The 223884-nt window shown below is 65.7% G+C and carries 228 protein-coding genes and 3 tRNA genes (2 of these 231 only partly in view); 138 read left to right on the top strand and 93 right to left on the bottom strand.

Going from position 1 to position 223884, the window contains the following annotated elements:
* The 5 genes in view from ASC89_RS26585 to ASC89_RS26565 are tightly spaced (at most 9 nt apart) and all read left to right on the top strand, a layout consistent with a single transcriptional unit that may run on beyond the window.
* Window positions 1–600: the 3' portion of a DUF6282 family protein gene (locus ASC89_RS26585; protein WP_055875815.1), read on the top strand. It extends 408 nt beyond the left edge of the window; only the last 600 of its 1008 coding nucleotides appear in the window; its start codon lies off the left edge, out of view; it ends in the stop codon at window positions 598–600.
* A 9-nt stretch (window positions 601–609) separates the two neighbouring features.
* A complete protein-coding gene (locus ASC89_RS26580) occupies window positions 610–1602 on the top strand; it encodes a DUF6282 family protein (protein ID WP_056003729.1) in 993 nt (330 codons plus the stop codon).
* Complete coding sequence (gene allB, locus ASC89_RS26575) at window positions 1602–3002, top strand: allantoinase AllB (protein WP_056003726.1); 1401 nt, start codon at window positions 1602–1604, stop codon at window positions 3000–3002. The genes ASC89_RS26580 and allB overlap by 1 nt, the downstream gene beginning before the upstream one ends.
* Before the next feature lie 5 nt (window positions 3003–3007).
* Window positions 3008–5266, top strand: a complete 2259-nt coding sequence (locus tag ASC89_RS26570; protein ID WP_056003723.1) for a GAF domain-containing sensor histidine kinase — start codon at window positions 3008–3010, stop codon at window positions 5264–5266.
* The gene (locus tag ASC89_RS26565) at window positions 5250–5894 is read left to right on the top strand and encodes a response regulator transcription factor (protein WP_162248000.1); all 645 of its coding nucleotides are present in this window, start codon (window positions 5250–5252) and stop codon (window positions 5892–5894) included. The genes ASC89_RS26570 and ASC89_RS26565 overlap by 17 nt, the downstream gene beginning before the upstream one ends.
* Window positions 5895–5901: 7 nt before the next feature.
* On the opposite strand, the gene ASC89_RS26560 is transcribed toward ASC89_RS26565, so the two are convergent.
* The 4 genes from ASC89_RS26560 to ASC89_RS26545 all read right to left on the bottom strand — a co-directional run bounded on the left by ASC89_RS26560 (window position 5902) and on the right by ASC89_RS26545 (window position 10433).
* Window positions 5902–7086 carry an L-talarate/galactarate dehydratase gene (locus tag ASC89_RS26560; protein ID WP_056003714.1) on the bottom strand — a complete coding sequence of 395 codons (1185 nt, stop codon included), beginning with the start codon at window positions 7084–7086 and terminating at the stop codon, window positions 5902–5904.
* Window positions 7087–7187: 101 nt separating this feature from the next.
* Window positions 7188–7916, bottom strand: a complete 729-nt coding sequence (locus ASC89_RS26555) for a FadR/GntR family transcriptional regulator (RefSeq protein WP_056003711.1) — start codon at window positions 7914–7916, stop codon at window positions 7188–7190.
* A 118-nt stretch (window positions 7917–8034) separates the two neighbouring features.
* Complete coding sequence (locus ASC89_RS26550) at window positions 8035–9240, bottom strand: MFS transporter (RefSeq protein ID WP_162247999.1); 1206 nt, start codon at window positions 9238–9240, stop codon at window positions 8035–8037.
* Window positions 9241–9524: 284 nt separating this feature from the next.
* A complete protein-coding gene (locus tag ASC89_RS26545) occupies window positions 9525–10433 on the bottom strand; it encodes an alpha/beta hydrolase (protein WP_056003703.1) in 909 nt (302 codons plus the stop codon).
* A gap of 236 nt (window positions 10434–10669) precedes the next feature.
* On the opposite strand from ASC89_RS26545, the gene ASC89_RS26540 reads away from it, so the two are divergent.
* From ASC89_RS26540 to ASC89_RS26500, 9 genes are all read left to right on the top strand, one after another.
* Window positions 10670–10903, top strand: coding sequence for a hypothetical protein (locus tag ASC89_RS26540; RefSeq protein WP_056003701.1), 234 nt, complete (start codon window positions 10670–10672; stop codon window positions 10901–10903).
* Window positions 10903–11148: a hypothetical protein gene (locus tag ASC89_RS26535; RefSeq protein ID WP_056003698.1), complete on the top strand. Its 246-nt coding sequence runs from the start codon at window positions 10903–10905 to the stop codon at window positions 11146–11148. The genes ASC89_RS26540 and ASC89_RS26535 overlap by 1 nt, the downstream gene beginning before the upstream one ends.
* Window positions 11149–11583: 435 nt before the next feature.
* Window positions 11584–11673 (top strand): K(+)-transporting ATPase subunit F, encoded by a 90-nt coding sequence (gene kdpF / locus ASC89_RS26530; RefSeq protein ID WP_055887114.1) that lies wholly within the window; start codon window positions 11584–11586, stop codon window positions 11671–11673.
* A 25-nt stretch (window positions 11674–11698) separates the two neighbouring features.
* The gene (gene kdpA / locus ASC89_RS26525; protein ID WP_056003695.1) at window positions 11699–13402 is read left to right on the top strand and encodes a potassium-transporting ATPase subunit KdpA; all 1704 of its coding nucleotides are present in this window, start codon (window positions 11699–11701) and stop codon (window positions 13400–13402) included.
* Between the two features lie 73 nt (window positions 13403–13475).
* Entirely contained in the window at window positions 13476–15530 is a 2055-nt protein-coding gene (gene kdpB, locus ASC89_RS26520) for a potassium-transporting ATPase subunit KdpB (RefSeq protein WP_056003692.1), read from the top strand.
* Window positions 15531–15542: 12 nt separating this feature from the next.
* On the top strand, window positions 15543–16112 hold the full coding sequence (kdpC, locus tag ASC89_RS26515; protein ID WP_056003689.1) for a potassium-transporting ATPase subunit KdpC: 570 nt from the start codon (window positions 15543–15545) through the stop codon (window positions 16110–16112).
* Window positions 16113–16178: 66 nt separating this feature from the next.
* On the top strand, window positions 16179–18860 hold the full coding sequence (locus tag ASC89_RS26510; RefSeq protein ID WP_056003679.1) for a sensor histidine kinase KdpD: 2682 nt from the start codon (window positions 16179–16181) through the stop codon (window positions 18858–18860).
* A complete protein-coding gene (locus tag ASC89_RS26505; protein WP_056003676.1) occupies window positions 18857–19579 on the top strand; it encodes a response regulator transcription factor in 723 nt (240 codons plus the stop codon). The genes ASC89_RS26510 and ASC89_RS26505 overlap by 4 nt, the downstream gene beginning before the upstream one ends.
* A gap of 9 nt (window positions 19580–19588) precedes the next feature.
* Window positions 19589–20032: a PTS sugar transporter subunit IIA gene (locus ASC89_RS26500; protein ID WP_056003673.1), complete on the top strand. Its 444-nt coding sequence runs from the start codon at window positions 19589–19591 to the stop codon at window positions 20030–20032.
* Window positions 20033–20124: 92 nt separating this feature from the next.
* On the opposite strand, the gene ASC89_RS28650 is transcribed toward ASC89_RS26500, so the two are convergent.
* Entirely contained in the window at window positions 20125–20262 is a 138-nt protein-coding gene (locus ASC89_RS28650) for a hypothetical protein (RefSeq protein WP_156384786.1), read from the bottom strand.
* A gap of 110 nt (window positions 20263–20372) precedes the next feature.
* Between ASC89_RS28650 and ASC89_RS26495 the strand changes: the two genes are divergently transcribed.
* Complete coding sequence (locus ASC89_RS26495) at window positions 20373–21035, top strand: phosphatase PAP2 family protein (RefSeq protein ID WP_056003670.1); 663 nt, start codon at window positions 20373–20375, stop codon at window positions 21033–21035.
* Between the two features lie 43 nt (window positions 21036–21078).
* Here ASC89_RS26495 and ASC89_RS26490 read toward each other — a convergent pair whose 3' ends face one another.
* Window positions 21079–22545, bottom strand: coding sequence for a M81 family metallopeptidase (locus ASC89_RS26490; RefSeq protein WP_056003667.1), 1467 nt, complete (start codon window positions 22543–22545; stop codon window positions 21079–21081).
* A gap of 225 nt (window positions 22546–22770) precedes the next feature.
* Here ASC89_RS26490 and ASC89_RS26485 point away from each other — a divergent pair, with 225 nt between their 5' ends.
* Window positions 22771–23895: a PLP-dependent cysteine synthase family protein gene (locus tag ASC89_RS26485; protein ID WP_056003663.1), complete on the top strand. Its 1125-nt coding sequence runs from the start codon at window positions 22771–22773 to the stop codon at window positions 23893–23895.
* Between the two features lie 215 nt (window positions 23896–24110).
* On the opposite strand, the gene ASC89_RS26480 is transcribed toward ASC89_RS26485, so the two are convergent.
* The 4 genes from ASC89_RS26480 to ASC89_RS26465 all read right to left on the bottom strand — a co-directional run bounded on the left by ASC89_RS26480 (window position 24111) and on the right by ASC89_RS26465 (window position 28482).
* Complete coding sequence (locus ASC89_RS26480; RefSeq protein ID WP_056003660.1) at window positions 24111–25661, bottom strand: alkaline phosphatase family protein; 1551 nt, start codon at window positions 25659–25661, stop codon at window positions 24111–24113.
* Between the two features lie 45 nt (window positions 25662–25706).
* Window positions 25707–26048 (bottom strand): hypothetical protein, encoded by a 342-nt coding sequence (locus ASC89_RS26475; RefSeq protein WP_056003657.1) that lies wholly within the window; start codon window positions 26046–26048, stop codon window positions 25707–25709.
* Window positions 26048–27439 carry an L-serine ammonia-lyase gene (locus ASC89_RS26470; protein WP_056003654.1) on the bottom strand — a complete coding sequence of 464 codons (1392 nt, stop codon included), beginning with the start codon at window positions 27437–27439 and terminating at the stop codon, window positions 26048–26050. Before ASC89_RS26470 ends, ASC89_RS26475 begins: the two co-directional genes overlap by 1 nt.
* Before the next feature lie 98 nt (window positions 27440–27537).
* The gene (locus tag ASC89_RS26465) at window positions 27538–28482 is read right to left on the bottom strand and encodes a MurR/RpiR family transcriptional regulator (RefSeq protein ID WP_156384785.1); all 945 of its coding nucleotides are present in this window, start codon (window positions 28480–28482) and stop codon (window positions 27538–27540) included.
* A gap of 232 nt (window positions 28483–28714) precedes the next feature.
* Here ASC89_RS26465 and ASC89_RS26460 point away from each other — a divergent pair, with 232 nt between their 5' ends.
* The 3 genes from ASC89_RS26460 to ASC89_RS26450 all read left to right on the top strand — a co-directional run bounded on the left by ASC89_RS26460 (window position 28715) and on the right by ASC89_RS26450 (window position 31050).
* Window positions 28715–29062: a hypothetical protein gene (locus tag ASC89_RS26460; RefSeq protein ID WP_056003648.1), complete on the top strand. Its 348-nt coding sequence runs from the start codon at window positions 28715–28717 to the stop codon at window positions 29060–29062.
* A 169-nt stretch (window positions 29063–29231) separates the two neighbouring features.
* The gene (locus tag ASC89_RS26455) at window positions 29232–30011 is read left to right on the top strand and encodes an SDR family oxidoreductase (RefSeq protein ID WP_056003646.1); all 780 of its coding nucleotides are present in this window, start codon (window positions 29232–29234) and stop codon (window positions 30009–30011) included.
* 37 nt (window positions 30012–30048) lie between these two features.
* Window positions 30049–31050, top strand: a complete 1002-nt coding sequence (locus ASC89_RS26450) for a Gfo/Idh/MocA family protein (RefSeq protein WP_056003644.1) — start codon at window positions 30049–30051, stop codon at window positions 31048–31050.
* 191 nt (window positions 31051–31241) lie between these two features.
* On the opposite strand, the gene ASC89_RS26445 is transcribed toward ASC89_RS26450, so the two are convergent.
* From ASC89_RS26445 to ASC89_RS26425, 5 genes are all read right to left on the bottom strand, one after another.
* Entirely contained in the window at window positions 31242–32453 is a 1212-nt protein-coding gene (locus tag ASC89_RS26445; protein ID WP_055887067.1) for an amidohydrolase/deacetylase family metallohydrolase, read from the bottom strand.
* Window positions 32454–32592: 139 nt separating this feature from the next.
* The gene (locus tag ASC89_RS26440) at window positions 32593–33672 is read right to left on the bottom strand and encodes a Gfo/Idh/MocA family protein (protein ID WP_056003641.1); all 1080 of its coding nucleotides are present in this window, start codon (window positions 33670–33672) and stop codon (window positions 32593–32595) included.
* 226 nt (window positions 33673–33898) lie between these two features.
* Entirely contained in the window at window positions 33899–35065 is a 1167-nt protein-coding gene (locus ASC89_RS26435; protein WP_055887061.1) for an ABC transporter substrate-binding protein, read from the bottom strand.
* Between the two features lie 356 nt (window positions 35066–35421).
* Window positions 35422–36267, bottom strand: coding sequence for an ABC transporter permease (locus tag ASC89_RS26430; protein WP_055887058.1), 846 nt, complete (start codon window positions 36265–36267; stop codon window positions 35422–35424).
* Between the two features lie 10 nt (window positions 36268–36277).
* Window positions 36278–37096 carry an ABC transporter ATP-binding protein gene (locus ASC89_RS26425; protein ID WP_055887056.1) on the bottom strand — a complete coding sequence of 273 codons (819 nt, stop codon included), beginning with the start codon at window positions 37094–37096 and terminating at the stop codon, window positions 36278–36280.
* Window positions 37097–37407: 311 nt separating this feature from the next.
* Between ASC89_RS26425 and ASC89_RS26420 the strand changes: the two genes are divergently transcribed.
* The 9 genes from ASC89_RS26420 to ASC89_RS26380 all read left to right on the top strand — a co-directional run bounded on the left by ASC89_RS26420 (window position 37408) and on the right by ASC89_RS26380 (window position 47297).
* Entirely contained in the window at window positions 37408–38331 is a 924-nt protein-coding gene (locus ASC89_RS26420; protein WP_056003638.1) for a MurR/RpiR family transcriptional regulator, read from the top strand.
* 59 nt (window positions 38332–38390) lie between these two features.
* Complete coding sequence (locus ASC89_RS26415) at window positions 38391–40172, top strand: NAD(P)/FAD-dependent oxidoreductase (RefSeq protein WP_056003635.1); 1782 nt, start codon at window positions 38391–38393, stop codon at window positions 40170–40172.
* A gap of 96 nt (window positions 40173–40268) precedes the next feature.
* The gene (locus ASC89_RS26410; protein WP_156384784.1) at window positions 40269–40658 is read left to right on the top strand and encodes a hypothetical protein; all 390 of its coding nucleotides are present in this window, start codon (window positions 40269–40271) and stop codon (window positions 40656–40658) included.
* Window positions 40659–41038: 380 nt separating this feature from the next.
* Window positions 41039–42376, top strand: a complete 1338-nt coding sequence (locus ASC89_RS26405) for an extracellular solute-binding protein (protein ID WP_055887046.1) — start codon at window positions 41039–41041, stop codon at window positions 42374–42376.
* Between the two features lie 71 nt (window positions 42377–42447).
* Complete coding sequence (locus ASC89_RS26400; RefSeq protein ID WP_055887044.1) at window positions 42448–43332, top strand: ABC transporter permease subunit; 885 nt, start codon at window positions 42448–42450, stop codon at window positions 43330–43332.
* A gap of 10 nt (window positions 43333–43342) precedes the next feature.
* The gene (locus ASC89_RS26395) at window positions 43343–44260 is read left to right on the top strand and encodes an ABC transporter permease subunit (RefSeq protein WP_056003629.1); all 918 of its coding nucleotides are present in this window, start codon (window positions 43343–43345) and stop codon (window positions 44258–44260) included.
* Window positions 44261–44272: 12 nt separating this feature from the next.
* Window positions 44273–45349 carry an ABC transporter ATP-binding protein gene (locus ASC89_RS26390; RefSeq protein ID WP_056003626.1) on the top strand — a complete coding sequence of 359 codons (1077 nt, stop codon included), beginning with the start codon at window positions 44273–44275 and terminating at the stop codon, window positions 45347–45349.
* Window positions 45350–45387: 38 nt separating this feature from the next.
* A complete protein-coding gene (locus ASC89_RS26385; RefSeq protein WP_056003623.1) occupies window positions 45388–46299 on the top strand; it encodes a TIM barrel protein in 912 nt (303 codons plus the stop codon).
* A 92-nt stretch (window positions 46300–46391) separates the two neighbouring features.
* On the top strand, window positions 46392–47297 hold the full coding sequence (locus ASC89_RS26380; protein WP_056003619.1) for a dihydrodipicolinate synthase family protein: 906 nt from the start codon (window positions 46392–46394) through the stop codon (window positions 47295–47297).
* Here the strand turns inward: ASC89_RS26380 and ASC89_RS26375 are convergent.
* Window positions 47294–48178, bottom strand: coding sequence for a DMT family transporter (locus ASC89_RS26375; RefSeq protein ID WP_055887030.1), 885 nt, complete (start codon window positions 48176–48178; stop codon window positions 47294–47296). The two genes, ASC89_RS26380 and ASC89_RS26375, sit on opposite strands and share 4 nt — an antisense overlap.
* A gap of 306 nt (window positions 48179–48484) precedes the next feature.
* Here ASC89_RS26375 and ASC89_RS29075 point away from each other — a divergent pair, with 306 nt between their 5' ends.
* Together ASC89_RS29075 and ASC89_RS26370 are read left to right on the top strand one after the other, a co-directional pair.
* A complete protein-coding gene (locus tag ASC89_RS29075) occupies window positions 48485–48811 on the top strand; it encodes an NAD(P)-binding protein (protein WP_244488563.1) in 327 nt (108 codons plus the stop codon).
* Window positions 48729–49601 (top strand): NAD(P)-binding domain-containing protein, encoded by an 873-nt coding sequence (locus ASC89_RS26370; protein WP_244488562.1) that lies wholly within the window; start codon window positions 48729–48731, stop codon window positions 49599–49601. Before ASC89_RS29075 ends, ASC89_RS26370 begins: the two co-directional genes overlap by 83 nt.
* Before the next feature lie 223 nt (window positions 49602–49824).
* Here the strand turns inward: ASC89_RS26370 and ASC89_RS26365 are convergent, their stop codons facing one another.
* Window positions 49825–50814 carry a substrate-binding domain-containing protein gene (locus tag ASC89_RS26365; RefSeq protein WP_055887023.1) on the bottom strand — a complete coding sequence of 330 codons (990 nt, stop codon included), beginning with the start codon at window positions 50812–50814 and terminating at the stop codon, window positions 49825–49827.
* 435 nt (window positions 50815–51249) lie between these two features.
* On the opposite strand from ASC89_RS26365, the gene ASC89_RS26360 reads away from it, so the two are divergent.
* The 5 genes from ASC89_RS26360 to ASC89_RS26340 all read left to right on the top strand — a co-directional run bounded on the left by ASC89_RS26360 (window position 51250) and on the right by ASC89_RS26340 (window position 56950).
* Window positions 51250–52047, top strand: coding sequence for an ATP-binding cassette domain-containing protein (locus ASC89_RS26360; protein ID WP_055887019.1), 798 nt, complete (start codon window positions 51250–51252; stop codon window positions 52045–52047).
* Window positions 52048–52060: 13 nt separating this feature from the next.
* On the top strand, window positions 52061–53077 hold the full coding sequence (locus tag ASC89_RS26355; RefSeq protein WP_055887016.1) for an ABC transporter permease: 1017 nt from the start codon (window positions 52061–52063) through the stop codon (window positions 53075–53077).
* A 239-nt stretch (window positions 53078–53316) separates the two neighbouring features.
* Window positions 53317–54270: a sugar-binding protein gene (locus tag ASC89_RS26350; protein WP_055887013.1), complete on the top strand. Its 954-nt coding sequence runs from the start codon at window positions 53317–53319 to the stop codon at window positions 54268–54270.
* A 129-nt stretch (window positions 54271–54399) separates the two neighbouring features.
* On the top strand, window positions 54400–55941 hold the full coding sequence (locus tag ASC89_RS26345) for a sugar ABC transporter ATP-binding protein (RefSeq protein ID WP_055887011.1): 1542 nt from the start codon (window positions 54400–54402) through the stop codon (window positions 55939–55941).
* Window positions 55942–55951: 10 nt separating this feature from the next.
* Entirely contained in the window at window positions 55952–56950 is a 999-nt protein-coding gene (locus tag ASC89_RS26340; RefSeq protein ID WP_055887007.1) for an ABC transporter permease, read from the top strand.
* A 6-nt stretch (window positions 56951–56956) separates the two neighbouring features.
* Here ASC89_RS26340 and ASC89_RS26335 read toward each other — a convergent pair whose 3' ends face one another.
* Genes ASC89_RS26335 through ASC89_RS26310 form a run of 6 tightly spaced genes read right to left on the bottom strand, consistent with a single transcriptional unit; the run spans window position 56957 to window position 61904 of the window.
* Window positions 56957–57706: an SDR family NAD(P)-dependent oxidoreductase gene (locus ASC89_RS26335; RefSeq protein ID WP_055887003.1), complete on the bottom strand. Its 750-nt coding sequence runs from the start codon at window positions 57704–57706 to the stop codon at window positions 56957–56959.
* The gene (locus tag ASC89_RS26330; protein WP_056003616.1) at window positions 57703–58515 is read right to left on the bottom strand and encodes an SDR family NAD(P)-dependent oxidoreductase; all 813 of its coding nucleotides are present in this window, start codon (window positions 58513–58515) and stop codon (window positions 57703–57705) included. Before ASC89_RS26330 ends, ASC89_RS26335 begins: the two co-directional genes overlap by 4 nt.
* Window positions 58512–59330 (bottom strand): sugar phosphate isomerase/epimerase, encoded by an 819-nt coding sequence (locus tag ASC89_RS26325; RefSeq protein ID WP_056003613.1) that lies wholly within the window; start codon window positions 59328–59330, stop codon window positions 58512–58514. Before ASC89_RS26325 ends, ASC89_RS26330 begins: the two co-directional genes overlap by 4 nt.
* Window positions 59327–60376 (bottom strand): Gfo/Idh/MocA family protein, encoded by a 1050-nt coding sequence (locus ASC89_RS26320; RefSeq protein ID WP_244488561.1) that lies wholly within the window; start codon window positions 60374–60376, stop codon window positions 59327–59329. The genes ASC89_RS26325 and ASC89_RS26320 overlap by 4 nt, the downstream gene beginning before the upstream one ends.
* 23 nt (window positions 60377–60399) lie before the next feature.
* Window positions 60400–61182 carry an acetoacetate decarboxylase gene (locus tag ASC89_RS26315; protein WP_055886994.1) on the bottom strand — a complete coding sequence of 261 codons (783 nt, stop codon included), beginning with the start codon at window positions 61180–61182 and terminating at the stop codon, window positions 60400–60402.
* Complete coding sequence (locus tag ASC89_RS26310; RefSeq protein WP_056003611.1) at window positions 61179–61904, bottom strand: FadR/GntR family transcriptional regulator; 726 nt, start codon at window positions 61902–61904, stop codon at window positions 61179–61181. Before ASC89_RS26310 ends, ASC89_RS26315 begins: the two co-directional genes overlap by 4 nt.
* 143 nt (window positions 61905–62047) lie before the next feature.
* Between ASC89_RS26310 and ASC89_RS26305 the strand changes: the two genes are divergently transcribed.
* Window positions 62048–63175, top strand: coding sequence for a mandelate racemase/muconate lactonizing enzyme family protein (locus ASC89_RS26305; protein ID WP_055886988.1), 1128 nt, complete (start codon window positions 62048–62050; stop codon window positions 63173–63175).
* Window positions 63176–63404: 229 nt separating this feature from the next.
* On the opposite strand, the gene ASC89_RS26300 is transcribed toward ASC89_RS26305, so the two are convergent.
* Complete coding sequence (locus ASC89_RS26300) at window positions 63405–64079, bottom strand: SGNH/GDSL hydrolase family protein (protein WP_056003608.1); 675 nt, start codon at window positions 64077–64079, stop codon at window positions 63405–63407.
* A 162-nt stretch (window positions 64080–64241) separates the two neighbouring features.
* Here ASC89_RS26300 and ASC89_RS26295 point away from each other — a divergent pair, with 162 nt between their 5' ends.
* From ASC89_RS26295 to ASC89_RS26255, 9 genes are all read left to right on the top strand, one after another.
* Window positions 64242–65429: a sugar ABC transporter substrate-binding protein gene (locus ASC89_RS26295; protein WP_055886981.1), complete on the top strand. Its 1188-nt coding sequence runs from the start codon at window positions 64242–64244 to the stop codon at window positions 65427–65429.
* Between the two features lie 59 nt (window positions 65430–65488).
* Window positions 65489–67003: a sugar ABC transporter ATP-binding protein gene (locus tag ASC89_RS26290; protein WP_056003605.1), complete on the top strand. Its 1515-nt coding sequence runs from the start codon at window positions 65489–65491 to the stop codon at window positions 67001–67003.
* 9 nt (window positions 67004–67012) lie between these two features.
* A complete protein-coding gene (locus tag ASC89_RS26285) occupies window positions 67013–68011 on the top strand; it encodes an ABC transporter permease (protein WP_055886975.1) in 999 nt (332 codons plus the stop codon).
* Entirely contained in the window at window positions 68011–68736 is a 726-nt protein-coding gene (locus ASC89_RS26280) for a FadR/GntR family transcriptional regulator (RefSeq protein WP_056003602.1), read from the top strand. Before ASC89_RS26285 ends, ASC89_RS26280 begins: the two co-directional genes overlap by 1 nt.
* Before the next feature lie 2 nt (window positions 68737–68738).
* Window positions 68739–69521, top strand: coding sequence for an SDR family NAD(P)-dependent oxidoreductase (locus tag ASC89_RS26275; protein WP_056003599.1), 783 nt, complete (start codon window positions 68739–68741; stop codon window positions 69519–69521).
* 9 nt (window positions 69522–69530) lie between these two features.
* A complete protein-coding gene (gene rhaM, locus ASC89_RS26270) occupies window positions 69531–69848 on the top strand; it encodes an L-rhamnose mutarotase (RefSeq protein ID WP_055886967.1) in 318 nt (105 codons plus the stop codon).
* Between the two features lie 51 nt (window positions 69849–69899).
* On the top strand, window positions 69900–71078 hold the full coding sequence (gene rhmD, locus ASC89_RS26265; protein ID WP_056003595.1) for an L-rhamnonate dehydratase: 1179 nt from the start codon (window positions 69900–69902) through the stop codon (window positions 71076–71078).
* 17 nt (window positions 71079–71095) lie between these two features.
* Window positions 71096–71842, top strand: a complete 747-nt coding sequence (locus ASC89_RS26260) for an SDR family NAD(P)-dependent oxidoreductase (RefSeq protein ID WP_056003592.1) — start codon at window positions 71096–71098, stop codon at window positions 71840–71842.
* Window positions 71843–72161: 319 nt separating this feature from the next.
* Window positions 72162–73454 carry a Gfo/Idh/MocA family protein gene (locus ASC89_RS26255; protein WP_056003589.1) on the top strand — a complete coding sequence of 431 codons (1293 nt, stop codon included), beginning with the start codon at window positions 72162–72164 and terminating at the stop codon, window positions 73452–73454.
* A gap of 149 nt (window positions 73455–73603) precedes the next feature.
* Here the strand turns inward: ASC89_RS26255 and phnF are convergent, their stop codons facing one another.
* Window positions 73604–74341 carry a phosphonate metabolism transcriptional regulator PhnF gene (gene phnF, locus ASC89_RS26250; RefSeq protein ID WP_156384783.1) on the bottom strand — a complete coding sequence of 246 codons (738 nt, stop codon included), beginning with the start codon at window positions 74339–74341 and terminating at the stop codon, window positions 73604–73606.
* An 81-nt stretch (window positions 74342–74422) separates the two neighbouring features.
* Between phnF and phnG the strand changes: the two genes are divergently transcribed.
* The 11 genes from phnG to phnE (ASC89_RS26195) all read left to right on the top strand — a co-directional run bounded on the left by phnG (window position 74423) and on the right by phnE (ASC89_RS26195) (window position 84346).
* Complete coding sequence (gene phnG / locus ASC89_RS26245) at window positions 74423–74872, top strand: phosphonate C-P lyase system protein PhnG (RefSeq protein WP_056003586.1); 450 nt, start codon at window positions 74423–74425, stop codon at window positions 74870–74872.
* Window positions 74872–75462, top strand: coding sequence for a phosphonate C-P lyase system protein PhnH (gene phnH, locus ASC89_RS26240; protein WP_056003583.1), 591 nt, complete (start codon window positions 74872–74874; stop codon window positions 75460–75462). The genes phnG and phnH overlap by 1 nt, the downstream gene beginning before the upstream one ends.
* Before the next feature lie 3 nt (window positions 75463–75465).
* A complete protein-coding gene (locus ASC89_RS26235; RefSeq protein ID WP_082533617.1) occupies window positions 75466–76683 on the top strand; it encodes a carbon-phosphorus lyase complex subunit PhnI in 1218 nt (405 codons plus the stop codon).
* On the top strand, window positions 76680–77558 hold the full coding sequence (locus ASC89_RS26230) for an alpha-D-ribose 1-methylphosphonate 5-phosphate C-P-lyase PhnJ (protein WP_056003581.1): 879 nt from the start codon (window positions 76680–76682) through the stop codon (window positions 77556–77558). The genes ASC89_RS26235 and ASC89_RS26230 overlap by 4 nt, the downstream gene beginning before the upstream one ends.
* Entirely contained in the window at window positions 77555–78346 is a 792-nt protein-coding gene (gene phnK, locus ASC89_RS26225) for a phosphonate C-P lyase system protein PhnK (protein WP_056003578.1), read from the top strand. Before ASC89_RS26230 ends, phnK begins: the two co-directional genes overlap by 4 nt.
* 166 nt (window positions 78347–78512) lie before the next feature.
* The gene (gene phnL / locus ASC89_RS26220; protein WP_056003575.1) at window positions 78513–79217 is read left to right on the top strand and encodes a phosphonate C-P lyase system protein PhnL; all 705 of its coding nucleotides are present in this window, start codon (window positions 78513–78515) and stop codon (window positions 79215–79217) included.
* A complete protein-coding gene (locus ASC89_RS26215; protein ID WP_056003572.1) occupies window positions 79214–79822 on the top strand; it encodes a DapH/DapD/GlmU-related protein in 609 nt (202 codons plus the stop codon). The genes phnL and ASC89_RS26215 overlap by 4 nt, the downstream gene beginning before the upstream one ends.
* Window positions 79823–80077: 255 nt before the next feature.
* Entirely contained in the window at window positions 80078–80950 is an 873-nt protein-coding gene (phnC, locus tag ASC89_RS26210) for a phosphonate ABC transporter ATP-binding protein (RefSeq protein WP_056003569.1), read from the top strand.
* Window positions 80951–81042: 92 nt separating this feature from the next.
* Window positions 81043–81951 (top strand): phosphonate ABC transporter substrate-binding protein, encoded by a 909-nt coding sequence (gene phnD / locus ASC89_RS26205; protein ID WP_056003566.1) that lies wholly within the window; start codon window positions 81043–81045, stop codon window positions 81949–81951.
* A 68-nt stretch (window positions 81952–82019) separates the two neighbouring features.
* The gene (gene phnE / locus ASC89_RS26200) at window positions 82020–82997 is read left to right on the top strand and encodes a phosphonate ABC transporter, permease protein PhnE (RefSeq protein ID WP_056003563.1); all 978 of its coding nucleotides are present in this window, start codon (window positions 82020–82022) and stop codon (window positions 82995–82997) included.
* A complete protein-coding gene (gene phnE, locus ASC89_RS26195; protein WP_056003560.1) occupies window positions 82997–84346 on the top strand; it encodes a phosphonate ABC transporter, permease protein PhnE in 1350 nt (449 codons plus the stop codon). The genes phnE (ASC89_RS26200) and phnE (ASC89_RS26195) overlap by 1 nt, the downstream gene beginning before the upstream one ends.
* Window positions 84347–84601: 255 nt before the next feature.
* Here the strand turns inward: phnE (ASC89_RS26195) and ASC89_RS26190 are convergent, their stop codons facing one another.
* On the bottom strand, window positions 84602–85642 hold the full coding sequence (locus ASC89_RS26190; protein WP_055886894.1) for an ABC transporter ATP-binding protein: 1041 nt from the start codon (window positions 85640–85642) through the stop codon (window positions 84602–84604).
* Between the two features lie 350 nt (window positions 85643–85992).
* Window positions 85993–86940 (bottom strand): alpha/beta hydrolase, encoded by a 948-nt coding sequence (locus ASC89_RS26185; RefSeq protein ID WP_056003557.1) that lies wholly within the window; start codon window positions 86938–86940, stop codon window positions 85993–85995.
* Between the two features lie 163 nt (window positions 86941–87103).
* On the opposite strand from ASC89_RS26185, the gene ASC89_RS26180 reads away from it, so the two are divergent.
* From ASC89_RS26180 to kynU, 5 genes are all read left to right on the top strand, one after another.
* The gene (locus ASC89_RS26180; RefSeq protein ID WP_056003554.1) at window positions 87104–88138 is read left to right on the top strand and encodes a sugar ABC transporter substrate-binding protein; all 1035 of its coding nucleotides are present in this window, start codon (window positions 87104–87106) and stop codon (window positions 88136–88138) included.
* 219 nt (window positions 88139–88357) lie between these two features.
* Window positions 88358–89422 (top strand): ABC transporter permease, encoded by a 1065-nt coding sequence (locus ASC89_RS26175; RefSeq protein WP_244488560.1) that lies wholly within the window; start codon window positions 88358–88360, stop codon window positions 89420–89422.
* Window positions 89419–90363 carry an ABC transporter permease gene (locus ASC89_RS26170; protein ID WP_056003548.1) on the top strand — a complete coding sequence of 315 codons (945 nt, stop codon included), beginning with the start codon at window positions 89419–89421 and terminating at the stop codon, window positions 90361–90363. Before ASC89_RS26175 ends, ASC89_RS26170 begins: the two co-directional genes overlap by 4 nt.
* A complete protein-coding gene (locus ASC89_RS26165; RefSeq protein WP_056003546.1) occupies window positions 90363–91883 on the top strand; it encodes a sugar ABC transporter ATP-binding protein in 1521 nt (506 codons plus the stop codon). Before ASC89_RS26170 ends, ASC89_RS26165 begins: the two co-directional genes overlap by 1 nt.
* A gap of 188 nt (window positions 91884–92071) precedes the next feature.
* A complete protein-coding gene (kynU, locus tag ASC89_RS26160; protein ID WP_056003543.1) occupies window positions 92072–93292 on the top strand; it encodes a kynureninase in 1221 nt (406 codons plus the stop codon).
* Between the two features lie 189 nt (window positions 93293–93481).
* Here the strand turns inward: kynU and ASC89_RS26155 are convergent, their stop codons facing one another.
* Complete coding sequence (locus ASC89_RS26155; protein ID WP_055886871.1) at window positions 93482–93835, bottom strand: hypothetical protein; 354 nt, start codon at window positions 93833–93835, stop codon at window positions 93482–93484.
* A gap of 238 nt (window positions 93836–94073) precedes the next feature.
* Between ASC89_RS26155 and ASC89_RS26150 the strand changes: the two genes are divergently transcribed.
* From ASC89_RS26150 to ASC89_RS26065, 18 genes are all read left to right on the top strand, one after another.
* Window positions 94074–94595, top strand: a complete 522-nt coding sequence (locus ASC89_RS26150) for a hypothetical protein (RefSeq protein ID WP_056003541.1) — start codon at window positions 94074–94076, stop codon at window positions 94593–94595.
* 427 nt (window positions 94596–95022) lie between these two features.
* Entirely contained in the window at window positions 95023–96522 is a 1500-nt protein-coding gene (locus ASC89_RS26145; RefSeq protein WP_056003538.1) for a methyl-accepting chemotaxis protein, read from the top strand.
* Window positions 96523–96637: 115 nt separating this feature from the next.
* Window positions 96638–97501, top strand: a complete 864-nt coding sequence (locus tag ASC89_RS26140; RefSeq protein ID WP_055886862.1) for a protein-glutamate O-methyltransferase CheR — start codon at window positions 96638–96640, stop codon at window positions 97499–97501.
* Window positions 97498–98544, top strand: coding sequence for a chemotaxis response regulator protein-glutamate methylesterase (locus ASC89_RS26135; protein WP_056003535.1), 1047 nt, complete (start codon window positions 97498–97500; stop codon window positions 98542–98544). The genes ASC89_RS26140 and ASC89_RS26135 overlap by 4 nt, the downstream gene beginning before the upstream one ends.
* A 98-nt stretch (window positions 98545–98642) precedes the next feature.
* A complete protein-coding gene (locus tag ASC89_RS26130; protein ID WP_055886854.1) occupies window positions 98643–99032 on the top strand; it encodes a response regulator in 390 nt (129 codons plus the stop codon).
* A gap of 285 nt (window positions 99033–99317) precedes the next feature.
* Window positions 99318–101840, top strand: coding sequence for a methyl-accepting chemotaxis protein (locus ASC89_RS29065; protein ID WP_056003532.1), 2523 nt, complete (start codon window positions 99318–99320; stop codon window positions 101838–101840).
* Window positions 101841–102166: 326 nt separating this feature from the next.
* Complete coding sequence (locus tag ASC89_RS29060; protein ID WP_056003529.1) at window positions 102167–104680, top strand: methyl-accepting chemotaxis protein; 2514 nt, start codon at window positions 102167–102169, stop codon at window positions 104678–104680.
* A gap of 45 nt (window positions 104681–104725) precedes the next feature.
* A complete protein-coding gene (locus ASC89_RS26115) occupies window positions 104726–107650 on the top strand; it encodes a methyl-accepting chemotaxis protein (RefSeq protein ID WP_056003527.1) in 2925 nt (974 codons plus the stop codon).
* 409 nt (window positions 107651–108059) lie between these two features.
* A complete protein-coding gene (locus ASC89_RS26110) occupies window positions 108060–110480 on the top strand; it encodes a methyl-accepting chemotaxis protein (protein ID WP_056003524.1) in 2421 nt (806 codons plus the stop codon).
* Window positions 110481–110611: 131 nt separating this feature from the next.
* Window positions 110612–110911, top strand: a complete 300-nt coding sequence (locus tag ASC89_RS26105) for an antibiotic biosynthesis monooxygenase (protein ID WP_156384782.1) — start codon at window positions 110612–110614, stop codon at window positions 110909–110911.
* Window positions 110883–111260 (top strand): DUF1801 domain-containing protein, encoded by a 378-nt coding sequence (locus tag ASC89_RS26100; RefSeq protein WP_082528508.1) that lies wholly within the window; start codon window positions 110883–110885, stop codon window positions 111258–111260. Before ASC89_RS26105 ends, ASC89_RS26100 begins: the two co-directional genes overlap by 29 nt.
* A 42-nt stretch (window positions 111261–111302) precedes the next feature.
* Window positions 111303–111665 carry a methylglyoxal synthase gene (locus tag ASC89_RS26095; protein WP_082528507.1) on the top strand — a complete coding sequence of 121 codons (363 nt, stop codon included), beginning with the start codon at window positions 111303–111305 and terminating at the stop codon, window positions 111663–111665.
* A 148-nt stretch (window positions 111666–111813) separates the two neighbouring features.
* Window positions 111814–112596: an ABC transporter ATP-binding protein gene (locus ASC89_RS26090; RefSeq protein ID WP_056003521.1), complete on the top strand. Its 783-nt coding sequence runs from the start codon at window positions 111814–111816 to the stop codon at window positions 112594–112596.
* The gene (locus ASC89_RS26085; RefSeq protein WP_055886819.1) at window positions 112596–113300 is read left to right on the top strand and encodes an ABC transporter ATP-binding protein; all 705 of its coding nucleotides are present in this window, start codon (window positions 112596–112598) and stop codon (window positions 113298–113300) included. The genes ASC89_RS26090 and ASC89_RS26085 overlap by 1 nt, the downstream gene beginning before the upstream one ends.
* A 5-nt stretch (window positions 113301–113305) precedes the next feature.
* A complete protein-coding gene (locus ASC89_RS26080; RefSeq protein WP_055886816.1) occupies window positions 113306–114307 on the top strand; it encodes a branched-chain amino acid ABC transporter permease in 1002 nt (333 codons plus the stop codon).
* Entirely contained in the window at window positions 114304–115593 is a 1290-nt protein-coding gene (locus ASC89_RS26075; protein WP_056003518.1) for a branched-chain amino acid ABC transporter permease, read from the top strand. Before ASC89_RS26080 ends, ASC89_RS26075 begins: the two co-directional genes overlap by 4 nt.
* An 84-nt stretch (window positions 115594–115677) precedes the next feature.
* A complete protein-coding gene (locus ASC89_RS26070) occupies window positions 115678–116217 on the top strand; it encodes an MbcA/ParS/Xre antitoxin family protein (protein ID WP_082533612.1) in 540 nt (179 codons plus the stop codon).
* On the top strand, window positions 116214–116870 hold the full coding sequence (locus ASC89_RS26065; protein WP_056003927.1) for an RES family NAD+ phosphorylase: 657 nt from the start codon (window positions 116214–116216) through the stop codon (window positions 116868–116870). Before ASC89_RS26070 ends, ASC89_RS26065 begins: the two co-directional genes overlap by 4 nt.
* Window positions 116871–117026: 156 nt before the next feature.
* Here ASC89_RS26065 and ASC89_RS26060 read toward each other — a convergent pair whose 3' ends face one another.
* From ASC89_RS26060 to ASC89_RS26050, 3 genes are all read right to left on the bottom strand, one after another.
* On the bottom strand, window positions 117027–117674 hold the full coding sequence (locus ASC89_RS26060) for a TetR/AcrR family transcriptional regulator (RefSeq protein ID WP_056003515.1): 648 nt from the start codon (window positions 117672–117674) through the stop codon (window positions 117027–117029).
* A gap of 33 nt (window positions 117675–117707) precedes the next feature.
* Window positions 117708–118643 carry an SDR family oxidoreductase gene (locus ASC89_RS26055; protein ID WP_056003512.1) on the bottom strand — a complete coding sequence of 312 codons (936 nt, stop codon included), beginning with the start codon at window positions 118641–118643 and terminating at the stop codon, window positions 117708–117710.
* Window positions 118644–118780: 137 nt separating this feature from the next.
* Complete coding sequence (locus ASC89_RS26050) at window positions 118781–119989, bottom strand: ABC transporter substrate-binding protein (protein ID WP_197421420.1); 1209 nt, start codon at window positions 119987–119989, stop codon at window positions 118781–118783.
* Between the two features lie 228 nt (window positions 119990–120217).
* Between ASC89_RS26050 and ASC89_RS26045 the strand changes: the two genes are divergently transcribed.
* The 5 genes from ASC89_RS26045 to pyc all read left to right on the top strand — a co-directional run bounded on the left by ASC89_RS26045 (window position 120218) and on the right by pyc (window position 127607).
* Window positions 120218–121288 carry a glycine betaine ABC transporter substrate-binding protein gene (locus ASC89_RS26045; protein WP_056003508.1) on the top strand — a complete coding sequence of 357 codons (1071 nt, stop codon included), beginning with the start codon at window positions 120218–120220 and terminating at the stop codon, window positions 121286–121288.
* A gap of 281 nt (window positions 121289–121569) precedes the next feature.
* Window positions 121570–123069, top strand: a complete 1500-nt coding sequence (locus ASC89_RS26040) for a bifunctional diguanylate cyclase/phosphodiesterase (protein WP_056003505.1) — start codon at window positions 121570–121572, stop codon at window positions 123067–123069.
* Window positions 123070–123086: 17 nt separating this feature from the next.
* Window positions 123087–123557, top strand: coding sequence for an N-acetyltransferase (locus ASC89_RS26035; RefSeq protein ID WP_056003502.1), 471 nt, complete (start codon window positions 123087–123089; stop codon window positions 123555–123557).
* 116 nt (window positions 123558–123673) lie between these two features.
* Window positions 123674–124084 (top strand): TIGR01244 family sulfur transferase, encoded by a 411-nt coding sequence (locus ASC89_RS26030; RefSeq protein WP_244488567.1) that lies wholly within the window; start codon window positions 123674–123676, stop codon window positions 124082–124084.
* Window positions 124085–124166: 82 nt separating this feature from the next.
* Window positions 124167–127607, top strand: coding sequence for a pyruvate carboxylase (gene pyc / locus ASC89_RS26025; RefSeq protein WP_056003500.1), 3441 nt, complete (start codon window positions 124167–124169; stop codon window positions 127605–127607).
* 3 nt (window positions 127608–127610) lie between these two features.
* Here the strand turns inward: pyc and ASC89_RS26020 are convergent, their stop codons facing one another.
* Complete coding sequence (locus ASC89_RS26020) at window positions 127611–128030, bottom strand: EVE domain-containing protein (RefSeq protein WP_056003497.1); 420 nt, start codon at window positions 128028–128030, stop codon at window positions 127611–127613.
* A gap of 241 nt (window positions 128031–128271) precedes the next feature.
* Here ASC89_RS26020 and ASC89_RS26015 point away from each other — a divergent pair, with 241 nt between their 5' ends.
* A complete protein-coding gene (locus ASC89_RS26015; RefSeq protein WP_082533611.1) occupies window positions 128272–129093 on the top strand; it encodes a helix-turn-helix domain-containing protein in 822 nt (273 codons plus the stop codon).
* A 4-nt stretch (window positions 129094–129097) separates the two neighbouring features.
* A tRNA-OTHER gene (locus tag ASC89_RS26010) sits at window positions 129098–129207 on the top strand.
* Window positions 129208–129443: 236 nt separating this feature from the next.
* On the opposite strand, the gene ASC89_RS26005 is transcribed toward ASC89_RS26010, so the two are convergent.
* The gene (locus tag ASC89_RS26005; protein WP_056003491.1) at window positions 129444–129776 is read right to left on the bottom strand and encodes a YkvA family protein; all 333 of its coding nucleotides are present in this window, start codon (window positions 129774–129776) and stop codon (window positions 129444–129446) included.
* A gap of 88 nt (window positions 129777–129864) precedes the next feature.
* On the opposite strand from ASC89_RS26005, the gene ASC89_RS26000 reads away from it, so the two are divergent.
* Window positions 129865–130452 carry a TetR/AcrR family transcriptional regulator gene (locus tag ASC89_RS26000; RefSeq protein ID WP_056003487.1) on the top strand — a complete coding sequence of 196 codons (588 nt, stop codon included), beginning with the start codon at window positions 129865–129867 and terminating at the stop codon, window positions 130450–130452.
* Window positions 130453–130463: 11 nt separating this feature from the next.
* Window positions 130464–130844 carry a RidA family protein gene (locus ASC89_RS25995; protein ID WP_056003484.1) on the top strand — a complete coding sequence of 127 codons (381 nt, stop codon included), beginning with the start codon at window positions 130464–130466 and terminating at the stop codon, window positions 130842–130844.
* A 7-nt stretch (window positions 130845–130851) separates the two neighbouring features.
* Here the strand turns inward: ASC89_RS25995 and ASC89_RS25990 are convergent, their stop codons facing one another.
* Window positions 130852–131061 (bottom strand): DUF4287 domain-containing protein, encoded by a 210-nt coding sequence (locus ASC89_RS25990; RefSeq protein WP_056003481.1) that lies wholly within the window; start codon window positions 131059–131061, stop codon window positions 130852–130854.
* A 145-nt stretch (window positions 131062–131206) separates the two neighbouring features.
* Here ASC89_RS25990 and ispG point away from each other — a divergent pair, with 145 nt between their 5' ends.
* The 3 genes from ispG to ASC89_RS25980 are packed head-to-tail and all read left to right on the top strand — an operon-like array spanning window position 131207 to window position 132980.
* Window positions 131207–132445, top strand: coding sequence for a flavodoxin-dependent (E)-4-hydroxy-3-methylbut-2-enyl-diphosphate synthase (gene ispG, locus ASC89_RS25985; protein ID WP_056003925.1), 1239 nt, complete (start codon window positions 131207–131209; stop codon window positions 132443–132445).
* On the top strand, window positions 132442–132564 hold the full coding sequence (locus ASC89_RS29175; RefSeq protein ID WP_274532731.1) for a hypothetical protein: 123 nt from the start codon (window positions 132442–132444) through the stop codon (window positions 132562–132564). Before ispG ends, ASC89_RS29175 begins: the two co-directional genes overlap by 4 nt.
* 59 nt (window positions 132565–132623) lie before the next feature.
* The gene (locus tag ASC89_RS25980) at window positions 132624–132980 is read left to right on the top strand and encodes an antibiotic biosynthesis monooxygenase (RefSeq protein WP_056003479.1); all 357 of its coding nucleotides are present in this window, start codon (window positions 132624–132626) and stop codon (window positions 132978–132980) included.
* Between the two features lie 177 nt (window positions 132981–133157).
* Here ASC89_RS25980 and ASC89_RS25975 read toward each other — a convergent pair whose 3' ends face one another.
* A complete protein-coding gene (locus ASC89_RS25975) occupies window positions 133158–134063 on the bottom strand; it encodes a polyprenyl synthetase family protein (RefSeq protein ID WP_056003923.1) in 906 nt (301 codons plus the stop codon).
* Between the two features lie 203 nt (window positions 134064–134266).
* Between ASC89_RS25975 and rpmF the strand changes: the two genes are divergently transcribed.
* The 3 genes from rpmF (at window position 134267) to ASC89_RS25960 (ending at window position 136514) form a co-directional block, all read left to right on the top strand.
* Complete coding sequence (gene rpmF, locus ASC89_RS25970; protein ID WP_055886755.1) at window positions 134267–134449, top strand: 50S ribosomal protein L32; 183 nt, start codon at window positions 134267–134269, stop codon at window positions 134447–134449.
* 106 nt (window positions 134450–134555) lie between these two features.
* Complete coding sequence (fumC, locus tag ASC89_RS25965; protein WP_056003476.1) at window positions 134556–135950, top strand: class II fumarate hydratase; 1395 nt, start codon at window positions 134556–134558, stop codon at window positions 135948–135950.
* Window positions 135951–136058: 108 nt separating this feature from the next.
* Complete coding sequence (locus ASC89_RS25960; RefSeq protein ID WP_244488559.1) at window positions 136059–136514, top strand: hypothetical protein; 456 nt, start codon at window positions 136059–136061, stop codon at window positions 136512–136514.
* A gap of 52 nt (window positions 136515–136566) precedes the next feature.
* Here the strand turns inward: ASC89_RS25960 and ASC89_RS25955 are convergent, their stop codons facing one another.
* The 3 genes from ASC89_RS25955 to gloB all read right to left on the bottom strand — a co-directional run bounded on the left by ASC89_RS25955 (window position 136567) and on the right by gloB (window position 138277).
* Entirely contained in the window at window positions 136567–136824 is a 258-nt protein-coding gene (locus ASC89_RS25955; RefSeq protein ID WP_055886749.1) for a hypothetical protein, read from the bottom strand.
* Between the two features lie 124 nt (window positions 136825–136948).
* Window positions 136949–137497: a GNAT family N-acetyltransferase gene (locus ASC89_RS25950; protein ID WP_056003473.1), complete on the bottom strand. Its 549-nt coding sequence runs from the start codon at window positions 137495–137497 to the stop codon at window positions 136949–136951.
* Window positions 137498–137500: 3 nt separating this feature from the next.
* On the bottom strand, window positions 137501–138277 hold the full coding sequence (gene gloB, locus ASC89_RS25945; protein ID WP_056003468.1) for a hydroxyacylglutathione hydrolase: 777 nt from the start codon (window positions 138275–138277) through the stop codon (window positions 137501–137503).
* Window positions 138278–138368: 91 nt separating this feature from the next.
* Between gloB and ASC89_RS25940 the strand changes: the two genes are divergently transcribed.
* Window positions 138369–139112, top strand: coding sequence for a class I SAM-dependent methyltransferase (locus tag ASC89_RS25940; RefSeq protein ID WP_055886738.1), 744 nt, complete (start codon window positions 138369–138371; stop codon window positions 139110–139112).
* Between the two features lie 22 nt (window positions 139113–139134).
* On the opposite strand, the gene ASC89_RS25935 is transcribed toward ASC89_RS25940, so the two are convergent.
* A complete protein-coding gene (locus ASC89_RS25935) occupies window positions 139135–139461 on the bottom strand; it encodes a hypothetical protein (RefSeq protein WP_055886735.1) in 327 nt (108 codons plus the stop codon).
* Window positions 139462–139600: 139 nt separating this feature from the next.
* Between ASC89_RS25935 and ASC89_RS25930 the strand changes: the two genes are divergently transcribed.
* Window positions 139601–140707, top strand: coding sequence for a histidinol-phosphate transaminase (locus ASC89_RS25930; RefSeq protein WP_055886731.1), 1107 nt, complete (start codon window positions 139601–139603; stop codon window positions 140705–140707).
* Window positions 140707–141690 (top strand): prephenate/arogenate dehydrogenase family protein, encoded by a 984-nt coding sequence (locus tag ASC89_RS25925; protein ID WP_055886728.1) that lies wholly within the window; start codon window positions 140707–140709, stop codon window positions 141688–141690. The genes ASC89_RS25930 and ASC89_RS25925 overlap by 1 nt, the downstream gene beginning before the upstream one ends.
* A gap of 191 nt (window positions 141691–141881) precedes the next feature.
* Here the strand turns inward: ASC89_RS25925 and ASC89_RS25920 are convergent, their stop codons facing one another.
* Window positions 141882–142889, bottom strand: coding sequence for a DUF2125 domain-containing protein (locus ASC89_RS25920; protein ID WP_056003465.1), 1008 nt, complete (start codon window positions 142887–142889; stop codon window positions 141882–141884).
* An 87-nt stretch (window positions 142890–142976) separates the two neighbouring features.
* Here ASC89_RS25920 and ASC89_RS25915 point away from each other — a divergent pair, with 87 nt between their 5' ends.
* Entirely contained in the window at window positions 142977–143531 is a 555-nt protein-coding gene (locus ASC89_RS25915) for a gamma-glutamylcyclotransferase (protein WP_056003463.1), read from the top strand.
* A gap of 234 nt (window positions 143532–143765) precedes the next feature.
* On the opposite strand, the gene ASC89_RS25910 is transcribed toward ASC89_RS25915, so the two are convergent.
* The 4 genes from ASC89_RS25910 to ftsE all read right to left on the bottom strand — a co-directional run bounded on the left by ASC89_RS25910 (window position 143766) and on the right by ftsE (window position 146826).
* On the bottom strand, window positions 143766–144110 hold the full coding sequence (locus ASC89_RS25910; RefSeq protein WP_055886718.1) for a hypothetical protein: 345 nt from the start codon (window positions 144108–144110) through the stop codon (window positions 143766–143768).
* A gap of 115 nt (window positions 144111–144225) precedes the next feature.
* Complete coding sequence (locus ASC89_RS25905; RefSeq protein ID WP_056003461.1) at window positions 144226–145047, bottom strand: 1-acyl-sn-glycerol-3-phosphate acyltransferase; 822 nt, start codon at window positions 145045–145047, stop codon at window positions 144226–144228.
* Window positions 145048–145235: 188 nt separating this feature from the next.
* Window positions 145236–146177, bottom strand: coding sequence for an ABC transporter permease (locus ASC89_RS25900; protein ID WP_244488558.1), 942 nt, complete (start codon window positions 146175–146177; stop codon window positions 145236–145238).
* Complete coding sequence (ftsE, locus tag ASC89_RS25895) at window positions 146167–146826, bottom strand: cell division ATP-binding protein FtsE (protein ID WP_055046533.1); 660 nt, start codon at window positions 146824–146826, stop codon at window positions 146167–146169. The genes ASC89_RS25900 and ftsE overlap by 11 nt, the downstream gene beginning before the upstream one ends.
* A 169-nt stretch (window positions 146827–146995) precedes the next feature.
* On the opposite strand from ftsE, the gene ASC89_RS25890 reads away from it, so the two are divergent.
* From ASC89_RS25890 to ASC89_RS25880, 3 genes are read left to right on the top strand one after another with little or no spacing between them, the layout of a single operon-like run.
* Complete coding sequence (locus ASC89_RS25890; protein ID WP_056003458.1) at window positions 146996–147940, top strand: MJ0042-type zinc finger domain-containing protein; 945 nt, start codon at window positions 146996–146998, stop codon at window positions 147938–147940.
* On the top strand, window positions 147940–148350 hold the full coding sequence (locus tag ASC89_RS25885; RefSeq protein ID WP_055886701.1) for a response regulator: 411 nt from the start codon (window positions 147940–147942) through the stop codon (window positions 148348–148350). The genes ASC89_RS25890 and ASC89_RS25885 overlap by 1 nt, the downstream gene beginning before the upstream one ends.
* A 4-nt stretch (window positions 148351–148354) precedes the next feature.
* Window positions 148355–148840 carry a DUF3592 domain-containing protein gene (locus ASC89_RS25880; protein ID WP_056003456.1) on the top strand — a complete coding sequence of 162 codons (486 nt, stop codon included), beginning with the start codon at window positions 148355–148357 and terminating at the stop codon, window positions 148838–148840.
* On the opposite strand, the gene ASC89_RS25875 is transcribed toward ASC89_RS25880, so the two are convergent.
* A complete protein-coding gene (locus ASC89_RS25875; protein WP_056003453.1) occupies window positions 148837–149940 on the bottom strand; it encodes a winged helix DNA-binding domain-containing protein in 1104 nt (367 codons plus the stop codon). The two genes, ASC89_RS25880 and ASC89_RS25875, sit on opposite strands and share 4 nt — an antisense overlap.
* Before the next feature lie 97 nt (window positions 149941–150037).
* Between ASC89_RS25875 and ASC89_RS25870 the strand changes: the two genes are divergently transcribed.
* A complete protein-coding gene (locus tag ASC89_RS25870; RefSeq protein ID WP_056003450.1) occupies window positions 150038–150403 on the top strand; it encodes a CidA/LrgA family protein in 366 nt (121 codons plus the stop codon).
* Window positions 150400–151116 carry an LrgB family protein gene (locus ASC89_RS25865; RefSeq protein WP_055886689.1) on the top strand — a complete coding sequence of 239 codons (717 nt, stop codon included), beginning with the start codon at window positions 150400–150402 and terminating at the stop codon, window positions 151114–151116. Before ASC89_RS25870 ends, ASC89_RS25865 begins: the two co-directional genes overlap by 4 nt.
* A gap of 164 nt (window positions 151117–151280) precedes the next feature.
* On the opposite strand, the gene lysA is transcribed toward ASC89_RS25865, so the two are convergent.
* From lysA to argH, 3 genes are all read right to left on the bottom strand, one after another.
* Window positions 151281–152537, bottom strand: a complete 1257-nt coding sequence (lysA, locus tag ASC89_RS25860) for a diaminopimelate decarboxylase (protein WP_055887157.1) — start codon at window positions 152535–152537, stop codon at window positions 151281–151283.
* Window positions 152538–152623: 86 nt separating this feature from the next.
* The gene (locus tag ASC89_RS25855; protein WP_056003447.1) at window positions 152624–153352 is read right to left on the bottom strand and encodes a gamma-glutamylcyclotransferase; all 729 of its coding nucleotides are present in this window, start codon (window positions 153350–153352) and stop codon (window positions 152624–152626) included.
* Window positions 153353–153361: 9 nt separating this feature from the next.
* A complete protein-coding gene (argH, locus tag ASC89_RS25850) occupies window positions 153362–154804 on the bottom strand; it encodes an argininosuccinate lyase (protein ID WP_056003444.1) in 1443 nt (480 codons plus the stop codon).
* A gap of 21 nt (window positions 154805–154825) precedes the next feature.
* Here argH and ASC89_RS25845 point away from each other — a divergent pair, with 21 nt between their 5' ends.
* A complete protein-coding gene (locus ASC89_RS25845) occupies window positions 154826–155485 on the top strand; it encodes a TlpA disulfide reductase family protein (RefSeq protein WP_082533606.1) in 660 nt (219 codons plus the stop codon).
* Between the two features lie 5 nt (window positions 155486–155490).
* Window positions 155491–156378, top strand: coding sequence for a PfkB family carbohydrate kinase (locus ASC89_RS25840; RefSeq protein ID WP_056003438.1), 888 nt, complete (start codon window positions 155491–155493; stop codon window positions 156376–156378).
* Window positions 156379–156485: 107 nt separating this feature from the next.
* Here the strand turns inward: ASC89_RS25840 and ASC89_RS25835 are convergent, their stop codons facing one another.
* The 7 genes from ASC89_RS25835 to ASC89_RS25805 form a co-directional block, all read right to left on the bottom strand.
* Window positions 156486–157106: a sugar O-acetyltransferase gene (locus ASC89_RS25835; RefSeq protein WP_056003435.1), complete on the bottom strand. Its 621-nt coding sequence runs from the start codon at window positions 157104–157106 to the stop codon at window positions 156486–156488.
* 169 nt (window positions 157107–157275) lie between these two features.
* Window positions 157276–157503, bottom strand: coding sequence for a hypothetical protein (locus ASC89_RS25830; protein WP_056003432.1), 228 nt, complete (start codon window positions 157501–157503; stop codon window positions 157276–157278).
* 17 nt (window positions 157504–157520) lie between these two features.
* Window positions 157521–157697, bottom strand: coding sequence for a hypothetical protein (locus ASC89_RS25825; RefSeq protein WP_156384781.1), 177 nt, complete (start codon window positions 157695–157697; stop codon window positions 157521–157523).
* Window positions 157698–157788: 91 nt separating this feature from the next.
* The gene (locus ASC89_RS25820) at window positions 157789–158478 is read right to left on the bottom strand and encodes a rhomboid family intramembrane serine protease (protein ID WP_055886662.1); all 690 of its coding nucleotides are present in this window, start codon (window positions 158476–158478) and stop codon (window positions 157789–157791) included.
* Entirely contained in the window at window positions 158478–159074 is a 597-nt protein-coding gene (locus ASC89_RS25815; protein ID WP_056003429.1) for a cob(I)yrinic acid a,c-diamide adenosyltransferase, read from the bottom strand. Before ASC89_RS25815 ends, ASC89_RS25820 begins: the two co-directional genes overlap by 1 nt.
* A 67-nt stretch (window positions 159075–159141) precedes the next feature.
* A complete protein-coding gene (locus ASC89_RS25810; RefSeq protein WP_156384780.1) occupies window positions 159142–159336 on the bottom strand; it encodes a twin transmembrane helix small protein in 195 nt (64 codons plus the stop codon).
* The gene (locus tag ASC89_RS25805; protein WP_056003426.1) at window positions 159333–160226 is read right to left on the bottom strand and encodes a LysR family transcriptional regulator; all 894 of its coding nucleotides are present in this window, start codon (window positions 160224–160226) and stop codon (window positions 159333–159335) included. Before ASC89_RS25805 ends, ASC89_RS25810 begins: the two co-directional genes overlap by 4 nt.
* A 113-nt stretch (window positions 160227–160339) precedes the next feature.
* Between ASC89_RS25805 and ASC89_RS25800 the strand changes: the two genes are divergently transcribed.
* A complete protein-coding gene (locus tag ASC89_RS25800; RefSeq protein ID WP_056003423.1) occupies window positions 160340–161290 on the top strand; it encodes an NAD-dependent epimerase/dehydratase family protein in 951 nt (316 codons plus the stop codon).
* A 148-nt stretch (window positions 161291–161438) separates the two neighbouring features.
* Here ASC89_RS25800 and gluQRS read toward each other — a convergent pair whose 3' ends face one another.
* On the bottom strand, window positions 161439–162284 hold the full coding sequence (gene gluQRS, locus ASC89_RS25795) for a tRNA glutamyl-Q(34) synthetase GluQRS (RefSeq protein WP_056003420.1): 846 nt from the start codon (window positions 162282–162284) through the stop codon (window positions 161439–161441).
* A 30-nt stretch (window positions 162285–162314) separates the two neighbouring features.
* Here gluQRS and ASC89_RS25790 point away from each other — a divergent pair, with 30 nt between their 5' ends.
* From ASC89_RS25790 to ASC89_RS25760, 7 genes are all read left to right on the top strand, one after another.
* Window positions 162315–162959, top strand: a complete 645-nt coding sequence (locus tag ASC89_RS25790; protein ID WP_056003417.1) for a DNA-3-methyladenine glycosylase — start codon at window positions 162315–162317, stop codon at window positions 162957–162959.
* Window positions 162959–163603 (top strand): alpha/beta hydrolase, encoded by a 645-nt coding sequence (locus tag ASC89_RS25785; RefSeq protein ID WP_056003414.1) that lies wholly within the window; start codon window positions 162959–162961, stop codon window positions 163601–163603. The genes ASC89_RS25790 and ASC89_RS25785 overlap by 1 nt, the downstream gene beginning before the upstream one ends.
* A gap of 95 nt (window positions 163604–163698) precedes the next feature.
* On the top strand, window positions 163699–164256 hold the full coding sequence (locus ASC89_RS25780) for an HNH endonuclease (protein ID WP_055886637.1): 558 nt from the start codon (window positions 163699–163701) through the stop codon (window positions 164254–164256).
* Window positions 164257–164314: 58 nt separating this feature from the next.
* Window positions 164315–164578 carry a type II toxin-antitoxin system RelE/ParE family toxin gene (locus tag ASC89_RS25775; RefSeq protein WP_056003411.1) on the top strand — a complete coding sequence of 88 codons (264 nt, stop codon included), beginning with the start codon at window positions 164315–164317 and terminating at the stop codon, window positions 164576–164578.
* Window positions 164579–164737: 159 nt separating this feature from the next.
* Window positions 164738–165085 carry a helix-turn-helix transcriptional regulator gene (locus tag ASC89_RS25770; RefSeq protein WP_082533604.1) on the top strand — a complete coding sequence of 116 codons (348 nt, stop codon included), beginning with the start codon at window positions 164738–164740 and terminating at the stop codon, window positions 165083–165085.
* Window positions 165086–165093: 8 nt separating this feature from the next.
* A complete protein-coding gene (locus ASC89_RS25765) occupies window positions 165094–165573 on the top strand; it encodes an SRPBCC domain-containing protein (protein ID WP_056003408.1) in 480 nt (159 codons plus the stop codon).
* Window positions 165574–165679: 106 nt separating this feature from the next.
* Entirely contained in the window at window positions 165680–166471 is a 792-nt protein-coding gene (locus ASC89_RS25760; protein ID WP_056003913.1) for an alpha/beta fold hydrolase, read from the top strand.
* A 73-nt stretch (window positions 166472–166544) separates the two neighbouring features.
* On the opposite strand, the gene ASC89_RS25755 is transcribed toward ASC89_RS25760, so the two are convergent.
* Together ASC89_RS25755 and ASC89_RS25750 are read right to left on the bottom strand one after the other, a co-directional pair.
* Window positions 166545–167048: a disulfide bond formation protein B gene (locus ASC89_RS25755; protein ID WP_056003404.1), complete on the bottom strand. Its 504-nt coding sequence runs from the start codon at window positions 167046–167048 to the stop codon at window positions 166545–166547.
* Window positions 167049–167125: 77 nt separating this feature from the next.
* Complete coding sequence (locus ASC89_RS25750; protein ID WP_082533602.1) at window positions 167126–167998, bottom strand: DUF72 domain-containing protein; 873 nt, start codon at window positions 167996–167998, stop codon at window positions 167126–167128.
* Window positions 167999–168104: 106 nt separating this feature from the next.
* Between ASC89_RS25750 and ASC89_RS25745 the strand changes: the two genes are divergently transcribed.
* Entirely contained in the window at window positions 168105–168461 is a 357-nt protein-coding gene (locus ASC89_RS25745; RefSeq protein ID WP_056003396.1) for a hypothetical protein, read from the top strand.
* A gap of 37 nt (window positions 168462–168498) precedes the next feature.
* On the opposite strand, the gene ASC89_RS25740 is transcribed toward ASC89_RS25745, so the two are convergent.
* The 4 genes from ASC89_RS25740 to ASC89_RS25725 all read right to left on the bottom strand — a co-directional run bounded on the left by ASC89_RS25740 (window position 168499) and on the right by ASC89_RS25725 (window position 172269).
* A tRNA-Leu gene (locus ASC89_RS25740) sits at window positions 168499–168582 on the bottom strand.
* A 202-nt stretch (window positions 168583–168784) separates the two neighbouring features.
* Window positions 168785–170329, bottom strand: a complete 1545-nt coding sequence (locus ASC89_RS25735; protein WP_056003393.1) for an extracellular solute-binding protein — start codon at window positions 170327–170329, stop codon at window positions 168785–168787.
* Window positions 170330–170374: 45 nt separating this feature from the next.
* Window positions 170375–171322, bottom strand: a complete 948-nt coding sequence (locus ASC89_RS25730; protein WP_056003390.1) for a carbohydrate ABC transporter permease — start codon at window positions 171320–171322, stop codon at window positions 170375–170377.
* Complete coding sequence (locus ASC89_RS25725; protein ID WP_162247997.1) at window positions 171319–172269, bottom strand: ABC transporter permease subunit; 951 nt, start codon at window positions 172267–172269, stop codon at window positions 171319–171321. Before ASC89_RS25725 ends, ASC89_RS25730 begins: the two co-directional genes overlap by 4 nt.
* 163 nt (window positions 172270–172432) lie before the next feature.
* On the opposite strand from ASC89_RS25725, the gene ASC89_RS25720 reads away from it, so the two are divergent.
* The 3 genes from ASC89_RS25720 to ASC89_RS25710 all read left to right on the top strand — a co-directional run bounded on the left by ASC89_RS25720 (window position 172433) and on the right by ASC89_RS25710 (window position 175411).
* On the top strand, window positions 172433–173452 hold the full coding sequence (locus ASC89_RS25720) for a LacI family DNA-binding transcriptional regulator (RefSeq protein ID WP_056003387.1): 1020 nt from the start codon (window positions 172433–172435) through the stop codon (window positions 173450–173452).
* A gap of 88 nt (window positions 173453–173540) precedes the next feature.
* Window positions 173541–174581, top strand: coding sequence for a hydroxyacid dehydrogenase (locus tag ASC89_RS25715; protein ID WP_056003384.1), 1041 nt, complete (start codon window positions 173541–173543; stop codon window positions 174579–174581).
* On the top strand, window positions 174578–175411 hold the full coding sequence (locus tag ASC89_RS25710; RefSeq protein WP_056003381.1) for an alpha/beta hydrolase: 834 nt from the start codon (window positions 174578–174580) through the stop codon (window positions 175409–175411). Before ASC89_RS25715 ends, ASC89_RS25710 begins: the two co-directional genes overlap by 4 nt.
* Here ASC89_RS25710 and ASC89_RS25705 read toward each other — a convergent pair.
* From ASC89_RS25705 to ASC89_RS25685, 5 genes are all read right to left on the bottom strand, one after another.
* The gene (locus ASC89_RS25705) at window positions 175384–175968 is read right to left on the bottom strand and encodes a hypothetical protein (RefSeq protein ID WP_056003378.1); all 585 of its coding nucleotides are present in this window, start codon (window positions 175966–175968) and stop codon (window positions 175384–175386) included. The genes ASC89_RS25710 and ASC89_RS25705 overlap by 28 nt on opposite strands.
* A gap of 49 nt (window positions 175969–176017) precedes the next feature.
* Window positions 176018–176320, bottom strand: coding sequence for an AzlD domain-containing protein (locus tag ASC89_RS25700; RefSeq protein ID WP_055886584.1), 303 nt, complete (start codon window positions 176318–176320; stop codon window positions 176018–176020).
* Window positions 176310–176975, bottom strand: a complete 666-nt coding sequence (locus ASC89_RS25695; protein WP_056003375.1) for an AzlC family ABC transporter permease — start codon at window positions 176973–176975, stop codon at window positions 176310–176312. Before ASC89_RS25695 ends, ASC89_RS25700 begins: the two co-directional genes overlap by 11 nt.
* A gap of 147 nt (window positions 176976–177122) precedes the next feature.
* On the bottom strand, window positions 177123–177824 hold the full coding sequence (locus ASC89_RS25690; RefSeq protein WP_056003372.1) for an SDR family oxidoreductase: 702 nt from the start codon (window positions 177822–177824) through the stop codon (window positions 177123–177125).
* A gap of 55 nt (window positions 177825–177879) precedes the next feature.
* On the bottom strand, window positions 177880–178953 hold the full coding sequence (locus ASC89_RS25685) for a DUF4037 domain-containing protein (protein WP_056003369.1): 1074 nt from the start codon (window positions 178951–178953) through the stop codon (window positions 177880–177882).
* Between the two features lie 229 nt (window positions 178954–179182).
* On the opposite strand from ASC89_RS25685, the gene ASC89_RS25680 reads away from it, so the two are divergent.
* On the top strand, window positions 179183–180535 hold the full coding sequence (locus tag ASC89_RS25680; protein ID WP_056003366.1) for an MATE family efflux transporter: 1353 nt from the start codon (window positions 179183–179185) through the stop codon (window positions 180533–180535).
* On the opposite strand, the gene ASC89_RS25675 is transcribed toward ASC89_RS25680, so the two are convergent.
* Window positions 180519–181118 carry a TetR/AcrR family transcriptional regulator gene (locus ASC89_RS25675; RefSeq protein ID WP_056003363.1) on the bottom strand — a complete coding sequence of 200 codons (600 nt, stop codon included), beginning with the start codon at window positions 181116–181118 and terminating at the stop codon, window positions 180519–180521. The two genes, ASC89_RS25680 and ASC89_RS25675, sit on opposite strands and share 17 nt — an antisense overlap.
* 107 nt (window positions 181119–181225) lie before the next feature.
* Between ASC89_RS25675 and ASC89_RS25670 the strand changes: the two genes are divergently transcribed.
* The 3 genes from ASC89_RS25670 (at window position 181226) to ASC89_RS25660 (ending at window position 183493) form a co-directional block, all read left to right on the top strand.
* Window positions 181226–181972 carry an SDR family NAD(P)-dependent oxidoreductase gene (locus tag ASC89_RS25670; RefSeq protein ID WP_056003360.1) on the top strand — a complete coding sequence of 249 codons (747 nt, stop codon included), beginning with the start codon at window positions 181226–181228 and terminating at the stop codon, window positions 181970–181972.
* Between the two features lie 95 nt (window positions 181973–182067).
* The gene (locus tag ASC89_RS25665; protein ID WP_056003357.1) at window positions 182068–182496 is read left to right on the top strand and encodes a MerR family transcriptional regulator; all 429 of its coding nucleotides are present in this window, start codon (window positions 182068–182070) and stop codon (window positions 182494–182496) included.
* Window positions 182497–182500: 4 nt separating this feature from the next.
* Window positions 182501–183493 carry an aldo/keto reductase gene (locus ASC89_RS25660; RefSeq protein WP_056003354.1) on the top strand — a complete coding sequence of 331 codons (993 nt, stop codon included), beginning with the start codon at window positions 182501–182503 and terminating at the stop codon, window positions 183491–183493.
* Here ASC89_RS25660 and aac(3) read toward each other — a convergent pair.
* Together aac(3) and ASC89_RS25650 are read right to left on the bottom strand one after the other, a co-directional pair.
* Window positions 183490–184278 (bottom strand): aminoglycoside 3-N-acetyltransferase, encoded by a 789-nt coding sequence (gene aac(3), locus ASC89_RS25655; RefSeq protein ID WP_056003351.1) that lies wholly within the window; start codon window positions 184276–184278, stop codon window positions 183490–183492. The two genes, ASC89_RS25660 and aac(3), sit on opposite strands and share 4 nt — an antisense overlap.
* A complete protein-coding gene (locus ASC89_RS25650) occupies window positions 184275–184691 on the bottom strand; it encodes a helix-turn-helix domain-containing protein (protein WP_055886548.1) in 417 nt (138 codons plus the stop codon). The genes aac(3) and ASC89_RS25650 overlap by 4 nt, the downstream gene beginning before the upstream one ends.
* Before the next feature lie 207 nt (window positions 184692–184898).
* On the opposite strand from ASC89_RS25650, the gene ASC89_RS25645 reads away from it, so the two are divergent.
* On the top strand, window positions 184899–187355 hold the full coding sequence (locus ASC89_RS25645) for a beta-glucosidase (RefSeq protein WP_056003349.1): 2457 nt from the start codon (window positions 184899–184901) through the stop codon (window positions 187353–187355).
* Between the two features lie 152 nt (window positions 187356–187507).
* Here the strand turns inward: ASC89_RS25645 and ASC89_RS25640 are convergent, their stop codons facing one another.
* Window positions 187508–188080: a DJ-1/PfpI family protein gene (locus ASC89_RS25640; RefSeq protein WP_056003347.1), complete on the bottom strand. Its 573-nt coding sequence runs from the start codon at window positions 188078–188080 to the stop codon at window positions 187508–187510.
* A gap of 78 nt (window positions 188081–188158) precedes the next feature.
* Between ASC89_RS25640 and ASC89_RS25635 the strand changes: the two genes are divergently transcribed.
* Entirely contained in the window at window positions 188159–188851 is a 693-nt protein-coding gene (locus ASC89_RS25635) for a YafY family protein (RefSeq protein ID WP_056003344.1), read from the top strand.
* A gap of 113 nt (window positions 188852–188964) precedes the next feature.
* Window positions 188965–190041, top strand: a complete 1077-nt coding sequence (locus tag ASC89_RS25630; RefSeq protein ID WP_056003341.1) for a D-alanyl-D-alanine carboxypeptidase family protein — start codon at window positions 188965–188967, stop codon at window positions 190039–190041.
* Between the two features lie 145 nt (window positions 190042–190186).
* Here the strand turns inward: ASC89_RS25630 and ASC89_RS25625 are convergent, their stop codons facing one another.
* The 6 genes from ASC89_RS25625 to ASC89_RS25600 form a co-directional block, all read right to left on the bottom strand.
* Window positions 190187–190444, bottom strand: a complete 258-nt coding sequence (locus ASC89_RS25625) for a sulfurtransferase TusA family protein (protein ID WP_056003338.1) — start codon at window positions 190442–190444, stop codon at window positions 190187–190189.
* A complete protein-coding gene (locus ASC89_RS28640) occupies window positions 190434–190913 on the bottom strand; it encodes a CAP domain-containing protein (RefSeq protein WP_056003335.1) in 480 nt (159 codons plus the stop codon). The genes ASC89_RS25625 and ASC89_RS28640 overlap by 11 nt, the downstream gene beginning before the upstream one ends.
* A gap of 49 nt (window positions 190914–190962) precedes the next feature.
* Window positions 190963–191039: transfer RNA gene (locus tag ASC89_RS25615), tRNA-Arg, on the bottom strand.
* A gap of 87 nt (window positions 191040–191126) precedes the next feature.
* Window positions 191127–192989: a hypothetical protein gene (locus ASC89_RS25610; RefSeq protein WP_156384779.1), complete on the bottom strand. Its 1863-nt coding sequence runs from the start codon at window positions 192987–192989 to the stop codon at window positions 191127–191129.
* 139 nt (window positions 192990–193128) lie between these two features.
* Complete coding sequence (locus ASC89_RS25605; protein ID WP_056003329.1) at window positions 193129–193977, bottom strand: phosphoenolpyruvate hydrolase family protein; 849 nt, start codon at window positions 193975–193977, stop codon at window positions 193129–193131.
* Between the two features lie 12 nt (window positions 193978–193989).
* Window positions 193990–195189, bottom strand: coding sequence for a Tm-1-like ATP-binding domain-containing protein (locus ASC89_RS25600; RefSeq protein ID WP_056003326.1), 1200 nt, complete (start codon window positions 195187–195189; stop codon window positions 193990–193992).
* A gap of 151 nt (window positions 195190–195340) precedes the next feature.
* Here ASC89_RS25600 and ASC89_RS25595 point away from each other — a divergent pair, with 151 nt between their 5' ends.
* The 6 genes from ASC89_RS25595 (at window position 195341) to ASC89_RS25570 (ending at window position 200902) form a co-directional block, all read left to right on the top strand.
* Window positions 195341–196009: a GntR family transcriptional regulator gene (locus ASC89_RS25595; protein WP_056003323.1), complete on the top strand. Its 669-nt coding sequence runs from the start codon at window positions 195341–195343 to the stop codon at window positions 196007–196009.
* Window positions 196010–196174: 165 nt separating this feature from the next.
* Complete coding sequence (locus ASC89_RS25590) at window positions 196175–197437, top strand: ABC transporter substrate-binding protein (protein ID WP_056003321.1); 1263 nt, start codon at window positions 196175–196177, stop codon at window positions 197435–197437.
* Between the two features lie 197 nt (window positions 197438–197634).
* Window positions 197635–198582 carry a carbohydrate ABC transporter permease gene (locus tag ASC89_RS25585; RefSeq protein WP_156384778.1) on the top strand — a complete coding sequence of 316 codons (948 nt, stop codon included), beginning with the start codon at window positions 197635–197637 and terminating at the stop codon, window positions 198580–198582.
* Entirely contained in the window at window positions 198579–199409 is an 831-nt protein-coding gene (locus ASC89_RS25580; protein WP_055886503.1) for a carbohydrate ABC transporter permease, read from the top strand. The genes ASC89_RS25585 and ASC89_RS25580 overlap by 4 nt, the downstream gene beginning before the upstream one ends.
* A 3-nt stretch (window positions 199410–199412) precedes the next feature.
* The gene (locus tag ASC89_RS25575) at window positions 199413–200504 is read left to right on the top strand and encodes a Gfo/Idh/MocA family protein (protein ID WP_056003318.1); all 1092 of its coding nucleotides are present in this window, start codon (window positions 199413–199415) and stop codon (window positions 200502–200504) included.
* Window positions 200505–200521: 17 nt separating this feature from the next.
* Entirely contained in the window at window positions 200522–200902 is a 381-nt protein-coding gene (locus ASC89_RS25570) for a cupin domain-containing protein (protein WP_055886497.1), read from the top strand.
* A 34-nt stretch (window positions 200903–200936) separates the two neighbouring features.
* Here ASC89_RS25570 and ASC89_RS28865 read toward each other — a convergent pair whose 3' ends face one another.
* Entirely contained in the window at window positions 200937–201950 is a 1014-nt protein-coding gene (locus tag ASC89_RS28865) for a murein L,D-transpeptidase family protein (protein WP_200940489.1), read from the bottom strand.
* 12 nt (window positions 201951–201962) lie between these two features.
* On the opposite strand from ASC89_RS28865, the gene ASC89_RS25560 reads away from it, so the two are divergent.
* Complete coding sequence (locus ASC89_RS25560) at window positions 201963–202388, top strand: OsmC family protein (protein WP_055886495.1); 426 nt, start codon at window positions 201963–201965, stop codon at window positions 202386–202388.
* Between the two features lie 13 nt (window positions 202389–202401).
* On the opposite strand, the gene ASC89_RS25555 is transcribed toward ASC89_RS25560, so the two are convergent.
* Window positions 202402–203112, bottom strand: a complete 711-nt coding sequence (locus ASC89_RS25555) for a hypothetical protein (RefSeq protein WP_055886491.1) — start codon at window positions 203110–203112, stop codon at window positions 202402–202404.
* A 215-nt stretch (window positions 203113–203327) separates the two neighbouring features.
* Between ASC89_RS25555 and ASC89_RS25550 the strand changes: the two genes are divergently transcribed.
* Entirely contained in the window at window positions 203328–204140 is an 813-nt protein-coding gene (locus ASC89_RS25550) for a thermonuclease family protein (protein WP_244488557.1), read from the top strand.
* Window positions 204137–205603, top strand: coding sequence for a M48 family metalloprotease (locus tag ASC89_RS25545; protein ID WP_055886483.1), 1467 nt, complete (start codon window positions 204137–204139; stop codon window positions 205601–205603). Before ASC89_RS25550 ends, ASC89_RS25545 begins: the two co-directional genes overlap by 4 nt.
* Before the next feature lie 235 nt (window positions 205604–205838).
* On the opposite strand, the gene ASC89_RS25540 is transcribed toward ASC89_RS25545, so the two are convergent.
* On the bottom strand, window positions 205839–206246 hold the full coding sequence (locus tag ASC89_RS25540; protein ID WP_055886479.1) for a DUF2177 family protein: 408 nt from the start codon (window positions 206244–206246) through the stop codon (window positions 205839–205841).
* Between the two features lie 144 nt (window positions 206247–206390).
* On the opposite strand from ASC89_RS25540, the gene ASC89_RS25535 reads away from it, so the two are divergent.
* Genes ASC89_RS25535 through ASC89_RS25525 form a run of 3 tightly spaced genes read left to right on the top strand, consistent with a single transcriptional unit; the run spans window position 206391 to window position 209307 of the window.
* Window positions 206391–207737 carry an NAD(P)/FAD-dependent oxidoreductase gene (locus tag ASC89_RS25535; protein WP_244488556.1) on the top strand — a complete coding sequence of 449 codons (1347 nt, stop codon included), beginning with the start codon at window positions 206391–206393 and terminating at the stop codon, window positions 207735–207737.
* Window positions 207734–208528 (top strand): DUF1365 domain-containing protein, encoded by a 795-nt coding sequence (locus ASC89_RS25530; protein ID WP_056003312.1) that lies wholly within the window; start codon window positions 207734–207736, stop codon window positions 208526–208528. Before ASC89_RS25535 ends, ASC89_RS25530 begins: the two co-directional genes overlap by 4 nt.
* A complete protein-coding gene (locus ASC89_RS25525; RefSeq protein ID WP_082528492.1) occupies window positions 208525–209307 on the top strand; it encodes a DUF1295 domain-containing protein in 783 nt (260 codons plus the stop codon). Before ASC89_RS25530 ends, ASC89_RS25525 begins: the two co-directional genes overlap by 4 nt.
* 6 nt (window positions 209308–209313) lie before the next feature.
* On the opposite strand, the gene ASC89_RS25520 is transcribed toward ASC89_RS25525, so the two are convergent.
* From ASC89_RS25520 to ASC89_RS25490, 7 genes are all read right to left on the bottom strand, one after another.
* Window positions 209314–209724 (bottom strand): NUDIX domain-containing protein, encoded by a 411-nt coding sequence (locus tag ASC89_RS25520; RefSeq protein ID WP_055886471.1) that lies wholly within the window; start codon window positions 209722–209724, stop codon window positions 209314–209316.
* Window positions 209725–209872: 148 nt separating this feature from the next.
* On the bottom strand, window positions 209873–210433 hold the full coding sequence (locus tag ASC89_RS25515) for a CarD family transcriptional regulator (protein ID WP_055886468.1): 561 nt from the start codon (window positions 210431–210433) through the stop codon (window positions 209873–209875).
* Between the two features lie 406 nt (window positions 210434–210839).
* Entirely contained in the window at window positions 210840–211178 is a 339-nt protein-coding gene (gene fdxA, locus ASC89_RS25510) for a ferredoxin FdxA (RefSeq protein WP_055886464.1), read from the bottom strand.
* A 295-nt stretch (window positions 211179–211473) separates the two neighbouring features.
* Window positions 211474–211848 carry an RNA-binding S4 domain-containing protein gene (locus ASC89_RS25505; protein ID WP_055886461.1) on the bottom strand — a complete coding sequence of 125 codons (375 nt, stop codon included), beginning with the start codon at window positions 211846–211848 and terminating at the stop codon, window positions 211474–211476.
* A gap of 20 nt (window positions 211849–211868) precedes the next feature.
* On the bottom strand, window positions 211869–215039 hold the full coding sequence (locus ASC89_RS25500) for a helicase-related protein (RefSeq protein ID WP_056003309.1): 3171 nt from the start codon (window positions 215037–215039) through the stop codon (window positions 211869–211871).
* Between the two features lie 560 nt (window positions 215040–215599).
* Window positions 215600–216010 carry a hypothetical protein gene (locus ASC89_RS25495; protein WP_055886454.1) on the bottom strand — a complete coding sequence of 137 codons (411 nt, stop codon included), beginning with the start codon at window positions 216008–216010 and terminating at the stop codon, window positions 215600–215602.
* 204 nt (window positions 216011–216214) lie between these two features.
* Window positions 216215–216988, bottom strand: a complete 774-nt coding sequence (locus ASC89_RS25490; protein ID WP_162247996.1) for a DUF3108 domain-containing protein — start codon at window positions 216986–216988, stop codon at window positions 216215–216217.
* Window positions 216989–217250: 262 nt separating this feature from the next.
* On the opposite strand from ASC89_RS25490, the gene rpmB reads away from it, so the two are divergent.
* Window positions 217251–217538 (top strand): 50S ribosomal protein L28, encoded by a 288-nt coding sequence (rpmB, locus tag ASC89_RS25485; RefSeq protein WP_055886447.1) that lies wholly within the window; start codon window positions 217251–217253, stop codon window positions 217536–217538.
* Window positions 217539–217791: 253 nt separating this feature from the next.
* Complete coding sequence (locus ASC89_RS25480; protein ID WP_056003306.1) at window positions 217792–218478, top strand: queuosine precursor transporter; 687 nt, start codon at window positions 217792–217794, stop codon at window positions 218476–218478.
* Between the two features lie 13 nt (window positions 218479–218491).
* Here ASC89_RS25480 and ASC89_RS25475 read toward each other — a convergent pair whose 3' ends face one another.
* From ASC89_RS25475 to ASC89_RS25450, 6 genes are all read right to left on the bottom strand, one after another.
* On the bottom strand, window positions 218492–218863 hold the full coding sequence (locus ASC89_RS25475) for a DUF4440 domain-containing protein (RefSeq protein ID WP_056003303.1): 372 nt from the start codon (window positions 218861–218863) through the stop codon (window positions 218492–218494).
* A 10-nt stretch (window positions 218864–218873) separates the two neighbouring features.
* On the bottom strand, window positions 218874–219905 hold the full coding sequence (locus ASC89_RS25470; RefSeq protein WP_055886437.1) for an esterase-like activity of phytase family protein: 1032 nt from the start codon (window positions 219903–219905) through the stop codon (window positions 218874–218876).
* Window positions 219902–221791: a cobaltochelatase subunit CobT gene (gene cobT, locus ASC89_RS25465; RefSeq protein WP_055886434.1), complete on the bottom strand. Its 1890-nt coding sequence runs from the start codon at window positions 221789–221791 to the stop codon at window positions 219902–219904. Before cobT ends, ASC89_RS25470 begins: the two co-directional genes overlap by 4 nt.
* Window positions 221791–222540 carry a bifunctional 2-polyprenyl-6-hydroxyphenol methylase/3-demethylubiquinol 3-O-methyltransferase UbiG gene (locus ASC89_RS25460; RefSeq protein WP_055887136.1) on the bottom strand — a complete coding sequence of 250 codons (750 nt, stop codon included), beginning with the start codon at window positions 222538–222540 and terminating at the stop codon, window positions 221791–221793. Before ASC89_RS25460 ends, cobT begins: the two co-directional genes overlap by 1 nt.
* A gap of 14 nt (window positions 222541–222554) precedes the next feature.
* Entirely contained in the window at window positions 222555–223532 is a 978-nt protein-coding gene (cobS, locus tag ASC89_RS25455; RefSeq protein ID WP_055886431.1) for a cobaltochelatase subunit CobS, read from the bottom strand.
* Between the two features lie 221 nt (window positions 223533–223753).
* Window positions 223754–223884, bottom strand: partial view of a J domain-containing protein gene (locus ASC89_RS25450; protein ID WP_055886426.1) — the end only. 511 nt of this gene lie beyond the right edge of the window; the window shows 131 of its 642 coding nt (coding positions 512–642); its start codon lies beyond the right edge, outside the window; its stop codon occupies window positions 223754–223756.

The raw sequence follows: 223884 nt of genomic DNA, 5'->3' as shown, positions 1-223884 counted from the left end.
CCGTTCAAGGATGCCTATCCGGAGTTCGTCAAGGAGGAGCTCAGCCGCGCCATCCGCATCCCGGAGGAGGGGCCGATCTCCGATGATCTGGCCGAGATCCTGCAGATGGTCGCCGACCATCCGGATGTCTATCTCAACACCGGCCATGTGTCGGGGCCGGAAGTGCTGCGCATCCTCGACCTTGCCGAGGAGTTCGGTATCCACAAGGTGCTGATCGCCCATCCGGCGCGCCAGCAGCTCAGTATCGAGCAGCAGAAGGATGCGGCGCGCCGCGGCTTCTTCCTCGAAGGGTGCCTCGTCGACTGGCTCTACCCGCACGCGCCGCGTACCCATTACTACGTCGAAAAGAAGTACATGGACCGCTCGGGCGACCTGCCGCGGCTCAGGCGCACCGCGACGCAGTGGATGAGCGATATCCGCGAGGTGGGGCCGGAGCATTTCGTCTTGGGCACCGATTACGGCATCCGCGCCGCCTCGAGCCCCGTGCAGGGTATGCGCACGATGATCACGACGCTGCTCGACTACGAGTTCACCCCCGAAGAAATCCGCACCATGACGGCGCACAATCCGGCGCGCCTCATCGGCCTCGACCCGATCTGAGGACAGCTCATGGCGACCTACGAACCCTTCTACAACCGAACCATGGAACTGCCCGAGGAGCTCTTGGTCGGCGCCATCGACAGCCATGTGCATGCCGGACCGGTGCTGCGCTCCAACCCCGGACATTTCGACCCGATCCAGGTGGCGGAGATGGCGCGCGCCGCCGGCATGCGCACCATCCTCTACTACGACGTGTTCGGCTGGGCCTCCGGCACGGCCTGGATGGTCAACCGCTACATGAAGGATTTCCGTACCTTCGGCGGCTACCTGATGAACTCGTCGCATGGCGGGCTCAACCCGCGCGCCGTGCGCACCGCGCTGAACCTCGGCGATGGCTGCCGGATGATCAGCTTCGGCTCGCACTGCACCTATCACTCGGCCTCAACCGAATCGACGCTGGTCGATGGCAAGCTGGTGCCGTTCAAGGACGCGATCCCTGGTTTTGCCGAAAAGGAACTGAGCCGCGCCGTTCGCATCCCGACGGAAGGGCCGATCCAGGACGAGCTGAAAGAGATCCTCGACATGGTGGCCGAGCGGCCCGAGGTCTACCTCAACACCGGCCACGTTTCGGGGCCGGAGGTGCTGCGGATCATCGAACTGGCTGAGCAACACGGGATCAAAAAAGTGCTGGTGGCGCACCCGGCGCGTCAGCTGCTCAGCGTCGCGCAGCAGAAGGAGATTGCCCGCAAGGGCTTCTTCCTCGAAGCTTGCGCGGTGGATTTCGGCGGGCCGTGGATGCCGCAGACGCATTATTACGTCGAGCGTGAACTGATGGACATGGGCTCCCTGGTGCACGGCCGGGCGATGAGCTGGCTGCAGGGCATCCGCGATGTCGGGCCGGAGCAGTTCGTGCTCGCCACCGATTACGGCGTGCGCGTGCTACCGTCACCGATCGAAGGCATGCGGATGATGATGTCGATGCTGCTGTATTTCGGTTTTTCGGTGGAGGAAGTGCAGACCATGACGGCGATCAACCCGGCCCGGATGATCGGTCTCGACTGATGCCGGTTCCCGATCTGTATATCCGCAATGCGACGCTCGCCACCGACGAACAGACGTTCGTCGGTGGCATCGTCATTGCGGGCGAACGCATCGCCGAAGTCGTCACCGGCAACCCGGAACGACCGGCGACCCAGAGCATAGACGCGACCGGGCTGCTGCTTCTGCCCGGCCTCGTCGATGCGCATGTGCATTTCTCCGAGCCGGGGCGCGGACATTGGGAAGGGTTCGAGACTGGCAGCCAGGCGGCAGCGGCCGGCGGCATCACCAGCTTCGTTGAAATGCCACTCAACGCCCATCCGCCGACCACCGACGCGGCCTCGCTGGCGCTGAAACAGGCGGCGGCGGCGGTCAGCCATGTCGACTATGCGTTATGGGGCGGGCTGGTCGACGACAACCTCATGCACCTCGCCGAGCTGCAGCGCGGCGGGGTGGTGGGCTACAAGGCCTTCATGGTGACGGCGACCGATTTCGCCCGCTCCGACCGCCGCATCCTCAAAGCCGGCATGGAACAGATCGCCCGGTTCGGCTCGTTCCTCGCGGTGCATGCCGAGGACGAGGCGATGACGATCGAGCTCACGGCGGCCCTCCGCGCCAGCGGACGGCGCGATCGCCTCGCCTGGGGCGAGGGGCGACCGATCGAAGCGGAACTCGCGGCGATCGACGAGGCGATCGCGTTGGCCGAGGCAACGGGGGCGCGGCTGCATATCGTCCATGTTTCGTGCGCTGCCGGCATCGACCGGATCAGCGCCGCCAAGGCGCGCGGCGTAAAGGTGACGGCGGAGACCTGTCCGCATTACCTGTTCTTCGATGTCGACGACCTGGTGCGGCTCGGGCCGGTGGCCAAATGCGCGCCACCGCTGCGCTCGCCCGATGAGCGCGACATGCTGTGGGACCGGGTGCTGGCAGGAGAGATCGACGTCATCGCGTCAGACCATTCGCCCTGCCTCTGGGAAGAAAAGACCGCCGGCGACGACGATATCTATGCCGCCTGGGGCGGCATCTCCGGGCTGCAGTCGACGCTGCCGGTGCTGCTCACCGAGGGGGTCCGACGGCGTGGCCTGAAGCTCAGCGAACTGGTGCGGATGACGGCAACCGGCCCGGCCCGGCTGTTCGGCTTTGACGACCGGAAGGGGCGGCTCCTGGCAGGCGCCGATGCCGACCTGGTGCTGGTCGATCCGGAAGCCGAGTTCACCCTCGAGGCCAGGGATCTGTTCTATCGCAACCCGCACAGCGCCTATGTCGGCGCCCACTTCGTAGGCAGTGTCCAAAGAACGATCAGCCGCGGGTTGACTGTCTATCGGGAGGGGCGAATGATCGGCCCCTCCGGACACGGCAGGCGGCTTGACGGAGCAGGTCTCCGCGATGCTGCCAGCTCGGAAGAACGCTTGTTCAGGGTTTGAGGGCGATGGGTTTTTCGGCGGGCGACTCGACCATTGACAGCAGCGCGCCGCTCGCCCGCCCGCTCTATCGCGACGACGATGACGGTATGCAGTCGCTGCGTCTGAAGCACCTGCTCACCACCGATATCGACCCGGCCGAGAAGGGCCGGCTGATCGAGCGGCTCGATCGTTCGCTGATTGTGACCGGGGCCCGCTGGGCGGCGTTGCTGGTCACCGGCGAGCGTGGACTGCAGGTACTGGTGGCAGGCGAGATCCCGCCGTCAATCCACCGGCAGCTGGGCGAGCTCAGGGTGCGCCGTGGCGAGGCGCTGAGTTTTCCTGTGCATGTCACCAATCGCGCCGCCAGCCAGGGTTATGCGGTCGAGGGGGCAGTGGTCGCCGGGCGGGATGCGCCGCAAGGGCACGTGGTTCTGGGTTTCCCACTGGCCGAGCGCGGTTCGGCGCGCCGCATCGACCTGGTCAAGCTGGTGGCCGACGATCTCAGCGGCCTGCTCGAAGGCAATGCGCTCGCCGCGCAGATGGAACATATCCGCAGCCACCTGTCGCTGGTGCACCGGCTGGGGCAGCAGGTGACCTCGATCCACGACCGGGGCGAGCTGTTCGAAGAGATCACCCGGCTGATCCACCGCTCGCTCGGCTACGAACACATCCAGCTGCTGCTGACCAACGAGGCATCCGGGCGGATCGAATTGATCCATGCCAGCGGCCCGTTCGCGCCGCAGTTGATGACGGCGGGGTTCAGCGAGGCGATCGGCCGCGGCATTATCGGCCGGGTGGCTGAGACCGGGCGGACGCGGATGTCGGCCGACGTGACGCTCGACAACCATTTCGTCTCGCATGCCATGCTGCCCAACACCGCGTCGGAACTGGCGCTGCCGCTGCGGCTGGGGGCGCGGGTGGTCGGCGTACTTGATATCCAGAGCGACCGCCGCGATGCATTCCGCCGCGACGACGTGATCCTCTTACAGACCATCGCCGACCAGATCGCCCCGGCGATCGAACAGAACCGGCTGTTTGCCGCAGAGCGGCAGGAACGTGAACTGGCCGATACGCTGGCCGATGTGTCGCGGATCATTTCCTCGAGCCTCGATTCCTCCCATGTGCTCGAAGCGGTGCTGCAGGAGTTGCGCCGCGTGGTGCCGCATCGCGGCTGCCGGGTAACGCTGCGCGGCGATGACGGGATGATGCGGGTGGTCGCCGCGAGGGGCTATCCGGATGACGAACTGGTGCGCCGGGTGGCGTTCCGGCAGGAGGACGCGCCGCTCAGCGAACCGGTAATGCGCGACCATCGCACGCTGATCATCGGCGACGTGACGCGCGAGGCCGATTGGGTGTGGCAGCCGGGCACCGAACAGGTGCGCTCGTGGTGCAGCGCCCCGCTGGTCTTGGGCGACGAGTGCCTGGGGTGGCTCTGCATTGATTGGCCGGAGCCCGATTTCTACAACACCGAGCACGGTCGGATCGTCCGCACCTTTGCCGACCAGGCGGTGGTAGCGATCGGCAATGCCAGGCTGTTCGCCCGGGTGAAAGAGCTGAGCGAAGTGCTCGAGCAGAAGGTCGCCGACCGCACCGCGCAGCTGCGCGACGCGCGTGACGAGATCGAGCGCAAGGCGCGCGAACTGCAGGCGCTGCTGCGCCGGCTGGTCGGGGTGCAGGAAGAGGAGCGCCGGCGCATCGCCTATGACCTGCATGACAGCGTGGCGCAGTCGATCCTCGCCTCGACCTACGAACTGCAGGCCTTGCGCCGCCGGGTCGGCGACAGCCCCGATCTCGACCAGCGCCTGACGCAGTGCCAGCGGCTGCTCGATTCCACTTTGCGCGAGATGAAGCAGATCATCTACGCGCTGCGCCCCACCGTGCTCGACGAGCTCGGCCTGATCCCGGCGCTCGAGAACTATCTCGCCTCGCTGCCGGCCAGCGTGCCGATCGCCACCGATATCCGCATCGACGGCACACCGTTCACGCTCGGGCCAGAAGCTGACCTCGCGGTCTACCGGATCGTCCAGGAAGCCTGCCAGAACGCCGTGCGGCATGCCGGAGCGCGCTCGTTCGGGCTGGTGCTCAGCTTCAGCGAGACCTGGCTCGAGGTGTCGATCCGCGACGACGGCCGCGGCTTCACCATCGACGCGGCGGAGAATGGGCTGGGGCTGGTGGGGATCCGGGAGCGGGCCAGCGCGGTCGGCGGCGAAGTTACCATCGACAGCAGTCCCGGCCTCGGAACCAACATCGTCATTGGAGTGCCAAGTGGTGCAACCGCGCATTAAGGTGATGATCGTCGACGATCATGAGATCTTCCGCCGGGGCGTCAGGAGCCTGCTGGAAGGCGAGGACGACATGCACGTCGTCGCCGAGGCGGGCAATGCCACGGACGCGCTCACCGAACTCGGCAAACGCAAGCCCGATGTGGTCACCATCGATATCCGGCTTGGCACCATGGATGGCATCCAGCTGGTGCGGCTGATCAAGGCGCGCCCGGATGCGCCACGCTGCATCATCCTCTCGACCTATGACGACCGGCAGTACCTGGTCGGGGCGCTGGAGGCCGGGGCGGACGCATACCTGTTAAAGACCAACTCCTACGAGACGCTGGCGCAGGCGATCCGCTCGATCCATGCCGGCGAGCGCATGCTGTCGCCTGAGCTGATCCCGACCATGATGGAAGAGTACCGCCGGGTGGCGGCGCAGCAGATCCAGCGCGACAGCGGGCTGACACCGCAGGAGGTGCGCATGCTGCGGCTGCTCGCCGATGGCGGCCGCTCGCAGGATATCGCCAGCGAACTGGCGCTCACCGAGATCACGGTGAAGCGCAAGGTGCAGGAGATCACCACTAAGCTCAACGCCTCCAACCGCGTGCAGGCGGTGGCCGAGGCGATCCGGCGCGGGGTGATCTAGGGGGCTACTACCGCCGCTTGCCGACTTCGGCGCTGTCCACCGTCCAGGCCACCGCCTGCTCGCTCAGCGTAAAGCCGAGGCCGGGGCGATTGGAGACGAGCATGCGACCGTCCTTGATCTCGAGATGCTCGTTGAACAGCGGGTCGAGCCAGTCGAAATGCTCGACCCAGGTGTCGTGGGCATAGGCGGCCGCGAGATGCAGGTGAATCTCCATGGCGAAATGCGGCGCCATTTTGAGGTATTTCTGCTCGGCGATGGTGGCGATCTTCAGGAACTGCGTGATGCCGCCGACGCGCGGCGCATCGGGCTGGATGAAATCCACGGCGTCGTGCTGGATCAGATTGAGATGCTCGGCGACGCTGGTCAGCATTTCGCCCGAGGCGATCGGGGTTACCAGTTGCGCCGCCAGCCGGGCATGGCCCTCGACGTCGTAAGCATCGAGCGGCTCTTCGATCCAGACCAGGTTGAATTCCTCGAGGGCGCGGCCGACGCGTTCGGCGGTCGGGCGGTCCCATTGCTGGTTGGCGTCGACCATCAGCGGCACGCGATCGCCGACGACCTTGCGCACCGCATCGAGCCGGGCGAGGTCGGCCATCGGGTCGGGCTGGCCGACTTTGATCTTCAGCCCACCGATGCCGGCGGCGATCGAGGCTTCGCAGTTTTCTACCAGTTGTTCGACCGGGGTGGAGAGGAACCCACCCGAGGTATTGTAGCAGCGCACCGAGTCGCGGCGCGCTCCGAGGAGCTTGGCCAGTGGCAGGCCGGCGCGCTTGGCCTTCATGTCCCACAGAGCCACGTCGAAGGCGGCGATGGCCTGCGTCGCGAGCCCGCTGCGGCCGACCGAGGCGCCGGCCCAGACCAGCTTGTCCCACAACCGGGCGATATCATTGGGATCTTCGCCGATCAGGTTGGGCGCAATCTCTCGGGCATGGGCGAAAAGGCCAAAGCCGCCGGCGCGCTTCGAATAGGAAAAGCCGATGCCGTGGTGGCCACGCTCGCTCTCGATCTCCGCAAACAGCATCGCCACTTCGGTCAGCGGCTTCTGCCGACCGGTCAGCACCTTGGCGTCACTGATCGGCGCCTTGAGCGGCAACAGGATGAGCGACAGCTTTATCCAGGCGATGCGATCGGTGGTCGCCGCTCCGGGGGCCAGTCCGGCGAGGGGGCCGGCGGCGGGGATGTTTGTGGTCATCGGGAGACTCCGGGGTCAGGCATGGTCTTCAGGGCTGGAGGGGCGACGTCCTGTCCCGTGTCGCGCTATGCGGTGAAAGGGCTGCAGAGTCATATGACAAGCTATGGCGTATTGGCCTGGATCAGCGCGCGATAGCGCTGCTGGCTGCCCTTAAGGTGCTTGCGCATCGCCTCGCGCGCCGCGCCCTCATCGGCATTGGCGACAGCCTGGGCGATCTGGCGATGCTCGTCGAGGATGCGGTCGAGATAGGAGGCACGCACCGCCTCGGCGCCATTGGTCTGGATGGCAAAGCGGGGGATGGCGGCCTGGCCCAAGAGGTCGAGGAACTCGGCGAAGCGCGGGTTATTGGTGGCGGCAGCGATGGCGCGGTGGAAGGTGAAATCCGCCTCGTTGGAGCGCTCGCCGCGAGCGATCTGCGCCGCCACCACATTGTGCGTGCGGAAGATCTCTTCTTCCTGCTGCGGCGAGCGGCGCAGCGCCGCGAGCCCGGCGGCCTCGATCTCGACTGCGGCGCGCAGCTCAAGGGTTTCGAGGATCGAGGAAATCCGCGCCGGATCGATGCTCTGGAAGGCGAAGGCAGCGGGCGCCGTGCGGGCGGTGACGAAAACGCCGGCCCCCTGGTGCGACTCGACGATGCCATCGGCCTGCAAGCTGGCCACCGCTTCGCGCACCACGGTACGGCTGACGGCGAAGCGCTCGGTGAGGTGCGATTGCGACGGCAGCTTGTCGCCGACACTGAAGCGGCCGGAGGCGATTTCGGCGCGCAACTCCTCGCTGACCTGTTTGACCAGGCTGCCGCGGGCGCGGCCAACCGGCAGCAGATCTGTCATGAGTTGGCCCCCCTCTGCCCCGCCGACAAACGGGTACGGAGCAGCATATATCGCCGCTTGGCGGATGCAAACCGGCTGGTACGACAAGTGTGGCTGGCCGCGGTTTTCGAACGGAGGTTCAGCCGCTGAGGGTGTCGACTTTGCGCAGGGCGGGGAACAGGCGCGACCAGAGCAGCACCACCGCGAGGGTGCCGATGCCGCCGAAGGCGACGGCGGCGACCGGGCCCATGAAGCCGGCGAAGACGCCGGCGCGGAACTCGCCGAGCTGGTTGGAGGTGCCGATGAACAGCGAGTTCACCGCGTTGACCCGGCCACGCATGTGGTCGGGGGTGAGGAGCTGGACCAGCGAGCTGCGCACCACGACGCTCACCGTGTCGGAGGCGCCGAGGATGATCAGCATCACCACCGAGAGCACGATATTGGTCGAATAGGCGAAGACGATGGTGGCGACCCCGAAGATAGCGACGGCCCACAGCATCTTGATGCCGACCCGGTGCTGCAGCGGGAAGCGGGCGAGCAGCAGCGACATCACCACGGCGCCGATCGCCGGAGCCATGCGGAGAAAGCCGAGGGCCCAGGGGCCGGCATGGAGGATGTCGCGGGCATAGACCGGCAGCATGGCGGTGGCGCCGCCGAGCAGCACGGCGAACAGATCGAGCGAGATCGAGCCCAGCATCACCGGTTTGCTCTTGATGAACACCACCCCGGCGAACACCGACTCGAAGGTCATCGGGGCGCGGGCGGGGAGGGTGGTGGGCTTGTCGATCTTCAAGACGTTGTAGCTGGCGACGAGGAACAGCACACCTGAAGCGAGGAACGGCACCACATCGCCGAAGCCGTAGAGAATGCCGCCGAGCGCCGGGCCGATGATCAGCGCGGTCTGCATCACCGAGGTCGAGGTGGCGACGGCGCTCTGCAACTGCGCGGTGGGGACGATCCCCGGCAGCAGCGCCGCCATGCTGGGCCGCTCGAAGGCCTGCGCGGCGCCGAGCACGGTCACCGCGGCAAAGACGCCCCAGGTCGGCAGCCAGCCCTGCCAGATGCCGAGCGCGATGAAGCCCATGGTGATGGCCTCGATCACCTGGCAGACGAGGCCAATCTGGCGGCGGTCGAACTGGTCGGCGACGTGCCCGGCCAAGAAGGTCAGCACCAGCATGGGCAGGAACTGGAACAGCCCGACCAGCCCGAGGTCGAACGGGTTGCGGGTGCGATCGTAGATCAGCCAGCCGATCGCCACCGCCGACCCCTGGAACGCCACCGAAGACAGCGCCCGGGACGAGAGGAAATGGCGGAACGAGGGGATGTGGATGACGTGAGAGGGCATTGGGTGGCCAGTGAGCATATCGAGCGGGTTGGCTCAAGCGGGACGATAGTTGGGTGGCCTACTGAGCTGGCAGTCGGGATTCCCTCTCCCGCCAGCGGGGTCGGCGGATGAGGGCCGGAGGCCCTCACCGCGGGGGGCCCACGCGAAAGCGTGGTGGGCGGGGGGCCCACGCACTGATCGTAGGCGGGCAGGGCACGCACCGAGTTTGTGGCACCCCCCCACCGCCAGCCTTTCGGCTGGTCCCCCCTCCGCCGCGAGCGGGAGAGGGTGCGTCGACTGATGGCTTAGTGCGCGGGCAACAGCCCCCTTACCCCCAACCAGCTCTGCAGCATCTCGGCCCACGGGTCCGACAACAGCCCCGATTTGCCGAACCCAAAACCGTGCGCGCCGTTGCCGAAGACGTGCAGTTCGGCCGAGATGCCGGCACTGTGCCAGGCTTCGTAGAGGCGGACGGAAGAGAGCGGGGCGACGGATTTGTCGTCGTCGGAAATGGCGAGGAACAGCGGCGGCGCATCCGCCGGTAGCGGCAGGCCGGCGCGCCAGGCGGGGTAGATGCCGACGGCGAAATCCGGGCGGCTATCGGCATCATGCTCGAACACCGGGCCCATGGTGACGGCGCCGCCGGCCGAGAAGCCGCCGATGCCGATGCGGGTGGGGTCGAGGCCCCAGTCAGCGGCATGCTGGCGGACGAAACGGATGGCCTGCCGGCCGTCTTCCTCGCCCCAGAGGCGCGCCTCGGCGATGGCTGGGTTCGACGGCGGCGCGGCGCCCATCGGGCCGGGCTGGTGCAGCCGGCGCTGCAGCTCGTTGCGGAAATCCAGCAGTTCGGCGTCGGCCTCGGGCGTCTCTGCCAGCCGGTATTTCAGCACGAAGGCGGTGATGCCGAGCCCGGCGAGCCAGCGGGCCATGTCGTAGCCCTCGTGGTCGATCATCAGGAAATGGAAGGCGCCGCCGGGGGCGACGATCATCGCCGTGCCGTTGGCCTTGCCGGGCTCGGGCAGGAAGGCGGTGAGCGTGGGGACGACGACGTTGCGGGTCAGTCGCCGGTTCGCCGTGGTCCACGGGATCTGCATGGTCGATTCCCGATGGGTCCAGTGCTCCGACCCGGGGGCGCGACCCTCGCCGGGCCAGATGCGGTAGGTGCCGGCGGCGTCGGGTGCCTCGGGCGGCCGCTGCTGGTCGATGGCGTTCATGTCGTCTTCCTCTTGTATGGTAGTCTTGCATTGTGGTCAGCGCGGCGCCGAGGGCAAGTGATTTGCAGCATTGGCGGATCGGTGCCGGGGCATAGGCGCGACAGCTATTTCTTCGGTCCGGCCACCCAATCGAATTCCTACGCGCGCCTCGCCTAGCCTTGGGATCGCGGTGCTGCCGGTCGATCCGGCCGCCGCTGAACGGGCCGGCAGACCGGCCGCAACCAGGACTTTGAGAGATGTACACCCCTCGCTACGGCATGCATTACGTCGCGCAGCAGACCAGCCAAATACGGCTCGCCGCCCTCCGCCAGCAGCAGGAAACCACCATGGGCCAATCGCGCGGCGTGGCGCCGCCATCGCTCCATGACGAAGAGGCCGGCGCGCTGTGGCGCATGCTGACCACCGTCGGCGTGGTGTTCGTGGTGCTGCTCGGTGGCGTCGTCGCCATGTGGGCCGCGGGGTTGGCGTGATGCGTAGCGCAGCAGTGACTGCCCTCTCGCACCAGGGCCGCTTCATGGTCGGGCGCGACGCGCGCGGCAACTGGATCGTCAGCGACAGCCTGGGGCTCACCGGCGGCGTGTTCACCGACCGGCAGGCAGCGGTGCATTTCGCCATGATGGAGTGCGACTACGCCCCGGGCGAAGTCTGCGCGGCGCCCGCCGGGCTGGTGCTGAGTTTGGACGCGGTGTTTGCCGGGCCCGTTCGGGAACAGTGACAGGATCCGGTGCGGGCTGACCCCCACCCCTGTCCCCTCCCCCTAGGGGACGCAATAGCGTCCCCGGAAAGGGGAGGGAGACCCTGACACTGACATCGAAGCTGTCGTCTCCCTCCCCCTGTTTGAGGGGGAGGGGACAGGGGTGGGGGTCGGCTTGCACCGGATTCGGCCGTAGGCGTTGAGCTCAAAACCCCTATGGGATTCCTATTTCTTTCCGATCGGTCCGTTCTCGAAACCCTATGCGGGGCGGGCGCATATCTCACCCAGCATTTTTGACCACCCGGCCGCTGCCGCCCTCCGGCGGCGGCGGTCGTGCACGCTTCTCGATAGGAGAACCAAACCATGGACGTAGCTGTCCTCGCGATCGGTGCAGTCTTCTTCGCCCTCGCCTTTGCCTACGTTGCCGTCTGCGACAAGCTCTGAGAGGCCATCGCCATGCTGCTCGATTTCATCCTCGGAGGCGCGGTGACGCTGTTCCTCCTCGTCTACCTGGTTTTCGCCCTCGTTCGTCCCGAGCGCTTCTAGCGCCAGGACTGAGAAAGCTCCTCCCATGACCTTACTCGGCTGGTTTCAGATCCTGGTTTTCTGCGGGATCATCGTTCTGCTCGTCAAACCGCTCGGCGGCTACATGACGCGCGTTTTCAACGGCGAGGGCACCTGGCTGCAGCCGGTGCTCCGCCCCATCGAGCGCGGACTCTACCGCGTCGCCGGCACCCGGGAGGATGAGGAACAGAACTGGGTCACCTATGCGGTGGCCCTGCTGCTGTTCAACCTCGCTGGCTTTGTCGTGCTCTACCTGCTGCAGCGGTTCCAGGCGGTGCTGCCGTTGAATCCGGCCGGCATGGCGGCCGTCGGGCCCGAACTCGCTTTCAACACCGCCGCCAGCTTCGTCGCCAACACCAACTGGCAGAGCTATGGCGGCGAGACCACCATGAGCTACCTGACGCAGATGCTCGGCCTTGCGGTGCAGAACTTCGTTTCGGCCGCCACCGGTATCGCCGTTGCCATGGCGGTGATCCGCGCCTTCTCGCGCAAGTCGATGTCGACGCTCGGCAATTTCTGGGTCGATACGGTGCGCGCGACCTTCTACGTGCTGCTGCCGATCTGCGTCATCGGTACACTCGTCCTCGTCTGGCAGGGCGTGCCGCAGAACCTCGATGCCTACACCAGTGCGGTGACGCTCGAGGGCGCGCAGCAGAGCATCGCGCAGGGCCCGGTGGCCTCGCAGATGATGATCAAGTACCTCGGCACCAATGGCGGCGGCTTCTTCAACGTCAATGCCGCGCACCCGTTCGAGAACCCGACGGCGCTGACCAACCTGATTTCGATGGTCTCGATCTTCGCCATCGGCGCCGCGCTCACCAACGTGTTCGGCCGCATGGTCGGCAATCAGAAGCAGGGTTGGGCGATCTTCATCACCATGGGCATCCTGTTCTTCGTGGGCGTCGTCGTCTGTTACTGGGCGGAAGCTGCGGGCAACCCGCTGGTGCATGCGCTCGGCATCGATGGCGGCAACATGGAGGGCAAGGAAGTCCGCTTCGGTGTGCCGCTGAGCGCACTGTTCGCGGTGATCACCACGGCGGCCTCCTGCGGCGCGGTCAACGCCATGCATGACAGCTTCATGGCGCTCGGCGGCATGATCCCGCTGATCAACATGATGCTGGGTGAAATCATCATCGGCGGTGTCGGCGCCGGCTTTTACGGCATCGTGCTATTCGTCGTGGTGGCGATCTTCGTCGCCGGCCTGATGGTCGGCCGCACGCCCGAATATCTGGGCAAGAAGATCGAGGCCAAGGAAGTGAAGATGGCGATGCTCGCCATCCTCTGCCTGCCGCTCGCCATGCTCGGCTTCACCGCCATCAGCGTGGTGCTACCGTTCGGGGTGTCGTCGATCTGGAACCCCGGTCCGCACGGTTTCTCCGAGGTGCTCTACGCCTATACCTCCGCGGCGGCGAATAATGGTTCGGCCTTCGCCGGCCTCTCGGCCAACACCCCCTGGTACAACATAACGCTCGGCATCGGCATGCTGATGGGGCGGTTCCTGGTGATCATTCCGGCGCTGGCGCTGGCCGGCTCGCTGGTTGCGAAGAAAACCGTGCCGGCCTCGGCCGGCACGCTCCCCACCCATGGTGCGCTGTTCATCGGGCTGCTGCTCGGCGTCATCCTGGTCGTCGGCGGGCTGACCTTCATCCCGGCGCTGGCGCTCGGGCCGATCGCCGAGCACCTGGCGATGCTCGTGGGCCAGACCTTCTGATGCGCACCCACACAGACCCGGCGCGGCGCTCGCTTGAGCCCGCCGCGCCTCTCTCAACCTCTTGGAGGCTCTGATGAGCCAGTTGAAATCGGCGAGCCTGTTCGACACTCGCATCCTCGTCCCCGCCATTGGCGGAGCGTTCAGGAAACTGAACCCGAAAAGCCTGATCAAGAACCCGGTGATGTTCGTCGTCGCCGTCGTCTCCGCCTTCACCACGGTGCTGTTCGTCAAGGATCTGGTGACCGGCTCAGGCAATCTGGCCTTCGCCTTCCAGATCAACCTCTGGCTGTGGTTCACCGTGCTGTTCGCCAATTTCGCCGAGGCGGTGGCGGAAGGCCGCGGCAAGGCGCAGGCGGTTTCGCTGCGCCGGGCGCGCACCGAAACGCAGGCCAAGCTGCTGCCGCCCGAGGGCCGCGGCAGCTTCCGGATGGTGCCGGGCACCAGCCTCAAGGTCGGCGATACCGTCATGGTCGAAGCGGGCGATATCATCCCGTCGGACGGCGAAGTGATCGAAGGCATCGCCTCGGTCAACGAAGCGGCGATAACCGGTGAATCGGCTCCGGTGATCCGCGAGTCCGGTGGCGACCGCTCGGCGGTGACCGGCGGCACCCAGGTGCTGAGCGACTGGATTCGGGTGCGCATCACCGCCGCCCCGGGCTCGACCTTTCTCGATCGCATGATCTCGCTGGTCGAAGGCGCCGAGCGGCAGAAGACGCCGAACGAGATCGCGCTGAATATCCTCCTCGCCGGCATGACGCTGATCTTCGTGCTGGCCGTCGCCACCATTCCGGGCTTTGTCGCCTATGCCGGCGGTAACGTGCCGATGGTGGTGCTGGTGGCGCTGTTCGTGACGCTGATCCCCACCACCATCGGGGCGCTGCTCTCGGCCATCGGCATTGCCGGCATGGACCGGCTGGTGCGCTTCAATGTGCTCGCCATGTCGGGCCGCGCCGTGGAAGCGGCGGGTGACGTCGATACGCTGCTGCTCGACAAGACCGGCACCATTACGCTCGGCAACCGGCAGGCGACGGCGTTCCGTCCGGTCGCCGGCGTCACCGAAGCCGACCTCGCCGACGCGGCGCAGCTCGCGTCACTCGCCGACGAGACGCCGGAAGGGCGCTCGATCGTCGTCCTCGCCAAGGACAAATACGGCATCCGCGGCCGCGATATGCAAAGCCTCAATGCCAGCTTCGTGCCGTTCACGGCGCAGAGCCGGATGAGCGGCGTCGATTTCGGTGGCTCGTCGATCCGCAAGGGCGCGGTCGATGCAGTGCTGAAACATGTCGGGGAAGGCGCGGCCAACAGCGCCGACACCATTCGCGAGATCCGCACGATCTCCGATGAGATCGCCAAATCCGGCGCCACGCCTCTGGCGGTGGCCCGCGACGGCAAACTGCTCGGCATCGTGCAGCTCAAGGACATCGTCAAGGGTGGCATCCGCGAGCGCTTCGCCGAACTGCGCCGCATGGGCATCCGCACGGTGATGATCACCGGCGACAACCCGATGACCGCGGCGGCGATCGCGGCGGAAGCCGGGGTCGACGATTTCCTCGCCCAGGCAACGCCGGAGAACAAGCTGAGCCTGATCCGCGAAGAACAGGCCAAAGGCAAGCTGGTCGCCATGTGTGGCGACGGTACCAATGACGCGCCGGCGCTGGCACAGGCCGATGTCGGCGTCGCCATGAACACCGGTACGGTGGCGGCGCGCGAGGCCGGCAACATGGTCGATCTCGACAGCGATCCAACCAAGCTGATCGAGATCGTCGAGATCGGCAAACAGTTGCTGATGACCCGCGGGGCGCTGACGACCTTCTCGATCGCCAACGACATCGCCAAGTATTTCGCCATCATCCCGGCGATGTTCCTGGCGTTCTACCCGCAGCTCAGCGCGCTCAACGTCATGGGGCTGGCGACGCCCGAGAGCGCCATCCTCTCGGCCATTATCTTCAACGCCCTGATCATCGTGGCGCTGATCCCGCTGTCGCTGCGCGGCGTGAAGTATCGCGCCGTCGGGGCAGGGGCGCTCCTGAGCCGCAACCTCCTCGTCTATGGGCTGGGCGGCATCATCGTGCCGTTCGCCGGCATCAAGGCCATCGACATGGCGATCACCGCCATCGGCCTCGCGTAAGGATCTTTCGAAATGCTGAAGCAACTGAGACCCGCTTTGATCATGATCGTCGCCCTGACGATCATTACCGGGCTGCTCTATCCGGTCGCCATGACCGGGCTGGCGCAGGCGCTGTTCCCGCATGAGGCGCATGGCAGCCTGATCGAGAAGGACGGCCAGGTGGTCGGCTCGGAACTGATCGGGCAGCTCTTCACCGCGCCGCGCTACTTCCATGGCCGGCCCTCGGCCGCCGGCGACGGCTACAATGCCGCCGCCTCGTCGGGTTCCAACCTGGGGCCGACCAACCCGGTGCTGCTCGAGCGGATCAAGACCGAGGCTGCGGCGCTCAAGGCGGAGAACCCGAACGTACCGGTGCCGATGGATCTCGTCACCACTTCGGGCAGCGGGCTCGACCCGCACATCACCCCCGAGGCGGCGTATTTCCAGGTGCCGCGCGTCGCCAAGGAGCGCGGCATGGAGGAGGCCGCGCTTACCGAGCTGGTGCGCCAGCATGTCGAGGCGCCGCAGCTCGGCTTCATGGGCGAGCCGGTGGTGAATGTCTTGAAACTCAACCTGGCGCTCGATGGCGCCAGCGCATCCTGACACGATATAGGTGGGACGCGGCATCGGCCGCGCCCTGCTGTTCCCCGCGGCAGGCGGAGAGACTCGATGAATAACGCCCGACCCTCCCCCGATGCGCTGCTGGCTGAAGCCGAACGCGAAAACCGCGGTCGGCTGAAGATTTTTCTCGGCGCGGCGCCGGGGGTGGGCAAGACCTATGAGATGCTGATGTCGGGGCGCGCCAAGCTCGCCGAGGGTGTCGACGTGGTGATCGGCGTGGTCGAGACGCATGGCCGCAAGGAGACCGAGGCGCTGGTTGCCGGCTTTGAGCTGATTGCGCGGGTTCAGATCGACTACAAGGGCCGGGCGCTCGAGGAGATGGACCTCGATGCCATCCTCAATCGCCGCCCGCAGCTGGTGCTGGTCGATGAACTGGCGCACACCAACGCGGCCGGCAGCCGCCACCCCAAGCGCTACCTCGATGTCGAGGAGCTGTTGTCGCGCGGCATCGACGTCTACACCACGGTCAATGTGCAGCATGTTGAGAGCCTTAACGACGTGGTGGCGCAGATCACCCGGATCCGGGTGCGCGAAACGGTGCCGGATTCGATCATCGATCGGGCCGACGACATCGAGATCATCGACATCACGCCCGATGACCTCTTGAAGCGGCTGCACGACGGCAAGGTCTATGTGCCGACCACGGCACGGCGCGCCGTCGAAAACTATTTCTCGCCCGGCAACCTCACGGCGCTGCGCGAGCTGGCGTTGCGGCGTACGGCGCAGCGGGTCGACGACCAACTGCTCAGCCATATGCAGAGCCACGCCATCAATGGCCCATGGGCGGCAGGCGAGCGGGTGCTGGTCTGTGTCGACGAACAGGCGCGCGGGCCGTCGCTGGTGCGCTACGCGCGGCGACTGGCCGACCGGCTGCGCGGGCCATTCGTCGCGCTCAATATCGAGACGGTGCGGACGGCGGCGGTATCGGATGCCGGCAAGGACCAACTGGCCGCCAGCCTTCGCCTCGCCGAACAGCTGGGCGGCGAGGCGGTGGTGCTGCCCGGCCAGCACATCGCCACCGAGATCGTGCGTTACGCCGCCGCCAACAACGTCACCCACATTGTCATCGGCAAGCCGCAGAAGCCGCAATGGCGCGAGTGGCTGCAAGGCTCGGTATCGCACGACCTGATCCGCCATGCCGGCGATATCAGCGTGCACGTCATCGCCGGCACCGTGGAAAAGGCAGTGAAGCCGGCGGCAGGGCTGGCGCCGGTGACGCCGTCGCGCTTCGAGCTGCTGCCCTACCTGTTGAGCACCTTCTATGTCGCAGTGGCGCTCGGCGCCGGTCTGCTGCTCGACCGGGTGCTCGACGTCACCAATATCGCGCTGGTGTTCCTGATGGCGGTGCTGGCGGCGGCGTTGAGCTTCGGGTTCGGTGCAGCTTTGTTTGCCTCGCTGCTCAGCGCCTTGCTGCTCAACTTCTTTTTCCTCAAGCCGCTCTACACGCTCAACATCAGCGACCCCGAAAGCGTCATCGCGCTGGGGTTCTTCCTTGGCGTGGCGTTCATTGCCTCCAACCTGACCGCGCGAGTGCAGCGCCAGGCGGCGGCGGCGCGGCAGCGGGCCCGCACCACCGAGGACCTCTACCTGTTCTCAAAGAAGCTCGCCGGCACGAGCACGCTCGACGATGTGCTGTGGGCCACTGCCTACCAGATCGCTTCGATGCTGAAGCTGCGCGTCGTGCTGCTGCTGCCGGAGAATGGCGGCATCGCGGTGAAGGCCGGCTATCCGCCCGAGGATACGCTGGATGAGGCCGATGTCGCGGCCGCCCGCTGGGCCTGGGAGAACGACCGCGCTGCCGGTCGCGGCGCCGATACGCTGCCCGGCGCCAAGCGACTCTATCTGCCGCTGAAGACCGGGCGGACGCCGGTCGGGGTGGTGGGGCTCGACAATGACAAGCCGGGGCCGCTGCTCACCCCGGACCAGCGCCGGCTGCTCGATGCGCTGACCGACCAGGCGGCGGTGGCGATCGAACGCATCCAGTTGGTCGATGATGTCGAACGGGCGAAGCTCGCCGCGGAAGCCGATCGGCTGCGCTCGGCGCTGCTGACCTCGATCTCGCATGACCTGAAGACCCCGCTGGCCGCTATCCTCGGCGCCGCCGGGATGCTGCGCGAGCCACCCGAGGGGCTCGGCAAGGATGACGAAGCCGAACTGCTCGGCACGGTGGTGGACGAATCCGAGCGGCTCAACCGCTTCATCGCCAACCTCCTCGACATGACGCGGATCGAATCCGGGGCGACGGCGCCCAATGCCGGGCTGCACTTCGTCGGCGATATCGTCGGCACGGCGCTGCAGCGGACGCAGAAGATCACCGCGGGGCATGCTGTCGCCGTCGATATTCCGGGTGACCTGCCGATGGTCACTGTCGATCCGGTGCTGTTCGAGCAGGTGCTGTTCAACCTGATCGACAATGCCGCGAAATATGCGCCCGAGGGCACGACGATCGGGCTCAAGGGCTGGGCCGATGGGACCTCCGTGGTGCTGCAGGTGATCGACGAGGGCCCGGGCATTCCGCCCGAGGATCTCGAGCGGGTGTTCGACAGTTTCTACCGGGCCCGCAAAGGCGACCAGGTGCGGGCCGGAACCGGGCTTGGCCTCGCCATCTGCCGGGGCTTCGTCGAGGCGATGGGTGGGACGATTGCCGCCGCCAACCGGCAGGAACGGACCGGCGCCGTCTTCACCATCAGGCTGCCGATTCCCAAGCAAGATCTGGGTGAGCTGAAATGACCAACTCAGGTGTGAAGATTCTCGTCGTCGATGACGAACCGCCGATCCGCAAGCTGCTGCGCATGGGGCTCGGGGCGCAGGGCTATGCGATCACCGAGGCTGGCAACGGCAAGTTCGCGCTCGAAGCGCTCGCGGCAGAGCGACCGGACCTGATCCTCCTCGATCTCGGCCTGCCCGATATTTCGGGGCATGATCTCCTCGCCCGCTGGCGCGACGAAGGCCTCGACCTGCCGGTGGTGGTGTTGTCGAGCCGCACCGATGAGGCGGGAATCGTCAAGGCACTGGAACTAGGCGCCGATGACTATGTGACCAAACCCTTCGGCATGAACGAGCTCGCCGCCCGCATCCGGGTGGCGCTCCGGCACCGGCTGCAACAGCAGGGCGAGCGCCCGGTGTTCGTTACCGGCGGGCTGTCGGTCGATCTGGTCAAGCGGATCGTCAAGGTCGACGGCAAGGAGGTGAAGCTCTCGCCCAAGGAATACGACATCCTGCGCCTCCTGGTGCAGCATGCGGGCAAGGTGCTGACTCACCACTTTCTGCTCGAGCAGGTGTGGGATGGCACCACCGATGTGCAGTACCTGCGCGTTTATGTCCGGCAGTTGCGCCAGAAAATCGAACAGACGCCCGACCAGCCGCGTTACATCACCACCGAAACCGGCGTGGGCTATCGCCTGCACGAGGCCGATCCGATCGAGCCGGCGCCGGCTGACCATAACTAGAGTGACCAGATGAATATCGCCGAACTGCTCCGACCGGAAAACGTGCTGGTCGACCTCGACGCGTCCTCCAAGCCGCAATTGCTGCAGCAACTGGCGGAGCGTGCCGCGCGAGCTACCGGCCTCGACCAGGCGGCGGTGTTCAACGGACTCAGCCATCGCGAGACGCTCGGCTCGACCGGGATCGGGCAGGGCATCGCCATTCCGCACAGCGCGCCCGCCGGGCTCGCCACGCCATTTGCGCTGCTGGCGCGAACGACCAGGCCGGTGGAGTTCGACGCGGTCGATGATCGGCCGGTCGACCTGGTGTTCCTGCTGCTGTCGCCGGCCGACCGGACCTCGCACCTCAAGGCGCTGTCAGTGGTGTCGCGCCAGCTGCGGTCGGCCGGGGTGACGGAACGGCTGCGGCGGGCGCGGACGGCGGCGGAGATGTATGCGGCGATGACGGGGGAGTAAGAGGGCCGGTTGCGCCAGACTTGCAGTCGGCGCGCCCTCCCCCGTAAACGGGAGAGGGCCGCCGACTGCTGGCCTCAGCGGGCAAGCAGAACTCAACCCACCAGTACGGATACAACCGCCGCCACGACCACCGGCAGGCCGACGATGCCGGCGATCAGCAGCAGGCCATTGCGCCAGTCGCGGTCGCGCGTGGAGAGTGGGGGCTTGTTGCCGGTCGGCAGGGTGGGCATATCGGCCTCATCGAATTGGACCCGAGATGCTACTGCCGTCCCGCAGAGGGATTCGATTGGCGCCGGAACGGTTTGATATAGGATTCCCATAGCCTGAGAGGACCATCGCCATGCCCACACCCCCCCGCGTCTATCTTGGGGCGCTCGCTGCTGCGGCGCTGCTTGGCGGCTTCGGGCTGATCGCCGATGCGGTGACCGATGGCGATACGCTCAACCTCGACAATGCGGTGCTGATGGCACTGCGTACCCCCGGCGATCCGGCCGATCCGATCGGGCCCGTCTGGTTCGAAGAGGCGGTGCGCGACATCACGGGGCTCGGCAGCTTCTCGGTGCTCGGCATCATCGTGGTCGTGGTGTTCGCCTACCTGCTGCTGGCGGGCAAGCAGCGGACCGGCTGGTTCATGGTCTTCGCGGTATTGGGCGGCACCATCCTCAGCACGGTGCTGAAGATGTTGTTCGACCGGCCGCGGCCTGACCTCATCGGGGCCCCTGAGGTGTTCACCGCCAGTTTTCCAAGCGGACATGCGACGGTCTCGGCCGTGGTGTTCCTCACTATCGGCGCCATGCTGGCCGAGTCTTCACCGGAGCGGCAGCTGAAGCGCTTTTTCGTCGGGGTGGCGATTGCGCTCACGCTGCTGGTCGGGGTGAGCCGGATCTACCTGGGCGTCCACTACCCCACCGACGTGCTGGCCGGCTGGTCGCTCGGCGCAGCCTGGGCGCTGCTCTGCACCACGGCAGCGCATTTTGTGCGGGAACGGGCGGGGCGGGCTTAGGCTCTCTCAGTCGTCCCTTCCCTCCCTTCAAGGGCGAGGGGAGCTAGTCCAGCCCCAGCGGATCAGCATCCAGCGGCCAGATCGGGCGGGTCAGGCGCTTAAACGGTAGCTCCGACCAGTTGGGGTTGCTGGTGCCCGGCGTGGCGACGAACAGCTGGGCCCGAGTGTTGGTGATGAACAGGTCCTTGTGCTTATAGAGGTTCTTGATCGAGACGACCTGTTTGTCGTCGAAGCTGATGCCGTGCAGCGAGAACAGGCTCAGGGTGTAGAGGTTGGTGCGCAGCGTGGTCAGCAGTACCTCGATGCCTTCGACCCGCACCACGGCGACATCGCCGATCTCGATGCGCTCGCCGGGCAGGTGGTCCTGGTGGGCGTTGCGCTTCAGAAACAGCACCTCGGCCTCGGCATCGAGCGGCGGGCCGGAATGCGGCTCGAACTTGCCGCCGATCCTGAGCTTCAGTTTCGCCCCGACCCCGACCTGGAAACAGATCTTCACCGCCGATGGGTCCCAGAGCGGCGCCACCACGGCATTGCGGATGCCGGCGTCGATGAAGGCCTTGAGTACATGGGTGGTGTCGCCCGGCGCGCCGCTGCCGATCTGGTCGGAGGTGTCGGCAATCAATAGCGGCTTGTCGCCCTTGAGCTTCGCAGCTGCGATCGCCTCCTTGAACGGGGTGAAGGGCAGCGTCGCCTGGGCGCGAATGCGGTAGAAGGCCTCGCCATAGTGTTTCGCGGCACGGTCGGCGATGGCCTGGTCGCCATCGGCGACGGCCAGCATCTTGGCGCCGGCCAGCGGCACGTCGGCCCAGGGGAAACCGTGGTTCAGCGACAGCGACAGCACGCCGTCCTTGCCTTCCCCGTCATAGAGCGACTGAGTGAAGGCGATCATCGGGCCCTCCATGGTGGTGGGAAACAAGCCCATGGCCTTGCAGTCGAACAGCGCCATTTTCGGCTCGATCTCGCCCTTCAGCGTGCGCTCCATCAGGGTGAACAGATCCTCGGCGCGCTCGGCGTGGTCGATATGCGGGTAAGTCTTGTAGATGACGATCAGGTCGGCATTGTCGACGATGGTGTTGTCGACATGACCGTGCAGGTCGAGCTCGATGCCAATGCGGGTCTCCTCCCCCACCAGCGCGCGGGTGCGCTGCACCAGGTCGCCTTCGCAATCGTCATAGCCGTCGGCGATCATCGCGCCGTGGAGGTAATAGAGCACCGCATCGACCGGGCCGGCGGCGCGGAGGTCGTCGAGGATGCGGTCGCGCATCGCTTCGTAGTCGGCCTTGATGGTCGGGCCGGCCGGATTGGCGAAGGCGAAGAGGCTCTGGATAACCTCCCAGCCGCGCTCGAGGCCGCGCTCGCGCCAGATCTGCGGCGGCGCCGACCAGGGTGAGGGGGCGAAGGTCTCGACATTGCGATCGGCCCAGAAGCACTCCTTGAAATCGTCGATGCCGGTCGGGAACGAGGCGAAAGTGTTGGTCTCGGTGCCGAGGGTGGCGATGAACAAGCGCATGGAACTGACGGCTCCGGATGAAAGGGCTGGCCGCAACCTTGGAAGCCCGGTCGGAGAGGGTCAATCGCCGCCGGTTCCGCAGCACGGAACATCGGCGGCGCCGCCGATCACGTGACATGGATCGAATTGCTCCACATGTTGCATATCGTAGAACCAATTGGCCATAGATTGTATATTTCGGGCATGTTGTGCTATCAGAGTGATGAATAGTAGCATGAGGCCGCCATGTCGAACTGCAGTCCGGATCGGGTCTGGCGCAGCCGGGCCATCGCCCTGCTCGAGGCCGAGGGGCGGCGTTCGGCCGATACGCATCTGATCGCGCTGAACCTGCCGTCCCTCGCTGGCATCGACATCTACCTCAAGGACGAATCCTCGCATCCGACCGGCAGCCTGAAGCACCGGCTGGCGCGCTCGCTGTTCCTCTACGGCATCTGCAGTGGCCGGATCCGCGAGGGCATGACGCTGGTCGAAGCCTCTTCCGGCTCCACCGCGGTGAGCGAGGCTTATTACGCGCGGCTGCTCGGGCTCGATTTCTGCGCCGTGCTGCCGCGCACCACCAGCGCCAGCAAGGTCGAGGCGATCGAGCAGCAGGGCGGGCGCTGCCACTTCGTCGAGCAGCCGGCGGCGATCTATGCGCGGGCAGCCGAGCTCGCGGCGGAGTGCGGTGGCCACTATCTCGACCAGTTCACCTTTGCCGAACGCGCCACCGACTGGCGTGGCAACAACAACATCGCTGAGTCGATCTTCTCGCAGATGGCGAGGGAGAGGCACCCGGTGCCGGAGTGGATCGTCATGGGCGCCGGCACCGGCGGCACCTCGGCCACCATCGGCCGCTATATCCGCTATCGCTGCCTCGATACCCGGCTCTGCGTGCCCGATGTCGAGTTCTCCGCTTTCTATGATGGCTGGTTGCGCACCGATCGCACCGCCACCGCGGCACGCGGCTCGCGCATCGAGGGGATCGGGCGGCCGCGGGTGGAGGCTTCGTTCATCGGCGAGGTGATCGACGAGATGATCCGGGTGCCGGACGCCGTCTCGCTGGCCGGCATGCAGGTGCTGTCGCGGTTGCTCGGCCGCCGCGTCGGCGCCTCGACCGGCAGCAATTTCGTCGGGGTCTGCTGGGCGGCTGGGCAGATGCGTGACGAAGGCCGATCCGGTTCGATCGTTTCGCTGATCTGCGACAGCGGCGAGCGCTATGCCGAAAGTTACTACAACCCGGCCTGGCTCAAGGCGCAGGGGTTGGACCCGGCGCCGCATGTGGCAAGGCTGGAGAGTTTTGTCGCGGGGGGTGGGTTTGCGGGGGAGTTATTGCTAGGCCCGGAGCCGATGGCGGGTAGTTGCGCTGCCTGAGCTGAAGGCACCGTTCGCTCCACCCACTCGATGTCGTCCCAGCGAAAGCTGGGACCCATCTATCGGCTGGCGCGGGCTGCGAGCTGGGTCCAGCTTTCGCTGGGATGACAGCCGGTGGGGAAGGCGAGGCCGCGGCAAACGCGCAGGGCGGTCAACAGAGCATCCCGTTGGTCCGCTTCCTTGCACGGGGTAGACCCGTCAGCCGTGACGCCCTCCTACTTCCGCACAAACAGCCCGCCCGCGCCCACCGACATGTTGGTCAGCTCGCGCTCGCCCGAGCTCAGCCGCCAGTCGAGCATCTTGCGGGCGTAGTCGAGCGCCACCTCGGTGTAAGCCGGGTCGTTGGCTAGGTTCAACTGCTCGTGCGGGTCGTTGGCGATGTCGAACAGCAGTGGCGGCAGGGCGGCGAAGTGGACGTATTTGAACTTGTCGTCGCGGATCGCCGCATAGGCGCATTGGTCGGAGGCGATGCCGAGCGCGGTTTCCGGCTTCTGGGTACGGACGTCGCGGAAGTCGTGCTCGAAATACACCGCGTTGCGCCAATCGGGCGGGGTCTCGCCGCGCAGGAACGGCAGTAGCGACGCGCCGTCGCAGCTGCGCGGAGTGTCGAGCCCGAGCCAGTCGAGGACCGTCGGCATCACGTCGATCGCCTGGGTGAACTCGGTGACGCGCCGGCCGCGCGCCGCGTCGGCCTCGGGCCGCGGGTCGCGGATCACCAGCGGCAGGTGGAAGGCCGCATCGAAGTAGATTTCCTTGCCCCAGACATAGTGCTCGCCCAGCACCTCGCCGTGATCGGAGGTGACGATGATCAGCGTGCGGTCATACTGGCCGGTGTCCTTCAGATGCTGGACGATGCGGCCGAGCTGCGCATCGACTTCGGCGATCAGCCCGTAATAGGTCGCCCGCATCTGGCGGATCTCGAGCTCGTCGGCGGCGACCAGATCCTGCGGGTTGTGCTCGTCATAGGTGCTGGGCTGGCGGAGCGTGCTGATGGCGTAATCGAGCAGCGGGTGCTGCTTGCCCTCTTCGCCCGGCGTCGCGGCACGCACGGGAAACTCGACATCGGCGGGGTGCACCAGGCCGTTATAGGGCTCAGGCGCGATCAGCGGCGGGTGCGGGCGGTAGAAGACGAAATGCGCGAACCACGGCTTGTCGCGTCGCACCAAGAGCCACTTGAGGAACTCGTCGGTGAGGAAAGCCGTCTCGCTCTCCTCGGCCTTGAAGACGGTGGGGATGTAGCGGAAGCCACGATGGGCCGGCTTTTCGAAGCCCTTTCGCGGGCGGAAGACATCGGCGCGGCCACCGGGGAGATCATAGCCTTTGGCGATCAGGTCCGAGACCCACTGGTCCATATCTTCGGGCAGATGCAGCGGGGTCGAAAATCCCGGCATCACCCCTTCGTCATAGGCGGCCAGCGCCGGGTCGTTGGGGTGGAGGCCGCGCGGATCTGGCGTGGTGTCGGTATAGCCGAACAAAGCCGGATCATAGCCGGCCTTGCGCGCCTCGAGCGCGATATTGGTGTGGCGCCGATCGAGTGGCGTGCCGTTCCGCCCCGAGCGGTGGTTCATCAGATACTGCCCGGTGAGGAGGCTGGTGCGCGATGGGCCGCAGGGCGTGCACTGGCCGAAATGCCGGGTAAAGGTCACCGCATCAGCCATCAGGGCATCGAGGTTGGGCGTCTTGGCGTTCTGGTGCCCGAGCGCCGAAATGCAATCGCCACGCCACTGGTCGGCGCAGATCAACAGGATGTTGGGGCGGTCGGTCACTTGTGGCAGCTTGGGGCTTTCCGAAAAGACGGGAGCATTGATGCCCTAAAGTCGATGCTTCGGGGAGTAGGGGCTGTCGGGATTGACGTCGAAATCGACACTCTCGACGCAGGACTGTGAAGCGGAGTGGCTGCCGCCGCTGAGCCATGGACCATCGCGCAGCTCGACGTCGCTGACCTTGCTGAGGGTGAGGCAGCGCCACTCGCCGCCTGCCGGCAGCACGCTGCTGGTGTCGCCGCCGAACTGGTAGGTGAGCGCCTTCTCCTCGCCGCGTGTGTGCCCGAGGATCACCGCGCAGACTTCGCGGCGATGGCCATTATAGGTGCAGACGATCTGCTGCCTCGCCGCCATGGCCTCGCGGAACAGCTCGTAAGTCGGGCTGGGCATCAGCAGGCCGGGACGTTGACGGCAAGGCCGCCCTGGCTGGTTTCCTTGTAGCGCTCGGACATGTCTTCACCGGTCTGCCGCATGGTCTCGACGCAGACATCGAGCGACACCTTGTGGGTGCCGTCGCCCTTCATCGCCAGCGAGGCGGCAGTCACGGCTTTGACCGCGCCGAAGGCGTTGCGTTCGATGCAGGGGATCTGCACCAGCCCGGCGACCGGGTCGCAGGTCATTCCCAGGTGATGTTCGAGCGCGATCTCGGCGGCATTCTCCACCTGCGCCGGGGTGCCGCCCATGGCGGCGCAAAGTGCTGCCGCGGCCATGGCCGAGGCCGAGCCGACCTCGCCCTGGCAGCCGACCTCGGCGCCGGAGATCGAGGCATTATGCTTGATGATGCCGCCGATGGCGGCGGCGGTCAGCAGCATGTCATGGATGCTGGCGCGTGAGGCGCCGGCCTCGAACTGCTGGTGGTATTTCAGCACCGAGGGGATGACGCCGGCGGCGCCATTGGTCGGTGCGGTCACCACCCGGCTGCCGGCGGCATTCTCTTCGTTCACCGCCATGGCGAAGACGCTGAGCCAGTCATTGCCGGCAAGTGGGCCGAGTTCGTTGCGCTGCCAGGCCGTCTGCAGTTGTTGGTGGATCGCCTTGGCGCGGCGGCTGACGTTGAGCCCGCCGGGCATGATGCCGTCGGTCCTGAGGCCCCGCTCGATGCAGCCATCCATCGCAGCCCAGAGCCGGTCGAGTCCCTGTTCGAGCCCCCGGCGCCCGATCCGCGCTTCCTCGTTGGCGCGCTTCATCTGGGCAATGGAGAGGCCGGAATCGCGGGCCATGGCCAGCATCTGAGCGGCATCGCCAAAGGGGTAGGGGACGTCCGCGGTATCGGTCTTCAGCTCGCCGCGCGCCAGCTCCGCTTCGCTGACGACGAAGCCGCCGCCAATCGAGTAGTAGACCCGCCGCAGCAGCAGCGCGCCGTCGGCATCATAGGCATAGAACTGCAGCCCGTTGGTATGGCCGGGCAGCCGCTCCTTTTTGTCGTAGATCAGGTCGAGCGCCGGCCGGAACCGGTAGGCCGGGTGTCCCTCGGGATGCACCATGCCCTCGGCCTCGACCCCGGTGACGATCGCATCGATCCGGTCGGGGTCGACGCTGTCGGGGGCGTAGCCGCAAAGCCCCAGCACCACGGCGCGGCCGGTGCCGTGGCCGACCCCGGTGAAGGCCAAGGAGCCGTGGAGGCTCGCCTTCAGCGACGTCACCACGGCGTGGCGCGGCCGCGGCCAATCGCCGGTACGGAGCTCGTCGAGGAACCGGCTGGCGGCCGTCATCGGCCCCATGGTATGCGAACTCGATGGCCCGATACCGATCTTGAAGACGTCGAAAACCGAGAGGAACATCAGGCCTCACATATGGTGCGGGCGCACCATAGCGACAACGCCGCCGAGCCGCTACTCGTGCGGCTTCAGCGTCTGCTAGCGGCAACGCCGCCGAGCCGCTACTCGTGCGGCTTCAGCGTCTGCATCAGCTTGGTTGGATCGGTCGACGGGGTCGGGATGGCGACGCCAATGGCGGTGAGGGTGTAGCGCACCCGGCGCAAAGCTTCGCGGCCACGCGCGCCGAGCTTCTGCGCCACGCCCGAGGCGATGGTGTCGATCACCGCCATATGGGCATAGCGCGACGGCGTCGGCACCAGCACATTGTCATCCTCGGGGATGACGATGGGAATGACGATGCCGGCGGCCTTGGCCAGCGGGGAGCCCGGGCGGGTCAAGGCGATGGTGGTGGCGCCGAACGAGGCGGCGATCTGGATCGCCTCGACCACGGCTTTCGATTGTCCACTGTTGGAGATGGCGAAGGCCACATCCCCCGGCTGCAGGGTCGAGGCCGACATACGCTGCTGGTGTCCGTCGGTATAGGCGGCGACCGGAATGCCGAGCCGGAACAGCCGCAGCTTGGCGTCCTCGGCCATCACCGCCGAGCCGCCGCCCTGGCCGTAAATGTCGAGCCGGCGCCCCTCGGCGATGGCGTCGATGGCGCGGCCGACAGCGGCGGTATCGAGCTGCTCGAGGCAGGCCTGCACCGCATTGGCGGCGCGCAGCATCACCGATTGGGCGAGCTGGCCGATATCGTCGGAGAACACCCGGTCGGAGCGGAGATAGACCGCCGCCACCGTCATGGTGCTGGCGAGGCTGATCTTGAAATCGTTGAACGAGGCGCAGCCGACCGAGCGGCAGAAGCGGGTGACCGTCGGCTGGCTGACCCCGGCTTTGGCCGCGAGATCGGCGATGGTCAGCCGGGTTGCCGCCTCGAAATCGAGCTGCACCGCCGCTGCCACCTGTCGCTCGGCCGGCGACAGCTCGGGCTCGGCCCGCTGGATGCGCGAGACGATGTCGATGGCGGGTTCTTCGTTCTCGGTCCTCGCGGCGCGGCGCCTCTGCATGTCGATCGCTCCGATGGTGAAATTCAATTACAGTATTGCGCCGGAGGTGACCAGATCGATCGTCGATCGATCCACAGTGTGGAACGCCTGCGCGCGGTGTGTGAGACCCCTTCGATCGCGGGGAGCCTGTTTTGCTTCAGACTTTTGGCGACCGGCACAGAATCCAGTTGCGAGCTTTTCGGTTCTGTAACATGATTTCAGAGTTGGGGAGTTAGGCAGGGGGAACATCGCCATGTCGACGTTCGAGTTCGACCATGTGGGGATCACGACGACGGTGCCTCAGCCCAGCGAGGACTGGGTCGAGGCGAGCCGCATCTGGGTCACTAATCCGCGCCATCACCCCGAGCATATCGAGTTCCTGCGCTACGAGCCGGACAGTACAGTGCCGGCCGAAGTGCGCGACAACCCGCATGTCGCCTATCGGGTCGATGACCTCGCGCCGCATCTCGCGGCGCCTGGCGTCGAGATCCTGATCCCGCCATTCATCGTCGGCGATTTCCTCGAAGTGGTGTTCGTCAAGAAGCACGGCATGGTGTTCGAGTACATGCGCTACCTCAAGGACGGGTGGTTCGGAAGTTGAGGGTGTCGGTTGGCATCAAACTGCACCACAAACTCGGCGTCATCCCAGCGAAAGCTGGGACCCAACTATCCGCAGCGCAAGTGGTGGCTTGGGTCCCAGCTTTCGCTGGGATGACATCCGGTGGGTGGGGGATCGCCTGTTACACCGATGGATCGTTGAAGGAGCAAACATGACCGCCGCATTCACCGGCAAGACCATCGCCATCACCGGCGCGGCAGGCGGCATCGGCCAGTGGCTCTGCCGCTTCTTCGGCGAAGAGGGCGCGACCATCGCGGCGCTCGATCGCAACGACAGGGTGCACGCACTCGCCGAAACGCTCGGCAAGGACGGCATCACGGTGAAGCCGGCGGTGGCCGACATCGCCGACGCGGCCTCGGTGGCCGCGGCGTTCAAGCGGTTCGGCGAGGTGCACATCCTCGTCAACAATGCCGGCATCACGCGCCACGCCACCTTCGAAAAGACCGACCCGGCCGGCTGGGACGAGGACATGGCCGCCAATGTCGGCGGCGCCTATGCCTGCGCCCATGCGGTGCTGCCGCAGATGGTCGAGCGGCGCTCCGGCAACATCGTCAATGTCGGCTCGGTCAATGGCCTCGCGGCCTTGGGCGACCCGGCCTACAGCGCCGCGAAGGCGGCGATGATCTCGCTCACCCGCTCGCTGGCGCAGGAATATGGCCGCTACGGCATCCGCGCCAATATCGTGTTGCCCGGCACGGTGCGCACTCCGGTCTGGGACGAGCGCAAGGCCAAGGATCCGAACGTCTTGAAGACACTGGAGCGCTGGTACCCGCTCGGCCGCATCGTCGAGCCCTACGAGGTGGCCCGGGTGATCGCCTTTCTCGCCTCGGATGCGGCAAGCGCTGTCACCGGCGCGGCGATCCCGGTTGATTGCGGGCTGACCTCGGGCAACATCGTGATGGCGCGCGAGCTGACGCTCGAGGATTTCTGAGCAAGGCATTTAGCCTTCGTCATTTGAGGGGGTCGTTTTGGACAAGCTGCGTATCGGCATTATCGGGCTCGGCTGGTTTGGAGAAATCCACGCCGAAACCATCATGGGCGTGCCCAACCTTGACCTGGCGGCGCTCTGCACCCGCACCGAGGATCGGCTCACGGCTCTGGGCGAGAAGTTCGGGGTCAAGAAGCTCTATCGCGACTATCACGACATGCTCGCCGATCCGGAGATCGACGCCGTGTCGATCTGCACCATGTGGGACCAGCACACCGAGCCGGCGATCGCGGCGCTCAAGGCCGGCAAGCATGTGTTCCTCGAAAAGCCGATCGCTTCGACCGTCGAGGATGCCAACAAGATCATCGCCGCCTCGAAGGGGGCCAAGGGCATCCTGTTCATCGGCCATATCGTGCGCTTCAATCCGCGCTACCGCATGGCCAAGCAGGCGATCGCCGAGGGCCGCATCGGCAAGGTGGTGGCGCTGTCGTCGCGCCGGAACATTCCGGCCGCCTGGACCCCGACCATCCTCAACAAGATCGGCCCGATCGTCGGCGACGCGATCCACGACACCGACATCATGCTGTGGCTGACCGGCGACAGGATCGTTTCGGCCTATGCGCAGACCGTCGACGTGCGCGGGTTGAAGCACCCCGATATCGGCCAGACCATGTTCCGCTTTGCCGGCGGCGCCACCGCGACGCTCGAAACGGTGTGGTGCATGCCGACGCAGACTCCGTTCGATATCGACGAGCGCATGTCGATCATCGGCACCGAAGGCATCATCCACGTCCAGGACACCTTCCCGCCGCTCGGCATCGTCGATGCCAACAAGCTGCACTCGCCCGACATCACCTATTGGCCGATGTTCGACGGGGTCCGCGGCGGCGCGCTGCGCGAGGAGTTCAACTATTTCACCGGCTGTGCGTTGAGCGGCACGACGCCGAAGATCGGCGTGCCGGAAGATGCCGCGGCGGCATTGCAGGCGACGCTGGCGGCCGAGGAGTCGGCGCGGACGGGGAATGTGATCAGGATCGGGTGAGACACCACCCTTCGCAGTCGGCGCGCCCTCTCCCGTTTACGGGGGAGGGGGGACCAGCCGAAAGGCTGGTGGGAGGGGGTGCCGCATACTTCGGCGTTGCCCCGTCCGCTTACGATCAGTGCGTGGGGCACCCCCCTCCCACCCCCGCAAGCGGGAGAGGGTGCGCCGACTGCCGGCCTCAGCGGACTCCGCTAATGCTCATGCCCATGATGACCGCCAATGAGAAAACTCTCCTCGAATGGCCGGCGGCTGACTTCCATCGGCTTGCCGCCCAGGTACACCGACACCGGCTGCAGCAGGCTCGACCCCTGGCGGCGTTTGCCGACCACGTCCTGGAACACGTAGTTGCTGTCATACTGCTTCAGCACCGTGATATCGGCGACGGCGCCGACGCCGAGGTGGCCGAGTTCGGGCTTCTGGATGGCGAGCGCCGGGCGGTTGGCCGACATGCCGATCACTTCGGGCAAAGACAGGCCGCAATTGAGCAGCTTGCTCATGGTGTGGAGCAGGTCGTAGCCCGGCCCCTCGACGGCGATGACGTGCACGTCCGACGAGATCAGGTCCGGCTTGAAGCCGTCGTTGAGCGCCGCTTCGGCGCTGTCATAGCCGAAGGCGCCCATACCGTGGGCGATGTCGAACAGCACGCCGCGCTTACGGGCCTGGAGTACCGCATCGATCACCTTGCCATCGGGGCCGATGGCCGAGTTGGGGTCGGGGCGGTAGCAATGGGTGAGAATGTCGCCCGGCCGCAGCATATCGACCACGTCGGCATAGCTCGGCGGGGCCGTGCCGATATGGGTCATTAACGGCAGGTTCAGCGCGTTGGCGGCCTCGAGCGCCATTTCCAGCGCGCCGAGTCCCAACTCGCCAGTGACCGGGCCGCCGATGCGGACCTTCACGCCGATGATGCGGTCGCGGTTGGCCTCGACTTTCTGGACGCATTTATCGACCGGAAGCATCGAGCGCAGCGTCGCCTCGCCGATCGACACGCCCTTGTCGAAACCGAAAATGCCGGGGAACGAGATGTTGAGGAAGGCGAAGATCCGATAGGGCGAGTGGATCATCACGTAGTCGCGGAAACCGTCATAATTGCCGGCGCCGGCGCTGCCCGCGTCGACCAGCGTGGTGCAGGCGGAACGGCGGGCGATGAAGCCGGGGTCGACGCTGAGCGAGGTCGCCTTGTGGTAGACATGGGTGTGGATGTCGATCAGCCCCGGCGCGACGATGGCGCCGCTGACATCCTCGACCCTGGCTCCAGCCGTGGCGAGGTCCTTGCCGACCGCGGCGATCCTGCCGGCCTTGATCGCAACATCGAGCACCCCGTCGACGCCGTTGCGCTCATCGAGGACGCGGCCGCCCTTCAGCACGATATCGAAGCCCTGTCCGGCTGCCGGTGAAGTCATCGATGGTCTCCGCTTGGGGGTATGGGGCGACAGCGGCGGGCAGCGGCCCGCCGGCTTCGTTGTGCCCGGTTCTTCCTTGGTCGCGCTTTCGAACCGGAAAAGTCTGCAACTTTTCCTGAAAACGCTCCGCTGGGATGGTTCAGGCCAGCTCGACGACGCGCTTTTCGTTGATCGACTGCTCGGCGGCAAGCACGATCCTCAGGCTGTTCACCGCCGCATCCATCGACTCGGTGAGGTCGAGATCCTCCTGGATGGCCTTCAAAAAGAACGCCTGCTCGCGGTCGCAGAGCTCCTGGTGGTTGGGCTCGTCGGTCATGGTGAAGATCTCGTCTTTGCGGACGAAGCTCTTGTCGCCGGGGTTCACCTCGGCGTGGTGATACTGGATGGCGTCGGTCTTGGTGTGCTGGTCGATATCGGAGGAATCCGACACGCCGTCCTTATGCGCCTTGGGGTTGGGGACGATCGAGACGGCACCTTTGGGGCCGACCACGTCCTTCACGAAATAGGCGACCTCGCTCATCATCGGGCCCCAGCCGGCCTCGTACCAGCCGACCGAGCCGTCATCGAACTCGACATGCAGGTGCCCATAATTCTGCTTGTCGGCTTCGGCCCAGAGTTTGGCGCCGATGCCGTGCACGCGCACCGGCTTGGCCTTGGTCATCTGGCACATCACGTCGACATAGTGGACGCCGCAGTCGACGATCGGGATCAGCGAGTCGATCAGGTTCTTGTGCCAGTCATAGGTCGGGCCGCCCGACTGCTGGTTGAGGTTGAGCCGCATGACCAGCGGCTTGCCCAGCGTCTGCGCCAGCTCGGTGAATTTCATCCAGCTGGGGTGGACGCGCAGGATATAGCCCAGCACTAGCTTTTTGTTCTTCTCACGCGCCAGCTTCACCACCGCTTCGGCGTCGGCGATGTTGGTGGCGAGCGGCTTCTCCATGAATACATGGGCGCCGGCATTGATCGCCTTGATGGCGTACTCGGCATGGCTGTTGGGCCATGAGTTGATCGACACCGCATCGGGCTTGGCCACCCGCAGCGCCTCGTCATAATCCTCGAACAGCGGATAACCCTTGAGCTCGTCCGGAACGGGCTTCGATCTGATCGAACGGCTCATCAGCCCGACGATCTCGAAGCCGGGATTGCGGTGATAGGCGCTCGCATGCGAGGCGCCCATATTGCCGAGCCCGACGACCAGAACTTTTACCACATTGGCCATCCGGCCCTCCCCATCCGCTTATGCTTGTTCGGCCGTATGGCCATGAAATCGTGTTGCCGTTCGCAGGCTTGCCCAACCCACCGATGTCATCCCGGCGAAAGCCGGGACCCATTTCACCCCCCGTGCGAGCGGCGAGATGGATCCCCGCCTTCGCGGGGATGACGCCGGTGGTGGGGCGCTTTGAAGGGTGCGGGCGGCACCGCCTGGATGCCGCCCACACGTTGGCTCAGCGATCGGCCGGAATGGCCTGGTCGTAGAGGTGCGCCTTGACGTCCTCGATGTTGATCGCCTTGAAGGCGTCCGACAGCACGTAGGCGGCGGCATCGGCCTTGACCTTGTCGTGGTCGAAGTCGTTGGCAGGCCCGATGACGTCGTTGGTCACCACGTCCTCGGCCTTCACCGGCTTGGTGATCTGCTTCAGCTCGTAGATCTTGTCGAAGAAGGTCTGCCAGGCCGCGATGTCGTGGTCGCCCCAACCCTTGCGCTTCGACATGTCGCCGCGGAAGACGGCGATCTGCTGCAGGATCGAGGTGGCGCCCAGTTCGGGGCCGATATTGGTGGCGAGCGTCGGGAACTGCTCGAACACCGCTTCGACTGCGGCAAGCGGATTGTGATAGGCGAACTCGAGCCCCATGGCCCAGCCCCGCAGGTATTTGTCGAGGAAGGCCTTCTTGTCTGGATCATCGAGGTCGGCGGCGCGGACCACGAAGGTGTTGGCGAAGAGCGGCGAGTGCTGCACGCCCAGCCAGTATTCGAAGTCGAGCTTGGAACCGATCCACTCGGCGCGCAGGCCTTCCCAGCTGAGGGCCGCATCGCCCTGGCCGCTGGCGAGGGCGGTGCCCCAGGTCGGCCAGCCGGCTTCGACATACTTCACCTTGGAGATGTCGACGCCGTGCACGGCGAGCATTGGGTCGACGATCGGCTGCCAGGCGGCCGAGCCGAGCAGGATGGTTTTGCCTTCGAGCTTTTTCAGGTCATTGGAGCCCTCGCCCTTGCGGAAGGCGAGGCTGAAGGTATCGAGCGCGCCCATATGGAAGGCGGACTTCAGCTTCATGCCGTTTTCGAGCGCGAACGAGAACACGCCGGGCGAGGGGAAGCCCATATCGGCCTGGCCGACATCGACGAACTTCACCGTAGCGGTGCCGTCGGACGGGCCGGGCTGCATATCGGTCGCCACCTCGAGGCCATCGAAATAGCCCATCTTCTTGCCGATCCAGTACGGATAATCGTCGAGCACTTCGAGGGTGCCGCGCGGCGAGATCCAGGTGAACTTCGGATAGGGCGCGGCGCTGGCGCGGCCGATACCGCCGAGCGCCGAAGCAGTCACCACGCCGGCAGCGGAAACCTGCAGGAAGGTGCGGCGGCTCATGCCGCCTGAGGAGAACTTGGTCATTCAATCATACCCCTGTTGATGGATCGTCCCTTAGTCCCTTGGAGCGGGGCAGCTGTTCTGTTCACCGTCCTCACTCCCAAACTCGATGTGGCGCTCCGGGCCTCCCTCGGCCCTGATCGTCCCACCTACTGGGGGTAAAGCGGCGGTTCGACACGCCGCTTGCTCCCCAAACTCGATGTCATCCCAGCGAAAGCTGGGACCCATTCATCAGCCCGGGCCAGTGTGCCGGACGAGGCAGTAGTAGCCTCGCCGGGGGTTGGGTCCCTGCCTTCGCGAGGGATGACAACCGAGCGGGCTGCTGGGCTGTCGTTCAGCCCCTTGCTCCGCTGCCGTTCCCTCCAGCAGCGGATCGTTCGTCAGGCCTCCCAGCTCGCGTACTTCTTCCCGAGGAGGAAAAAGAGCACGTAGATCAGGATGCCCAGGATGGAGAGGATCAAGACCACCGCGAAGAATTGCGGCATCTGGATCATGGATGAGTAGGAGGTGAGCCGGTTGCCGAGTCCGAAGCCGCCGCCGACCATTTCGGCGCCGACCGCGGTCAGGAGCCCGAAGATCGAGCCGACCATCAGGCCGACAAAGATCATCGGCAGCGCCATCGGGGCGCGCACCTTCCAGAAAATCTGCAGGGTCGAGGCGCCATAGGAACGGGCCAGCGCGATCTTGCCGCGATCGACCCGGCGGAAGCCGGTGGCGGCGTTGATCATCACCATCGGACCCGAAGCAAGCGCCACCGCGATAATGCGCGGCTCGTAGCCAAAACCGAAGCGCAGGATCAGCAGCGGCACCAGCGCCAGCATCGGCGTTGTCACCAGCAACAGGATGTAGGGCGTGATGATCTTTTCGGCGAAGGGGAACTGGGTGATCACCGCCGCGAGGATCAGCCCGACCACGGCGCCGATGCCGAAGCCGACGAACAGCTCGACCAGCGTGTGCCCCAGATGCGGCAGGATGAACGGGAAGTCGGTCACGAGCGCGACAGCGATCTCGCTCGGCTTGGGCAGCACGTATTGCGGTACGGCGAAGATGTTCAGCAGCACCTCGGTGCCACCGATGATGAACACGGCGACCAGCACGATCGCCAGCACCTCGCCCATCGACTTGATGCCGGGGCCGGAGGTGAGGGCGGACATATTGGTGATGCCGACCTCGCTGGCGCCGCCGGCGGATTTCTTGAATTCGGGAATGGCGTCGGTTTCGCTCATCTGATGTCTCTCACGCCATCTGGGCCGGCTGGGCGGACGCACTGGGGTAGCGGCTCTGCTGCGTGCCGACGATTTCCGCCTTGATGGCGTTGGTGAGGTCGAAAACCTCCTTGGTCGACATGATCTCGAGCGAGCGGGGCCGCGCGAACGGCACCTCGTGGATATTGGCGACCCGGCCGGGGCGCGGGCTCATCACCACCACGCGGTCGGACAGGAAGATGGCTTCATCGATCGAGTGGGTGATGAGGACAATGGTGGTCCTGGTATCGAGCCAGATTTCCTCGACCAGCCGGTTCATCTCCTCGCGGGTGAAGGCGTCGAGCGCGCCGAACGGCTCGTCCATCAGCAGTACCGAGGGCTTGTAGCTCAGGGCGCGAACCAAGGCGGCGCGCTGCTGCATGCCGCCCGACAGTTCACGCGGGAAGCGCCCGCCAAAGCCTTCAAGGCCGACGCGGTTCAACAGCTCGTCGATCCAGACGCGATCGGGCTTGGTGCCCTTGATCTCGAAGGGGAAGTTGATGTTGGCGTCGAGATTGCGCCAGGGCAGGAGGTTGGCCTCCTGGAACACCATGCCGATCTCGGGATTGGGGCCGGTGACCGGCTTGCCGTCGAGCAGCACTTCGCCGGAGGTGAGGCCGTGCAGCCCCGACATCGACCATAACAGCGTGGTCTTGCCGCAACCGGAGGGGCCGACGATCGCGACGATCTCGCCCTCCATCACGTCGAGCGAACAGCGATCGATCGCCAAAAGGTCGCCCGAGCGGGTGTTGTAGACCTTGGTGGCCGCTTTCACCCGTAGTTTCGGTTGCTTCAACTCCTGAGCTGTCATCGCCCCTCGCGCTGCCCCGTACCAGACTATGGAACGGCTTCCGGGCGCTCCCTGTCGCGCCCTCATCCCCGTCCGAAGCCAGTCTGTAACTATCCTACTTTCCGAGTCAAGCGGCTGTCAGATTAGTTTCATAGCTCGCAGGTAACTGCCGCATTTCCGGGCTTCTTGAGGCTTGCATCGTGTGTAAGTTTCCTACATTGTGCCGAAGAAATGGGCGGCGGGACACCGCAGGCGAGGCGTTTCCGGGATAGGGCATTGGCTGGTCAGAAATGATAGAAGTCGCGTCAGACCCAACAGCCGGAAGGCCGGATATGCGCAAGCCCAGGCGCGACGACAGCGAAGCCTACGCCAAGCCGATCCCCGACATCCTGTCGCAGATCAAGGATTCCTACAGCGAGCTCAGGCCGGCCGAGCGCCGGGTGGCCGACGTGGTGCTGGCCGACGTCACCTTCTCGGTCGACGCATCGAACGCCGAGATCGCCAGGCGCGCCGAAGTCAGCGAGCCGACAGTCACCCGCTTCTGTCGCGCCATCGGCTGCGATGGGGTGCGCGATTTCAAGCTGAAGCTGGCGCAGAGCGTGGTGGTGGGGCGGCTCTACCTGGCTCCGGCGCCGCCGGCGGGCGAGGTCAGTTCCAATGCCTCGCCGCTCTGGACCGAAGTGTTCGGTGAGGCGCGCAACGCGCTCAACCTCGTCGAACGGCAGATCGATCCGCTCGATGTCATCGCCGCCGCCGAACTGGTGGCGAGCGCCCACCAGGTGCTGGTGTTCGGGCTGGGGGGCAGTTCGACCTCGCTGGCGCTCGAAACGCAGAACCGGCTGTTCCGCTATGGCGTGGTGGTCAGCGCGCATTCCGACCCCTACGTGATGAAGATGACGGCCTCGACGCTGAAGCCGAATGATCTGGTAATCGCCATTTCCGGCACCGGCCGCACGCGCGAAGTGGTGGAAGCGGTGCAACTGGCCAAGCACTATCGGGCCAAGGCGCTCTGCATCACCGCGCCCGACACCGACCTTGCCGCCACCGCCGACGTGGCGCTCACCGTCGACATCCCGGAATTCCCCGACCCGCTGAAGCCCACCGCTTCGCGCTACGCTTTCCTCGCCATTATCGACCTCGTTTCGAGCGCGGTCGGCACCCGGCTCGATCCCGATGCGCGCGAGACGCTGCGCCGGATCAAGTACACCGTGCTGAACCACCGCAAGGGCCGCGTGCTGGAGCCACTGGGCGACTGAGTCTTCTGTTGCGTTTCTTGCGGCGGTTCTCCCGCCGCCCATAGTTGGGGTCATACTGAATGCACGATACTGCACCCGCGGCAGCGGCGGCCGCCTGGCTTGCCATGTTCGGCGACACGCTGACCAAGGGCGACAGCGCCGCGACGCTCGAGCTGTTCGCCGAGGATTGCTACTGGCGCGACATCGTGGCGTTCACCTGGAACATCAAAACCATGGAGGGCAAACCCGCCATCGCCGCGATGCTGCAAGCGACGCTGGGATCGACCAAGCCGTCGAACTGGCAGGTCACCAGCGCCACGGGTGGTTCATCCGAAGCGCTGCAGGCCTGGTTCACCTTCAGGACGGGTACCGGACAAGGCCGGGGCATCTTCACCCTCGAAGACGGCAAGTGCCGCACCATCCTCACCACATTGCAAGCGCTCGACGGGCATGAGGAGGCGATCGGCTTCAGCCGCGCCATGGGCGTCCGGCACGGCGCCGACCGCAATCGTGAAACCTGGTCGGAAGCGCGAGCGCGCGAGGACGCCGCGTTCGGCGCCGGCGCCGACCCCTATTGCCTGATCATCGGCGGCGGGCAGGGCGGCATCATGCTCGGGGCCCGGCTGAAGCAGCTGGGCGTTCCTACCGTTATCGTCGAGAAGAACCTCAAGGCCGGCGACTCCTGGCGCAACCGCTATCGCTCGCTCGTCCTGCACGACCCGGTCTGGTACGACCACCTGCCCTATATTCCGTTCCCGGCGCACTGGCCCGTCTTTACCCCCAAGGACAAGATGGGCGACTGGCTCGAGATGTACGTCAAGGTGATGGAGCTCAACTACTGGGGCGGCACCGAGTGCATCTCGGCAAAGTTCGACGATCAAGAAAAACGCTGGACGGTCGAACTCAAGCGCAACGGCAAGCCGATCACCCTGAGGCCGATGCAACTGGTGTTCGCTACCGGCGCCTATGGGCCGCCGAAGTTCATCCCGCTGCCGGGGGCGACCGGCTTCAAGGGCGAGATCATTCACTCCAGCCAGTACTCTGACGGGGCGAAGTACCGGGGTAAGAAAGCCGTGGTGATCGGCGCCGCCAGTTCCGGGCACGACGTTTCGGTCGACCTCTGGGAAGCTGGCGCCGCGGTCACCATGGTGCAGCGCTCGCCGACCACGGTGGTGCGCTCCGAAACGCTGATGGAGCTCGCCTTCGACACCTATTCCGAGGCGGCGGTGGCGGCCGGGATCGATGTCGATACCGCCGACCTCCTCGGCGCCGCGACGCCGTTTGCACTGCAGCCGGAAAAGCAGCGGGCGCTCTACGACAAGATCCGGGTCCGTGACGCAGCGTTCTACGACCAGCTTCGCGCCACCGGGTTTCTGCTGGATTTCGGCCCCGATGAAACCGGGCTGATGATGAAGGCCTATCGCACGGGCTCGGGTTACTACGTCGATGTCGGCGCCTCACAGCTGATCATCGACGGCGAGATCGGCATCAAGGCCGGGGTGGAGATCGAAACGCTCACCCCCACCGGCATTCGCTTTGCCGATGGCAGCGAGATCGCCGCCGACCTCATCATCCAATCGACCGGCTTTCAGTCGATGCACGAGGTGGTGGCGAAAATCGTGTCGCGCGAGGTGGCGGACGAGATCGGCACTTGCTGGGGGCTGGGCTCCGGCACACGCAACGATCCGGGCCCGTGGCACGGCGAATTGCGGAACATGTACAAGCCGGTGGCCCAGCAGAACCTGTGGTTCCAGGGGGGCAACCTGGCGCTCAGCCGCTTCTTTTCGAAATTCGTCGCCCTGCAGATCAAAGCCCGGATGGAAGGGCTTGATACCAAAGAGTACAGAACCCCATTGTATTGAGCTATTGCAGACTCGTGCCAGTCGCGAGATTGTTAACTGGCGCCCGGTACTTAAACGGTCGCATCGACGTTGTTGTCGGACGACATGGAGGTTGGAATGAAACGCCTGCTCCCCGTAGTTGCCGCGACTGTGACAATGCTCCTCGCCGGTCCGGCGCTGGCCCAGCCGCTCGAGATCATCGTGCGCGGTGGCACGCCGACCTATCTGCCGACGCCGCTCCCCGATGGCGACGACTATATCTACGGCAACCCCGGCAATCCGAACTTCCCGAACTTCGATCCGGCCGCCGCGGCGATCAATGCGGAGCTCGCCATCCATCCGCGCTCGCGGCTCAGGCCCAACAACCTGTGGCTGGTGACCTCGCTGGGGTATCGCTCGGGCTCATGGACCGAGCATATGGAAGCCTGCCAGGCAGCGTTCTCGAGCTACGATCCGGTCAGCGACACGATTATCGCCGGTGGCCTGCCGCGGCGCTGCCCGCTTTGAGCGAGCGCAGCTCGATCCTACGCTAACCACCGCGGCGTCATTCCCGCGAAGGCGGGAACCCAGTGGGATCTCCGGCGTCAGCGGGTGCTGCAGCATCCCACTAGGTTCCCGCCTGCGCGGGAATGACGCCGGTGCGGGCTGATCACTGGAGAGCACCGGCGTGGTTATGCACAGCTCTCCGCCGCACGGCCGCCAGCTTTATCCGCCCGATCGGTAGCGACGCCCCCTGCGCCCTCAATGACTTAGCGCCCGTGACATCAGATCGTCACCGAGGTGTCACGGCTCGTTCATCGGGCTGAAATCCAACCGTCAAGGTCTCCGACTAGGAGTGCGCCGCTCGAGAAATCGACCGCCATTCCTCTTCTTCGGAGACATTGACGATGAAAACCACCTGGCTGCTCAGCGCAGCTCTGGCCGCGACCGCCCTGACCGCGGCTTCGCCCGCCGCCGCTGCGACCAAGTTCGAGTTCTGGTACGGCCTGTCGGGCGACCTCAGCGAACGCGTGCAGGAAATGTGCTCGCGCTTCAACGCCTCGCAGGCTGACTACGAGATCGTCTGCGTGAGCCAGGAGAACTACGAGAACAACCTGCAGAACACGATCGCCGCGTTCCGCGCCAACAAGCAGCCGACCGTCACCCAGATCTCGGACGGCGGCGTTGTCGACCTGATGCTCTCCGGCGCCTTCGTGCCGGTGCGCGAGCTGATGGAAAAGAACGGCTACACGATCGACTGGTCGAACTATTTCTCCGGCATTTCGTCGTATTTCTCGACCTCGAAGGGCGAGCTGCTCGCGATGCCGTTCAACTCCTCGACGGCGATGTTCTACTACAACACCGATGCGCTGAAGGCCGTCGGTTTCGAAGGCGCGCCGCAGACCTGGGAACAGGTCGAAAAGATCGCCACCGACCTGAAGGCCGCCGGCTACGAGTGCCCAATCGCGTTCGACCCGACCGGCACCTGGCAGTGGTTCGAGCAGTTCTCGGCTGTCCACAACCAGCCGATCGCCTCGAACGGCAACGGCTATGGTGGTCTCGACGCCGTCGTCGAGTTCAACAAGGGCAAGTTCGTCGACCAGCTCACCTGGTACAAGAAGATGGTCGATGCCGGCCTGATGGTCCACAAGTCGAAGGCCGCCGGCCAGACCGCCAACGAAGCCTTCACTGCTGGCGAGTGCCAGATGTCGTCGTCCTCGATCGCCGACCACGGCTCGTTCTCCAAGCAGGCCAAGGAAGGCGTGCATTGGGACGTGACCGTGCTGCCGATCTGGGAAGGCACCGAGCGCCACAACTCGCTCGTCGGTGGTGCCGCGCTCTGGACCCTCAAGGGCAAGTCCGAAGAAGAATACAAGGGCGCCGCGGCGTTCTACAACTTCATCGCCCAGCCGATCGAGGCCCAGCACTGGTCGACCATCACCGGCTATATCCCCGTCACCAATTCGGGCTTTGAAGCCATGATGGCGGACGGCTTCTACGATGCTCCCCCGTACAAGGGGCGCGAACTCGCCATCCAGTCGCTGACTGCCACCCCGCCGGGCGAATACACCCGCGGCATCCGCCTCGGCAATTTCGGCGCCGTGCGCCAGGAAGTTTCCAAGGCCATGCAGTCGGTGATCTTCGACGGCGTCGCGCCGCAGAAGGCACTCGATGATGCCGCTGCCCGTTCGAACGAAATCCTGCGCAAGTTCGAGCAGACCTACAAGGGTCAGCAGCTCCCCTGATCTGACGACCTGAGTTGCGCCCGGGCGGCATCCGCCCGGGCGTTCGGTTTTTCAACTAGGATATGCCTTCGATGGAACGACGCGCGGTGTACCGCAACAAGGTGCTGCCCTGGCTGCTGATCGGCCCACAGCTGCTGCTGGTGCTGGTGTTCTTCTACTGGCCGACATCGCAGGCGCTCTACTGGGCCTTCACGCTGGAACAGCCCTGGGGCGGCGGCAATCTGTGGGCCGGCCTCGACAACTTCCTCTACATTTTCCGTGACGATCGCTACTGGGGCACGGTGCTGCGCTCGGCGTTCTACGCGCTGGCGGCGACCGGGCTGTCGATGCTGGTGGCGCTGACGCTGGCGAGCTTCGTCGACCGGGCGCTGAAGGGCACCAAGCTGTTCCAGTCGGTGTTCATCTGGCCCTACGCCATCGCGGCGCCGGCGGCGGGCGTGGCCTTCCGCTTCATCTTCTCGCCGGAAGCCGGCCTCGTCGGCGCGATCAACGACATCTGGCCCGGCATCTGGGATCCGGCGACCAACGGCATCCATGCGCTGGCCATGGTGATCGTCTGCCATGCCTGGCTCGGCATCGGCTACAATTTCGTGTTCTTCCTCGCCGCCCTGCAGATGATCCCGCGCTCGATCAACGAAGCCGGCGCCATGGATGGGGCGCGGCCGTTCCGCCGCATGCTCGACCTGCAGTTGCCGCTGATCGCGCCGACGGCCTTCTTCCTGCTCATCATGAACATCATCTCGAGCTTCACCGACAGTTTCGGGCTGATCGACACCATGACCGAAGGCGGTCCGATCGGGCAGACCGAGGTGATGGTCTACAAGATCTATGTCGATGGCTTCAAAGGCCTCGACTACTCAGGCGCCGCCGCCCAGTCGATCATCCTGATGCTGCTCGTCATCGGCCTCACGTTCGTCCAGTTCAAATGGGTCGAACGCCGCGTCCACTACAACTGAGGGCCGGTCCATGATCGAACGCTCCCCCTTCTTCGACGCCCTCACCTACGCGGTGATGATCATCGGGCTCATCCTCGTGGTGATCCCGTTCTGGATCGTCATCGTCGCCGCCTCGCAATCGCTGCAGGAAGTCAGCCGCGTGCCGATCAGCCTGCTGCCGAGCGACCAGCTGTGGGTCAACCTCAGCGAGGCCTGGGACCGGGCCGACCTCGCTCCGAAAATGCTCAACAGCTTCATCGTCGCCATCGGGGTGACGGTCGGCAAGATCACGCTGGCTTCGCTGTCGGCCTTCGCCATCGTGTTCTTCAGCTTCAAGGCGCGGATGATCTGCTTCTGGCTGATCTTCATCACCCTGATGCTGCCGCTCGAAGTGCGCATCGTGCCGACCTACTCGATTGCCGCCAACGCGTTGCTGCCGTTCCAGGTCATCCTCGATACGCTGGGGATTACCGGGCTGGTGCAGGCGGTGAGCGGGGTGCAGATCGCGCTCAACTGGAACCTGCTCAACTCCTATACCGGCCTGATCCTGCCGCTGGTCGCCACGGCGACCGGCACGTTCCTCTACCGGCAGTTCTTCATGACCATCCCGGACGAGTTGGTGGAAGCCAGCAAGATGGATGGGGCCCACCCGCTCGAGTTCTTCTTCGATGTGCTGCTGCCTTTGAGCCGCACCAACATGCTGGCGCTCGCCACCATCATGTTCGTCTCCAGCTGGAACCAGTACCTGTGGCCGCTGCTGATCACCACCGACCGGGCCAATTTCGGCACCGTGGTGATGCAGCTCAAGGCCCTGATCCCGGCGCAGAACGGCACCCCCGACTGGAACGTCACCATGGCGGGCGCCCTCATCATCATGCTGCCGCCGCTGCTGGTCGTTGCCTTCATGCAGCGCTGGTTCGTGCGTGGCCTGATTTCCCGCGACAAATGATTGGATAGACCCATGGCTCAGATCACCATCAAGGGCGTGAAGAAGAACTACGCCAAGACCCCCGTGATCCACGGGGTGGACGTCAATATCGAAGCGGGCGAGTTCGTCGTCATTCTCGGGCCTTCGGGCTGCGGCAAGTCCACGCTGCTCAGGATGATCGCCGGGCTGGAAGAGATCTCCGAGGGAGAGATCGCCATCGGCGGCACCGTGGTCAACAAGCTCGAACCGCGCGAGCGCGGCTGCGCCATGGTGTTCCAGAACTATGCGCTCTACCCGCATATGACGGTGCGCCGGAACATCGGCTATGCGCTGAAGGTGGCCAAGGTCCCCAAGGCCGAGCGTGACGAGCGGGTGATGAAGGTGGCGCAGTCGGTGTCGCTGGAGCCATTCCTCGATCGCCGGCCGGGCGAACTGTCCGGCGGCCAGCGGCAGCGCGTCGCCATGGCACGCGCCATGGTGCGCGAACCCAAGGTGTTTCTGTTCGACGAGCCGTTCTCCAACCTCGATGCCAAGCTCCGCGTCGCCATGCGCTCGGAAGTGCGGCGCCTGCATCGCGATCTCGGCGTCACCTCGGTGTTCGTCACCCACGACCAGATCGAGGCGATGACGCTGGCCGACAAGCTGATCATCATGAATGCCGGCCGGGTCGAGCAGATCGGCAGGCCGACCGAAGTCTACAACAATCCGGCCAGCCGGTTCGTCGCCGACTTCATCGGTTCGCCGGCGATGAACCTGTTCGAAGGCGAGTTCGACGCCGAGGGGCACTTCGTCCATGGCGCCGGCGGCCGGATGAATGTCAGCCAGCTCAACGGCGTGCGTCAGCCCGGCCGCAAGGTGGTGCTGGGCGTCCGTCCCGAGGGCGTACGCCGCACCGGCGCCGATGCGCATGGCGCGATCCCGGCGGTGGTCGACTATGTCGAGGAACTGGGCGCTTCGCGGCTGATCCATGCCGACGCCAATGGCAGCCGCATCGTGGCGCTCGACAATGACAGTGCCGAGCTCAAATCCGGCACGCCGGTGCATCTCAGCCTCGCCGACAGTGCGCTGCACCTGTTCTCGCTCGAAGACGGGCGCCGCATCTCGCATTGAGGCCGACCGCTTTGCCTTTCCACCCAGGAGACATTTTCATGAGCAACATCATTGCGACCGGCTTCAATGTCGGCTCGGACAATGGCGAGTTCGCCACCCTCGAAGCCGATATGCGCGCGCTCAGCGAGATGGGCGTCGATACCGTCGAGATCGGTATCACCAGCCTCGACCTCGTTGCCGGCGGCCGGATCATCAAGGAGCGTCACGAGGCGCTGCTGGCGCTGACCCGCCAGTTCGATTTCCGCTACACCGTGCACGGCCTGGTCTCGTCCAACTTCATGGACCCGGTAACGCAGCGCTACCAGATCGACGCCGCCAAGGCGCTGGTCGAGGTGTCGAACTCGATCGGTGCCGGTATCCTGGTCCACCACAGCGGGAACCTGCGCGCCGAGGCGATTGCCGACTGGGCGGGCGCTGACCTGCGGGAGCGCGAAGCCCTCACCGAGCTTGCCGATTTCGCCCGTCCGCATGGCGTGCGCATCGCGCTCGAGAACATCTTCACCACCGAGCTCGGCCAGTATCGCCAGACCCCGACCGAAGTCGCCGAGACGGTCAAGGCGGTGAACCATTCCAACGTCGTGGCGCTGATCGACTTCAGCCACGCCTATATCGAATCGACCTTCAAGGGCCTCGACTTCCGCGCCGAAATCCGCGCCATGGCGCCGGTGGCGGGGCACCTGCACCTGCATGACTCGTTCGGCCGGCCGCAGGGCTTCTACAAGCCGTTCCATCCGGCGGAAAACACCGCGATGGGCATCGGCGACCTGCATATGCCGCTCGGCTGGGGCGATATCGCCTGGGACGAGATCTTCGCCGAACTCAGCTTCCTGCCCGACACCGTCGCAATGATGGAAATCGGCCGCCGCTACCGTCGCGAACAGCCCGAAAGCCTGGCACGGGCCAAGGCGCTGAGCGGGCTCGGCGAGGCTGAGGCGATCGCGGCCGAGTAATCTCAAGCTGCCGGCGTCCACCTGGGGCGCCGGCAACTTGCTTCGCTCCCGCTCGTTCGTGCACCATGGCCGGAACGAGAGGGAGCTGCGCGATGGGTTTCGGGATTTCGGGCGTCTACTGCGCCACGGTGACGCCGCTCAATGCCGATCTCAGCCCCGACCTGCAGCGGCTCGGCGCGCACTGCCACAACCTCATTGCCGATGGCTGCCACGGCATCGCGCTGCTCGGCACCACAGGCGAAGCCAACTCGTTCTCGGTCGCTGAGCGGAAGACCATCCTCGAGGGCGCATTGGCCGCCGGGATCACGCCGGAGCAGTTGGCGCCGGGCGTCGGCGTCGCTGCCATCCCCGATACGGTGGAGCTCACCCGCCACGCCCTGAGCCTCGGCATCAGCCGCGTGGTGATGCTGCCGCCGTTCTACTACAAGGGGGTGAGCGACGATGGGATCTTTGCTGCCTATGCTGGGATTATCGAGGCGGTGGCCGATCCGCGGCTCAAGCTCATCCTCTACCACATCCCGCAGACCTCGGCGGTGCCGCTCAGCCGGCCGCTGGTGACGCGGCTCATCGCGGCGTTCCCCGGGATCGTCGGGCTCAAGGACTCCTCGGGCGATTACGGCAACATGCAGGGCCTGGTGGAGGACAATCCCGGCTTTGCGGTGATGGTCGGGGCCGATCCGCTGCTGTTGCCGTTCCTCAAGATCGGCGGCGCCGGCTGTATCACGGCGACGTCGAACCTCGCGGCCCGAGCGTTGCGCACCATCTATGACCATCATGCCGACCCGGCTCGCGCGAGTGAGGTCGATGCGGCGCAGGGGCGGATCGAGGCGGCGCGGGCCATGCTCAACAGCTATGGGCAGATCCCGACCATCAAAGCCGTGCTGGCGGAGCGTGATGGCGACGACGGCTGGAGCCGGGTGCGACCGCCGCTCATGCCATTCGCGGCAGACAAGCTCGGCGAACTGAGTGAGCGGGTCGCGGCGCTGCCGGCGCTTTAAGTCATCTCGCGCGGTTGCTCGGCGTCGCGCGGGGCCTGCTGGCGCAGCACCAGCACGAGGCCGACCAGCGCAATGATGCCGCCCACGGCCATGCGGAGGTCAAAACCTTCGCCGAGCAGCAGGATGCCCATCAGTACGGTCATCAGCGGCATCATCAGGCCAAGCGGCGCGACGACCGAGGCCGGGTAGCGCTGCAGGATGCCGAGATAGAGGGTGGTCGCCAGCAGCGTCACCGCGACAACCGAGAAGGCGAGAGCGGCGAAGAACGGCCAGCCGGCGCCGAGGCTTGATGTCACCGGGGTGGTTTCGGCGAGCAGTGAATAGGCAAGCATCGGCGGGGCAGAGACGAAGGCGATCCAGGCCTGCATGGTCAGGGGTTTTATGGCGCCATAGCGCTTCAGCAGCACCTGGCCGAGCGAGATGGCGATGGCCGAGACGAAGGCGAATGCCAGCCCCAGGCTGACGCTGGCGCCCTCGCCATCCCACATCACGAGGATCACCCCGCCCAGCGCCAACGCAATGCCGGCGCCGCGGGCGAGGCCGACCCGCTCGCCGAGCAGCAGCACCGAGAGCAGGGCGGTGATCGGGATCGCCGTCTGCAGCACGATCGAGACGCTCGACGAGGTGGCGTGCGAGAGGCCGAGGAACATCAGGCCGAAATGGCAGGCGCCCATCAGGAAGCCGATGCCGAGGATCGGCAGCAGCGGCCGCGGCAGTGGCCTGAGCAGCGGCGAGAGGATCGCCGCGACGATGAGGAAGCGCGCCGCCGCGTAGAAGATCGGAGCGACGCCGAATTCGGAGAACAGCACCCGGCTGACGATCAGGTTCAAGGCCCAGATCAGGCAGACGGCAGCATAAAGCAGGAGGTCGAGGGGGCGCATGAAAGCTCGGAGGGGCTGACGCGGACGCGCCGGTAGCGGGCATCGCATACGAGCGCCGATCTGCCAATGGTCCTTTCGTTGCCGGTCGCTCAGTGTGCTTGGCGCCCCTCACCCTAACCCTCTCCCCAAAGGGGCGAGGGGACGCACTTTGCACCGGCCGTGCCACCACGCCCCCTCGCCCCTCTGGGGAGAGGGCTGGGGTGGAGGGGTAGCCAAGCGCACAAATCGTTCCTGTGAGAGCGTTCGCCTGCCGTTGCGTACCCGCTACGCTCGCCCTACCTCTGGGGCGACAACAGGATATTCCCGATGGATGCCGAAACCCTCGCCCCGCAAAGCGCGCCGCCGCTGGGCGTCGCGATCAAGACCGAGATCGTGGTCATCGGCGCCGGGCAGGCGGGGCTGTCCTCGGCCTATCACCTCAGGCAGCGCGGGCTCGCGGCGGGGCGCGGCTTCGTCGTGCTCGACCAATCGCCGAGTGCAGGCGGCGCCTGGCAGTTCCGCTGGCCGTCGCTGACGCTCAGCACGGTCACGGGTGCACGACCTGCCGGGCATGGCGTTCTCCGAGGCGGTCGATACCAGCAACGACGCGGTCGAAGCGGCGGTCGCCGTGCCACGCTACTTCGCAGCCTATGAGGAGCGCTTCGGGCTCAATGTCTATCGGCCGGTCAAGGTGAAGGTGGTGTGCCAGCGCGGCGAGCGCTTCCGGGTCGAGACCGATCGCGAGACGTTTTCGGCCCGCGGCATCATCAACGCCACCGGCACCTGGGAAACGCCGTACATTCCCGAGTATCCCGGGCGCGAGCGGTTCAGGGGGCGGCAGCTCCACACGCGCGACTACCGCACGGCGGCGGAGTTCGCCGGCCAGCATGTGGTGATCGTCGGCGGCGGCATTTCGGCGATCCAGCTGCTCAATGAGATTTCGCAGGTGACCAGCACCACCTGGGTGACGCGGCGGCCGCTGCAGTTCCGCGACGGGCCGTTCGACCAGGAAGCAGGGCGGGCCGCGGTGAAGCTGGTCGAGGACCGCGTCCGCCAGGGCCTGCCGCCCAACTCGGTGGTTTCCGTCACCGGCCTGCCGCGCTCGCCGCTGATCGAGGCGATGGAGGCGCGCGGCGTACTGAAGCGGCTGGAGATGTTCTCAGAGATCACCGAGACCGGGGTGCGCTGGGAGGACGGTACAACGCAACGGGCCGACGTGATCCTCTGGTGCACCGGCTTCCGCTCCTCGCTCGACCATCTGGCGCCGCTGCTGCTACGCGAAGCCTCGGGCGGCATCCTGATGGGCGGTCGGCTGGCAACAGAGGTGGTGAAGGCCCCGCGTATCCACCTCGTCGGTTACGGCCCCTCGGCCTCGACCATCGGCGCCAATCGGGCGGGTGCGGTGGCGGCTAGCGAGTTGATGGGGACGCTGGGGGTGAGTTGAAGCTGCGGTGCCAGCTGACCCCCACCCCTGTCCCCTCCCCCTGAAGGAGGGGGAGGGAGACGCCTCCTCTGGCATTGGTGTTTTGGTCTCCCTCCCCATTTTTAGGGGAGGGGACAGGGGTGGGGTCAGCCCTCACCGGATGTCCGGGAATCCCACTTCAGAAAACGAAAAGGGGCGCGCCGAAGCGCGCCCCGATTGGTCCGCCGACTGATCGGCTCCGGCCTTACTTGGCGCAGATACCCGGGTCCTCGAGGGTGCAGAGGTCGAGGCCGGTGAACTTCGGATCCTCGACGGTTTCGCCCTTGATCAGGCTGATCAGGATATCGGGCGCCTCGTTGCCCATCTGGTACGGCCGCTGGCCGATCTGGAAGTGGCTGCGGCCCTCACGGAACGCCTGGGTCTGCGGCGGCAGCGTGTCGCCGGCGATGATCACCAGATCCTTGGACTTCAGCCGCTCCATGACCTGGTCGGTGTTCTGGGCATAGGCCTGCGGGCCGAACTGGGCCCAGCCGCCGACGAGAACGAAGGCATCGAGATCGGGCTGCGCGGTGAAGACGTCGGCCATCTGCTGGTTGGCAGTGGGGATGTCGTCATTGGTATAGGTCGGGCAGCCATCGGCCTCAGTCCAGCCGTTGGTGTTGTTGAGCTTTTCGGTGCCCTTGGCGCCGGCAATGGTGTCGCGGAAGCCCGCGGCGCGCTCGTTGATGTTGGCCGCAGCGACGTTACCGAGCTGCAGGCAGACGGTGCCGCCTTCCGGCTTGAGCTTCTTCAGCTCGGTCGCCATGCCGACACCCATGTCGTAGTTGTTGGTGCCGAAATAGGTCTTGCGCAGCGCCTTGTCCTCCGGGAGGAGGTCGGCGTCGACGGTGATGATCGGCATGGTCGGCGCGGCGGCCTTCAGCATGTTGGCCATGGCCGGGGCATTGGACGGCGAGATGGCGATGCCGGCGACGCCCTTGCTGATCAGATCCTGCACGATCTGCACTTCGCCGGCTTCATCCGAGCTCAGCGCCGGGCCGGTGTAAAGGCAGGTATATTCGCTGTCGGCGTGTGCCGTATTCCAGTCGGCACAGCCCTGGCCCATCACCGTGAAGAACGGATTGTCGAGGCCTTTGACGACGACGGCCAGGATTTTCTTGTCCTGCGCCATGGCGCTGCCCGCGAGCGCGACGGCAATGGCCGCGCCGGCAAGCACAAATGTAGTCTTACGCATAAGTCTTCCTCCCTCGGGTTCAGTCTTGGCCTGCTTGGCGCAGGCCCTCGGTCGAGCCCGACTAACGTACCTCAACGGCGAGAGGTCCCTGGCCGCCCGCTGATACGTCTGCCGTCTCGATGAGCTCCTCAATGCTCGCGCGAGCCTTCTCATGGGCCGTTGCTGGCCGCTGTGCTTCGCATGTCGAAGCGGATACTGAGGCGGCTTGTGGCAATAGTCAATCGGGCTGATGCACGTGCACATTCAAGCGCTTCAAGTTGTCAGATACGTGGATAAAGACGTTGGAAAGACTGGTTAAACAGCAACCTCACTGACGTTTTTTGCGGGAGCGGAGTGGATGCTCAAAGTCGATTGACGCTTGGCGCGGCATCCCGCATAGATTTGCCCGCGACATCTAGCGGAGGGCGGAGCCTTCCAGCCTTGGGAGGGGCAACGATGGCGGTTCTCGAGCTGGCGAACATCGCCAAGCACTATGGTGCTATCACCGCGCTGACCGATATTTCACTGACGCTGAACGCCGGCGAAGTGGTCGGGCTGGTGGGCGATAACGGCGCCGGCAAGACGACGCTGGTCAAGATCATTGCCGGCAATTTCCACCCATCCGAAGGCAGCATCAGTCTCGACGGGCAGGTGGTGCAGCTGCACGGGCCGAAGGACGCGCGCTCCAAGGGGATCGAGATCGTCTACCAGGACCTGGCGCTGGCCGATAACCTCACGGCGGCGGCCAATATCTTTCTCGGGCGCGAGCTCACCACTATCGCCCGCACGCCACAGGAAGCCGAGCTGCCGTTCAGCAAGCGGCGGCGCGGCTGGCGGCTGTTCGTGCCGGAAATCCTCGACTATGGCGCGATGTACAAGAAGGCGGGCGAGCTGTTCGCCGAACTGAAATCGGAAACGCGGCCGCGCGACCTGGTGCGACGCATGTCGGGCGGGCAGCGCCAGGCGGTCGCCATCGCCCGCACCCGGCTGTCCAACCCCAAAATCGTCCTGATGGACGAGCCGACCGCGGCGATCAGCGTGCGGCAGGTGGCTGAGGTGCTGAATCTGATCCGCCGGCTCAAGGAGCAGGGCATCGCGGTGGTGCTGATCAGCCACCGTATCCCCGACGTGTTCGCCGTATGCGACCGGCTGGTGGTGCTGCGGCGCGGCCGCAAGGTTGCCGACAAGCGGGTTGCCGATTCCTCCCCCGAGGAAGTGACCGGATTGATCACCGGCGCGCTGCAGAGCGCTTGAGGAGCTTGCCGAAATGACCACCGACACCTCACTCAAGGATGCCATCGACCAGCAGACGCATCGCGGCTTCCTGGCGTGGCTGATCAGCCGGCAGATCTTCTGGATCCTCTTGGCCGTGATCATCGCCATCATCGCGATGATGCTCTTGACCAAGACCTTCGCGACGCCGCAGAACCTGTTCAACGTCACCCGCAACTTTGCCTTTGTCGGCATTGTCGGGCTGGGGATGACGGCAGTGATTATCACCGGTGGCATCGACCTGTCGGTCGGCGCCACGGTGCTGATCTCGGCAATGACCACCACCATCATCATGCACGCGGGCCTGCCGATCACGTTGGCCATTCCGGCCTCGATCGCCGCGTCGCTGCTGGTCGGCCTGATCAACGGCGTATTGATCGCCATTGTCGGCATGCCGGCCTTCGTCGTGACACTCGGCATGATGTCGATCGCCCGCTCGATCGGCATGGTGATGTCGAACAATGCGCTGATCTACGAGTTCGGTCCGGACCAGGCGATCCTGTTCAGTATCGGCGGCGGCTCCGTGGTTGTCGGGGGCCTGCCGATCCCCAATCCGCTGATCGTCATGGTGCTCTTGGCGCTGATCACCGGCTTCGCGCTGCGCTGGACCCGCTGGGGCAGGCACCTCTACGCCATTGGCGGCAATGAGAAGGCGGCAGTCCTCACCGGTGTTCCGGTCAAGGCAGTGAAGATCTCGGTCTATATGTTCGTGGCGTTCTGCGCCGGCCTTACCGGGTTCCTGCAGACCGGCTGGCTCGGCTCGGTCACCACCGGGTTCGGCACCGGGCTCGAACTCACGGTGATCGCCGCGACCGTCATCGGCGGGGCCAGCCTCGCCGGCGGCACCGGTACGGCGCTGGGCGCCGTGGTCGGCGCGGCGCTCATCGAGATCATTCGCAACAGCCTGACGCTGCTCGGCATCAGCACGTTCTGGCAGGGCACGTTCGTCGGCTCGTTCATCATCCTGGCCGTGGCGTCGAACCTGCTGCGCAACAAGGACACCGGGGAGTAACCCGACGACGAATTCCCGCCGGCGGACGCGCCGGCGGGATGGCACCGTTCTCTCTTGGTGCCGGGTTGAGATACGTACCTCAGCTTCGACGGAAGCAGACGCGACCCTGGAGCGCTTTCAGGAAAAGTTGTGAGACTTTCCGGTTCGAAAGCGCGACGAAGTCAAAAGACTCTGGGGACCGGAGGATGGGGTACGGGACGAAACCAACAGCGCCGCCCGATGGCGGCCAGGGAGGAATGATGAAGAGCCTAGTCAGTATCGCGGTGCTCGTGACCGCTGGTGTCCTGCTAGTCGGCGGCGCCGTCGCGCAGGAGAAAAAGCAGCTTGCCTTCGTGGTGAATGCCTCGTCCGACTTCTGGAAGCTGGCGGAAGCCGGGGTGAAGAAGGCGCAGGCCGAGCTGCCCAACTATGAACTGCAGTTCCGCTATCCGGCGCAGGGTACCGCCGCGCTGCAGAATGCGCTGATGGACGACCTCGTCGCCGCCGGCACCGATGCGATCATGATCTCGTCGGCCGACCCGAAGAACTCGATCGACGCGTTCAACCGCATCGCGGCGCAAGTGCCGCTGTTCACCACCGATTCCGACGCTCCGGCGTCGAACCGTCTCGCCTATCTCGGCTCGTCCAACACGCTGGCTGGCGTGCAGGCGGGCGAGGAGATGGTCAAGGCGCTGCCCAATGGCGGCAAGTGCATGGGCTTTGTCGGCTTCCTCGGCGCCGATAACGCGGTCGAGCGCATCGCCGGCTTCCGCCAGGCCATCGAAGGCAAGGGCATCGAGCTGGTCGACGTGCGCGGCGACGATGTGGACTTCACCAAGGCCCGCACCAATGTCGACGATGTGCTGGTGGCCAACCCCGAGATCACCTGCATGGTCGGGTTCTATTCGTACAACCCGCCCAAGATCTATGAGGCGCTGCAGGCGGCCGGCAAGCTCGGCCAGATCACCGTGGTGGCGTTCGACGAAGATCCGGTGACGCTGGGCGCGGTGAAGGAAGGCTCGTTTGCCGCCACCATCGTGCAGCAGCCGTTCGAGTGGGGCTATCAGGGAATGAAGCTGATGGCCGCCTATCTCGAAGGCGACAAGTCGGGCATCCCCGAGGACAAACTGATCATCGTGCCGACGGCCGTGATCAACAAGGACAATGTCGACGCCTTCTCGGCCGACCTCAAGGCCAAGATCAGCGGCGGCTGACATTGACTGGCGGCAGGCGGCCAAAGGCCGTCTCCGCGGGCGCGGGCGGCAGGGGGCTGTCGTCCGCGTCTTCTGGTGCTAGCGTTCTACGGTTCCAGGTTTTCTTGGGGGAACGCGCGGGGAGGTGGTATGCTCGATAGCCGCGATCAAGAAGCGCCCGCGCGGGCCTTCCTGAAGCTCTCAGCCGTTCGCAAAACCTATCCGGGCGTGGTGGCGCTCGCCGGCTTCGACATGCTGGTCGGGCCAGGCGAGGTGATCGGCCTCGTCGGTGAGAACGGCGCCGGCAAATCGACGCTGATGAAGATCCTGGGTGGGGTCACGGTGCCCGACAGCGGCACCATCGAGATCGACGGCGCGCCCTATGCCGGGCTCAGCGTCGGCGGTTCGATGAAGGCGGGCATCGCCTTCGTCCACCAGGAACTCAACCTGTTCGACAATCTGGACGTCGCGGCCAATGTCTATATCGGGCGCGAGCCACGGCGGGGCGGGGTGCTGAACCTCGTCGACGAAAAGCAGATGCGCGCCGATGTGCTGCCCTACCTGAAGCGGCTCGGCGCCAATTTCGCGCCCAACACGCCGGTAGCGAAACTGTCGCTGGCGCAGCAGCAGATGGTGGAAATCGCCAAGGCGCTGTCGGTGAATGCGCGCCTCGTCATTCTCGACGAGCCGACCTCGTCGCTGCCTTTGGCCGAAACCGACAAACTGCTCGAGGTGATCGCCGGCCTCAAGGCCGAGGGCATTGCGGTGATCTTCATTTCGCACCGGCTGCACGAAATCGAGCGGGCCTCAGACCGCGTGCTGGTACTGCGCGACGGGGTGCTGGTGGGCGAACTGAAGAAGGCCGAGATCGACCACGACCGCATGGTCAAGCTGATGATCGGCCGCGACCTCAAGGTGGCCTATGCGGCGCCCAAGCTCGACAAAGGCGAGGTGGTGCTGGCGGCGCGCGGCATCCGCACTGCGGCTTACCCGACCCGTGACGTCGGGCTCGAACTGCATGCGGGCGAAATCCTGGGGCTGGCGGGGCTGGTCGGCTCCGGCCGCACCGAGCTGGCGCGGGTGCTGTTCGGGGTCGACCCGCTCTATGCGGGCACAGTGACGCTCAATGGCGAGCCGGTGACGCTGCGTAACGCCTCGGACGCCGTGGCGCGCGGCATTTTCCTCGTGCCGGAGGATAGGAAGGGCGAGGGTATCCTGCTCGACCTGCCGATCTCGGAGAATATCAGCCTGCCCGATCTCGACGCCTATGCCCGCAGCGGGCTGGTGTCGCCGGCTTTGGAGCGGGTGCAGGCGGAGCGCAGCCGTTCTGAGCTCGGCATCAAGGCGCCGACGGTCATGACCCGGACCGGGAGCCTGTCGGGCGGCAACCAGCAGAAGGTGGTGCTGGCCAAGTGGCTGGCCATGCGGCCCAAGGTGCTGATCTTCGACGAGCCGACGCGCGGCATCGATGTCGGGGCCAAGGCGGAAATCTATCGGCTGATGCGCGGGCTCGCCGATGCGGGTGTCGCCGTGCTGATGATCTCGTCGGACATGGAAGAAGTGATCGGCGTGTCGGACCGCATCGCGGTGATGCACGAGGGCCGGATTTCAGGGCTGCTCGGGCGCGCCGAGTTCAGCGAAGAAAACGTGCTGCGGCTGGCGGTGGGCAAGCCGTTGGCGAAGGCCGGGTGAGGGGAAACGGATGAACAAGAAGGATCTGGGCCTGCTCGCCCTCATCGTCGTCGTCGGCTTCGTGGTGTATCTGCGCAACCCCGCCTTTCTCGGCCCGCAGAACCTTGCCAATACCGCCAACCTGATCGGCCTGTTCGGGCTGTTCGCCATCGGCCAGGGGTTTGTCATCATCACCGGCGGCATCGAGCTGTCGGCCGGCTCGATGATCGCGCTGCTCGGCGTGCTGTTCGTCGACCTGGTCGGCGCCAAGGGCGTGCCGTGGCCGATTGCCTTCGCCATCGTCATGGTGCTCGGGCTTGCCCTGGGGCTGGCGCATGGCCTCTTGATCACCAAGCTGAAGATGCAGCCCTTCGTGGTGACACTCTGCGGCCTGTTGATCTATCGCGGCGTGGCGCGCGGCTATACCGCCGACGCCACGGCCGGCTTCCCGTTCGGCAGCGAATATCCGGGCCTCGATTTCTTCGTCGCCCGCATCGGCGGTATCCCGGTCTCGGTCTATGTGCTGGCGGTGGTGGCGGTGATCGCCTGGTTCACGCTGCACCGTTCGGTGTTCGGCCGCTATCTCTTCGCCATCGGCAAGAACGAGGAGGCGGCGCGCTTCTCGGGTATCCGCACCGATGTGGTGGTCACCTCGGCCTATGTGATCTGCGCCGGGCTGACGGCTTTGGCGGCGATCTTTTTCGCCATGTACACCCGCTCCGTGCAGCCCTCATCGCAGGGCAATTTCTATGAGCTCTACGCCATCGCCGCCGCGGTGCTCGGCGGCTTCTCGCTGCGCGGCGGCGAGGGGTCGATCGTCGGGGTGATCCTCGGCACCATCCTCTTGCAGGAATTGCAGAACCTCGTGAACCTCCTCGGCATTCCCTCCTCGCTCAACTTCGCGGTGATGGGCGGGGTGATCCTCATCGGCGTCCTGGTCGACCAGCAATGGGGCGTGTTCCGGGCGCGGCGGCGCATCGCCGAGGCGGCGCGCAGCAGCGAGGAATTTTCGCCAAAGCCGGGGGAGTGACTGCACCTATCGAACCCGCTCCATCAACCCTTCTTGCCGAATATCGACATACTGCCCGGCGAGGTCGTCGGCGGCGCCGCTGGCCAGCCAGGCGATGACCCGGGCGGGGCGCTCGGGCGGTTGCAGGTTTTCGCGCGGCACATCGGAGATCTGGTTGATCTTGGCGGCACGGATGGCCGCCTGCATGTCGGTATCGACGAGGCCGGGCGCGAAGGCGAAGCCGCGGAGGCCGATCTCGGCGCCTTCGAGTTCGATCGAACGGGTCAGCATCATGAGTGCGGCCTTGCCGGCGCAATAGGCTGACCAGCCCGACATGGCGTGGTTGGCGGCGCCGCTCACCACATTGACGACACGGCCGCCCTCGAGCGCCGGCCAGAGTGCCGCGACCAGCGCGGCGGGGCCGCTGACATTGACGGTCAGCGACCGGTCGAAGGCCAGCGGGTCGAGCGCGCTGAGCCTGGCCATCGGCTCGATGGTCGCGGCATTGTTGACGAGGATGTCGACGCGGCCATGGAGCGCCAGCGCCGCGGCGGCGCGCTCCGGAATCCCGGCGAGATCGCCGACATCGAGGACGAACTCGCTGGCCTTGCCGCCCTTAGCGGTAACCGCGGCAACGACCTCGGCGCAGTCGCCGGGTTTGCGGCCGGAGGCGATGACCGTGGCGCCGAGCTCGGCCAGCGCCAGCACAATGGCGGCGCCGAGGCCGGCCCGTGCGCCGGTGACCAGCGCGACTTTGCCTTGCAGTGATCCGCTCATTTCGTCGGGCCTCGCTGAGCTGCGGCGCGGACGGAGTCCGCACTGGGCGTCGAGGCATAGGCCTGGAAGCCGCCGGTGATGTTGATCAGTTCGCCGGTGACGAAGCTGGTGTCGGGGCCCATCAGCCAGCTGACACCGCCGGCTACATCCTCTGGGGTGCACCAGCGTTGCAGCGGGATGGTCGCCACCACATCGGCTTCGAAATCGTCCCAGCTCTTGCCGAGCTTTTCGGCCTTGGCGCGGAAGGCCTTCTCCATGCCGGTGCCGGGGCCCACATGGCCCGGGGCGATGGCATTCACCCGCACGCCGCTCGATGCCATCTCGATCGCAAGGCACTGGGTCAGGCCCCAGATGGCGTTCTTGGAGGCGAGGTAGGCCGACGAGAACGGGTTGCCGAAGCCGAGCTTGGTGATGATGTTGACGATCTGGCCGCTCTGCTGCGCCGCCATGATGCGCGCCGCTTCGCGCGACATCAGGAAGGTGCCGCGGGTGTTCACCGAAAAAATCCGGTCCCAATCCTCGACGGCGGTTTCGACTACCAGCGCCTGCATGTGGATGCCGGCATTGTTGACGACGCCGAACAGCCCGCCATGGCGCGCCGCGACGGCTTTGACGCCTGAGATCACCGAGGCCTCGTCGCCGATGTCGATCAGCTCGAACGCGCAGCCGATGGCGGCGGCAGCGCTCTCGGCGACGGCGCGGTCACGGTCGGCGATCACCACCTGGTGGCCGTCGGCATGGAGGCGCCCGGCAATGGCGCGGCCGATGCCGCCGCCTCCGCCGGTGACGATGATAGCTGCAGAACTCACGGGGCACTCCAGGCGCGGAACAGGTCGCGCAGTTTCACGGTCTCGGTCAGCACGTCGTCGTGCAGCGTATCGAAATAGCCCTGGTGGACGACTTCGGCAGCTAGCCATCCGTCGTAGCCGGCATCGCGCAGCGTGGCGAAGAGCGCTGGGAAGTTGAGCGTCCCCTGGTCGAGCTTGGTCTGCAGGGCGCCGGGTCGCGCCTGCCGCAGATGCACATGGCCGGCCCAGCGGGCCAGAACGTCGATCTCATCCTGGCGGTAGCCGGAAACGGCGAAATGCGCGTAGTCGAGCGCCAGCTTCACCCCGGGGGCGCGCTCGCAGAGCTCGGCGGTGATGGCGGGGCTCTCGAGGTAGGAATGGACGTGCGGTTCGACGCAGACGGTGACGCCGGTATTCGCCGCGAGATCGAGCAGCGGCTTCAGCGACTCGACGGTTTCGGTGAGCGCCTGGGCGCGGCTCTGCGCGCCGTTGATCACGCCGGGGAGGATGAACACTGTTGGCGAACCGATGCCGACGCAGAACTTCAGCACGGCGGTGAAATCGGCGGTGTTCTTGGCGCGGTTGGCGGGGTCGGCGAGGTTGCGGTCGACGACGGAGTTGCCGAACAGGTGGTAGAGGTTGGCGACGGGTAGCGGCAGGCGTTTCCGCACCTCGTCGGCATAGGCCTCCGGCGCTGCCAGCAGCCGCGCGCGATCGAGGGCGGAGCGGTAGAAATAGCCGACATCCAGCCCTTCGATGCCGAGCAGGTTGGCCAGTCCGCCGACCTCGTCGAGCGTCAGTTCGGGGAAGGACCAGCTGGTGACGCTGAGCTTCACAGCACGTCCTCCAAGCGCCCCGATCTCGCCGAGCGGTACATGGCATCGAGCAGCACGCTCGAGCGCATGCCGACCACGCCATCGGCAGGGTTCGGCAGCTTTTCGCCGCGCGCCAGGTCGACCAGGAGGGTAATCGGCGCCACCTGCTCATAGGCGCCGGCATCGGGGCCGAGATCGGCGATGTGGGTCTTGCCGTCGTGACGGATCACCTCGACCCGGGCGCGTTCGATATCGAACAGCATCATGCCCTCGGTGCCGAAGATGCGGATGTCGATCTGGTAGCCACGCGACTTGGGCACGGTGGCCGAGCCCGACAGCGCCATGGTGGCGCCATTGGCGAATTCGACCACGGCGGCGTCGTAGAAATCGACGCCGGCAGGGGAGAGGCCGGTCTTCGCGAACACCTTGGCCGGGTCGAGATCGATGATGCGGAACAGCGCGCCGAGCCCGTGAGTCAGCTGGCCCCAGCCATAACCACCGGATTTCTTCGGGTCGGCCCAGGTGGAGACCGGCGGGCGGAACAGGTGGTCCTTGGTCTCGACCATCGGCTCGCCGCCGAACAGGTCGGCCAGCGCCGAGGCCATCTGCGCCACCACGTGGCGGACTTCGCCGACCCAGCCATCCTTCACCAGTTGATGGGCGGTCTCGACGATGGGCCGGAAGTTCCAGCCATAGGGCAGGATGATCTGGGTGTGGTTGGCGTTGGCGGTGGCCAGCAGGGCGCGGGCATCGGTAGCGCTGGTCGCCATCGGCTTTTCGATCAGCGTCGGCAGGCCGCGCGACAGCGCCAGCTGCGCATGCTCGGCGTGGAGGATGTGCGGCGAGGCGACGACCACGCCGTGCAAGGTTTCCGTGGCCAGCATTTCCGCCGCATCGAAATACGGCTTCACCCCGGGAAAGCTCGCGACGACCTTTTCCATGCCATCGGCATCGGGGCGGTTCACCGCGACGATTTCGACATTGGGGTTGGCGCGCAAAGCGGGGATGTGGCTGAGGGTCGCCCACCAGCCGGCGCCGATGACGCCGATATTGACCTTGTCGCTCAAACTGTCCTCCCAGGGATCGGCGCTTATGCGCTCTTGCCCAGATAGTCGTGGATGATCTCGCCGGTGACGAGAGTGAAATCGGCGCGCCAGTAGAAGGCCTCGAGCGGTTCGACCACCGGCAGGCGGAACACCGGCGCCTGGGCGTTGGGCCGCAGCTCCACCGTCGCGGGCCCACGCCAGCATTCGTGTACCTTCACGTCGGTGAGTTTGCGCGAGGTGATCTGGCGGATCGCCGGAGTGCCGTCGATGTGGTTGATGGCCTTCAGATTGAGGTTGGTGCCGTAATCGAAATGCGCCTTCATCAGCGCCGGGTCGACCGGCTGCTGCTTGTAGGGGGTGGTGACGGTGATGACGTCGATGCCGTTGCGCTCGACCCCGCCGACCATCAGGTCGCCACGGAACTCGAGGAACGGGTTGGCGAGTTTCTTGGGTTGGCCATGCACCTCGCGGCCATGCGCCACGCCGCCATCCGAGGCAAGGAACAGGTAGGGCGAGTAAGCGCCGGAGCGGCCGTTGGGAAGCTTGGCGCCGAACATCACGTTGGCCTCGTGATAGGGCCCGATCCAGCTGGTGTCGTTCATCTTGTAGATGTGGACGCAGACCACGTCGCCGGTAGCTTCGACCGGCGGCGGGGCGAGGAACTGCATCGCCTTGGGGTCGGTGCGCCAGAACACCGTCAGCACTTCGGCATTACGGAAGGTGAAGGGGAAGGGCGGGATGAACGGCGCGTCCCACGGGGTGGAAAAGCCACCGGCGAGGATGTCGGCTTCGGTGACCTTGTCGAGGCCCCAGCGTCTTTCGGTCATTCGTCTTTCGCCTTCATCGTAGCCTCGGTGGATTGCAGCACATGGTCCATGTGGGTGACCATCGCCTGTCGTGCCGCCGCAGCATCGCGCCGCCGGATCGCTTCGACAATGATGCGATGGTCGGCAATCGAGGTCGAAATGACGTTGGGCGTTTCCGACGCCGTCTTCCTGAATTCCTGGCCGAGCACGTTGAGGCTCTGGGCGGCGCGCGACAGGAACTCGTTGCCGGCGAGTTCGCCGAGCCGGCGATGGAAGGCGGTATCGACGTCGCGATAGCGCGCCGGCTCGAGCTTGGCTTCTTCCTGCGCGGCGATCAGCGCGTCGAGTTCGTCGAAGGCTGCCGCGTCGCCGCGGCTGGCGGCGAGCGCCGCGATCTCGCCCTCGATCAGTTTTCGCGCTTCGTACAGCTTTTCGACCTCGGCAGCGCGCAGCGTCAGGAAGAAGGTCAGCGGCGCGAGGAGGTCCGAGGCTTCGAGCTGCGAGACGAAGACGCCGCCGCCATGGCGCACCTCGATCACCCCGAGCACGGCGAGGGCGCGTAAAGCTTCGCGCAACGTGGGGCGGGAGACCTCGAAGGTTTCGGCCAGCTTGCGCTCGGGTGGCAACTGGTCGCCGGGCTTCAGGTTGCCGGTCGTGACGAGGCCGAGCAGGCGCGCCACCAGCATCTCGGTCAGGCCGGAACGGCGCAACGGCACTTCGCCGCTGAGATCACTGATCGGCACTGTCTACGCTCCCCGGTGCGGCTTGGCTCGCCGTCTTGTCACAAGTGGCCAAGTGGTCTGACCACTTCTTGACCTAGCAGCGCCCTCGGTGCTAGTCAACGCCAAGCAGGGCTGGGCAACAGGCCGTCGAGGGAGATGCCGCAATGCGCGTGGGCCAGATTACCAGCCACGTGATCCGCTATGCCGACACCAACGACCACGGCAACCTGCGCCAGACGGTGCTGGTCAAGGTCGAGACGGTGGATGGCGTGGTCGGCTGGGGCGAGGGCATCGCCATGTGGCCGGAGGCCTGCTGGGCGACCAAGACCTTGATCGATACCGGCTTCGGGCCGCTGCTCGCTGCTGCCGGCGAGATCAGCATCACGACAGCCTGGGAGAAGATGCGGGCGCATGCCTGGTGGTACGGCGAAGGCGGCATTGCCTGCTTCGCCTATTCGGCGCTCGACATGGCGCTGTGGGATATCGAGGGCAAGCGTGAGGGCAAGCCGCTCTATGAGCTGCTGGGCGGCAAAGCGCATGAGAGCCTGCCGGCCTATTCCTCCAGCCACGTCAACAAGGCGACACGGGCGCTGTGCGTCGAGGAGATCGTCGGCTACCAGGCCGAGGGTTATCGCGGCGCCAAGCTCGGCTTCGGCAAGCGCGGCCTCTCCAATATCGGGCAGGACCCGGACAACGACGTCGCCTTCGTGCGCGAATTGCGGGAGGCGCTCGGGCCCGACTTCGAGATCATCGTCGATGTCGGCAACGGGGTGAAATGGGACCGCGATACCGGCATCGCGACGACGCGGCGGATGGCCGAGTACGATATCGGCTGGATCGAGGAGCCGTTCTATCCGACCCGCATCGACGACTACCGGGCGTTGAAGGCGGCGCTGCCCAACATGCCGATTGGTACCGGCGAGCGCGAGTTCACCGTCACCGGCTACCAGCGGCTGATCGAGACCGGCACAGTCGATGTGCTCGGGGTCGACCCGTCGCGCGCCGAGGGGGTCACCGGGTTCTCGAAGATCGACGCGCTGTGCGGCGCGGCCGGCATCACCATCAATGCTCATGCCTGGAGCACGGCGATCCTCAGTGCGGCGAGCCTCCACCTGTCGCTCTGCTCGCCCAATGCGCGGCTGTTCGAGTTCAAGCCGATCCCGGTCGTGGTGCAGACGGACCTGGTCGACGAACCGATCCGCCAGCAGGGTGGATTTGCCTACGCACCGACGCGTCCGGGGCTTGGGATCGAGGTGGATGAGGCGGTGGTGAAGGCGTTGAGCCTTGGGTAGCCACCGGGCTCTCGGCTCCGAGAGTGGCCTAGCCACCGGCTTGCCTTCTCCCCTTGTGGGAGAAGGTGGCGCGCAGCGCCGGATGAGGGGTCCCGCATCGCCAGGCGATGCGCGATCGGAGCGTAGCGACGAGCGACTGAGTGGGCGGAGAGAACCCCTCATCCGCCCTTCGGGCACCTTCTCCCACAAGGGGAGAAGGCGTTCCACCGCACCAGCGGAGCAATTCCGTTCAGGCGGCACCGATCTCCAAAATCCGCCGCACTTCCCCCGCCAGCGCCAAACCGAGCGTCTGGTGCGCTCCGGCGTCGAGGTGAATGCCGTCGTCGTCGCTCGAGCTGATGACGCTGCCGGCGTCGAAAAAGTGCACGCCATAGGCCTTGGCGACGCGGGCGTATTCGGCGGCGAATTTCTGCGATTTGGCGCTGCCGGCTTCGAACATTTCGGTGAGCCAGGTGAGCCTCGCCAGCGGGGCGGGCGACACCAGCAGCACTTCGGGGGCGAGACCCTCGGGACCGGCAGTGGAGCGGCGCACCAGGTCGGCGAGCTTGCCGGCGCCATCGGCGATATCGCCCGCAGTCATCGACAGCCGCGCCTTCAGGTCGTTGGTGCCCAGCATGATGATCACCAGGTCGAGCGGCATGTGGGTGATCAGCGACACCGGCAGGTAGCGCTCACCGTTGCGGATCTCGCCCTCGATCGGATCGTCGACGCAGGTGGTGCGGCCGTTGAGCCCCTCCTCGAAGACGTTGACGCCGGCGCCGAGCGCCGCCTGCATGATGCGCGGCCAGCGCTGAGTGACGCCGAAGCGGCCGCCGGCGCCGCGATAAGGCTGGGGCACGGCGCCCCAGGTATTGGAATCGCCATAAGCCAGCACCGACAACGGTGCGGACGCCTGATCTGCCATTCGGACCTCCCGTTTTCGCTAGCCGTACGGTCAAGCGCGAGGAGTGGTCAACGCATAATTGGTCTGACCAAATAGCCAGAACTGGCTTGCGCCCGGAAAATGGACGCGATATGAGCTTGGATAATTGGACTGACCAATTGTCCAATACAAGGGAGAGAGAACATGCGACTGAAGAGTCTGCGCCTGGCTGCGATCGCCGGGCTGACGGCGGCCCTTATGTCGGGCGCCGCCTTCGCCGAGGATTTCCACGGCTTCGATCCGACCAGTTTTGACGGCAACATGGTGAGCGCCGAGCAGCTCGCTGCGATGGTGGTCGACGCGATCGCCGCCAATGCGCCGCGCAACGGTCAGAAGCTGACCATCGGCTTTGCCAACCTGCAGCGCGATATCTCGTTCTGCCTCAAGGTGGAGCAGGGCATCGTCGCCAATGCCGAGGCTGCGGGCATCGACCTGCAGATCGTCGACAACCGGCTCGATGGCGCCACGGCGCTGGCCAATGCCGAGAGCTTCCTGCAGCGCAATGTCGACTTCGTCATCGAATTCCAGACCGATGCGAATTTCGGCGCCACCATCATGCAGAAGATGAACGAGGCCAACACCAAGGTCATCGCCATCGACATCCCGATGCCGGGCGCCACCTTCTTCGGCGCCAACAACCCGAAGTCGGGCTTCATGGGCGGCGCCTATCTCGGCCAGGCGGCGATCCAGAAGTTCGGCGCCGACAAGGTGAAGACCGGCTACCTGGTGGTCGGCGAGTTGCCGCAGTCGGGCGCCGTGCCGGCGATGCGCACCAACGGCCAGGTGGCCGGCTTCAAGGGTGCCGTCGGCGAGTTCGCCGATGCGCAGGTGATCAAGATCGACACCAAGAATACGCTGGAAGAGAGCTTCACCCAGATGAACAACGTTATCGGGCGGATTCCCGAGGGCGTGCCGATCATGGTGACGGCGATCAACGACCAGGCGGCGACCGGCATGCTGCGCGCCGTCAAGCAGGCGGGCCGCGAGGCTGACCTGATCGTCGTCGGCATGGGCGCCGACGAAATCCAGACGCTGATCGACGAGCCGGCCTTCGTCGCTTCGGTGGGCTATTTCCCCGAGCGCTACGGCAACTTCCTCGTGCCGCTGGCCCTGATGGAGCTGGCCGGCAAGGAGGTTCCGGACACCGTGCTGATGACCCACTACATGGTCACCGACGGCAATGTCTGCGAGTTCTACAAGGACTTCGCCTGCTCGGCGACGCCGGATGCGATCACCTTCGAGCTGCCCGAGGACGCCTACAAGGCCCACCTCGAGGAGATCCGCAAGCTCCCCGAGCTGCAGGACTCGCTCAACCTGATCCCGACCAACTGACCCTGACTTGGGACGGTGGCATCAGCCACCGTCCCAATCTTTTTCCGACAGGTTATCGTATGTCCAGCACAGCACGGCTTTCGATGCGCGGCATCGACAAGTCCTTTGGCGGCGTCCCGGTGCTCAGCAATGTCGAGCTGACGCTCGAAGCCGGAGAGGTCGTGGCGCTGCTCGGCTCGAACGGCGCCGGCAAGTCGACACTGGTGAAGATTCTCACCGGGCTCTACAGCCGCGATGCTGGGACCGTCGAAGTCGACGGGCAGGCGGTGGTGTTCGGCAAGCCCGCTGACGCGATCGCGGCCGGGGTAAAGCTGCTGCCGCAGGAAATCTCGGTCATGCCCGACCTCAGCGTCGGCGAGAATATCCTCCTCGGCGATCTGCCGATGAAGCCGGGCTTCGGCTTCAAACAGGTCGACTACAAGACCATCCATATCCGCGCCACCGAGCTCCTCGCCCAACTGGGCTTCGAGGCGCTCGATACACACCAGGACGTCAAGCGCCTGTCGGTGGCCGAGCAGCGCATCGTCGAGATTGCCCGCGCCATTGCCGGGCAGGCGCGGATCCTGATCATGGACGAACCGACTGCCGCGCTCACCGAGCAGGAAGCCGAACTCCTGTTCGCCATCATCCGCCGGCTGAAAGAGCAGCGCGTCTCGGTGGTTTATATCTCGCACTACATGAGCGAGGTGTTCGAGATTTCCGATCGCATCGTGGTGCTGCGCGACGGCCGCAATGCCGGCGACTTCGTCACCGCCACTACCAACAAAGCCGAAGTGCTGGCCGCCATGCTCGGCGCCACCGCCGGCGATCTCTATCCGACCGAACCTCCCCCGCCACCCGGCACCGACGTGCTGAAGGTCGAAGGTTTTGGCGTTCGCGGCAAGATTGCCGATGTCAGTTTTGCGGTGCGCTCGGGCGAGATCCTCGGCATCTTCGGGCTGGTCGGCTCCGGCGTCGAAGTGCTGGGCCGGGCGCTTTATGGCGCGGTGCACAGCGAACGCAGCGGCCAGGTGACGCTCGATGGGCGACCCTACCGGCCGTCGACGCCGCAGCACGGCAAGGAGGCCGGTATCGGCTTCGTCGCCGCCGAGCGGAAGAAGGAAGGCATCATCGCCGACCTGACGGTGCGCGAGAACATCGCGCTGCCGTTCCAGAGCCGCTTCACCCGCGGGCTGTTCGTTTCCACCGAAGCCGAGACCGGGCACGCGCAGAACTGGATCCGCGACCTCGGTATCCGCACCCGCGGGCCGGAGCAAAAGCTCAGGACCTTGTCGGGCGGCAACCAGCAGAAAGTGTGTCTCGCCCGCTGGCTGGTCGAGGGGGTGAAGCTGCTGATCCTCGAGGAGCCGACGCGCGGCGTCGATATCGGGGCGCGTCGCGAGATCTACGGCAAGCTGCGCGAGCTCACCGCCAAGGGCTATGCGGTGATCATCCTCTCGTCCGATGTCGAAGAAGTCGCCGGCATTTCCGATCGCTCGCTGGTGCTCGACCGCGGGCGCGTCGTCGAACAATTCCCGCGCGGGGTCACTCCCGCTGCGCTGATGGCCGCCACGGCCGAAACCCAAACTGCCTGAAGGATCGCCATGGCTACCACCACCGAGACCGCTGCCGCCGCCCCGTCACTAAAGCGCCGGTTCATGGAATTGCTCGCCAAGCCCTGGTCGGGCGTCGCCATGCTCCTGGTGTTCTACCTGATCCTGATCGCGGTGTTCTCGATCCTGTCGCCGTTCTTCTTCAACACCCGCAACATGCTGCAGATCGGGCTCAACGTCGCCTATATCGGGCTGATGGCCGCGGCGGGGACGCCGCTGATCATTGCCGGCGGGCTCGACCTGTCGGTGGCGGCGATCGCCGGGCTGACCGGGGTGATGATCTCGCTGCTGGTCGGGCTCGGGGTGCCGGTCTGGGTGGCGGTCGGGCTGGCGCTGGCGCTCGCCGCGGCGATCGGCGTCGCCAACGGGCTGTTCACCACGCGGCTGAAGCTCAACCCGCTGATCACGACACTCGGGATGATGAGCATCGTTTCGGGCATTGCGCTGGTGCTGACCGGCGGCCTCACCAGGCCGCTGATGATCCCTGGCTTCAACTGGATCGGCAACGAGCGGCTGTTCTCGATCCCGATCCCGCTGATCATCATGGTGGTCACTTTCTTCGCGCTCTGGCTGGTGATGACCAAGACCAAGTTCGGCCGCTTCATCTATGCGGCGGGCGGCAATGCCGAGGCATCGCGGCTGATCGGCATTCCGGTCGAGCGCACGGTGATCGTGCTCTACGTCATCTCGGCGCTGGCCGGCGCCGTGGCCGGCACCATCCTCGGCGCCATGCTGGGGGCGGCCGGGCCGAACGCCGCCGGCTCGCAGCTGCTCACCGTCATCGCCGCCATCATCCTGGGTGGCACCAGCCTCAATGGCGGGCGCGGCTCGGTGTGGGGGACGCTCCTGGCGGTGCTGATCCTGGGCACGCTCAACAATGGCTTGACCCTGCTCAACGTATCGAGCTTCTGGCAGGATGTGACGCGCGGCGTCGTCCTGATGCTCGCGGTGAGTCTGGATCAGTTGCGCAATCGCGCCCTGGGTGAGTGATGATCGCGGTTGAGTCCTATGCGCCTATCGAACGCAGCAGCTCCGTCGCCGAGCAGGTGGCCAAGCGCCTGCTCGAGATGGTGCGGACCAAGGCGCTGAAGCCGGGCGACCAGCTGCCGCCGGAACGGGAACTCGCTACCTATATGCAGGTCAGCCGACCGAGCCTGCGCGAAGCGCTGCGCGGGCTGCAGATACTCGGCGTCCTGAAAATGCGGCAGGGCGGCGGCATCTATGTCACCGGGCTCGAGGCCTCGGACCTGCTCGGCCCGCTGCAGTTCCTCATCACGCTGGACAGCCAGAATCTTGGCTCGCTGTACGAGAGCCGGCGGATGATCGACGGCTCGATCGCCCGGATGGCCACCGGGCTGATCACCGATGCGCAACTGGCCAAGCTCCACAAGCTGGTCGAGGCGCAGGTGCACCTCACCAACGATTCCCTCGGCTTCCGGCTCGCCGATACCGAGTTCCACGAGACCATCGCCGCGGCGACCGGCAACACCTTCCTCGTCACCATCTCGCACTCGCTCTACGTGCTCGGCATGGAGTACCGGCGGATCGCGGCGGAAACCCCCAATGTGCTGGAGCGCTCGCTGGCCGAGCATCGGGTGATCGTCGCCGCGCTCGAGGCACGCGATGCGGCAGCAGCGGAAGCGGCGATGCAGGCGCACCTGCTGAGCGTGCACCGCTCGACGCTCGAAGTGATGCAGGCGAAGGGTGAGGTTTAGCCATGTTGCTTGAAGGCAAGCGCGCCATCGTCACCGGCGGATCGCGCGGCATCGGCCGCGGCATTTCGGTGGAGCTCGCCCGGCAGGGCGCCGATGTGGTGATCAACTATTTCGCCGGTGCCGACCACGGCTTTGCCCGCGACACCGCGCATGACGAGACGGTCGCCGAGATCGAGGCGCTGGGGCGCCGGGCCATCGCGGTGGAAGGCGATATCGCCGACCCGCAGGTCAGCACCGATTTGGTGCAGGCGGCGGTTGAGGCGTTCGGCGGTGTCGATATTCTTGCGTCCAACGCCGGGATTTGCCCGTTCCACGCCTTCCTCGACATGCCGCCGGCGCTGCTGCAGCAGGTGGTTGGGGTCAACCTCAACGGGGCGTTCTACGCGGTGCAGGCGGCGGCGAACCGGATGAAGGACCAGGGCACGGGTGGCGCGATCGTCGCCACCTCGTCGATCTCGGCGCTGGTCGGCGGCGCCATGCAGACGCATTACACCCCGACCAAGGCGGGGGTGCATTCGCTGATGCAGTCGGTGGCCATCGCGCTCGGGCCCTATGGCATCCGCTGCAACTCGGTGATGCCGGGCGCCATCGCCACCGACATCAACAAGGACGACTGGTCCGACCCCAAGAAGCGCGAATACCTCAACAACCGCATCCCGCTGGGCCGCTTCGGCGAGCCCGAGGATGTGGCCAAGGTGGTCGCATTCCTTGCTTCCGACATGGCCTCCTATGTCACCGGCGCGGCGCTGCTGGTCGATGGCGGGCTCTACGTCAACCTGCAATAGGAGAAACCGATGTCCGAGCGCATCGCCTTTCGCATGAAGGTGCACCCCGGCAAGATTGCCGAATACAAGAAACGCCACGACGAGATCTGGCCCGAGCTCAGCCAGGCGCTGCGCGACGCCGGCGTTTCCGACTATTCGATCTGGCACGATCCGGAGACCGACGAGCTGTTCGCGACACTGGTGCGCACTGCCGACCACACCATGGCCGATCTCCCCAAGACCGAGATCAACAAGCGCTGGTGGAAGTTCATGGACGACATCATGGACTATAATGACGACGGCACGCCTGAAGTCGTTGAGCTCCGACAGGTCTTCCACCTCGCCTGATTTCGCTTCCTGATCTCTTGCCCTGATCTCTTGCCGAAACGGCCGCTTTCCATGTCCGACTTCACCATCAAGGCCGTGCGCGTTTCGCTCGTTACGAGTGAAGGGGACGGCGGCGACTATTTCCAGCAGGGGCGCGGCCACTGGCTGATCGACACGCTGATCGCCAACCCGATGTCGGGTTACGCTGAGTACAAGGCGTCGCGCCAATCCTGGGGCATCGGGGTGATGGGCTCGATCGTCGTCGAGATCGAGAGCGAGGCCGGCGTCACCGGTGTCGCCACCGGCTTCGGCGGCCCGCCGGCGGCCTGGCTGGTGGCCAACCACTTCAGCCGCTTCCTTGTCGGGGAGGATGCGCGCAATACCTCGAAAATCTGGGACCAGATGTTCCGGGCCTCGATGCCCTATGGCCGCAAGGGGATGCCGATCGCCACGATCTCGGTGGTCGACCTGGCGCTGTGGGACCTGGTCGGTAAGCTCCGCGGCGAGCCGGTCTACAACCTGATCGGCGGCAAGTGCCATGACGAGATCAGCTTTTACTGCACCGGCCCGGCGCCGGACGCCGTGAAGGAACTGGGCTTCTGGGGCGCCAAGGTGCCGCTGCCCCACAGCCATTTCGATGGCGAAGACGGGCTATTGAAGAACATCGAATTCCTCACCGCGCAGCGCGAGCTGGTGGGGCCGGATTTCCCGCTGATGGTCGATTGCTACATGGCGCTGACGGTGCCTTACGCGATCCGGCTCGCCGAGAAGACCAAGCACCTCGACATCTACTGGTGGGAAGAGGTGCTGCACCCCGACGATATCGAGGGGTTCCGGCTGCTGAAGCAGGCGCACCCGACCCTCAAGTGGACCACCGGCGAGCACGAATATACCCGCTACGGTTTCCGCCGGCTGATCGAGGAGCGCACCATCGACGTGCTGCAGCCCGACGTGATGTGGGTGGGTGGGCTGACGGCGCTGCTGCAGATCGCGGCACAGGCGGCGGCTTACGATATCCCGGTGATCCCGCACGGGTCGGGGCCGTACTCGTACCAGTTCATCGCCAGCCAGCCGGCGCAGTCGCTGTGCGAGTATGTGGCGGCCAGTCCTGACGGGCGCTCGATCCGCCCGATTTTCGGCAAGCTGTTCAGCGGCGAAGACCTGCCGCAGAACGGTCGACTAAAGGTCAGTAGCGCGCCGGGCTTCGGTATGGAAATAGCTGATCGCGGTCTGCTAAAGCCGTTCGCCTGACCTAATAAGAGAGTTTCATGAACCAGATTGATCTCAACGGCCAGGTGGCCGTCATCACCGGCGGTGCGCAGGGCATCGGCTTCGCCATTGCCAAGCGCCTGGTTGCCTCCGGCGCCAAGGTCAGCCTGTGGGACATGAATGCCGACCTCCTCGCGACCGCCAGGGCCGAGCTCGGCGCCGCCGCTTCGACCGTTGCGGTCAACATCACCAATTACGACGCCGTCGCCGCCGCGGTAGCGGAAGTCGAAGGCAAGCTCGGCAAGCTCGATATCCTCGTCCACTCCGCCGGCATCGCCGGCAAGAACGCCCCGCTCGATGAATACGAGCTCGACGAATGGCGCCGGGTGATCGACATCGACTTGAACGGTGCGTTCTACGTCAACCGCGCCGTGCTGCCGGGCATGAAGGCCCGCAATTTCGGCCGCATCGTCAACATCGCTTCGATCGCCGGCAAGGAAGGCAACCCGAACGCCTCGGCCTATGCCGCGGCCAAGGCCGGTGTCATCGGCATGACCAAGGCGGTGGGCAAGGAAGTGGCGAAGTACGACATCGCCATCAACGTCATCACCCCGGCGACGGCCAAGACCCGCATTCTCGACGAGCTGAAGCCCGAATTCATCGACTACATGCTGAGCCGCATCCCGCGCGGCCGCTTCCTCGAGGTCGAGGAAGCCGCGAACATGGTGGCCTGGCTGGTGTCGAAGGAAAACAGCTTTACCACGGCTTCGGTGTTCGACCTGAGCGGTGGCCGCGCCACCTACTGATCGCCGCTTCAACCTGTTCCATCGGGGGGCCGGATCGCCACAGCGGTCCGGCTCTTCCATGTCTGGACGCGAAGGATGCCTCGACCTTGCAGACTCCGCCTCCCTCCCCCTTGAGGGGAGGGATTGAGGGAGGGGGTGGCGCAGTCAGCACAGTGCCCGCCTCACCACCCCCACCCCCAGCCCCTCCCCTCCTAGCGGACGCGGTAGCGCCGCGGGGGGAGGGGAGCCAAGACTTGACTAAGTAACCAGACGGTGAATTATTTCGGGGCGACCCGCTGGAGGACCCCGGGTGGCATAACACCCGACGAGGACACCCCCAGTGAAGTACGCGATAGTCGGCGTCGGCGGGCGCCACGCCATGTTCCGCAAGGCGATCACCCAGACGCATGCGGAAGGCAACGACCTGGTCGCCCTGTGCGACGTGAACGAGACCCGGCTGGCGCTTTCGGCCGGCAAGATCCCCAAAAAGGGCAACGGCATCGCTACTTACGAGGCGGCTGACTTCGGGCGGATGATCGCCGAGCAGCAGCCCGATACGGTGATCGTCACCACGCCGGATTACCTGCATCACGAATATATCGTCGCGGCGCTGAAGGCCGGGCGCAACGTGATGACCGAAAAGCCGATGACGGTGGATTTGGCTAAGCTGCGCGCCGTGCTCGAGGCGCAGCAGCAGAGCGGCAAGCGGCTCACTGTCACCTTCAACTATCGCTACACGCCGGCCCGCACGCAGCTGAAAGACCTGTTGATGAGTGGCGTCATCGGCGACATCACCGCGGTGGACTTCCGCTGGTATCTCGACCGGGTGCACGGCGCCGATTATTTCCGCCGCTGGCACCGCTACAAGGAGAAATCCGGTGGCCTCCTGGTGCACAAATCCACCCACCATTTCGACCTGATGAACTGGTGGGTGGCCTCGACCCCCAAGACCGTCAGCGCCAATGGCAAGCGGGTGTTCTATACGCCGGAGATGGCCGAGGAACTGGGGCTCGGCGCGCATGGCGAGCGCTGCCATGACTGCCCGGTGTTCGACCGGTGCGAGTACCGGCTGGATCTTGCCCGCGATCCGGCGCTGCGCGAGCTCTACCTCGATGCCGAGGATGATGACGGGTACCTGCGCGACAAGTGCGTGTTCGCCGATGACATCACCATCGAAGACACCATGCAGGTGCAGGTGAAATACGCCAACGACGTGTTTCTCAACTACACGCTGTGCGCCTACAGCCCGTGGGAGGGCCTCGAGATCAAGTTCCACGGCACCAAGGGTGAGCTGACGCACCGGCATGTCGAGGTGCACGGGGTGTTCGGCGGGGTCCGCGACAAGGCGCAGGAAGATGCGATGACGACCACGCTGCATCTCGCCGGCGGGTTGCCCGAGGCCGTGGACGTGTGGGCCGGCCACGGCGACCATGGCGGCGCCGACCCGGTGATGCTGGGCTACCTGTTCGAGCCTGAGAGCATGGAGCCGGATCGCTATGCCCGGGCCTCGACGCACAAGGAGGGGGCGTGGTCGATCCTCACCGGCATCGCGGCCAACGCTTCGATCGCGTCAGGGCAGACGGTGGATGTGGATCGGATGCTGGCGGAGGCGGGGATATCGCTCGCGCGGTAGTGCGTGGGGCCCACCCCTCATCCGCCCTTCGGGCACCTTCTCCCACAAGGGGAGAAGGGTCCTCCACTGGCATCTCAGTCGGGTCTTCTCCCTTGATGGGAGAAGGTGGGCGAAGCCCGGATGAGGGTGGGGCACCGAACACCAGACCCCTAAACCACCAGCTCCATCCGATCCGCCGGAAAGCGCGTCAGCATGGCGTGGATCGGGACGCCCTCGGCGTCGAGGTCTACGGCGTCCGACACCAGCACCACCGCGCCCGGGGCGAGCTTCAGCGCTTGTGCTTCCTCCGTGGTGGCGTGCCGCGCCGAGATGCGGGTCGAACCGCGCGAATAGTCCTCGATGCCATAGCGCCTCAGCGCGGCGGTGACCGAGCCGGTTTCGACATAGGCGGTATCGAACCCGGCAAAGCGGGCCTCGGGGAACCAGCCGCTGGCGCGGGCCAGCGGGCGGCCGTCGGCGAAGGAGACCGTCTCCTGCCGGATCAATCGCGTTCCGACTTTCACCGCCAACGCCTCGGCGAGGCGCGCCGTGGCCCGCTCGATCTTCGATGACAGCAACTGGCTGCTGCGCTGGCGCACCTGCCCGGCGAGGCCTTCGGAGAAGCGGGTGCGGCGGCCGATCGGGTAGCTGAGGCGGCGCGCTTCGGCGACGAAGGTGCCGCGGCCGTGCTCGGCGCGGAGCACGCCTTCCTCTTCCAGCACGGCGAGGGCACGGCGGACGGTGTGGCGGTTGACGCCGAAACGCTCGGCCAGACTCAGCTCGCCGGCCAGCTTGTCGCCGCTTTCGAGTTTGCCGCCGATAATGTCGAGGCGGATGGCGTCGGCGATCTGGCGCCACAGGGCGACGCCTCCGGCCGGGGCGATTTCGGTACGGCTCAAGATTGTCATTGCATCTTCACACGGTCGGCCTATAGCGGGGCGAAACGACATCACTTGTCTATTTTACTATACAAGTTGGAGTAAGAGCCAATGCAACAGGCGCCTGCAAATAACCCCCGGCAGGAGGCGATGGCGGTGTTGAGCCACGCCACGCCGAAGCGGCTCGGCGAACTCTGGGCCGCCTGGTCCGACAAGCCGGCCTACCACAGAGTGCGTGGCCCGGAGACCGGGCTGGTGATGGTGCGCGGCCGCGCCGGCGGTGGCGGTAACGCCTTTAACCTCGGCGAAGCGACGGTCACCCGCGCCACGGTTTGGCTCGAAACCGGCGAGGTCGGGCACGCCTATTGCCTCGGTCGCGACGGCGACAAGGCAGTGCAGTCGGCGCTGTTCGATGCGCTGCTGCAGCGCGACGCCGAAGCGGTAGAGACGCTGGTGCTGCGGCCGCTGCGTGAAGAGCAGGCCGCCGCGGATGCAAAACTCCGCGACGAGACGGCGGCCACCAAGGTCGACTTCTTCACCATGGTCCGGGGAGACGATTGATGGATACGACAATCGAAGGTGGCTTCGCCGACCTGGTGCTGGGGGCGCAGAGCGTGTTCCGCGCCGTGATGGAGGCGCTGGCCCGTCCGGGCTCGGTGCAGTCGATCGCATCCGATGCGCTGCCGCCGGCGCCGTTGGCGCCGGAGCTCGGCGCCGTGGCGCTGACGCTCTGCGACCACGATACGCTGGTGTGGCTCGACCCGGTGCTCGCCGCCAACGAGGCGGTAGTGGCCTGGCTGGCCTTCCACTGCGGCGCGCCGCTGACCTCGGATATCGGCGCGGCGGCGTTCGCACTGGTGAGCGATGTGGCACTGCTGCCGGCGCTCGATCGCTTTGGGCAGGGGACTGACGAGTACCCGGATCGCTCGACCACGGTCGTCCTCGCTGTCGGCGCCGGGACCCGAGCCGTGACCCTCAAAGGGCCGGGGATCAAGGACCAGTTCAGCACCGAGCTGCCGCTGCCCGGCGGCGATTTCATCGAGCAGTGGGCGGAGAACCGCACCCGCTTCCCCCGCGGCGTCGATTTGCTGCTGGTTCGTTCTGGCACGGTGGTCGGCCTGCCGCGCACCACCCGTATTTCGGAGGCTTGAGCCATGTATGTTGCCGTCAAAGGCGGTGAGGCCGCCATTGCCAATGCTCACCGGCTGCTCGCCGATCGCCGTCGCGGCGATCGCTCGGTGCCGGCGCTGCGCCTCGACCAGATCATCGAACAGCTCGGCCTCGCGGTCGATCGCGCCATGGGCGAGGGTTCGCTCTATGACCGCGAGCTGGCGGCGCTGGCCATCATTCAGTCGCGCGGCGACCTGATCGAGGCGATCTTCCTGGTGCGCGCCTATCGCACCACGCTGCCGCGTTTCGGCTATTCGAAGCCGATCGACACTGCGGCGATGAAGATCGAGCGCCGCGTTTCGGCGACGTTCAAGGATCTGCCGGGTGGCCAACTACTCGGACCGACCTTCGACTATACGCACCGCCTGCTCGACCCCAGCATTGCCGAGGGCGCTGCGGTCGATGAAGCCATGGCGCGCGCCAGCGCAGACGAGCCGGCGCCGCGGGTCACTGACCTGCTCGATCACCAGGGGCTGATCGAGCCCGACGTGTCCGAAGTGCAGGAGGAGATCGGCGATCTCACCCGCGAACCGCTGGAGTTCCCGCTGAACCGTGATCGGCGCCTGCAGGCGCTGGCCCGCGGTGACGAAGGGTTCCTCTTGGCGCTCGGCTACTCGACGCAGCGCGGCTATGGCCGCTCGCATCCGTTCGTCGGCGAGATCCGCATCGGCGAGGTCGAGGTGGAGCTCGATATTCCGGAGCTCGGCTTCGCGGTGAACCTCGGGCGTATCCGGGTCACCGAGTGCCAGATGGTCAACAAGTTCAGGGGCAATGCCAAGGTGCCGCCGCAGTTCACCCGCGGTTACGGGCTGGTGTTCGGTCAGGCCGAACGCAAAGCCATGGCGATGTCGCTGGTCGATCGCTCGCTGCGCGCCGCCGAGCTCGGCGAGGACGTGAACCATCCGGCACAGGACGAGGAATTCGTCATCTCGCACTCCGACAACGTGCAATCGACCGGTTTCGTCGAGCACCTGAAGCTGCCGCACTATGTTGATTTTCAGGGCGAGCTCGGGCTGCTGCGCGAGATGCGCGCCGAGCACGATGTTCACGCACCGGCCGGCACCCTCCCCCTCGCGGCGAGGGTTGGGGAGGGGGGAGCCCCAGGCTCCGAGCGTGTGGCTCCCCCCCTCCCAGCCTCCCCCGCAAGGGGGGAGGTGCCCGGAAGCATCGAAGACACGTCACCCGCGGAGGCGGCAGAATGAATATCGCCAAATACAACTTCGCCTATCTCGACGAGCAGACCAAGCGGATGATCCGCCGGGCTATTCTCAAAGCCATCGCGGTGCCGGGTTACCAGGTGCCGTTCGCCAGCCGCGAGATGCCGATGCCGTATGGCTGGGGCACTGGCGGGGTGCAGGTTACCGCCTCGATCATTGGGCCCAATGACGTGCTGAAGGTCATCGACCAGGGTGCCGACGACACCACCAATGCGGTGTCGATCCGCGCCTTCTTCGCCAAGGTCGCTCAGGTGGAGGTGACCACCCATACCGAAGAGGCGACGATCATCCAGACCCGCCACCGTATCCCGGAAGCCAAGCTCACCGAGGGGCAGGTGCTGGTCTACCAGGTGCCGATCCCCGAGCCATTGCGCTTCCTCGAGCCGCGCGAGACCGAAACGCGGAAGATGCATGCGCTCGAGGAATACGGGCTGATGCATGTGAAGCTCTATGAGGATATCGCCAAGCATGGCCGCATCGCCACGACCTACGCCTATCCGGTGAAGGTCGAGGGCCGCTACGTGATGGACCCTTCGCCGACGCCGAAGTTCGACAACCCCAAAATGCACATGTCGGAAGCGCTGCAGCTGTTCGGCGCCGGGCGCGAGAAGCGCATCTACGCAGTACCGCCCTATACCGAAGTGGTGAGCCTCGATTTCGAGGATCATCCGTTCGAGATCCAGCATTTCGAGGAGCCGTGCGCGCTGTGCGGCGCCACCGGGGTCTATCTCGACGAGGTCATCCTAGATGACAAGGGCGGGCACATGTTCGTCTGCTCCGACACCGACAATTGCGAGGATCGCCGCGAGCACGGCCACCGCGGCAAGCTCGCCGGCCACGCCCTGGAGGCAGCAGAATGAACACCAGAGTCTCAGCCAGCGAGCCGCTGCTTCGGGTCGACCGGCTCAGCAAGTTCTACGGCAGCCGGATGGGCTGCGCCGATGTGTCGTTCGAGCTGTGGCCGGGCGAAGTGCTGGCCATTGTCGGGGAATCCGGCTCGGGCAAGACGACGCTGCTCAACTGTCTCTCGACCCGGCTGGAGCCGACCTCCGGCCTTGCCGAGTACCGGATGCGTGACGAGGTGTGGCGCAATCTCTACGACCTCAGCGAGGCCGAGCGGCGCTTCCTGATGCGCACCGACTGGGGTTTCGTGCACCAGAACCCGGCGGATGGGCTGCGGATGACCGTGTCGGCTGGCGCCAATGTCGGCGAGCGGATGATGGCGGTTGGGGACCGGCACTATGGCCGGATCCGCTCGACGGCCATCGAATGGCTCGGTCGCGCCGAGATCGCCGAGGACCGGGTCGATGACGAACCGCGCGCCTTTTCCGGCGGCATGCGGCAGCGGCTGCAGATCGCCCGCAACCTCGTTACCCATCCGCGTCTGGTCTTCATGGACGAGCCGACCGGCGGGCTCGACGTCTCGGTGCAGGCGCGCCTGCTCGACCTGATCCGCGGCCTCGTCGCCGATCTGGGGCTCTCGGCCATCATCGTCACGCATGACCTGGCGGTGGCGCGGCTGTTGTCGCACCGCATGATGGTGATGAAGGACGGCCACGTGATCGAGCAGGGCCTCACCGACCGGGTGCTGGACGACCCGCGCGAGCCGTATACGCAGGTGCTCGTCAGTTCGATTTTGCAGGTGTGATGGTGACGCCGGAGCGCGCGGCCACCCCCACCCTCATTCCCTCCCCACAAGGGGGAGGGAGGCGCAGGGGCCGCTTCATCGGGGGCGTTGATAGTGCAGTCGTCTCCCTCCCCCTTGTGGGGAGGGATCAAGGGTGGGGGTGGCCCCACGCACCGGAGTCTAACAAATGACCGCCCTGCTTTCAGTCTCAGACGTCGCAAAGTCCTTCACCATGCACCTGCGCGACGGCATCGTGCTGCCGGTGGTCTCCGGTGTCGGGTTCACCGTCAATGCCGGCGAGTGCGTGGTGCTTGGCGGTCCCTCGGGGGCTGGCAAATCGAGCCTGCTCAAGATGGTCTATGGCAATTATGGCGTCGATGCCGGGTCGATCTCGCTGCTGCATCACGGCCAGCCTGTCGATCTCGCGACGGCCAGCCCACGCACCGTGCTTGATCTCCGCCGCGACACCATCGGCTATGTCAGCCAGTTCCTCCGCACCGTGCCGCGGGTGACCACGGTCGATGTGGTGGCGGAACCACTGGTGAGCCGTGGCGTCTCCCGGGATGAGGCCACGGCGAGGGCGCGTGAGCTGCTGGCGCGGCTCAACCTGCCCGAGCGGCTGTGGTCGTTGCCGCCGGCGACCTTCTCGGGTGGCGAACAGCAGCGGGTGAACATCGCCCGTGGCTTCATCACCCCGCATCCCGTGCTGCTGCTGGACGAGCCGACGGCCTCGCTCGATGCCACCAACCGCGCCGTGGTGGTGGAGATGATTGCCGAAAAGAAGCGAGCCGGTGTGGCGCTGCTCGGCATTTTCCATGACGAAGAGGTCCGTGCTCAGGTTGCCGACCGCATCGTCGACGTCACCCTGTTCGCCGCAAGGAAAGCCGCATGAAACTCTCCGAGGCGCCTGTCATCGATCCGACCGCCCGGGTCAGGGAGTCCGTCCTCGGCAAGTACACCGAGGTCGGGGCGCACTGCCACGTCAACCGCTCGACGCTGGGGGATTACTCCTACTGCGTCGAGGGCACGCAGATCGCCTATGCCGAGATCGGCAAGTTCGCCAATATCGCGGCCAATGTGCGCATCTATGCCAGCAAGCATCCGATGCAGCGCGCCTCGCTGCATCACTTCACCTACCGCTCGAGCTGGTATTTCGAGGGCGAGGCCGATGATGCGGCGTTCTTCGAATGGCGAGCCGACAACGGCATCGAGATCGGCCACGACACCTGGATCGGCCACGGCGCGGTGATCATGCCGGGGGTCAAAGTCGGGCATGGGGCGATCATCGGCTCCAATGCGGTGGTGACCAAGGACGTCGCCGACTTCGCCATTGCGGTGGGCGTGCCCGCCAAGCCGATCCGCCAGCGCTTCCCTGGCCCGATCGCCGATCGGCTGCTGGCACTCGGCTGGTGGGACTGGAGCCACGACAAGCTGCATCAGGCACTGCCGGATTTCCGTGCGCTCGAGATCGAAGCCTTCCTCGAAAAGTACGAGTAAACTGCTCGTACCCCACACACCGGTCATTCCCGCGAAAGCGGGAATCTCTGTTCTGGTACGCGACGGGACGCTCCACAAACCGAGGTTCCCGCTTTCGCGGGAATGACCCGGTGATGGAAAGGCGTGATCAGAGAGGGGGTTAGCCCCCTGCGACAGGCGCTTTTCCACTGTCATCAAGACGTCACCCAACCTTCACGCACGCTTCGTGTAGCCGCCTTACGAGTTGGCCCCGTCGATTGGACGGGGTTCGTGCGCATGCTGAAGATTTCCAAGGTTACACGTCGCTTCGGCGCCAAGGTGGCGGTCGACAACGTCAACCTCGAAATCCCCGCCGGTCAGATGGTCGGCGTCATCGGCCGTTCCGGCGCCGGCAAATCCACTCTGCTGCGCATGATCAACCGGCTGATCGATGTCAGCGAAGGCAGCGTCGAATTCGGCGGCCTCGAAGTTTCGTCGCTGCGCGGGCAGTCACTGCGTGACTGGCAGCGCGACTGTGCCATGATCTTTCAGCAGTTCAACCTGGTGCCGCGCCTCGACGTCATCACCAACGTGATGCTCGGCCGGCTCAACCGCCGCAACACCATCATGAGCCTCCTCCAGATCTTCTCCGAGGAAGAGCAGTTGCTGGCGCTCAAGGCACTGGAGCGGCTCGATATCGCGCAGACCGCCAGCCAGTGGGCGCAGACGCTTTCCGGCGGCCAGCAGCAGCGCGTTGCCATCGCCCGGGCCCTGATGCAGGAGCCCAAGGTGATCCTTGCCGACGAGCCGATCGCCTCGCTCGATCCGCGCAACGCCAAGATCGTCATGGACTCGCTGCAGGCGATCAATGAAGAGCAGGGGATCACGGTGATCACCAACCTCCACACCCTCGATACCGCCCGCGCCTATTGCGAGCGGATCATCGGCATGTCGGCCGGCCGCGTGGTGTTCGATGGCACGCCCGAGCAACTGACCACCGAGGTGGCGCGTGAGCTCTATGGCGCCGATGGCCTCGAAGAAGCCTTCTCGGAGGAAATGACCTCGACCAGCCTCGAGGCCATCGTCCCCAAGAGGAAAAAGAAGAAGCACGCCGAGTTGCCGGCGGGCGCCCTCGAGGCCCCGCTCGCTTCGGCCGGCCTGCCTAACTGAGATTTCAGAGTTTCCGCTCCTGCCGGTCAGCCGCCTGCTTGCGCGGCGCGACAGGTGGCGGAAAGCCAATCGCGTCACCAAAGGAGACTTCCATGTCCGCGATCCGTAACGTCCTGATGGCGAGCATCGCCCTCACCATGACCAGCACTGCGTTCGCGCAGGATGTCTCGGTCCTCCGCATCGGTCTCGATGGTTCCGAGAACGAAGCCGACCAGATCCGCAAGACCGAATGCGTCGCCGAGGGCCTGAAGGTCACGACCGGCGTGCCGGAAGTGCAGATCTTCCCGTCGCCCGACTATAACGGGGTGATCCAGGGCCTGCTCGGCGGCACCATCGACATCGCCTCGATGGGCGCTTCGTCCTATGCCGCCATCGTGCTGCAGGACCCGGCCGCAGTCGATCCGATCCTGACCACTGCCGGCGCCGACGGCTCGACCGGCTACTACTCACTGCTGGTTGCCCGCAAGGACAAGGGCTACACCAAGCTCGCCGACCTCAAGGGCAAGAAGCTCGGCTTCGCCGACCCGGATTCGACCTCGGGCTACCTCGTGCCGAACGTCTCGCTGCCGGCCGATATCGGCGGTCCGGTGGCCGAGTTCTTCGGCGAGACCGGCTTCGGCGGCGGCCATGAGAACCTGGTTCTCGGCGTGCTCGACGGCACCTGGGATGCCGGCACCACCTTCGGTTCGGGCGTCGGCGAATGGGCCGAGGGCTACACCACCGGTAACCTCCACACCATGGTCGAGAAGGGCATCCTCGACACCGACGATATCGTCGAGCTGTGGCGCTCGCCGCAGATCCCGAACGGCCCGCTGATGGTCTCCAACAAGCTGCCGGAAGATCTCAAGGCCAAGATCCAGGCGTTCTTCCTCGAGCTGCCGGCCAAGGACCTCGCCTGCTTCCAGGGCTTCACCGGCGGCGAAAACACCGCCTATGTCGAAGTCGAGCCGGCCTTCTACGACACCATCGTAGCCGCCCGTAAGTCCGTGATCGGCGACTGATCCAACACCCAATGAATGGAAACGGCGGTACCCCAGAGGTGCCGCCGTTTCGACATCAGGAGCAGGGCATGGCGCATATCGCGCACGATCCAGCCGGCGGCATCAGCGACGCGACCCGGACAGTCTACGGTCACTATCGCCAGCAGATCCGCACCCGGCGCGTCTATTCCATCATCGCACTGGTGGTGTTTGCCATCGTGCTGGCCCTGTCGCTCAACTTCGCCAACGCGGCGAACTCGGGCAAGTTCTTCGAGCGGCTGCCCTACCTGTTAGATTTTCTCCGCAGCTTCGTACCGAACGATCCGCTGGAAATTTTCCGGGCGATGTTCGACCAGCCTTCGCCCTATGCCGACGGCTCGATGAAGTATGATTTCACCTCGCAGCGGATGTATTTCACCGACACGCTGTATGTGCCGCATTTCATCTACGAGCTGATGGTCACGGTGAACATCGCGATCGTCTCGACCATCATCGGCGGTGGCCTGGCGTTTTGCCTCTGCTTTTTTGCCGCCACCAACCTCGTCGGCGCCGGCGCTGTGCGCTTCGTGGTGCGGCGGATCATGGAAATTCTCCGCGCCTTCCCCGAGATCGTCATTGCGGGCCTGCTCACCGCCATCCTCTCGATCGGGCCGATCGCGGCGATCTTCGCGGTGTCGCTCCATACCATCGGGGCGCTCGGAAAGCTGTTCTTCGAAGTGGTCGAGAATGCCGACATGAAGCCCGATGAGGGGCTGCGGGCGGTCGGCGCCACCTGGCTCGAGCGGGTGCGTTTCGGCATGCTGCCGCAGGTGCTGCCGAATTTCGTCTCCTATACATTGCTGCGCACCGAGATCAACGTGCGCGCCTCGACCATTATCGGCGCGGTGGGCGGCGGCGGCATCGGCGAGGCGTTCCGCCTGTCGATCGGCAACAACCAAGCCGCCAAGACCTACGCCATCATCATCCTGCTGCTGGTCACCATCATCGCCGTCGACCAGTTCTCGGGCTGGCTGCGGCGCCGGCTGGTCGGCAACCAGGCCTTCGAATTCGGACGGGGAGCAGCGTGATGTCGAACGGGCTCACAATGGACGCGGGCGACCGTGCCCGGCTGAAAGCTACCCATGCCGCCGTGCTGCACAAGCCGTGGTGGCAGCGCTGGGCGCTGCTGATCGGGCTCGTCGTCACGGTGCTCTATCTCGGCTTCTGCTATGCGTTCTTCAACGTCGGTCCGGCCTTCGAGAACGGCAAATGGGACCGGGCAGCGCTCTACCTGCAGGACTGGTATTCGTGGCGGGCGCAGCCGCGGCTGAAGGTTGCCGACGGCAAAGTCACCGCCACCTGGTCGAGCCGCGGGCAGTATCCTAGGGATGCCCGGATCGACTGGCTGACACCGCACGAGGATGGCTCGATGACGGTGACCTTCGGTGGCGCCGGCGACCGGCTGGAGGTGACGCCCAACCTGGTGGTCGCCTATGTCGGCGGCAACCCGCATGAGATCGCTATCGGCGCCGACAGCGTCACCGCCCCGGCCGATGCGCCACGGGCCGTGCAGCAGGACGGCAGCAAGGTGGTCGTCGACTATGGCTTTGCCGGGCAGGCGGAGGTCCGCACCAACCAGGTCTATGTGCAGCGCCGGTTCCTCGGCTGGGCCAATTTCTGGTTCGATACGCACTCGGCCTATTGGGGACGCAACCCGCTCGAAGTGATCCAGCTGATGTTCAGCGCCGAACGGATCGATCCGGCGCGCTCGAACTTCGATACGGCGGTGAGGGATTTCCTCAACAACGGGGTCTGGCAGCATGGCGACATTCTGTCGAAGCTGCTGCAGACGCTGGTGATGGCGTTTGTCGGCACGCTGCTCGCAACGCTGTTCGCTTTTCCGCTGGCCTTCATCGCGGCGCGCAACATCACGCGGTCGCGGCCGGTGAACTGGGTGATGAAGCGGGGTTTCGACTTCCTGCGCTCGATCGACATGCTGATCTGGGCGCTGTTCTTCACCCGCGGCTTCGGCCCCGGGCCGATCCCGGGGATCGCGGCGATCTTCTTCACCGATGCCGGTGCGCTCGGCAAGGTCTATGCCGAGGCGCTGGAAAACGTCGATGACCGGCAGCGCGAGGGCGTCAAGTCGGTCGGGGCATCACCGACGGTGGTCAACCGCTTCGGCGTGGTGCCGCAGGTGCTGCCGGTGTTCATCTCGCAGTCGCTGTATTTCTGGGAGAGCAATACCCGCTCGGCCACGGTGATCGGCGCGGTGGGCGCAGGCGGCATCGGGCTGAAACTGCTCGAGGCGATGGGCACCAATTCCGACTGGGACAAGGTGGCCTATATGGTGCTGCTGATCCTGATGGTGGTGTTTGTGTTCGACAACCTGTCGAATGCGCTGCGCTCGCGGTTGATCGGGCAGCGGGGGCATTAGGTCGGGTTCTGGTGCGTGGGGCCCACCCCCACCCAGCTTCGCTACGGCTTCGCCTAGCTGCGCTACCCTCCCCACAAGGGGGAGGGAGAGCCGACTGCAGACTCTCGGCTTCATCCTCTCCCTCCCCTTGATGGGGAGGGTAGCGCAGCTGGCCGCGTCAGCGGCTTAGCGTAGCTGGGTGGGGTGGAGCCACAGTCACCAGACAGCAAAAGGCCGCCGTAGTTTCCCACGGCGGCCTTGGTGCATTCGCAGCGCTTAGTTGACGCGCTTGCCGTCCTTGTCGAACAGGTGGACGACCGACAGATCCGGCGCCACCTTGATCTTGGAACCCGGCTGCGCGGTGATGCGCTCGCGGAAGATGCCGTTGATCGACTGGGTGCCGAGGCGGCCGATGACCTGGGTCTCGGAGCCGGTCGGCTCCAGCACCACGACTTCGATCTCGATACCGTTCGGATCGATGTGCAGATGCTCAGGACGGATGCCGTAGACAGCGGCGCTGGCCGGGACATTGACGGCCGGCAGCAGGATGCCGTCGGTGGTCTTGAAGCCGCCATCGGCAGCCGCGCCGTTGATGAAGTTCATCGAGGGCGAGCCGATAAAGCCGGCAACGAAGGTGTTGAGCGGACGATCGTAGAGATCGAGCGGGGTGCCCATCTGCTCGATGATGCCATCGCGCATCACCACGATCTTGTCGGCCATGGTCATGGCTTCGACCTGGTCGTGGGTCACGTAGATGGTGGTGGTCTTCAGGCGCTGGTGCAGCTCCTTGATTTCGGAACGCATCTGCACGCGGAGCTTGGCGTCGAGGTTGGACAGCGGCTCGTCGAACAGGAAGACCTGCGGATCGCGCACGATGGCGCGGCCCATGGCGACGCGCTGGCGCTGACCGCCGGAGAGCTGGCGCGGCTGGCGGTCGAGCAGTTTCTCGAGGCCGAGGATCTGCGCGGCGCGATCGACCTTGGCCTTGATCTCGGTCTTCGGCACGCCCTTGAGCTTCAGCGAGAAGCCCATGTTCTGCGCCACCGTCATGTGCGGGTAGAGCGCATAGTTCTGGAACACCATGGCGATGTCCCGTTCCTTGGGCGGCAGGTCGTTGACCACGCGGTTGCCGATGCCGATCTCACCCGAGGTGATTTCCTCGAGGCCGGCGATCATGCGCAGCAGCGTGGACTTGCCGCAGCCCGACGGGCCGACGAGCACGACGAACTCGCCATCGGAAATGTCGACCGACACGCCCTTCAGCGCTTCGAAGCCGCCATAGTGCTTGCCGGCCTTGTTGATGGTTACTGGTGCCATGAAGGTTCCTCGTCCCTGTCGCGGGGAAGCCCCGCTTGTGGGCGGCACCTTCGGCGGGAGGTTATCCAGCGTCAAGGCAGGATCGGCGTTTATTAGACCAAAGTCTAAGAAAAGCATAATACTAAAGTCGTATGCGGCGGCGAGCATTGCGATTGGCCCCTAATCCACCGGCCGTCATCCCGGCGAACGCCGGGACCCAGTGCTCCGGCCTGTCCGCCCGCGCGATCTGGCCAACCTTGCTGTGATGGACCGGTCGGTTTCGTGCCGATCCAACTGTTCGAGCAGTAGGTCCCGACTTTCGTCGGGATGACGGCCGGTGGGTGGGGCGAGGGCAGAGAGCACTGGATAGGTCACCCCCACACCTGCCTCGCCCACTCCCCCATCACACCGATCAGCTCCCGCGCGGCTGGGGTGATGCCGGCCATGATCATGAAGCCGTGGGTGGTGCCGGGCCATTCGTGGAACGTCACGACGTTGCCGGCTGCGGTGAGGCGGGCGGCGTAGGCGCGGCCTTCGTTGCGCAGCGGGTCGTGGTCGGCGGTGACGAGGAGGGTGGGGCAGAGGCCGGTGAGGTCGGGGGCGAGCAGCGGCGAGGCCTCCGGATGGGTGGGGTCGGCGCCCGAGAGGTAGTTGGCGATGTACCAGCGCAGCGTGGCGCGGGAGAGAAAGAAGCCTGACGCAAATTCGGCGACGCTGGGGCTCTCGTGGGCGAGGTCGGTCGCCGGGTAGATCAGCATCTGGCCACCCAGCGTGATGCCATGGTCCCGGGCCCGCAGTGCCAAAGCGGCGGCGATATTGGCGCCGGCGCTGTCGCCGGCGAGGATGATGCGTTCGCTGCTGAGGCCGAGCCCGGCACCCTCGGCGATCACCCAGCGGAGTGCCGTCTCGGCGTCGTCGAGACCGGCCGGAAACGGCTGCTCCGGCGCCTTGCGGTATTCGACCGAGAGCAGGCCGCAGCCGGCAGCCCTGGCGAGGGCGCGGGCGGCGCCGTCATGGGTGTCGAGGCTGCCGACCACCCAGCCGCCGCCGTGGAGAAACAGGATAGTGCCCGGCTCGCATCCGCCGCGATAGAGGCGGCAGCGGATGGCGGGATCGCCGAGGGTGAAGCTGAGCGGCGGGGCGAGGTCGTCCTTCAGATCCCAGTGACCGGCGAGGCTGAGCTCGGAGGCGGCACGGGCCCTCACCACGCCGAGTTGGTCGTTGCTGAGCGTGCCGGCGTGCTCGGCGGCTTCGAGCATCTCGCGCAGTTCGGGTCGTAGGCGCGACCGGTTGGGGCGCCCGCCGTCAGAATGGTCCACGCACCCCCTCCCTGACGTCGAAGACGGGCGCCATAACAGCAGAGGTGCGACGAAAGTCAATGAAAAGAATATTGCATGCGATATGCGTTAGTGTTACGCCTTGGCCAGCGTGTATGCTGCCCGGGGAGGATCGGGAGGCATCCACCGACAAAGGGAGAAGATCATGCAGGTTACCCGTATGCGCGGCGCGCTCGCCGTGGGTCTGGCCTTGGGCGTGGCGCTGTCGCCGCTCGCCGCCATGGCGTCGGACAACAAGATTGCCCTGGTGCCGGGCGGTCCGCACCCGTATTTCGCCCCTTGGGAACAGGCGGCGGCGGATGCGCAGAAGGATTTCGGCATCGCTTCGGTCGAATACAAAGTGCCGGCCGAATGGAAGCTGGAGCTGCAGACCGAGCTGTTCGAGAGCCTCGCGGCGCAGGGCTATGCCGGCTTCGGCTACTTCCCCGGCGATGCGGTGGGCGTCAACTCGACCGTCGCGGAACTCAAGGCCAATGACATTCCGGCGGTGGCGCTGGGCGGCTGCGCGCAGGATCCGACCGATACGGCGTTCTGCATGGCAACCGACGTTTATGCCTCGGCTTATCTCGGCACCAAGGCGCTGATCGAGGCGATGGGTGGCAAGGGCGCGGTGGTGCATCTCGCCGGGCTCCTCGTCGACCCCAACACCACGCTGCGCGTCCAGGCGGTGGAAAAGGCGGTGGCCGAGACCAATGGTGCGGTAACGCTGCTGCAGACGCTGGGCGATACCGACAACCAGGAGCAGGGCGACCAGAAGATCAACGCGCTGCTCGCCGCGCAGAAGGACCAGATCGGCGGCATGATCGCCACCGGTTACATTTCCTCGGTGGTGGCAGCCACTGCGCTCAAAAACCTCGGTGACAAGAAGATCAAGCTGATCGGCATCGACGACGACAAGATCGTGCTCGATGGCATCAAGGACGGCTTCGTTGCCGGCACCATGGCGCAGAACCCCTATGGCCAGGGCTATATCGGCGCCTATGCAGTGGACCTGTTGGCCGAAGGCTGCACGGTGAAGGCGGATGCGCCGTTCATCACCACGCCGCAGACGGCCAAGTTCATCGACTCCGGCACGCTGCTGATCAGCTCCGCCAATATCGAGAGCTACAAGGACGACCTGAAGAAGCTGACCGGCGAGCTGCAGGCAAGCTTCAAGGACAAGTTCCTCAGCTGCTCGTGATGACTGACGCTGGATGGTGCGGTTTACCTTCTCCCCCTGTGGGAGAAGGTGGCGCGCAGCGCCGGATGAGGGGTTCGCAACACAGAGTGTTGCGCGATCGGAGCGAAGCGACGAGCGATTGAGTGCGCGGAGAGAGACCCCTCATCCGCCCTTCGGGCACCTTCTCCCACAAGGGGAGAAGGCACCGACTGAGAGACCGTGCCCCATAGAGTACCCGCAATGACCTCTGCGCTTGACGCCGAGCCTCGCCCGAGTTCAGCCTCGGCCATGGATCCGGCCCCCCGCCGAACGATCAGTTCGTTCCTGCTCCGCGGCTCGGCGCAGGTCGGGTTGTTCCTGATCCTCGTGGTGCTGTGGGCGGTGTTCGCTAACCTGGCGCCGGGGTTCCTGTCGAAGTTCAACCTCAACTCGCTGCTGCGTTCGGTCGCCGTCGATATCGTCGTCGGTTTCGCCCAGATGGTGGTGCTGGCGACCGGCGGGATGAACCTCTCGGTCGGGGCGATCGGGGTCTGCGCGGTGATGTTCTCGGGCTACCTGATGCAGGTGCTGGGGCTGCCGATCCCGGTGGCGATTGCCGGTACGCTGGCGCTCGGCGCCTTCCTCGGCTGGCTCAACGGCTTTGCCATCGTCAAGACCGGGGTGAACAGTTTCGTGGTGACGCTGGCGAGCGCCAGCCTGTTTTCCGGCGGCATGCTGATCCTCACCAAGGCAGTGCCGCTCAACGGGTTGCCGCCGGAGTTCGGCGCCTTCGGCAAGAGCGCCGTCGGGCCGGCGTTCGGCAGCATTCCGGCGATCCCCAGCCTCGCCGTGGTGGCGCTGGCGATCGGGCTCGGGCTCTACCTGCTGTTCAAGCATTCGACATTGGGCCGGCAGATCCTCGCGGTGGGCGCCAATGCGCGGGCCGCCGAGATGAGCGGCATTCCGGTCGATCGGACCATCGTCTTCGTCCATGCGCTGTCCGGGGCGCTCGCCGCAGCGGCGGCGCTGATGCTGACCTCGCGGCTGGCGGCGGCGATGCCGGCCGTGGCGGGGGATGACTGGCTGCTGCCGAGCTTCCTCGCACCGGTGATCGGCGGCACGGCGCTGTCGGGCGGCATCGTCTCGGTGGTGGGCACCATTCTCGGGGCGCTGCTGGTGTCGACTATCCGCTCGGGGCTCCTGGTGCTGGAGATCGGCAATTTCTGGCTGCCGCTGTTCCTCGGGGCGTTCCTCCTCGCGGCGATCCTGATCGAGCGCGGCCGCGCCGCCTATGTGGCGCGCGAACAGGCGAGGCGAGCGCTATGAGATCGTTCTTCCGCCTGCAATGGTCGGGTATCCTCGTCGGCATCATTGCCGGCGGCATCGCGCTGGCGCTGAGCGCGCCGGCGTTCCTCAGCGAGTTCAACCTGTTCGTGCTGCTGCGCTCGATCTGCGTGTCGCTGCTCGTCGCCTATTCGCAGATGGTGATGCTGGGCGTCGGGCAGATGAACCTGTCGGTCGGCGCGCTGGGCGGGCTGGTGGCGGTGGTCACCGGCGGGCTGATGGATGCACTGGGCGTGCCGACACTGCCGGCGATCATGATCGGGGTGGCGGCGGGCGGAGCAGCCGGCTTCGTCAATGGCTGGCTGACGGTGAAGACCGGCATCAACGGCTTCATCGTGACGCTGGCGACGGCTTCGGCCTTCGCCGGTATCAACCTCGGGATCACCAAGGCGGTGCCGTTCTACAACCTGCCCGCCGATTTCGTGGCGTTCGGCAATGGGCGGCTCGGACTGTTCCCGCTGCTGCTGATCGTGCCGCTGCTGGTTACGGTTGTCCTGGCGCTGTTCTTTTCGCGGGCGGTGCCCGGGCGGCACATGCTGGCGGTGGGTGGCAACGCGCCCGCGGCGCAGTTGAGCGGCGTGTCGGTGCCCAGGGCGATCATTTCGGCGCATGTGCTGTCGGGGCTGCTGGCGGCAGTGGCGGGCATCCTCGCAGTAGCGCAGCTCGGCTCGGCGCAGCCCACCATTGGGTCGGACTGGCTGGTGATCTCGTTCGCCGCGCCGATCATTGGCGGAGCGAGCCTGGCCGGTGGGGCGATTTCGATCGTCGGGACGCTCTTGGCAGTGGTGCTGATCGGGCTGATCCAGAATGCCATGGTGCTGGTGAAGGTCGACCCGTACTGGGTGCAGTTCCTGCTCGGGGCGCTGATCCTCGCCGCGGTGTGGTTCAACCGCTATCGCGCCGTCAGGGTGGGAGAGAGCTGATGGCGCTGACGGTCGACAAGGCCAGCAAGTCGTTCCCCGGCGTGCGGGCGCTGAAGGATGCGTCGCTGGAGCTGAAGCCGGGCGAAGTGCATGCGCTGATGGGCGAGAACGGCGCCGGAAAATCGACGCTGATCAAGATCATCACTGGGGTGCATCGGCCGGATGGCGGACGGCTGTTGCTCGACGGAACCGAGATTTCGCTCAATAGCCCGCGCGACGCGATCCGGCTCGGGATTTCGGCCGTGCACCAGGAGCGCAACCTGATCCCGCGCTTCTCGGTGGCCGAGAATATCCTGCTCGAGAACCTGCCGCGGCGCGCCGGGCTGGTGGATTACGCCAGGGCCAATGCCGAGGCGAAGAAGTATCTCGAAATGATCGGGCTCGTGGTCGACACGCGGACCGAGGTGCGACACCTGAGCGTCGCGCAGATGCAGATGGTGGAGATCGCCAAGGCGCTGAGTCACGAGGCGAAGGTCTTGTTGCTCGACGAGCCGACCGCCTCGCTGACCGGCGAAGAGGCCGAAGCGCTGTTCGCGCTGATCAAGCGGCTGAAGGCGGAGGGCGCCGCGATCCTCTTCGTCTCGCACAAGCTCGAGGAAGTGCTGGCGATTTCGGATCGGGTGACGGTGCTGCGCGATGGCGAGACGACGCTGATCGGCGAGCCGATCGCCAACATGAGCCGTGGCCGGCTGATCGAGGCGATGATCGGGCGGGCCGAACGCATCGCCGTGGTGCGGCCGCCCAAGCCGGCAACCGGCGCCATCAAGCTCGAGGCCAAGGGCGTCGCGACGGCGGCCGGGCACCGCGATATCTCGTTCACGGTGCGGCGCGGCGAAATCCTCGGGCTTTACGGGCTGGTGGGCGCCGGGCGGACCGAGCTGGCGCGGGCGCTGGTCGGGAAAGACAAGGTGACCGGCGGCAGCCTGTCGATCGACGGCAAGCCGGCGGTGATCCGCTCCGTCGAAGAGGCACTGAAGCGGCACCGCGTCGGCTATCTCAGCGAAGACCGGAAATATGAGGGCGTGGTGCTGCTGCACCCGATCCGCTTCAACGTAGCGATGACCATCTGGGACCGGCTGGCGAAGGTCCTCGGCTTCCAGACGGCGGCCGGGGAGCGCAAGGCCGCCGAGCCGTTTGCGCGGCAACTCGAAATCCGCACCCCCAGCCTCGAACAGGCAGTGGGGAACCTGTCGGGTGGCAACCAGCAGAAGGTGTCGCTGGCCAAATGGCTGGCAGCGAAGGTGGACCTCCTGGTCATCGACGAGCCGACGGTCGGCATCGATATCAAAACCAAGGCCTATATCCACGAGCTGATCGGCAAGCTGGCGGATGATGGGCTGGCGATCCTGCTGATCTCGTCGGAGCTGCCGGAAATGGTGGCTTTGGCCGACCGTATCCTCGTCATGCACGAGTTCCGCCTGGTCGACGGCTTCGACAATGATCGCAGCTACGAAGCGATGAGCCGCAAGGTGATGGGTGCGATCCACCGGCATGCAGACGAGGCGGTGGCGGCGGAGTAACCGCATGCTGCCACGATCACCGGCGGACACCCTCCCCTTGACGGGGAGGGCTGGGGTGGGGTGTGCAGCGCGCGCAGGGCCGTCGGGGCTCCCCACACCCCCTCCCAACCTCCCCCGTCGAGGGGGAGGTGCGGATCGAGTTGGTGGCGCTGCTTGCGCCAAGCGGACATCCCGCTATTGATCACGCCATGACCGACATCACCGCCCTCGACGTCGCCGACCCGTTTGCCCGTACGCGAGCCCTGTTCGACCTGCCTGATGGCATCATCTACCTCGACGGCAATTCGCTCGGGGCGTTGCCGCGTGCGGTGAAGGGGCGGATGGCCGAGGTGGTGGCGACGCAGTGGGGCGAGGGGCTGATCCGCAGCTGGAATACGCATGACTGGATCGACCTGCCGGGGCGGGTGGGTGACCGGATCGCGCGGCTGATCGGCGCGCCGCCGCAGACGGTGATGGTGGCCGATTCCACCTCGGTGAACCTGTTCAAGGTGCTGGTGACGGCGCTGCGGCTGCGGCCGGGACGCCAGGTGATCGTCTCGGAGCGCGGCAACTTCCCGACCGATGCCTATGTCGCGGCGGGTGTCGCGGAACTGCTGGGGCAGGGACATGAGCTGCGTCTGGTGGAGGCCAGCGAGATCGAGGCGGCACTCGGCGCGGATGTCGCGGTGCTGCTGCTGACCGAGGTGAACTACCGGACCGGGGCGCGGCTCGACATGGCTGGCCTGACGGCGGCGGCGCAGCGGGCCGGTGTGCTGACGATCTGGGATCTCTGCCATTCGGCCGGGGCGTTTCCGGTCGATCTCGGCGGAGCGGATGCCGATTTCGCCGTCGGGTGCGGCTACAAATATCTCAATGGCGGGCCGGGTGCGCCGGCCTTCGTCTATGCCGCGCCGCGCCACCTCGAGGGGTTGCGGCAGCCGCTGACCGGCTGGCTGGGGCATGCAACGCCGTTCAGCTTTGCCGAGGCCTATCGGCCGGCCGAGGGCATTGGCGCGATGCGGGTGGGGACGCCGCCGGTGCTGTCGATGTCGGCGCTCGATGCGGCGCTCGACGTGTTCGACGGGGTCGACCTCGGGGCGTTGCGGACCAAGGCCGATGCGCTGTTCGAGCTGTTCACCAGCGAGGTGCGGCGGCTGGCGCCGGAACTGCAACTGGCGACACCAAGCGATGCGGCGCGCCGCGGCACCCAGGTGTCGCTCAGGCATCCCGAGGCCTATGCGGTGATGCAGGCGCTGATCGAGCGTGGGGTGATCGGGGATTTTCGCGAGCCCGACATCCTGCGCTTCGGGCTGACGCCGCTCTACCTGAGCTTCGCCGAGGTGAAGCGCGCCGCCGAAATCCTTGGCGAGATGATGCGGACCGGAGCGTGGGACCGGCCGCGCTACAAGGTGCGCGCCAAGGTGGTTTGAGACTTTCGATTGCTCGGGGTGAAGCAAGTACCCCCCGGTGTCATCCCAGCGAAAGCTGGGATCCAACTATCCGCTGGCACGGGCTGTGAGCCGGACGAGGGCAGAGCCCTCGCCGTGGGGTCCCAGCTTCGCTGGGATGACAGCCGGTGGATGGGGTCAGGGCGAGCCCAACTCAAGCGTGAAAGCGCTTCAGAACAGCTCGGCTTCGCCGTGCACGCCAAAGCTGGCGCTGCCGGAGAGGGCGGGAACGCGCAGCTCGTCGAGCACCAGGCTCGACCAGATCTCGTCATAGACCGATTGCGGGGCATCGGGGGGCAGGAGGGCGAACTGGCGGACGGCGAGCGCCATGTTCTGGCAGCGCTGCTCGATACGGTCCTGGCCCTGCAGGGCGTTGATGATGATCCGGGCGGCCTCGCGGCGCGCTTCGTCGGCCGAGATCGACTTGTCGGCGAGTAGTTCGAGGGCCTGTGTGACGCCTTCCACCATGCCGGCGGTCTGACGCGCGGTTTCATCGAGCTCGCGGGCGAGCCTTTGCAGAGACATGTAGAGAAAACCCCCGTAGTGCCAGCGGACCCTAGCGCGGATTTCTGAATGGCTCCTTGCGAATGCGAGGGCATCAGGGTGGACGCGAGGCTTTTGGTTAGCGCTTCACTAACGAATTGACGGTAACGATGACATGCCGCTCTATCCTGGATCTCACGTCACTATGGTCATGTCGAGTTCACTGCCTCCCGAGTTCGATCGTGGTGTGGTGACGACCGTACATCAGGGGGATTGCCTGGTGTCGAACGAGGTGGACCTGACCTTCTCGACAGTGCTCGGCAGTTGCGTGTCGGCCTGCGTGCGCGACCGGGTCGCCAATGTCGGCGGGATGAACCATTTCCTGCTCGCCGAGCAGTCGGCCTCGGCGGCGGATCGCTATGGCGCTTCGGCACGTTATGGCGCCTTCGCCATGGAGCAGCTGATCAACAAGGTGCTGACGCGCGGCACCGGCCGCAAGGCCAACCTTGAGATCAAGGTGTTCGGTGGCGGCAAGATCAACGGCGCGCTCGACGATATCGGGCTCAAGAACATCGAGTTCGTGCGCGAGTTCCTCGCCAACGAAGGCTACGAGATGGCCAAGGAAGACCTCGGCGGCACCTATGCGCGCCGGGTGATGTTCAAGCCCTATTCCGGTCGCGCCTTCATCAAGCGGCTCGACAACACCGCCAACGCTTCGATCGCCAGGGAAGAGCTGGCAGTGGCGGCGAGCCGCCGCAGCGTCATCACCAAGCCGGTGGTCGACGACATCGAGCTGTTCTGAAAGCTCCCCTCCCCCTTGAGGGCAGGGCTATCGCATATGGAGCACTGACAGTAGTTGGATGGCCTTCTCCCCTTGTGGGAGAAGGTGGCCGAAGGCCGGATGAGGGGTTCTCTCCGCGTACTCATCGTCCGTCGCTTCGCTCCGGCCGCGCTACACTTCGTTGCGCGGACCCTTCATCCGCCCTTCGGGCACCTTCTCCCACAAGGGGAGAAGGCTAGAGGTGCCCATCGCCGCCATATGCGATAGCCCTGCCCCAAAGGGGGAGGGAGGCGATCGCCCGGTGGTGAGGGCGACATCCAGGGGCTCCTTACCAAGTCGTTACGCTCTGCAGCCCAAGTATAGGTTTGATTAACCATTCCGGTTTTAGGGTCGCGGCGAGGGCCTGGGGAGGCCCGCCGGGGCTCGGTGATTCGTGCAGCGCTTGCGCATGGCGCTCATCGCTAATCTATGCTGGCTTGCCGCTCTGCTGATCGCGGCCGGCGGCGTGCTGCTGTTCGGCGTCGGGCTGGTGAGCGCGGTGCTGGCGGGTGTTGCGGCCGCGGCGGCGGCGACGGGCGCGGTGATCGTCGGGCTGCGCGCCGATCGGGCGTTCTCGGAGCGGCTCACTGCTATCGGCCAGGCAGTCGGGGTGCGGGCCGGAGAGGCGACCAACCTCGAGGCGGTGGTGCAGAGCCTCTGCACGCGGCTGGATCGAGCCTACAACTTCAAGGCGGCGTTCGGCAGCATGCGGCAGCCGGCGGCACTGGTCGATGCCGATGGCGAGATCCTGGGGGTCAGCACCGGCCTGGTGCTGGTTGAGCCGAAAGCCGAGGAAGGTGGGCTGATCTCCGATGTGCTGGGCGGCCGGGTGCTGCTCGAGGACATGGCGGAGGAGAGCATCGTCACCGTCGGCGACCGGCGCTTCGTGGCCGAGCGGCGCGAACTGGGCGGCGGGCGCTCGATCCTCGAGTTTACCCCGGCCGGCTACCATATCGCCGACGACGATTTCGATGCCTTCGTCACCGCGCTCTCCAACGGCCGCACCGGGTTCCGTTTCGACGACTGGGGCATGCAGCATTCGCCGGCGCTGAAGGCGCTGGGCGGGGCGCTCGAGCAGTTCGACAAATCGGTCAAAGCCATCGGCCAGCTGCTGCGCGGCGAGGAGATCGATGCGCTCTTACTGATGGGCGCCGGAGCAATGGCGCCGGAGCTCAGGCAGTTCGAGCAGGACCTCAACGCCATCCTTGTCGAGCGCGAGGAAGCGCTGATGGCGCGGGCTCATCTCGAGGCCAAGATGGAAGCGATCCTCAGGGCCATCGACCGCTACCGGGCCAGCGTTACCAGTCTCGCCGAGCTCGCCGACCAGAGCCGGGCGGGGCTCACCGTGGCGTCGCGCGCCATCGAGAAGGGGCGTGCCAAGGCGCAGGCGGTGCGGGTGCTGGAGCGGCAGGCGGTGGCGCTGGCGGCCGATGCGGCGCTCGCCGTGCAGCGCACCAGCGCCTCTGTCGGCGGGGTGGAGCACACCACGGCCGAGATCGACCGGATGGTGTCGAGCATCGAGGACGTGAGCTTCCGCACTAACCTGTTGGCGCTCAACGCGGCGGTGGAAGCGGCGCGGGCCGGCGAGAAGGGCGCCGGCTTCGCGGTGGTGGCGGCCGAGGTACGCACCCTGGCGCAGGCGACGCAGAAGGCGGCGCGCGAGATCAAATCGCTGGTCGGCACCTCGCGGCGCGAGGCCAGCGCCTCGGTCGAGGAAGCGGCATCGCTCAAAAAGATTCTCTCCGGGCTCGGCGGACATTTAGAGAATCTAAGCAATGAGACGGACATGATCGCCGGTGCACTGGATGAGGGCAGCGGCGCCATCGCCCGGCTGGACGGCAGCGTTGCTGCGGTCGGCTCGGAAGCGGCGAAAGCCCTGCAACTCCCGGCGCGCAGACGCTCGGCCTAGAACGGGCCACCCCTAAGTGTGTCCCGTTCCAGGTTGTTAGGTGGTCGCGGGATCGAACCGGAAAAGTCTGCAACTTTTCCTGATCCCGCTCCGGAATGGGCCGATAGGGGGCAGTATGGATCAGGGCGAATTTGCCCTCAGTGACCGCGAGTTCAATCGGGTCAAGGCACGCGTCTATCAGGAAGCCGGAATCTCGCTGTCGGAGGCCAAGCGCACCCTGGTGGTGTCGCGGCTGGGCAAGCTCGTTCGTGCGCTCAGGCTCAACTCGTTCGATGCCTATCTCGATTATCTCGAGCGGCAGGGCACGCCCGCCGACGCGCAGGAATTCATCAACGCGCTGACCACCAACCTGACGCGGTTCTGGCGCGAGGACCATCACTTCGAGCATCTCGAGACCTATGTGCGGCAGGTGATGGCGCAGCGGCCGCGGATGGGCGCCAACGGGCGGCCGAAACTGCGGATCTGGTCGGCCGGCTGCTCGACCGGGCAGGAGCCCTATACCATCGCGCTGAGCCTGCTTGCGGCCTTCCCCGAGCTGAAGCGCTGGGATTTCCGCATCCTTGCCACCGATATCGACACCAATGTCGTCGCCAAGGCCGCGGGCGGGGTTTACCCGGAGGCCGAGCTCAACGGGTTGTCGCGCGAGCGCGCCTCGCTGTTCGAGCGCGCCGGCGCCGGCCAGGTGCAGATCCCGATGGCGGTGCGCGAGCTGATCGCCTTCAAGCCGCTCAACCTGATGCACAACCCCTGGCCGATGAAGGGGCCGTTCGACGCGGTATTCTGCCGGAACGTCGCCATCTATTTCGACAAGAAGACGCAGGGCGAACTGTTCGCGCGGCTGGGAGCGATCCTGGTGCCGGACGGCTTTCTCTATATCGGACACTCCGAAAACCTGGGCGCTGGCGGCGCCAATTTCCGGCTGGTCGGCAAGACCATCTATCAGGCACGCGCACAGCAGAAGGCGAGGGACGCAGCATGAGCATCAAGGTGCTGGTCGTCGATGATTCCGCACTCATTCGCGAGGTGCTGAGCCGTACGCTGGGCAAGGATGGCGATATCGTCGTCGTCGGCACGGCCGAGGATCCGATCGACGCGCGTTCCAAGGTCAAGGATCTCAACCCGGATGTGGTGACGCTCGATATCGAGATGCCCAACATGAACGGGCTGCAGTTTCTCGATAAACTGATGCGGCTCCATCCGCTGCCGGTGGTGATGGTCTCGACGCTGACCACCAAGGGGGCGAGCGAGACGCTGCTGGCGCTGGAACTGGGGGCAGTGGATTTCGTCGCCAAGCCCAACGCGTCGCTGTCGGGCGGGCTCGATGCGTTCGGCGAGAACCTGCGCCAGAAGGTGCGGGCGGCCGCCCATTCCGACGTGAAGGGCCGTGCCTTGAAGGCGCCGACAGCCAAGGTGCCGGTGCGCACCGCGGCGGCGCCGACCGGTGCGCTGATCGCCATCGGGGCATCGACCGGCGGGGTCGAGGCGATCCGCGTGGTGCTGAGTCAGATGCCGCCCGATTGCCCGCCGATCGTCATCGCGCAGCATATGCCGGCCGGGTTCACCAGCCGCTTCGCCGGGCGGCTCGACGAGCTGACCGAGCTGAAGGTGGTGGAAGCCGAAGACCGGATGCCGCTGCTGGCCGGCCACGCCTATGTGGCGCGCGGCGATTTTCATTTGCGGGTCGAGCGCAGCTCGGGCCAGCTCAAGTGCCGAGTGACGCAGGACGAACTGATGTCCGGGCACCGGCCGAGCGTCGACGTGCTGTTCGAGTCGGTGGCCAAGACTGTCGGACCGATGGCGGTGGGCGCCATCCTCACCGGCATGGGCCGCGACGGGGCGCGGGGGCTCAAGCTGATGCGCGAGGCAGGAGCCTACACCGTGGGGCAGAGCCAGGCTTCGGCGCTGGTCTATGGCATGCCGCGGGTGGCCTTCGAAGAGGGGGCGGTGATCGAGCAGGCGCCGGTCGAAGGCATCGCGGCGCGGCTCGCGGCAGCGCTCACTCGGCTCAAATCCGCAGCATAACGCGGGTTCGGATTGAAGGTTTGGTAACGGAATGTGCCTAGGGTTTTACGATACGCAACCCGGGCGTATTTCGGGCAGCTAGAAGGCGCAGCGTAACGATGCCGAAGGCAAGTGCAGTCAGTGTGATGATCGTCGATGACCAGCAGTCCATGCGGGGCATCTGTAAATACATCCTCACCCAGCTGGGGTTCACCAACATCGTCGAAGCGAAGTCGGGACGCGATGCGCTCGGCAAGCTCGAAAAGAGCAGCGTCGACCTGATCATCTCCGACTGGAACATGGACGATATCGACGGGCTGACGCTGCTGCGCGTCATCCGCAAGCACCCCAAGACGCAGGGCATGCCCTTCATCATGGCCACCGGCCGTTCCGACAAGGAGCAGGTGAAGGAAGCGATTTCGTCGGGCGTCAACAACTACATCATCAAGCCGTTCGATGCTTCGACCATGAAGAAGCGTATCGAGGCGGTGATCGGCGTGCTGTCGTAAGCACAGCCTCCTGCTGAAGCTAGCAAGGCCGCCTCCGGGCGGCCTTTGCTTTTCCGGCAAGCACTTGCCTTTGCTGGCCTTTCCGGATGGTGGATGTAATCGACTACATGCCTGGAAATGCTGGGTTTGCTACGCATCGTTCCGTAACACGAAATTAATCCGGCGCTGCCAGTCTTTGCCGCAGTCGTGCACGGCCTTGGGGGAGGGCCGACGTGATGCGGGCGCTGCGATTGCTGCGCACCTTCGGCGTCCTCTCCCCAATGCCATCGGAGGGGGAGAGACGGGATGGGTTGGTTCCCAAAATTCAAGATCGCGCAGAAGCTGCCGCTCGCACTGGTCGGTTCGGCGCTGCTGGTCAGCGCCGGCGTCGGTATCGCCAGCTACCTGATCGGCTCGAGCACCGTCGACCAGATGAGCATCCGGCAGATGCAGATGGCGGCCGGCGACCGGGTGAAGTCGTTCGAGACCTATCTCGAAACCATCGAGGCAGACCTGGTGAACCAGGCGGCGGCGGAAAGCGTGCAGACGACGCTGCGCGATTTCGCCATCGGCTGGGGCCAGTTCGCCACCTCCAAGCCCGCCGCTGACCCCATCGCCACGTTGCGTGGCAATTACATCGACAACAACCCCAACGCGGCCGGTGCACGGCAGGCGCTTGATACGCCGCAGCAGGCGCCGGGCGCCAAGAAGTGGAACTACGATTTCCTCCACTCCAAGGTGCACCCGAACTTCCGCCGCCAGCTCGAGGCGCGTGGCTATTCGGACCTGTTCCTGTTCGATCCCAAGGGCAACCTCGTCTACTCGGTGATGAAGAACGACGATTTCGCGCGGAACTTCGCCGAGGGCGGCGAGCTCGCCGATAGCGGGCTGGGCCGGGCCTTCCGCAGTGCCGCGGCGTTCACCGAGCCGGGCAAGGTGGCGTTCGAGGACCTGAGCCTTTATGCGGTGGCCGGCATGCCGGCGAGCTTTCTCGCAACACCCGTGTTCGACGCGCGCAACAAGCTGATCGGGGTGATGGCGATCGAAATGCCGATCGGGCCGATCAACCTGATGCTGCAGGACAATGCCAATCTGGGGCAGACCGGCGAGAGCATCCTCGTCGGCGCTGACAAGCTGATGCGGTCGGACTCGGTGTTCTCCACGGACAATGACACGCTGAGCGCCAGCTACGACTATCCGGTGGTCGATGCGGCCCTGGCGGGCAATCGGGCGGATGGCGTCACCACGGATTATCGCGGCATGCGGATGATCGCCACGGCGCTGCCGGTGGAGTTCAACGGCGCCAAGTGGGCGATGGTCACCACGATGAGCGAAGACGAAGCCTTCGCGCCGGTGGCCGAGATGCGCAACATGATGCTGCTGGTCGGCGCGGGCCTGCTGGCAGTGGCAGCGGTGGTGGGCCTGCTGTTCTCGCGCAGCATCTCGAAACCGATCAGCCGGTTGACCGAGACGATGGGCGCGCTGGCCGAGGGCAAGCTCGATACGGAAGTGCAGGGCGCCGGCCGCAGCGACGAAATCGGCGATATGGCCAAGGCGGTGCAGGTGTTCAAGGAGAATGCGCTGAAGGTCACCGAGATGACCGAAGGCGAGCGCGCTGCCTCGATCCAGCGCCGGGCCGACCGGACTGAGATGATGCAGACGCTGCAGCGGGCATTCGGCGAAGTGGTGGATGCGGCGATATCGGGCGATTTCACCAAGCGCGTCGAGGCGGAGTTCCCCGACCAGGAGCTCAATGCGCTGGCGCATGGGGTCAACGAGCTGGTGGCAACCGTCGATCGTGGCATGAGCGAGACGGCCGAGGTGCTGGCGGCCCTGGCCCATACCGACCTCACCCACCGAGTGCGCGGCGACTACCAGGGCGCCTTCCTCAGGCTCAAGACCGACACCAATGCGGTGGCCGAAAAGCTCGGCGAAATCGTCATGGGGCTGAAGCAGACCTCGCGCTCGTTGAAGACCGCGACGGGCGAGATCCTGTCGGGCGCCAATGATCTCTCGGAACGCACCACCAAGCAGGCGGCGACGATCGAGGAGACCTCGGCAGCGATGGAGCAGCTGTCGGGCACGGTGCTCGCCAATGCCGAGCGGGCCAAGGACGCGTCGAATGTCGCGGCAACGGTGACGCGGACCGCCGAAGACGGCGGCCAGGTGATGCACCGGGCGACCGAGGCGATGGAGCGGATCACCCACTCGTCGGGCAAGATTTCGAACATTATCGGGATGATCGACGACATCGCCTTCCAGACCAACCTTCTGGCGCTCAACGCTTCGGTGGAAGCGGCGCGGGCCGGCGATGCCGGTAAGGGCTTTGCCGTGGTGGCCGTGGAAGTACGGCGGCTGGCGCAGTCGGCGGCCAGCGCGTCGAGCGAGGTGAAGGTATTGATCGAGCAGTCGGGCAGCGAGGTGAAGGGCGGCTCGAAGCTGGTGGCCGAGGCGGCCGCCAAGCTCGAGGCGATGCTGGTGGCGGCGCGCTCGTCGAACGAATTGATGGATTCGATCGCCCGGGCCAGCCAGGAACAGGCCTCGGCAATCGAGGAAGTGAATGCGGCTGTCCGCACCATGGACGAGATGACCCAGCACAACGCCGCGCTGGTCGAGGAAACCAACGCGGCGATCGAGCAGACCGAAGCGCAGGCGACGGAGCTTGACCGGATCGTCGAGGTGTTCCGCATCGGCGACGCCGCGCCGGTGCGGGCGATGGAGCCGCCGGCCAAGGGCATCCGGGCGCTGCAGGACAAGGTGCGCGTAGCGGCCAAGTCGTATCTCAGCCGCGGCAACGCGGCGGTCGACAAGGATTGGGCCGAGTTCTAGGCGGCGCCCTCCAGGGGGAGAGTAGTAACCGAGCGTCCCGCTACACCGAGTTTGGTGAAGCTGTGGTGGTTGATTGTCGGCAAAGAAGAAGGGCGTTTACTAGCCGCCTCTTCTTTGCGCAGACCGCCGGCTATTCGCCCGCAAGTGCTGAGCGCACTACGTGTCGTTCCGTAATCAGAAATTAAGGCGCGATGCCTAGTCTCCGCCAGGTTGTGCACGGGCCTTGGGGGATGAGGCGGCGTGAACAGCGGAAGCAGGATGCTTCCGTTTCGCTGCGGCAGGATTGCCGCTCCCCCGGACGGCCAATACTGGGGGGATATTTTAGCATGGGTTGGCTTCCGAAATTCAAGATTGCCCAGAAGCTGCCATTGGCAATGGTGGGCTCGGCGCTGCTGGTCAGTGTCGGCGTGGGGCTCGGAAGCTACGTGATCGGCTCGGGCATCGTCGCCGATATGAGCGCGCGGCAGATGCAGACGGTGGCCTCGAGCCACGCCGACAAGTTCTCCACCTATCTGAAGACCATCGAAGCGGACCTGGTGAACAGCGCCGCCACCGACAGCGCGGTGAACGCGGTGCGCGACTTCGCCATCGCGTGGAAGAGCTTCGCCAAGGCAACGCCGCCGGGTGACCCGATCGTGGTGCTGCGCGAGGCGTTCATCACCAACAACCCGCACCCGGCCGGGCAGCGGCAGCTGCTCGATATCAACGACAAGGGCCGGACCAATTACGACACCACGCACGACAAGGTGCAGGCGACATTCCGTCGGCAGCTGGAGCTGCGCGGCTACCGCGATTTCTACATGTTCGATACGGCGGGCAACCTCGTTTACTCGGTGATGAAGAACGACGACTTCACGTCGAACTTCGCCGAGGGCGGCGACCTGGCCGATAGCGGGTTGGGGCGGGTCTACCGCAAGGCACTGGCGCTGACCGAGCGCGGGCAGGTGGCCTACGAAGACGCCTCGGTCTATGCGATCGCCGGCTCGCCGGCGAGCTTCATCGCGACGCCGGTGATCGACGTGCGCGGCAAGCTGATGGGGGTGATGGCGATCCAGATGCCAGTCGCCCCGATCAACCAGATGCTGCAGGAAAACACCCAGCTCGGCCAGACCGGCGAGAGCTTCTATGTCGGCGCCGACAAGCTGATGCGCTCGGACTCGGTGTTCTCCGAAGGCGACGACACACTGAGCGCCGTCTATGACAATCCAGTGGTCGAGGCGGCGCTGGCGGGGAACGCCGCCAACGGCGTCACCACCGACTATCGCGGTATGCGGATGCTGGCCAACGCCACGCCGGTTACCTTCAACGGCACCACCTGGGCGATGGTCACCACCATTGCCGAGGACGAGGCGTTTGCGCCGGTGGCGCAGTTGAGGAACACCATGCTGGCGATCGGCGCGGGGCTGCTGGCGCTGGCCGCCGTGGCGGGCGTGCTGTTCTCGCGCAGCATTTCAAAGCCGATCAGCCGGCTGACCGAGACGATGGAGGCGCTGGCCGACGGCAAGCTCGACACCGAGGTGAAGGGCGCCGGCCGCCGCGACGAGATCGGCGACATGGCCAAGGCCGTGCAAGTGTTCAAGGAGAACGCACTGAAGGTCACCGAGATGACCGAAGGGGAGCGGACGGCCTCGGTGCAGCGACGCGTCGAGCGCACGGCGATGATGCAGGAGTTGCAGAAGGCGTTCGGCGAAGTGGTCGATGCGGCGATCTCGGGCGATTTCAGTAAGCGCGTCGAGGCGGAGTTTCCGGATCAGGAACTGAACGCACTGGCGCATGGCGTCAACGAACTGGTCGCGACCGTCGATCGCGGGCTGATCGAAACCGGTGACGTGCTGTCGGCGCTAGCGCAGACCGACCTGACGCAGCGGGTGAACGGCCAGTATGGCGGCGCCTTTGCGCGGCTGAAAGACGACACCAATGCGGTGGCCGAACGGCTGACCGAGATCGTCGGCCAGCTCAAGGGCACCTCGCGGTCGCTGAAGACGGCGACGGGCGAGATCCTCTCAGGCGCCAACGATCTGAGCGAGCGGACCACCAAGCAGGCGGCGACGATCGAGGAAACCTCGGCCGCGATGGAGCAGCTGTCCGGCACAGTGCTCGCCAATGCCGAACGGGCCAAGGATGCCTCCAATGTTGCGGCGACGGTGACGCGGACTGCCGAAGACGGTGGCCAGGTGATGCATCAGGCGACCGAAGCGATGGAGCGGATCACCGCGTCCTCGGGCAAGATCTCGAACATTATCGGGATGATCGACGACATCGCCTTCCAGACCAACCTCCTGGCGCTCAACGCGTCGGTGGAAGCGGCGCGGGCTGGCGATGCCGGCAAGGGCTTTGCCGTGGTGGCGGTGGAAGTGCGGCGCCTGGCGCAGTCGGCCGCCGGTGCCTCGAGCGAGGTGAAGGCACTGATCGAGCAGTCGGGGACGGAAGTCCGGGGCGGCTCGAAGCTGGTGGCGGAAGCCGCGGCCAAGCTCGAAGCCATGCTGGTGGCGGCGCGCTCGTCGAACGAATTGATGGATTCGATCGCGCGGGCCAGCCAGGAGCAGGCGTCGGCGATCGAAGAGGTCAACGCCGCGGTTCGCACCATGGACGAGATGACCCAGCACAACGCGGCGCTGGTCGAAGAAACCAACGCGGCGATCGAGCAGACCGAGGCACAAGCCACGGAACTCGACCGGATCGTCGAGGTGTTCCGCATCGAAGCGCAGGCGGCGCCGGCGCGCGCCGCGGAAGCGCCGGCCAAGGGTATCCGGGCGTTGCAGGATAAGGTGCGCACCGCCGCCAAGTCATACCTGAGCCATGGCAATGCCGCGGTCGACAAGGACTGGGCGGAGTTCTAACCGCAAAACCTGACGGTCCTCGCGAAACGTCCAGAAGGGACAACAATGCGCAAACTCACCCGGACCATAGCCGCTCTCGTCATCGGGGCCCTGCCGCTTGCCGGCGGGCTCTATCTGGGGTGGCAAACGACGGCCCAGATCGAGGCGGCGCAACGCGAGGCCGATGGGGTGCGCTATGCCGGGCTGGTGCTGCCGGAACTGGTCGGGCTCGCCCGGGACGGCGCGCTGCCGGCGGCCGATCCGGCGCTCGCCGAGGCGGCGCGGAGCGGCGATGCGCAATTCGGCACGGCCTCGCTGTCGCGGGCCTACGACGCGTTGAAGGCTGAACTGGCCGCCGGGGCGCATCCGGCGGCGGCGCGCAATGCCGCGGCGATGCTGGTGCAGCGTATCCATGACAGCTCCGGGCTCAGTGAAGATCCGGGTGCAGAGCAACTGATCGAGGTGCCGCAGGCGGCCAATGCGGCGCCGCTGTCGCCGGCACTGGTGCAGGCCACCCGCTATGCGGTCGCGGTGCAGCCGGCCGAGGTGGCGCGGCTTGAAGAGGTCTTGGCCGAGTTCCGCGCAGCGACCGCCGGCGGCGGGATTACCGCAGAGGGCAAGGCATACACCGCGGCGGCGACGGCGCTGGCAGAGCGGGTGGCGGCGGGTATTGCGGCGATCCCCGATGCCAGGGCGCGATCGGCTTTTGACTGGGCCGGGCTCGATGCGGCGCATGACGCGTTCCAGGATGCGGCGCTGGCGCTGGGCCGCGCCTCGGGCGCCGATATGCGGCAGGCACTGGAGCAGCGGATCGCCGAGGCGGGCGCGCGGCTCACCTGGATCGGCGGGATCAGCGCGATCCTGGCGCTGTTCGCGGGATTTGCGGCCTGGTTCGGGTTGGGGCGGTTGGGTCAACCGGCGATTAAGGAAGCTTCCCTATCGTCGGTGATGGGGATGAGCGGGGATGCCGGGCACGAAAGCCACGGCGACATGGGGGCTAGAATGGCCACGACCTCTTCGCAGAGCACAATCAATTCGAAGACTCTGGGCGGGCTGACGCTCACCACGACGATTTCGGCAATGGTGTTCCTCGCGGTCACCGTGGCCATCGCGACCGTGCTGTTCGCCGTGTGGACGATGCTTGCCGCCAATACGCGAGACACCGCCAACGAGCGGCTTGCGGCAGACCTCAGGATTGCCGCGGCGATCCTCGAGGTGAACCTGCCGAACTCCGACATCTTCTGGAACGAGGCGGGCGAGCTCGAGAAGATCGAAGCCAAGGCGATGCCGAAATTCCGCAACCACGACCTGATCGACACGATCGGGCGAGTGACCGGCGATACGGCGACGCTGTTCGTGTTCGACGCGGAAACCCAGGATTTCACACGCAAGTCGACCACCATCCTCGACGACAAGGGCGAGCGGATCCTCGAGACGCCGCTGGCGCGCGACGGCGCGGCCTATCCGGTGGTGCTTGCCGGCGGCACCTACCAGGGCGAGGCCAACGTATTGGGCGTTCCCTATTATGCCATCTACCGGCCGATCCAGAACCTCAACAACGAGGTGATCGGGCTCATCTATGTCGGCATTCCGAAGGCGGAGATCGATGCGACGGCCAGTGAGGGGCTGCAGCTGCTGGCGCTGGTTGGTGCGGTGGCGGTGCTGGTAATCGGAGCGCTCTCGGTGTTTGCGGCGTCGCGGCTGATGCGGCCGGTACCGGTGCTGTCGAAAAGCATGCGGCTGGTGGCCGGCGGCGCGCTCGAAACGGCAATTCCCTATACGGGCCTCCGCAACGAAATCGGCGAGATGGCGCGCAATGTCGAGGTGTTCCGCGCCAATGCACTGAAGGTGCAGGAGCTGACCGAGGACGAGCGCCTGGCGCTGGAGCAGCGCCGGGCCGAGCGGGCCGAGATGATGCAGTCGCTGCAGCAGAGCTTTGGCGACGTGGTGGATGCCGCGACCTCAGGCGATTTCTCGCGGCGGGTGGCCACCCGCTTTGCCGACGAGGAGTTGAACCGGCTGGCCGGAAGCGTCAACACGCTGGTCGGGACGGTGGAGCGGATCATCGGCGATACCGGCGCGGCGCTGGCGGCACTGGCCGATACCGACCTGACGCACCGCATCGAGGGCAGCTATGAGGGCGCCCTTGGGCAGTTGCGCGACGATACCAACGAGGTGGCGGAAAAGCTCAGCCACATCGTCTTGACGCTGAAGCAGACCTCGCGCTCGTTGAAGACGGCGACGGGCGAGATCCTCTCGGGCGCCAACGATCTCTCGGAGCGGACGACGCGGCAGGCAGCGACGATCGAGGAGACCAGCGCGGCGATGACGCTGCTGGCCGACACGGTGCGGGCCAATGCCGAGAAGGCCGAGGACGCACGGCATGTCGCCGAGGACGTCAGCCGCACTGCGGAAGCGGGCGGCGCTGTGATGCAGCAGGCCAATGTGGCGATGGAGCGGATCACCCAGTCATCGGCGAAGATCTCCAACATCATCGGCATGATCGACGACATCGCCTTCCAGACTAACCTGCTGGCGCTCAACGCCTCGGTCGAAGCAGCGCGGGCGGGCGAGGCCGGCAAGGGCTTTGCCGTGGTGGCAGTCGAGGTGCGGCGGCTGGCGCAATCGGCAGCGCAGGCCTCGAGCGAAGTGAAGGTGCTGATCGAGCAATCGGGCACCGAAGTGCGCGGTGGCACCAAGCTGGTGGCCGAGGCGGCCGACAAGCTCGAAGCCATGCTGACATCGGCGCGCCGCTCCAATGCACTGATGGCGGCGATCGCCGACGACAGCCGGCAGCAGGCGGGCTCGATCGACGAGGTCAACGCCGCGGTGCGGCAGCTCGACGAGATGACGCAGCACAATGCGGCGCTGGTCGAAGAGATCAATGCGGCGATCGAGCAGACCGAGGCACAGGCCAGCGAAGTCGACGGCATCGCCGACATCTTCACCGTGAATGCCGGTGATGCCAGGCGGGCCTCCCGAGCGGCTTGACAGTCTCGCCGCGGCGCTGTCGCGGGTGAGCACACTCCAACTGTCCTAGAGCCATGCACCCAGCGCCATCGGTGAGCTTGCCACCAGAAGGGCCTTAAACTCGGTGTCATCCCAGCGAAAGCTGGGACCCATTCATCCGCTGGCGCCAGCTGCGAGTTGGGTCCCAGCTTTCGCTGGGATGACAGCCGGTGTTTGAGGCAACTTAGCGCATATGGGCGAAGTCCGGGGTGACATGGTGGCGATGGAGAGACACCTGGCCCAAGCCCGTTATATTGCATTCGCAAGCCCTTCGATTCCCGCCTGAAACGTCGCCGTTTGACGCGATGTTAACGATGCCATGCTGTCATTGTCGTCGAGACGCAGGACGCATTTCAGCTCGTCGACACTCCAGAAGGACTACGACCCCTCCATGCCCGCCAAGACCAAATTCAAGCTGCCGTCGCTGAAGCTTCGGGGCTCAATCATTCTTGCCGCCGCCGCCATCTTCACGGTCGCGATCGGCGCATCGCTCTATTACGTGGTCTCCAGCAACCGCGCCCAGGACCTGGCGCAGGCCGACGAAGTGGTCGGCGGGCTGGCCGAGACGCAAGCCGAGTCGATCAAGACGTTCCTGACCGGCTTTGCGGTGGCGGCCGATTCGACGGCGCGCACCGCCGAGGCGCTGCTCGCCAACCACGATACGTCGCCGACCACCTATGGCACGATCGTTACCAAGCAGCTGGCAAGCCTGCCGGGGGCGCTGGGCGTCTACATGATGTTCTCGCCCGACTCGGCGCTCTATGCGCGCCCGACCTTTGCCGGCTCGCACTTCCTGATCAGCGGCAACCATGTCGGCATTCTCGCCGAGAACAAGGCGGACGGCACGGTGGGTTATGGTTCGCTCGACAGTCCGGCGGGCTTTGACAGCTGGTTCACCGGACCGCTGAAGGCGGGTGTCGCCGCGATCTCGGGCCCCGACAATATCGAGGGCAAGCTCTACACCAGCTTCACCAACATCATCAAAGATCCGTCGGACAAGGCCGTCGGGATGAGTGGCGTCGCCTTCGATTCGGCGGTGCTGGCCGCCAAGCTCGGCAGCGAGCCGCCGATGGGCAACGGCTTCATGGGCATCATCAACCAGCGCAATGTCTGGGTGCTGAACCCCGATCCCAAGCTGATCGGCACGGAAGTGACCGAGCCGTGGGCGCTCGAGGCGCTGAAAGCCATGGCCTCGTCCGAGACATTCTCGTCGACCGGCGAAGCCGCTGGCCAGACCTGGAAGATGAATGCCCGCAAGGTCGACCTGCCGGGCGCCGATGCGGCCTGGACGGTGGTCGTCGCCGTGCCGCAGTCGACGCTGCTCGCCGACTCCGAAGCGCAGCTCCTGAACCTCCTGATCGGCGGCGTGGTGATCTTTGCGCTCGGCCTTCTGGCGTTCGCCTGGCTCGGTACGGCAATCGCCAAGCCGATCAGCCGGATGACCGGGGTGATGCGCCAGATCGCCGATGGCGACTACGGCGTCGAAGTGCCGTTCGGCGCGATGCGCAACGAGATCGGCGACATGTCGAAAGCCGTCGAGGTGTTCCGCGCCAACGGCCTGAAGGTCGCCGAGATGACCGAAGCGGATGCGGCGCGGATCATCCGCGACCAACAGGCGCGCAGCGCCATGATGGCCGAGCTGCAGAAGGCGTTCGGCCAGGTGGTCGATGCGGCGGTGGCCGGCGATTTCTCGCGCCGGGTGGAAACCGAATTCCCTGATGCCGAGCTCAACGCCATTGCCGGCTCGATCAACAACCTCGTCGCGACCGTCGATCGCGGCCTCGGCGAGACCGGTGAAGTGCTGGCGGCTTTGGCCGATACCAACCTCACCAAGCGGATGGAAGGCCATTACGAGGGCGCCTTCGCCCGGTTGCGCGACGACACCAATGCGGTGGGCGACAAGCTCAGCCACATCGTCGGGCAGCTCAAGGAAACCTCGCGCTCGCTGAAGACGGCGACCGGCGAAATCCTCTCGGGCGCCAACGACCTCAGCGAACGCACCACCAAGCAGGCGGCGACGATCGAGGAAACCTCGGCGGCGATGGAGCAGCTTTCGACCACGGTGCTGCAGAATGCCGAGCGGGCCCGCGAGGCGAGCGAAGTGGCGAGCACCGTTACCCGCACGGCCGAAGAGGGCGGCCAGGTGATGGGCGACGCCAATGCGGCGATGGAGCGGATCACCCAGTCTTCGGCCAAGATTTCGAACATTATCGGGCTGATCGACGACATCGCCTTCCAGACCAACCTGTTGGCGCTTAACGCCTCGGTGGAAGCGGCGCGCGCCGGTGATGCCGGCAAGGGCTTTGCGGTGGTGGCGGTGGAAGTGCGGCGGCTGGCACAGTCGGCCGCCAGCGCCTCGAGCGAAGTGAAGGCGCTGATCGAGCAGTCGGGCACCGAAGTGAAAACCGGCTCGAAGCTGGTGGCGGACGCGGCAGCGCGGCTCGTCGCCATGCTGGAGGCGGCGCGCTCGAGCAACCTGCTGATGGACGGCATCGCGCGCGACAGCCGCGAGCAGGCCTCGGCGATCGAAGAGGTGAACACCGCGGTGCGCCAGCTCGACGAGATGACGCAGCACAATGCGGCGCTGGTCGAGGAGACCAATGCGGCGATCGAGCAGACCGACGGGCAGGTGAACGAGCTCGACCGGATCGTCGATATCTTCACCATCTCGGGCGCCGCGCCGCAGCGCGTGGTGCAGGTGGCGCCGCCGGCCCGCGGCATCAAGGGCCTGCAGGAGCGGGTGAAAAAGGCCGCGAGCTCGTATCTGAGCCAGGGCAATGCCGCGATCGACAAGGACTGGGCGGAGTTCTGATCCGCCCGGATTCTGCTTCGACAAATGCTGAGCGGCTCACAATTGTGAGCCGCCAGCGATAACCCTGACACTCGGTGTCAGGTGATGCATGCGAAACCCTCATCCGCGTTACAACGGAGAGGGTTTTGTTCATGACCCAGACACTCGAGCTCGTCACCTTTCGGCTGGCCCGCGGCAGCGGCCAGCAGTTCATCGATGCCAATGCGGCGATCAGCGACTGGCTGAAGCGGCAGCCGGGGTTCGTGTCGCGCCACCTGGCCGAGCGGGATGACGGCAGCTATGTCGACATCGTGTTCTGGCAGACGCACGAAGCCGCACTGGCGGCCAGCGGCAAAATGATGGAAGAGATGGCCCAGAGCGAGGCCATGACCATGATCGATCCAATGGGCCTCGAGATGAGCCATGGCACAATCCGACTCTCGGTCGACTGAAATGGTCGCCGACCTCCTGCAAATCGTACGGTCCTTCCCGCAACCCGTCGCGGATCTCGCGCAGAACCTGGCGCTGACGCTGCTCTCGGTGCGGCCAGACCTCGACGCCAAGGCTCGGCTCGGCTGGGGCTCGGTCAACTACCGGCACCCCACCGCCGGGTTCGTCTGCGCCATCTTCCCGATGGAGGATCATGTCTCGCTGGTGTTCGAGCATGGGCGGCTGCTGAGTTCGCCTTTGCTCGAGGGCGACGGCAAGCAGGTGCGCTTCATCCGGTTCGAACCGGGCACGCCGATCCCCGAGGACGAGATCGCAATCCTGCTTGCCGAGGCCATTGCGCTCAAGGCGTGAGCCGTGCAGAAAACCTCCGACGACTACCTCCGGAGATTTCCCATGGCGCGGATCGGGCTCGTGGCGCACGACGACAAGAAGGACGAACTGGTCGCCTGGGCGAAGCTCAACCGGGACAAGCTCGCCTTGCATGAGCTGTGGGGCACCGGCACCAGCGGTGGACGGGTGACCGACGGCACCGGGTTGCCGGTGACGCGGCTGCTCAGCGGGCCGCTGGGCGGCGATGCGCAGCTGGGCGCAATGATCGCCGAGGGCCGGCTCGATGCGCTGGTGTTCTTCCAGGATCCGCTGACCGCCATGCCGCATGACGTCGATATCAAGTCGCTGACGCGGCTGGCGACGCTCTACAACATTCTGTTGGCGCCAAACCACAGAACGGCCGACGCAGTGCTCGCGGCGCTTTGACCGTCTGGTCAAAGTCTCCACAACCCTATAATAGCCGCCCCCAATCGAAACGCGGTGCTTGGTTGACCGGTGTTTGTGCATATGCGCAGATGACCGCAAAACCGGCATAAGCCGCGAAGAAGAACGATTTCATCAGGACGGGGGCGGGGTGTCCTTCGACGCAGTCATCGACGTGAAGAACGTCAGCAAGCGCTTTGGCGGCTTGCGCGCAGTCAACGATTGTTCGCTTCGGGTCGAGCGCGGCTCGATCACCGGGCTGATCGGGCCGAACGGCGCCGGTAAATCGACGCTGTTCAACCTGGTCGCGGGCAATATCGTGCCCGATAGCGGGCAGATTGTCTTTGATGGCCAGGATGTTACCGGGCTGAAACCGCATCAGCTGTTTCACCGCGGCATGCTGCGCACCTTCCAGATCGCGCATGAATTCTCCAACATGACGGCGCTGGAGAACCTGATGATGGTGCCCTCGGGCCAGCCGGGCGAGAGCCTGGTCAAGACCTGGCTGATGCCCGGCGCCATCAAGCAGGCCGAGCGCTCGGTGCGGCAGAAGGCGCTCGACGTCATCGATTTCCTGAAGCTCGGGCATGTGAAGCACGAGCTCGCTGGGAACCTCTCGGGTGGGCAGAAAAAGCTCCTGGAGCTCGGCCGCACCATGATGGTCGACGCCAAGGTGGTGCTGCTCGACGAGGTGGCGGCCGGCGTCAACCGCACGCTGCTGCAGGATCTGGCCGCCAATATCGAGCGGATGAACCAGGAGCTCGGCTACACCTTCTTCGTCATCGAGCACGACATGGATCTGATCGGGCGGCTGTGCGACCCGGTGATCGTCATGGCGCAGGGCGAGAAGATCGCCGAGGGTCCGATGAGCGAGATCCGTGCCAACCCCGAGATTATCGAGGCCTATTTCGGCTCTCCGGTGGAGGCCGCGTAATGGCACTGCTCGACATCAAGGACGTCGTCGGCGGATACGGCGGCGCGCCGATCCTCAATGGCGTTAACCTCGCGATCGAACAGTCCGATATCGGCGTGATCGTCGGCCCGAACGGGGCCGGCAAGTCGACGACGCTGAAGGCGATCTTCGGGCTCTTAAAAGTCACCGAAGGCTCGATCAGCTTTCATGGCGAAGCGATCCAGAACTCGCTGCCGGACCGGCTGGTGCCCAAGGGGCTGAGCTTCGTGCCGCAGGAAAAGAACGTCTTCACCTCGATGAGCGTTGAAGAGAACCTCGAGATGGGGGCGTTCACCCGGACCGACGACTTCAAGCCGACGATGGAATGGGTCTACGACATGTTCCCGGTGCTGCGCGAAAAGCGCCGGCAGCCGGCGGGTGAGCTTTCTGGCGGACAGCGCCAGATGGTGGCGATGGGCCGGGCGCTGATGAGCCAGCCCAAGCTCCTCTTACTCGACGAACCGTCGGCAGGCCTCAGCCCCCGTTACGTGCTCGAAATCTTCGAGCAGATCGTCAAGGTCAACAAGGCGGGGGTCGCCATCCTGATGGTCGAACAGAACGCGCGGCAGGCGCTGGCCTTTGCCTCGCGCGGGTTCGTGCTCGCCACCGGCAAGAACCGCTTCACCGGCACGGGCGCCGAGCTCATCGCCGATCCCGAAGTCGCCAAGAGCTTCTTGGGGGGCTGACGGCAATGAATGAACTGATCTTCTTTTTCAACAACGTCGTCGTCGCCGGCGTGGTGCTGGGCTCGATCTATGCGGTCGGCGCCATCGGCGTGACGCTGATCTTCGGGATCCTGCGCTTCGCGCATTTCGCCCATGGCGACATGATGACCATGGGGGCGTTCATCGCGTTCCTGCTCGCCATGGCGGCAACGGCGCTGGGCATCACCACCCCGGTGGTGCCGACCGGCTTTCTGGTGCTGCCGCTGGCGATGATCCTCGCCGCGATCATCGCGCTGGGGCTCGACAAGGGGTTCTACGCGCCGCTGCGCAAACGCGGGGCACGACCGGTGACCATGCTGATCGCCTCGATCGGCGTGACGCTGATCATCCAGGGGATGATCCGGCTGTTCTTCGGTTCGGGCACCTACTCGTTCTTCGAGACCGAGCAGAAGCAGCTGGTGCGCATCCCGGTGCCGCTCGAGGGCGTCACCCGCACCATCAACTTCACCCAGCCGCAATTGCTGATGGTGCTCTGCACCGCGGTGGCGGTGCTGGCGCTGCACTTCTTCCTCACCCGTTCGCGGCTCGGCAAGGCGATGCGCGCCATGGCTGACAATGCCGACCTGGCGCAGGTTTCGGGCATCAACACCAAGCTGGTGGTGCGGGTAACCTGGATCATTGCCGGCTCGCTCGCGGCGATGGCCGGCACCATGCTGGCGCTCGACGTCAACCTGAAGCCGGACCTGGCGTTCAACATCGTCCTGCCGATCTTCGCGGCGGCAATCGTCGGTGGGCTGGGGCAATCCTACGGCGCCATCGCCGGCGGTTTCCTGATCGGCTTTGCCGAGACGCTGGCGATCTTCAACTGGTCGGTGCTGCTCAGGCCTGTGGCCGGCTCACTGCCGTTCGAGCTGCCGGCGACGCTGGCAATCGTGCCGACCGAGTACAAGCTGACGGTGGCCTTCGTGATCCTCGTGGTGGTGCTGCTGTGGCGCCCGACTGGTATCTTCAAGGGAGCCTCGACATGATCGCGCGTCGCTCCCTCGTGATGTTCGCCGGCCTGTTCGTGCTGTTCACGGTGATCGGCTGGTTCCTCGGCGCCGCCAATATCTCGCTGCTCCTGGTGCAGAGCTTTGCCTATGCACTGATCGCGCTCGGCCTCAATATCCAGTGGGGCTATGGCGGGCTGTTCAACTTCGGCATCATGGGCATGCTGATGCTGGGCGGCGCGGCCGTCACCTTCATCTCCTATCCGGTCAACGCGCAGTTCTGGGGCTCGGAAGGGCCGCTGATGCTGGGCAAGGCGCTGCTGGCGTTCCTCGCCGGGTTCCTGCTGGTCTGGGGGGCGCGGCACGCCGATCGCATCGGCATCAAGGGGCGGTGGAAGAGCGTCGTCACCGTTCTTGCCTGGATCGTCGCCTACACCGTCTATCGCAGCCAGATCGATCCGGCGGCGGCCTATATCGAGACTTCCGGCGGCGGCTGGGTCGGTGGGCTCGGTCTCCATCCGGTGCTCGGCTGGCTGTTCGGCGGGGTGCTGGCAGCCGGTGTCGCCTATGTGGTGGGCAAGATCTGCCTGGGGCTCCGCACCGACTACCTCGCCATCGCCACCATTGGCATCTCGGAGATCATCCGCGCGCTGCTGAAGAACATGGACTGGCTGACCCGCGGCACGCTGACCGTGTCGCCGATCCCGTGGCCAACACCGATCCCGCAGGACCTGCAGGCGCAGGGCGTGTCGATCTCGGAGTCGTTCATCTATGCGCGGCTGGGCTTCCTGGGCCTCGTGATCATCGTGCTCGCCGTTGCCTTCTTCCTGGTGCAGCGCGCCTATGGCGGGCCATGGGGCCGGATGATGCGGGCGATCCGCGACAACCACATCGCCGCGGCCTCGATGGGCAAGAACGTCACCCGGCGGCAGCTCGAGATCTTCGTGCTCGGTTCGGTGCTGATGGGCATCGGCGGCGCCATGCTGGTGAGCTTCCAGCAGATCTACGATCCGGGCGCCTATCAGCCGATCAACCACACCTTCCTGATCTGGGTGATGGTGATCGTCGGCGGGGCGGGCAATAACTGGGGTGCGGTGTTCGGGGCGCTGCTGATCTACATCACCTGGATGATCTCCGATCCGGTGTCGCAGTGGCTGTTCAACAACATCTCGAACTGGTCGACCGATATGGGCTGGGGCGCGATCCCAGAAATCCAGTCGCGCGCCAGCCAGATGCGAGTGTTCGTGCTCGGCGTGGTGATCACCATCGCGCTCCGCTACGCGCCGCGTGGCTTGATCCCGGAAGTGGTGCGGCGCGAGGCGTAGCGACAGGCTCGGGCCAGATCTGGAGGGTGTGCTTGTAAATTGTCTGGATTTGGACTATGTCTTGATCCGGACAAGGAGCGTATCATGCAGTTCGGGTTCCGTGAAAAGCCGCAGGCGGCGTTCGTACCGGCGAATGGCAGCGACGACATCGTCGATTTCGGCCGGTTCACGGCGCCCAACCGGCGCCGGCTGAGCGGGCCGGCGCTCCGGACGTTCCTCAACATCGCCGAGCTCTGGGGCCTCAATGAGGAGCAGCGGCGGCTGGTGCTCGGTTATCCCTCGCGCTCGACCTACCATCATTGGGCCAAGCTGGCGCGGGAGCTGCAGCCGTTCACGCTCGATCTCGATGCGCTGCTGCGCATCTCGGCGGTGTTCGGCATCCATCAGGCGCTGGGTGTGCTGTTTGCCGACGAGGCCGCAGGGGTGCGCTGGCTCAAGGGGCCGCATCTGGCGCCGCTGTTTGGTGGGCAGCCGCCACTGGCGCTGGTCACTTCGGGCACGCAGGACGGGCTGATGGCGGTGCGGCGCTTCCTCGATGCGGCGCGCGGTGGGCTTTACATGCCACCCAATGCGCTGGATGCGGCGTTCACCCCGTACGAAGACAGCGACATCGTCATCCGCTGATGCAGGCGCCCGCCCCGCAGCCGAGCCATCGGCTGATCCCGTCGCGATTTCCACCGATCGGGCTGTTCGACACTGTCGCCACCACCGCCGATGCCGAGGCGGTGATGGAGCTCGCCGGCTGGACCAATGACCGGCTGGTCAGGCAGCGGCTGGCGCGCCTGCCGCAGCACGAGTGGGTGTTCGGCCGGGCCAATTCCAGCATCGTCATGGCGGCGTTCCTGCATGCAGCGCCGGGCGGTTCGCGCTTCAACGGGCCGGAGCTCGGCGCCTGGTACGCCGCGGCGGCGCTGGTCACTGCGATCGCCGAGGTCGGGCATCATCTGAGGCGCGAAGCGCTGGCCCGCGGCACGGAGACGCTGCAGCGCACCTTCCGCAGCTATACGGCGCGGCTCGCGGGCAGCTATCGCGATATCCGCGGGAGCGAACCGGAGCTGCATGCCTCCGACAGCTATGCGGCGGGGCAGGCGTTCGGCGAAGGCCTGCGGGCTGCTGGAGAAGACGGCGTGCTCTATGACAGCGTGCGCCACCGCGGCGGCAGCAATGTCTGCGCCTATCGGCCGAGCCAGGTGCTCGACGTGGCGCAGGCGGAGCATCTGGAGGTGACGGTCAGCGCCCAAGAGAAGCGGATCGAGGCGAGGCGGCTGGGGGCGTGATCTCTGGTGCCGGTGCGGGCTGACCCCCACCCCTGTCCCCTCCCCGCAAGGGGGAGGGAGACCCTAACACTACCCCCTCAGTTTGCGTCTTCCTCCCCCTTGCGGGGAGGGATCAAGGGTGGGGGGCCACAGCCACCGGCGGCAGCAACCTACCCGCTAAGCAATACTGGCAAGGATCGCCCGCACCGCGCGGGGCAGGTCGCGTTCGATGTTGGGGCGGTGCCGGGCGAATTCCGGGCGGGACAGCACGCGCTCGGCGGCGGGCGCTGGATGGGCGCCCGGCCACATGCCGACGACCAGCGAGCCGATCATGGCCATGGCCCACAGTGCATCCTCGGTCGACGCTTTTGGCAATCGGGTGCGGAGTGCCGCGGCCATCTCAGCGGTCATGCCGCCCATGGTGCGCTTCACCATGACGATGGTGTCCTCCGAGACGTTGGCCTCGAGCGTGCTGGAGAGGATCGAAGCGAGGTGCGCAAACCGGGGCCGGGAGATGAACTGCTCGGTGAGGCAGCGTGCCAGCGCGTCGAGGTCGCCTGTGGGCGTTGCGGCGAGAGCGGCCGAGAGCGCCGGAACCAGGTGTTCCATCTCGGCGAGGAACAGGCTCAGCAATACCTCTTCGCGGCTCTCGAAGTAACGGTAGACATTGGACTTGGTAAAGCCGGCCCGGGCGGCAATAGCGTTGAGGCCGGCGCCGAGTGGGCCCTCGGCATCGAACAACTCAGCCGCCGCCGCGAGCAGGGTCTCGCGGCGTGCGCTGATCTCCTCGGGCTTTCGGGCCCGCTGGAATGTCGTCGTGGTCATCGGATGCTGTGGTGCGGCGCGCCGCGACCACTGTCAAGCCGCAACGCTGGCGCGATCGGGGAAGCGGATACCGGTCAGCTGCTCGGAGGCCTGCCACAGCCTGCGGGCAACCTCGAGGTCGGTCGACTGGGCTGGGATCGAGGCTTCGCCCGGGTATCCCCGGATCTCGAATAGCCCCCGCGGGCCATAGTAGCCGCCAGGTCTGGCATGGATGTCGGTAGCTGCCATCAGGGTTGGCAGCGCGCCTTGCGGCACCGGCTGGAACAGCATGGAGAGATAGCGACGGGCCAAGCCGGCTGGGCTCGAGTCACCCATGCCGTTGACGATCAGCTCGGTTCGCGCCACTCCGGGATGCGCAACCATACTCGCAATCCCCCAGCCATCAGCGTCGCTGCGCCGCTGCAGCTCGAAGCCGAACATCAGGCAAGCCAACTTGGTCTGGCTGTAGGCAACCATCGGCTTGTAGTCATGCTCGGACTGCAGGTTGGCGAAATCGATCCTGCCCCCTCGGGCTGCTACGCTGGCGAGCGAGACGACCCTGGGTGCTGCTGCCGCCACCAGAAGCGGCAACAGCAGGCCGGTCAGCGCGAAGTGGGACAGGTAGTTGGTGGCAAACTGCAGCTCGAGCCCGTCGGCGGTCAGCTCGCGCTGCGGTGGCGCCATGACGCCGGCATTGTTGACGAGGATGTCGAGATGGTCGTGCGCGCTGGTGAAGCGCTCGGCGAAGGCGGCGACATTGGCGAGAGCGGCGAGATCGAGACTCTCATACGACACCTTTGCACGCGGCACTTCGGCGCGGATGCGGGCGAGGGCGGCGGCGCCCTTATCGGCATTGCGGCCGGTCAGCACCACGTCGGCGCCGGCACGCGCCAACGCCAGTGCGGTTTCATAACCTAACCCACCGGTAGCGCCGGTGATGAGGGCAAGCTTGCCCGATTGATCCGGAATGTCCTTGGTCGACCAGCTCATGGCTGCACCTCAATAAGAGAACGATGGTCTGTAATTAAGAGACCAACGGTCTGCTTGCAAGAGGCGGCAAAAGAAAAAGGCCCGGGATCGCTCCCGGGCCTCGGAATTGGTGCAGGCCTGAGGCCTCGGGAAGGTGCTTACTTCACCGGGCCGACTTCGACGAACTTGCCGTCGGTGACGCCAACCTCGACGATGATGCCGTCGACGTCGCCGGCCTTGTCGAAGTCCGCCGGACCACCAGCGCCATCATAGTCGATGTCGGTGCCGGCCTTGATCAACTCGAGCGCCTTGGCCCACTCGCCGGGCAGGATCTTCTCGCCCGGAGCCGAAGCGACTTCACGCAGAGCGGCCGAAAGGCCTTCGCGCTTGGCCGAACCGTTCTTCTCGATCGCGAGGGCGAGGAGGAACGCAGCGTCGTAAGCCTGCGGCGCATAGGTCGCCGCCGGGTCCTGGCCGGCATCGGTCGCCAGCTTGATGTAGGTGTCGGCCGAGGCACCGGTATAGGCACCGGCGCGGGTGGCGATGATCTTGCCGTTGACGGCAGCCGGATCGAGGCCGGTCACCAGGTCGTCGCCGATCATGCCGTCGCCGCCGACGAATGCGGTGAATTCGCCGCCTTCGATGGCCTGCTGCAGCACAGTCTTGCCCGAGCCCGAAGCGTAGGCGAGGATGACGAGGTTCTGCGAGCCGCCCGAGGACAGCTGGCCGAGCTCGGCGCGATAGTCGGCCTTGCCGTCTTCATGCGCGATGTTGGCCGACACAGTGCCGCCATTGGCGGTGAACTGGGCGACGAACACGTCGGCGAGACCCTTGCCGTAGTCGTTGTTCACGTAGGTGACGGCAACGTCCTTGATGCCCTTCTGGGTCAAGAGGTCAGCAAGCTTGACGCCCTGGAAGGCGTCCGACGGAGTGGTGCGGAAGACCAGGTCATTGTCTTCGAGCGTGGTGAGCGCCGGCGCCGAAGCCGACGGCGAGATCTGCACGACGCCGCCCGGGATGCCGGCAGCAGTGGCAGCGCCGATGGTGGCGCCGGTGCAGAAGGCGCCGACAATGGCGGTCACCTGGTCGGTGTTGACGAGCTTGTCGGCGGCCGGGCCGGCCACGGACGGATCGCAGGCGCTATCACCGGTGACGGAGACGATCTTGCCGCCGCCGAGGATGCCGCCCTGGGCGTTGACCTGGTCGAAGGCCAGCTGGGCGCCGGCGACGATCGGCGGCGCCAGGCTTTCGATCGGCCCGGTCAGATCGCCAAGAATGCCGATCTTGACGTCTTCGGCGAGCGCCGGAACTGCGAGACCGAGCACGGTCGCGGCAACGGCGAGGCCAAGGATACTGGATTTGTTCATGATGTCCCTCTGCAACGTCGCTCCGCCGTGCGGCGTTGTTTACCGCCGTCTCCACCGAAGCAACAATCAACGGGGGCACAACCCGTGCCCCGCTGCGGGCGATATTGCATAAATTGCGAAGGCGAGTCATCCGCTTTTGATCAAGTGGTAAAAGTCCCGCCGGACATTTGTCTTAAGGGGTTCCGGCCCTATAAGTTCCCCTCTGATCCGTTCCTTGTGCCCGGTCCGATGACAAAGCTGCTGCGCTGCCTCTTCATTCTCGTACTGGCTCTGTCGCTTGAGAGCGCCGTGGCGCAGGAGTCCGTGCAAACCCTCGACCCGCCCGCCGGGGGCGCGGCGGCCGATCCGGCGATCGGCGAGGCGCCGCCTCCGCCGCCCTGCGGCACGCAGCAACTGGCCATCGCGCGCATGGCCTGGCCATCCTCGGCGCTATTGGCCGAGGTGCATTCGCGGCTCCTCACCGCCAACTATTTCTGCAACGTCGCGGTACAGGAAGGCGACCTGGCCGCCACGGGCTCGTCGATGGGCGCCACCGGCCAGCCCGCGGTGGCGCCGGAGCTGTGGATCGGGCGGATCGCCGATATCTGGAACGCCGCGATGAAGGGTCAGAAGGTGCGGCAGGCCGGAGCGCCCTATGCCGATATCACCTTCGAAGGCTGGTTCGTGCCCGAATACGCCGCGACCCAGTGGCCGGAGGTGACGACGATCGAGGGGCTCAAGGCGCATGCCGCCGATTTCGGCGACGGCAATGGGCGCGGCAAGTTCATCTCCTGTCCGGTCGACTGGGGCTGCGCCGTGGTGAACCGCAACATGCTGCGCGCCTACGGGCTCGACCAGTTGTTCGATATCGTCGAGCCGGCCAATAGGTTCGAACTCGATACGCTGATCGCCGAGGCGGTAGGACGGAACGAGCCGATCCTGTTCTATTACTGGCAGCCCAATGCGGTGCTGGCGCAGTTCGCCTTCAAGCCGGTGACGCTCGCCGCCTATGACCGCGATGCGTTCCTGTGCATGGGGCGCACCACCTGCGCTTCCCCGACGCCGACCGGCTTTGCCCCTGACCCGGTCGTGGTGGCGCTGGCCGAGTGGGTCTATCTCGACGCGCCGCAGGTCGCGGCCTATTTCGGCCGGGCGCGCATGCCGTTCGCCGAAATGAACCTGATGTTGCAGCAACTGGGCGAGGCAGGAGCGACGGTGGAAACCGTGGCCGACCGGTTTATCGCCGAACGCAGCGAAATCTGGCGACCGTGGGTCGGGTTGCCGCCACTGGAGCCGCCGGCCGAGCCGCCGCCGCAGTAACGCTTCATTAGCCACGCTTGCGGCACCAGGGCGACAGTTGCTGCACTGTCATGAAGCCTGGCTAGCCTGCTTGGCCGATCATTCGGCGCCATCGCCCTAGGCGCTTGTATTCGTTGTCATAATTCTTCGTCGTTAGGCCTTCCGAAAGCTTCTGGGAGGAGGCTGCCGCACGATTGTGCGCGGCAGGCCGCGTGTCATCGATTGTTTTGTCGCGCTTTCGAGAGGGAAAAGTCTCTCAACTTTCCCTGAAAGCGCTCCGGCGGAGCCAGGAGGCCCTTTCGTTGCAACGCCAAGCCTCACTGCAGCATGTCATCAGGACCTACCGGCTGGTGTTCGCCGGGGTTGCGGCGCTGATCGTGGTGACGGGCGTGATCGCGCTCATCGGCTATTTCACCGATCCCCGCGCCATCGAGATGGTGGTGGTGCGGGTGCTGGCCGGCGCCAGCCTGTTGCTGCTGCTGCGCTGGGGCTATGTGCGGCTGCGGCAGGAGCTGGCGAGTGCTGCCGAGGAACAGCGGCAACTGCTCGATCTCGCCTATCGCGACGCGCTGACCGGGGCGCACACGCGTTCGTACTTCTTCAGCGCGCTGAAGCAGAGCCTCTATGGCAACGACCGGCCGGTCGCCTACCTGCAGATCGACATGGACAAGCTCAAGGTGCTCAACGACTCGCACGGCCATGGCGCCGGCGACGCGGCGCTGGTGCACCTGGTGAAGACGCTGAAGACCCTGCTGCCTGATGCGCTGATCGGCCGGCTCGGTGGCGACGAGTTCGGCATTGCGCTCATCGGCCAGGACAGCAGGCCGGCGCTGGTACGGCTGGGCGACCAAATTCTTGCCACGCTGGGCCAGCCGATCAGCATTGAGGGGCGGCCGATCCGGCTCTCGGCCACCATCGGGGTGGCGCTGTGGCCGCAGGACGCGGCCGAGCTGGATGAGCTGATCTCCAAGGCGGACCTGGCGCTCTACAAGGGCAAGAAGGAAGGCCGGGCCGCGACCGTGGCGTTCGAGAGTGAGCTGATGGCCGACGAGCGGCACAAGCGCTTCGTCGAGCGCGACCTGCGCGCGGCGATCCTGCTCAACGAGCTCGAGCTGCACTACCAGCCGATCTTTGCCGTCGACGGCACGACGCTCGTCAGCCATGAGGCGCTGGTGCGCTGGCAGCATCCGGTGCGCGGACAGGTGCCGCCCGGCGATTTCATCGGCATTGCCGAGCAGTCCGACCTGATCGACAAGCTGGGCGACTGGGTATTGCGGCGCGCCGCGGCCGATCTCGCGGCGCTCGGAACGCCGCATGTCGGCATCAATGTTTCGGTGGTGCAGTTGCGGCGCGGCGATTTCGCCGAGCGCTTTGCCGATATCCTGATGGAGGCCGGAATCAGCGGCAGCCAGATCGTCATCGAGATCACCGAGTCGCTGCCGCTCAAATCCGGGACGGTGGAACTGAGCAATATCGAGGCGCTGCGGGCGCTTGGGGTGCGGGTGGCGATCGACGATTTCGGCAGCGGTTTCGCCAGCCTCGAATATCTCAGGGGCTTTCCGTTCGACATCATCAAGATCGACCGCTCATACGTCGCCAACCTGCCGGGCAGCCGGATCGACGGGCTGATCGTCACCTCGATCGCCAAGATCGCGCAGTCGATGCAGGTTGAGGTGATCGCCGAGGGGGTGGAGACCGCCGAGCAGCTGCAGTTCCTGCAACAAGCCGGGGTAACGGCGCTGCAGGGCTATTTGCTGGCCCGGCCGGAACCGCTGCGGTCGCGCTTTGCTTCCGCCGCCTGAGGGCGTAGCTCTAGGCCATGATCACCCAAGACCCCATCAAGATCCGCATCGCCGAGCCGCATGAGGCGGGGGCCATCGCTGCCATCGTGGTGGCAGCCTATGCCAAATGGGTGCCGCTGATCGGACGCGAGCCGATGCCGATGCGGGTCGACTACGAGAAGGCGGTGCGCGAGCACCGGTTCGACCTGGCGGTCGAGGGAGAGACCATTCTCGGGCTGATCGCGACGGTGCCGCACCCCGACCACCTGTGGATCGACAATGTCGCGGTGGCGCCGGTGGCGCAGGGCCGTGGCATTGGGCGCATGCTGCTGGCCTCTACCGAGCAGCGAGCGATCGCGGCCGGTCATCCCGAACTGCGGCTCGTCACCAACGGAGCGTTCGAGAGCAATGTCGCGCTGTACACGCGGATCGGGTTCGTCGTGGACCGGATCGAGGATTTCCTCAACGGCAAGGCGGTTTATATGCGGAAGCCGTTGCACGAGACCTAATCCAAAGTCGTGAGACTTAGGGCTGGCGCTGGCGCGCCTTGCCTCCCGACGAGGCCGATGTCTATAAAGGCTTCCGGGAAGACCCAGGCATATCTATCGGAGTATGTGATTTGGACGTGAAGCGGATCAACGACCACGTGAGCGTGTCCCCGCAGATCAGCCCCGAGGATGTGGCCGCCATCAAGGCCCAGGGTTTCGTCGCTATCATCAATAACCGGCCGGACGGGGAATCCCCGGACCAGCCTTCCGGCGCGACGATCGAGCAAGCGGCGCACGACGCCGGCCTCGCCTATCACTACATTCCGCTCGGCCGCGAGGGCATCAGCGCCCAGATGGTCGAGGAGACCAAACAGGTGCTCGAGGGGAGCACCGGCCCCGTGTTCTGCTACTGCCGTTCCGGCACCCGCTCGACGACCCTGTGGGCGTTGAGCCAGGCCGGCAAGGCGCCGGCCTCCGAGATCATCTCGGCGGCAGCGAATGCGGGTTACGACATGTCCCACCTCGCGGGACATCTGAGCCAGAAATAGGGGCAGCGGCCCCTCGGGCCGCGGCCCTCGTCTCCCTTGCCGGCACTCGCGTGCCTCGCCCCCTCCTGCTCGGGTTAAATCGATGCCGATCAAGAAAATCCTTGTCGCCAACCGTAGCGAAATCGCCATCCGGGTGTTTCGCGCCGCCAACGAACTGAACATCAAGACGGTCGCCTGCTATGCCGAAGAGGACAAGCTGGCGCTGCACCGGTTCAAGGCCGACGAAGCGTACCTGATCGGCAAGGGCAAGGGCCCGGTCGAAGCCTATCTGCAGATCGACGAATATATCCGCATCGCCCGCATCTCGGGCGCCGACGCGATCCACCCGGGCTATGGCCTGCTCTCGGAGAGCCCTGAGTTCGCCGACGCCTGCGAGGATGCAGGGATCATCTTCATCGGGCCGCGGGCCCAGACGATGCGCGACCTCGGCAACAAGGTGGCGGCGCGCAACATGGCGATCGCCTCCGAGGTGCCGGTGGTGCCGGCGACCGAGGCGCTCCCCGACGACATGAATGAAGTCAAGCGCATGGCCGCCGCGATCGGCTATCCGCTGATGCTGAAAGCGAGCTGGGGCGGCGGCGGTCGCGGCATGCGCCGGATCATGGACGAGTCGACGCTGGTCCACGAAGTCTCCGAGGGCAAGCGCGAAGCCAAGGCGGCGTTCGGCAAGGACGAGATGTACCTCGAAAAGCTGATCGAGCGGGCCCGCCACGTCGAGGTGCAGCTGATCGGCGACGACCACGGGAACCTAGTGCACCTGTTCGAGCGCGATTGCTCGGTGCAGCGGCGCAACCAGAAGGTGGTGGAGCGCGCGCCGGCGCCGTATCTCAGCCAACAGGTGCGCGACGACCTCACCGGCGCGGCGATCCGGCTGGGCCAGGCGGCGAACTACCGGGGCGCTGGCACGGTCGAGTTCCTGCTCGATGCCGATACCGACAAATTCTACTTCATCGAAGTGAACCCGCGCATCCAGGTCGAGCACACGGTGACCGAAGTGGTCACCGGCATCGATATCGTGAAGGCGCAGATCCGGCTGCTCGAGGGCGCGGTGATCGGCACGCCCGAATCCGGCGTGCCGAAGCAGGAAGACATCCGGCTCAATGGCAATGCCATCCAGTGCCGCGTCACCACCGAGGATCCGGAGCACAACTTCATTCCGGACTATGGCCGCATCACCGCCTATCGCGAGGCGACCGGGTTCGGCGTACGCCTCGATGGCGGCACCGCCTATGCCGGTGCGGTGGTCACCCGGTTCTACGATCCGCTGCTCGAAAAGATCACCTGCTGGGCGCCGAGCGCTGACGAGGCGATCGCCCGCATGCACCGGGCGCTGCGCGAGTTCCGCATCCGCGGCGTCGCGACCAACCTGGCGTTCCTCGAGAACATCATCACTCACCCGGATTTCATCGAGAACCGCTACACCACGCGGTTCATCGACACGACGCCGGCGCTGTTCGATTTCAAGCAGCGGCAGGACCGGGCGACCAAGCTCCTCACCTATATCGCCGACGTCACCGTCAACGGCCACCCGGAAGTGCGCGACCGGCCGCGGCCGCCGGCCGACGCCGCGGCGCCGGTGGTGCCCGAATACGAGCCGCTGATCGTCGTCGAGGGATCAAAGCAGATTCTCGACCGTGACGGGCCCAAGGGCCTGGCGCGCTGGATGAAGGCGCAGGAACAGGTGCTGTTCACCGACACGACGATGCGCGATGCGCACCAGTCGCTGCTCGCCACCCGCATGCGCTCGTTCGATATCACGCGTATCGCCCGGGCCTATAGCCGCGGGCTGCCGAACCTGTTCTCGCTCGAATGCTGGGGTGGCGCGACCTTCGACGTGTCGATGCGCTTCCTCAACGAGGACCCTTGGGAGCGGCTTGCGGCAGTGCGCGAGGGCGCGCCCAATATCCTGACGCAGATGCTGCTGCGCGGTTCGAACGGCGTCGGCTACACTAACTACCCCGATAACGTGGTGAAGTTCTTCGTCTCGCAGGCGGCGAAGGGCGGGGTCGACGTGTTCCGGGTGTTCGACTGCCTCAACTGGGTAGAGAACATGCGCGTCTCGATCGACGCGGTGATCGAGGCCGACAAGGTGGCCGAAGGCGCCATCTGCTATACCGGCGACCTGCTCGACCCCGATCGGGCCAAGTACGACCTCAAATATTATGTCGGGCTGGCCAAGGAGCTCGAAGCCGCCGGCGCGCATGTGCTGGGGCTCAAGGATATGGCGGGGCTGCTGAAGCCCGCCGCGGCCAAGAAACTGATCGAGACACTGAAGCAGGAAATCGGCCTGCCGATCCATCTGCACACGCACGACACCTCGGGCGCGGCTTCCGCGACGATCATGGCGGCGGTGGATGCCGGCGTCGATGCGGTCGATGCGGCAATGGACGCGCTGTCGGGCACGACGTCGCAGCCGACGCTCGGCTCGCTCGTCGCGGCGCTGAAGGATGGGCCTCGTGCCCCCGGGCTCGACCAGAAGGTGATCCGCGAGATCTCGTTCTACTGGGAAGCGGTGCGTAACCAGTATCGCGCCTTCGAGAGCGACCTGAAGGGCGGCGCCTCGGAAGTGTACCTGCATGAAATGCCGGGCGGGCAGTTCACCAACCTTAAGGAGCAGGCCCGTTCCCTTGGTCTGGAAAGCCGTTGGCACCAGGTGGCGCAGACCTATGCCGACGTGAACCAGATGTTCGGCGACATCGTGAAGGTGACGCCGTCGAGCAAGGTGGTGGGCGATATGGCGCTGGCCATGGTGTCGGCCGGGCTGACCCGCGCCGATGTCGAGGACCCGCAGCGCGATATCGCCTTCCCGGATTCGGTGGTCGGGTTCTTTGCTGGCGACCTGGGCCAGCCGCCGGGTGGGTTCCCCGCCGCCCTGCAGAAGAAGGTGCTGAAGGGCAAGAAGCCGCTGACCCAACGGCCGGGCTCATACCTCAAAGACGTCGATCTCGAGGCCGAGCGCAAGAAGGTAGTCAAGGACATCGGCGGTGAGGTCGATGACAAGCGGCTCGCCTCGTACCTGATGTATCCCAAGGTGTATGCGGACTTCGTCAAGACGCAGGACAAGTACGGCCCCACCGAGGTGCTGCCGACGCCGATCTATTTCTATGGTCTCAAGGAGGGCGAGGAAGTGTTCCTCGACCTCGAGAAGGGCAAGACCCTGGTGCTGACCTACCAGGGCCGTACCGAGACCAACGAAAAGGGTGAAGTGCGCGTCTTCTTCGACCTCAACGGCCAGCCGCGCACCATCACCGTGCCGGACCGGCTGAAGGTCGGCGAGGTGAAGGTCCGGGCCAAGGCGGCCCTGGGCGACGCCCAGCAGATCGGCGCGCCGATGCCGGGCGTGATCTCGTCGCTCGGCATCAAGGTCGGCGACAAGGTGGTGGCCGGCGACGTGCTGCTGTCGATCGAAGCGATGAAGATGGAAACCGCCATCCACGCCGAAGCCGACGGCATTGTCGCCGAGGTCACGGTGAAGCCAGGCGACCAGATCGACGCCAAGGACCTCCTGGTCCGGTTCGAATAAGCCTCAGACTTCCGCACCCATTGCCGTGGCGATGGTGCGGAAGTCGCTCTCACTGATCTCGAACAGGCCGAAGCGCATCTGGTAACCCCAGTTGGCCTTGCCACGGGTGAACTCGAGCCGCTCGAGCAGTGGTGCGATCGGGGCTTCGACTGCCTCGACGTAATCGACATTGCGTCGCCAGGGTGTGAAGTCGCCGCCCATCACGCCCTGGTAGAGCGCTTCGTCGCGCACCCGGCCGATGGTGGTGAAGCTTTGCAGCCGGTCCTTGCCGCCGATGGTCTCGGCCGGCGAGTAGTAGGTGACCCCATCGCCGGCGCGGATGCGCTGGAGCGGGGCTTTCTTGCCGTGGTTGACCTGCATGAAGCCGGCGCGCCCGCGACGGGCGTGTTCGGCTGAGGCCACTGCGATCCAGTACTTGGTCATGGTCGGTCTCCGTCATCGCGGAGACCCTGGACCGGGTAACTGTCAGTTTTCGGCAGTGGTGAGCACAGAATGGCGCTTGCCGTCCATCGCCCAAGGCGCAGCCTGGAAGCCGGATGAAGCTCGCTGCCGCTTCCCGTTGCGCATCCCTCCGAACTTGTGCCGCTTTACGGCGCCGACGACGAAGGGTTAGCCGCACCTATTTCGTATCTATCCGTGGTCTGACAGCGCGTGTGCCGCGTGCATGACGTGTTGCTGTCGCCTGAATGTCGGCTATAGCAGGGTCATGGAAAAGCAGATGACAGTGTCAAACGGCGAAAGAGTGCGGGAGCTCCGCGAGAGCGCCGGCATGACTCAGGAAAAGCTCGCCATTATGAGCAAGGTCGATCGTCGAACCGTGCAGCGGGCCGAGCAGGGAACCCGGCTGCAGATGGAGACGCTCTCGAGCCTTGCAGCGGCGCTCAACGTCCCTGTTTCGCAGATCATTTCGGTAGAGACGCAGACAGAAGAGCTCGACGAACTCACGGCGAAGAGCCTTGTTGTCCTCAACCGAGTCCAGTCTGGAATAGCGCTGCTCAACGTTGTGCGCGACAGCTTTGACGGCAAGATCGCCTGCGAAGCAGAGCCCACCCCCGAGAATATCGAAGCGCTCACGAGCGTCATCAGCAAGCTCGAAGAGCTTATGCCTGACCCGTGGCGTCGAGCCCAGGACAACATCACGCTCACGCTGTCAGATAGGCTGCGGGCAGCGGTCAAGATTGGTGAGCAGATTAAGGTCCTTCAGGACATGGGCGTGGCTTTCTACGCCGGAACCTACACCGCCAGCAGCCAGATTCCGCGGCAAGACTATGACACTGGCGAAATGTATATCACCAACCGTTCGCGGTACGAGCTTGTCACGAATTTCGTGGTGATCGTGGCTCCGCTTTCGAGCGGCGACCGTATCACGGTGAAGGCAAACAACATCTACGTGCCCCCCACCGCACCGGCGTTCGAGAGCGGCGGTTTTGAAAGCCCAGCTGAGGAGACGACCTCGTCAGCGGCGGATGAAGAGGTTACTTTCTAAGTTTCGCAACGTAGCTCAGCCGGAAGAGCACCCCGTTTTCGACACTTTGGGATTCTGTAGCAAGACCCATTATGGGCGGGGAGGTCGCAGGTTCAAGTCCTGCCGTTGCGCCCACTATCGAACAAGCCAAACTAGTGCGGTCGCCGCGACGGCGCGGCCTTCCGTCCACATTGCTACAACCACGGTCCCCCTGGGAGAGGGTTGGGGTAAGGGGCAGTACGACTCAACCGTGAAACGATCTAGCTAGAGGACTGGCAATCGGTCCAGCAGCCCGTCGAGGAAGCTCGCCAGCCAGTGTTTCAGCGACTGGGGTTTGTCGCGGCCATACTGTTCTGAGCTGAGCGCCATGGTCAGCGCCGGCGATAGGTGCCGTCGATCTCCTTGGCGCCGTCGGCCGTACGCCGGTAGATCGGCGCCTTCTGCGGCAGCAGCTTCACGATCAGGCTGACCAGCAGCGGCACGACGATGAAATCGTCGACCCAGCCGAGCAGCGGGATCATGTCGGGGATCAGGTCGATCGGGCTCAACAGGTAGGCCGGCACCAGCAGCATCAGCGCCTTCAGGTGCACCGGCGTCTCGGCGGAGACGAAGGCCCGCCAGAGCGTGATGAGTTCCTTGCGGAAGGTGAGGAAGCGGGCGAGGAGCGAGAACCTGTTCATGCCGTAGAAATGGTCTCGGCCCATGACGGCTTCAAGGGGTGCTGCAGACGGTCGCAGACTCGGTGTAGATTTTAGAACTTGCATTCTAAAATGTACGTTCTACAATTCTGCCATGGCTAGAACACGCAGCTTCGATCGCGACGCCGTCCTTGCAGCCGCCGGCAATGCCTTCCGGCAGCATGGCTATCGCGATGCCTCGATCGCCGAGCTGGAGCGGGCAACCGGGCTCGTGTCGGGCAGCATCTATAATGCGTTCGGGGACAAGGCCGGGTTGTTCCGGGCGGCGCTCGAGCACTACGTGCACGGCTTCGTGCGCCAACGGGTCGCCGCGTTCGCCGGGGCGGATGCGGGGCTCGAAGAGCTGGAGCAGCTGTATCTTTCGGTACTGGAACCGCCGCTGTCGGATGGCTACGGCTGCCTCGTCAACAATTCGATCATCGAGTTCGGCACTGCACCGGGCATCGCGTCGGATGGCATTGCCGAAACGCTGACGCTGGTGCGCGAGGGGATTGCGAGCGTGCTGGCCCGCGAGATCGGCTCGGTCGGCGCCGAACGCGAGGTCATGCAACTGGTGCTGCTCTACCATGGCGTGCTGACGCTTTCGCGCAGTGGCACCAGCCTCGAAGCGATGCGAGGGGCGGTCAGCGCCACGTTCGAGCGGCTGCATGCCAGCCGTGCCCAACACAACAAGAAGCAGTGAGAGGATCCACCATGCTGACAATGCTCAACCCCGGCGGCAATGCCCCGCAGGCTCCGTACAGTCACGGCGCGCTTGCCACCAACGCCACGCGCACGCTCTACATTTCGGGGCAGGTTGGCGTCGACGCAGCCGGTCGGATGGGCGCCGATATCGGCGAGCAGGCGCAGATCGCCGTCGCCAACCTCAATGCCGTGCTGGCGGAAGCGGGAATGACCCCGGCCAACCTCGCCAAGGTGACGATTTACCTCACCGACGACAGCCTGATCCCCGGTTTCATGCAGGCGGCCGGCGGCGGCTTGCCGTCACCGCCACCGGCGACGACGCTGCTGGTGGTGAAGGCCCTCGCTGCGCCACCACTGCTGGTCGAGATCGAGGCGATAGCCGTCGACTGAAGCGGTGCTACTTCAGTCCGGCGCGATCCCTCAGCAGCTTGACGATCGCCATGGCGTGGCCGTGGCCGAGTTGGTAGTCGGCCTTCAGCCAATCGGTGATTTGTGTGGCCTTGGTGCCGGGTTTGGTGAAGCCCTTGGTGGTTGCAAGGCTGATCCACTGGTCCGGCGTGACGCCGGTCTGCTTCTCGATATTGTCGAGATAGGCTTGGAAGGTCATGAGCGGCTCGCTTCAATCGGTCACGCATTCGTAACATTGCGCCCTCAACCTCAAAGGCCTATTTGCTGAGGCGGCAAGTCCATGATTGTCGCGCTTCGAGCGGGAAGCGACTGCAACTCTCGCTGAAGCGCTCCAGGGGTTTTCGATGAGCATTTCTCCCCGTCGGCAGTCGGTCGGCGTCAATGTCGGTGGCGTGATGGTGGGCGGCGGCGCGCCGATCGTCGTGCAGTCGATGACCAATACCGATACCGCCGATATCGAGGCGACAGTGCGCCAGGTGGCGCAGCTGTGGCGCGCCGGCTCCGAGATCGTCCGCATCACCGTCGATCGCGATGAGGCCGCGGCAGCCGTGCCGCATATCCGCGACCGGCTGGCAGCGCGCGGCATCACTGTGCCGATCGTCGGCGATTTCCACTATATCGGCCATAAGCTCCTGACCGACCATCCGGCGGCGGCGGAAGCACTGGCCAAATACCGGATCAACCCGGGCAATGTCGGCTTCAAGGCGAAGCGCGACACGCAGTTCGCGACGTTGATCGAGCTGGCGATGAAGTACGACAAGCCAGTGCGCATCGGGGTGAACTGGGGGTCGCTCGACGAAGAGCTGCTGACCCGGCTGATGGACGAGAATTCCGCCTCGGCGACGCCGGTTTCGGCGGCCGCGGTGCAGCGCGAGGCGATCATCCAGTCGGCGCTGCTCTCGGCGCAGCGGGCGGAGGAGCTCGGGCTCGGGCGCGACAAGATCATCCTCTCGACCAAGGTGTCGGACGTCCAGCACCTGATCGCGGTGTATCAGGACCTCGGGGCGCGCTGCGATTATGCGCTGCACCTGGGTCTGACCGAGGCCGGCATGGGCTCGAAGGGCATCGTCGCCTCCTCGGCGGCCATGGGCATCCTGTTGCAGCAGGGGATCGGCGACACTATTCGCGTGTCGCTGACGCCCGAGCCGGGCGGCGACCGCACGCAGGAAGTGCGGGTGGCGCAGGAGCTGCTGCAGACCATGGGCTTCCGGCAGTTCCTGCCGGTGGTCGCGGCCTGCCCGGGCTGCGGGCGCACCACGTCGCAGACTTTCCAGGTGCTGGCCAAGGAAATCCAGGACCACCTGAGTGCGTCGATGCCGGAATGGAAGGAACGCTATCCGGGCGTCGAAAGCCTGTCGGTGGCGGTGATGGGCTGCATCGTCAACGGCCCGGGGGAATCCAAGCACGCCAATATCGGCATCTCGCTCCCCGGCACCGGCGAAACCCCGGCGGCGCCGGTGTTCGTGGATGGCCAGAAGGTCGCCACGCTGCGCGGCGCCGACGTCGCCGAGCAGTTCAAGGTGATGGTCGCCGACTATATCGAGAAGCGCTTCGGCACGGCCGAAAAGACCGCAGCCGAATGAGCCGCCTGCGCGACTGGCTGTTCACCGGCGAAGCGGCGCGACGGCGCTGGCTGTGGCTCGGGGTGCTGGCCGTGCTGCTCGTCGTGCTGTGGCTGACGGGTAACCTCAGGCAGCAGTAGGGGCCACCGGCGCCAGCTTGCTATGCTCCCGGCGTCAGAATCGCGCCGAAGGCCTCAAAATGCCGAGCCCAACTCTGCCCGAGCCGCCCTATTACATGGTCAGCTTCGCCTCGCAGCGAACCCCCGGCGACAACGGGCACCACGAGATGGGCGCCGCGATGCTCGAGCTGGCGCGCCGACAGCCGGGCTTTCTCGGTTTTGAGAGCTGCCGCGACGCCAGCGGCTTCGGCATCCTCAATTCGTTCTGGACCGATGAGGATGCCATCCGCAACTGGAAGGCCGTAGTCGAGCACGACGAGGCGCAGCGGCGCGGACGGGCCGAATGGTATGCGGGTTACCAGATCCGCATCGCGCTGGTGCAGCGGGCTTATGGGTTTGATGGGCGGGAGAGGGCCCATGACCTAGAACATCTCTAGCGCCAGTGCGGGATGACCCCCACCCCTGTCCCTTCCCCCTCAAACAGGGGGAGGGAGACGACAAACGGCGAACTCAGAGTGAGGCTCTCCCTCCCCATTCCGGGGCGCTACGCGTCCCCTAGAGGGGGAGGGGACAGGGGTGGGGGGCCGCAGCCACCGGTGGCAGCGGTCAGCCCGCTAGCTCTCCCGTTCGGCGAAGAACCGGGCGGTGGCGCGGAGGCCGTCGGCGCGGTGGTCGAAGGGGAGCAGTGCGGTGAGCGCGTCGTGGATGACCTCGCCGAGCTGGCGCTGGGCGGCTTCGACGCCGATGCGGGCGACGATGGTCTGCTTGCCCTTTTCGGCGTCCTTGCCGGTGGCCTTGCCCAGCGCTTCGGCGGAGGCGGTGACGTCGAGGATGTCATCGGCGAGCTGGAAGGCGCGGCCGGCAGCTTCGGCGTAGCTGGTGAGGTGGGCGAGGTCGGCGTTCGAGGCGCCACCGAGGATGGCCCCGATCCGCACGGCGGCGCGGATCAGGGCGCCGGTCTTCATCGCCTGCATCTGGGCGATGGCGCGCTCGGTGAGGAAACTCGTCTCGCCCTCGATGTCGCGCATCTGGCCGCCGACCATGCCGCCGGCTCCGGCGCAGGTCGCGAGCTCGGTGACGAGACGAACACGAATGGCGGGATCGGGATGGGTGGCCTCATCGGCGAGCAGGGCGAAGGCGTGGGTCAACAGCGCATCGCCGGCGAGGATGGCGGTGGCATCGTCATAGGCTTTGTGGACAGTGGGCTGGCCGCGGCGCAGATCGTCGTCGTCCATCGCCGGCAGGTCGTCGTGCACCAGCGAGTAGCAGTGGATCATCTCGACGGCGAGGCCGGCAGGGATGGTCGTGGCAGGCGCGGTGCCGAAGACGCCGGCGGCTTGGCGAACCAGCAGGGGACGGAGGCGTTTGCCGCCGTTGAGACTGCCGTGGCGCATCGCCGCGATCAGGCGGTCGGCCGGGATACCGGGGCCAGAAAGGGCAGGGGCAGTGAGCAGAGCGTCGAGCGCCTGCTCGATATCGCTGGCAGTGCTGGCGAGTTCGTCGGGAAAGCTGTAGGTCACGGTTGGAGCGTCCGGGAGGGTCGAGCGCTTGTAGCGGATTTGCACTGGTGCAGGAACTGCGCCGCAAACCCGCACATGAGCCAATTTCGCCCCTTCCCATCCGTGCGATTGTGCTCTATAGACGCCCCCAATTCCCGACAGACCCTGTCTGTTAGACGCCGGAACGCCTTCGGCGAAACGCTATTGATCCAGGAGTAACAACCATGGCAGTGCCAAAGCGCAAGACCTCGCCGATGAAGCGCGGGTTCCGCCGCTCCGCCGATGCGCTGGCCACCCCGGCCTATGTCGAAGACAAGGACTCGGGTGAGCTGCGTCGTCCGCACCACGTCGATCTGAAGACCGGCATGTATCGCGGCCGGCAGATTCTGCAGCCCAAGAGCTCGTAAGCCTTCGGGCCGGCGCTCCCTTGCGCACCAAACGATAGATATTTCGCGGCCGGCTCCCAGATCAGGGAGCCGGCCGTTTCCATTTGTTCCAGAGGTTTTTCCGGCTATGGGCACGCGCGTCGAATCGGATTCCATGGGCACGATCAACGTGCCGTCGGAAAAGTACTACGGGGCGCAGACCGCCCGCTCGCTGGCCAATTTCGACATCGGCGGCGAGAAGATGCCGACCGAGATCATCCGGGCCTTCGGCATCCTCAAGAAGGCAGCGGCGCTCGCCAACCACAAGCTGGGGCTGATGGACCAGGCGACGCGCGACCTGGTGGTCGCGGCTGCCGACGAGGTGATCGCCGGCAAGCTCGCCGAGCACTTCCCGCTGGTGGTGTGGCAGACCGGCTCGGGCACCCAGTCGAACATGAACGTCAACGAGGTGATCTCGAACCGCGCCATCGAGATGGCCGGTGGCGTGATGGGCTCGAAGAAGCCGGTGCACCCGAACGACCACGTCAACATGAGCCAGTCGTCGAACGATACCTATCCGACGGCGATGCATATCGCGGCGGTCGAGGCGATCGAGAACTACCTGGTCGACCGGGTCATGCTGCTCAGGAATACGCTCGACGCCAAAGCGACCGAGTTCATGGGCGTGGTGAAGATCGGCCGCACGCACCTGCAGGATGCGACGCCGCTGACCCTCGGCCAGGAGATTTCCGGCTGGGTGGCGCAGCTCGACCTGGCGCTGAAGGCGATCCGTGCCACGCTACCGCAGCTCTATGAGCTGGCGCTGGGCGGCACCGCGGTCGGCACCGGGCTCAATGCGCATCCGAAATACGGCGAGACGGTCGCGGCGGAGATCGCGACGCTCACCGGGCAGCCATTCGTCACCGCGCCGAACAAGTTCGCGGTGATGGCCGGTCACGATGCATTTGTCGGGTCGTCCGGGGCGCTGAAGCAGCTGGCGGCGGCGCTGATGAAGATCGCCAACGACGTGCGCTGGCTGGCCTCCGGCCCGCGCTCGGGCCTGGGCGAGATCACCATTCCGGAAAATGAGCCGGGCTCGTCGATCATGCCGGGCAAGGTCAACCCGACGCAGGCCGAGGCGACCACCATGGTCGCGGTGCAGGTGATGGGCAATGACGCGGCGATCGGCATTGCGGCGAGCCAGGGCAATTTCGAGCTCAACGTGTTCAAGCCGGTAATCGCCTACAACTTCCTGCAGTCGGTACGGCTGCTTGCCGATGCGGCCAAGAGTTTCAACGATCACTGCGCGGTGGGGATCGAGCCGGACCGTGACCGGATCAAGCAACTGGTCGATCAGTCGCTGATGCTGGTGACGGCGCTGAACCGCAAGATCGGCTATGATAATGCGGCCAAGATCGCCAAGCATGCGCACAAGAAGCGTTCGACGCTGCGCGAGAGCGCCATCGAACTGGGCCTCCTCACCGGCGAGGAATTCGACGCCGAAGTGAAACCCGAGCAGATGGTCGGCCCGCTCAAGCTCTGATCCAGGGGCAGGGCTCTTAGCACATCAGTGCGAAAGCGCACGGCGGGGCTGGCGGGGGCGGCCCGGCTTTGGCATTGTGCCCCGCACTAACCGATCAGGGAACGCGCCATGTCCGACAATACGGTATTCATCCCCCAGGGTGGCCGCGCCGCGCGCAACGGCGCCTTCATTCCGCCGCTGCTGCTGATCCCGCTGATCGCCTATAACTTCTTTGCCTTCCTGTTCATGGGCGGCAATCCGGCGGGCTGGAGCCAGCAGCTGTTGACCATTCCGATGGTCTCGGGCGTCTCGTGGTCGCTGACGGCCGGCGACCTGATCCTCGTGGTGGGCCTCGTCTGCCTGTTCTTCGAGGTGCTGAAATCCACCAATACCGGACGCAACTCGGTGATCGAGCACATGCTCTCGGTGGTGGTGTTCGTGATCTTCCTCGTCGAATTCCTGCTCGTCGGGGCGGCGGCGAGCTCGGTGTTCTTCATCCTGATGATGATGGCGATCGTCGATGTGGTGGCGGGCTTTACCGTCTCGATCACCGGCGCCGGCCGCGACGTGACCATGGGCGGCTGAGGCCGCCCACACTTCAGGGTGGCGGGCGGCTGAGACCGCCCAACTCAGCGCTTCAGGTGACGATGGTTTTGCGGTAGCCGGCGGGCATGCGCCGGACCGTGATCTTGCTGCCATTGGCATAAGCGTCGACCGCCTGCCCAACCGGGGCCCGGCGGCGCTCGCGCTGTGGCGCGAGGTGCTGGCGGGCGGCGATCAGCTGGCTGAGGAAATCGGCGTGCGCGGGGGTGTGGACGAGCATCAGCCGCTCACGTGGTGCTTCCTGCACCACCGGCAGCGTGAACACCTGCTTTGTCGTCCCGTTGTCGTCCATCGCCTCGGACCTGGTGTCGGTCCGGCGCGACGGCCTCGTTAGGCTGCCTCGCTCGGACCATGGGAGTAACGTCGCCATGACCGGGAGAGGTTGCAATGTTTCGTTGGCAGTTTCCCGTGTTTCATCAAGAAAGGGTTAACCGCATCACGTGCCGGCGGGTACCGGCTTTCCCCACCTCGACGAAGCCCAAACCCTCGAAGGCAGGGACAAACCCCATGAAACGATAGCTGGGGGACGAAGGGGCGACAGGGTAGGCTTCTAGGATGTCGGCCTTGCGCTTCCGCGCATGGGCAATGGCGGCGGCAATGAGCTGGCGGCCGAGCCCTTCACCGCGGAACTGCCGGCGGACATACATGCAGGTGAGCGACCAGATCGCTTCGCCCGCCTGTTGGTCAGGGCCGCCGAGGTTGCGGAAGCTGTCCCGCGGCGCGATCGACACCCAGGCGACCGGCTCGCCATCGGCATAGCCGAGCAGCCCGACCGGCACGCCGTCCTCGATGCGGCCGAGGATCTGCCGGCGCCGCGCCGGCCCCTGGTTGTCCTTGATCTCCTCGGGCGTGGCCCGCCAGGTCATGCACCAGCAGGGTTTCGGCCCGCCCGGGCCGGCAAACAGCGTTTCGAAATCCTTGGCCGTTGACCGGGTGACCGGCTTGAAGGCCAGCTTGTCGGGCATCCGCTACCCTTTGAATTCGTCCTTGGCCTTGCGTAAAGCGGCGAACACCTTGGCGGGTTCCGCATCGGCGGCAAGCCCCATGGCCTTGGCCAGTACCGGCTGATCGGCGCGGAGGAACGGGTTGCTGGCCTTTTCGAGCCCCAGCGTCACCGGAATGGTGTACTTGCCGGCCTCGACCATGCGCTTGACCTCGGCGGCGCGGATGTTGAGCGCCGGGTTCTTCGGGTCGACGCTCAGGGCAAAGGCGGCGTTCGAGGCGGTGTATTCGTGGCCCGGATAGACCAGCGTATCGTCGGGCAGGGCGCGCAACTCCTCGAGGCCGTTCCACATCGGGCCGGGCTTGCCCTCGAACATGCGGCCGACGCCGAGCGAGAACAGTGCATCGGCGGAGAACAGGTGCCGGCCGGACGGGTCGTAATAGACGATGTGTCCCAGCGTATGGCCCGGGGTCTCGATGACGATGAAGTCGGTATCGCCAAGCGACACGGTATCGCTGGCCGAGACCAGCACCTCGAGCCCGAGGATCTTCGAAGCCTCGGCCTTGGGACCGACGACGCGCACCCCATATTCACGCTTGAGGGCCGGAATGCCTTCGACGTGGTCGGTGTGGTGATGGGTGATGAACAGGTCGGTCAGCTTCCAGCCGCGGCGCTGCAGCGCTTCCTTGATGGCCTTGGCGTCCGGCGCGTCGATCGCGGCGGTGCGGCCGCTGGCGACATCGTGGACGAGGTAGCCGAAATTGTCGGAACGGCAGAGGAAGGTGTCGATCAAGAGGGGCACGTGGGGGAGTCTCCGGGTCAGGCGCGCGCCGCGCGGGTGGCATGCGGCAGCGAAGCATGACAGAAACTAGAGAAGGTTTTCGGACAACGCCATGACCTCGCATGTCGAGCGGCTGATCGGCTTCTACAAGTCGCCCCTGGGAAAGATCTCCCGCGCCCTGCTGCGCGAGGAGGTGCTGCGCTTTGCCGGCAATGTGCGGGGCTTGCGGGTGCTCGGGCTGGGCTTTGCCACGCCCTATATGCGCTTCACCCTGGAAAAGGCCGAACGGGTGATCGCTGTGATGCCGGCCCGGCAGGGCGCTTCGGCCTGGCCGCGCGAGGGCCCGTCGCATACCGTACTCTGCGACCCGCTGGAACTGCCGCTCACCGATGCCGCCGTCGACCTGATCATTGCGGTGCATGCCTTCGAGCATGTGAGCGACACTGAAGAACTGATGCGCGAGCTGTGGCGGGTTTCGGCGCCCAATGCGCGGCTGATCGTCGTGGTGCCGAAACGCCGCGGCACCTGGTCGTCGATCGACACGACGCCCTTCGGCGACGGACACCCGTTCTCGCGCGGGCAGCTGGAGCGGTTGCTGCGCGACCACAGCTTCGTGCCCGAGCAATGGCGCGACGCGCTCTATGTGCCGCCGTCGCAGCACGCGCTGGTGCTCAAATCGACGCGCTTTTTCGAGCGGGCCGGCCGGATGTTCGGGCCAACCTTTGCAGGCGTCCACTGCGTGCTGGCCCGCAAGGAGCTGTTCCCGGCGGTGCCGCGGCGAAAGAAAGCCGAGCGGCTGATCAAGGTGCCGGCCCTCGCGCCGCAGGCGGCGATGAAGCTGCCGCGAGAGCGCTGACGAGGCGCATTCTTGCGTTGGCCTAGAGCGCGCTCTCGACGTTCATTTCCGGCCTCAGATGGACCGCGACCTCGCCCGACCAGGGCTCGGTGACGCCTCGGCCGCCGCCAAGGTCCTCGAGCAGCCCGCGGAAGCGGTCGAGCATGGCGATCATCTGGGGCCGGGACTGCACCAGATTGCTCATCTCCGCCCAGTCGCCGACGACACAGAAGTCGCGCTCACCGGTCTTGACCACCCAGAAATTGCGGAGGCCCGCCATGTCCGAGCTGACGATATCGCGGTGGAGGGCGATGAACTCCTCCTCGCGGCCGGGCTTTACCCGCATATGCACGATGTTCATTGCCGTCATCGGATCCTCCTCCGTCTCGACAAGTACGCCGCGCCCTATCCTAGCAGATGTCGGGGCAACTGGGGCCGGGATTCCTTTGCAAGCGTGGGCGCCATCCCCTATGGTCCGGCCGATTTTTGACCCGGCTTCCCCCTCAGACATGACCGACACGCCCAAACGCCCCGTCCCGCAGCCCGGCATCCTGAAGATCGCGCCCTATGTCCCGGGCCGTTCCGACACGCCCGCCGGCGTCAAGCTGGTCAAGCTCTCGGCCAACGAGTCGCCGCTGGGGGCCAGCCCCAAGGCGATCGAAGCGGTGCGCGAGGCGGCTGGTCGGATCGAGATTTACCCGGAAGGCTCGTCGCGCGATCTGCGCATGGCGCTGGGCGAGGTGCACGGGCTGGCGCCGGACCGCATCGTCTGCGGTTTTGGCTCGGACGACATCCTCCACCTCCTCGCCCAGGTCTATCTCGGCGAGGGCGACGAAGCGGTGATGAGCCAGTATGGCTTCAACGTCTACCCGATCATCACCCGCGGCGCCTCGGCCGAGATCATCATGGTGCCCGAGACCGACTACCGGGCCGATGTCGACGCGCTGCTTGCCGCGGTGACGCCGCGCACCCGCATGCTGTTCCTCGCCAACCCGAACAACCCGACCGGCAGCTACCTGCCGGCAGCGGAAGTCGAGCGGCTGCAGCGCGGGCTCCGGCCGGACATCCTGTTCGTCCTCGACAGCGCCTATGCGGAATACGTCACCGCCGAGGATTACGCTGAAGGCATCGACCTGGTGAACGCCTCGGACAATGTGGTGATGGTGCGCACCTTCTCGAAGATGGGCATTGCCGGCGAGCGGGTGGGCTGGATGTATGGACCCGATCACGTCGTCGACGCGGTCAACCGCATCCGCGGGCCGTTCAACGTGTCGCTGTCGGGACAAGCGGCGGCCGCCGCCGCGGCGCGCGATGTCGCGTTCACCGCCAGGCTGCGCGAACATAATGCACGCTGGCGCAGCTGGCTCACCGGGGCGCTCCAGTCGAACGCCATCCGGGTGCCGCCGAGCCAGGGCAACTTCATTCTGGCGCTGTTCGAAGACGTGGCGACGGCGAAGGCGGCGTTCGCCGCGCTGCGCGATAAGGGCCTGTTGGTGCGCGAAATGCATGGCTATGGCATACCCGACGGCTTACGCATCTCCATCGGGCTCGAGGAGCATATGCGCGCCGTGGTGGAAATTCTGAAGGCGTTCGGGGCGCCGGGGGCAAGCAACTGATGTTCGAAAAACTGACGCTTATCGGCATCGGCCTGATCGGCTCGTCCATCGCCCGGGCGGTGAAGCTCAAGGGCCTCGCCAAAACCATCGCCATCACCACGCGCAAGTCGGCGACGCTCGAGGAGGCGCGGGCGCTGGGGCTGGGCGACATCTATACGCTCGACGCCGCCGAGGCGGTCGAGGGCGCCGATCTCGTCATCCTGTGCACTCCGGTCGGCGTCTATGCCGATGTGATGCAGCAGATCAGCGGGCGCCTGGCGCCAGGCGCCATCCTCTCCGATGTCGGTTCGGTTAAGGGCCAGGTGATGAAGGCGCTGGAGCCGATGGTTCCGGCGGGCGTGCACTTCATCCCCGGCCACCCCATTGCCGGTACCGAGCATTCCGGCCCATCGGCCGGCTTCCCCGACCTGTTCGTCGGGCGCTGGTGCGTGCTGACTCCGAAGCCGGAGGTGGATGCGGTGGCGGTCGACCGGCTGGTGTCGTTCTGGGGCGCGCTCGGCTCGAACGTCGAAGTGATGGATGCCGCGCACCACGACCTGGTGCTGGCGATCACCAGCCATGTGCCGCACCTCATCGCCTACAATATTGTCGGCACGGTCGCGGATCTGGAGGCGGCAACGCAATCAGAGGTGATCAAGTTCTCGGCCTCGGGATTCAGAGATTTCACCCGTATTGCCGCCAGTGACCCGGTGATGTGGCGCGACGTGTTCCTCACCAACCGCGAGGCGGTGCTGGAAATGCTCGGGCGTTTCCTCGAGGATCTATCGAGCCTGCAGCGCATGGTGCGGGTCGGCGATGGCGAAGGCATGCAGGCGCTGTTCACCCGCACCCGCGCGATCCGTCGCTCGATCATCACCGCCGGCCAGGAAACCGCGGCCCCCGATTTCGGCCGCCCGCACGGCACGCCGGAAGCGGCCGTGGTCCCGCCGACCGACGTGTCGCCAGTGATGGTGCGCGAGCATGGCGGCGGCGAGGACGCCTGATGCTTCCGCCACTGCAGCCTAGTTTCTGAGGTTTGTGCTCTTGGCCCCGCCCCCTCCCATCCTCCCCCATCAAGGGGGAGGTGCCGTTCGGTGCTTGGGGCGAGATCCAGGGAAAATCCACCGGCCCGCACCTCCCCCTTGATGGGGGAGGCTGGGAGGGGGTGGGGCCGCAGGCGCGATGACGCAAGGCGTCAGAACAGCGGCAGCAACTGTGCAAAAGGCACGGCGAGCAGTTTCACCTGGCCATCGGTGATGGTGAGGCTGTTGTGGAAGCTGCCATCGGCATTGGGGGCGCCGCGCAGCATGGCGAGTTGCATCACCGGCAGGAACTGGGCGAAGCGATCGAGCACACCCTTGGTGGTGTAGCTGATCTCGCCCTCCGGGTAGCCGCCGCCATTGAGCTTCAGCGTGCCTGAGATCTCGAAGCGCTCGTCGGGCTGTGGCTGGCTGCCGGCCAGTTTGGTCAGAGTCAGCGCCCCGCCGGCCGCTTGCCAGCGACGCAGCGCGTCGGGCTCACCGAAGGCGCGAAGATCGTCAGGTATGGCGGTGAGCTCGACTTCGGCGCTGGTGTCGGCGGCTGCGACCTGCAGCCCTGGCAGGTCCAGCGCCGTGGTCGAGAGGTAGCCGCGGAGCGCTGCAGTGCCGGCGGCCTTGTCGTGCAGTTCGGGGACATCGAGCAGGTGCGCTTCGAGGTGCTTGCTGCGCGCCTCGACGATCTCGCCGGCGACGGTATCGGTCAGCACCAGATCATCGGCCACCAGTGAGAAGCGGGCGATGCGCCAGCCTTCGCCGCTGAGGCCGCGCATCAGGTCGGTTGAGGTGAGCCGCAGGCTGCCTTCCATGGCGCCGAAATCGAGCCGGCGCTGGCTGCCCGAAAAGGCGTCGGCAAGGCTGAACGGCGCCTTTGCCGAGAAGATCAGGTGCGATGGCGCGTAGACCAGCACCGAACCCTTGAGACCGGCGAAACTGGCCGTGAGGTCCCGATCGACCAGGGTAGCGTCGAGGCATTCGAGGTCGAAGCGGAACGGGAAGCCGGAGACGTCAAAGGTGCCGCAGGTGAGCTTCGGCGCGGTTTCGCCGTCGGCTTCAGCCAGGAGCCTGACTTGCCGCGTTGCCTCACCGGCGGCCCAGAGCCAACCGGCGGTCCACAGCCCGACCAGGACGACCACCGCGATGGCGAGCCACATGAACTTCCGCAACGTCAGGTCTCCCATTCCGGCGCACCGATTGCGCGGCGCGGACCGTATCGGTAGGAACGTGACCGCGGCAAGGCGAGTGGACGTTTCGTGCAGCAGAATTCAACGCATTGGGTGTTCGGCTATGGCTCGTTGATCTGGCGGCCGGGCTTTGCCTTCCTCCGGCAGATGCCGGCGCTGCTGCGCGGCGTGCATCGCCGGCTCTGCGTCTACTCCTACCGGCATCGCGGCACCGAGGCGCAGCCGGGGCTGGTGTTCGGACTGATGCCGGGCGGCTCGTGCCGTGGCATGGCGTTCGAGGTTGATGATGCGGAGTGGGACGGGGTGCACGCCTATCTCAGCGAGCGCGAGATGGATCGCGGCGTCTACCGCGAGGCGACGCGGCAGATCGAACTCGCCGATGGCGACCTGGTGCCGTCGCTGGCCTTCCTCGCTGACACGCGGCACCTGCAATATGCGGGCAAGCTCGCCATTGCCGAGCAGGTGCGGATCGTGCGCGCCGGGGTGGGCGAGTCCGGCGCCAACCCGGAATATGTGCTGGAAACAGCACGCAAGCTGCATGAGCTCGGGATCAGCGACCGCTATCTCGACGAGGTGGTGGCGGCGCTGAACGGCACGGATGTGCCGGTGGTGGCGGGGGTCTAGGGGCTGACTGCAGCAGACGGCCCCCTCCCTCGCCATTCGAGCGTAGCTCTCATGGCCTTCTCCCCTCAAATCGCTCCACCGGAGCGATTTACCCTTCGGGACGGCTCGAAGTTCCCCATAAAGGGGGAGGTGAAGGAAGGTTGGTGCTTTCGACGAAATCGTGCCCCACGCACAGGTGCGGCACCTCCCCCTTCATGGGGGAGGATGGGACGGGGCCGTCTCTCTCGGTTGTCCTCAGGCGGCGCTTAGCCCGATGATCGGTTCGGCGCCTTCGAGATCCCACACCACGGTGAGCCGTTCGATGGCGTCGGCGCTGGTTTCGACGTGGAAGACGCGGTCGGCGCAATCCATGGCGAGGCGGAAGCGGGCGCGGCTTACCGGGTCTTCGACGAGATCGGCAGCGCCGCCCGCCCACATGACGTGCGGGCCGAGCGCGATCAGGTAGAGCTCATCGGCCTTGAAGCTGAAATCGTCGAAGCGCAGCGGCTCGAGCGCGTAGAAACGGCCTGAGCGGCCGCGCCAGTTCACCGGATGCGCGGTGGCATGCTGCAGCAGCGTACGATCGAGTGTCGGCACCATGCCCCCGGCTCCTTCGATACAAGGCGAAAGAGAACGAATATAGAACAAATTTGAGCTAAATGTCAAGCACCGCCCGGCGTGACATCTACACCTATGGGCTGCGTCGCTGATTCCGTCAAGATGTAGTGGTCTCGAGTGGTCCGGGCGCTATCCCTTGCTTCAGCTTCTCGAGCCGGTCGCGCAGCTCGGGGCTGATCGGGCGGCTCAGGCCCTCATCATAGGCCTGAAGGATCAAGCGGTTGGTTTCGCCTTCGATTGCCGCGATCAGGCGGCCGCGAAACTCCTCGACCGCGAGGCCGGGCGGGATGGCGGGGAGGAACCGGGCCCGGGCGGTGCCGGGCCAGAGCAGCACGCTGTTGCGGCCCCAGAACAGGCCGGAGTTGAGCGCCACCGGCACCACCGGAATGTTCAGGCCCTCATAGAGCCGGACCACGCCGTAGCGATAATCGTAGGGCTCGAGCGGCGCTTTGCGCGTGCCTTCGGGGAAGATGATGATGCGGGCGCCGTTGGCGAGCGAGCGGCGGGCGTCGGAGAGCATCAGCGGGATGGCGTCGCCGCCTTTCGAGCGATCGACGCGGATGGTGTCGAAGGCCATTGCCGCCTGGCCGAAGAACGGGATGTCGATCAGCTCCTTCTTGGCAATGAAGGCGGGGCGCCGCGCACCAGGCAAGAGCGCGAAGATGTCCCAGTCGCTCATGTGCTTACTGGCAATAATGCAGGGCCCATCGGGGATGTTCTCGATTCCTTCAACGTCGGTCTTGATGCCGGCGATGAGCCGCAAGGCCAGGATGTGCGAGTGGATCCAGTAGAGCGCCAGCGTCCAGCCAAACCTGGTGCGGCCCCAGAGCGCGCTGATGCCGACGACGATCGCCAGCACCACGGTCTGCAGGTAGAACACCGCGTAGAACAGCAGCGAGCGCAACGCCTGGCCGAGCAAAGTCGATCCTCCCCGTTTTGCGCCGGAGGGTGCCTGCTACGACGCTGGCGAACAAGCGAGAAATCGGCGCGTGGGGCCACCCCCACCCTTGATCCCTCCCCAGACACTCTCACCCTATACCTGCAGCTATCGCCTCCCTCCCCCTTGTGGGGAGGGACTGAGGGTGGGGGTGGCAGCAGCCACCAGGCTCAGGATGTCTTCTGCAGGAAGCGGCGCACCGTCATGCGCGAGGTGATGGCGGTCAGCGCGGCGATCACCGGCACCACGGCGAGGATGCCGAACATGCCGTCGATGCCCAGCGCAAAGCGGCCGAACAGGATGCCCAGTTGCTGGCCGGCCTCCTGCGGCACCATCGAGCCGGCGGCGACGCCGACCAGCAGGAAGAACAGTAACGCTGCGAGGCCGCCGAAGATGCCGCCGCGGAAGCCGATGGTGAGGAAGCGGCCCTGGAACTCGCCGGCGATAAAGCTGTTCGAGGCGCCGATGAAGTGCAGCACGTCGACGATCTCGCGGTTCGACGCCATGGTGCCGCGCGTGGCGAAGATGATGGCGAGCACCGTGGCGACGACGATCAGCGTCAGCACCAGGAGGCCCGATGCGACGATGGTGCCGGCCATGACATTGAGCTGCTGGCGCCAGGCGGCGTGGGTATCGAGGCTGGCGCCTTTCACCGCGGAGAGGTCGCGCTGCAGCTTGTCCACGTCGGCCTCGGCGGGGTCGGCAAGCTGCACGACGACCAGCCGGGGGATATCGATGGCGGTGAGATCGAGGCCGGCGCCGAGCCAGGGCTCGAGCAGTTTCTGGCTCTCTTCGAGCGTCAAGGCGCGCGCCGAGGCGACACCGGGCGTGGCTTCGGCCAGCGCCACCGCAGTGCGGAGGTTCGAATCCATCACCTCGCCCTCGACCGGGCGGATCTGGATGGTCATCTCGCGGCCGACATCGGAGGACCAGGCGATGGCGGATTTCTGCACCAGCACCACGCCGCCGAGCGTCACCCCCGACAGGAACGTCATGATGGCGATCAGCAGCACCAGGGTGCGGCCGGAGACCGAGCGCTCCGGCACAATGGCGGCAGCGCGTTCGCGGTTCTCGATCCCGACGAAACGGGGGAGCTTCAGCTCAATCGGCAAAGACGATCTCCCCCTCGTTGAGGATCATACGCGGAAAGGGGAAGGCATCGAGCAGCGGCAGCTCGTGCGTGGCGAGGATGATGGTCGTTCCCATCTTGTTGAGTTCGGCGAACAGCCGCACCAGCCGCAAGGACAGTTCAGGGTCGACGTTACCGGTGGGCTCGTCGGCGAGAAGGATGTCCGGGCGGCCGATCACCGCACGGGCGATGGCGGCGCGCTGCTTCTCGCCGCCCGACAGCACCGCCGGCAGCGCATCGAGGCGCTGGCCGAGGCCGACCCACTCGAGCAGCTCGGTGACGTTGGCGCGGTAGCTCGCCTCGGGTTCGCCGAGCACGCGCAGCGGCAGCGCCACGTTCTCGAAGGTGGTGAGGTGGTCGAGCAGGCGGAATTCCTGAAACACGATGCCGATATGGCGGCGCATCTGTAAGAGCGCATCCTGGTCGAGCGAGGAGGTGTCCTTGCCGAACAGGGTGACCCGCCCGCGGGTCGGCCGCAGTGACAACAGCAGCAGTTTCAGCAGCGAGGTCTTGCCCGACCCTGAGGGGCCGGTGAGGAAATGGAACGTGCCGGGTTCTATGCGGAAATTGAGATCGCGGAGGATCTCGGGCCCCTGCCCATAGCGCAGGCCGACATTGGAGAACTCGATCACCGGGCCATCCGCTCCGAATCAGTTGAGAGGCATCATAACAGCGGCATCCCGCCGGGGCGGGGTTCTCACCCATAATTCAGCCCAAATCTTGGTCGGCCGAAGCCTCGGCCGCGGCAGTTTCGACGTTCGGGTTTGAGGAAACTTAACCCGGCGCCGCTAGCTTTCGTCCATGCGTTCACCCCAGCCAGCGACGGTCGTCATCGCCTGCCCGCATTGCGGCACGCGTTACCAGGTGCCGCCCGAGACGCTCGGGCCGCGCGGCCGGCAGGTCAGCTGCGCGCATTGCGGCAAGGCCTGGATGGCGGAAGCCCAGATGGCGCCGCCCGACGACGACAAGCTGTTCACCCCGACCGAGGAAGAGGCGCTCGACCGCGAGTTCAAGGCGATCGAGCATCGCACCGGCATCGCCGAAATCCCCGCTTCGCTGCGTGGCGTGATGCCGGATGGAGCGCCGCCGCCCGAAGTGGTGCGCTCGATCGCCGAGATCAAAGCTGCCATCGCCCCGAAAGCGGGCGAACCAACTCCGGCCCCCGAACCTGCAGCAAAGCCCACGGCGGCCGAACGGGCGGCCAACGGCAAACTGGAGAAGCGGCAGCGCGCAGTGGCGCGCCGGCTGCCGGCGGCGAAGTTGTTCCGGATGATCCGCATCGGCGCGGTCTGCCTGCTGGTGGCGGTTCTCGCCGGTGGGCTGCTGTTCCGGACCGAGATCGTCAGGCTGGCGCCGTCGATGGCCGGGGTCTACTCGGCGCTCGGCATGGGCGTGAACGTGGTCGGCCTGGAGTTTTCAGACGTCTCGACGGTGATGAGCCGGCGCGGCGACAGTGACGTGATCAGCGTCACCGCCACTATCCGCGGCGTCGAAGCGCGCGGCGTGGTGGTGCCGCCGGTGGTGGTAAGCCTACTCGATGCGCATGGCGCGCCGCTCTACCAGTGGAGCGTCACGCCACCGGCTCCGGATGTCGAGCCGGGCGAGGCCGTGGCCTTTTCCGCCGAACTGGCGTCGCCGCCCAAAGGCGCGACGCAGCTGCGCCTGGGCTTTGCCTCGAGCCGGCAGAACGTCGCGGCGATCCCGCCCGTGGCGACCAAGGAAATTATTGAAGAGACGGTACACTGATGGCCAGAATCCTGCTTGCCGAAGACGATGACGGAGTGCGGGCGTTCGTCTCGCGCGCCCTCGCTCACATGGGCCACGATGTGGTGGAAGCCGAGGATGGCGGCCTCGCCGCCGAGGTCATGCAGGAAGAGCAGGGGCGCTTCGACCTGTTGCTCTCCGACATCAAGATGCCGGTGATGGATGGGATCGCGCTGGCGCTTAACGTCGCCTCGGCCTGGCCCGAGGTCACCATCATGCTGATGACCGGCTTTGCCGACCAGCGCGAGCGCGCGCACGGTCTCGACCAGCTGATCTACGACGTGATCCCAAAGCCGTTCACGCTGGCGCAGGTGCTCGAAAAAGTCGACGACGCCCTTGCCGGCCGGCCGCCGGAGATTATCTCTTTGGCACGTCAGGCGATGATGGGGTGAATTTTTGGCGAAGCCGCGCTGGGCCAAAAGGAGTCTCGCGGTTCTCGGCGGCCTCGCGATAACGGCCATCTTCGGCACATTCGCCGTACTCGGCTGGAACTCGGCACAGCTCGGCCACCGACTTGAGACCGAAGCGTCGACGGCGTCGGCGACGATTGTCGCGAAGGACGTTCGCTCGGTCAGGGCCGGTACCAAGAGCGGCCAGCCTGAGTACCGGCCCGATTACTTCGTGACCTACCGGTTCACGGCGAGCGACGGTGCCGCATATTTCATCGAGACCGGCGTATCGCCGACGTTCTTCACTCGAACCGCGATTGGCGCCACCACTCCGGTGCGCTATCTCGCCGACAATCCGAAACGCAGCGAGGTCGAGTTCGGCCACACAGGTGCGTCGAGCTTCCGCGCACTTGTGTTTGGTGGTTTCGGCACGCTGATCGGAGTTGGTGTGCTGGCCTCGGCAGTGTTTCGGCCGCGATTGCTGGGGCTTTAGTCCGCGAGTTCCAGCACCCGGACGTCGAACGTCTCCGCCTTCTCCTCCATGAAGTGCAGGAACTTCAGGCCCTCGCGCTCGATCTCGGCGACATCCTTTTTCCTGAGCTGGTGGTAGGGCGTGACGGTGAGCACCGCCGCGCCCTTCTTGCTGTCGATTGACCAGCCGGCCGACATCAGGCCGTCGACCAAGACGCCCGGCTTGACGTTGTTGACGAAATCGCCGCGCAGTTCGTCGCCTGCGACGAGGAAGCGGCGGCGGTTGTCGTAGCCGAGGATAGCGTTTTCGTAGAGCGGCAGGAAGCGAACCGGGGCGAGGGTATCGGCATCAGGACGCGGCGCGTCGGGCAGGTCGAACAGTTCGCGGCCATCGGGGGCGGTGAAGCTGACCAGCTCGGGGCGCAGCGCTTCGAACACTTCGCCGAGCTTGGTGAGGCGCGACCAGCCCTGCATGTCGGCGACGCTGGCCGGCCCATAGGCGGCGAGGTAGCGGCGGACCAGCGCTTCGCGGGCGATCGGGCGCTCATAGGGCGCCGGCAGCCAGTTGCCGATGCGGGTGATGACCGGCGAATGGCCGGAGCCCCAGATGCGGGTTGGCGGGATCTGGATCAGCGTGTCGGTCGATTGCAGCAGCATGGTCATGGCCAGCGGTTCGCCAACGGGGAAGCGCTCGCTGAGGCGCTTGCCGAGCTGGCCGGCGGTCATCGGCTCGGCGTCGAGCAGTTTTCGCGCCAGCTCCAGTACCGCGGCTTCGTTATTGCCGCCGAAACGCTTCTTGAAATTGCTGAGCCAGACGGAGCGGAGGAAAGGCTGCATCTCTGCCCGGATGCCGATCAGGTCGTCGACGGTGTGGAGATGGAGCGTGCCGCGCATGGTGGTGGCGCGGGCCAGGGTGCGATCGACGATCAGCGCGGTCAGCGCCTGGTGGGTAAAGCCCTCGAGCCGCGACCACAGCCCGATATAGGGATCGTGGGTCTGCTGCGCCTGCATGCCGAGCAGCCAGGCAATGGTGTCGGTGATACCCATGTCGCTGCGCTCGAGCAGCATCTGACGCGCCAGGGTGGCGCGGTTGAGCTGGCGGTCGGTCAGGGCGTTCGTCATCTGCACCTCCTCGGTATGGGCATAAACTAGCCGGAGCGTACTGACAGGGCTTGTCAGCAGCTTGCACCGGCAGGCGAGCGCTCCGATAGTCGCGGGCATGATTGCCATTCTCGCATTGCTGCTCGCCTGCCAATTGGCCGGTGAAATCCTGGCGCGCTCGCTGGCTCTGCCGATGCCGGGCCCGGTGGTCGGGCTGATCCTCCTCGCCATCGTGCTGCTGGCGTGGGTACAGCGGCGGCCCGACCTCAAGGGCACGCTGCTCGACAAGGTCACCACTTTCCTCGTTGGGGGGCTGGGGCTGCTGTTCGTGCCAACCGGTGTCGGCGTGGTGCAGCAATTGGGGCTGCTCGGCGACTATGGCGTGGGGATCGTCCTGACGCTGATCATCTCGGCGGTGCTCACCATGCTGGCGACGGTCGGGGCGTTCCTCGCGGTAAAGCACTGGACCGGGAAGCGGCCATGAACGATCCGTTCGCGCTCTGGGTCTATCTCAGCTCGACGCCGCTGCTGTGGCTGACGGTGACGCTCTGCGTCTGGGTCGGGGCGGATTGGCTGGCGCTGAAATCGGGCCGCAACCCGCTGGTCAATCCGGTGCTGCTGTCGATCATCGCGGTCGGCGCCGTGTTGCTCGCCACCGGCACGCCGTATGGGCGCTATTTCGAGGGCGCGCAGTTCGTGCATTTCCTGCTCGGCCCGGCGATCGTCGCCATCGCCGTACCGCTGGTCACCAACCGCAAGATCGTGATGGAGAACCTGTTGCCGCTGCTCGGCGCGCTGCTGGCAGGCTCGGTAACGGCGATCGTCTCGGTCGTACTCCTGGGCCGGCTGTTCGGGCTGCCGCCGGATGTGCTGCTGGCCATGGTACCGAAATCGGTGACGGCAGGCGTCGCCATGGGCATTGCCGAGCAGATCGGCGGCTCACCCTCGCTCACCGCCGTGCTGGTGGTACTGACCGGGGTCACCGGCGCCGTGCTGGTGACGCCGATCATGAACGCCCTAGAGATCACCGACTACGCGGCGCGCGGCTTTTCGGTCGGGCTCGCCTCGCACGGCATCGGCACGGCGCGCGCCTTTGCGGTCGATCCGGTGGCGGGCACGTTTGCAGGCATCGCCATGGGGCTCAACGCCGTGTTGACCTCGGTGCTGGCGCCGATACTGGCGGCGTGGCTGGTTTAGCTACTGGCCCGGGGTCTTGCCTCCCTCACCGGGTGTCATCCCAGCGAAAGCTCGGATCCATCCATCCGCTGGCGCGGGCTGTGAGTTGGGTCCCAGCTTTCGCTGGGATGACACCGAGTGGGTGGAGAAAACGGTGCAACCCGATCGGGCAGCGCCCCCGGGGCTCACACCCAGTCGGGGACGCTGTCCAGGGCGATCAGTTCGGCGATCGACTTGCGTGGGCGGATGACGTGCCACTTGTCGCCGTCGACCAGCACTTCGGGCACCAGCGGGCGCGAATTGTAGGTCGAGGCCATCACCGCGCCATAGGCGCCGGCCGACATCACAGCGAGCAGGTCGCCTTCCTTGACGCCCTCCATCTTCCTATCCTGGGCGATGAAATCGCCGGTTTCGCAGACCGGGCCGACCACATCGGCGGTGATCTGCGCCAGGTTGGAATGCACCACCGGCTGGATGTCGTGATGCGCCTCATAGAGGGTGGGGCGGATCAGATCGTTCATCGCCGCATCGACGATGACGAAGGTCTTGCCGCCTTCCTTCACGTACTCGACCTTGGTGACGAGGATGCCGGCATTGCCAACGATCAGCCGGCCGGGCTCCAGCACCAGCGACACGCCGAGCGGGCCGATATGCTTCCTGACGATCTCGGCATAGGCGGGCGGGGCCGGCGGGGCGTCTTCGTCGTGGTGGTAGGGGATGCCGAGGCCGCCGCCGACATCGGCATGGCGGATATCGTGGCCGGCGGCCTTCAGGTTGCGCACCAGTTCGGCGAGCAGCGCGAAGGCGTTATCGAACGGCGTCATGTCGGTGATCTGGCTGCCGATATGCATATCGACGCCGACGGCGCGCACGCCCGGCAGCGCGGCGATGCGGGCATAGACCTCGCGGGCCCGCGCGAACGGGATACCGAACTTGTTTTCGGCCTTGCCGGTCGAGATCTTCTTGTGCGTGCCGGCATCGACATCGGGGTTGATGCGCACCGAAACGGGCGCCGTCATCCCCATGGAGACGGCGACATCGCTCAGCCGCTCGAGCTCAGGTTCGCTCTCGAGGTTGAAGCACTTGATGCCGACTTCCAGTGCCCGGCGCATCTCGGCGAAGGTCTTGCCGACGCCGGAGAAAACGATGCGGTTGGCCGGCACTCCGGCGGCAATGGCGCGCTCGAGTTCGCCGCCCGAGACCACGTCGGCGCCGGCGCCCTCCTTGGCGATGAGCTTGATCACCGCCTGGTTGGAGTTCGCCTTCATGGCATAGGCGACCAGCGTGTCGATGCCCTTGAAGGCATCGCGCATCACCTGCACGTGGCGACGGAGCGTCGCGGCCGAATAGACATAGAACGGCGTGCCCACCTTGCCGGCGAGGGCGGTGAGGTCGACCTCCTCGGCGAACAGCCGGTCGTCGCGATACTGGAAGTGATGCACCAAGGTCTTGCGCCCCTACGAAATCCGGGCGGAAGCTCTAGGCGAAAACACCGGGCAGCGGAAGCGAGACTTCTCTACAGGGCCGATCAAGAAGCGCGATGCGCCGCACCGGCCGGCGCGGGCCAGTGGTGGTCGATCCGTTCTGCGATCAGCCGCTGCAGGGCCCACAGGTTGCGGTCGTGGATGCCGTATTCGGCGAGCTTCTGCACTGTCGAGAGCACATACTCGGCCATCGAGCCCTTCCAGCCATGCGCCTGCGCCAGCCGGTCGGCACGCTCCGCCAAGGTGAGGCCGCCGACATAGCGGGTGCTGTTGCGGTTGATGGCAAAGGCGAGGGCGGTGAGCGGACCTTCGGCGGTGGCGACCTTGATCCAGCGGCCAGGGAAGGCGTTAGGCACCATGCTCATTTCGCGGCGCACCAGCTTGTCCATGTTGGCTTTGATGGTACCGGCCGGAATGCGGAAGGCAACGCTGCGGCAGCTGCCGCCGCGATCAAGGCACATCATCAGGCCCGGCTGTTTGGGGTTGCCTCGCCAGCGCTGGTCGAACAGGCAAAAGCTGCGGGGCCAGCCGCTGGCGACGGCGATACGCTGTTGGTCGAACTCGGTGGCCGGGTTCCAGATCAGCGAGCTCAGCGCGAAGATCCAGAACTCGCCTTCCGGCGCCGTGTCGATGATGCGCGCGACTTCCGCATCGTAGTCGACCTCGGTCGCTGGGCGAATGCCCGGGTAGGTCGGCTGGCCCGGATCCTCGATCACCGGGATGCGGGCGACATGGTCAGCGGTGAGGTGCAGGGGGCGTGGCTGGCGCGGCATTGCCGGAGCCTACTCCACTCCGCCATCGCCGTGACCCCCCGATTTCTTCACACTGACCGGTTCGGACTTCACGCCGGCGAGGATTTCCTTCCAGCGGGCGGCCTGCAGCGCGACGTTTTCCGGCGCGGTGCCGCCATAACTCTTGCGGGCCGCGACCGAGCTTTCGACGCTCAGCACCTTATGGATGCGGCTGTCGATGCGGTGGTCGATGAACTTGAAATCCTCGATGGTGAGGCCATCCAGCGTCATGCCCTTCTGCTCGGCCAGCGCCACGATCTGCCCGGTGATATGATGGGCCTCGCGGAACGGGATATTGGCCTGCTTGACCAGCCAGTCGGCGATATCGGTGGCGGTGGAGAAGCCGGCATTGGCCGAGGCGCGCATCTTCTCGCGGTTGGCCTTCAGATCCTCGACCATGCCGGTCATCGCGGCGAGCGACAGCGACAGCGAGTCGAGCGCGTCGAAGGCGACTTCCTTGTCTTCCTGCATGTCCTTGGAATAAGCGAGCGGCAGGCCCTTCATGACGATCAGCAGCGAGGTCAGCGCGCCCATGATGCGGCCGACCTTGGCGCGGATCAGCTCGGCCGCGTCGGGGTTGCGCTTCTGCGGCATGATCGAGGAGCCGGTGGTGAACTTGTCACTGAGCTTGACGAAGCCGAACTGCGACGACGACCAGATCACCAGTTCCTCGGCGAAGCGGCTGAGGTGCATGGCGCAGAGGCTGGCGGCCGAGAGCGTTTCGAGGATGAAATCGCGATCGGAAACGGCGTCGAGCGAGTTGGCGGTGGGGCGATCGAAGCCGAGCGCCCTGGCGGTCATGTCGCGATCGATCGGGTAGGGGGTGCCGGCGAGGGCGGCCGAGCCGAGCGGGCTCTCGTTGAGGCGCTTGCGCGCATCCTCGAAGCGGCCGTAGTCGCGGCCGAGCATTTCCACATAGGCAAGCAGGTGATGGCCGAACGTCACCGGCTGGGCGTTCTGCAGGTGGGTGAAGCCGGGCATGATGGTCGCGACTTCTTCCTCGGCCCGCTTCACCAGTGCCAGCTGCAGGGTTTTGACCTGCGCCAGCAGCGTGTCGATGGCGTCGCGGACATAGAGGCGGAAATCGGTGGCTACCTGGTCGTTACGCGAGCGGGCGGTGTGGAGGCGCCCCGCGGCATCGCCGATCACGTCCTTCAGGCGGCTCTCGACATTCATGTGAATGTCCTCGAGCGAACGCGAGAACGTGAATTTGTTTGTCTCGATCTCGTCGAGCACGGTCTTTAGGCCGGTGATGATCGCGTCGCGATCCGCCTGGGTCAGGATGCCCACTTCCGCCAGCATGGTGGCGTGTGCGATAGAGCCGGCGATGTCCTGCTTGTAGAGTCGCTGATCGAAGCCGATGGAGGCGTTGATCTCTTCCATGATGGCGTCGGGCCCGGTCGCAAAACGGCCGCCCCACATGCGATTGCTCATCTCAACTCCAACGGTAGACCTATGACCGACCAAAGCCCCGCCCCGACCCGGAGATTGCGCCCCAGGCGGGTGCTGCTCGTCGCCCTGATCAGTGCGGCGGTAGCACTAGTCCTTACCCTCGTGGTTGGCAACTTCATGCCGGCGCAGGCGACGCAGTGCGATCCGCAGGTGATCAAGGGGCAGAAGATCGACGCGGCGGCGATCGGCATGCTGGCAGCGCTCAACGGCACCGGCGAAGGGCGCGGCTATGCCGACATGGCGTTCAAGGATGCAGCGGGTGCGCCGACCACCATCGGCAGCTTTGCCGGCAAGAAGCTGCTGGTGAATTTCTGGGCCAGCTGGTGCGTGCCGTGCCGCGAGGAAATGCCCGCGCTCGACGCCATCGCGACCAAGTACAATTCAGAGCAGTTCATGGTGCTGCCGATCAACCTCGATGTCGGCGAGAGCGGGCTCGAGAAGGCGAAGAAATTCCTCGCCGACGAGGGGCTCAAGAACCTGCCGCTCTATGCGGATTCAACCTTCGATGCGTTCAAGCGGCTGCAGCAGCAGGCGGTGGCGATCGGGCTGCCGGCAACGCTGCTGCTCGACGAAAAGGGCTGCGAACTGGCGGTGCTGCAGGGGCCGGCCGAGTGGGATTCGCCTGACGGCCACAACGTCATCGACGCGCTGATCGGAACCTGACCCGCATGCGCCGGATTCTCTGCGTCGGTGCCCTGACCATGGACACCATTTTCCGGCTGGACCGCCTGCCGGATGGGCCGGGCAAGATCATACCGCTCGATGCGGTCGAAGTCGCCGAGGGCATGGCGGCGGCGCAGGCGGCGAGCATCGTGCGGCTCGGCGGCAAGGCGGCGCTCTGGGCCTCGGCCGGCGACGATGCGACGGGCGATCGGCTGGTGCAGCAGATTTCGGGCGAAGGCGTCGACTGCTCGCGGGTGCGGCGGGTCGCCGGTTCGCGCTCGGGCTTTTCCTCGATCTTCATGGATCGCAGCGGCAGTACGATGATCGTGCCGCGCTACGATCCCACGCTGATGGCGCCGCCCGAGGCTGCCCCTGATCTTCGTGGTATCGACGCGGTGATGACCGATGTGCGCTGGCCGGGTGCGGCGGCGCTGGCGCTAGGTGCGGCGAAGGCGGCGGGCATTCCGGCGATCCTCGATGCCGATATGGCGGCGCGCGACGTGCTCGACGGCTTGTTGCCGCTGGCGACGCATGTGGTGGCATCAGAGAGCGCGGCAAAGCTGGTGACCGGGGCGGACACCGCAGAGCAGGCGGCCGGGTGGCTCGCAGTCAGCCATGGCGGCTTCGTTGCGGTTACCGCCGGCGCCGATGGCTGCTGGTGGAGCGAGGGGGACGGGATCCGCCATTCGCCGGCCCCGAAAGTCGAAGCGATCGATACGCTGGCGGCGGGCGATGTGTTTCATGCCGGGTTTGCGGTCGGGCTGCTCGAGGGCTGGCCGATGCGCAATGTCATCGCTTTTGCTTCGGCGGCCGCGGCGATCAAGTGCACCCGGTTCGGCGGCCGGCTCGGCGCGCCGTCGCGCACCGAGGTCGAGGCGTTTCTGGTTCGGTAGGGGCAGTCGGCAGTAGGCAGTAGGCAGTCGGAGAGGGCCGGCCGGTGGCGGGCCGCGACTGCCGATTGCCTACTGCCGACTGCCGATGCCCTGCGGCAAGCACCCGATTACGCCGCGTTCGCCGCCTGCCGCATCGGCTTGGCGTCGGCTTTGCGGATCACCCGGCAGGGGTTACCCGCGGCCAGCACGCCGGCGGGGATGTCGCGGGTGACGACGCTGCCGGCGCCGATGGTGGTGCCGTCGCCGATGCTGACGCCGCCGACGATGATGGTGCCGGCGCCGATCCAGCAGTGCTTGCCGATGCTGATCGGCTTGTTGATGCACTGGGCGCCGATCAGCTTGCCGGTCTTGGGATCGCGGCGCTCGCGCTCGTGCGGGTCAACCGGGTGACCGGCGGTCAAAAACATCACGCGCGGCGCAATGGCGGTGCCGTCGCCGATGCGCACTTCGGCGCCGTCGAGGAAGACGCATTCGAAGTTGATGAACACACCCTCGCCGATATGGATGTGCTTGCCGTATTCCCAGGTGATGGGGCTCAACACGAAACTGTCGCCGAAGCTGCCGAGCTGGTCGCGGAACATCGCGGTGCGGTTGGCCATGTCCCAGTTGGGGACGGCGTTGAGGCGGTCGAGTTTCTTCCTTGCTTCGACCTGCATTTCGATCAGGTCCCAGTCCGGCCCTTCATAGAGCTCGCCCGATACCATCTTCTCGTAGCCCGTCTTGCTCATTGGGGCCAATCTCCTGTTCAGCGTGTCCCCCCGCTGAAAGCGGTCGCTTCTGCCCCGATGGGACAGACCCCGCAAGCGCACAGTTTGCAGAATTGCGCGCCGCTTCGCCCCGTCCGTTCAGACGGGGTTCAGGGATCGGATGGCGGGAGGCGGGGTGCTGAACAGTCGTTCAGGCGGTGCGGTCGATGATGCGGCCGACAAACGCGTCGGAGCGCTGCTCCATATCGGTGAGCGCCCGCTCGAGGTCGGCGCCGGTGGAGGCGGAGCCTTCGTTGATCTGCTTGAGCAGCATCTGGTGTTCGAGATCGGCGCGCTTCTTGGCGACGAGCACCTGCGCCACGCCGAGGGTGTCGGCCTCGCGGAAGGCCATGCGATAGATCGATGTGTCGAGGTTCATCACACCCCTCCGGCTGGTCAGGCTGTTTTGTCGACCTTGGTCCCCTGGCCGGGCGGTGGAGCAGAGCGCGCCACGCTGTCGACCATCTGGATCAGCGACATCTCCATCTCGTGCGACTTCTTCAGCACGGCGATGGCAATGGATTGCTGCGTCCCGGCGGAGCGCGCGGCAAGCAGCTGCGATGTCAGATCCATGTCCATCCCCGGGGTTTTATGACCGGGGCGTAAACGAAACCTTCCCGAAGCTGTGTCGGAATGGTGCGATCGTGAATCAATCGTTTACGGATCAGCGCCCGCCGAACAGCACTACGTCGCGTCGCTTCAGCGGCACGCAGAGCGCCGCGCCGACGATCAATCCGCCGACATGGGCGGACCAGGCGACCGGGCTGCTGCCGCCGAAGAACAGGTAGAACAGCTGCACCGCCGCCCAGGCGCCGAGCATCCAGAGCGCCGGCAGCGGCAGCGGGATCGGGATGGTGAGGCCCAGCAGCACATAGACCCGGGCATGCGGGTAGAGGACGATATAGGCGCCCATGACGCCGGCAACGGCGCCCGAGGCGCCGATCAGCCAGGTGTAGGTGCCCATGGCGAAGAGGATATAGATCAGGCCGGAGAGCGCGGCACAGGCGAGGTAGAACGCCGCGAACTTCACATGCCCCAGCGCGTCCTCGATGTTGTCGCCGAACACCCAGAGGAACAGCATGTTGCTGCCCAGGTGCAGCCAGTCGGCATGAAAGAAGGCATAGGTGATGAGCGTCAGCCCGTCGGGCAGGTAGGCCAGCCGGTCCGGCGCCTCAGGCTGCAGGAAATAGGCCGGCACGGCCGCATAGCTCAGCGCGAACTGGTCGAAACTGAGCCCGCTGCCATGCGCCAGCTGGATCAGGAACACCAGGACGTTCAACCCGATGATGCCATAGGTGACATAGGGGAACCTGATGTGCCGGACTGGGTTGCGGTCGTGCAGCGGAATGAACATCAGCCGCGCGACTGCCCCTCGTGGCCGAACTTGCCAGGCGCCCACAGCACGTCGCTGTCGCCGTTGGCGTTGGCCACCCGGGCCATGACGAACAGCAGGTCCGACAGGCGGTTGAGATAGACCATGACGGCGTTGTTGACGTCGGGTTCGGCCGCAATCAACTCGACCACCAGGCGTTCGGCGCGACGGGTGACGGTGCGGCCCAGATGCAGCGCGACGGCGAGCGGCGTGCCACCGGGGAGGACGAAGCTCGTCAGCGGCTTCAGGCCTTCATTGTAATGGTCGATCTGCTCTTCGATCCATTCGGTCTGCTGCGCGGTGATGCGCAATGAGGGCGGTGCCCCGGCCGGATCGGCGCCTGGGGTGGCGAGGTCGGAGCCGAGGTCGAACAGGTCGTTCTGCACGCGCGCCAGCAGCCGGTCGAGCTTGGGCATCGAGCCGGTATGGAGCCGCGCCATGCCGATGAAGCTGTTGGCCTCGTCGACGGTGCCGAAGCACTCGACGCGGAGGTCCGCCTTGGAGCGGCGCGGCCCGCGCACCAGGCCGGTGGTGCCGTCATCGCCGGTCTTGGTGTAAATCTTGTTGAGCTTGACCATGTCGTTCCGCCGCGAGTCAGTGGCGTCGAAACTAGCTCAGCGGGAATGGCGCGCGAAGCGCTTTCGGTCAGCTCCCCCGACCGAAGAAGTAGAGGGCCCCCAGGATCACCACGATGGCCACGGCCTGGGCGATGACGCGGGCGCGCATCAGCTTCTGGCTGAGATTGTGGTCGCCGCCGCGGAACATGTTCCACAGCCCCATGAACAGGATGATGGCGACCGCGCCGAGCGCGACGATGGTGATGATGCCGGTGATGTTCATAATGTCCTCGCGAGGAAGCGGCTGAGGCCCTCGCCCAGTCGGTCATAGATGGCACGAATGCGACGGCTGGTGAACAGTTCGCGATGCGTGGTCAACCACACTTCCAAGGGCGGCGTGCGGAAATCGGGCAAGAGCGGCACCATGCCGCGCGTCTCGGCCACCAGCAGCTGCTGGGCGAAACCGACGCCGAGGCCGGCCTTGATCAGTTCCCAGGCATTGGTCTGGCTGTCGGTGCGGACGATGAAATCGCTGCGCTTCAGTTCGAACCCCATGCGCCGGGCGGCGCCGATCAGCAGCTCGGAGCGATCAAAGCCGATCAGGTCGTGCTCGACCAATTGCTCGGGCCGTTCCGGGCGTCCGCGCCTCAAAATGTAGCTTTCGTGGGCGCAGGTGACGATCGGGCTTTCGCCGAGCTTGCGGGTGATCAGCTCGAGCTGGGTGGGGCGGAACATGCGGACGGCGATATCGGCCTCGCGCAGCAACAGGTTCTCGGCCGAATCCGACGGCACCAGCTCAATCGCCACCTGCGGGAAACTTTGGCGCAGGTCGTTGAGGAAGGGCGGCAAGACATAGTGGCACATCACGGTGCTCGAGGTGATGCGGACCGAGCCGGTGAGCGCGGCGCTCGCCCCCTCCGCGATCAGCGCCGCTTCGGCCAGCGCCTGCTGTGCCGCGAGCACCGGCTCGTAGAGCTTCAGCGCCGTATCGGTGGCGTGAAAGCCGTTGAGCGTCCGCTCGAACAGGCTCATCCCCAATGCCTGCTCCAGCGCCTCGACATGGCGGCCCAGCGTCGGCTGGCTGAGGCCGAGGGCGCGAGCGGCGGCCGAGAGCGAGCCGTGTTCGACGACGGCGCCAAAGCTGCGCCACAGCGACCAGTCGGGATCGGGCATGGTCTAGGTGTCTCCAGGCCATTCAATTCTGTATGGCAAGGTAACGATCTTGTCCAATTCATCAACGCTGATGTTGCGCCTACCTTGATCCTCACCAGCAAGGAGCCAGGCAAATGAGCACGCAGAAAGTCATCGTCATCGGCATCAACGGTCATGTCGGCCACCACATTGCCAAGGCCTTCGTCGCCGCCGGGTGGGAGGTCGCCGGGTTCGGGCGGTCCAACAAGCAGCCAATAGCAGGGGTGCGCTTCATCAAGGGCGACGCCGAGGATGTGGAAGCGATGCGGGCGGCGATTGGCGATACCGAGGTGGTGGTCAACGCGCTGAACCTGCCCTACCACCAGTGGGACCAGGGCCGGATGGAAGCACAGAACCAGCGGGTGATCACCGCGCTCGGCAAGAGCGGCAAGACCCTGCTGTTCCCCGGCAATATCTACAACTACGCCGCCACCGACCGTACGGTGACGCCCCAGCTCAAGCAGCGCCCGCAGACGCCGCGCGGCGAGATCCGGGTGCGGGTCGAGGCACTCTATGAAGCGGCGGCGAAGCGCGGCGACATCCAGGCAATCATCCTCCGCGCCGGGGATTTCTATGGGCCGGAGAGTTCGTTCGACTGGTTCGATCTCGCCATGCTGCGCGAGGCGAAGAAAGGCAAGTTCGCGATGATGGGCGTGCCCAGCGTCGGCCACTCCTGGGCCTATCTGCCGGATGTCGGCCGGGCCTTCGAGAAGCTCGCCTGGCACCGCAAGCAATTCGGCGCCTTCGAGAATTTCCACTTTGCCGGCAACTATGTGACGCCCGAGCAGATGGCTGCAGCCGCCGTGGCCGCGGCGCCGGTGAAGCTCAAGGTCGGCACGTTCCCGCGCGTGCTGTTCAACGTCGTGGGCCTCGTCGATCCGCTGATGCGGGCGGTCAGCAAGATGAGCTACCTGTGGGAGAACCCGATGGAGCTCAAGGACGCGCGCCTCGAGGCCATCCTCGGCCCGGATTTTGCCACGCCGTTCGACGCGGCGGTGGCGGCGACGGTGGCGCCATTCTTTGCGGCGGAGAAGCTGGCGGCTTAAGTTGCCGAGGCCGGTGGCTGTGGACCCCCACCCCTGTCCCCTCCCCGCAAAGGGGAGGGAGACCCTCACACCGACATCGCAGTCCGCGTCTCCCTCCCCCCTGCGGGGAGGGATTAAGGGTGGGGGTCAGCTCGCACCGGTTGAGCGGCTAGAACCCCAGTTCTCGCCGAATCTCCTCCGCGGTCCGACCCGCCTCGCGCAGGCTCCGCAGCGATGTGGAGCCTTTCGATTTGCTGAGCTTTTTACCTTCGGTGTCGAGGATCAGCTTGTGGAAAGTATAAAGCGGCGAGGTGAGGCCGAGCAGCATCTGCAGGAGCACGTGGATATCGGTCGAGGGCTCCATGTCGCGACCACGGGTGACATGGGTAACGCCCTGCGCATCGTCGTCGATCACCACGCTCAGATGATAGCTGGTCGGGGTGCCTTTGCGCTGCAGCACCACATCGCCCCAGCGCTCCGGCCGGGCATAGCGGATCTGCGGCCGATCCGCCGGGGTGGGGCCGGCGACGCTGTAGGTCAGCATGCCGGTGAGCGCCATGGCGTCGTCGGTCCTGAGCCGCCAGTTCGCCGTACGCCCTTCGGCAAAACGCTGTTTCACTTCGGCTGCCGACAGGTGCCGGCAGGTGCCGGGATAAAGCGGCGCGCCATCGGGGTCGGCGCCGCTCGACTGCGCGGCCAGCTCGGTGCGCGAGCAGAAGCAGGGATAGAGCAGGTCGCGCGCCCTGAGCCGGTCGGCCGCTGCCGCATAGACGGCGAAGCGGTCGGACTGCCGCAGCACCGGCTGTTCCCAGGAGAGGCCGAGCCAGGCGAGGTCCTCGAAGATCGCCGCGGTGAATTCCGGCTTGCTTCGGGTTATGTCGGTGTCTTCGATGCGCAGGAGGAACCGGCCACCGAGGGCTTCGGCCCATACCGAGGTGAACAGCGCCGAATAGGCGTGCCCCAGATGCAGCAAGCCATTGGGGCTCGGGGCGAAGCGGAGGACGGGTCTGAGCATGACAAACTGCTAGCACGTAAGGATATTTCTTTGACAGACCGTCTCGATACGCCGGAGGCGCTGCAGCGCCAGCTGGGCGCCCTGATTGAGCTCGATCCCCGCCTCGGAGGCGTTGCCGAGCGCGCCGGCGCATTCGAAATCCGCCGCTCGCCCGGCGGCTTCGAAGGGCTGGCGCGGATCGTCACCGGCCAGCAGGTTTCGACCGCCAGCGCCGATGCGATCTGGGGCCGCTTCGCCCAGCTCGAAGGGGCGCTCGACCCGGTCGGTTATCTGAAGCTCAGTGAGGAAGCCGTCCGGGGCGCCGGGCAGTCGGGCGGCAAGTACCGGACGCTGCGCGGGCTGGCCGAGGCGATCGCGGCGGGCAGTGTCGACTTCGCACATCTCGCCGAACTGCCGGCCGACGCGGCGATCGCCGCGCTGACCAAACTCAAGGGCATCGGCCCGTGGACTGCTGAGATTTATCTGATGTTTTCGGCGGCCCATCCGGACATCTTTCCCGCCGGCGATGTCGCGTTGCAGCGGGCGGCCGAGTGGGCGTTCGGGCTTGACGGCAAGCCGCCGGTGAAGGACTTGATCGAGATGGCGCGGCGCTGGTCGCCCTATCGGTCCACCGCCGCATTGCTGCTCTGGCGCTACTATCGCGCCGTGCGGAACAAGGAAGGATTGTCGATCTGATGGCCAAGCTCTCCGGCCCGATGCTGCCGCCCAAAAGCGGCGGCGCTCCGAAGCAGGCAGTGATTTTGCTGCACGGCTATGGCGCCGACGGCAGCGACCTGATCGGGCTCGGCCACCACTGGGGGCCGCTGCTGCCCGATGCATTGTTCATCGCGCCGAACGCGCCGACGCCCTGTGCCGGCAACCCATTCGGTTTCGAGTGGTTCCCGCTGGCGGTGGATCGGATCGCCGGCCGCATCGAGGGCGCCAAGAACGCCGCGCCCGTGATCATCGAGTTTCTCACCGATCTCTGGACGCAGACCGACATCAAGCCGGCCGACACCTTCCTCGTTGGCTTCTCGCAAGGGGCGATGATGGCACTGCATGTCGGCACGGCGTTGCCGCGTCCGATCAAGGGTATCGTGGCGTTCTCCGGCGCTTTCGTTCCTGCCGAGGGGTTCCCGGCGATCGACAAAGCGCCGGTGGCCCTGATCCATGGCGATCTCGACCAGGTGGTCGATCCCGGGCTCAGCCGGCAGGCGGCGACCGAGCTGACGGCCGCCGGTTTCGATGTCTCGCTGCACATTTCGTCGGGCACGGCGCATGGCATCGCGCCGGACGGGCTCGATTTCGCCACGTCCTTCATGCTGGCGCAAACCGCCTGAATCGACTGATCGAATCGCGCTTCACAGGGGTGTCACAGTCGGCATAGAATATTGCTGATCATGACTGGCCGCGATTCCCGATCTGGGGGCGACAAGTGACGGTACATGTGTCGCTTGAGAATAGCCCCGCACTGGTGCTGAACGCCGATTTCAGGCCCCTCAGCTATTATCCCTTGTCGCTTTGGTCCTGGCAGGACGCGATCAAGGCGATTTTTCTTGATCGAGTCCACGTCGTCTCCAACTACGACCGGGTGATCAAGTCGCCGAGCTTCGAGATGCTGCTGCCCAGCGTCGTCTCGCTCAAGGATTACGTGCGGCCGGCGCGGCATCCTGCGTTCACCCGCTTCAACGTGTTCCTGCGCGACAAATTCCAGTGCCAATATTGCGGCGCCCGGGACGAACTCACCTTCGACCACGTGATCCCGCGTTCGAAGGGCGGCCGTACCACCTGGGAGAACGTCGTCGCGGCCTGCGCGCCCTGCAATCTCAGGAAAGCCAACCGGTTGCCGCGCGAGATCAAGATGTTCCCGATGCAGGAGCCGTTCCAGCCGACCGTGCACGACCTGCACAATAACGGCCGGGCTTTCCCGCCCAACCACCTGCACACGAGCTGGCTCGACTACCTCTACTGGGACATCGAACTGGAGCCGTGAGGCTGAACGCCGGGTAGCGCCAATAACTATTATTGGTTGGGTTCCGACGGAGGCCGATATGGCAATCAGCGCAGATCTCCTGCGCGAAGAAAGTCCGGCACTGGCCCTCCGGATAGTTCGGAAACTTCGTCTCTCCTCAGCAGAGCTCGGTGACAGGGCCTTGCGCTACGCTCTGTTGCCTAGCCACGAGGCGAGCGGAATACGACGGCGGGTCGTCGGTTCCTACAACATTTTCTATCGCGTCGTCGGAGATCGGGTGGAGGTGCTGCACGTACTTCATCATGCCCGCGACCACGAGCAGCTCCTTTTCCCCGAAGACTAGGCGTTCCGGCCCCTTGCCAGCGCTGTGCCGAGCATCAGGGCGAACGCCGCCGAGATCAGCGCGGCGACGCCCGCGATGGGCACGCGAGCGTGGTTGACACTCACTCTTGCTAGCTGTAACTAACCATCTAGTTAGCTAACCGATCAGTTAGGAACGGACGTGCAGCCGGACCAGCTCAGTCTCACCCTTTCCGCCATCGCCGATCCCACCCGCCGGGCCATCCTGATGCGGCTGATGGATGGGGAGGCGTCGGTAAAGGAGATCGCGGCGCCGTTCGAGATGAGCATCCCGGCGATCTGCAAGCATCTCAAGGTGTTGGAAGGCGCGGGCCTGATCAGCCGCGGGCGCAACGCCCAGCTGCGGCCCTGTCGGCTCGAAGCGCAGCCGCTGCGCGAAGCCGTCGGCTGGATCGAGGAGTTCTCGAGCTTCTGGGATACGAGCCTCAACCGGCTCGACGGGCTGCTCGAGCGGCTGCAGGCGACCGACCCTACGGGCAAGAAGAACTGAGGCGCGCCATGACCGGTGACACAGCTTTGGACCCGCTCACCCAGCGCGAGTTCGTCATCAGCCGCCGCCTCAAGGCGCCGCGCCAGCTGGTCTGGCGCACCTTCGAGGACCCGTACCTGCTTGCCCAGTGGTGGGGCCCGGAACATTTCACCTCCACTGTCACCAAGCTCGAGTTCCGTGCCGGTGGCGAGTGGCACGTCACCATGCACAGGCCAGACGGCAGCGAGCATCCGGTGCGCTACCAGTTCGTCGAGATCCTCGCGCCAGAACGCATCGTCTACCGGCCGTGGCGCCCGCCCGAAGCGGTTAATCCGCCGCCGAGCTATCTGGCCACCCTCACGTTCGAAGCGCTCGGTAACGAGACGATCTTCACCATGCGCGCCGAGTTCGACAGCGCCGCACACCTCGCCGTCGCGATCGAGGGCGGTTTCTTCGAGGGCACCAACCAGGCCTTCGACAAGCTTGAGCGACAGCTCGCGACGTACTGATTTCAGGAGGACTATCATGCTGAGGCGCGCCCTCATGACCCTCGCCTTTGTCGCTGCGGCCCTCGTCGCAGCGCCCGTCATTGCCCAAACCGCAGGAGACATTCCGATGAGCACCCCCAGCAGCACGGGCAAGGTCCCGGTCGGCGGCGCCGAGATTTACTACGAGATCCACGGTGACGGTCCGCCGCTGGTGCTGCTGCATGGCGGCGTCGACCCGTCCCAGACGTTCGGTGCGCCGCTCGCCGCGGTGGCGAAGACCCACAAGGTGATCGCCATCCACATGCGCGGCCACGGCTTCAGTACGGACACCGACGCGCCCTGGTCCTCCGAACTGATGGCCGACGACGTTGCGGCTGTGCTCCAGCACCTCGGCATCGGCAAGGCGCGCTTCATGGGCTATTCGCTCGGCGCCGGCGTCGCGCTGCAGGTGGCATTCCGGCACCCGGAACTGGTCGAGAAGCTGGTGTCGGTCTCGGTGGATTACCGCACCGACGACGACTATCCCGAAGTCCGCGAGGCCTTCCGGCAATTGCCGGCCCACGCGGCGGAGTACGGACAGCAACTCGCCAGTTCACCCCTCGGAGAGCTCTATCCCGACGTCGACTGGGAGCGGGTGTTCCGCAAGTCCGGCGAAATGAACGAGCCCGAGTACGACTGGACCGAGCGGGTCAAGGCGATGACGGCCCCGACGCTGCTGGTGTTCGCGGACGCGGATTCGATCCGGCCCGAGCACATGGTGGCGTTCTGGAAGCTGCTCGGTGGCGGCCAGCGCGACGCCGGGTTCGACGGCTCACAGCGCCCGGCCAGCCGGCTGGCTATCCTCCCGGGCACCACGCACTACAACCTGATCCAGTCACCGCTCCTCACCGAGGTCGCGACGGCCTTCCTCACGCAGTAGCGGCAGGGCTCTGGTCTCTCTAGTTGGTCGCGCTTTCGAACCGGAAAAGTCTGCAACTTTTCCTGAAAGCGCTCTATGCCTTCCGGCCCTTGAGCAGCACGGTGCCGAGCAGCAGGACGATCACTGCCGAGATCAGCGTGTTGGCGCCGGCCAGCGTCACGCCGAACAGGCTGAACTGGATCTTGTCGCAGGGGACGACGCGGGCGGCGTTGATATTGGTGAGGTCGGAGAAGCTGACATCGACGCCGGTGCCGGTGCAGGCGGTGGGGCCGGGCCAGAAGCCGTATTCGACGCCGGCGTGATAGCCCGCCAGATAGGTCGACCAGACGAAGGTCAGGAGCACCAGGACGATCCCGACATACCACACGGCGCGCGGCAGCCGGTGCCACAGGATCAAGACCAGCGCGAGCAGTGGCAGGCCCCAATAGTAGGGCATGCGCTGCTCGAGGCAGAGCTCGCACGGCACCAGCCCGCCAAACAGCTGCGAGCCCCAGGCGCCGGCAATGGTCGCGAGGCCGAGGACGAAGGCGATCGTCGCGAGCAGGCGGGGACGGTCGGTGGCGAGGCTGGTGGTCACGATGACGCTCCTATTCGGATGCGCGCCATATTCTCGGGAGCGGGCTCCGAGTCAACTTAAGCCCGCTCACGAGATCGTCACTCGCCGCCCGGTCCGCTGAGGCCGAGCGAAGCCATGACGGCGCGCGCATTGTCGGGCGCATGCTCCTTGTCGGTGGAGACGAAGAAGGCGAACACATCGCGCGGCGGCGGGCTCGCTTCGGCGGCCGTGACATAGGGCGCATCGGCAACCGGCTTGCCTTCGGCCCAGGCCTTCAGCCAGCCGGCGCGGACATCGCGCTCGGCAACCGAATAGCTCTCCTTGCCCGGGGCGCCTTGCAGCCGGGCATAGGAGAAATCGGCGGTCTGGTCGATGTAGGACCATTCCGCGGTATCGGCGACGACGAGGGCGACGTTGTGGGCCCGCAACTGCGCGATGAAGCGTGGATCGGCGAAACTTTCGTGCCGCACTTCGATGGCGTGGCGGACCCTGACGATGCCGGTGGCGTCGAGATAGGGCGGGTTCTTGCCGTAATCGGTCTTTCCGGCCAGAGCGACCAGAGCTTCCGGCGACTGCGGTAAGAGAGCGAGGAAGGCCTCCATCCGATCGGGGTCGTATTTGCTGTTGCCCGGCAGCTGCCAGCAGAACGGCCCGAGTTTCTTGCCCAGCGCCATGACGCCGGAGGCAAAGAAGTTGGCGAGCGGAAGCTCGACATCCTTCAGCCGCTTGATGTGGGTGACCAGTTGGTGGCCCTTCACGGTGAAGACGAAGCTATCAGGGGTCTGGCCGGCCCAGTTCTCGAAACTTGCGGCCTTCTGGTGCGAATAGAAGGTGGCGTTGATCTCGATATTGCCGAGCCGGGCGCTCGACCAGGCGAGCTCGTCCTTCTGCTTCAGCCCGTCGGGATAATAGCTCTTGCGCCAGGCCTCGAACACCCAGCCGGCCGTGCCGAGCCTGATCGTTCCCGCCATCGAATCCTCCGCGCCAAAAGTGATCGCCACTCTGCGTCGGCCCTGATTGTCAGTCCAGAGGACTGTGACTTAGTCTGACGTCAAGGGACAAACGGAGGGGCGTGATATGCGACGGATGTTTCTATTGGCTGGCATGGCGATAGCATTCGCGAGCCCGGCTTTGGCGCAGAGTATCGGGGGCGACTATGCCGTCGAAGGCACCAATCTCGACGGCTCGAGTTATGGCGGCACCGCCAAGATCGTGCTCACGAGCGAGACCACATGTGAGATCTATTGGACCACGGGTCCGTCGACGTCGCAGGGCATCTGCATGCGCAATGGCAACGCCTTCTCGGCCGGCTACGTGATGGGCGAGGCGATCGGGCTGGTGATCTACCAGGTGATGGACGACGGCTCGATGGAGGGAATCTGGACCATTGCCGGGCAGCCCGGAACCGGCACCGAGAACCTGAGGCCGCAATAGACGAAGCGGGCAGCGGTCGCTTGCGTCGAAAGATGATTGGTGCCCCCCGCCGGACTCGAACCGGCACGCCTCTCGACAACAGATTTTGAGTCTGCCGCGTCTACCATTCCGCCAGAGGGGCACTCCGAGCGGGACCTGCCTAGCCCAAGCCTCACGCGGCATCAAGCACCTAGAGCGCTTCACTGTGCACAGGAAGCGCTGAAACGCTCCAGGTTGTCGACTTTGCCTGCGGCCGGACGGCCAGAAGCCGGAGGGTGCCAAGGTGGCGCGGCACCCTCCGGCTGGCCGCTCTGCCATAGGGCTGGGAGAGCGGCGACCCTCAGCTACCCCCGAGCCTTGAGGTAAGCGTCCGCCTGCTTTTCCATTTCGGCCTGCAGCATGTTCAGTCCTGCCGCGTCGGCGGCGCTCTTGAGCTTGTCCAACTGGGCATCGACGTCAGCCAGCCCGTGGAACAGCGGGTTGGCGTGCTGGATGATGACGTTGTTCATCTGCGCCGCCTCCTGCTTGACCGCGCTCACATCAGGGATGAACGAAGCGAAGGTGTCGGTGGCGAAGTTGTCGTAGTCCTGGGCCCAGTCGAAGACGGCCTTTTCGGACTCGGTCATGAACGACGAGCGGCGCTCGAGGGCTGAACGCCACAGCAGCGCGTAGCCGGGGAAGGCGTACTGGCTGAGCTGGTTCAGGCTGTCGTCGCCGGCCGCTTCCCAGTCGGTGCCTTCGATGCCGTACTCGATGAGGTCATGGTTCTGCTTCACCGAGAGCCAGTCCTGCAGCGCCAGGGCCCGGTCGACGTCGCCGCCATTGGCGTTCACCACCACCATGTTGTCGGCCTGGAAGGTCTGGACGGGTTTGACCTCACTGAGGGGTTTACCGAACGGCACCACCTGGGCGAGGCTTGCGGTGGGAACGGCCTTTCGGAGGCCGACCAGCTGATTGCTGGCGAGGCCATCGGTCATCGACCAGATGCTGGCGATGCGGCCGGCCTGGAACTGGCTCTGGATCGTCGCGCTATCCGAGTTGAACGGGTCGGCATTGATGATGCCGTCCTCGTGGTACTTGCGGATCTTCCTCAGCGCCGCGACCACCCCGTCATCTTCCCAGAACGGGATCGGCTTCGACGAGCCTGTAGTGGCCGCATCCTTGGCGAGCAGGAACCGCAGGCCGGAACCGGCGAACAGGTATTGCATGCGAGTGGGATCTTCCCACGACTGCTGGTTGAACATTCCAGTCGGGGTCGGCACGGCCAGTACCCAGGTCGAGTTGGCGCCGATGCCGAACGGCGTCACGCCGTCCTCTTTTTCCTTGATGGTGTAGAAGTACCGCTCGAGCGTATCGAAATCCCAGATCTCGCCGAAGCCGTGCTTTTCGGCAAGATCCTGGCGGATGCTGAAATGCTGGACGCGGCCGGCGCTGTTCACCTGCGGGATGCCCCAGAGCTTGCCGTTCCAGGAATTGGCTTCGATCAGCTTGGGAGCGATCTGCGCCTTGAGATTGGGCCACTTGTCGAGCTCACCGGTCAGGTCAGCGAGCGAACCGCTCTGCTGCAGTTGCGCCATGTTCAGCCACAGCGCCTGCAGGGCGGTATCGAAACTGGCGCCGGCGGTGAACTTCAGCAGCGACTGCTGCCCGTAATTGCTCCAGTTGATGAACTGCGCATCGAGGGTGAAGCCGTGCTCGGCGAGGAGTGCGGCATTGGCCTTGTCCAGCACCGCTTTCCAGTTGCTCGGCGCCTGGGACGGCAGAAGGGTCAGCGAGGTGCCCGACAGGCCCGCTGCGAAGGCCTGCGGCATGCCGCCGGCGAGGGCAGCGCCAAGACCCGCCGCACCACTGAGGGCGAGGAAGTGTCGGCGACTGAAGTTGCGTGTCATATCGGTATTCTCCTCCTGTTGTGAGCGGCTCTATTCGGGGGGCCGCTAGCCCTTGGTAGCGCCCAGGGTGATGCCCTTGACGAAGAAGCGTTGCGCGAACGGGTAGGCGAGCAGGATCGGGCCGACCGTCAGGACCGTCATCGCGAAGCGCAGCTGATAGACCGGCGCCGCGGCCTGCGCGGCCGTTGCGCCAGGCAGCGAAGTGGCGTTGGTCACGTTGGCGATCAGGTTCTGCAGGATCAGCTGCAGCGGGTACTTGTCCGGGTCGGACACGAAGAGCAGCGCCATGAACCACTCGTTCCAGTAGGTGACGGCGTAGAACAGGCCCAGCACCGCGAGGATCGGCTTCGACAGCGGCAGGACGATCTGGAAGAAGATGCGCAACTCGCCGGCGCCATCGATGCGGGCCGCATCAAGGATTTCCTCCGGCAACTGGCGGAAAAAGCTGACGGTGATGAAGACGAGGAACGGCGCCAGGAGGATCGGCAGGATCACCGCGAACCAGCTGTTGGAGAGGCTGAGCACCTGCGTCACCAGCAGGTAGAGCGGCACTAGCCCACCGTGGAACAGCATGGGCACGTAGGCGAAGACGGTGAGCGGGCGGCTGATCCAGGGCAGCCGGCGGGCGATCACCCAGGCGAGCGACGCCGTGCTGGAGACCGACAGGATCGTGCCGACCAGCGTGATGAACAGCGAGGCGACATAGCCGTTAAGCAGGGACTGGCCGCTGAACAGCAGTTCGTAGGCGGCCAGCGAGAAGGGGTTAGGGAACAGGCTGTAGCCCTGCCGCGCCAGCACCGTTTCATCGGTGAACGAGCCGGCGATGATCATCCACAGGGGGATCAGGCAGAACAGCCCGAACAGGGTCACGACGATATGGCTGGCGACGGTGAACGGCTCGGGACGGCGGCGAGCCCTGCGGCGAGCGGCCGGCTTGTCGGCCTCGCGCGCTTCGTGATCGAGAAGGCTCTCGTTGTAGCCGGTCGTGCTCATAGGATGCTGCTTTCTTTGTGGAAGCGGCGCTGCACGAGGACGGCGGCGGTGACGAAGAAAAACCCGACGACCGACTGGAACAGGCCGATGGCGGCCGTGGTGCCAAAGTCACCAATGGTCCTCAGGGAGCGGAAGACGTAGGTGTCGATGACGTCGGTCGTCGGGAAGAGGATGCCGTTGTCCTGGACGATGGCGTAGATGGTGGCGAAATCGCCGAAGAAGATTCGCCCCACGCCCAGGACCAGCAGGACGCCCAGGGTCGGCAGCAGCAGCGGCGTGGTGATGGAAAGCGCCATGCGCGCCCGGCTCGCGCCGTCGATCGCCGCGGCCTCATAGACCTCCTCAGAAATCGCGGTGATGGCGGCAAGGAAGATGACCGAAGTGTAGCCACCCAGCTGCCAGACCTTGACGATCGTCAGGATCCAGGGCCACGCCCCGGGTTCGGTGTACCAACTGAGCTGCGGCAGATCGATGACGCTGAGCAGGTTGTTGAGTGCACCGCCGCTGCCGCCCACGCCGGACAGGATCACCTGCAGCATGATGCTGATAACGATAGGCGAGACGAAATACGGAAAGAAGATCGTCGACTGCATGAAGCGGCGGTAGAGGCTGCCGCGGATCTCGTTGAGCATGAGCGCGAGGATCAGCCCGGCAAGCAGCGAGGCGCTGAGGAACAGCGCGTTGAGGAACAGCGTGTTGACGATGATGGTGACGGCGTCGCCGCTGGTGAGGAAGTAGCGGAAATTGGCAAAGCCGTTCCACGGGCTACCGAAGATGCCATCGCGGACGTTGAAATCCTTGAAGGCGACGACGAGGCCGGCCATCGGCCCGTATGCGAACACCGAGAACCAGGCGATTCCGGGCACTGCGAGAAGCAGCAGAACCAGCCCATCCGGCGATGACGGCCGACGCCTGCGCGTGGCCGGAACAACGGCTTTTCCTTGCACGATGCCTCTCCTCGGCATAGTGTGAAACTAGTTCCTGTAACTAGTTTCTTGCACGCTAGGTGACGCGTCGACATGAGTCAAGGGAGGCTGTAGATGTCTTGGTATGGATGAGAACGAGAACGCTCCGAGGCCGTCGCGCGGCGGGACGCGCGGGCCAGGACGGATGGTTCCGGTCAACCTGCGCGACGTCGCCGCGCATGCCCGGGTATCCCTCGCGACCGCGTCGCGGGTGTTTGCGGGCAACGCCAATGTGCAGCCGGCAATCAAGGAACGCGTCCTCGCGTCGGCCGACGAGCTCGGCTACGTGGTGAACGGGCTGGCGCGGGCCATGACCGGCCGCGGGCCACGCTCCATCGCCTTTGTCGTGCGCGCGATGATCGGCCCGACCTTTGCCTCACTGGCCGCCGGCGTCGAGAGCGTCGCCGGCAAGAACGGCCACCTGGTGCTGATGTGCGCCACCGAAGGCGATGAGCAGCGCGAGCGCGAGCTGATCGGCGTGCTGCGCGAGCTCAGGGTCAAGGCCGTCCTCCTGGTCGGCTCCACCGAAACCGATGCCGCCTTCGACGAACGCGCCGCCGGCTATGCTCGCGACCTGGCGCAGGTCGGCGCAACGCTGATCCTCTGCGGTCGCCCGCCGATCATCGGCCAGGACGATATCGTCAGCGTCGACTACGACCAGCGCAATGGCATCGGCGCCGGCGTCGACGAGCTCGTCGCCCTGGGGCATCGGCGCATCGCCTATGTCGGTGAGGCGCGCGGCATGACGACGGCCGAGCAGCGGCTTGATGGCTACACGGCTGCCCTCGTCCGCCACGGCATTGCGCCCGATCCCGCGCTGGTGCGGGTCGCCGCCAACAGTGAGGCCGACGGGGCTCGCGCCGTCGACGAACTGCTGCGTTCCGGGGTCGGGGCAACCGCCATCGTGGCCATGACGGACAATATTGCTGTCGGCGCCTATCGGGCGGCCCGGGGGCAGGGCCTGACGCTGCCTGACGATCTCTCGATCATCGGCTTCGACGACGTGCCGGTGGTGGCCGACCTCACGCCCGGGCTGACCACGGTGCATCCGCCCTTCTTCGAGGTCGGCGTGCGTGCCGCCGAGATTGCGCTCGGTGTCGCCCCGGCGGCCGATGTGTTGCTGCAAACCCGCTTCATGCGCCGCGGATCGGCTGCCCCCATCTGATCGGGCTTGCCTTTCGGTTGGTGTGGAACTAGTCGTTGTTTACTGGCTGTGTAACTAGTTACACAGCTTGACGTGGTCCGAGGCAATGATGACGCTCACCTATGACGAAGCGACCGCACGCATCGATGAGCGAGCGCAGGCATCCGTCGGCTTCATCGCCGTCATGAACCCGCCCGAGCTTGCCGCCCGGTTGTTCGGTCCCGGCTTCGAAGTGCTCCGCCGCGCCGGAGCGACGCCGCTGCATCAGCGTCCTTTTCTATCGCTCGACGCATCCGGGGCGCTTGACGCCCTGGGCCAGGCGGAGGTGCTGATCACCGGTTGGGGCGCCCCACCGCTCACCGACCAGCATCTCGATGCGGCTCCGCGACTGCGCTATGTCCTCCATGCCGGGGGCCAGGCCGCGCCGCTGCTCCCGCAAAGCGCGGCCGAGCGGGGCATCGAGGCCGCCAATGCCGGCTGGATCAATGCCATTCCGGTGGCCGAATTCACCGTCGCGATGATCGTCCTCGCCAACAAGGACACGTTCCGCGCCCGTCGCCTCTACTGGCGCCGTCGCGACCATATCGACCGGGAACTGGAGTTTCCTGCTGCCGGCAATGTCGGCAAGACCATCGGCATCGTCGGCGCGTCGCGCATCGGCCGGATGGTCATCGAGCGGCTCGGCGGGCTCAGCGTCTCGGTCCAGCTCTATGATCCCTTCATCAGCCCGGCCGACGCCGCCCGGCTGGGGGCACGCCTGGTGCCGCTCGACGAAGTGATGGCAAGCAGCGACATCGTCAGCCTCCACCCTCCGCTCAACGACGCGACGGCCGGCATGATCACCGCCCGCCACCTTAGCCTGATGCGCGACGGCGCAACGCTGATCAACACCTCCCGCGGCGCCATTGTTGATCAGGATGCATTGATCCTCGAGCTCAGGGCCGGCCGGATCGAAGCCATTCTCGACGTGACGCATCCGGAAGTGCTGTCTGAGGACAGCGAGCTCCACACGCTGCCCAACGTCTTTCTCACGCCCCACATCTCCGGATCGATGGGGACAGAGATTGGCCGCATGGGCGAGCATATCGCCAGCGAACTCACCCGGATCGTCGAGGGCCGGCCGCTCGCTTTCCCCGAGCCGCTGCGATGAGCGTGCTGCATAGGTTGGAGTTCAATCCGGCCGCTCCCTGTCGCGGCACCATCGTCGCCATCCCCGGGCTTGCCGAATCGGCTGCGACGCTCGCCATCACTGCACAGCACTGGGCCGGCAACGGCTTCCGCGTGCTGGCCATCGATCCGCGTGGGCACGGTCAATCGTCGCGCTGGACCGCGGATCTGTTGAAGCGCCACCCGGGTGATGTCATCGTCGAGGACATCCTCGCCGACCTCAACGAATGGCTCTCCGGCGCCGACCAGCCGCTGGTGCTGTTCGGGCATTCCGCCGGGGGAAGTGCGGCGGCTGCCGTCGCTGCCCGCCTGGGTTCGCGGGTCAGCGCGGTTGTGCTGGAGGATCCATTCTGGAGGCTGCCGGTCACCCCGTTTCAGGATCGTGACGTCGCGGTAAACGCTGCCGCAACACTCCGGCGCTGGCAGGCCGTCAGCGACGCGGAGCGGCAGGCCGAGATCGCCGAGCTGTTTCCGCGCTGGCCGCAGGATGAGCTTGCTGCGTGGTCAAAGGCGAAGGCCGACATGGATGTCGCGCTGGTGGCGCAGGGCGATGTCATCCCAACCCGCGCCTGGCCGACCCTGCTCGGCGAGCTTGCCGGCGCGGGCGTGCCCGTCAAGATCATCACCGGGACCATCCGCATCGGCATCACCGCCAGTCACCGGGCGATCATCCGCTCGCTGGGCGCCGAGGTTGCTGTGGTCCCCGGCGCAACGCACTTCATCCGCCGCGATGACCGCCAGCTGTTTCACGCGCTGGTCGATAGCTTTCTCGATGCAGCGCTCCCTCAGACGATCGGCGGCACGAAGGGGTAGTCGGTGTCGCGGCGCGGCGGCGGCAGGTCTTCGTCGGGGATCTGCTGTGCGGCGGTTTCGATCTCTTCGCCGTGCGGCACTGCTTCGATGCCCTCGGCGTGCCTGAGGATCGCGGCGGCCGGGCCGGCATGGGCTTCGTCGACGCGGGCGCTGACGATAGCGCCACCGCGCTCGAGCCGTTCGGCGAGCACCTTGGCCTCGGTTTCGGGAACGCCGGCGCTGGTGAAGGCGCCGATCAGGCCACCGGTTGCCGCGCCGACACCAGCCCCGGCGAAGGCGCCGATAGCGGTGGCGAACAACCAGCCGGCAGCGACCACCGGACCAAGGCCCGGGATGGAAATGATGCCGAGACCAGCCAGCAGGCCGCCGGCGGCGCCCAGACCGGCGCCCAGCTCGGCGCCGGCGGTGGCGCCTTCGCCGACCTCGTCGGGTTCGAAGTCGGGCGGGGTGTTGGCGACAAAGCTGATGTCGGTATGGGCGATGCCGGCCTCGTGCAGGGCATGTACGGCGGCGGCGGCATGCTCGTAGCTGTCGAACTGTCCGATGATGGTCTGCATATGACCCTCCTTGCTATCGTTACAACGAGCAAGGAGCCGGCGGTGTTCCCTAGGCGCCCAGCGCCAGGCGAGCGAGGTAGACCGCCAGCACGCCGCTCAGCATGGCGGCAAACAGGTTCCGGCTGACGAGATAGACCAGCGCGGTGACGGCGGCGGCGATGCCTTCGGCGGCGCCGCCGGCGAGAATCGCGGGCGCAACCAGCGCGGCCAGCACTGCGCCCGGGACGTGCTTCATCCAGCTGGCAACGAAGCCGGTGGTGGGAAGCCGGTTGGCGAGCAGCAGGCCGCCGGCGCGGATGGCAAAGGTCACCGCGGCCATGCCGAGGATGGCAATCAGCGCCTCAAGCGACATGGCGGCGCTCCCTGATGGTCTCGGCAAGGGCGCCGGCAAAGCTGCCGACCAGGCCGCCGACGATGATGTACCAGTTGCCCTCGATCAGCTTGGAGGTGAGGATGGCGGCGAGCGCGCCGATGATCCACGGCACCAGGTCGCCGCGGCCCCGCCACATGCCGAGCAGCAAGGCGAGGAAGGTGGCGGTGAAGGCGAAATCGAGCCCATACCTGGTGGGATCGTCGATGAACGCCCCGAGCACCCGGCCGCAGAGGGTCGAGCTCATCCAGGCGAACCAGCTGAGGACGCCGGTGCCGATGAGGAAGGCGACACTGCCAGTGCCCTTCCGGACCTCGGCCATGGTCATCGCCCATTGCTCGTCGGAGACGAAGAACATGGCGCCCAGCTGTCTGGGCAGCGACAGATGGCCGACCAGCGGCCGCAGCGTCGCCGACATCAGCAGCATGCGGAGGTTGACGATGCCGGCGGCGATGACGATCGACAGCACCGGCAGGTTTCCCGGCGTCCACATATCGAGCGCCACGAACTGGCTGGCGCCGGCAAACACCAGCCCGCTCATCAGCGCCACTTCGAGGACGCTCAACCCGGCCTGGCCGGCGAGCACGCCCCACACCACGCCATAGGCGGCAATGGAGACGGCGACGGGCAGGAACATACGGACGCCGAGCCAGAACTGCGCGGGTCCGCTATGGGGGGCGGGGGCATGCATGGGCGGGGACGCTACATCAGGTTGGTGCGGTGGCGTGATGACATCTGGTGATCGACCCCATTCATCGCAATGATCGAGGCCGTCGATTGCAGGTCAGATGGCACGGGTCATGCCGCCATCGACAAGCAGGCTCTGGCCGGTGACGTAGGAGGCGTCGTCGGAGAGGAGGAAGGCCGCGACCTTCGCCAGCTCCTGGAGTTCGCCGTAGCGACCGACCGGGATCTTCTGGCGGCGGGCTTCGACGGTGTCGTAATTGTCGAGAAAGCCGGGCAGCACAGCGTTCATACGGATGCCGTCGGCGCCGTAGCGATCGGCATAGAGCTTGGTCCAGGCCTGCAATGCCGGGCGCAGCGCCGACGACATCGGCATCGCGAGATCCGGCGACTTGCCGGCAAAGCTCGAAATGTTCACTGCCGCGCCCTTGCCGGCGGCGAGGAAATGCGGCGTCACCAGCCGCATCAGGCGGACCGGGTTCAAGACGATCATATCGAAACCGTGTTGCCAGTCGTCATCGGCCATGGCGCCGATATCGCCGCTGGGGACATGGCCGGCATTGTTGACCACGGCATCGATGCGGCCATGCTTCGTGATAGTGGTTTCGACGAGGCGCTGCAGGTCGGCGGGCTCGGTGAGCGAGCCGCGCACCGCGGTGGCGGAGAGCTCGGTGGCAACGGCCTCGACCTGTTCCGAGCGCGCGAACAGCACCAGCTGGTAATCGCGAGCGGCGAGCTCGCGGGCGATGGCGGCGCCGATGCCCTGGCCGGCTCCGGTGACGATGGCGATGGGTCTGGTCATGGGCGGGAGACTACACGAGGTGGCGGGCCTGGGAGATGAGAGTTGCTGATTGCAGCTATTCGCCCGGCTGATCGGGAACCAGCGCCGCGATGAGGCGCCGAGCTTGCTCCGGCGCGGTCAGGATCGGCACCATGCCGGTCAACTGGTCGATGCCGCCGACCGGGAGCTGCCGCAGCATCGGGTCGGTAATGGCGCCGCGGAGGCCGGCAGCGATCGCGTCGGCATTGATCACCTGGAACGGGCGGGTGAAGTAGGAGGCGATGCGCGGCGGCACGGCACCGGGGATGCCATGCTCGAGTTGCAACTGTGCCAGCTGCTCGGCGGCGCGGGCAATGGCGGCTTCGCGCTGCTGCCAGTCGGCGGCCTCCAGCGCCTCGGCCAGCAGCGGCTGCAGCACCGCCGCACTGTCGAGCCGGGCAAAGGCGCTACCGAACCATTTGGGGTAGGGCGCATAGCGGCGCTCGACCAGGAAGGCGATGCGCATCAGGTGTTCGACGAGGCGTGAGCCGATGACCCGGGAGCCCAATGCATCGCCAAGCTCACCGGTACGGCCAACGAAAGCGCGTTCCTCGCCGATCGCGTCCCATTCGGTCGCGAGGCGCAGCAGCCGGACATCGCGCGGAAAGTAGTCGAGCCGCTGCCGCAGGTCGGCGAGCTGTCCGCCATCGTCGCGGAACACCGCGCCGGCGATGAGGGTGAGCAGGCGCTGTTCGGGAAAGCGCAGCCAGTCGGCATTGGACCAGGGGCCAAGGCCGGCGCCGACCTGACGGCGCAGCAGCGCCTCGAGCGTCATCAGCTCGACGCCGTGATCCGAGGTGAGCCAGCCATCTGCACGAACGTGACGCCCGACGCTCTCGAACCTGATGGTCCAGTCTTCGAAGCGTTCGGGCAATTGCGCATCCAGCGCCGCCATCAGCACGTCGGCGTGGGCGACGTCCGCGGCATCGAGGATGATCTGCACGGTCGGACCGTAATTGTGGTCGGCCGACATCTCGGTGTCGAAGCCCAGCACCTCGGAGCCATCACCGAGCCGAGCAGCGGCATAGCTGAGCTGCGGCAGGGCCCGGGCGATGATTGGCGCGACCAGTGATTCGTAGAAGCGGCGCGACAGCTGGAGGCCGGTGGTCATTGCTTTTGCCTTTGTCCGACATGGCCGGTTAGGAGCGCCCGGACGTTGACCGGCGCGCGGGGCGGGGCTAGAGAACCGGCGTGCGTTCATACCCCATCGTGCTCCGACCCGCCTGCATCTTCAGCTGAGATGTGAAGTGGCCCGCCTCGCGACCCGGTCGACTCGACCGGCCGCTGGTCATTTGGGGCCCAACGCCGTCGCATAATTTACGGGTTTCGGAGTTCACTCGATGAACAATCTCTCAAGGCCGCTCTGGCAGCGTTTCCTCGTCTTTCTTGTGCCGCTGATGCTCAGCAACATCCTGCAGTCGCTGTCGGGCACTATCAATAATATCTATATCGGGCAGATGATCGGGGTGGAGGCGCTGGCCGCCGTCTCGGTGTTCTTCCCGATCATGATCTTCCTCATCTCGTTCGTGATCGGCCTCGCTTCGGGCGCGGCGATCCTGATCGGCCAAGCGTGGGGCGCCAAGAACCTCCTGAAGATCAAGCAGGTCACCGGTACGACGCTGACCGTCGGTTTCCTCATGGGCCTCGTCGTCGCGGTGTTCGGCGGCTTTTTCGCGCAGAACCTGATGGAACTGCTCGGGGCGCCCGCCGACATCGTCGCCGAAGCGACGGCCTATGGCCGGATCGTCTTGATCGGCATGCCCGGGTTCTTCCTGTTCCTGATCATCACCTCGACGCTGCGCGGCGTCGGCGACACGGTAACGCCGCTGCTGACGCTGATCTTCTCGATCGGGGTGGGGCTCGTCGTCACGCCGGCGCTGATCCAGGGCTGGTTCGGCCTGCCGCAGATCGGCGTGCTCGCCGCGGCGGTGGCGTTCATCGCCGGCTTCGTCGTGGTGCTGATCTTTCTGTTCTTCTACCTCAACTACAAGAAGAGCCCGATGGCGCCCGACGCCGAGTTGATCCGGCATCTGAAGGTGGATTTCCAGCTGCTCGGGCTGATCCTGAAGCTCGGTATCCCGGCCGGCATCGCCATGGTGGTGTCGTCGATCTCGGCCATCGTCATTGTCGGCATTGTCAATCGCTTCGGCTCGGACGCCACGGCGGCCTATGGCGCGGTCAACCAGGTGCTGAGCTATGTGCAGTTCCCGGCCATGTCGATCGGCATCGCTGCTTCGATCTTTGCCGCCCAGGCGATCGGGGCGCGGCGCTTCGACGAGGTGGAGAAGGTGACCCGCACGGCGCTGTTGATGAACCTCATCGTCACCGGCGCGCTGGTGACGATCGCCTACCTCTTCTCGCAGCACCTGGTGCGGCTGTTCATCACCGACGAAGCGGTGGTGCAGGTCGCCGAGCGGCTGCTGCACATCGTGTTGTGGAGCTGCCTGGTGTTCGGCTGGGGCTCGGTGTTCTCGGCGGTGATGCGCGCTTCGGGCGATGTGTGGATCCCGATGGCGCTGTCGCTGGCGGCGATCATCCTGGTCGAAGTCCCGGCGGCGCTGACGCTCAGCCACTTCTTCGGGCTCGAGGGCGTATGGTGGGGCTACTGCATGAGCTTCACGGCGCTGCTCACCTTCCAGGCCACCTATTATCTCGGCTGGTGGCGGAAGAAGGAAATCACCGCGCTGGTCTAGGGACGGATAGCACGTCCCAGGCGGCCATCGCGCCGTCGATGACACGCTCAAGGGCGGTGCCGCCGGCGCCGTCCCGCGCCTGCAGGGCGAGCCCGTTCAGCACCGTGGTGTAGAACTGCGCCATGGCGTCGGCATCGGCGCCTTGGGGTACATCGCCGTCGACTATCCCCTTCCGGATCCGCGCCGCGAACGAGCCGGTCGAGGCGTTGCGCAGCATTGCCAGATGCGCCCGGACCTCGGCGTTCTGCGGTGGGCCGACGGCAGCGGCGAGCACGATCATGCACCCCGATGGGATGTTCGGATCGGTGTAGGTCTCCGCATTGGATCGCAGCAGCGACTCAATCGCTCCGCGCGCCGTGGGCACGTCCCCCAGGGTTGGCCCGTAGGTGCGCACGTAAAGGTCGAGCGCCTCGTAGAACAGCTGCTCCTTGGAGCCGAAGGCGGCATAGAGGCTCGGCTTGCCGACGCCCAGCGCCTCGGTCAGGTCGTTCACCGAGGTGCCCTCATAGCCGCGCTCCCAGAACAGGCGCATCGCCTGGTCCAGTGCCTGGTCTCGATCGAACTCGCGGGGGCGGCCTGCCAAAATCGGGTTTCCGGATGATTGTCTACCGATCAGTATAAAATTCTTGACGCTGCATCGCAACCGTCATAACCAATTGTGTACCGATCGGTAGAAAATGGAGATCCGATATGACTGACCTTGAGCTTTCCGGCCGCGTGGCCCTTGTCACCGGCGGCAGCCGCGGCATCGGCGCAGCCACCGTGCTGGCGCTGGCAGAGGCCGGCGCCGACGTTGCCTTTACCTTCGAGCGCAACGGCGAGAAGGCCGGCGAGATCGCCCGTGAGGTCACCACCCTCGGCCGGCGCGCCATCGCCATGCAGGTGGATTCGGCCGACCCCGAGGCGGTGATGGCCGCCGTCGACCGCACCGCCCGAGAACTGGGGCGCATCGATATCCTCGTCAACAATGCCGGCGTCGGCACTGGCGGGCCGTTCGGCGAGGTCACGGTGGCGAACTTCGACCGGCTGTTCTCGATCCACGCCCGGGCGCCGTTCTTCGCGACGCAGGCGGCGGTGAAACACATGACCGAGGGTGGGCGGATCATCTCGATCGGCACCAATATGGCGACCCGCGTGGCCGGGCCGGGGCTCAGCCTCTATGTCACCAGCAAATCGGCGCTGGGCGGCATGACCCGGGCACTGGCGCGCGAGCTGGGGCCGCTGGGGATCACCATCAACACTGTCGATCCCGGTTCGACCGATACCGACATGAACCCGGCCGACGGGCCGATGGCGCCCTCGCAGATGGGGCTGAACGCGCTCGGCCGCTTCGGCGCTGCCGAGGATATCGCGGCGGCGGTGGTGCACCTCGCCGGCCCAGGAGGGCGCAGCATCACCGGCACCTCGATCCTCGTCGACAGCGGCTTCAACGCCTAGAACGCCATCGCGCCGGCCTACTGGAAAATCACCGCTTGACTTAGAGTGCACTCGAACTCCTAGCCTCGTCTCTCGTCGTGGCAAGGAAGGCAGAGATGAAGATCGGTCAACTGGTCGAGCGTTCGGGACTCACCGCCCATACGATCCGCTATTACGAGCGGATCGGGCTGTTGCCCTATGCCGACCGGGACCAGTCGGGCCAACGCGATTACGATGCGTCGATCCTCAGCTGGATCGAATTTCTCGGCCGCCTCAAGGCGACCGGGATGCCGATCCGGGAAATGCTGCATTACGCAGCTCTGCGTGACCAGGGTCTGGTCACCGAGGCGGCGCGTCGCGAACTGCTGGAGCGGCACCGCGAGAAGGTGCGGGCCCAGTTGGCCGAACTCTCTGAGAGCCTCCTTGTCCTCGACGCCAAGATCGCCGGCTATGCCGGCATATCGAAGAGGATGAAGGAATATGACGCACTCCCAGAACGCCGCAAACGACCGGCAACCGTCAGGCGGGCAGCCGCCCGCTGGTAGCCGCTTGGCGACGCGAACCCTCGGGCCGCTGACTGTTTCGACCGTCGGGCTGGGCTGCATGGCGATGAGCCATGCCTATGGCGGCCAGGACGAAGCCGATGCCGTCCGCACGCTGCATCGCGCTGTGGAACTGGGCGTCACGCTGTTCGACACCGCCGAGGTCTATGGGCCGTTCACCAACGAGATCCTGGTCGGCAAGGCGCTGCGGTCGTTTGGCGACAAGGTGGTGATCGCCACCAAGTTCGGGTTCAAGATCGACCCGAGCAAGTCGGACATCAGCGCCATGGCCGGCGTCGACGGGCGGCCCGAGCATGCCCGCGAAGTGGCCGAGGCGTCGCTCAAGCGGCTGGGCGTCGACGTGATCGACCTGTTCTACCTGCACCGCGTCGACCCGCAGGTGCCGATCGAAGACACGGTGGGCGCCATGGCCGAGCTGGTGCAGCAGGGCAAGGTCCGGGCACTCGGGCTTTCAGAAACCAGCGCCGACACCCTCCGCCGAGCGCATGCCGTGCATCCGATCGCGGCGCTGCAAAGCGAATACTCGCTATGGACGCGCGATCCCGAGGGCGACATCCTCGACACCTGCCGTGAGCTTGGGATCGGCTTCGTGCCATTCAGCCCGCTGGGCCGCGGCTTCCTCACCGGCAAGATCCAGAAGCCGGAAGATCTCGGCGCGACCGACTTCCGGCGCGGCCTGCCGCGCTTCAGCGAGGAGAATATGGCGGCCAACGCGCAACTGGTGCAACTGCTGGAAGCGATGGCGGCGGAGAAGGGTGTGACAGCGGCACAGCTGGCGCTCGCCTGGGTGATCCACCAGGGCGATTTCATCGTGCCGATTCCGGGGGCGCGGCGGATCGCGCATCTCGAGCAGAACGTCGCCGCAGCGAGCATTGCGCTCTCGGCCGAGGAGCTGAAGACGCTCGGCGAATTGCTGGCGGCCGAGAAGTTCTCGGGCAAGCGCTATGGCGACAGCGGCGCCTGGGTGGCCAAGCGTTAGCGCGTCTTACCCCAGCGTTCGAGCCAATCGACGCCGAAAGTTACCATCTCGGCGGCGGGGACGAGCACTGAGCTCGCCTCGCCGACCTTGCCCCGCTTGCCGCGGCCGGTGGCGAGGAATTGTTCGACGATGGTGGCGAAGTAATCCTCGGGCAACCCGTCCGGCGGATCGCCGGTGTCGAACTCCTCGAACCAGCGCCAGACCGCTTCTCCGTCGACGAAGATCGGGGCCTCGTAGCGCAGGATGCGCTTGTTGGGGAAATCGGCGAGGTGCTCGGCATGGTGCAGCAGTGTCATGGTGTCGAGCGGGGCGCCCAGCATCAGCACCTTGCCCTCGGCTTCGACCAGTTTCCCGAGCGGCGATTGCGGGCCATAGCCATAGTCGAGCGCATGGTCAGCGGTGAACCATTCCGCCTCGCCGCCGAGCGCCGCCATCGAGGCGCCAGGGCTGCCGCTGCGCAATGCGCCGGGCGTGGTGCGGAGCGCCTCGGGCCAATAGCCATTGTCGCGGATGGAGCGGGAGCGCTCGGGATCGAAGGCGGCGATATACCGGCGCATCGACGGGTCGTCGCGCAGCTCGTCCTCGAGCTGCCAGTCGCAATAGCCGAGGATGGTGCCGGCCGGACCGATCACGTCGCGCAGCGCGTCGATGATATCGTCGGGGCCGTTCACCAGCTTGCCGACCTGGCGCAGCGCGGCATGCACCAGCACGGCATCGCCATCGGCGAGGCCGATGGCGCTCAGGTCGTCAGCGAGGCTGGAGCGGGTTGCAACCCCAACCGTCACCTGGCGGCGCCGGCGTAGCGCCGCTCCGGCGGGTGCTGGTCAGTGGCGTCGTCGTGCAAGCCGTCATATTCGAGCCGGGCGCTCTGCACTTCGCCCTGGTGCTCTTCGGCCCAGGCCCAGAGCGAGCTGATCGGCCCCTGCAGGCTCTGGCCGAGCGGGGTCAGCTGGTACTCAACCCGCGGCGGGATCTCGGGATAGACCGTGCGGGTGACGAGGCCGTCGCGCTCGAGGTTACGCAGCGTCAGGGTCAGCATGCGCTGCGAGATGCCGCCGATGGTGTGGCGCAGCTCGTTGAAGCGCATGGTCTTCTTGCCGAGATAGCCGACGATCATGACGCTCCACTTGTCGCCGATGCGATTGAGGATGTCGGCCATGGCGTTGCAGGTCTCGCTCCTGCCGGGAATGGGTTTCATCTGGTGCCTCCAAACGGGCAAAATACTCTTGATCCTGTCGCGCTCTCGAACCGGAAAAGTCCGCAACTTTTCCTGAGAGCGCTCTTTAGTCACAAATATAGACACGGTTACTCCTTGTGACTAGGGGTGCGCGGCGCATGTGGGGCGTTGCCATGCCGGCAGACTCCGCGCTAAGGGCGTAGAACGTTCAACACGAAGGAGATAACGATGGGGCGGATCGAAGAACTGGTCGACCGGATGACGCTCGAGGAGCAGGTGAGCCTGTTATCGGGTGAGGATTTCTGGTCGCTGCCGGCAATCGATCGGCTCGGCATCGGCAAGCTTCGCGTCACCGACGGGCCGAACGGGGCGCGGGGCGGCGGCTCGCTGATCGGCGGGGTAAAGTCGGCGGCGTTTCCGGTGGGGATCGCGCTCGGCGCCAGCTGGAACGTCCGGCTGCTCACTGAAATCGGCACGGCCTTGGCCGAGGAGGTGAAATCGAAGGGCGCGCATGTGAGCCTCGCCCCGACGGTGAACCTCCATCGCTCGGTCAGTAACGGGCGCAATTTCGAGTGCTACTCGGAAGATCCGATCCTCACCGCCAGCCTGGCCGTCGGCTATATCGAAGGGCTGCAAGGGCAGGGCGTTTCGGCGACGATCAAGCACTTCGCCGGCAACGAGTCGGAGATCGAGCGTACCAGCATCAGCTCGGAGATCGATGAACGGGCGCTGCGCGAGCTTTACCTCGTGCCGTTCGAATGGGCGGTGAAGCGCGCCGGCACCTGGGGCATCATGAGCTCCTACAACAAGCTCAACGGCACTTTCACCAGCGAGAACCCTTGGCTGCTCGACCAGGTGCTGCGCAAGGAATGGCACTATGACGGCGTGGTGATGTCGGATTGGTTCGGCTCGCACTCCACCGCGCCGACGGTCAATGCCGGGCTCGACCTCGAAATGCCCGGGCCGCCGCGCGACCGCGGAAAGAAGCTGGTCGCAGCCGTGGAAGCCGGCGAAGTCAGCCGCGAGACGCTGCGGACCCGGGTGCTCGACGTGCTGCGACTGATGGAGCGGACCGGCGCGCTCGACGACCACAGCGAGTGGGTGGAGCGGGCCGACGATAGGGCCGAGCACCGGGCGCTGATCCGTCGTGCCGGCGCCGAAGGCGCAGTGCTGCTGAAGAACGCCGGCGATCTGCTGCCGCTCAGCGGGTCGGGCAAGCTTGCGGTGATCGGACCGAACGCCAAAGTGGCGCAGATCATGGGCGGCGGCAGCGCGCAGCTCAATCCGCACTATCGCGTCTCGCCGTGGGATGGCCTCGTTGCCGCGCTGGGCGAGGCGCGGCTCAGCTATGCGGCGGGGTCGACCAACCACCGGTTCGAACCGCTGCTGCGTGGTGGGTTCACGGCCGAGTATTTCGCCAATGAGACACTTGCCGACGCGCCGGTGTTCATCGAGACGTTGGAGGAAGCACAGGCCTTCTGGATCGGCCGGGTTGGCGGCGGCAAGGTCGATCCGCTGCATTTCTCGGCCCGGCTTACCGGGCGGTTCATGCCGGAGGCAAGCGGCGAGCACCGGGTCGGCATTTACAGCGCCGGCTTCTCGCGGGTGCTGGTCGACGGCAAGCTGGTGGCCGATGCGTGGACGCATTGGAGCAAGGGCCGCACCTTCTTCGAGGAAGGCTGCGACGAGGTGGTCGGCACCATCAATCTCGAAGCTGGGCGCAGCTACGAGGTGGTGATCGAGTTCGCCACCAAGCCGTTCGCGACGCTCGGGCTCGCGGCCTTTGCCGCCGGCATCGGCTTGCCACTCGGCGACGCAGCGATCGCCGAGGCGGTCGCAGCGGCGCGCGACGCCGAGGTGGCGCTGGTGTTCGTCGGGCGCAACGGCGAATGGGACACCGAGGGCAGCGACCTCGACTCGATCGTCTTGCCCGGCCGGCAGGACGAGCTGATCGCCGCGGTGGCGGCGGTGAACCCGCGCACCGTGGTGGTGTTGCAGACCGGCGGGCCGGTGGAGATGCCGTGGCTCGCCGAGGTAGCGGCAGTGCTCGAGGCCTGGTATCCGGGGCAGGAGGCCGGCAACGCCATTGCCGACGTGCTGACCGGCGCGGCCGAGCCGGGTGGCCGGCTGCCGCAGAGCTTTCCGGTCAAGTGGGCCGACAATCCGACCAATTCGCAGGATCGGGAAATCTATCCCGGCCTCGATGGCAAGGTGCGTTACGAGGAAGGCGTGTTCATCGGCTATCGCCACTATGATCGCCATGGCATCGCGCCGCTGTTCCCGTTTGGCTTCGGGCTTGGCTACAGCAGCTTTGCCGTGTCGGAACTCGAACTGGATGCCCCTGGCTTCGAAGCGGATGGCAAGGTGAGCGTTTCGGTGACGGTCGAGAACACCGGTCGCCGCGCCGGCTCCGAGGTGGTGCAGGTTTATGTGTCGGCCCCGGATGCGACGGTGTCACGGCCGGCCAAGGAGCTGAAGGCATTCGAGAAAGTGCATCTGGGCCCCGGCGAGCGGCAGCGGCTGACGCTGCAACTCGATGACCGGGGGTTCGCCTACTATCGCACCGAGGCGCAGCACTGGCTGGTGGAGCCGGGGCGGTATGTGATCCGGGTGGCACGGCATGCCGCCGATGCCGGGTTGGCGGCTGAGGTGGCGCGACGGGATCGGTTGCTGCTGCCGGTGTGAACTGCTGCGAGGCCGGTGCGGGCTGACCCCCACCCTTGATCCCTCCCCGCAAGGGGGAGGGAGACGCCTGCTGCGATATCCGTGTGAGGGTCTCCCTCCCCCTTGCGGGGAGGGGACAGGGGTGGGGGGCAGCTACCGCCGGCCCCTAGGCCTCAAGCCGCCTTGCTGAACTGCGCCGCGTGCATGCCGACGTAAAAATCGAGGTTCTCGTCGGCCAGCCCGAGGCCATCCATAACCGCGGCCATGAAGCTCACCGGCGAAGTGCCGCCGGCGGTGACGACACGGCCGTCGGTCACCGCTGCCGGAGTATCGCGATAGAGCGCCTTGCCCTGATAGCCGGTGAAATCGAGATAGCCGTCGCCATTGCTGGTGTGACGGATGCCGTCGAGCAGTCCGGCTTTGGCGCCGGCCACCGTGCCGTCGCAGATCAGTCCGATCAACTTGCCCTGCGCTTTGGCAGCGTTCAGCAGCGGCGCCAGGTCGGGAGCTTCGGGCGACTGCCAGATGGTGCCGCCGCAGACGATGATCGCGTCATAGTCGGCCACGTCGATCGTCTCGAGCGCCAGTTCGGGAGTGACCGTCATGTTGCCCGACGATGTCACCGGCTTGCCGCCGGGGGTCGCGTACTTGGTTTCCACCTTGTAGAAGCTGTGCGCCACGGCGTTGAGCAGGGTGGTCTCCCAGTCGGCGAAGCCTTCGGTCAGGATGGTGAGGATGGTGGTCATGTCGTTTCTCCTTCGTTTTCGGTGCGAGAAGGCTAACCGCGCCCGGCACCCGATTTTGTCAGCAGCGATGCACGGCTAATGGCCAAGCGCTCGGAACGGCTGCTCAAGCTGATGCAGGCGCTGCGACGTCGCCGCCGCCCGGTGACGGGGGCGGTGCTGGCCGAGGAGATGGGCGTATCGCTGCGCTCGGTCTATCGTGACATCGAGACGCTGAAATCGATGGGGGCGGCGATCGACGGCGAGGCCGGGGTCGGTTTCCAGCTGCGCGCCGAGCACTTCCTGCCGCCGCTGATGTTCACCGACGAGGAGATCGAGGCGCTGGTGCTGGGCCTGCGCGGGTTAATCTACGGCCCCGATGGCGAGATGGCGGCGACGGCGCGCGATGCCTCAAGCAAGATCGAAGCGGTGCTGCCGAGGGCCAAGCGCGACGAGATGCTGTCGGTGGGGTTGTTCGTCATTCCGCCGCGCACGGTCGACGAAGCCAACCCGCTGGGGCGGCTGCGGCGGGCGTTGCGCGAGGAAAAGCAGGTCTGGCTCGGCTATCGCGACAAGGGCGGCGCCGCCAGCGAGCGCACCGTCTATCCGGTGGCGCTGGGCTATTTCGAGGGCTATCAGACGCTGGTGGCCTGGTGCACGCTCCGGCACGACTTCCGCAACTTCCGCGTCGACAGTATCAGCGCCCTCGAAGTGCTGGAGGCGCCAATGCCGGAGCCGCGCCGTACGCTGTTCCACCGCTGGTCGAGCGCCCTGAATCTGCCCGACTTAACCTAGAAGGAACCGCCGTGCTTCAAAATCATTTGAGCGGGCCCCGGCGGCGGTTGAGCGACACGGGCCGGATTGCTAGAACGCTGCCAATTCCGAGACGGTCTGCATCTGGAGGCGCCTTGCTCGCGCATCTTCGCCGGCGCATCGCCGCCAGCCTGTTGGTCATCCTCGCCACCCTCGGCATGACGCCCGCCTGGGCCAATCCGCTGCTGCTGGTCGATGCGAACACCTTTGAGGTGCTCTATGCCGAGGACGCGGGCGTGCCGTGGCATCCGGCGTCGCTCACCAAGCTGATGACCGCCTATGTGGCGTTCGCCGCCATCAAAGCCGGCACGGTCAACCTCGACACCAAGGTGAAAGTGTCAAAGAACGCCTGGAACCAGGCGCCGAGCAAATCCGGTCTCAAGGTCGGCGCTTCGGTGACGATGAAGGATGCGCTTTATATCCTCGTGGTGAAGTCGGCCAACGACATGGCGGTGGCGATTGCCGAGACGGTTTCGGGCTCGGTGCCGGCCTTCGTCGAGGAGATGAACGGCATGGCCACAGCGATGGGGCTCAGCGCCACGCATTTCGTCAACCCGCACGGGCTGCATAACGAAGGCCAGGTGACCTCGGCGCGCGATCTCGCCATCCTGGCGCTGATCCTCAGGCGCGATTTCCCAGAGTACCTGCCGATGTTCGGCACCGAAGCGGTGAAGCTGGGCAAGGCCAAGCTCGAATCCAACAACGGGCTGCTCGAACACTTCGCTGGCACCACCGGCATGAAGACCGGCTATGTCTGCGCCTCGGGCCTCAACATCGTCGCGACGGTGGAGCGCGGTGGTCGCTCGATGCTGGCGGTGGTGCTGGGCGGCTCCTCGGCGCGCGAGCGCAATGAGATGACGGCTGAGCTGTTCCTGCGGGGCCTCTCCGGGGCAGTGAACGGCACCGGCAAGAATGTGGTGCAGCTGAGCAATATCGATGAGCCGCCGGTGAATATGCGCTCGCAGATCTGCGGCAAGGAAGCCAAGGCCTATGTCAAAGAGCGCGAAGCGGCGTTCCCGATGGGGCTCAAGGGCCATCCGAGCTACCTGACCGACGAGATCGACGGGGTGACCTATGCCGCCACGGATCTGGGCATCGTCGTCGACGACGTGCCACTGCCGCGCCCACGCCCGACCTGGGCTCCAGCGGCGGTTGCGGAAGTGGCGAACTAGCGCATAAGGGGCGGCGCGTGGGGCACCCCCACCCAGCTTCGCTACAGGCCTACCGGCCCTAGCTGCGCTACCCTCCCCACAAGGGGGAGGGAGACGACAGACCCCAAGCCTGCAGTCGGGTCTCCCTCCCCATGATGGGGAGGGATCAAGGGTGGGGTGGGGCCGCTTGCTTGGGCGCCGCCTTCACGATCGCAAAGCGCATCACCTCGGCTTCCGAACTGACCTCACAGGTGTGGCCGCTCTGCCGGCAGTAGAGCGGGATATCGATCTTGGCCATCGGGTCGGTGGCGAGCACGATGAACGAAGCGCCTGCCGCCAGCTGCGACAGGCGCTTTTCCATTTTCAGCACCGGCAGCGGGCATTTCAGCCCGCGGCAGTCGATGATTTCAGCGTCAGTCGTCAAGCACCAGCACCCAATAGACGCCGTGCGACGAGTTGGGCTCGTAGGCGACGCCCAGGCCAGCGCGCTTGGCGGTGAAATCGGCGATCGCCGCGGCATCGGCCGGCACGGCGCGCCAGCCCGAAAACACCTCGGCAAAGGTGGTGTAGCCGGCGCTGAGCCGCATCGCCACGGCGCCCGGCGGCAGGGCCGGCTGTGCGCCGGTCTTGGCATAGGCGGTCGCCAGCGATTGGGCGGTGTTGTCGAGCACGGTGTCGCCGCGCACGTCGGCGGCGCCCTGAGCCCGGCGGAAATCGTTGAGCAGGAACAGCGCCTCGACGCGGTTCAGCTTGGCGCCCGGCTGGTTCATCGGCGCCGACAGGCCCGGCGACAGCTGGCCGCCACCACCACCCATCGAGCAGGCGGCGAGACCGGCGGCAAGCGCTCCGGCGAGTACGATGCGGACGAGGGCGGGATATCCCTTGAGGGTCATGGTCGGTCCTCCTTGTACGGCCGGGGAAGTCCGGCATGGCCTCATGCAGTGGTGACCCCGATGAGATTCGAACTCATGGCCTCAGGATTAGGAATCCTGCGCTCTATCCTGCTGAGCTACGGGGTCACTGGTTTGCGACATAGCAAATGCGGCGCTTCGGGGGAACCACCCGCGCGACGCTGACTGCGATGATGCTATCCGGTTCGGTCGTGCTCAATCCTCCGCACGCAGCGAGGGGTAGGCCAGGAACGAGACCGTCTGCGAGTTGGACAGGATGAGCACCGGCTTACCCGCCATGTGCATCACGTTCACGATGTCATGGCCTGAGACGGACAGGGCTTCATGGAAGATGCCGCCCTCGTTCAGAAACACTCTGGACGGGATCTCAAAACCCGATGCCGACCTGGCGATGATGTCCGGCACGCCGTTCTCCGCCTCGAATGCCCAGGCCCGACGCATCCAGACGTAATTGGCTTCGCTTTTGCTGACATAGACAGTTTCGGCCCCCGGGAAGTATGTCGCGGTCTCGTCCCGGAAGTTCCCGCTGCCGTCGTTCTTCAGGTACTGCAGCGAGTAGCCCTTGTAGAAGGGAGTGCTCACCATGAGAAGGTCATTGCCTGTGCTCTGTTCGGTCGAGATGCCTGAGATACTCGCAATCGCAGGACGCTCCGTACTTTTGGTCACAGGGCTCCATGCCGACGGCACAGATGGCTTCGGTAGTGCGATTTTCTCGCCCTTGCTGAAATTTCCATCGCCAGGGTTGAGGAACAACAGGCCTTTCTTGCTGCCCGTCATAAGGTCGGCCAGCTGATCCTGATTGACATCTACCAGCGCGGCGAGGCCATCGTATCGGAAGTTTTTCGGCACCCACTTGGACCTATCAGCCAGCCCGTCTGATGTGACCTGCCGATACTGCGTCGGCCCATCCTGCGCACTGTGGATCTTGGCCGCATAAATGCCGATCTCGCCGTTTGGGCCAACCACCCCGGCACTCAAGCCCTCGCCCCAGCCCCGCCTCTGCGTCAGCAGACGGCCGTAGTCCTCAAGCTTCCCCTCGCCGTTCAGAACTAGCAGGTTGTCGATTGCGCCAGTGGCCTTACGATTGTCCTGCCCGCCGTTGAGTATGTAAACGCTTGGCCTGCCGTCGACGAACGCTCCCAAAGCGACGTCATGCGGACCATCGGTGAAGGGGCGATCCCCCACAAAGGCGTCTTGGGACGTGTCTATGTAAGCAGCCAACTTCGGGTCGTATGCGAGGACCTGAATTGGAACGGGAAGGCCTGGCGAGATCGTCCACAAAACCATGAGATCCGGATAGTCGGGACCGGTGTGGGGGAGCGGAACGACCTCGCCGATGTAAGCGTCCTTCTTGGGAGCCGAGAAGTAGACCGGCACATCGATCGGCCCCGCCCCTTCTGAGGCTTTGGCATCTGTGTAGGCGAACTCCAGGGGAAGGCCCGGCGCCACGTAAGTTTCGATCTTGGTGATCTCGTCAGGCAGGCCGGAAATCTCCTCCAGGTGCTCCTCGTAGTTGAGGCAACGAGAAAGCGCTTCGGACTTCGCAGAGGGGTCCTTGGCCTGCTTATCGGCAATGAGCGGAAGAACGATCTGACCCTGCCGGTCGGTCTTGGCCAGATAGGTGGTGACCAGCATCTGGCCCGCGGGCCGAACGATCTTGAGATAGTCTGCGCCGTAGGACTGATAGCGCAACGTAATGTCTCCAGCCTCCCGCACGATGCCGTTGCTGCTGGTGCCGCCCGCTTTGGCAATGATGGTGTCGGTGGATACCGTCATCGGCGAAAGGGCGCCGGTATCCTTGTAGGTGCGAGACGTGCATTGCTTGTCCTTACAGACGTAGAGAACGCCGGTGCCGTTGAAGCACCCAGAAGGATTCGCGGAAAAAAAGCCGTTTAACAGCGCATCGCTTGCATGGGCAACAGTGCCGCCAAGCAGCACAAGCATCCCCGCACGTGCGGCCGCCACGGCAGCACGCCCCAACTTCCTATTGCCCGACATGTCTCCCCCGATCGGCAGTTCGCAGCGCCATTGTGTTGAAAGCTCTCTTGCAATCATCACTCTATGTGGCTGCAGCGGTCGACACTATTTGCTGGGCGCGGGCCCGGGTAAAGCAAAATGTCGATCGCAGCGTGCAGACAAGTCAGTCGGTCCGCCCGCACCTGAGCAGTGAGCATCGAGGGAAGTCTCTTCTCCGCCGCTACACGCGCGATCGCCGGCTGACGCGTAGCGAGGTGAAGTCTTCGACCTGCCCGGCGATGGCGGTTTCGGTGGGCAACCGCTCCATCGAGCTCGCGCCGTAGAAGCCGTGACACATCTCCGCCCGCTCCAGCACATAGCGGGCGTCGTCGGGCATGGCGATGGGGCCGCCGTGGCAGAGGACGATGACGTCATCGCGCACGGCGCGGGCGGCGGCGGACCAGGCGTCGATCTTTTCGATGCAGTCGTCGAGGGTTAGCGCGGTTTCGGCGCCGATTGAGCCGCCGGTGGTGAGGCCGAGGTGGCAGACGATGATGTCGGCGCCGGCTTTGGTCATCGCCACGGCGTCGTCGCTGGAGAAGACGTAGGGCGTGGTCAGCATCTGCTTTCTCGCCGCGCGCTCGATGATCTCGACCTCGAGGGCATAGCTCATGCCGGTTTCCTCCAGGTTGGCGCGGAAGGTGCCGTCGATCAGTCCGACGGTGGGGAAATTCTGGATGCCGGAGAAACCCAGCTGCTTCAGTTCATCGAGGAACTTGTCGGGGATCAGGAATGGGTCGGTGCCGTTCACACCCGCCAGGACTGCAGTGTGGCGGACCACGGGGAGGACTTCGTGGGCCATTTCGACGACGATGTCGTTGGCGTTGCCATAGGCCATCAGGCCGGCGAGCGAGCCGCGGCCGGCCATGCGGTAACGGCCGGAATTGTAGATTACGATCAGGTCGATACCGCCGGCTTCCTCGGCCTTGGCGCTCAGGCCCGTGCCGGCGCCGCCGCCGATGATCGGCGTACCCTGGGCGATCTTCCGGCGCAGTTTGAGGAGGATGTCTTCTTGAGAAAGTCTGGTCATGGGGCTCGGGTCTCAGGCTGGAGAAAGGTCCCGGAAGTTCGCCACCAGCGCGGCAGCGAATTCGGGGTCATTGATGTGGAGGTCGAGTTCGATCAGTTGCCGGTTGGGCGCCGCCTGCCAGGCCGAGCGGATGGTGTCGAAAAGCATGCGGTCGGCCGCGGGGTCGTGGAACGGCTGGCCGGGAGCATCGATGGCCGAGACGCCGCGCAGGGGGAGGAGGAACCGCACCGGTCCTTCCATGCGGTTGAGGCGCGAGACGATGAATTCGCCAATCTGGCGGTTCTCGTCGGGGGTGGTGCGCATCAGGGTGACCTGGGCGTTGTGGACATGTAGCTGCCGGCCCTGGAACTGGGGTGGGACAGTTTCCTTTGCGCCGAAATTGACCATGTCGACGGCGCCGACCGAGCCGACATAGGGCAGGCGGGTACGGATCACTGCGCCGAAGCGGTCTTCGGTGGCGGGGAAGACCCCGCCGACGAGGAGATCCGGCACCTCGGTGGTGGTGACGTCGATCACCCCGGCGACGAGGCCTGAATCGGCAAGCTTTTCCATCGATTGCCCGCCGGTGCCGGTGGCGTGGAAGGTGTAGACCTCGTGCGTCGCCTCCATCGCCTCGCGCGCATAGGTGACGCATTGGGTGGTGACGCCGAACATGGTCATCCCCAGCCCCGGCTTGTCGGCGCCTGAGACAGGGGCGGCGGTGAGCGCCATGCCGGCGGCAGCGTGCGCGGCATTGCCGATCACCCGGCGCGAGATGGCGTTGAGCCCGGCGATATCGACCACCGAGTACATCATGGTGAGGTCGTTCGGCCCGACATAGGGCGCGGTGTTGCCCGAGGCGACAGTCGAAACCATCAACTTCGGCACCCCGATCGGCAGGGTGCGCATCGCCTCGGTGACTAAAGCGGTATTGCCGGTGCCGCCGAGGCCGAGCACGGCGCCGATATCGTCGCGGCTCGCGAGATAGCGACTCAATGCCCGGGCCATGGCCGACACCGCCTTGCCGCGATCGGTGAGGCCGAGCACGGCGCTCGAGCCTTCCGGATGGTGCGTCGCGACCACGCTTGCCGCCACATCGGCGCCGACGCCCACCCCTTGCGTGCCGACATCGACGAGCACCGGTTCGGCACCCGCCGCTCGCACTCGCTCGGCGGCGTAATGCAGTTCCGGACCCTTCGTGTCCATGGTTCCAACCACGTAGACCTTTGTCATTTCCTCCCACTTTCCGGGCTTCTTGACCCTTCAGACGCGGCTTGTCGCCGCTGTTTCGTATGCAATAGCCATATCGTGCATTTTCCATATTGTATATTCTTGCAATGATTGTATACAAATGCGCATCGGACAACGAGGCCGCGACGACGCAATGAACGACATCCGCCACCTGACCCTGCGCGAGCGCATCTATGAGGAAATCGTCCGGATGATCGTCTCGGGCGAGCTGCCCTCCGGCGCACCGCTCGACGAGAAGGCGCTGACTGAAAAGCTGCAGGTGAGCCGGACGCCGTTCCGCGAGGCGCTGGGGACGCTCAGCAAGGAAGGGCTGATCGAGATCAAGCCGTATCGCGGCTTCTTCGTCCGCAGCTTCTCGAAGAAGGAAACCGAGGACCTCTACGAGCTCAGGAAGACCCTCGAGTGCTTTGCGGTCGAACTGGCGGTGCCGCAGATGAGCGACCGGCACATCGCCAATTTCGAACGCATCCTCGATGAAGCCGTCGCTGCGCTGAAAGCCGACGACATGGTGGCTTATGGCCAGGCCGACCGCGAGTTCCACGAGACCATTGCCGAGCTTTCCGGCAATGCCGCGCTGATCGAAACGCTGAGCCGGCTGGCGCTGCAGATCCAGATCGGCCGCACCATCGCCAATGAGAGCCACACCTTTGCCGAGGACGCGGCGCGCGAGCGCGACGACATCCTCGCCGCCTTCCGCCGCCGGGACATCAAGACCGCGGCGGCGCTGATGCACGCTCACATTTCCGACGTGCAGCGCACCGTGCTGGCGCGCTTCGAGGAGGTGAAGCCGGCGCGGCGCTGAGAAGCCGAGCCGAGACCGCGGTGCGCTTGGCGCCCCTCACCCTGGCCCTCTCCCCAGAGGGGACGAGGGAACGCGAGGGGGCTGCGCCGGTGAGACACTAACGGGCATCCGCCCGCAACCAATGACGATGCCGGTCAACCGGCGCGCCTAATGAGGAGGACCACCATGTTGAGACGAACCCTGATGGCTTCGGCCGTGGCGCTTGCTGCCGCCGGACTGCTCGCCGTGCCGACCCTGGCTGAGGCGCAGACCCTGACGGTCTGGGCCACCGACCAACTCGCCGACCCGCTGGTCGCCGAGGTGTGGAACAAGCTGAAGGCCGATTTCGAGGCCGCCAACCCGGGCGTCACCGTCGAGTACATGCCGCCCACCGGCACCATCTCGAACGGCGCCGTACAGGCCGCCATCCAATCCGATGCCGGCCCCGACGTGCTGCTCACCAATTCGGGCATCGGCCGCGTCACCACGGTGGTCAACGCCAAGCTGATCGCGCCGCTCACCGCGCACTACGCGGACATGGGCTGGAAGGACAAGATCTTCCCCTGGCTCTATGAGATCCTCGGCAGCCAGTTCGGCGGCGAGATCTACGAGGTGCCGGATGGCATCGACGCCATCGGGCTCTGGTACCACAAGGACCTGTTCGCCGAGAACGGCTGGACCATCGGCGGTAGCTGGGCCGATTTCGAAGCGCTGCTGCAGAAGATCAAGGACAAGGGCCTCGAGCCGCTGGCCGTCGGCCCGCGCAACAATGCCAATGGCGGCCACCTGATGGGCAATTTCCTGCAGGCCGCGGCAGGCACGACGGTGATGGGCGAGGTGGTGACGGCCAAGAAGTCGTGGAGCGATGCCGAGCCGCTGCTCGGCGCGCAGCGCGTCGTCGACTTCGCCAAAAAGGGTTACGTCAGCGCCCAGATGGCGGGGCTGGACCTCGAGGCGGCAACGCGGCTCTGGACCAACAAGCGCGCCGCGATCTTTTTCGGCGGGCCGTGGTTCATCAACAATGCCCGGAAGAACGAGTACCCGATCGACAATATGGGCTTTGCCACCATCCCGAGTGACCTCGCGGGCGAGAGCAAGCCGACCGGCGGCATCGGCTGGAGCTGGATGATCCCGGTCAGTTCCAAGCAACCCGAACTCGCCGCCAAGTGGATCGACTACATCCTCTCCGACGAGGTGATGCGCTTCAGGGCCGAGCACAAGACCGGCACGCAGATCTCGCCGCGCGCCATGCCCGAGCTGAAACCGGCGGTGCCGGTGATGGCCGAGGTGTTCGCGGCGGCGGCCAATGGGGTGGGCTTCAACCCGTCGGTCTACATGCCCGGCGCAGCGCTCGACACCTACTTCCAGGTGATCCAGGGCCTGATCGGCGGCCAGGTCTCGGCCGAGGACGGCATGGCGCAGATCCAGGCGAAGATCCCGGCGCTGTAATACGGATGCTTCGGCTCCGTCGCCTTCTCCCCTTGTGGGAGAAGGTGCCCGAAGGGCGGATGAGGGGTTTCTCTCCGCGAACTCAGTCGCCTTCGTTTCACTCAGGTCGCGCGACACTTCGTGTCACGGACCCCTCATCCGGCCTATCGGCCACCTTCTCCCACAAGGGGAGAAGGCCCGACTGAGAGACCTGGCCAATGACCAGACTGACCACCACAGCCGATCCCGCGGACCTCCGCGCGCCTGCCGCCACTCGCCGACGCCGTGCCGATGGGGCGCGTGACGGGTTCGGGGCGGCCTTCGTGCTGATGCTGCCGGCGATCGCGCTTTATGCACTGTTCAGCCTGACGCCGATCCTCCTAACCATCTGGATCAGCTTCACCAATTCGGGCGGCTTCAACACCGAGGCGAATTTCGTCGGCTTCGACAATTACCTTCGTGCCACCGAGGACCCGATCATCTGGCCGAGCCTCGGCCGCACCTTCCTGTGGCTGTTCTACCATGTGGTGCTGGCCGGCGGGCTGGGGTTGGCGCTGGCGCTGGCGATCGGCCGGCTGAGCCGCACGCGGGTGTTCTTCCGCACCGCGTTCTTCCTGCCGCACCTCGTCTCGCTCGCGGTCGTGGGGGTGATCTGGGCCAATATCTACGACCCGTTCTATGGCCTTATCAACACGGCGCTGACCCAATGGGGGCTCGCCGGCTGGGCCAAGGGCTGGTTGAGCGACCCGCTGCTGGTGCTGTTCTCGGTGAATGTCGCGAGCTCCTGGCAGGGCTTCGGGCTCTACATGCTGCTGTTCATCGCCGGGCTGCAGAACATCGACGGTACGCTCTACGAGGCGGCCGAGATCGATGGCGCCAACGCTCTGCAAAAACTCTGGAACGTGACGCTGCCAGGCCTAAGCGAGGTGATGACCTTCGTGTTGTCGCTCGCCATGATCAACGGGCTCAAGGGCTTTGCCACGGTGTTCGTGATGACCAATGGCGGGCCGTTCTACGCCTCGGAAATCATAACCACCTACATCTATCGGCTCGCCTTCCAGGCGCAGGATCATGGGCTTGCCGCGGTGCTCTGCATCCTGATGAGCGTGCTTGCCATCACCATCACCGTTGCCTTCAACCGCTGGCGCGCGAGGAAATCGTCATGAGCAGACGCAAACCCGCCGAATGGCCGATGGTGGCGCTGCTGCTGCCGGTGTTCGCCATTATCCTGGGGCCGTTCCTGTGGCTCGTCACCTCGAGTTTGAAGACCGAGGCGGAGATCGGACGCGGCGATCCGTTCGCGCTGCCCAAACAGCTGATGTGGCAGAACTACGCCGATGCCTGGAATATCGGCGGCTTCGGCTCCTTGATCGGCAACAGCCTGATCAATGTGGCGGGCGTGGTGGTGCTGACCCTCATCGTCTGCGCCCCGGCCGGCTATGCGCTGGCCAAGATCCGCTTTGCTGGCCGCGAGTGGACCTTCTACGCCTTCATCTTCGGGCTCACGATCCCGATCCAGGCGATCATCATTCCGCTCTACCAGGTGCTGTTCAACCTTGGGTTGATCAACTCGATGGCCGGCGTGGTGCTGGCGCAGGTTGCGAATGGCATCCCGTTCGGGCTGTTCCTGATGCGGAGCTTCTTTCTCGGCGTGCCGAACGAGTTGAGCGAAGCGGCGAGGATCGATGGGGCCAACCATTTCCAGATCCTCACCCGAGTGTTCCTGCCGCTGTCGCAGCCGGCCATCTCGGCGCTGCTGATCATCTCGGCGCTGTCGACCTGGAACGATTTCTTCCTACCGCTGGTGGTGCTGATCAGCCCCGGCAACCAGACCCTGCCGCTCGGCCTCGTGCGGTTCGCGTCGACCTATTCCACCGATTTCCGGCTGGTGTTCTCGGGCACCGTGATCACCTTCCTGCCGGTCATCATCCTCTACATCCTGACCCAGAGGCGCTTCACCGAAGGCCTCACGCAAGGCGCATTGAAAGGCTGAGTTATGCCGCACCACGTTCCGCGGGAGATCCGCTACAATTTCGAGTACGAGCGGCGGCTCAAGGCCTGCTTCATCGGGGCGGGCGGCCATGCCTATCGCAATGTCTACCCGACCTTCCGCTATGCGCCGGTCGACCTCGTCGCCATCTGCGATCTTTCGAAGGACCGCGCCGATGGCTTCGCGCGGGTGTTCGGGGCCGAGCGCACCTATACCGACCACCAGGCGATGCTCGCGGCCGAAAAGCCCGACGTGGTGTTCATCGTCACCAGCTACACCAGGGATGGGCACGTGCAGGCGACGCAACTGGCCAAGGACGTGGTCGAAGCCGGCGCCCATGTGTGGATGGAAAAGCCGACGGCGGCGAGCCGGGCGGAGGTCGAAGAGCTGATCGCGGTGTCGAAGCGCACCGGCAAGAACATCATGACCGGGCTGAAGAAGACCTTCTTTCCCGCCATCGAGAAGCTCAAGGATATCGTCACGGCGCCGGAATTCGGCCGCCTGACCTCGCTGGTGGTGCGCTACCCGCAGGCGCTGCCGGCGCCCGACAAGCGGGGCGACCTCGTCGCCATGCAGTCGGTGATCGACCACATCTACCACCCGGGCGCGATCATCAGCTTTCTCGCCGGCGAGATCGAGCGGGCAAGCTTCGAGTGGGCCGAACCGACCGGCGCCACCATTGCCAGCCTCAAGTTCAAGTCGGGCGCCATCGGGGCGCTGCATTTCAGCGCCGGCCAGAGCTGGGGCGGGCCGCTCGAGCGGGTCGAGGCGATCGGCGAGGGTAGCCACGCGGTGGTCGAGAACGGCGTGAAGCTGACGCATTACCGCAAGGCCAAGCTCCCGAGCTATGGCCGGGCCTCGAGCTGGATCCAGCCCGAGGAGAGCGCCACGGTGGTGTATGAGCCCGAATTCTCGCTTGGCCAGCTCTACAACAACAACATGTTCACGCTGGGCTATGTGCCCGAAGTGCTGCATTTCTGCGAGGCGGTGCTGGAGGGGCGGGCGGTGAGCAAGGGGACGCTCGAGACGGCGCTCGACATCATGAAGCTCTACGACTTTTACGCCACGACGCCGCATGGCGTTTCGGCAGCGGTCTGAGCGCAGGGAGCCAGGCGATGACGATCGAGACGTTCGTTGCCCGCGCCGCCGATGGCGAGCGGGTCAATACCGGCTGGGGCGAGCTCAACTGGAAGATCACCGACAAATCGATGGCGGGGACCGAGATGACCTTCGGCACCTGCTTCATCAAGCCGGGGGAGCGTAACCCGCTGCACTCGCACCCCAATTGCGAGGAGTTCCTCTACGTGGTCTCGGGATCGTGTGAGCATAAGCTGGGTGAGGAGACGGTGATGCTGGGCGCCGGCGACATCATCCGCATCCCGCAGGATGTGCGGCACTGGGCCAGGGCGGTCGGCACGGAACCGGTGTTCGCGCTGATCATGTTCTCGACCGGCAAGCGGCAGGCGGTGGATCACGAGGGCGGCGGCGTGGCGTGACCTTGTCGCCCTCGCCGCAGTGCTGGTCGCCGCCTTAAGAGAACGCCGGATTGCCGGCGGCGACGGCGAGGTCGGCAGTGCTCGGGGCAGCCGCGTCGGCCGGGCAGGCGCCCAGCGGGTCGTTGGGGAGGCTGGTGGTGCCGGCATTGAAGACATAGCGGCCGCCGCAGGTCCCGACAGCTGCCGGCCGCTGCGTCTGAGCCAGTACGTCGTAGCCCTCTTTGAGATTGCGCCAGAATGCGATGTTGGGGTTCGTGGCGTGCCGGGTCAGGTTGGCCTCGGTCATGCGGAACGGATAGAGTTCCAGCTTGAAGCTCGGATTGCCGCCGGCAAAGCTCTCGCGCGCCAGGGCATAGATTTCCTTCATCTGCTCGTCGGTCATGGCGTAGCAGCCGACCGATTTGCAATCGCCATGGATCATCAGGTTGGTGCCGCTGCGGCCCTGGGCGCGGTCGAGCCGGTTGGGGAAACCGGTGTTGAACGAGAGGTAATAGCTGGATTTGGGGTTCATCATCCCCGGCGTCACCTCATAAAAGCCTTCGGGCGACTGGTAGTCGCCTTCCTTGACCTTCGGCCCCAGTTCACCGGACCATTTGCAGATGGCATAGGTCTTGAACAGGCGATAGCTGCCGCGGCTGTCGGGCTTCCAGACTTCGAGCTCCGAGCTCTCCTTGAAGACGCGCACCAGCATCGGCGCGGCGGGCGTGGTGTCGAGCGCCGCCAGCACGCTGACCGTGCGGGCGGAAAGCGGCTGCTTGTCCTTGGTGAGGCCGCCCAATGACGAGCAGCCGGCAAGGACGAAGGTCAGCAACAGAACGGTCAGCAGGGCAGGCACGGGGGATTTACGCATGGCACTCTCGATCACTCGCGGCAGAGGATAGAGGCGGATGGTTACCCAGCCCTTGCCAGCGGCAATATCGGCGCCGCCGCCGGCCTGGAACCCTCCGCAGCAGAGGCCGTTGATGCGGCGGCTCGGACGGCTCGTGGCCGGGCTGGCAAGCGGGGTCACCGAAGCGCTAGTCTCGCGCCCGCCAATGATCGAAACCAATGGAGTTTTCTGATGAAGCGTACTGCCACCGCCAACTGGAAGGGAACGTTGCAGGAGGGGACCGGCACGCTCGATGTGCTGAGCGGCGCTTTCGCGGGCCTGCCCTACACCTTCAAGGGACGCTTCGTCGACGAAAGCGGCCAATCGGGCACCAACCCGGAAGAGCTGATCGCGGCGGCGCATTCGGGCTGCTTTGCCATGCAGTTCAGCGCCTTCCTCGCCGCCAACGGCACCACGGCCGAGAACCTCAAGGTCACCGCGGCGGTCGAGCTCATTCCCGGTACCGGCATCGTCGGCAGTGCGCTGACAGTCGAGGGCAAGGTGCCGGGGATCGATGCGGCGAAGTTCCAGGAACTGGCCGAGAAGGCCAAGGCCGAGTGCCCGGTGTCGCGGGCGCTCGGCGCCATCAAGGTGACGCTGGACGCGCGCCTGGTCTGAGCCAGCCGAGAGGTCAGGCGTGGCGCCAGTCGGGCCACGCCGCCATCGAATGCACGCGACGGGTGTGGTGGCCTTCCTCGCCGAAGGGCGCCACTTCCCATTTCCAGCGCAGGCCGCTGCGCGGCACAGGGCGACCGTGCAGCAGGTCGGCAGTGTCGAGCATCACGCCGTGCCGGTTGAACACGCGATAATCGAGATCGGTCACCAGCGTTGCGGGGCAGGGGAGGATGGCGAGCTTGTCGAGATGGCCGTCGACCACCTGCCGCTCTGCTCCCGGCGCGGCGCGCGCCAGCTGGCTGACGAGGCTCAGCGAGATCACCCAGTCGAGATCATCGATCGCTTCGAGGAAGTCGAGGGCGCCAGGATTGCTCGCCGTCGACAGGTCGCGCCATTGGCGCTCGACATTGGGATAGCGGTCGATCCGCTGGCCGACGGTCGAAAGGTGGATACGGTCGACGAGGATCACGCGCTTGAAGGTACGGCAGAGCGATTCGACCGGCACATCGAACAGCGGGCCGGAGCCGAGCACCACCACGGTGCGACGCGCGGTCAGGTCGTCGATGGTGGTGTCGATCAGGCCGCGGGAGTTGGCCAGATGCGGAGCCCAGGCGCGGGTCTGGCGCTGGCCGCGGGCCCACAGGCCCACCGCCTCGCTCAGATGCGAACGGAACGCCGGCGGCGTCGGGCGATAGCTCGCAGCATAGACGAAGAGTTCGGCGAGCATCGGTCAGGGGTCCGGCAGCAGAATCGGCGTGATCCTAAAGCACGCCGCCGTTTCCTCGAAACGGTGACCTGCTGCAAGCGGTTGAACTATCACGCTGCCGAATCACTCCTGAGGAGAAGTGGCCAAGGTGCAACATTCGTCGTCGTGCCGCCGCGAGATGGAAGAATTTCGCCGCAATTTCGTGCAGTTTGCCATGTCGTCGGATGGGGCCAAACTTGCTTGCCTTCAATGTGCTCAGATTTGCTGCGGCTGCGGTGTTCGTCGCCATGCCGTTGAGCGCCCTTGCCATGGGCTGTGACGGGCTGGTCGACGGCCCCAAAGGCACGGTCATGTCGGTGACCGACGGCGACACGGTGGTGCTCGATACCGGTGTGGTGGTTCGCCTGATCGGCACGCAGGCGCCCAAGCTGCCGCTGGGGCGTGAGGGTTTCGAGACCTGGCCGAAGGCTGAGGAGGCGCGGCTGGCGCTGGAAGCGCTGACGCTCGGCAAACGGGTTGCGGTGCGCCATGGCGGCGAGCAGGTCGACCGGCACGGCCGGACGCTGGGGCAGTTATTCGTCGTCGATACGCCCGAGCTCTGGGTGCAGCAGCGGATGATCGCCGACGGCTGGGCGCGGGTCTACTCATTCCCCGATAATCGTGCATGTCTGCCACAGTTGCTCAGTGCCGAAGGCTCGGCGCGGCTGATGAAGCTTGGCATCTGGGCCGATCCCTACTATCTCGTGCGGCGGGCGGACCGGCCGGCTGAACTGGCTGGGCGCCTGGGTCACTACGAGCTGGTGGAGGGTCGGGTGCTTCTCGCCGACGAGGCGCAGGGGCGCATCTACCTGAATTTTGGCCGATCGTGGAAAGAGGACTTCACCGCCGTACTTGAGCGGTCAGCGGTCCAGCTGTTTTCGCGGTCCGGTCTCGACCCCCTTAAGCTCGAGGGTGCCCTCGTGCGGATCAGAGGCTGGGTGGATGACGTCGATGGCCCGCGGGTCGAAGTCACCCATCCAGAGCAGATAGAGGTTCTCCTCGCTCCATGAAGTCGCGTTCGATGATCACGGCGCTCGGCGCCCCGCTCGCAGCAGCACTCCTCGCAGTGCTTGCCGCCTGCTCGAGCCTGCCCGGGGTCACGACGACCCGCACCGAGGGGCAGAACGCGCCGATCGTCGCGTCCGACGATCCGGAGGAAGACGCGATCGGGGCACGCGAGCATCCGCGCATCGTCGCCTCCTATGGTGGCATCTATTCGGACCGCCAGGCCGAGATCATGATCGCGCGGATCGTCGGGCGGCTGCTTGCCGCCGCCGACCAGCCGAACCAGAAATTCACCGTCACTATTCTCGATACCGCCGAGGTCAACGCCTTTGCGCTGCCGGGCGGCTATGTCTATGTCACCCGCGGCATCCTGGCGCTCGCCTCCGATACCTCGGAAATCGCGGCCGTGCTGGCGCACGAGATCGCGCACGTGACGCTGAAGCATGCCCGCGCCCGCACCAACCGGGTGCGTACCAACGAGATCGTCGACAAGGTGGTGACCGGCGTGTTCGGCGCCGATACCGCCACCGACCAGGCGTCGAACCGCTCGAAGATGTCGCTGGCGGCGTTCAGCCAGCAGCAGGAACTGGCCGCCGACAAGGAGGGCATTTTGACCTCCGGCCGCGCCGGTTACGACCCGCACGCGGCGGCGCGCTTCCTCGGCGCCATGGGCCGGTTCGCGCATTTCTCGGCCGGCGATGCCGACCAGGAAGGCGATTTCCTCTCCTCGCACCCCTCGACCCCAGATCGCGTCCAGAAGGCGATCGAGACGGCGCGCGCCTTCTTCGGCGCCCCGGGCCTGGGCGAAACGGCGCGTGATGGCTACATGGCCGGCATCGAAGGGCTCGCCTTCGGCGACAGCCCGGCGCAGGGCGCCGTGGTCGGCCGCCGCTATATCAATCCGACGCTGAAGTTCACCTTCGAGGTGCCGCAGAACTATACGCTGCAGATCTCGAAGGGCGCCGTCGTCGGTGTTGCCGGCGAGGGCGAGGCAGTGCGCTTCGACAGCGCCGAGGTGCCGGCGTCGATGGGGCTCGAGGATTATCTGAAGTCCGGCTGGATCGCCGGGCTGCAGCCCGCGACGGTGAAACGCGAGAGCGCCAACGGCTTCGAGATGGCGACGGGCGTCGCCGTCACCCCGCAGTGGAATTTTCGCGTGGCCGTGGTGCGGCATGATGGGCGAGTTTATCGCTTCATCTTTGCCGCCAAGTTCGACAACCCGGCTTTCACCAAAGCCGCCGAAGCGACGCTGAAGAGCTTCCGGGCGGCGACCGCCAAGGACCTTGGACTGGTCAAGAAGCTGGTGGTCCGCACCGTCACTGCCGGCAACGTCGATACGGCGGACTCGCTGGCGCGCCGGATGAGCGGGCTCAGTCGCGGCACCGACCTGTTCTACATCCTCAACAACCTCTACCCGGGCGACACGCTGGTGGCGGGGCAGAAGTACAAGATCGTCACGGTCGAGTAGGCGACGGGGCGGTTTGCTGAGAAGCGGTTGTTTCTAACCCAGTGGTTAGCCTCGAGCTCTCCCTCCCCACCGGCTGTCATCCCAGCGAAAGCTGGGACCCACTCATCCGCTTGCGCCAGCTGAACGTTGGGTCCCAGCTTTCGCTGGGATGACACCGAGTTTGGGGCGTTTGCGGTGGTACGAACACCGCCGCCCGGCGGTCATTTGATGACACCGTAGATCTGTAGAGGGCGCCTCAGCCCGGCAGCAACCAGCGTACCGCCCAGTAACCGCCGAGCGCGGTGACGGCGGTGAGGGCGGTGCCCCAGGCGACGTCGATCAGGCTGAGGCTCAGCGGCCAGTTGCGCAGGGTCGAGAGGTTGGTGAAGTCGTAGGTGCCGTAGGCGACAAGGCCGAGCAGCGCACCGAAGCCCAGCGCCGCCAGCCAGCTGCGCGCTTCGAGCGCCGGCAGGATGGCGAAGACCAGCACTCCGACAAGGTAGAGCAGGTAGAACACTCCGGCTACCGCCAGGTTGGGCCGCTCTGCGAGGAGACTGCCCAACTGCGGCTGGTAGAGGCGTGGCACCATGGTGGTGAGCCAGAGCGCATCGAGCGCCAGCATAGTGATGGCGGCTCCGGCATAGGCGACGACGAAAGGTGGCATGCGGCGGTCTCCAGAGCCGGCTGAGCCGGAAGTAACGGGCCGAAACCGCCAACTGTTTCACCCGCCAGAGTTTTTTGCCGCGCCTGAAACAATTCGCGCCCGCGACCCGTAGTTCCTCCCATCGGCAGCGGATAGGAAATTCAGGTGCGGCATCTCCACCAAGACCAGGCACGGGCGTCGGGACGGCGCATTGCAATCATCGGCGCGGGCATTGCCGGGCTATCGGCGGCCTGGCTGCTGAGCCGGCGGCACGAGGTGGTGCTGTATGAGGCCAATGGCTGGCTCGGTGGGCATGCCAACACCGTCGATGTGGAGTGCCCGGAAGGACCGGTCGCCGTCGATACCGGCTTCATCGTTTACAACCCCGGCAACTACCCAAACTTCACCGCGCTGCTCGAGCACCTCCAGGTCGCAAGCGTCGATTCCGACATGTCGCTCGGGGTGTCGGTGGGCGACGGGCGGGTCGAATATTCCAGCCGGCCGTTCGGGCTGTTCGGGCAGAAACGCAACCTGGTCAACCCGCGGTTCTGGCGGATGATTGCCGATATCGTAAAGTTCTACGAAGTGACGCGTGGGCTCGACGAGCGCGCCATGGAGGCCATCTCGCTGGGTGAGTTCCTCGATAGCGGCGGCTGGTCGCGGGCGCTGGTCGAGGAGCATGTGCTGCCGATGTGCGCGGCGATCTGGTCGACCACCTCGGAGCAGATGCGGCACTACCCGATGCGCTCCTTTCTCCGTTTCTTCACCAGCCACGGGCTGCTGCAGGTCACCAGGCGGCCGCAATGGCGCACCGTGCTCGGCGGCAGCCGCAGCTATGTCGACGCGCTGCTGGCCGATATCGGCACCGCCATGCAGCGCCGCCCGGGCGCCACCCGGGTCAGCCGCACGGGCGGGCTGGTGTTCGTCAACGACGTCGCGGGCGGGCGCGAGGTGTTCACCGACGTGGTGATCGGCGCCCATGCCGACCAGGCGCTGGGGCTGCTCGACGATGCTTCCGACGACGAGCAGGCGGTGCTCGGCGCCTTTCGCTACACCCCCAATGTCGCGGTGTTGCACGATGACCCGGCGCTGATGCCGCGGCGCCGGTCGGTCTGGGCCAGCTGGAACTATATCGGTTCGGACGATGCCCGCGCCGACCGGCCGCTTTGCGTCAGCTACTGGATGAACCACCTGCAATCGCTGCGCACCCGCCGGCAGCTGTTCCTGACGCTGAACCCGTCGCGGCAGCCGCGGCCCGAGAGCGTCATCCGCAGTTTCGAATACACCCACCCGCTGTTCGATCACGCGGCGCTGGCAGCGCAGGATCAGCTGTGGCGGCTGCAGGGGGTGCGCAACACCTGGTTCTGCGGCAGCTATTTCGGCTACGGTTTTCACGAGGACGCGCTGCAATCGGGCCTGGCGGTCGCCGGCCAGTTTGGCGTTAACCCGCCCTGGGCGGCGCAGCGCAGCCGTATTGCTGTGGCGCCGGCCGTGCTGGAAACGGCCCTGTGAGGTCGGCGCTGTATCGCGGCTCGGTCGCCCATACCCGGCTCAGGCCGAAGCGCCATAGCCTTGGCTACAAGGTGTTCTGCCTGCTGCTCGACCTCGACGAGCTCGATGAGCTTGCCGGTCGGTTTGCGCTGCTTCGCATTGAGCGCGGCGGCCTGTTCAGCTTTCGGCAAGCCGATCACGGCGATGGCCGCTCATCGCTCAGGGACTGGGCGACCGAGCGGTTGGCGGAGGCTGGTATCGGCTATGATGGCGGCCGGATCGAACTGCTGTGCTATCCGCGCCTCTTCGGCTTCGTCTTCAACCCGCTGAGTGTTTACTTCTGCCATCGGCAGGACGGGCGGCTCGCCGGGGTTCTCTACGAGGTGCACAATACCCATGGCGAGCGCCACACCTATGCGCTGCCGGCCAGTGGTGGCGAGCGGGTGGTGCGGCATGCGGCCAGGAAGCAGTTCTTCGTTTCGCCCTTCATGCCGATGGATTGTACCTATCGCTTTCGCATCACCGCGCCCGGGGAGCGGGTCGGCATCTCGATCCTCGAAGACGATGCCGAGGGGCTGCTGCTCACCGCCAGTTTCCACGGACGGCGCGAAGAGCTGTCGAACCAGGCCCTGTGGCGGGCCTTTGCCGGCTACCCGCTGATGACGCTGAAGGTGGTCGCCGGCATCTATTGGGAAGCGCTGAAGCTGATCGCCAAGGGGGTGCCGTTCTTCCACTGGTCGCCGGCGCGGCAGCGGATTGCGTCGGGGACGGTGAGGGTCTCCGAGCGGCGTGTGCCGGAGCAGGTTGAATGATCAGCGGCACCGCGATCGTTATCGCGGCGGTGTTGCTGTCATCGGTGATGGCGCTGGCCTGGTGGGTGGTGGTCAGCTCGGGGCGCTCCGGCTGGGCCGACACGTTCTGGAGTTATGGCACCGGGCTGGTTGGCGTCGTCGCCGTGTGGTGGTCCGCGGTCGGCATGATGACCGGCCGGACGCTGCTGGTGATGGCGCTGCTGGCGCTCTGGTCCCTGCGGCTCGGCACCCATATCGCGCGCCGCACCCTCAGTGGTGGCGATGATCCGCGCTATGCGGAGTTGCGCCGCGGCTGGGGCGAGCGCTATCGGAGCCAGCTGTTCGTGTTTCTCTACATCCAGGGCGCGGCGGCTTTGGTGCTGGTGGTTGCGGCACTCGCGGCTTCAGCGAACCCAGCACCGCTGGGCCTTGGCGACGCTCTCGGGGTGGTCATTGCGCTGCTGGCGATCGCCGGTGAAGCAGTGAGCGACGCGCAACTCAGGGCGTTCAAGGCCGATCGGGCCAATGCCGGGCGGGTCTGCGATCTCGGGCTATGGTCGCTTAGCCGGCACCCGAACTACTTCTTCGAGTGGCTGTACTGGCTGGCCTACATCCCAATCGGCGTCAGCCTCGCCTATCCCTGGGGCTGGCTGACGCTGCTGGCGCCGGCGATGATGTACTGGTTGCTGGTGCATGTTTCGGGTGTTCCGCCGCTCGAGGCGCATATGCTGCGTTCGCGTGGCGACCGCTTCCTCGCCTACCAGGAGCGCGTCCGGGCGTTCTGGCCGATCCCGAAGTAGCGGGGCTCAGCGGCTGCGGAGATAGGCCGGCAGGATGTGATGGCGCGACAGTGTCGCGAGCTCAAGCTCGCCCAGGTCAGCCGGGTCGACCCACAGGGCTTCCTCGATCTCGGCCTGCGGAGCGGGGGTCGACTGGATACTGAGCCAGAACGCCTCCGCCACCACCATGGCGTCTGTCTCATGTGCCGCCGGAGCCGCAAAGCGGCCGAGATAGTGGGCAGTGGCCGGATCGACGGCGAGGCCAAGTTCTTCGTGCACCTCGCGCTGCAGCGCCGCCAATGGCGCTTCACCCGGCTCGAGCTTGCCGCCCGGCTGCATGAACACGTCGGTGCCGCGCTTGCGCACCAGCAGGACGCGGCCATCGGGGCCGACAAGCACAGCAGCGGCGATGAAGATCTGTCGCGGTCTGGCAGTCATGGAATCACCCCCCGAGACCGGCAGTTTGCCGCCAACCTCGCCCTCGGTCACCAGCGCAGCGACGGCAGGCTGCTGGCGCTCTCAGGTGCACAAACGAAAAGGGCCGGCATTGCTGCCGGCCCCTTTGAATTGGTGGTTGCTGCCGCGATCAGGCCGCTTCTTCGGCGTCGGCGGCGTCCGACTTCGGACCGCGGCGCGGCGACTTGGCGAGGTTCTTCTCGATCAGCTGCACAGCCTCGGTGAGGGTGAGCTTGTTGACGGCCGAAACCTCGCGGCTCATCCGGTCCATCGCCTGCTCGAACAGCTGGCGTTCCGAGTAGGACTGCTCGGGCTGGTCGTCGGAGCGGAACAGGTCGCGCACCACTTCCGAGATGGCGATCAGGTCGCCGGAATTGATCTTGGCTTCGTATTCCTGGGCGCGGCGCGACCACATGGTGCGCTTGACGCGGGCGCGGCCGGTGACGGTCTCCAGCGCCTTCTTGACCTCATCCTCTTCGGCGAGCTTACGCATGCCGACCGACTTGATCTTGGCGACGGGAACGCGAAGGGTCAGTTTATCCTGCTCGAACGAGATGACGAACAGCTCGAGGGTCAGCCCCGCGACCTCCTGTTCCTCGATCGAGGTGATGAGGCCGACGCCATGCGCCGGATAGACGATGTACTCGCCCGTCTTGAATCCAAGCCGCTGCTGAGGCTTCTTGGTGACCATAGAGGATACTCCTATTAACGCCGCCGCCGGACAGCTCTTCGCGGAGAGGCCGTCCTGTTGTTGCTGGTTCGCCCGTCCGAATAGATAAGCAAAAACCCTTCGCGCACTCTTCCGGTCCGCGCGACCGGATGACTGCAGCCCCATTATTGCTGGTGTCAAAAAAAAGGGTGCCTAGTGGCACGCATTGGATGACGGGCAAGCTCCATTCGTTTGAGGAGCGTAGCACAAAATTTCAGCAAAATCAAAAGTTGCGAATCAAGACCGCCGGGAGCCGGTCAGCTTCCGGGCCCAAGCGGTTCATCGGCATGGCAAACCGGCGGCAAAACCGAGGCTGGTCACTGATCTCGTCGCGTCTTCGAGACGGAAAAGTCTCAGAACTTTTCCAGCCACCCTCGCGGGGCGAAGGTCAATCGCCCTCGCCGGGAGCTTCGGAGAAGTGCTTCTCGAACTTGCCCTCGACCCCGTCCCACTCCTTGGCATCGGCCGGAGCATCGCGCTTCTCGGTGATGTTGGGCCAGGCGGAGGCATATTTGCTGTTGATCTCCAGCCATTTGTCGAGGCCGCCCTCGGTATCGGGCTTGATCGCCTCAGCCGGACATTCGGGTTCGCAGACGCCGCAGTCGATGCACTCGTCGGGGTGAATGACGAGCATGTTCTCGCCTTCATAGAAGCAGTCGACGGGACAAACCTCGACGCAGTCCATGTACTTGCACTTAATGCAGTTGTCCGTGACGATGTAGGTCATTCTTCGCGAGCGTTCCTGCTCAAGTTTCTAGGGCCGCTGGGTCTTTCAGCCGGGCGCACGCAGCAAGCCGTACGCCTCGGGCCGTGCTAGCCCTTTTTCTCCCACGCCGCAAGGGACAGGGCGGTCAGGCTTTCGACGCATCGGCCTCGCTCTCCGACATGGTTATCCGTCCCTGCCACGGGCGCGCGACGCTGCGATGCGCATCGGGGCGTGCAGGTTGGCAATTGTGGCGGGGAGAGCGAGGAATCGAGGCCGGCGATCGTAACGGCAAAGTGAACGATGGGGGCCGAACCGTTCAATCCTCGTCGTCGCGTAGTCGATCGGTGTCGCGACGTTCCTTCTTGGTCGGGCGCCCGCTGCCGATGTCGCGTTCAGCGTGGCTCGGTGGAGCTGTCTCACGGGGCACCGGGGGCGGTGAAAGGTCCTCGTAGAGCAGCGCCGCCTCCGGGGCAGGGCCGCGGCGGGTGCCGGGGTCGAGGATGCGCCAGACCAAGAGGCGGGTGTGCACTGTCATGGTGAGGACATCGCCCGGCCCGACCTTGTGGTCGGACCGGTCAGTGCGTTCGGAATTGACCCGGATGGCGCCGCTCTCGATCAGCTTCTGCGCCAGGGTGCGGGATTTCACCGCGCGCGAGAAGAACAGCCACTTGTCGAGCCGCTGCTTCTCCAAGCGCCACTATTCCGCGGTCTTCATTCGGATTTGGGGTTCCGCAGTGCGGCGAGCGCCGCCCAGGGTGAGTTCGGATCGAGCACAGCCGGTTTCCGATCCTCGCGCGGACGGTGTTCCTTCCACTCCTCACGCGGCTTGTCGAAGCGCTTGCCGCCCGGCTTGCCACCCTTGTTCTCGAACGGCTTGCCGCCGCCATTGCTGTTGCCGGCCCCTTGGCGCTGGCCGTCGCGACGGCCCTCGAAGCGCGGACGGTTGGGCTTGGCGTCGCCGCCCTTGCCATCGCCTTCCGGACGCTCGGGGCGACGGAAATTGCGCTGCGGGCGCTCGGATTTTTCCCCCTCGGCGGTCGCTTCCGCCCCATCGGCACGCGGGCCGCGGTTGCGGGCGCCGCCGTGACGCGGATTGTCGGGCCGGCGGCCAGCCGGGAACCAGACCTCGTCGAACTCGGGCTCAGCGGGTTTGGTGTCTTCGGCAGGGGCGGGGGCACCGAGATCAGCGGTGGCGGTTTCGACGGCGACGACTTCGGTCTCGGTGACAACCTGCGTAGCCGGGGCCACGCCCTCGACCGCATCGGCGGCAGCAGCGTTCACCTCGGCATCGGCGACATCGGCGACTACGGCATCGGTCGTGGTCTCTGTCGTATCGATAGTCTCAGTCGCGACCGCCTCAACGCCCTCAGTGGCTTCAGTGGTCTCGGTCGTCTCCGACGTGGTCGTCTCGGTGGTCGTCGCTGTCTCGACGACAACGGGCGCCGTGACCTTTGGGGTGCGGCGGACGCGATAGCCGAGCGAGTTGAGGATCGAGGCAAAGTCCTCGCCGGCAGTGCCGAGCAGCGAGGTCATCTCGACGGTGACGCGGAAACCATTGCCCTCGGCGGCGCCCGGCGGCAATTCGCCCTGGTGGGTCACCGGGTTCAGCGCGATCAGCGGGCGGATGATATCGGCGAGGCGCTCGAGGATATCGACGCGCACCGCGCGGCGGCCGGCGACCTTGAAGCCCGCCAGCTCATAGAGCTTCACGTTCACTTCGGGGTCGATGAGGAACGAGGTGCGGCCCGACAGCACGATCTGCGGCAGCTCGGCGACGCCCGGCTGGCGCACGCCGCCATGCTTCAGTGCATAGAGGATCAGCGCCAGCTCGCGCGGCGCCGGCTTCAGGCTCTGCGGCACGTAGATGTGGAAGGCGCCGAATTTCACGCCGAGCTTGCGGAGCTTGCCGCGCACGTCCTGGTCGAGGCCCTTGACCTCTTCGGCCACGGCGCTGCGCGGCAGGATGCCGAGATTCTCGTAGAGCCGATAGGCGACGCCGCGGGCGGCGCCCTCGAGATCGGCCGGTGCTTCGAGCGACAGCACGCTTTCGAGCTGGGTGTTGACCAGGTGGCGGAGCCACAGGTTCAACCGATCCTGGACGCGCTCGAGATCGGGGCCGGTGAGGCTCTCATCGGCGAGGATGATGAGGCGCGGGGTGAACAGCTGTTCGCCCTCGACCAGGTTGGCGATCACCTGGCCGCGCCAGCGTACATAGCCGTCGGTGGCGAGCACCAGCTCTTCGTTGGGCGCACCGGCGACTCGCTCGGCGCGTTTGGCGATTTCAGGCGCCACGACCTGCGCCGCGGCTGCCGCCACGCCTTTGGCATCGCCACCTTCCGACCGAGCCAAGGTGAAGCGGAAGCCCTCGATGGAGCCAATCAGGTGGCCTTCGAGGCTCACCTCGCCGCGGTCGTTAATTTCAGGCGATACCATATGCTTGTCTCTCAGGTGGCGCATAAGCACCGAAGTGCGACGATCGACGAAACGTTGAGTGAGACGCTCGTGCAGAGCGTCGCTCAGTCGATCTTCAATGTCCCGGGTCTTTTCGCGCCAATATGCGGGGTCTTCAAGCCAGTTCTTGCGGTTGGCGACAAAGGTCCATGTCCGGATCTGCTTGATCCGATTGGAAAGCGTATCAATGTCGCCTGTGACATTGTCGCAGAACCGCACCTGCTCGGCAATCCAGTCGGCGTCGACATGGCGGTGGCGGGTGAGGTCGAGATAGATGCGGGTAATGATCTCGCCGTGCTGCGCCGGCGAGATATCGCGGTAGTCCGGGATGCCGCAGCACTCCCATAAGAGCCGCACCGCCGCCTCGCTTTTTGCCGCAGCGCCGGCCTCGTTGCGGGCGACGAACTCCAGCGCATGCTGGTCGGTGGCGATGGGAACGCGGGTCAGGCCCCTGAGCGTGGGCGTCTGGTCGAGGCTATGGCGCAGGTCTTCGATCGAGGCGAAATCCAGCTCGGCGTTGCGCCATTGTATCACCCGGATCGGCTCGAAATCGTGGGTCTCGAGGCGCTTGACCAGTTCCTCGTCGAAATCGGGGGCGTGGCCGGTGACCCCGAATGTGCCGTTGTGCATGTGGCGGCCGGCGCGGCCGGCGATCTGGCCGAACTCGGCCGGGGTCAGCTGCCGGGTCTGGTGGCCGTCGAACTTGTGGTCGTCGGCAAAGGCGACGTGATGCACATCGAGGTTGAGGCCCATGCCAATGGCATCGGTGGCGACGAGAAAATCGACGTCGCCGTTCTGGTACAGGTCGACCTGGGCGTTGCGGGTGCGGGGCGAGAGCGCCCCCATCACCACGGCGGCGCCGCCGCGTTCGCGCCGGATCAGCTCGGCGATGGCGTAGACCTGGGTGGCCGAGAAGGCGACGATGGCGGAGCGCTTGGGCTGGCGGGAGATCTTCTTCGAACCGGCGTAGAGCAGCTCGGAAAAGCGCGGGCGCTGGATGATCTCGGCATCGGGCAGCAGCGCGCGGATCAGCGGCGTCATGGTGGCGGCGCCGAGCAGCAGCGTTTCACTGATGCCGCGGGCATGCAGCAGCCGGTTGGTGAAGACGTGGCCGCGGTCGAAATCGGTCGCCACCTGGATTTCGTCGATGGCGACGCATTCGACCGGCACGTCGAGCGGCATGGCCTCGACCGTGCAGACCCAGTAGCGCGGTTTGGCCGGAACGATCCGCTCCTCGCCGGTGACCAGCGCCACGTGCTGGGCGCCGATCCGGTCGACCACCTTGTGGTAGACCTCGCGGGCGAGGAGCCGCAGCGGCAGGCCGATCATCCCCGAGCGGTGCGCGAGCATCCGTTCGATGGCGAAGAAGGTCTTGCCGGTATTGGTGGGCCCAAGGATCGCCTTGAGCGAGGAGGCGGAAGCGGGAGTCATCGCGCCCTATTTAGGTGATCGAAAGCCAACAAACGAGTGTCTCGTCGCGGAACAAATAAGCGAGGTCGCTGGCGCTGGCGTTAACCATTGGTACGAACGAAGAACAAACCGGAAAGGAATCGGTTGCGACTCGGAAATCCGTGTTTGTTCACTACAGCATATGGTGGGTGGCTTGGTCAGCGACCCGCTAGCGCCACGGCATTCCTGTGGCATCCGGCGCAATCCCCGGAAATCGCGTTCAGGAAGGTTTCGAAGCGGTTAACTGCGGGCGGTTTGGGGCTCGAATCGGGCAAGTGTGAACGAGGCGTGAAGCCTTCACCCGCAAAGATTTTTGTGGCCTTCATGCCTTAGGTGCCTGAACAATGGCTGCTCACGCCGCCGCGTTGGCAAAATAGCCGTTGACCGTCCCGGAATGACACGCGGATTTTGGTAACACCCGGTTAACCATGATTTCCGCCGCCCGGCCGGCAGCCCCGCTTGGAGGCATGCCGGCACGAGGGACCACGGGTCTGTTGCCGGTGGTCCGGGGCGCGGAAGTCGGGGGCAGCGGCCCCGGGGTCTTAGCACTCGGCGACGAGTGGGACCCAGTTGGACTGGATGGGCGTGCCGGCGACGACGACACGGTATTCGGCGTCGACCGGATTGTTGATCACGAGATTCTGCGTGTAGCTGCCCATGACGATGCCGTTGGCGCCCTTCACGGTGGTGACAGCGTAAGGACCGCCGACGGCGCCGCCCTTCTTCACCAGCAGAATGTTGATCGTGCCGGGCTTGTTGGTTTCGACCCAGGCGGTGAGCTTGCCATTGCCGGGGCAGATATTGTTGGGCGGCGGGATGATGCCGAGCTGGATGCTGGTCGGCACGAGCTTGCCTGGGCCGGGGGTGGCGATCTTCAGGTCGAGGGCACTGGCGGCGCCAGCGAGCGCGACCGTAGTGGCGAGAGCGGCGATGCCGAGTTTCACGATGGTCATCAATTCCTCCTTGGCGCGAGCCTTGGAGGAGAAAATGCCGTCGCGCGCTTGAACGCGTGCTGAGGCAAGGGTTTAGCTGACGTTCATCGCCAGAGCATTTCACCGCTCGTTGAATCGGTGAATGCTCTACGTCTTTGATGTGGTCGCGCTTTCGAGGTGGAAAAGTCTGCAACTTTTCCTGAAAGCGCTCCGCGGACGGTGTGGCTACTCGGCGAGCTCGGTCAGCACCACCGAGAGGTCACCTGCTTCGGTGGTCACCAGCGCCCGGTAGGGGATGTAGTAGCCGGCTGCCTGGAGCGGCGCGTACCAGACGAGGATACGCTCGTTCCTGGCGAGATAGGTGGTGATCTCGTTGTTGGTATAGTGCCCGGAAATCGGGGTGTAATGCATCGAGCACAGCACCAGCGGCCCCTGGTAGCCGGTGCGCTTGCTCGTCGCGGTATCGTCCTTGACGTATTTGAGGCTCAGATTGAAGCGCTCGACACCGGTGAAGATCGGCATCTGCCGGTTGCACAGCTGCTGGTCGAGCGCGGCGCCCTTGAGGACGAACGGCGCCAGCATGTCGTTGGCGGTGGTGAGGTGCTTCCGCTCGATTGCCACGCGATCGATATTGTTGACGATCGGTGGAGCCACCTTGAACGTGTCCACGGTGCCGCCGGCATAGGTGACGGCCGCGGTAAAATCCTCGCCGCCGGCGCGGGTCAGGATGTCGAACTTCTGGGCCCTCAGGCCCTTGTCCGTGGAGGTCCCGGTCGAAGTGGCCTTGGCGGTGCCGCTTGCCACCAGCTGCGCCAGCCCGGTGATCTTGGCGTCGAGCACCAGCGAATAGGCCGAGCCGTTATCGGTCAGATTGATGCGGACATTGGCGATGTGGGTACCGCCCATGGTCACCATGTACTCGGCGCGCGCCTTGACCTCGGCTGCGGCGGCGGGCAGGGCCAGCAGCGCCAATCCCAAACTGGCAATTCGTGCGGCCAATCGCATCGTCTGGCGGAAACCGGCGTTCAACACGGGAACGGACCTCTGGCGGCGTCGCCAAGCGGCGACGCGACGTCACCAGGCAGCGAATCAATATTGCTGCCAAAATGCCGAGCGAGGCTCGGGCTGGCAAGGCATTCGGCGTTCACAAGCTTGACGGGAGGGGCTCAGTTCTCTATGGGAGCGTCCGCAATCAAGAACAGACTCCAGCCCGTTGCGAGGGGATAGTCCCCCGCCGAGGGCCTTTTGACAGGATACTCCAATGGCTCGCCGCTGCGAACTCACCGGTAAGGGCGTGATGACCGGGAACAAGGTGAGCCATGCGCTCAACCGTACCCGTCGCCGCTTCCTCCCCAATCTCCTCAACGTCTCGCTGCTGTCGGACACGCTCGGCCGCACGGTCAAGCTGCGTATCTCGGCGAACGCGCTGCGTACCGTCGAGCACCGCGGTGGCCTCGATGCGTTCCTGCTCAAGGCAGACGACGCCGAGCTGTCGCCCGTCGCGCTGTCGGTGAAGAAGGAAGTCCGCGCCGCTCTCGCGACCGCGTAAGCTTCGCCCTTTCAGTTTTCGCCGCGCGTCCCGAAAGGGACGCGCGGTTTGTTTTGAGGCCGGCTTGCTGTCCGCCACCGGTGTCATCCCCGCGCAGCGGGGATCTCCGTTTTGCGATGGTGCGTGAGGCGCCAAAACAGAGGTTCCCGCTTTCGCGGGAATGACATCGAGACTAGAAGACGCATCGGAGCGCAAGCTCCAACCCACCGCCCCGGTCTGATGCCGGTCAGCGGGTTCCATAGAGGTGCAGGATATGCTCGCTCGCTTTGTCGCGGCCATCGCGGCCATGGTCGTGGTCGTCACCGCGTCCAACATTCTCGTGCTCTACCCGGTTGACGCCGCGCTCGGCCCGATCAACCTCAAGGATCTCCTCACCTGGGGCGCCTTCACCTACCCCTTTGCCTTCCTCGTCACCGACCTCGTCAACCGCTATGACGGCGCGGCGCGGGCCCGCCTTGTGGTGGTGTGCGGTTTCGTCGTGGCGGTGGCGCTGTCGTTCTACCTGAGCTTCAACCCGCTGCCGTGGAATGCCGGAGGAGCTCCGGCTACCACGGCGCGTATCGCTACCGCCTCGGTGACGGCGTTCCTCATCGGGCAGTTGCTCGATATCTCGGTGTTCTCGCGGCTGAGGGCCAGCAGGAACTGGTTCCTGCCGCCGCTCGCCGGTTCGCTGTTCGGCTCGCTGCTCGATACGGCGATCTTCTTTTCCATCGCCTTCGCCCCGTCATTCGGCTTTGTCGACGGTATCTATGGGGCACAGGATGGCTCGCTGGGCTTTCCGGCGCCGTTCCTCAGCCTTGGGCCCGAGGTGCCGCTGTGGTTCTCGCTGGCGGCTGGTGACTTCCTGGTGAAGTTCCTCGCGGCATTGCTGCTGCTGGCGCCTTACCGGATGCTGATGGGCAAGCTGATGCCACTGCCGCCACTCAAAGTCGCGGCTTAGAGCCGGCTCTGACCTAGTCCGGCCAGCGGCTCAGGTGTTCGTGGGCGATCCACCAGCGGTCGCCCAGGCGCTTCAGCACTGTGGTGCCACGGCCCGAGCCCGACTGGCGTTTGCCGTCGACGGTGATTTCCCAGTTGAAGCGGTACGTGCAGGCCGCAGCACTGTCGCCCTCGGCGATCCATTCGAGTTCATCGAGCCAGTAGCGCTCGCTCGGTCCCATCGCTCGCCAGGTCGCTTCGAACGCCGCGCGGATCGCGGCGATGCCGCTATAGGTGCCGTTCGAGAACCAGAACGTCGCATCGGGCGCGATGAGGTCGATCAGCAGGTCGAAGTCCTGGCGGTTGATGCGGTCGGTGTAGGCCTCAAGCACGTCCCTTGCCGACATCCCGACCTCCTCAGTCCGGCAGGCTGAACTCCAGCAGCAGGTTGCGTTCCCAGTCGTTGAAGTTGTTGTCCGACACCAGGGTGATGCGGGTGGTGCCATCCGGGGCGCTGTGGACGGCGAGGGCCTCCATATTGTCGATGTCGCCGCCGGCGGCGTGCAGCAGCTGCTCGCCCTTCATATGTGCGCCGGCCTTCACCTCGGCGGCGGGGATGCGGACCAGCCGCATCTGGAAGGCGAGGAGCGCAATGCCGCGCTCCAGCACCAAGAGGTCGCCATTGGGCATGAAGGCGCAGTCGGTGGGGTTGGTGCCATCGCCCGAGATGTAGCTCAGCGGGCCCTTGTCGTTCTGGCCGAGCAGGTATGCCGAGTGCTGGCCGTCATCGTCGATGATGCCTTCTGTAAGGAGCAGGGTGGAGCCTGATATCGGCGAGTTGGCGGGGGCAATGCAGACCGCTTCCAGCGTCTCGTTGGTGCGGGTGTCGCTCAGCCATTTGGGGATGTTGACCTCGCGGGCGGCGCCTTGCGGCACGCCGTCGACCAGGGTGAAGTCGGCGACGCGGGTGAGGTTTTCAAAGCCGACGCGCACGGCGCTCGGCTGGCCGTCGCGGACGATCACCGCCAGCGCCTCGGCATCGCGCGAATAGGCGCGGGGCAGTTCCTTGCCCTTGGAATTCTGGATCGGCTCGACCTTGACGCCGATCAGCCCCATCGGCCGCGCCGCTTCGTCGTAGAGCAGTTGGCCGGAAACAAAATTGCCGCGATCCGAGACCATGACCAGCCGTCCGTCGGGGCCGGTGAAGCCGAGGCCGGAAAGGCCGCCGAAGGTGTCGGTCTGGCTCTGCATCTCGATGCCGCCGCGCCAGACAAGGCCCTGCACGCGCTGGCCGATGCCTGCGCCCATAAAGGTGGAGAGCGGCACCGAGGTCACCGTCTCGTCATCGGCCCGGGCGCCCAGCCCAGCCGCTACCAGCAGTGCGGCGCCTGCGCTTGCGATCAGCAGTGCCGCTCCGGCGAGACGCGAGGCACGCCGTGCTGCGGTCATCCGTATCGGCTCTTGCGGAAGGCGCCAGGGGCCTCCTCATCGAACAGCGAGGCGAGCTCATCGGTCAGCGCCCCTGCCAGCTCTTCGGCGTCGAGCAGCGTCACGGCGCGCCGATAATAGCGCGTGACGTCGTGGCCGATGCCGACCGCCACCAGCTGCACGGCGGAGCGGGTCTCGATGTCTTCGATCACCTGACGCAAGTGGGCCTCGAGATAGTTGCCGGCATTGACGCTCTGGGTCGAGTCGTCGACCGGCGCGCCATCGGAGATCACCATCAGGATGCGGCGATTTTCGGACCGGGCGAGCAGGCGCTTATGCGCCCATTGCAGGGCTTCGCCGTCGATGTTCTCCTTGAGCAGCCCCTCGCGCATCATCAGGCCGAGGTTACGGCGGGCATGCCGCCAGGGCTCGTCGGCCGCCTTGTAGATGATATGGCGGATGTCGTTGACGCGACCCGGATTGGGCGGACGCCCCGCCTCGAGCCAGGCCTCGCGGCTCTTGCCGCCCTTCCAGGCGCGGGTGGTGAAGCCAAGAATCTCGACCTTCACGCCGCAACGCTCGAGCGTGCGGGCGAGGATATCGCCGCAGATCGCCGCGATAGTGATCGGGCGGCCGCGCATCGAGCCGGAATTGTCGAGCAGGAGCGTCACCACGGTGTCGCGAAAATCGGTGTCGCGCTCGACCTTGAAGCTCAGCGCCTGCAGCGGATCGGTGACCACGCGGGTCAAACGCGCCGTATCGAGCAGGCCCTCTTCGAGGTCGAACTCCCAGCTGCGGTTCTGCTGCGCCATCAGCCGGCGCTGCAGCTTGTTGGCGAGCCGCGCCACGGCGCCGGCGAGGTTCTCGAGCTGCTTGTCGAGCAGCGCGCGCAACTGGTCCAGTTCCTCGGGCGGGCAGAGGTCGGGGGCGCGCACCACCTCGTCGAACTTCTGGGTGAAGATCCTGTAGTTGAAGACGTTCTGGAATTCTTTGGCGTTGGCGCCGGGCGGCGGCGGATTAGGCTGGTCCTCGCCCGATTCGGAGCTGTCGTCCTCGTCGGTCTCGGAGAAATCCATCTCCGCGCCTTCGACTTCGCCTTCCTGCTCGGATTGGCCGGGGGTCTGATCCTCGTCGGCCTCGGCGTCCTCGCTCTCCCCCTCGCCCTGCTCGGGGTTTTTCTCGTCGTCCTGGCCGCGCTCCGGCTCCTGGTCGTCACCCTGCTCGGAATCGTCGCTGTCGCCGTCGTCGAGATCGCTGTCGGGCACGAGGCTCAGGTCGCGCAGCAGCTGCCGCGTGGCGCGGCTGAACAGCTCCTGGTCCTCGAACTTGGTGAGGAGCGTGGTCAGCGAATTGCCGGCGCGCTGCTCGATTTCCTTCTTCCACAATTCGACGATGGCATTGCCCGAGGGCGGGATGGCGACGCCCGCGACGCGTTCGCGGAGGATCAGGCCCAGCGCCTCGGCCAGCGGAGCGTCGGCTTTGTCGTTGACCTCGGCGAAGTTCTGGCGGAACAGCCGGTCTTCCAGCATTTCGTGGATGTTGCCGGTCATGCCGGGCATGCGGATGCAGCCCAGCGCCTCGACGCGGGCCTGCTCCAGCGCATCATAGGCGGCGCGGGCTTCCGGCTCGGCGGGAGCGCGCTTCCGATGCGTTTCGGGATCGTGGCTGGCGAGCCGCATGGCCATGGCGTCGCCTTGCCCACGGGCAATGGCGATGTCGCGCAGCGTTGGCAGGCGCGGCAGGTTGGCGAGCCGCGCCTTGTCGGCGGTGAGGATGGGCCGATCGGCCGTGAAGCTCACCTCGAGGTCACGCTTGCCGCCAATGGCGCGCACCGCGGCGCCCATCGCCGATTTGAACGGGGCAGTGGTGTCGGGCTTGTTCTGCTTGGAGCGCGGCGGAGGGGCCATCAGTGTTCTCGTTGGGCAGGCTTGGTCAGGGACATCAAGAGGAACATCGGGCGGGTCAGCTCGGTCGCCCGCCACTCCGGATGGGCGGCGAACTGCGCGTCCGACGGTTTCCACTCGTTGACGGCGCGATACTCAAAGCCGGCGCCGGTGAGGATGTTCAGCATGGTGCCGATGGTGCGATGAAACTTGACGATGCCGTCGACGATCCAGTTGGTGACGCGGCGGCCCTCGACCAGGTAGTCGGCGATGGCGAAAGCCTGGCGTCCATCGGCGGCAGCGACCCACTCGGGCTCGGCGCGGGCGGCATAAATCGGGTGCTCGACGGAAAACACCAGTTGTCCGCCGGGCGCCAGCGCGCCGTACAGCGTTCCGGAGATGCGGTCGAAATCCTCGACATAATGCAGCGCCATCGAGCTGACGATCAGGTCGGCGCTACCGCGCGCCAGTACCAGCTCGTCGAGGTTGCCGCGGGCATAGGTGACGGCCGGATTGCTGGTCTCGGCCACGGCTCGCGCCAGCATCTTTTCGCTGAGGTCGATGCCGAGGACGGAACGGGCACCCTCAGCGCCGAGCCAGCGGCTCAGCTGGCCGAAGCCGCAGCCCAGATCGACGACGCGCTTGCCGGCGATCTCCGGCAAGAGGGCGCGCAGCGCCGGCCACTCGCTGGTGGCCTCGAGGCCATCACGCGAGCGCGGGAATTCGCTGTACCCGGCAAGGAATTTCGGGTCGTCGTAGATGTTCTGGGCCACCATGGGCCTCCAGCTCAGGCAGTCACCGCCAGGTTGGCAGCCGATTCCGGCAGGTCTTCGCCGAACACGCGCTGATAGAACTCGGCCACCACGGGGCGTTCGAGCTCGTCGCACTTGTTGAGGAAGGTCAGCCGGAAGGCGAAGCCGAGGTCGCCGAAAATCTCGGCGTTCTCGGCCCAGGTGATCACCGTACGCGGGCTCATCACCGTCGACAGGTCGCCGTTGATGAAGGCCTGGCGGGTGAGATCGGCCAGCCGGACCATGTTGTTGACGGTCTTCTTGCCCTTCTCGCCGGTATAGGTCTTGGCCTTGGCGAGGACGATCCCGACTTCCTTGTCGTGCGGCAGGTAGTTGAGCGTGGTGACGATCGACCAGCGGTCCATCTGGCCCTGGTTGATCTGCTGGGTGCCATGATAGAGGCCCGACGTATCACCGAGGCCGATGGTGTTGGTGGTCGCGAACAGCCGGAAGGCCGGGTGCGGGGTGATGACGCGGTTCTGGTCGAGCAGCGTCAGCCGGCCCTGCGTCTCGAGGACGCGCTGGATCACGAACATCACGTCGGGGCGACCGGCATCGTATTCGTCGAAGACCAGCGCAATGTTGTTCTGCACGGCCCAGGGCAGGATGCCGTCACGGAACTCGGTGATCTGCTTGCCGTCCTTGAGGACAATGGCGTCCTTGCCGACCAGGTCGATACGCGAGACGTGGGCGTCGAGGTTGACGCGGACGAGCGGCCAGTTGAGGCGCGCCGCGACCTGCTCGATATGGGTCGATTTGCCGGTGCCGTGGTAGCCCTGCACCATGACGCGGCGGTTGAAGGCAAAGCCTGCAAGGATCGCCAGGGTGGTGTTGCGGTCGAACAGATAGTCCGGATCCAGCGGCGGCACATGCGGATCGGTTTCCGCATAGCCCATGACCTTCATATCGCTGTCGATGCCAAAGGTTTCGCGGACGGAATATTGCTTGTTCGGCAGATTGTTGAATTCAGGCATTTCACGAGGCTCGCGGAAGGAAATAGGTCAAGACGGCTGCCTTGGCGGTTGCCGGGCTCTATAGCAGCATCGGGTGCCCGGGGGTAGGGCTGCGCGACAATCTGGCGACAGCCGGGCACGGGCGCAATGTGCCGCGTCGACGGGCACTTGCCGGCATCTATTGGCGGCGCAAATACCGCCATAACAAAGATTCATCCGACTGGCGCCGCAGGAAGCGGGTGTCAGCGCCCGACAAAGCCTTTGGACTTGAGGTGCGCGTAGGCGGCGATGATGGCACGCAGCCGATCCTCGGAGCTTTTGTCGCCGCCATTGGCGTCCGGGTGGTGGACTTTCACCAGCGCCTTGTAGGCGG

Source organism: Devosia sp. Root413D1, assembly GCF_001425235.1.
Classification (GTDB): Bacteria; Pseudomonadota; Alphaproteobacteria; order Rhizobiales; family Devosiaceae; genus Devosia_A.
The sequence above is the reverse complement of the archived record's forward strand: the minus strand, read 5'-3'. Positions and strand labels throughout refer to the sequence as shown.

Bases quoted from the DNA above. Each gene is read 5' to 3' on its own strand.
- ASC89_RS26335 (WP_055887003.1), bottom strand. From the start codon at position 57,706: ATGAGCGGATCACTGCAAGGCAAAGTCGCGCTGGTCACCGGCGCACGG.
- ASC89_RS26085 (WP_055886819.1), top strand. From the start codon at position 112,596: ATGGCACTGCTCGACATCAAGGACGTCGTCGGCGGATACGGCGGCGCG.
- ASC89_RS26485 (WP_056003663.1), top strand. From the start codon at position 22,771: ATGTCGAACTGCAGTCCGGATCGGGTCTGGCGCAGCCGGGCCATCGCC.
- ASC89_RS25815 (WP_056003429.1), bottom strand. From the start codon at position 159,074: ATGGTCAAGCTCAACAAGATTTACACCAAGACCGGCGATGACGGCACC.
- phnG (WP_056003586.1), top strand. From the start codon at position 74,423: ATGCAACAGGCGCCTGCAAATAACCCCCGGCAGGAGGCGATGGCGGTG.
- ASC89_RS26385 (WP_056003623.1), top strand. From the start codon at position 45,388: ATGAGCAACATCATTGCGACCGGCTTCAATGTCGGCTCGGACAATGGC.
- ASC89_RS26400 (WP_055887044.1), top strand. From the start codon at position 42,448: ATGGAACGACGCGCGGTGTACCGCAACAAGGTGCTGCCCTGGCTGCTG.
- ASC89_RS25950 (WP_056003473.1), bottom strand. From the start codon at position 137,497: ATGCCCGACAAGCTGGCCTTCAAGCCGGTCACCCGGTCAACGGCCAAG.
- ASC89_RS26215 (WP_056003572.1), top strand. From the start codon at position 79,214: ATGAAACTCTCCGAGGCGCCTGTCATCGATCCGACCGCCCGGGTCAGG.
- ASC89_RS26505 (WP_056003676.1), top strand. From the start codon at position 18,857: ATGACCAACTCAGGTGTGAAGATTCTCGTCGTCGATGACGAACCGCCG.
- ASC89_RS26145 (WP_056003538.1), top strand. From the start codon at position 95,023: ATGGCGCTCATCGCTAATCTATGCTGGCTTGCCGCTCTGCTGATCGCG.
- ASC89_RS25870 (WP_056003450.1), top strand. From the start codon at position 150,038: ATGATTGCCATTCTCGCATTGCTGCTCGCCTGCCAATTGGCCGGTGAA.
- ASC89_RS26050 (WP_197421420.1), bottom strand. From the start codon at position 119,989: ATGAACAAATCCAGTATCCTTGGCCTCGCCGTTGCCGCGACCGTGCTC.
- ASC89_RS26070 (WP_082533612.1), top strand. From the start codon at position 115,678: ATGCAGTTCGGGTTCCGTGAAAAGCCGCAGGCGGCGTTCGTACCGGCG.
- fumC (WP_056003476.1), top strand. From the start codon at position 134,556: ATGGGCACGCGCGTCGAATCGGATTCCATGGGCACGATCAACGTGCCG.
- phnH (WP_056003583.1), top strand. From the start codon at position 74,872: ATGGATACGACAATCGAAGGTGGCTTCGCCGACCTGGTGCTGGGGGCG.
- ASC89_RS26540 (WP_056003701.1), top strand. From the start codon at position 10,670: ATGTACACCCCTCGCTACGGCATGCATTACGTCGCGCAGCAGACCAGC.
- ASC89_RS26415 (WP_056003635.1), top strand. From the start codon at position 38,391: ATGCACGATACTGCACCCGCGGCAGCGGCGGCCGCCTGGCTTGCCATG.
- ASC89_RS25690 (WP_056003372.1), bottom strand. From the start codon at position 177,824: ATGACCAGACCCATCGCCATCGTCACCGGAGCCGGCCAGGGCATCGGC.
- ASC89_RS26095 (WP_082528507.1), top strand. From the start codon at position 111,303: ATGGCGCGGATCGGGCTCGTGGCGCACGACGACAAGAAGGACGAACTG.
- ASC89_RS25555 (WP_055886491.1), bottom strand. From the start codon at position 203,112: ATGCTCGCCGAACTCTTCGTCTATGCTGCGAGCTATCGCCCGACGCCG.
- ASC89_RS26380 (WP_056003619.1), top strand. From the start codon at position 46,392: ATGGGTTTCGGGATTTCGGGCGTCTACTGCGCCACGGTGACGCCGCTC.
- ASC89_RS26045 (WP_056003508.1), top strand. From the start codon at position 120,218: ATGACAAAGCTGCTGCGCTGCCTCTTCATTCTCGTACTGGCTCTGTCG.
- ASC89_RS25750 (WP_082533602.1), bottom strand. From the start codon at position 167,998: ATGGCGGGAACGATCAGGCTCGGCACGGCCGGCTGGGTGTTCGAGGCC.
- ASC89_RS26435 (WP_055887061.1), bottom strand. From the start codon at position 35,065: ATGACCAAGTTCTCCTCAGGCGGCATGAGCCGCCGCACCTTCCTGCAG.
- ASC89_RS26020 (WP_056003497.1), bottom strand. From the start codon at position 128,030: ATGACCAAGTACTGGATCGCAGTGGCCTCAGCCGAACACGCCCGTCGC.
- ASC89_RS25925 (WP_055886728.1), top strand. From the start codon at position 140,707: ATGTTCGAAAAACTGACGCTTATCGGCATCGGCCTGATCGGCTCGTCC.
- ASC89_RS26290 (WP_056003605.1), top strand. From the start codon at position 65,489: ATGTCCAGCACAGCACGGCTTTCGATGCGCGGCATCGACAAGTCCTTT.
- ASC89_RS26365 (WP_055887023.1), bottom strand. From the start codon at position 50,814: ATGCGTAAGACTACATTTGTGCTTGCCGGCGCGGCCATTGCCGTCGCG.
- ASC89_RS26075 (WP_056003518.1), top strand. From the start codon at position 114,304: ATGATCGCGCGTCGCTCCCTCGTGATGTTCGCCGGCCTGTTCGTGCTG.
- fdxA (WP_055886464.1), bottom strand. From the start codon at position 211,178: ATGACCTACATCGTCACGGACAACTGCATTAAGTGCAAGTACATGGAC.
- ASC89_RS26570 (WP_056003723.1), top strand. From the start codon at position 3,008: ATGGGTTTTTCGGCGGGCGACTCGACCATTGACAGCAGCGCGCCGCTC.
- ASC89_RS26360 (WP_055887019.1), top strand. From the start codon at position 51,250: ATGGCGGTTCTCGAGCTGGCGAACATCGCCAAGCACTATGGTGCTATC.
- ASC89_RS28640 (WP_056003335.1), bottom strand. From the start codon at position 190,913: ATGACCCTCAAGGGATATCCCGCCCTCGTCCGCATCGTACTCGCCGGA.
- ASC89_RS25940 (WP_055886738.1), top strand. From the start codon at position 138,369: ATGACCTCGCATGTCGAGCGGCTGATCGGCTTCTACAAGTCGCCCCTG.
- ASC89_RS25580 (WP_055886503.1), top strand. From the start codon at position 198,579: ATGAGCAGACGCAAACCCGCCGAATGGCCGATGGTGGCGCTGCTGCTG.
- ASC89_RS25720 (WP_056003387.1), top strand. From the start codon at position 172,433: ATGGTTCCGGTCAACCTGCGCGACGTCGCCGCGCATGCCCGGGTATCC.
- ASC89_RS26350 (WP_055887013.1), top strand. From the start codon at position 53,317: ATGAAGAGCCTAGTCAGTATCGCGGTGCTCGTGACCGCTGGTGTCCTG.
- ASC89_RS25670 (WP_056003360.1), top strand. From the start codon at position 181,226: ATGACTGACCTTGAGCTTTCCGGCCGCGTGGCCCTTGTCACCGGCGGC.
- ASC89_RS25730 (WP_056003390.1), bottom strand. From the start codon at position 171,322: ATGAGCACGACCGGCTACAACGAGAGCCTTCTCGATCACGAAGCGCGC.
- rpmF (WP_055886755.1), top strand. From the start codon at position 134,267: ATGGCAGTGCCAAAGCGCAAGACCTCGCCGATGAAGCGCGGGTTCCGC.
- ASC89_RS26115 (WP_056003527.1), top strand. From the start codon at position 104,726: ATGCGCAAACTCACCCGGACCATAGCCGCTCTCGTCATCGGGGCCCTG.
- ASC89_RS25935 (WP_055886735.1), bottom strand. From the start codon at position 139,461: ATGACGGCAATGAACATCGTGCATATGCGGGTAAAGCCCGGCCGCGAG.
- ASC89_RS26175 (WP_244488560.1), top strand. From the start codon at position 88,358: ATGACCTCTGCGCTTGACGCCGAGCCTCGCCCGAGTTCAGCCTCGGCC.
- gluQRS (WP_056003420.1), bottom strand. From the start codon at position 162,284: ATGCTCAGACCCGTCCTCCGCTTCGCCCCGAGCCCCAATGGCTTGCTG.
- ASC89_RS26190 (WP_055886894.1), bottom strand. From the start codon at position 85,642: ATGGCACCAGTAACCATCAACAAGGCCGGCAAGCACTATGGCGGCTTC.
- ASC89_RS25715 (WP_056003384.1), top strand. From the start codon at position 173,541: ATGACGCTCACCTATGACGAAGCGACCGCACGCATCGATGAGCGAGCG.
- ASC89_RS25590 (WP_056003321.1), top strand. From the start codon at position 196,175: ATGTTGAGACGAACCCTGATGGCTTCGGCCGTGGCGCTTGCTGCCGCC.
- ASC89_RS25785 (WP_056003414.1), top strand. From the start codon at position 162,959: ATGGCCAAGCTCTCCGGCCCGATGCTGCCGCCCAAAAGCGGCGGCGCT.
- ASC89_RS25955 (WP_055886749.1), bottom strand. From the start codon at position 136,824: ATGGACGACAACGGGACGACAAAGCAGGTGTTCACGCTGCCGGTGGTG.
- ASC89_RS26425 (WP_055887056.1), bottom strand. From the start codon at position 37,096: ATGACAGCTCAGGAGTTGAAGCAACCGAAACTACGGGTGAAAGCGGCC.
- ASC89_RS25840 (WP_056003438.1), top strand. From the start codon at position 155,491: ATGCGCCGGATTCTCTGCGTCGGTGCCCTGACCATGGACACCATTTTC.
- ASC89_RS26100 (WP_082528508.1), top strand. From the start codon at position 110,883: ATGGCACAATCCGACTCTCGGTCGACTGAAATGGTCGCCGACCTCCTG.
- ASC89_RS26500 (WP_056003673.1), top strand. From the start codon at position 19,589: ATGAATATCGCCGAACTGCTCCGACCGGAAAACGTGCTGGTCGACCTC.
- ASC89_RS26375 (WP_055887030.1), bottom strand. From the start codon at position 48,178: ATGCGCCCCCTCGACCTCCTGCTTTATGCTGCCGTCTGCCTGATCTGG.
- phnL (WP_056003575.1), top strand. From the start codon at position 78,513: ATGACCGCCCTGCTTTCAGTCTCAGACGTCGCAAAGTCCTTCACCATG.
- ASC89_RS25775 (WP_056003411.1), top strand. From the start codon at position 164,315: ATGGCAATCAGCGCAGATCTCCTGCGCGAAGAAAGTCCGGCACTGGCC.
- ASC89_RS25735 (WP_056003393.1), bottom strand. From the start codon at position 170,329: ATGACACGCAACTTCAGTCGCCGACACTTCCTCGCCCTCAGTGGTGCG.
- phnK (WP_056003578.1), top strand. From the start codon at position 77,555: ATGAACACCAGAGTCTCAGCCAGCGAGCCGCTGCTTCGGGTCGACCGG.
- ASC89_RS25980 (WP_056003479.1), top strand. From the start codon at position 132,624: ATGCCGAGCCCAACTCTGCCCGAGCCGCCCTATTACATGGTCAGCTTC.
- ASC89_RS26460 (WP_056003648.1), top strand. From the start codon at position 28,715: ATGTCGACGTTCGAGTTCGACCATGTGGGGATCACGACGACGGTGCCT.
- ASC89_RS26135 (WP_056003535.1), top strand. From the start codon at position 97,498: ATGAGCATCAAGGTGCTGGTCGTCGATGATTCCGCACTCATTCGCGAG.
- kdpB (WP_056003692.1), top strand. From the start codon at position 13,476: ATGAGCCAGTTGAAATCGGCGAGCCTGTTCGACACTCGCATCCTCGTC.
- ASC89_RS29175 (WP_274532731.1), top strand. From the start codon at position 132,442: ATGAGCCGCCTGCGCGACTGGCTGTTCACCGGCGAAGCGGCGCGACGG.
- ASC89_RS25810 (WP_156384780.1), bottom strand. From the start codon at position 159,336: ATGAACATCACCGGCATCATCACCATCGTCGCGCTCGGCGCGGTCGCC.
- ASC89_RS26510 (WP_056003679.1), top strand. From the start codon at position 16,179: ATGAATAACGCCCGACCCTCCCCCGATGCGCTGCTGGCTGAAGCCGAA.
- ASC89_RS26000 (WP_056003487.1), top strand. From the start codon at position 129,865: ATGGCTAGAACACGCAGCTTCGATCGCGACGCCGTCCTTGCAGCCGCC.
- ASC89_RS25875 (WP_056003453.1), bottom strand. From the start codon at position 149,940: ATGACGAACGCCCTGACCGACCGCCAGCTCAACCGCGCCACCCTGGCG.
- ispG (WP_056003925.1), top strand. From the start codon at position 131,207: ATGAGCATTTCTCCCCGTCGGCAGTCGGTCGGCGTCAATGTCGGTGGC.
- ASC89_RS26440 (WP_056003641.1), bottom strand. From the start codon at position 33,672: ATGGCCAATGTGGTAAAAGTTCTGGTCGTCGGGCTCGGCAATATGGGC.
- ASC89_RS25990 (WP_056003481.1), bottom strand. From the start codon at position 131,061: ATGACCTTCCAAGCCTATCTCGACAATATCGAGAAGCAGACCGGCGTC.
- ASC89_RS25570 (WP_055886497.1), top strand. From the start codon at position 200,522: ATGACGATCGAGACGTTCGTTGCCCGCGCCGCCGATGGCGAGCGGGTC.
- ASC89_RS26165 (WP_056003546.1), top strand. From the start codon at position 90,363: ATGGCGCTGACGGTCGACAAGGCCAGCAAGTCGTTCCCCGGCGTGCGG.
- ASC89_RS26390 (WP_056003626.1), top strand. From the start codon at position 44,273: ATGGCTCAGATCACCATCAAGGGCGTGAAGAAGAACTACGCCAAGACC.
- ASC89_RS26455 (WP_056003646.1), top strand. From the start codon at position 29,232: ATGACCGCCGCATTCACCGGCAAGACCATCGCCATCACCGGCGCGGCA.
- phnD (WP_056003566.1), top strand. From the start codon at position 81,043: ATGTCCGCGATCCGTAACGTCCTGATGGCGAGCATCGCCCTCACCATG.
- phnC (WP_056003569.1), top strand. From the start codon at position 80,078: ATGCTGAAGATTTCCAAGGTTACACGTCGCTTCGGCGCCAAGGTGGCG.
- ASC89_RS26230 (WP_056003581.1), top strand. From the start codon at position 76,680: ATGAATATCGCCAAATACAACTTCGCCTATCTCGACGAGCAGACCAAG.
- phnE (WP_056003563.1), top strand. From the start codon at position 82,020: ATGGCGCATATCGCGCACGATCCAGCCGGCGGCATCAGCGACGCGACC.
- ASC89_RS25665 (WP_056003357.1), top strand. From the start codon at position 182,068: ATGAAGATCGGTCAACTGGTCGAGCGTTCGGGACTCACCGCCCATACG.
- ASC89_RS25515 (WP_055886468.1), bottom strand. From the start codon at position 210,433: ATGGTCACCAAGAAGCCTCAGCAGCGGCTTGGATTCAAGACGGGCGAG.
- ASC89_RS26535 (WP_056003698.1), top strand. From the start codon at position 10,903: ATGCGTAGCGCAGCAGTGACTGCCCTCTCGCACCAGGGCCGCTTCATG.
- ASC89_RS26545 (WP_056003703.1), bottom strand. From the start codon at position 10,433: ATGAACGCCATCGACCAGCAGCGGCCGCCCGAGGCACCCGACGCCGCC.
- ASC89_RS25700 (WP_055886584.1), bottom strand. From the start codon at position 176,320: ATGTCGCTTGAGGCGCTGATTGCCATCCTCGGCATGGCCGCGGTGACC.
- ASC89_RS26295 (WP_055886981.1), top strand. From the start codon at position 64,242: ATGCGACTGAAGAGTCTGCGCCTGGCTGCGATCGCCGGGCTGACGGCG.
- ASC89_RS25845 (WP_082533606.1), top strand. From the start codon at position 154,826: ATGACCGACCAAAGCCCCGCCCCGACCCGGAGATTGCGCCCCAGGCGG.
- ASC89_RS25470 (WP_055886437.1), bottom strand. From the start codon at position 219,905: ATGACCGCAGCACGGCGTGCCTCGCGTCTCGCCGGAGCGGCACTGCTG.
- kdpC (WP_056003689.1), top strand. From the start codon at position 15,543: ATGCTGAAGCAACTGAGACCCGCTTTGATCATGATCGTCGCCCTGACG.
- allB (WP_056003726.1), top strand. From the start codon at position 1,602: ATGCCGGTTCCCGATCTGTATATCCGCAATGCGACGCTCGCCACCGAC.
- kynU (WP_056003543.1), top strand. From the start codon at position 92,072: ATGACCGACATCACCGCCCTCGACGTCGCCGACCCGTTTGCCCGTACG.
- phnF (WP_156384783.1), bottom strand. From the start codon at position 74,341: ATGACAATCTTGAGCCGTACCGAAATCGCCCCGGCCGGAGGCGTCGCC.
- ASC89_RS25805 (WP_056003426.1), bottom strand. From the start codon at position 160,226: ATGCCCGATCCCGACTGGTCGCTGTGGCGCAGCTTTGGCGCCGTCGTC.
- ASC89_RS26370 (WP_244488562.1), top strand. From the start codon at position 48,729: ATGGCGTTCTCCGAGGCGGTCGATACCAGCAACGACGCGGTCGAAGCG.
- ASC89_RS26315 (WP_055886994.1), bottom strand. From the start codon at position 61,182: ATGACCGAAAGACGCTGGGGCCTCGACAAGGTCACCGAAGCCGACATC.
- ASC89_RS25585 (WP_156384778.1), top strand. From the start codon at position 197,635: ATGACCAGACTGACCACCACAGCCGATCCCGCGGACCTCCGCGCGCCT.
- ASC89_RS25885 (WP_055886701.1), top strand. From the start codon at position 147,940: ATGGCCAGAATCCTGCTTGCCGAAGACGATGACGGAGTGCGGGCGTTC.
- ASC89_RS26580 (WP_056003729.1), top strand. From the start codon at position 610: ATGGCGACCTACGAACCCTTCTACAACCGAACCATGGAACTGCCCGAG.
- ASC89_RS26430 (WP_055887058.1), bottom strand. From the start codon at position 36,267: ATGAGCGAAACCGACGCCATTCCCGAATTCAAGAAATCCGCCGGCGGC.
- ASC89_RS26560 (WP_056003714.1), bottom strand. From the start codon at position 7,086: ATGACCACAAACATCCCCGCCGCCGGCCCCCTCGCCGGACTGGCCCCC.
- argH (WP_056003444.1), bottom strand. From the start codon at position 154,804: ATGAGCAATCGCATGTGGGGCGGCCGTTTTGCGACCGGGCCCGACGCC.
- pyc (WP_056003500.1), top strand. From the start codon at position 124,167: ATGCCGATCAAGAAAATCCTTGTCGCCAACCGTAGCGAAATCGCCATC.
- ASC89_RS25960 (WP_244488559.1), top strand. From the start codon at position 136,059: ATGTCCGACAATACGGTATTCATCCCCCAGGGTGGCCGCGCCGCGCGC.
- ASC89_RS25520 (WP_055886471.1), bottom strand. From the start codon at position 209,724: ATGACTGCCAGACCGCGACAGATCTTCATCGCCGCTGCTGTGCTTGTC.
- ASC89_RS25800 (WP_056003423.1), top strand. From the start codon at position 160,340: ATGAGCACGCAGAAAGTCATCGTCATCGGCATCAACGGTCATGTCGGC.
- ASC89_RS26465 (WP_156384785.1), bottom strand. From the start codon at position 28,482: ATGCAGAGGCGCCGCGCCGCGAGGACCGAGAACGAAGAACCCGCCATC.
- ASC89_RS26445 (WP_055887067.1), bottom strand. From the start codon at position 32,453: ATGACTTCACCGGCAGCCGGACAGGGCTTCGATATCGTGCTGAAGGGC.
- ASC89_RS26260 (WP_056003592.1), top strand. From the start codon at position 71,096: ATGAACCAGATTGATCTCAACGGCCAGGTGGCCGTCATCACCGGCGGT.
- ASC89_RS25640 (WP_056003347.1), bottom strand. From the start codon at position 188,080: ATGACCACCATCCTCACCATCCTGACCGAAGGCTTCGCCGACTGGGAG.
- ASC89_RS26080 (WP_055886816.1), top strand. From the start codon at position 113,306: ATGAATGAACTGATCTTCTTTTTCAACAACGTCGTCGTCGCCGGCGTG.
- ASC89_RS25525 (WP_082528492.1), top strand. From the start codon at position 208,525: ATGATCAGCGGCACCGCGATCGTTATCGCGGCGGTGTTGCTGTCATCG.
- ASC89_RS26110 (WP_056003524.1), top strand. From the start codon at position 108,060: ATGCCCGCCAAGACCAAATTCAAGCTGCCGTCGCTGAAGCTTCGGGGC.
- ASC89_RS26035 (WP_056003502.1), top strand. From the start codon at position 123,087: ATGATCACCCAAGACCCCATCAAGATCCGCATCGCCGAGCCGCATGAG.
- ASC89_RS25645 (WP_056003349.1), top strand. From the start codon at position 184,899: ATGGGGCGGATCGAAGAACTGGTCGACCGGATGACGCTCGAGGAGCAG.
- ASC89_RS25695 (WP_056003375.1), bottom strand. From the start codon at position 176,975: ATGTTCCTGCCCGTCGCCGTCTCCATTGCCGCCTATGGCGTGGTGTGG.
- ASC89_RS25495 (WP_055886454.1), bottom strand. From the start codon at position 216,010: ATGACCATCGTGAAACTCGGCATCGCCGCTCTCGCCACTACGGTCGCG.
- ASC89_RS26105 (WP_156384782.1), top strand. From the start codon at position 110,612: ATGACCCAGACACTCGAGCTCGTCACCTTTCGGCTGGCCCGCGGCAGC.
- ASC89_RS26140 (WP_055886862.1), top strand. From the start codon at position 96,638: ATGGATCAGGGCGAATTTGCCCTCAGTGACCGCGAGTTCAATCGGGTC.
- ASC89_RS26340 (WP_055887007.1), top strand. From the start codon at position 55,952: ATGAACAAGAAGGATCTGGGCCTGCTCGCCCTCATCGTCGTCGTCGGC.
- ASC89_RS28650 (WP_156384786.1), bottom strand. From the start codon at position 20,262: ATGCCCACCCTGCCGACCGGCAACAAGCCCCCACTCTCCACGCGCGAC.
- ASC89_RS26005 (WP_056003491.1), bottom strand. From the start codon at position 129,776: ATGGGCCGAGACCATTTCTACGGCATGAACAGGTTCTCGCTCCTCGCC.
- rhaM (WP_055886967.1), top strand. From the start codon at position 69,531: ATGTCCGAGCGCATCGCCTTTCGCATGAAGGTGCACCCCGGCAAGATT.
- ASC89_RS26170 (WP_056003548.1), top strand. From the start codon at position 89,419: ATGAGATCGTTCTTCCGCCTGCAATGGTCGGGTATCCTCGTCGGCATC.
- ASC89_RS25910 (WP_055886718.1), bottom strand. From the start codon at position 144,110: ATGGTGCCGACACTCGATCGTACGCTGCTGCAGCATGCCACCGCGCAT.
- ASC89_RS26470 (WP_056003654.1), bottom strand. From the start codon at position 27,439: ATGTTCCTCTCGGTTTTCGACGTCTTCAAGATCGGTATCGGGCCATCG.
- ASC89_RS25650 (WP_055886548.1), bottom strand. From the start codon at position 184,691: ATGAAACCCATTCCCGGCAGGAGCGAGACCTGCAACGCCATGGCCGAC.
- ASC89_RS26420 (WP_056003638.1), top strand. From the start codon at position 37,408: ATGCGCAAGCCCAGGCGCGACGACAGCGAAGCCTACGCCAAGCCGATC.
- ASC89_RS26355 (WP_055887016.1), top strand. From the start codon at position 52,061: ATGACCACCGACACCTCACTCAAGGATGCCATCGACCAGCAGACGCAT.
- rpmB (WP_055886447.1), top strand. From the start codon at position 217,251: ATGGCTCGCCGCTGCGAACTCACCGGTAAGGGCGTGATGACCGGGAAC.
- ASC89_RS26015 (WP_082533611.1), top strand. From the start codon at position 128,272: ATGACGTGTTGCTGTCGCCTGAATGTCGGCTATAGCAGGGTCATGGAA.
- cobS (WP_055886431.1), bottom strand. From the start codon at position 223,532: ATGCCTGAATTCAACAATCTGCCGAACAAGCAATATTCCGTCCGCGAA.
- ASC89_RS26180 (WP_056003554.1), top strand. From the start codon at position 87,104: ATGCAGGTTACCCGTATGCGCGGCGCGCTCGCCGTGGGTCTGGCCTTG.
- cobT (WP_055886434.1), bottom strand. From the start codon at position 221,791: ATGGCCCCTCCGCCGCGCTCCAAGCAGAACAAGCCCGACACCACTGCC.
- ASC89_RS26550 (WP_162247999.1), bottom strand. From the start codon at position 9,240: ATGCCCTCTCACGTCATCCACATCCCCTCGTTCCGCCATTTCCTCTCG.
- ASC89_RS25830 (WP_056003432.1), bottom strand. From the start codon at position 157,503: ATGAACCTCGACACATCGATCTATCGCATGGCCTTCCGCGAGGCCGAC.
- kdpA (WP_056003695.1), top strand. From the start codon at position 11,699: ATGACCTTACTCGGCTGGTTTCAGATCCTGGTTTTCTGCGGGATCATC.
- ASC89_RS25865 (WP_055886689.1), top strand. From the start codon at position 150,400: ATGAACGATCCGTTCGCGCTCTGGGTCTATCTCAGCTCGACGCCGCTG.
- ASC89_RS26285 (WP_055886975.1), top strand. From the start codon at position 67,013: ATGGCTACCACCACCGAGACCGCTGCCGCCGCCCCGTCACTAAAGCGC.
- ASC89_RS25710 (WP_056003381.1), top strand. From the start codon at position 174,578: ATGAGCGTGCTGCATAGGTTGGAGTTCAATCCGGCCGCTCCCTGTCGC.
- ASC89_RS25480 (WP_056003306.1), top strand. From the start codon at position 217,792: ATGCTCGCTCGCTTTGTCGCGGCCATCGCGGCCATGGTCGTGGTCGTC.
- ASC89_RS25825 (WP_156384781.1), bottom strand. From the start codon at position 157,697: ATGGATCTGACATCGCAGCTGCTTGCCGCGCGCTCCGCCGGGACGCAG.
- ASC89_RS26475 (WP_056003657.1), bottom strand. From the start codon at position 26,048: ATGCCCAGCCCGACTTACGAGCTGTTCCGCGAGGCCATGGCGGCGAGG.
- ASC89_RS26405 (WP_055887046.1), top strand. From the start codon at position 41,039: ATGAAAACCACCTGGCTGCTCAGCGCAGCTCTGGCCGCGACCGCCCTG.
- rhmD (WP_056003595.1), top strand. From the start codon at position 69,900: ATGTCCGACTTCACCATCAAGGCCGTGCGCGTTTCGCTCGTTACGAGT.
- ASC89_RS25500 (WP_056003309.1), bottom strand. From the start codon at position 215,039: ATGACTCCCGCTTCCGCCTCCTCGCTCAAGGCGATCCTTGGGCCCACC.
- ASC89_RS25760 (WP_056003913.1), top strand. From the start codon at position 165,680: ATGAGCACCCCCAGCAGCACGGGCAAGGTCCCGGTCGGCGGCGCCGAG.
- ASC89_RS26155 (WP_055886871.1), bottom strand. From the start codon at position 93,835: ATGTCTCTGCAAAGGCTCGCCCGCGAGCTCGATGAAACCGCGCGTCAG.
- ASC89_RS29075 (WP_244488563.1), top strand. From the start codon at position 48,485: ATGGATGCCGAAACCCTCGCCCCGCAAAGCGCGCCGCCGCTGGGCGTC.
- ASC89_RS26305 (WP_055886988.1), top strand. From the start codon at position 62,048: ATGCGCGTGGGCCAGATTACCAGCCACGTGATCCGCTATGCCGACACC.
- ASC89_RS25680 (WP_056003366.1), top strand. From the start codon at position 179,183: ATGAACAATCTCTCAAGGCCGCTCTGGCAGCGTTTCCTCGTCTTTCTT.
- ASC89_RS25745 (WP_056003396.1), top strand. From the start codon at position 168,105: ATGCGACGGATGTTTCTATTGGCTGGCATGGCGATAGCATTCGCGAGC.
- ASC89_RS26275 (WP_056003599.1), top strand. From the start codon at position 68,739: ATGTTGCTTGAAGGCAAGCGCGCCATCGTCACCGGCGGATCGCGCGGC.
- ASC89_RS25595 (WP_056003323.1), top strand. From the start codon at position 195,341: ATGAACGACATCCGCCACCTGACCCTGCGCGAGCGCATCTATGAGGAA.
- ASC89_RS29065 (WP_056003532.1), top strand. From the start codon at position 99,318: ATGGGTTGGTTCCCAAAATTCAAGATCGCGCAGAAGCTGCCGCTCGCA.
- ASC89_RS25890 (WP_056003458.1), top strand. From the start codon at position 146,996: ATGCGTTCACCCCAGCCAGCGACGGTCGTCATCGCCTGCCCGCATTGC.
- ASC89_RS25835 (WP_056003435.1), bottom strand. From the start codon at position 157,106: ATGAGCAAGACGGGCTACGAGAAGATGGTATCGGGCGAGCTCTATGAA.
- ASC89_RS25855 (WP_056003447.1), bottom strand. From the start codon at position 153,352: ATGCCGCGCCAGCCACGCCCCCTGCACCTCACCGCTGACCATGTCGCC.
- ASC89_RS25765 (WP_056003408.1), top strand. From the start codon at position 165,094: ATGACCGGTGACACAGCTTTGGACCCGCTCACCCAGCGCGAGTTCGTC.
- ASC89_RS26495 (WP_056003670.1), top strand. From the start codon at position 20,373: ATGCCCACACCCCCCCGCGTCTATCTTGGGGCGCTCGCTGCTGCGGCG.
- ASC89_RS26345 (WP_055887011.1), top strand. From the start codon at position 54,400: ATGCTCGATAGCCGCGATCAAGAAGCGCCCGCGCGGGCCTTCCTGAAG.
- ASC89_RS25600 (WP_056003326.1), bottom strand. From the start codon at position 195,189: ATGACAAAGGTCTACGTGGTTGGAACCATGGACACGAAGGGTCCGGAA.
- ASC89_RS29060 (WP_056003529.1), top strand. From the start codon at position 102,167: ATGGGTTGGCTTCCGAAATTCAAGATTGCCCAGAAGCTGCCATTGGCA.
- ASC89_RS26235 (WP_082533617.1), top strand. From the start codon at position 75,466: ATGTATGTTGCCGTCAAAGGCGGTGAGGCCGCCATTGCCAATGCTCAC.
- kdpF (WP_055887114.1), top strand. From the start codon at position 11,584: ATGCTGCTCGATTTCATCCTCGGAGGCGCGGTGACGCTGTTCCTCCTC.
- phnE (WP_056003560.1), top strand. From the start codon at position 82,997: ATGTCGAACGGGCTCACAATGGACGCGGGCGACCGTGCCCGGCTGAAA.
- ASC89_RS26280 (WP_056003602.1), top strand. From the start codon at position 68,011: ATGATCGCGGTTGAGTCCTATGCGCCTATCGAACGCAGCAGCTCCGTC.
- ASC89_RS25575 (WP_056003318.1), top strand. From the start codon at position 199,413: ATGCCGCACCACGTTCCGCGGGAGATCCGCTACAATTTCGAGTACGAG.
- ASC89_RS26490 (WP_056003667.1), bottom strand. From the start codon at position 22,545: ATGCGCTTGTTCATCGCCACCCTCGGCACCGAGACCAACACTTTCGCC.
- ASC89_RS25685 (WP_056003369.1), bottom strand. From the start codon at position 178,953: ATGACCACCGGCCTCCAGCTGTCGCGCCGCTTCTACGAATCACTGGTC.
- ASC89_RS26130 (WP_055886854.1), top strand. From the start codon at position 98,643: ATGCCGAAGGCAAGTGCAGTCAGTGTGATGATCGTCGATGACCAGCAG.
- ASC89_RS25705 (WP_056003378.1), bottom strand. From the start codon at position 175,968: ATGCAGACCATCATCGGACAGTTCGACAGCTACGAGCATGCCGCCGCC.
- ASC89_RS25605 (WP_056003329.1), bottom strand. From the start codon at position 193,977: ATGACCAGACTTTCTCAAGAAGACATCCTCCTCAAACTGCGCCGGAAG.
- ASC89_RS26300 (WP_056003608.1), bottom strand. From the start codon at position 64,079: ATGGCAGATCAGGCGTCCGCACCGTTGTCGGTGCTGGCTTATGGCGAT.
- ASC89_RS25560 (WP_055886495.1), top strand. From the start codon at position 201,963: ATGAAGCGTACTGCCACCGCCAACTGGAAGGGAACGTTGCAGGAGGGG.
- ASC89_RS26395 (WP_056003629.1), top strand. From the start codon at position 43,343: ATGATCGAACGCTCCCCCTTCTTCGACGCCCTCACCTACGCGGTGATG.
- ASC89_RS25995 (WP_056003484.1), top strand. From the start codon at position 130,464: ATGCTGACAATGCTCAACCCCGGCGGCAATGCCCCGCAGGCTCCGTAC.
- ASC89_RS25820 (WP_055886662.1), bottom strand. From the start codon at position 158,478: ATGTTCATTCCGCTGCACGACCGCAACCCAGTCCGGCACATCAGGTTC.
- ASC89_RS26555 (WP_056003711.1), bottom strand. From the start codon at position 7,916: ATGACAGATCTGCTGCCGGTTGGCCGCGCCCGCGGCAGCCTGGTCAAA.
- ASC89_RS25930 (WP_055886731.1), top strand. From the start codon at position 139,601: ATGACCGACACGCCCAAACGCCCCGTCCCGCAGCCCGGCATCCTGAAG.
- ASC89_RS25545 (WP_055886483.1), top strand. From the start codon at position 204,137: ATGAAGTCGCGTTCGATGATCACGGCGCTCGGCGCCCCGCTCGCAGCA.
- ASC89_RS25540 (WP_055886479.1), bottom strand. From the start codon at position 206,246: ATGCCACCTTTCGTCGTCGCCTATGCCGGAGCCGCCATCACTATGCTG.
- ASC89_RS26055 (WP_056003512.1), bottom strand. From the start codon at position 118,643: ATGAGCTGGTCGACCAAGGACATTCCGGATCAATCGGGCAAGCTTGCC.
- ASC89_RS25475 (WP_056003303.1), bottom strand. From the start codon at position 218,863: ATGTCGGCAAGGGACGTGCTTGAGGCCTACACCGACCGCATCAACCGC.
- ASC89_RS26410 (WP_156384784.1), top strand. From the start codon at position 40,269: ATGAAACGCCTGCTCCCCGTAGTTGCCGCGACTGTGACAATGCTCCTC.
- ASC89_RS26060 (WP_056003515.1), bottom strand. From the start codon at position 117,674: ATGACCACGACGACATTCCAGCGGGCCCGAAAGCCCGAGGAGATCAGC.
- ASC89_RS25635 (WP_056003344.1), top strand. From the start codon at position 188,159: ATGGCCAAGCGCTCGGAACGGCTGCTCAAGCTGATGCAGGCGCTGCGA.